This is a genomic window from Neisseria zoodegmatis (genome assembly GCF_900187305.1).
GTDB lineage: Bacteria > Pseudomonadota > Gammaproteobacteria > Burkholderiales > Neisseriaceae > Neisseria > Neisseria zoodegmatis.
Genome location: NZ_LT906434.1, coordinates 2,067,389 through 2,294,652, shown reverse-complemented (window position 1 = coordinate 2,294,652; position 227,264 = coordinate 2,067,389). Strand labels below are relative to the sequence as shown.

Below are 227,264 nucleotides of genomic sequence, written 5' to 3'. Positions count from 1 at the left end.
AGAGAGGCGCGCGAAACGCCTTTTTCGTAGAAAGTATCTAAGGCGGCGAGCATCAGGTGTTCGCGCGTTTTCAAGGCTTCGGTTTTGGTTTTTCTCATGGCAGTGAAGGAAGTTATTTTTTGTAAATTTTTTGGGTGATTATAAGAAAGAACTTTTTAACATGCAACAGTGTATGTATAATTTCGCCAGTTGTTAATATGCTGATATTGTGCCTTTTTCTGTGCGGAAAAAGACTGTAACCGCACGTTGCCATCTAAAGATGACGGCAGAATTCGGCAACAGATTTTCTTGATGAAAAACATCATATTCAATACCGGAAAGACAGGATAATAATGGTTAATCATACTTATAAAATAAAAACAATACGGCTGGCCGCTTTGGCTGCGGCAACGGCATTGGCCTTGTCGGCATGCGGCGGCAAAGGCAAAGAGGAAAAGGCGGCAGCGGGCAAACCTGCGGCTGCGGCTCAAAAAGAAGCGCCCCCGCCGGTGGTGGGCGTGGTGACGGTGCAGCCTCAGCAGGTAACGATTGCCACGGAGCTGCCGGGGCGGTTGGAATCGCACCGTTCTGCGGACATTATGCCCCAAGTAGGCGGCATCATTAAAAAGCGGTTGTTCCAAGAGGGCAGCTATGTGCGTGCCGGACAGCCGCTTTATCAGTTGGACGACGCGGTGTATGCCGCATCTTTGGAAAGTGCGCGGGCGCAGCTGGCATCCGCACAAGCATCTTTGGCGAAAGCCGATGCCGACATTACGCGCTATAAACCATTGGTGCAGGCCGATGCCATCAGCAAGCAGGAATACGATGCGGCGCTGGCGGCGAAACGCTCTGCCGAAGCAGGCGTGAAATCAGCTAAGGCGGCCATCCGTTCCGCACAGATTAATGTGAACTATTCCCGCATCACCGCGCCCATCTCCGGCTTTATCAGCCAATCATTTGTTTCCGAAGGCACTTTAGTCAGCCCCAGCGGCGGCGTGAAATTGGCGACCATCCGCCAAACCAATCCGATGTATGTGAATGTGACCCAGTCTGCCACCGACATCATGCAGCTGCGCCAGAATATTGCAGACGGCAATATGAAAGCGGTGAATGGTGCGGTGGCTGTTGATATCAAGCTGGAAAACGGCAAGGTGTACGGCCACAAAGGCCGCTTGCTGTTTGCCGATCCGACGGTGAATGAAACCACCGGGCAGGTTACTTTGCGCGCCGAAGTGCCGAATCCCGACAATATCCTGCTTTCCGGCCTGTATGTGCGCGTGAGCCTGCCGTTGGCGGATATGGATAACGTGTTTGTCGTGCCCCAACAGGCGGTAACGCGCGGTGAGAAAGATACCGTGATGATCGTTAACGCACAGGGCGGTATGGAACCGCGTGTGGTTAAAGTCGAACAGCAGCAGGGCAGCAACTGGATTATTTCAGACGGCCTCAAGGCAGGTGATCAAGTGATTGTGGACGGCACATCGATTGCCGGCATGATGCAGGCCAAAAAAGTGACGCCGAAAGAATGGACTCAGCCTGCCGCGCAAGAACCTGCCGCCGCTTCAGGTGTTCAGACGGCCTCTCAAGCCAAACCGGCTTCTGCGGCGAAATAAGGAGCGGCAATGGCTAAATTTTTTATTGACCGCCCGATTTTTGCATGGGTGATCGCGATATTTGTGATTATTGCCGGTGTGATCGGCATCAGAAGTTTGCCGGTGTCGCAATATCCTTCCGTGGGTGCGCCGAAGATTACTTTGTCGGCCGTTTACCCCGGCGCTTCCGCGCAGGTCATGGAAGACAGCGTGTTGGCCGTTATCGAACGCAGCATGAACGGCGTGGAAGGTTTGGACTACATGACCACCAATGCCACATCCAGCGGCGGCGGTTCGGTCAGCTTGGTTTTTACGCCGGAAACCGATGAGGATTTGGCACAGGTAGAAGTGCAAAACAAACTCTCTGAAATCACGGCACTTTTGCCGGCTGCCGTGCAGCAAAACGGTGTTACCGTTTCCAAATCGCAAGCCAACTTCCTGATGGTATTGATGATGTCGTCTGAAACCATGAGCACGGAAGATATTGCCGATTATGTGGAGCGCAACATCAGGCCGGAAATCCAGCGTGTGGAAGGCGTAGGCGAAGCCCGCTTGTTTGGTTCGCAACGAGCCATGCGCGTGTGGGTTGACCCGAAAAAGCTGCAAAACTTCAACCTTTCTTTTGCCGATGTGTCGTCTGCCATCAGCAGTCAAAACGCACAGCTTTCCGTCGGCACGATGGGCGATTTGCCCGCGCCGCAGGGGCAGACCATTACGGCCACGATTACGGCGCAAGGGCAATTGAGTACGCCTGAAGAGTTCGGCAACATTATTCTGCGCTCGACCACCGGCGGTGCCAATGTTTATCTGAAAGATGTTGCCCGTATCGAATTGGGCAGCCAAAACTACGGCACGTCCACCCGTTTGAACGGGCAGCCTTCCGTGGGTATGGCGGTGATGCTTTCCAACAGCGGTAACGCTATGGCCACAGCGACGGCGGTGCGCGAAAAAATGGAGCAGCTGCAACGCTATTTCCCCAATGATATGAAGTGGTCGGCTCCTTACGACACGTCAAAATTCGTCGGCATTTCTATTGAGAAAGTGGTACACACATTGTTGGAAGCCATGCTGCTGGTGTTTGTGGTGATGTTCTTGTTCCTGCAAAACATCCGCTATACCTTGATTCCGACCATCGTGGTGCCGATTTCCCTATTGGGCGCGTTTGCCTCGATTTGGTATTTGGGTATGTCGATCAACGTGCTGACCATGTTTGCGATGGTGTTGGTGATCGGTATTGTGGTCGATGATGCCATCGTGGTGGTGGAAAACGTCGAGCGGATTATGGCCGAAGAAGGACTGCCGCCGGTTGAGGCCACCAAAAAAGCCATGAGCCAAATTTCGGGAGCGGTAATCGGTATTACGGCGGTATTGGTGTCGGTGTTTGTGCCGTTGGCGATGTTTAGCGGCGCCACCGGTAATATTTACCGCCAGTTTGCCGTTACGATGGCGATTGCGATTGCGTTCTCGGCATTTTTCGCCCTAACGCTGACGCCCGCTTTATGCGCCACTTTGCTCAAGCAGATTCCCAAAGGCCATCATGCTGAGAAGAAAGGCTTCTTCGGCTGGTTCAACCGTAAGTTTTCAGACGGCACCCACCGTTACGAAAGCTGGGTTGCCAAATTGTTGCGCCGATCAGTGCGCATGATGGTGGTGTATTTGGCGCTGGCGGGCGTGGCTGCATGGGTGTTTACGCGTATTCCTACCTCGTTTTTGCCGACTGAAGATCAGGGCAGTCTGATGATGATGGTGCAGCTGCCTTCGGGTGCGACGAAAGAGCGTACCGATGCTACGCTGGCTGTTGCGAATCAAGTGATTACGTCTATGCCGGAAGTGGAAAACTTCATCGGTGTGTCGGGCTTCAGCTTTGCCGGTTCCGGTCAAAACATGGGTTTTGGTTTTGTGACCTTGAAAGACTGGAAAGAGCGTACCGATCCCGGCAGCGGTGCTTCGGCAGTAGCCGGTAAGATTACCGGCGCGCTGATGGGCAGCGTGCGCGACGGCTTTGCTTTGGTGATGAATCCGCCTGCCATTATGGAATTGGGTACCAGCTCCGGTTTTGAGATGTATCTGCAAGACCGCAACAATGCAGGTCATCAGGCGTTGTTGGCCAAACGCAACGAGTTAATTGGCAAAATGCGCCAAAATCCTATGTTTGACGCTGCCAACATCCGCGCCTCCGGTTTGGAAGATGCGCCGCAGTTGCGTATCGAAATCGACCGTCAGGCCGCTGCCGCACAAGGCGTGAATTTCTCCGCCATCCGTTCGGTATTGGCCACGGCCATCGGTTCTTCTTATGTGAATGACTTCCCGAACAACGGCCGTTTGCAGCGCGTGATTGTGCAGGCAGATGCGTCTGCGCGTATGCAGCCTGCGGATATTCTGGCTTTGACCGTGCCGAACAGTCAGGGCGTGGCCGTGCCGCTTTCTACCGTCGCCAGCGTGTCATGGCAAACCGGTATGGAGCAGAGTGTGCGCTTTAACGGCTATCCTGCGATGAAAATCAGCGGTGCGGCCGCAAGCGGTTATTCATCGGGCGAAGTGATGGCCGAAGTGCAACGCATGGTGGATGAAATGCAGGGTTACAGCCTCGAGTGGGACGGCCAATCCCGCGAAGAGGTTAGAGGCGGTGCGCAAACGGCTATGCTGTATGCGTTTGCGATTATCGCCGTGTTCTTGGTGTTGGCCGCGCTTTACGAGAGCTGGTCGATTCCGCTGGCGGTGATTTTGGTGGTGCCTTTGGGTTTCTTAGGCGTTGTGCTGGGCGTGAGCGGGCGCAACTTGTTTAACGGCCTGTTCGGTGCGCCGCCGTCTTACCTCAACGACATTTATTTCCGAGTCGGTTTGATTACCGTGATTGGTTTGAGTGCGAAAAACGCTATTCTGATTATCGAGTTTGCCAAAGATTTGCAGGCGCAGGGCAAGAGTGCGTTGGAATCGGCATTGGCGGCGGCACATCTTCGTTTCCGTCCGATTATCATGACATCGTTTGCCTTTATTTTGGGCGTGGTGCCGCTGTATATCGCTTCCGGAGCCAGCTCGGCCAGCCAGCGCGCCATCGGTACGACCGTTTTTTGGGGCATGTTGATCGGTACGCTGCTGTCGGTGTTTTTTGTGCCGCTGTTCTTTGTGGTGGTGCGCAAGCTGTTTAAAGACAGCCCGCGCCAAATGGAGCGTGCCAAACTGCATGCCGCCGGTGCGGGCATGACGCCGGAACTGGTGGATAAATATGTGGCCGATGCCGAAGCAGGCGCCGAGTTGACCGAAGAAGAAAAGCGTATGCTGCACGAAGACAAGGATTAAAACATGACGATATTTCATTTCAAACCCGCTTTGGGTGCGGCTGCCGTGGTTTTTGCCTTGTCGGCCTGTACCATGATACCCAAGTACGAGCAGCCGCAAGTGAGCGTGCCGGAAACTTTCAAATACGACCAAAACCCCGAAACCGGAATTCAGGCGGCCTCGTTGGGCTGGCAGGATTATTTTGCCGACCCGCGTCTGCACCGTTTGATTGAGATTGCGCTCGAGCGCAACACCGATTTGCGTGCGGCGGCACTCAATGCCGAAGCGGTGCGCAAACAATATATGATTGCCCGCGCCGACCAACTGCCCGGCATCAACGCTTCCGGCACAGGTTCGCGGGCGCGGGTGGCCGAAGATTTGAGCGCGACGGGCCGTTCGATGGTGGCTTCGTCTTATACGGTCGGGCTGGGGATTACGGCTTATGAAATCGATTTGTTCGGCAAAGTGCGCAGCACGGCGGAAGCCGCCAAGCAAGGCTATTTCGATAGTGCGGCGGCACGCGATTCGGCACATTTGAGCCTGATTGCTTCGGTGGCCAAAGCCTATTTCAACGAGCGTTATGCGGAAGAGAGCATGAAGCTGGCGCAAAACGTGCTCAAAACGCGCGAGCAAACCTATAAGCTGACCCAGCTGAAACACAAAGCCGGCGTGATTTCCGCCGTAGATGTGCGCCAGCAGGAAGCATTGATTGCAGCGGCTCAGGCTGATTATGAAGCAGCGGTACAAAGCAGGGAGCAAGCCCGCAATGCTTTGGCCGTGTTGCTCAACCGTCAGCTTCCCGATGATTTGCCTGAAGGCTTGCCGTTAAGCAAGCAATATAAAATCAGCAAGCTGCCTGCGGGTTTGACCGCCGATGTGTTGCTCAACCGCCCCGATATCCGTGCTGCCGAATATGCGCTCAAGCAGGCCGATGCCAATATCGGTGCGGCGCGCGCGGCGTTTTTTCCCAGTATCAGGCTGACCGGCACCGTCGGCACGGGTTCGACCGAGCTGAGCGGCTTGTTTCAAGGCGGCAACAGCACTTGGGCGTTTGCTCCGTCAATCAACCTGCCGATTTTCAACTGGGGCAGCAATAAGGCCAATTTGGATGCGGCCAAAATCCGCAAGCAGATTCAGGTGGTGAACTACGAAGCTGCCGTCCAAAATGCCTTCCGCGATGTTTCCAATGCTTTGGTGGCGCGGGAGCAACTGGACAAACGCTATGCCGCCGCCGCGAAACAAGGCAAGTCTTATGCCGACTACTTACGCTTGGTTCGCCTGCGTTACAAACACGGCGTATCCAGCGCTCTGGATTTGTTGGACGCCGAGCGCAGCAGCTATGGCGCGGATACTGCCTTGCTCAGTATCGAAAGAACCCGATTGGAAAATCTGGCTGATTTGTATAAAGCCTTGGGTGGCGGTTTGAAACGCTACACCGAAAACGATACTTCACATTAAGGTCGCTTCGGCATCATTATCAGGCCGTCTGAAAATTCGAAACAGCATCCTTAAATCCGGCTACTCCGCCGCGATGCTGCCGGTTTTCAGACGGCCTGAGTCTGTTTGTAGAAACGTTTTTTGTATTTTGCATATCCGTATCTGATTTAATAGATATATAATTCGTATTGAAATCATGTGCTTATGATTATTTAGTCAGGAAAATGTGTCGGGCGTGTAAGAAATCGGCAGAGGCCGCGTCTATTCGAGCATGAATCACAGATTAACCGTTACAGATTAAATATCATGAGTAAAACAAACTGTTTGAACCGCTTTTCGGAAACATGGGGCAAAGACATTGCTTTATTGGGTTTGCGTCTGTTTATCGCCTATGAATTTTGGGAAGCCGGTGTAGAAAAATGGAACGGCACCAACTGGTTTGCCGGTATCCAACAAGATTTTCCGTTTCCTTTCAATTTGCTTCCCGTTGATTTCAGCTGGGCGGCGGCGATGGGCGCGGAGCTGGTCGTGCCCGTGTTGCTAGTGCTCGGATTATTCGGCCGCTGGGGTTCGCTGGCATTGATGGTGGTTACCGCCGTAGCGTGGATTGCCGTACACGGCGGCAACGGTTACAACGTGTGCGACAACGGCTACAAAATGGCATTGATTTATCTGGTGGCTCTGCTGCCGCTGGTGTTGCAAGGCATGGGACGTTTATCGCTGGATTACGCGCTTTTCAAGCAAAAAGGCAAAAACATTCCCGTATAAGTTCGTTTGAGATAGACAAGTAGTATTTTCCTTTTATTAAGTATCCATTTTAAACAGTAAATTCAGGAGTATTGAAACATGAAAACCACTTCCTCTTTAATTGCTTTGGCAGGTTTGTTGGCTTTGGCCGGTTGTCAGGACGACAACAAACAGTCTGCACCGACCGCTGCTGCGGCAAGTGCGGCTTCATCATCTAAAGCCGACGAAGGCAAATGTGGCGAAGGCAAATGCGGTGCCGCTTCTCAAGCCGGCAGCAAAGCCGAAGAAGGCAAGTGCGGCGAAGGCAAATGCGGTGCTGCTTCTAAAGCCGGTAGCAAAGCCGAAGAAGGCAAATGTGGCGAAGGCAAATGCGGCGCCGCTTCTAAAGCCGGCAGCAAAGCTGAAGAAGGTAAATGCGGCGAAGGCAAATGCGGCAGCAAATAAGCTTTTCCGAGCTTTGAGGCCGTCTGAAAACCTATTGCCGACACTTTTTCAGACGGCCTGACCAATCAAATTATTTTTTGTCGGTTGTTAAAATCATTGAAGGAGTTTGAACATGAAAAAGACATCATCTTTAATCGCATTGGCCGGCGCGCTGGCTCTGTTGGGCAGCCAAGCGGCCGTGGCTCACGGTAAAACCGCTGTTAAACCGCCTGTATCTGCCGAGAAAAAAGCCAATGAAGGTGCTTGCGGCGAAGGTAAATGCGGCGCTCACGGTAAAAAATCTGCCAAAGCCGGCGAAGGTAAATGCGGTGAGGGCAAGTGCGGCGCACACGGTAAAAAATCTGCCAAAGCAGGCGAAGGTAAATGTGGTGAGGGCAAATGCGGCGCTCACGGCAAGAAAAAACCGGTTAAAGCCGGCGAGGGTAAATGCGGCGAAGGTAAGTGCGGCGGCTAATCCCTTGATGTGTTGATCCTTCTTAAATACCCTTAAATTGACGGAAGGCCGTCGTATCCTTTCAGACGGCCTTTCCTTTTTTCAGGTATCTTTCTATCAGCATGTTTGTATGTGTTTGGAAGAAGCATTCTGATACAGATATACCTAATTGACCGAGGAAGAAAAAATGAACACTCTGTATGGTGCAGGTTTAGGCTACAAACGCAGTTTGGCCGATGACTTTTTGAATTTAGACCGTGAAAACAGCCCCATCCGCTTCATTGAAATCGCTCCGGAAAACTGGTTGAAAATGGGCGGTGCGGCGCGCAAAAAATTCGATGCGGTTGCCGAACGTTTCCCCGTTGCCTGTCACGGATTGTCCCTTTCTTTGGGTGGTCAGGATCCTTTGCAGGTCGAGTTTTTAAAACAAGTTAAAGCGTTTTTGCGCCAATACGATATCAGCTTCTTCTCCGAGCATTTGAGCTATTGCAGCCACTTCGGCCATGTTTACGATCTGCTGCCGCTGCCGTTTACCGCAGAATCGGTACGCCACACTGCCGCGCGCATCCGTCAGGTTCAAGATATTCTCGAGCAGCGTATCGCCGTGGAAAACACATCTTATTACGCCCACAGCCCGATTGCAGAGATGGATGAAGTCGATTTTCTCAATGCCGTGGCTCGCGAGGCCGATTGCGACATTCATCTTGATGTGAACAATGTGTATGTGAACGCTGTCAATCACGGCATCGTGCAACCGCAAGACTACATCAAACGTGTGGACACTTCCCGTGTTACCTACATGCACATGGCAGGGCACGATGAAGAAAGCGAAAACCTGCTGATCGACACCCACGGCCAGCCCGTGTGCGCCGATGTGTGGGATTTGTATGACTACACCTGCCGCATTCTGCCGCACAGCGTGCCCACGCTGCTGGAGCGCGACAGCAACTTCCCGCCGTTTGCCGAACTGGAAGCAGAAGTCGCCCGCATTGCCGCCATACAGCAACAAGCCGAGGAAACCCGCCATGCTGCATAATCCTACCGCCGTGAGCAGCGCCGAATTTCAGGCACAGTTGGCAGATCATGTGCGCGATCCTTCCAAGCCTGCACCCGAAGGCATCGAACCGGAACGCCTCGCCATTTACACACGCTTGGTACGCAATAATCTGCGCAGCTTTTTAGACTTATGCTTCAGCGACAGCAGCCGTTTTGCCGATGCCGGTTTATGGCAGGATTTGCAACACCGCTTCCTGATAGAAGCCCGCCCCGAATCGCCGTTTTTCAACGACATTCCTGCACAGTTTCTCGACTATGTGCGCAGCAAAGAAGGAGCGGAACGCTTGCCCGACAACGTGTTGGAAATGATGGATTTTGAAACCGCGCTGCTGCATGCCGAAACGGCCGTTCAGCCCGTTTCAGACGGCCTGTGGAATGAAACCGCCGTTATTTCTTGGGCGCCCGCAGCAAGATTGGCGCATTACAACTGCAATTTTGTCGCCAGTGATTTGGCTTCTATCGAAGACGAACCCAGCATTGTGCTCACTTGGCGCAACCGCGACAACGAAGTGTATTACCGCCAAGTAGAAGGTGCCGATTTGTTTTTGCTGGAGCATTTCAGCCGGCAGTCGGATACTTTTGAAAATGTGCTGAACAGTTTGAACAGTATCCTTGCCGGGCAGGATGTGGAAACTTGGCTGCGCGATAACTTGGGCGGCTGGGTGGAAGCCGGTGTGCTGTTGGTAGAAAAAACCCCGCAAAAACAGTAAAAAACGGAGCGTGGCTATATCGTAGAGATTTTATGCTAAAAAAAGCTGAATTTTAGCTCTAAAAGCTTTACAATATGCGGCTTTCATCACAGCAATCCGATATGGAAAATTTTAAGAAACTTTTGGCGTCGCTCAGACCGGATATTCTGCGTTTTGCCAAAATCCAGTTGCGCGACGAATACCTTGCCGAAGATATCGTGCAGGAAACACTGGCAACCGCCATCGACAAACACAGCCAATTTCGCGGTGATGCAGGGGTAAAAACCTGGGTGATGACCATCCTCAAAAACAAAATCACCGATTATTTCCGCAGCGCCAAACACACCGTCAGCCTCGAAGCACTCCAAGAAGAAAACGCGGCTATCGACAACGGCTACGAAGAATGTTTCAATGACGAAGGGCATTGGCTGCAATCGGCCAGCCCGCGTCAATGGAATGCAGCCCCCGAAGATGCGGCAAACCAAAAAGCTTTTTTCCGCACATTGGAAAACTGCCTCAAGGGTTTGCCGGAAGATACCGCAAGAATCTTTTATCTTCGGGAAATCATGGGCATGGATATCGACGAAATATGCGGCAGCTTCAATATAACTAAAGACAATTGCTACGTTATCCTGCACCGCGCCCGCAACGGCCTGAGAGACTGCCTGCAACACAGGTGGTTTGATTTGAACTGAACGGTTGGAATAGAGAAGAAAACACCCTATGTTAAATTGCAAACAAGCTTGCGCATTGTATTCGGAGAGCCTTGACCGTAAATTGACCATAGCAGAACGCGGTAAACTGTATCTGCATTTGGCCTTGTGCGCTCATTGCCGCCGCTACCGCAAACAGATGCTGTTTATCCGACAGAATATCGGCAACTGGCAGCGTAAAAGAGATCAGGAATAAGAAGGCGGATACATTTTGCATCCGCCTCTTGTATATTGAAGCGTTGTGCTTTGAATCGATGCGGGAGCGAAGAAAAGCGTAGTAGTGTGAAACCGAAGTTGTAGGGTTTCCTGATTGAATCGAATAACTAAGGCCGTCTGAAAATGTTTTTGCGGAACCCGCAAAGTTCGTTTTCAGACGGCCTTTGGTTATGTTGCTTTAGGATTGCGGATCGGTTTCGTCTTTAGGCGGAACGGGAGCAAACCAACCCACTAACAAGAGCAGCAGGCCGACGCCGATGAAAGAGACGATGCGCGCGATGCCCCCACTGTTGCCAAGTTCGACCAAAAACAGCTTGGCCACGACCAAACCCATCAATGCCGCGCCGGTAAACCAGCGGATGCGGCGGCCTTTTTGATGGCCGTTCACCATCAGTGTGATTGCTGCTGCCGACCAAACGATGGAGAGGCTGGCTTGCAGGCCGAATGAAGCGGTAAGGGTTTCGAAATCCCAAGCCACATTGCCGAAGAAGTGCCACGCGCGCATCACGCCGGCACTGAGCGAGATAAAGGCCAGCAATACGGGTGCCGCCAAAATTTGGCGCTTGGCTTCGGCAGACCATTCCTGCGGTACCCATGTGTACGGTTGGTGCAGGTATTGCCAGATTAAGGCGATGATGGAAAGCTCCAGCGGATTGATGGCAGGCAAGTAGGGCAGGGGCGCAGGGGCGTGAGGCGTGGAGAAGTTCACCCACAGCAGCCAGCCGGCGGCGTACAGCGCGCAGACTTGGCTGCCGAAATGCCGGTAAATCTGGGGATGGCGTTTAACCGGCCCGATGGTTTTGGACGACTGGAAATACAGCCATGCGGCCAGCGGTACGGCCAGCCATGCAAGCTGTATCCACACGCCGTTGAAATGAAGAAAAACGCTGCTGCTGACCAGCCATGTCCAACATGCGCCGAAGATCAGCAAGCCTGCGCGTTGATACATCGCATTGATAGACGGATGCAGGGTTTGCATGTTCAGAATATAAACGTACAAAGCCGTGCCGACCAACAACAAGAGGCCGTCTGAAAGCGGTTGGTGTAAGTGGGAGAGAAAGTCTGAAAGCGTTTGCAGGCCGAAGATGATGCCGAACGCCAATGAGGCGGTTTTTGCCTGCTGCCAATCCAGTTTGCGGGCGGTAAAGGCAAACGGGGCGAACAGAATAATCGGTATCCAGCGCATCCACATCCACAGGTCGTAGTCCAGTAACTCCATGCTTTCAGACAAGCCGTGCCAGCCCAGCCATAATGAAACGGCCATCATTGCCCAGCCGCCGAGAGAATGGGTGTCGTGCAAAGATGGATAAGCGGGTCGGTATTTAGGCGTATGGAAGCCGTAAGCCGCCGTGCCGAGCAGCAAGGCGCAGAGGAGGAGCCACGGCGCTGAGGCCGAGTGTTCGTCTTGAATCAGCATGGAGCTGACTGCAAGCACATACGCGCCGTACAGCAATGTAAACACGGTAAAGATGATTTGCTGTCGTTTGCGTTGGATAAGTGAGCAAACAGCCGCCAATACGGCGAAGGCAATCATGCTGCCGGTTTTGTCCCACAGCAATAAGGGCACTAAGGAAACGTGCAGCAAAACCAAAGTCAAAATCGCGTTTTGTGCATTGTTTTCCCATTCAGCCGCGGCTTTTTGCCGTTTGATGTGTTGGAAATACATCCAGCCGCCGCCCGCAGCGACCAGCAAGGTGCCGAGCAGCGAGCCTGAAAGCACGGTTTCTGCGCCCGCGCGGTAGGTGGAGAGCTGCGTCAGCGCTGCCAATATATACACGCCGACGGCGCTGAGGCGGGCGGGAGGTTGCTGCTGGCGGATGCCGAAGGTGTACACCAAAGCCGCTTCAAGCGTCCATGTCGCAGCCGTCCATTGTTGGTCGAAAGCCAGCGGTACGGCCAGCGTCGCAAATAGGAAAGCCAGCAAGCTAAACGCCTGTTTCATCACCAGCATTTCCGCACCGGCACGGGCAAAGCGCAAAGCAAACAGCGCATAAACGGCAGCAAAACCCAATGCCGACCACGCGGCGGCGTTTTCCCATGCGGCTACCATTCGGTATTGCAGGCCGTAAGCCACAAAAGCCGTGCCGAACAGCAAGGCGCTGTCCAACACATTGATATGCGCGCCGTGGGTGATGATGTTTTTGAAGATTTGCTCCAACGAAGCATTGTCGGCGGGCAGTTCGGCTTTGGGTTCATGGTGTTTTTCCTGCAATACCTTGCGGGCAAACAGGCACGCAATCAGCGTGTACAGCAGCCAGTGGTAAATCAGGAACGGCTCGGTAGTGGCAAAGTGTTGCGGCGTATAAGCCTGCGCGCCCCACAATGCGCCGATGGTAAACGTGCCGATAAAACCGGTCAGGTTAAGCGAACGCCAAGCCTTAAACCAAGCGATGCCTGCCACGCCGGTGTTCAGTAAAGCCAGATAAGAGAACAGCACCATATAGCGGCCGCTGCCGTCTGAAACCAGCAACGGTACCGCCATGCCGCCGATTAAGGCTACTTGCGCCAACACCAAAGCGTTTTGCCGCACGGCCAATGCCGCCATCAACACCACCAGCGCCACCATCACGGCGAAGACGACCGGTGCGAGCAGTAAGGGATGCAGTTTCAAAGCGGCCAGCGACGTTAGATACATAACCGCAACGCCGAAGCCCTGCAAAATCAAACCGTAATCACGCTTGCGTTTTTGCAGTTTCCAGCCTGCCAACGTAGCCACCAAGCCCGCCGCGCCGACTGCTGCATAACGCGCGCCGATGGGGATGTAGATGTATTCGGAAGCTAAACGCAGCAGGAAGGCCAAGCCGAGGAACAGCACCACGATACCGGTTTTCAGCAAAGGATTGCCGCGCATAAACCATGCCTGTATCGGATGCTCTTTGGCCGGTTGTTCAGGCGTCTCAGGCGTATCGGGTGTTGTGGTTGCCGCTGTTTTTTCGGTAAAAGTTTCAGTGGAAACGGGAGAGCTTGGCTTGATGACCGCTTCGCGTTGGAAAGATGTGGTCGGCTGTGCATTTGCCGGTTCGGCCATGTCTTTTTTCTCAAGTACAACGGCAGGTTTATTGTGTTGAACCATTTCAGCGGCGGGAGAGGCCGTCTGAAAAGTTTTTTGAGCGGGCTGTGCTACCTGTGCCATCACGCTATTTTGGGCAGGTGCTGCCATTTCAGACGGCCTCAACGACGGAGCAGGTTGGGGCTGGGCTTCGGATAAAACACCGTCGCGCACAGCCTGCGGCAGTTGTTGTTTTAAAGCCGCCAGCTCGGTTTCGACTTTAGCGAGCCGGGCTTCCCAGTCTTCACGTTGTTGTCTTTCGGTACTTTTTTTGATTGCACCGACAACAAACCAACACATCGAACCGAGTACGATGCCTTGCCAAATATCGCCGAAGAAATAAGCGAGTAAAACCGGTATCAAAAAACCTAAATACTGCATCATGGTTTAACTTTCATAAATATGTTGACGACATTATAAAGAGAGCCGCAGCTTGCCTTGTTGGCCGGATGTTAATCGGTTTGTTTTTAAATTAATCGTTATGCTTGGGAATATTTCGGCGTGCTTGATATGGCGGCAAGTAAAAATGAAGTGTAAGCAGACCGTTATTCTGCTTACACTTTATATATCAACGATGTGCTTGCGTTAAGGCCGTTTGATTTTTTCAGACGGCCTCGTTTCGCTTCAGCTTCGGCAAACGCTTTTATAAAAAACATTGCAGCAAGTCGTTGAGGAACCGCTGCCCCAGTTCGGTCGGCCTGAAAAATTGCGGGTCGGTATCCAGCAGCCCTTGCTGTTGCGCGGTGCGGATTTGTGCGGCGATGTGCGCGGGCGAGATGCCGGTGCGCTCTTGCAGCCATGCGGCGGGCACGCCGTCGGTCAGGCGCAGCGCGTTCATCATGAATTCGAACGGCAAATCTTCGGCGGCCACGGTTTTGCGTTCGATGGCATCGGCAGGGTGGCTCTTCATGGCGGCGAGATAATCGTTGGGATGGCGCTTGCGGATGGTACGTTCGATGCGGGTAGGGTAGGAAATCTTGCCGTGCGCGCCCGCACCGATGCCGATGTAGTCGCCGAACTGCCAATAATTGAGGTTGTGGCGGCATTGATGGTTGTGGCGGGCGAAGGCGGAAGTTTCGTAATGCTCGAAACCTGCGCTTAAAAGCTCGGCGTGAACGGCATCTTCGATATCTTGCGCCGTTTCGTCTTGCGGCAGGCCTTTCGGCGGTGTATGGCCGAAGGGCGTGTTCGGCTCCATCGTCAAATGGTAGGCGCTGATGTGGCTTGCGCCGGTGGCAATGGCGGTGCGGATGTCGGATAAGGCCGTCTGAACGGTTTGGTTCGGCAGCGCATACATGATATCGACGTTCACTTTTTCAAACAGGCCGAGGGCGGTTTCAATGGCATTCAGGGCTTCGCTGCGGTTGTGGATGCGCCCCAATGCGCCGAGTGCGGCATCGTTGAAACTCTGTACGCCGATAGAAAGCCGCGTGATGCCTGCGTCTTTAAACCCTTGAAATTTCTCTTTTTCAAACGTGCCCGGATTGGCCTCGAGCGTGATTTCGGCTTGCGGTTGCAGCTTGACAAGCGAACGGATGCCGCTGAGTAGACGGTCTATCGAGGCCGCCTGAAACAGGCTGGGCGTGCCGCCGCCGATAAAAATCGTTTCGACGGGCCGCCCCCACACGTTGGGCAGTTCGGTTTGCAGGTCGGCCAGCAGCGCATCAACATAGGCTTGTTCGGCCAAATCACTCTTGGCTTGGTGCGAGTTGAAGTCGCAATACGGGCATTTGCGCACGCACCACGGGATGTGGATGTAGAGCGATAAGGGGGGCAGGGCGGTAAGGTAGCCGGGTTGGGAAAAAGTGATTTGAGACATGAATTTTTATAAAGCTTTTTGAATCAGGCGGTTGATTTGTGGTGCGCGGAAAACCAATATGAGGCCGATAACGAGTTCAGCCGCCGTCATGATAATGGCCGACGATTGATCGGCAGAAAGCATCTTCCATACATCTGTTTGATAAGTATTGGTAAACGCTTGGTAAAGGCTGAACCAATAAATGCCGTCTCTCAATGCGTTGGACAATGTCAAAATACCGATCAGGATAATGCCTGTCGTCAGCCACGGTGCAGGGTGTTTGGGCATGATTTGTTGTTCCTGTTGGACTTGGGGCAGCAGAATATTGGCAATCGTAGCCGGAAAAAACCACAGCACCAGCCAGCAGACCGCATAGACGAGATAAAGAGGAACCATTTGCCAAGGTGAGAAGTTTCCATCAAAAGCATTCATACCGACAAATCCTGAATTGATGGTATGGATACACCACACGATAACAAAAAGACGGATGGCAACAATCAATATTTGTTTGGGAGACATAGCAAATTTTCTGAATATTTATTTGAAAAACGAGTAAGTGCTTGGAGGCCGTCTGAAAAGTGAATATGGGGTTTTCAGACGGCCTCATCAAAAATATTACGAAGCCACTTTTCGAATGAGCTTACTAAATAAAGTCGGTTTTAGGCATAAGGCCAGCCCGCAAATCATGGTTATGCCGTTGTATGTAATAGCCCGTGAAGAAACGGTGCTTGTGCCGATTGAGACCGTAGCCGCAAAAGCATAGTAAAGATCGATGCTCAAATTGGCTAGAGCCGGAACTGCCATCCATATCCCCATCAAAACCAATCCGGTGTTTAACCACAGGGCAGGGCTTTGAGGCATATTTACCTTCTCTTCGCTGTATGCGGGCAAAACTTTTTCGGCAATGCGCGGTGCAAATTTCCACAATAGTCCCCATACGGCAATCCAAACAAAGAAAAGCACTATTTCCAGCAAGAGCAGATAAACGGCATCTTCCTCCCGTAAAATAATTTCTACATGCGCTAATATTGAAGAAAAAGAAACGCCTACAAAGCGCAAAAACGAATAAAAAATCAGTAAACGGATAACGATAGTAGTAATTTGCTTCGGAGTCATGATAAGTTTTCAGACGGCCTGTTTTTATAGTTTTATGGATTGTCGGGATACAGCAAATCTATCTTTTTCTTTAATTCTTCTAATGCCAACCCGCGGTGGCTGAGGCGGTTTTTGGTATCGGGGTCAAGTTCGGCGGCGGTGCAGCCCAACTCGGGCAGGTAAAAATGCGGGTCGTAGCCGAAGCCGTTTTCCCCCGCCGCCTGCTGCTGCCAAACGCCGCGCCAGATGCCTTCGGCGATAATCGGCTGCGGATCGTTTTCATGGCGCACCAAAACCAGCACGCAAACGTAATAGCAGCTTTGATCGGTCTTGTCGGCCAGTTCGGCAGACAATTTGGCATTGTTGGCGGCATCGGATTTCGGGTTTTCGCCGGCGAAGCGTGCCGAATAAACGCCGGGCGCGCCACCCAAAGCAGGTGCACAGATGCCGCTGTCGTCGGCCAATGCCGGTTTGCCGCTGTGTTTGCAGGCATGGCGCGCTTTGGCGATGGCGTTTTCGATAAAGGTAACGTGCGGTTCGGGGCATTCGGGCACGTTGAATGCGGATTGCGGCAGCACTTCGATATGGCGGCCTGCAAACCAGCGGGTAAATTCTTTGAGCTTGCCGGCATTGCCGCTGGCCAAAACGATTTGCTTAAACATGTTTGTTTTCCTGTTGTTCCGCCTGCATACGCGCGGCTTGGATGGCTTTGTTCCGTGCCACTTGGCGGATATAGAGGGCGAGACAGGCAATCTGACCGAACACGGCGGCAAACGCAAATAAAAAGCTGGCGACGGCAAACTGTTTGCTTTCAATCGAGAGCAGCCAGCTTCCCAGCAATACTAAAGCCATGAATAGCAAGGTAAAAAAGGCGATGCCGAGCAGATAGGTTTTGCGGGCGTTCATAAGCGTTGGAGATGGTTTGTAGAAAGCGGGCATTATAGCGGATGAAGGGAAGGAAGGTATGCTTTGATGTGCGGTGGGATTTTTTATGGAAATGTGATGGATAGATGAAATTTTATAGAGCACTCATATTAATATGCTGTGAAGAATAGCTTATTTGCGGTGTTGATAGAACCTAAGGATTGAGGCCGTCTGAAAATAGTTTTTCAGACGGCCTCATTTTTATGATGTAGGCAAACGGTCAAGTGAGTTAATACGCACGATTTAAATATCTGTTCACGATTTAAATATTTGTCGAAGCAGTCGGCTAAATGTTAGAAAGCGGCAATTGCCCATGTCTGAAATGAGGCTAAAAAACAAAACAGCACAGAAAAATCTGTGCTGTTTTGTTAAATATTTGGCGGAGTGGACGGGGCTCGAACCCGCGACCCCCGGCGTGACAGGCCGGTATTCTAACCAACTGAACTACCACTCCGCACAAGAAACTTGGTGGGTGATGACGGAGTCGAACCGCCGACATTCTGCTTGTAAGGCAGACGCTCTACCAACTGAGCTAATCACCCGTGTCGTTGCGAGAACGTGATTAAACCAAATCTCAGTCTGTGGTGCAAGTGTTTTTTTAAGGAAATGTCGAGTTTCCTTGTAGGCACCAGTTTTCAAACGAAATTATTTTTTCTTTGTGTCCGGCAACAATCAAGATGTCGTTGGGTTCAAACAGGAAATCCTCTTCAAAATCTTGAATGCGGTGCGTGTGCCGGCGTACAAACAGTAATTTGATATTCAATTGATGCAGGGGCAGGGCATCGGTATGTTTGCCGACGATATAGGCTTCGTTTGTCAGGGCAAACGCATGGCGGGTGATGTGGCTGTTTTCATCGTCGACGTTTTCGGAATCATCGCTGCCGCTGAATAAATCCGACACCATGGCATAGCGGCTGCGGCGGATGTTCAAAATAATTTGGGAAACTTTCTGATAGGGCAGGCCGGATTGCAAAAGTGCGTATGAAGCCAAGGCAAGGCTGGTTTCTTTGGTGTCTGACACCACTTCTTCGGCGCCGATTTGGGTAAATTTTTGCAGATAATCATCGCTGATGGCGCGCACATATACCGGCATGGTGGGGCGCGCACTCATGATGTTGTCGAGCACATGCTGGGTTTCGTGCATGTTGTTGAGGGTGATGATAACCATGCTGGCTCGGTTCAAGCCGGCGGCTTCGAGCACTTCGCACCGCTTGGCATCGCCGAAAGAAACGGGTTCGCCGGCGCTGCGGGCAACGCGTACGCGCTCGGCATCGAGGTCAAGTGCGTAGTAGGGGATGTTCTCCGCCGCCAAAATACGGCCGATGGTTTGACCGCCGCGGCCGTAGCCGATGATAAGGGCGTGGTTCGATTGGTTCATGGCGGCAATCAGCATGTTTTGCAGATCGACGGCTTTCATATCCCAACTTGATTTTACCCATCTGCCGACCAATTTGTCGCTGCTGTTTAAGATAAAGGGGGCGATGACCATCGAAAGCAGCACGGCGGCGGTGGCGGCTTGTTCCAATTCAAGCGAAACCATGTTGATTTTGCTGGAAATGGCTAAGATCACGAAACCGAATTCCCCGCCTTGAGCCAGATATAAAGCGGCTTTGAGGCTGTCGGCAGTAGAGTGTTTCATGCGGAAGGCGATGGCGAAAACGATAAGCGCTTTTAAGACAATCAGCAAGCCGAGCAGCGTCAGCACCAAAGGCCAGCTGTTGATTAAGGCTTGGATGTCGAGCTTCATGCCGACGGTAATGAAGAAGAAGCCGAGCAGAATGTCGCGGAACGGGCGGATGTCGTCTTCAACCTGAAAGCGGTATTCGGTTTCGGAGAGCAGCATACCTGCCACAAATGCGCCCAAAGCCAGCGACAAGCCTTCTAATTCGGTCAAGTAGGCTACACCGAGCGTGACCAACAGCACGTTGATCATGAAGAGTTCGGATGATTTGCGTTTGGCGACGAGGCGGAACCACGGCGTCATGATGCGGCTGCCTACGAAAAACAGCACGCCTAAAGTCACAATCATTTTCAGCGCGGCCAGCACCAATTCCAGCCATAAATTACCGCTGTTGCCGCCGGCCAGTGCGGGCAGCAGAATCATCAGCGGTACAACGGCAATATCCTGCATCAGCAACACGCCCATTGCCATTTGGCCGTGGGTTTGCCCCAATTCGGTTTTTTCGGCCAAGATGCGGCTGACGATGGCGGTGGACGACATAGCCAGCGCACCGGCCACGGCAAAGGCCCAGTTGAACGTGGTGCCTGTGGCCATCAAAATTACCATCACAGCGGCGATGGTCAGCACGATCTGCATACCGCCCAGCCCGAATACCAAACGACGCATGGCTTTCAGTTTGGAAAGCGAAAACTCCAAACCGATGCTGAACATCAAAAATACGATACCGATTTCGCCCAAATAATCGGTGGCTTCGTTTTTCGGAATCAGATGCAGCACGCCGGGGCCGGCCAAAAAGCCGGCCAGCAGATAGCCCAGCATAGAAGGAATGTTGTACTTGCGGCAGAAAATCACCGCAATCACGGCAACGAGTAATACGATAACGATGGGGGCGAGAGAAATATGGTGCATGATGGTTGCAATGAAGTAAAACGTTGGGCCGACTGCTCACATGGAAGCGGCAGAATATTTTAATGATAACTAGCAGTTATTATAGCCGTATCGGTGCATGCTGTCGGGAATAAACATCAAAAAATGCAGAGGCCGTCTGAAAAATGCCGACAAAGATTTTCAGGCATGGATATGCCTTATGTTTATGGCGGCGGCAAATGTATGCCGGGTAGGAATGGTGAAGGCAGGTTGCCCGTTTCAGTTTCAGACGGCCTCTCTCATGCCCGAAACCCAAGCTTTACCGCCATAAATCCATTTGACACCTACAATCTAACTCCCTACAATTCAACCCCGACAAGCATCTTGTCGTTCTATTCTGCCGTTCCGGCAATCGAATCTCCGACATATCTTGAATTTCAGACGGCCTTTCGGCACTTCGCCGTCGCAATCAATACTATCTATCTCAATCATTTAATTAAAAATTAATTATCATGCACGTTTCTGAACTACAAACCCAGCACATTTCCAAACTTTTGGAAATGGCAGAACAACACGGCATTGAAAATGCCAACCGCCTGCGCAAACAAGACCTAGTATTCGCCATCGTGCGCCAACTGATGAAGCAGGGCGAATCCTTCACCTGCTCCGGCACCTTGGAAATTTTGCCCGACGGCTTCGGCTTCTTACGCAGTGCCGACACTTCTTATCTGGCAGGCCCCGACGATATTTACGTTTCACCCAGCCAAATCCGCCGCTTTAACCTGCACACCGGCGACACCATCGAAGGCAGCGTGCGCGTACCCAAAGACAACGAACGCTATTTCGCTCTCGTGCGTTTAGACAGCATCAACGGCGACAAACCCGAAGTCTGCAAACACAAAATCCTCTTTGAAAACTTAACCCCGCTTTTCCCCACCAAACAACTCAAACTCGAGCGCGACATCAAAGCCGAAGAAAACATTACCAGCCGCGCCATCGATCTCGTTTCCCCTATCGGCCGCGGTCAGCGCGCCTTGCTTGTCGCTCCGCCGAAGACCGGTAAAACCGTGATGCTGCAAAACATCGCCCACGCCATTACCGCCAATTATCCCGAAGTCGAACTGATTGTTTTGCTGATTGACGAACGTCCCGAAGAAGTAACTGAAATGTCGCGCAGCGTGCGCGGCGAAGTGGTGTCGTCCACGTTTGACGAGCCGGCCACCCGCCACGTTCAAGTGGCTGAAATGGTGTTGGAAAAAGCCAAACGCATGGTCGAGCATAAAAAAGACGTGGTGATTCTGCTCGATTCGATCACCCGCTTGGCGCGCGCCTACAATACCGTGGTGCCGGCTTCGGGCAAAATCCTGACCGGCGGTGTCGATGCCAATGCGCTGCACCGTCCGAAACGCTTTTTCGGTGCCGCGCGTAATGTGGAAGAGGGTGGTTCTTTAACGATTATCGCTACTGCGTTGGTGGAAACCGGCAGCCGTATGGACGATGTGATTTACGAAGAATTTAAAGGCACCGGCAATATGGAACTGCACCTCGACCGCCGTATGTCTGAAAAACGCCTGTTCCCGGCGATTAATATCAACAAATCCGGCACGCGCCGCGAAGAGTTGTTGGTGCCGAACGACCAGCTCCAACGCATGTGGCTGCTGCGCAAATTCCTGCATCCGATGGACGAGATCGAAGCCACCGAGTTTTTGGTGGGCAAGCTCAAAGCTTCCAAAGACAACAACGATTTCTTTGAGTTGATGCGCGGTAAATGATCAGTAGTTTTATGTGGAAAAGCTGCCCGAAGGTTTTCGGGCAGCTTTTGTTTGGCCGTTACAAACCTGAGCCGGTGTAAGATGTGAAGAGCAAAATACCTTGTCTAAACAAACATTTGATGAGATTTTGTGTTTGTAGTCTGATGTTGCGGAACTTTTAAAAAGGCCATCCTGTCTGAGCCATCAACAAAAGATTCAGGCCGTCTGAAACTTTTCAGACGGCCTTTATAGCATCCTAGATATGATAATTAAAATCATTAAGATTTATGTATAAGGATTATTAAATGAAATTTAATTTTATACCTCAAATCGGTATGCTGGCCTGTGCGTCGGCTTTGATGTTTTCTCCGTTGGCCGCCAGTGCAAAGCCTGTCGAAATCACCGATACGGCAGGGCGTAAGGTGAAGCTTGATTTGCCGGCCAAGCGCATCGTGCTGGGTTTTTATTATCAAGACTATATGGCTGTGGGCGGCAAGAATGCTTTGGATAATGTGGTGGGTTTTTCCAAGGCGGTGTGGTCTGATTGGGCGCCTCCGAGCTGGGCAGCATTCAGTAAGGCTGTGCCTAAGTTGAAACAGCTGGCCGATGTGGGCGAAGTGGAAGTGGGTACTTTTTCGGTGGAGAAAGTGCTGTCGCTGAAGCCGGATTTGCTGATTTTGGCCGACTGGCAATATCAAGGCTTGGGTTCGGATTTAGACAAAATCAAGAAGGCGGGCATTCCGATTGTGGTGATTGACTACAACGCCCAATCGGTTGCCAAGCATATCAAATCAACGGAAATCATCGGCACGATTACAGGGCAGCAGGCGAAAGCGAAAAAGCTGGCGGCCGACTATAAAGCTATTGCCGACAATATTCAGGCAAGAGTGAAAAAAGCCAATCTGCCCAAGCCGAAAGTGTATGTCGAGTTTGGCAACAAAGGCCCGGCCGAACACAGCTTTACGTTTGGCAAGGCTATGTGGGGGCCGATGATTACTTTGGTCGGGGGGAACAATATTTCTGCTTCGGCGGTGGATTTTTATGCGCCTATCAATCCTGAAAAGGTATTGGCGGCCAAGCCCGACGTCATTGTGATTACCGGACGGGAAACCGAACTGAACAAAAACAAAGATGCGTTTGTGTTGGGGTGGAATATTCCGAAAGCCGAGGCGGAACGCCGTTTGAAAGGTTTTGAAAAACGCGCGGGCTGGGCCAGCCTTCCGGCAGTTAAAAACAACCGGGTATACGGTGCTTACCATGCCAATTCGAGAACGCTTTCAGACGGCGCTTCCCTTCAGTTTATGGCCAAAGCGGTTTACCCGCAGCTTTTTGCCGATTTGAATCCGGACAAGACCTATATGGATTTCTACCGCAATAATCTGCCGGTGGTGCCGACCGGGACGTTTTATCTTTATCCCAAAGCAAAATAAGGCCGTCTGAAAAACGACAGTTTCAAACCGAACGGTTTGCCTCCCCTTCCCGTGCGCCTGCGGGTGCATGAGGGAGGGGGTAAATTTATCTTCAAACAACAATATACATAAACGGTTTTCATCATGACCGGAGAAATACCTTCTACAAATCCTTCCCGTGCTGATGCCGGTACGGTTGCCGATATTGTGAGAAACCAGCGTGCCTTGGAGCGCAGGCGCTGGTTGGCGATATTGACTTTTTTAACCGTCGGCCTTATCGGTTTGGTTCTCGATATTGCCACGGGGCCTTCCATGCTGCCGGTCGGCGAAGTGGTCAAATCTTTGCTGAATATGGAAAGCGCGGACGAAATGAGTAAAGTCATTGTGTACGACCTGCGCCTGCCGATGGCCTTGATGGCATTGGTCGTGGGGGCGGCATTGGGTGTCGGCGGTGCGGAAATCCAAACCCTGCTCAACAATCCGATGGCCAGCCCTTATACCTTGGGCTTGGCCGCTGCGGCCGGCTTGGGCGCATCGCTGGTCATCGCTTTCGGCAGTTTCGGCCTGCCTTCGTCGGTGGCCGTGCCGATAGGTGCTTTTGCGATGACTATGTTGGCGGCAACGATATTGTTTCTGTTTGCGTCTATGCGCCGTTTCAATTCCGCCATGTTGGTGTTGGTCGGGATTGCTTTGCTGTTTTTATTCCAGTCGGTGCTTTCGCTGATCCAATACATCGCGGCGCCGGAGATTTCGCAGCAAATCCTGTTTTGGCTGTTTGGCAGTCTGACGAAGGCGACTTGGGAAAACCTTGGCGTAACGGTGTTGGTTACGGCGGTATGTGTGGCTTTGCTTGCCAAAGATGTGTGGAAGCTGACTGCTTTGCGTTTGGGCGAAGAGCGGGCGGCCAGTTTGGGCATCAACCTGCAACGCCTGCGTATCCAAACTTTGGTGTTGGTTGCGGTGATGACGGCAACCGCCATCAGTTTTGTGGGCATCATCGGTTTTATCGGCTTGGTGGCGCCTCATGTGGCGCGGCTGTTGTTGGGCGAAGACCAACGGTTTTTCCTACCCGGCGCCATGTTGGTCGGAGCGGCGTTTTTGTCGATTGCCTCCGTGCTGTCGAAAGTCATTATTCCCGGAGCGCTGTTTCCGGTCGGCATTGTTACTTCTTTTGTAGGTGTGCCGTTTTTCTTTTGGATTGTATTAACAAAACGATAGGCCGTCTGAATATGAACAAATTGTTTTTGAAACCTTTATTGGCGGGTTTGCTGCTGTGCGCTTCTTTTGCCGCACAGGCGCAAATGCAGACCATTACCGATGTGCGCGGGCGCGAAGTGAAAGTCGATGTGCCGGCCAAGCGCGTGGTTTTGGGTTTTTATTACCCTGATTATATTGCTGTAACGGGTGCGGAAAATTTCGCCAACGTAGTCGGTATTTCCCGTGAATTTTGGGAGAAGTTCAACCCCGGAAGCTGGGCGCTGTACAGCAGTAAGATGCCGGAGTTGAAAAACATCGGCGATATAGGCAATGTGAGCACCGGCACGTTTTCTTTTGAAAAAACGCTGGCATTGAAACCCGATGTAGTGGTGTTGGCCGACTGGCAATATGAAGCGCTTGCCAATGAAATTCCCCGTTTCGAGCAGGCGGGCATTCCCGTGGTTGTGGTGGACTTTAATGCGCAAACCGTTGAAAAACACGTGGAAAGTGCAAAAGTTTTCGGTGCGATTGCCGATACGCCGAAGCGTGCGCAACGTGTGGCTGGCGAGTATGCGGCGGGAATCGCCGACATTCGGCGCAGAATCAGCGAAGCCGGGCAGCCCAAGCCGAAGATTTATATAGAATTCGGCGACAAAGGCCCGAAAGAACACAGCTACACTTTCGGAAAAAATATGTGGGGCGCGATTGCCGATATTGCCGGGGGCGATAATGTGAGCGCACCGTTTGTGAAAGACTGGGGGCCGATCAACCCCGAACAGCTTTTGGTGGCCAAACCCGAAGTGGTGGTGATTTCCGGCACGGAAGTAGGCTTGGGGCAGCCGGATGCCATGGCTATGGGTATCGGCATCAAAGCGGAAGATGCTTTGCAGAGGCTTGCCGGCTTTACCCGGCGTGCCGGATGGGGAGACCTTCCCGCCGTGCAAAACCGCCGCGTGTACGGCATTTACCATACCGCTTCACGTTCCCTCTCCGACTTGGCATCCGCACAATTCATCGCTAAAACACTCTATCCGGAAGCGTTTGCCGACATCCGCCCCGAGCAAACCTATCTGGATTTCCACCGTAAATATCTGCCGGTAACGCCGGAAGGCACATTTTTCGTCCGCTTGGGTTGTGCAACGCCCGACAGTTGTGCGGATGAGGGCGGCAAAGGAGCCGGCGGCGCGGAGCCGGCGGATTCTTCTGCAAACAAACCGCAATCATTTTTTGCCCGCATCAAAGCGTGGTTTCTCGGATTGTTTTAAAGGCCGTCTGAAATGCTGCAACTGGAAAATCTGACCATTAGGCGCGGCAGTCTTACCGTAGCCGACCATATCAGCCTGAATTTGGAACAGGGCAAAGTTTATACCGTGCTGGGCCCCAACGGCGCGGGTAAATCGTCGCTCATCAAAACCGTGTTCGGCGATATACCTTACAGCGGAAGTATCCGTTATAAAAACGATACTTTAAGCAAAACCCACGTACTCAATTGGCGCAAGCGCATCGGCTATATGCCGCAGGACACAGCCGTAGAAGCCTCGCTGACGGCTTTGGAAGTCGTTTTGCTCGGGCGCATGGACGCCCTGCATATGCACATCGGCGACGATTTGCTCGCCGAAGCCGCCGCCATGATGCAGCAGCTCGGCATTGCCCATTTGGCCCACCGCGACGTGATGCTGCTCAGCGGCGGCCAACGGCAGCTGGTGATGTTTGCCCAAGTATTGATGCGCAATCCGGAAATCCTGATGCTTGACGAGCCGGTCAGCGCGCTGGATATGCACCACCAGCTCAACCTGCTCGAACACGTATGCGGCCACACGCGCAACAAAGGCTTGGTTACATTGATGGTTTTGCACGATTTGAGTTTGGCCGCCCAGTTTTCAGACGGCCTGATCTTATTGGGCGAAGGCAAAGTGCAAGGACAAGGCGGGCCGGCCGACGTTTTGCGGGCGGATATTCTCAGCCGCCTTTACCGCGTTGATGTCGAACTGCTTTACGACAGCCGGGGCGCTCCGGTTATCCGGCCGATGCGGAAGGCCGTCTGAAAAGCCTTTACGCCAACCGGATTCTGAATTACCCCGACAAACATCCCGAAAACATACCGAAAGGATTCACCATGAAAAAATACCTCTTTCTCTTACTCTTTGCCGCCGGCAGCGCATTTGCCGCCAATCATGAAGTCAAGATGCTGGATAACGGCGCAGACGGCAGCATGGTGTTCGAGCCGGGCTTCTTAAAAGTACAGCCCGGCGACACCGTAACCTTCAAACCCACCAATAAGGGACATTGGGTGCAAAGCAAAGCCCTTCCCAAAGGAGCGAAAGAATTTTTATCCGCCGAGGATAAAGAATTTACCGTCAAACTTGATAAAGAAGGCGTATATGTCTACACCTGCCCGCCCCACCGCACCATGAACATGAACGGCATCATCCAAGTGGGCAAAGCCGCCAACAAAGCCGAAGCGCAGGCCATGGTAGACGAAATGGAACGGCGCTCCATGCAAAACAAAGGCCGTCTGAAAAAATATATGCAGCAAGTAAAATAAACCCGTACCGCACGGCAACCGCCGTGCCGCACACCCTCCGATACTTTTTAGCCGGGGCCGTCTGAATATATGCTCGTTATTACCACCTGCCGCAGCTATCCCCAGCCGCCTGAGAGCCTTCTCAAACTCATACCCGAGCTGCGCGGACGCGGCGTATCCGCCCATTTCGACTGCTGGCAAAACCGGCCCGACAGTCCGTTTTTACTGCCTTTGTGCGCATGGGACTATGCCGCCGAGCCGCAGCGGTTCCGCCGATGGCTGCAACAGGCGCAAAGCTCGGGCAGCCGGTTTGTCAATCCGCCGGAGCTGATGCTTTGGAACATGAACAAACACTACTTGTGCGACTTGGCCGCTGCCGGCGCAGACGTTATCCCGACCGAAAGCGCCGCGCCGGATGCCGGAGCCGTAACCCGCATCATGCGGCGGCACGGCTGGCATGAAGCCGTATTGAAACCCGCCGTCGGCCAAAGCGGCAAATATGTGGTCAGAATCCGCAGCAGCAGCGAAATCAGAGACTGGCTGCCCTACCGCGAAGGCGTGATCGTACAGCCGTTTATTGCCGACATTGAAACGGCGGGCGAAACCGCTTTAATCTTTTTCAACGGCCGCTTCAGCCACGCAGTGCACCGCCGGCCGCCTGCGGGCGAATGGCGCGCCAACTCCGCCTACGGCGTCCGCATCCTGCCTGCCGAACCGCCGCCGTTTGCCGTAATCGCCGCCGCCCGCGTATTGGCAAGCCTGCCCCAAATGCCGGTTTACGCACGGGTGGACGGTACATTGCTGCCCGAACGCTTCCTGTTGAACGAATTAGAACTCATCGAACCTGCCCTGTATCTCGACACCCGCCCCGAAGCCGTAGCGCATTTTGCCGATGTACTTGCCGCCGTTTTACGCACGGGTGGACGGTACATTGCTGCCCGAACGCTTCCTGTTGAACGAATTAGAACTCATCGAACCTGCCCTGTATCTCGACACCCGCCCCGAAGCCGTAGCGCATTTTGCCGATGTACTTGCCGCCGTTTTACGCACGGGTGGACGGTACATTGCTGCCCGAACGCTTCCTGTTGAACGAATTAGAACTCATCGAACCTGCCCTGTATCTCGACACCCGCCCCGAAGCCGTAGCGCATTTTGCCGATGTACTTGCCGCCGTATGCCTGAATGCCGGCACGGCCTGAACCGCGCAAGAGCCAAATGCCCGCCTGCATACCGTGTGCCGTGATGGGGCATCTGTCAGGCCGTCTGAACCATACCGTTCCGACGGCCCGAATATCGACTATCTTGCCTGCAAACATGGCCTGCCAACCGGTTTGGCAGTATCATGGCAAGCCCCGGCCGGGTAAAAGCGGCTTCCTTCCAACCCTTATCAAAAGTGAACATTATGCCGAAAATGAATTGGCAGCAATTGCTTTCCACCCAACGCTTCCGCATGAAAGACGGCGAAATCGTGCCGACGGTAACACCGTCCACCCAAGAAGGCGCGGATGCTTTGCGTACCGATTTCCACATCGACTACGACCGCGTGGTGTTTTCCGGCGCGTTCCGACGCTTGGGGCGCAAAACGCAGGTTCACCCGTTTGCCGAACACGACCATACCCACAACCGCCTAACCCACAGCGTGGAAGTCGCCAGCGTGGGGCGCAGCTTGGGCAACCGCGTCGGCGTGATGATGCAGGCGGGCGGTTTTCTGCCGCAAGGTAATACGCCGAGCGACATCGGCGCAGTGGTTCAGGTGGCCTGTTTGGCGCATGATTTGGGCAACCCGCCGTTTGGGCATACCGGCGAAGATGCGCTGCGCGACTGGTTCCGCAATCCCGCACACAGCATTTATCTGCAAACCTTGAGCGAAGGCGAGCGCAACGATGTGCAGACTTATGAAGGCAATGCCCACAGCCTGAGGATTCTGGCCAACCTCGAAATGTACCGCAACAAAGGCGGTATGCGTTTAACCGCCGCTACCATCGGCGCGTTGCTGAAATATCCGTGGACGACGCTCGATCCGAACGGCCGCAAAAAATTCAATATCTATCAAACCGAACTGCCGTTTATCCGCCGCATTGCCGACGAACTGGGATTGATCGAACAAGGTACCGACCGCTGGGCGCGCCATCCTTTGTCGTACCTGATGGAAGCCGCCGACGACATTTGCTATGCCTTGCTCGACTTGGAAGACGCAGTAGAAATCGGCTTGCTGGGCGATGCCGAAGTGGAAAGCATTTTGTCGGAACTCACCTTTACCGAAGCCACAGGTGCATGGCAGGCGCAAAACAGCCGCCAGCGGTGCGCCATGCTGCGCGGTATGGCCATCGGACGGGCGGTTGAAGATGTGGCGCAAACATTCATGACGCATCAGCAAGACTTGCTGGGCGGCCGGTTTAAAGGACGGGATTTATTGGCTTTGTGCAGCCCCGAAGTACAAAATACTTTGGAAAAGGCTAAAGAGTTGGCGCGGACAAGGATTTTCCGCCACCAAAGCAAGTTGATTACCGAAATTGCCGCCTTCCCGTGCGTCGGCTCGATTCTCGATTTGCTCGTGCCGGCGGCGTATGCGCTGATTACGAAACGCGAGGTAAGCGTGCGCCAGTCGCTTGCTTTGGAACTGCTGAAAAACGACGACCCGATCACCGCTGAAGACAGTCTTTATCAGGCTTATATGAAGATTTTGGACTTTGTCGGCGGCATGACCGACAACGCCGCCGCGCGGATGGCAAGGGAAGTATCGGGCATCGGCATGGTGTGATGGATGTGCGGTATTGTTTTTCAGACGGCCTCAATAAGGTTGGAGGCCGTCTGAAATATGGTGTAGGTAGATTGGGAGTTTTACAGGGCTTACGATATGCCTTGTGTTTCAGAAACATGGTAGGGCGGGCATCCTTGCCCGCCTATTTCTTAAACCATACATACAACTGAAAATATACAAAACGGCGGGCAGGGATGCCCGCCCTACACATGAATAGGCCGTCTGAAAAATAATTTTCAGACGGCCTGTTTACATATCGACACAAGCGGCTTGTCCGCGGGCGTTTAATCCGTACCCCGCGCGCGGTTTTCGTGGAACTGCGCCTGCCATTCGGCAAACTTGCCTTGTTCGATGGCTTCGCGCATTTCCGCCATAATCACTTGATAAAAATGAAGGTTATGGATGGTGTTTAATTGCGCGCCCAAGATTTCGCCGGCTTTGTGCAGATGGTAAAGATAAGCGCGGCTGAAGTTTTGGCAGGCGTAGCAGGTGCAGCTTTCGTCCAGCGGGCGGGTGTCGTGCTTGTGCTTGGCGTTTTTGATTTTGATGTCGCCGAAGCGGGTAAACAGCCAGCCGTTGCGGGCGTTGCGGGTGGGCATCACGCAGTCGAACATATCCACGCCGTGCGCCACGCCGTACACCAAATCTTCAGGCGTGCCGACGCCCATCAGGTAGTGCGGTTTGTGGGCGGGCAGCATCGGGCCGACTGCGCGCAGCATGCGGTACATTTCGGGCTTCGGTTCGCCTACCGAAAGGCCGCCGATGGCCAAGCCGGGGAAGTCGAATGCTTCCAAGCCTTTCAACGACTCTTCACGCAAGTCTTCATACATCGCGCCTTGCACGATGCCGAACAGCGCATTCGGGTTTTTCAAATCTTCAAACGCCTTTTTAGAGCGCTCCGCCCAGCGCAGGCTCATTTGCAGAGATTGGCGCGCCTGCTCGTGGGTGGCTTCGCCGGGCGTGCATTCGTCGAGCTGCATGGCGATGTCGGAATTGAGCACGGTTTGAATCTTCATGGAGATTTCGGGCGATAGGAACAGCTTGTCGCCGTTGATCGGGCTTTTGAACGTGCAGCCTTCTTCGGTGAGCTTGCGCATGTCGGACAGCGAAAACACTTGGAAACCGCCCGAATCGGTGAGAATCGGTTTGCTCCAGCCGATAAATTGATGCAGGCCGCCGAATTGTTCGATCACTTCCAAGCCGGGGCGCAGCCATAAGTGATAGGTGTTGCCCAAAATGATTTGCGCTTTGATGTCGTGCAGGTTGGCGGGCGTCATGGCTTTGACCGAGCCGTATGTGCCGACGGGCATAAACACAGGCGTTTCAATCGTGCCGTGGTTGAGTTCGAGTGTACCGCGGCGGGCGTGGCCGTCGGTTTTATGTAAGGTAAATTTCAACATGATGTTGGGTGTAAAAAGTCAATGTATCAAAGTAGAAGATCATGCCGCCTTGTGAGCAAGGCGGCGGAGAAGACGGGGCAATTATCTGCGGCGGCGGGAGCCGGGCAGGGGCATGTCGGCCCATTTCATCACGCCCGCCACTTCGGCCGGATTCAGCTCGTAAAACTGGCCGCGTTTCAAGCGGTTGGGCAAACCGATGGGGCCGAAGCCTACGCGCACGAGACGGCTCACGGTTAAGCCGAAATGCTCGAAAATGCGGCGCACTTCGCGGTTTCGGCCTTCTTTAATGATCACGTTGTACCATTTGTTTGCCCCTTCGCCGCCTTGCTCGTAAATACGTTCCACTTTGGCCAAGCCGTCTTCCAACATCACGCCTTCTTCGGTAAGCGTTTTCATCTGTTCGGTGTCCAGGCCGCCCAACACGCGCACGGCGTATTCGCGTTCGACTTCAAAGCTGGGGTGGGCGAAGCGGTTGACCAGTTCGCCTGATGTGGTAAGGATCAACAGGCCGCTGGTGTTGATGTCCAAACGGCCGATGGCCACCCAGCGGCTGCTGGCAGCTTGAGGCAGGCGGTCGAAAATGCTTACGCGGCCTTGCGGGTCGTCGCGCGAGACGATTTCGCCTTCCTGTTTGTAATAGAGAATGATGCGCGGCAGGCGGTCGGGCCATTTGAGCTTGATTACGTTGCCTTTCACGGTAACTTGGTCGTCGGGCGATACTTTGTCGCCAAGCTGAGCCGTTTTGCCGTTGACGGTAACCAAGCCCTGCGTAATCCAGTCTTCCATTTCGCGACGCGAACCCACGCCCGATGCGGCAAGGGCCTTTTGCAGACGTACCGGCTCGAAGCTGTCTAAATCGACCCGTTTTTCTTTCAAATCGCGGGCGCGTTCCATGATTTTTTGATTGGGATTGCGCACCACTAGTTTTTTGGCGCGGGAAGTCTGCGTTTTCGGCGCGGAGGGTTTGCCTGCGGCTTCTTTTACGCCTGTTTTATTCTTAAGGCCGTCTGAAAACTTGCCTGTGTTTTTGCGGGCAGCCTTTTTCTTGGCCGGTGCGCCGTCGCGCAATTCACGTTTGCTTGAGATTTTTTTGGTGTTCACTAAAAGCTCCTAACGCATTTTCCTGAAAGTAAAACGGTTCTTCTGCGGCTTGTGCGGCAGGATGGGTTGTTAAAAAATAGATAAGATGGGTTTTCAGACGGCCTTTTGTAGGGTGGGGCCGTCTGAAATTAATTCAACCGTAGGTCGGATACTTGTATCCGACAAGCAATGGTATTCGGTGATTTTGTCGGATACAAGAATCCGACCTACCCGTTAATTTAATATGGGCGGTTCGGAAAGCAGCTCGGTTTGCCCGGCTTCTGTTTCTTCCTCGCCGCTTTCGGCAGGCTCGATTAAATCGGGCAATACCAGCTCGCCCAATTCGGTGAGCGGCGGCAGTTCTTCTAAACTTTCCAACTGCAAATCGCTTAAAAACACATTGGTCGTCGCCCATAAAGCGGGGCGGCCGATGGAATCGCGGTGGCCGATAACCTCAATCCAACCGCGGTCTTGCAGCGTCTGCATTACGTTTTGCGATACCGCTACGCCGCGTATGCCTTCGATATCGCCGCGCGTAACCGGCTGCTGGTAGGCGATAATCGCCAGCGTTTCCATCACCGCACGCGAATAGCGCGGCGCACGCTGCTCCTGCAAACTGCCCAACCGCTCGAATGCGGCTTGGGCAATCTGAAAACGCCAGCCTTCATGCGTATGCACCAACTGCAAAGCGCGGTTTTGCCAGCGGGTTTTCAAGTTCGCCAGCACATCAATCAGCTTGTCGGGCGACAACGGCGGCACACACAGCTCGCGCATGGTCTTTTCGCTGAGCGGTTCGGTTTGGGTAAGCAGCGCGGCTTCGATAAGCGCGTCGGGGGGGAGTTTGTCGGTCATGGTTTTATTGGTTATAGGGCGCACAGACACTTGCTGTGCTTTGTTCGGACAGGCGGTCTGAAAAATCAAAAATCAGAATTTTTTATGCCACTTGGTGCACATCCTAACAATTTATTTATGTTTTGTATTCGCCATGGTTTGCCACCAACCATGAATAGACTTCTTTTTCGTCATAGTTTGCTCCGGCAATTGCAATTTCCAAGAAATGGATGATTCTGCTTTTTTTATCGGTTGATTCTTTTGTATATAGTAAAAAAATACAGCATCTGAGCGATCGGGAGCAATAGCATCTGCTTCAAAAAAAAGTGGAACATCGGCTTTTTTTAGGAATGTATTTTTTTCATCAATTTCAAAGTCAATATAAACTCCTGCTCCTGTATATTCTTTAGAGGAGATTGAAGAATTATTAAGTTGATCAATCAAATAGTCAGCCCATATTTCATTATTTTTTATGATATGCAACAGAAAATAATTTTCATATTTAGATAAACATAAATCAGTCATACAAGGCCTTTGTTACATTTTTAGAATTGTGGTAATACGCGTTGCATCGCCTTTAATGAAAACTTAATAATGCAGAGACGGAGATATGTTCACACTCTTGTAAGTTTTTAAAGTTAATCTTTCTCCTGCAATACCTTAAACCCGCGTTTTTCAGCTTTACTCCTGTCTTTTACATCAATCGTGTAAACATTGACGTTTCCGGTTAATCCGCCGCATACAGCGGGGAACATCACACCTTGCAGGCTGTGTGCTTCCGCGGCATAGACTTGGATGCCGTTCAATTCACTCAGCATGGCTTGAGGGCTGATGCCGCCGCCGTAGCATTGCTGCGAGCCATTGTGTTTATAGACTTGGATGTATGCGGTTTTCGGCACATTCGGGCTGTTGGAAGCGGCGCAGGCACTTAGAGCAACAAGGGCGGTCAGTAAAGCGTTGCAGGTCATCGGTTTCATGGCGGTGCTTTCGATAATGCTCGACGGATTTTACCGTGTGGTTGCGAGCTGCGGGCATAATGGTTTTCAGACGGCCTTTTAGGGCAGCAGAATGGTCAGGCCGTCTGAAAAGATTATTGCGGTGTCGGGGGCAAGACTTTAAACCCGCGCTTTTCAGCTTCGCTTCGATCTTTCGTTTCAATCGTGTAAACGTTGATGGTGCCGGTATCGCCTCCGCATACTTCGCGGTAGGCTTTGTCTGAAAGTTCGCTTTTTTCCGCCGCATAAACGCGGATGCCTTGCAGTTCTTTTTGCATGTCGGCGGGGCTGATACCTGCTTCGCACTGGCGGGAACCGTCGTGTTTGTATACTTGAATACGGCTTTCATGGCTGCCGCCGGTTGTGGGCAAGCAGGCGGTCAGTGATAAAGCGGCTACCGCCAAGACGCTGCGGAAAACGGTTTTCATAATGCACTCCTTCGGTAAGTTGGATTGCGGTCGGGCTGCGTGGGGCGGGCATCTTTACCCGCCGTCGGTTTCCATTTTAATGCAAGGCAAACAGTTGTCGGAAGCCTTGGGCAGGGATGGCCACCCCGGTGTTTTATTCTTTTTCAGACGGCCTTTGTCCCTTGCGCTCCGCTTTTCTGGCTTCGCGGGCGGCTTTCAATTCGGCTTCTTTCTGTTTGGCTGTTTTGAGCCATGCTTCCCATTGGTTCGGTGTTTCGAGCGTGATTCTGCCTATGTGGCCGTCGCGGAAATCGGTAAGGATGTTTTCGGCGGCTTTTTGGTAGTTGATGCGTCCGCCGCTTAATACGGCTCCGCGTTTTTTGGCAATCCATTCGAGCCATTCGGTGTCGTTCCAATGGCTGCTCGGGTCTTTGTCGGCTTGGTAACGTGCCTGCAACAGGGGCAGGTAGTGGCGGCGCAGGTAGTCGAGCAGTTCGAGGGCGACTTCTTCTTCGTCGAGTGCGTTGCGGCCTACGGCTCCGCTGGCGGCGAGGTTGTAGCCGCTTTCTTCTACGATGATTTTCGGCCACAACATGCCGGGGGTGTCATAGAGCCAGAAGTCGTCGGCGAGAAACAGGCGTTGTTCGGCTTTGGTGATGCCGGGTTCGTTGCCGGTTTTGGCGGATTTTTTGCCGATCATGCCGTTTATCAGGGTGGATTTGCCGACGTTGGGGATGCCGCAGATGAGTACGCGCAGGGGTTTGTCGATGCCGCCGCGGTTGGGCATCATGTTGCGGCAGGCGCGGGTGATTTTGGCGGTTGCGCCTTGCTCGGAAGAGTCGAAGGCGATGGCTTGGGTGTCGGGCTTGTTGTTGTAGTAATCGAGCCAAACGGCGGTGCGCTCGGGGTCGGCAAGGTCTTGTTTGTTGAGGATTTTGAGCTTGGGTTTGCCGCGCGAAAGTTGTGCCAGCAGGGGGTTTTCGCTGGAGGCGGGCAGGCGGGCATCGAGCATTTCGATCACCATATCAATGTTTTTGATGCGCTCGGCGATGGCTTTTTTCGCCTTGTTCATGTGGCCGGGAAACCATTGGATTGCCATAATGTTTTGCTCTTTTATCGATATGGATAGCAAATGGGTTTGCTATGTATGGGTATTTGTTTCACGGGGAGGCCGTCTGAAAATAGTGCTGCTTTATTTCGGGTCGGTTTATTGCCCGTAATCGGCCGGATAACGTAATCAGGCAGCCCGACAAAGGCTGCCTGATTGAGTGCGGCAATTATAGCATATTGTTTTGCTTTAAGCTCTCAGACGGCCTCTGATGCAAGAGGCCGTCTGAAAATGGGGTTAACGCTCTGCTAATCCGGTTATTTGGCGGTGGCGCACAAGCAATTCGTAGCGGCCTTTCAACCGCTCTGCCAACTGCTCGACAACATATACGGAGCGGTGTTGCCCGCCGGTGCAGCCGATGCCGATGGTTACGTAGCTGCGGCTTTCGACCTGCATCTGCGGCAGCCAGCGGTTCATGAAGTTGCTGATGTCGTTGATCATTTCCTGTGCCGCGGGTTGTTGGTCCAAGTAGTTCTGAATCGGTTTGTCGAGGCCGTTGAACGGGCGCAGTTCGGTATCGTAATAAGGATTGGGCAGGCTGCGCATGTCAAACAGGAAATCGACGTTGGTCGGCACGCCGTATTTGAAGCCGAACGATTCCAAAATCACCAGCAAGCCTTTGCGCTCTTGTTTCAGCCATTGCTGCACGCTGTAACGGAGCTGCTGGGCGTTCATTTTCGAGGTGTCGATGCAATAGGCCAACTCGCGCAAGGGGAAAAGCCATGCCCGCTCTTGTTGCAGGCTTTCGAGCAAGGTAAGTGTTTGGCCGGACAGAGGATGGCTGCGGCGCGTTTCGGAAAAACGGCGTATCAGCACGGCTTCGTCGGCTTCTAAAAACAATACTTCTACATCGTAGCCTTGTTGGCGCAGGAGTTTGATTTGCTCTTCGGCCTCGTTGATGTCGATACGCGAACGGATGTCGACGCTGATGCCGAGCTGGGTAATTTCGCTGTTGTCGAGATGATATTGGATCAGGCCGGGCAGCAGCTTCATCGGCAGGTTGTCGACGCAATAATAGCCCAAGTCTTCCAGCAGCTTGAGGGCAACTGATTTGCCCGAACCGGAAAGGCCGCTAATCAGCACTATTTTCATGATCGGATTCGTTTTCTTTCAACATGGTTTGATGGCGCTCGAGAAATTCCCGCGTGCTGTCTTTGCCGCGCAGCTGCAAAATGTAATTGCGGACGGCGGCTTCGACCAAAACGGCCAAGTTGCGGCCGATGGCCACGGGCAGCGTTACCGAGCGCACGCTGACATCTAAAATGGATTCGGTTTCGGAACGGATGCTCAGACGGTCGAGCCGTTTCATGTATTCATCGTCGGCCGGTACCAGATTGATGATTAATTGAAGGATTTTTTTGGGGCGGATGGAAGTTTCGCCGAAAATGTGACGGATATTGAGCACGCCCAATCCGCGCACTTCGAGAAAATCCCGCAGCATCGGCGGGCAGCGGCCGTCGAGGGTTTCGGGGCCTGTGCGGTATAGCTCTACCGCATCGTCGGCAATCAGGCTGTGGCCGCGGGAAATCAGCTCCAACGCCAGCTCGCTTTTTCCCAGCCCGGATTGGCCGGTGATCAATACGCCGATTTCAAACACGTCGAGAAACACGCCGTGTTTGATGGTGGATACGGCCAAAACGCGTTGCAGGTAAATGCGCAAAACGTCCATCAGATACGGGCTTTCCCGTTTGGACATCAGCAAAGGCACGTTATTGGTGTGGCAGTAGTCGCGCAGCACGGGCGGAACGGGCAGATCGTTCGCCACGATAACGAGCGACATGGGCAGATCGAAAAGCTGATAAAAACCGGCGGCGGTTTCTCCGGCCTCCATGCGTTGCAGGTATTCGACTTCCGCTACGCCCAAAACCTGCACTTGGTTGGGGTGGATAAAATTCAAATGGCCGACCAGCGCCAAAACGGGCTTGTCGGCCTCAACGCCGATACGGTTATCGGCTCCCGCCGTACCTGCCGCCCACGCCAGTTGCAGCTTGTGCTGGTTGTCTTGATACAGGCGGCGTACTGAAATGCTGGGCATTGTTTACTCTTCTTTTAAAAGCTGCTGTACTTCTTCGGCAGAAGTGGCTGCCATCAATGCTTCGCGTACTGATTTTTGGGAAAATCGGCCGGCTAGTTTCGATAAAACTTCCAGATGTTCGCCGGTGGCGTTTTCCGGCACGAGCAGTACGAAAATCAGCGAAACGGGTTTGCCGTCGGGGGCGTCGAAAGCCACCGGCTCTTTGGTGCGGATGAATGCGCCGACTGCTTTTTTCACGGAAGCGTGGCGGCCGTGCGGAATGGCTACGCCTTGACCTAAGCCGGTCGTGCCGAGCTTTTCGCGGGCAAACAGGCAGTCGAACACATCGGCGCGCGCCAGCCCGGCTTCGTTTTCAAGCAGCAGCCCGGCCTGCTCGAAAATGCGTTTTTTACTGCTGACTTCTAAATCCAGCACAATATGTGATAAGGGCAAGATTTCGCTGATCAGGCTCATATCTTTCTCTTTTTAAGTAAGCAAAACAGGGTGGGATTGTACCGACAGTTGGTGTAAATCTCAAATTTTCAAGGCTGATTTACACTGCGGAAGGGTGTTTGGCGTTTGTTTATGTTTAGATAATTCAATGGGTTAAAATCTTATGGTTAACGGTGGGCGGTAAAAGAAAGAGGCCGTCTGAAAGTATTTTCAGACGGCCTCGATAGTGCTTCGGATGCTTAGCGGCGGTAAACCAAACGGTAGTAGGTTTCGCCGTTTTGGATGTAGCCTAAATCCACCCGTGCGATTTCGGCGATGGCGTCTTGACCTTCTTCCAAATCGTTCACTTCGGCTTCCAGAGCATTATTGCGCAAGGTTAATGCCTGGTTTTTTTCTTCCTGTTCGGCAACTTGGTCTTGCAGGCGCCACATATCGCGCCAACCGCCTTTGGAGAGCCAAAGGCTGTATTGGAACCATGCCAGCGCGGTAATTAAAACCAGGGTAACCCATTTCATAACCGATACCTTTAATTATTTGCCTAATTGGTAGAAGGCGGCTTTGCCGGGGTAGTAGGCGGCTTCGGCCAATTCTTCTTCGATACGCAGCAATTGGTTGTATTTGGCCATACGGTCGGAACGGCTCAGGGAGCCGGTTTTGATCTGCATGCAGTTGGTGGCAACGGCCAAGTCGGCGATGGTGCTGTCTTCGGTTTCGCCCGAACGGTGGCTCATCACGCTGGTGTAGCGGTTGCGTTTGGCCAGCTCGACGGCTTTGAGGGTTTCGCTCAATGTGCCGATTTGGTTGACTTTAACTAAAAGGGCGTTGGCGATGCCTTGCTCGATGCCTTCGGCCAAGATTTTCGGGTTGGTAACGAATAAGTCGTCGCCGACCAGCTGTACTTTTTTGCCCAGTTTTTCGGTCAGGTGTTTCCAGCCGGCGCGGTCGTTTTCGTCCATGCCGTCTTCGATGGAAACGATGGGGTAGGTGTCAACCAGTTTGGCCAAGTAGTCGGCAAACTCTTCGCTGGTCAAAGCCAAGCCTTCTGCGCTCAGGTGGTATTTGCCGTCTTTGTAGAATTCGCTGGAGGCGCAATCCAAGGCAAACAGCACGTCTTCGCCCGCTACATATCCGGCGGCGGTAACGGCTTCCTGCATCAGTTGCAGGGCTTCTTCGTGGCTGTTTAAGTTGGGGGCGAAGCCGCCTTCGTCACCCACGGTGGTGGGGAAGCCTTTGCCGTCACACAATTTTTTCAGGGCGTGGAAAATTTCGGCACCGCAGCGCAGGGCGTCGCGGAAGCTTTTTGCGCCCACGGGCATAATCATAAATTCTTGAATGTCCAAGCTGTTGTTGGCGTGGGCGCCGCCGTTGATGACGTTCATCATCGGTACGGGCATAGCCATCGGGCCTGCGCCGCCCAAATAGCGGTATAAGGGCAGGCCGGCATCTTCGGCTGCGGCACGGGCAACGGCCATGGATACGGCCAAAGTGGCGTTGGCGCCGAGGCGGCCTTTGTTTTCGGTGCCGTCCAATTCGATCATGATTTGGTCGATATAGCTTTGCTCGGAAGCGTCGAGGCCGATCAGGGCTTGTGCGATTTCGTTATTAACGTGTTCTACTGCTTTCAATACGCCTTTGCCCAAGTAGCGGGATTTGTCGCCGTCGCGCAGTTCCAAGGCTTCTTTTTGGCCGGTGGACGCGCCGGAGGGGACGGCGGCACGGCCCATTACGCCGGACTCGAGCAATACGTCGCACTCAACGGTGGGGTTACCGCGGGAATCCAGAATTTCGCGGGCAAAAATATCGATAATCGTACTCATGGAATTCTCCTGAATCGTTCAATAAATGAAAGTGAACACATCAAACTTAAAGTGGAAAAATATTTTCAGGCGCCTTGTTATGGCTTGGTTTCAGACGGCCTGAAAATGACAGGTATTTTATTAAAGATGCCGATTATACCGATTCAGGCCGTCTGAAAGGAATGTTTACCGACAGGCCGTCTGAAAAAGTGAACAGACATCTAAATGTGCCGAACTGGGTAAAGTTTTCGTTCGGCTTTGCGGGCCATCATCCGTGCAGTTCTAAGAATTTACGGCTGATTTCCTGAAAGGCAACATCATCAATATTCAGGTGTTTGAGAGATTGGCCTTGGGCGGTGAAGTAGTGTTCGCCTCGGTCGGTCGTGATTTTGAACAAGGCTTCCAAACCGTGACCGTCAAATCCAAACAGATACCCGAATTCGCATGATGTATCGGCGAGGTCTGTATAGTCTTCGCCTTGGCTCAGCAATGAAAGGGCGGTGTCCGCGAGTGTTTCTTTCAAAGGCCGGTTATCGATTTCATTATGCTTGCCGGGTTGCTCCATTTTTCTCTCTCCCATACTTGGTTTTTGAGTAAGGCCGTCTGAAAAATATTTTTCAGACGGCCTATATTGGAACGCCATCAGCGGTGGTAGTTCGGTGCTTCTTTGGTGATTTGCACGTCGTGAACGTGCGATTCACTCATGCCGGCCGAAGTGATTTCCACAAATTCGGCTTTCTCGTGCATTTCGGCGATGCTGGCGCAGCCCAAATAACCCATGCTTGAGCGCAGGCCGCCCATCAGCTGGTGGATAATCTGCATAATCGGGCCTTTGTAGGGCACGCGGCCTTCGATGCCTTCGGGCACATATTTATCGGTGCTGTCTTGTTTGTCTTGGAAATAGCGGTCGCTTGAACCTTGGCTCATGGCACCCAGCGAACCCATGCCGCGGTAAGATTTATAAGAACGGCCTTGATAAAGTTCGATTTCGCCCGGTGCTTCTTCCGTGCCGGCAAACATACCGCCGAGCATCACGGTGCTGGCGCCTGCTGCCAACGCTTTGGCGATGTCGCCGGAGAAGCGGATGCCGCCGTCGGCGATCAGCGGAATGCCGGTGCCTTTCAAGGCTTCGGAAACATTGTGAATCGCAGTCAATTGCGGTACGCCTACACCGGCCACGATGCGGGTGGTACAAATAGAACCGGGGCCGATGCCGACTTTAACCGCATCCGCACCTGCCGCAACCAAATCGCGGGCGGCTTGGGCGGTGGCGATGTTGCCGCCGATGACTTGTACTTGCGGGAAGTTTTGTTTTACCCAACGCACGCGGTCGAGTACGCCTTGGCTGTGGCCGTGGGCAGTATCAACCACCAATACGTCTACGCCCGCTGCAACCAATGCTTTCACTCGCTCGTCGGTATCCGCGCCTACGCCAACCGCCGCGCCTACACGCAGGCGGCCGTCTGAATCTTTGTTGGCGTTCGGAAATTCGGTGGTTTTCAGAATATCTTTAACCGTAATCAGGCCCTTGAGTTCCCACGCTTCGTTCACAACCAATACGCGTTCTACTTTATGGTCGTGCATCACGTCGCGCGCGTCTTCGATGCTGGTGCCTTCGGACACGGTAACCAAACGGTCGCGCGGCGTCATAATCGATGAAACCGGCTGGTCGAGGCGTTTTTCAAAACGCAGGTCGCGGTTGGTAACCAAGCCGACCACTTTGCCGTTTTCCACCACGGGCAGACCCGACATCTTACGTTTGCGGCGGGAAAGCATTTCCACCAAATCGCGAATCGGCATTTCGGGCGGAATGGTTACGGGATCTTTCACGATACCGCTCTCATGGCGTTTCACCTTCGCCACGGCTTCTGCCTGACGCTCGATGGTCATGTTTTTATGGATAATGCCGATGCCGCCTTCCTGAGCCATTGAAATGGCCAGCTTGGCTTCGGTAACCGTATCCATAGCAGCAGAAAGAAGGGGAAGATTGATGGTGATGTTGCGGGTGAGCGGGGTTTGGAGTTTGACGTCTCGCGGCAGCACTTGGGAATGTGCGGGAACCAGTAAAACATCGTCAAAAGTATAGGCTTTCTCTACGATACGCATGATGCTCGGGCTTTCAGTTTGTGCAAGATGCACGGCATTGTATCAAATTTGGCCTGCGCTTGATACCCGTTTCCGGCAGATTCGGACCGTAAAATTTAAGAAAATTACATAAGCCGTGCACGCTTTGATGATGCGTTTCGTTGTAACGATACCAAAAGTAACCATTGAGGCGCAGGAAAAGCGGTTTGTATCATGACACTTACTTAATTTAACAGTACAATGAAGGCCGTCTGAAACATAACCGAAAGAACAAAGACCATGCACATTACCCGTTTTGCCCGATTACTCTTGATTTCCGGCATGTTGGTTTCCGGCAGCGTTTCCGTTGCCGAGGTTTACACATGGAAAAACAAAAGCGGCGGCAACAGCTATTCGGATGTGCCGCAAAACCTGAAAATTTCGCAATCCGGTACGGTTAATATCCGCACCCGAACCGTAACGCCGCCGACGCCGCCGAAAACCGAAGCGGCAGACGGTTCGCTGGCCGACAAGCAAAAGGATTTGAACGACGCCGTTGCCGCGGAAAACAAAAAAATCGAAGAGCAAAACAAAAAGATTGAGGAAGAAAACCGCCTGCAAAAAGAAAGCAACTGTAAAATCGCGCGCATGAACCGCCAGTTTGCCGAAACCGCCCGCATCGCAAACCGTGATGAATTTGTGAAGCGTTATGATGCGGATGTGGCTAAGTTCTGTAATTGATGCGATTTAGCGAACTTGCTTTGAATGGATTTGAAACAGAGGCCGTCTGAATATTTTCAGACGGCCTCTTGGTTTTTAAAGCAAGTTTCTTTAAATAGATTGATGATATCAACTGCCCGCAACGGTCATTTCACTGATCAATACCGAACCGATTTTATTGGTTGAGCGTTTCAATGCGTCGTCCGCCACACCGACGATATTCAGATACATATCCTGTAAATGTCCGGCGATGGTGATTTCTTCCACGGGATAGGCAATCACGCCGTTTTCCACCCAGAAACCCGCCGCACCGCGCGAGTAGTCGCCCGTGAGCATGTTCACGCCTTGCCCCATCAATTCGGTAACGAGCAGGCCGGTGCCCATTTCTTTCAGCAAATCAGATTGCGCCGCATGGGTGTGGTTCAGATAAAGGTTGTGCGCGCCGCCGGCGTTGGCGGTGGTTTGCATACCGAGTTTGCGCGCGCTGTAACTGCTTAAGAAGTAGCCTTGTATGATGCCGTTTTCAATCACAAAACGCGGACGGGTTGCCACGCCTTCGGCATCGAAATAGGTGCTGCCGAACGATTGGGGAATGTGCGGCTCTTCACGCAGGCTGAGAAATTCGGGCAGCAGCGGTTTGCCGAGGCTGTCGATCAGAAAACTGCTTTGGCGGTACAAAGCGCCGCCGCTTAATGCACCGACGAGATGGCCGATCAGGCCGCCTGAAACGGTGGCGTCAAACAACACGGGATAGCTGCCGGTAGGGATGCTGCGTCCGCCCAAACGGCGCACGGTGCGTTCGGCGGCGGTGCGGCCGATGCTTTCGGGCGATTCCAAATCGAGGTGGCGGCAAGAGGTGTCGTACCAATAATCGCGCTGCATGCCGTCTGAATCGGCGGCGACCACGCTGCACGAAATGCTGTGGCGCGTGCCTTGTTGGTGGGCGGCAAAGCCGTGCGAATTGCCGTAAACGTATTGGTAGTGTCCGGTTTGTATGGCGGCACCCTCGGAATTAGAGATGCGGTTGTCGGCATTCAATGCTGCCTGTTCGCATTGTTTGGCAAGCACAACGGCGGCTTCGGCAGATAAATCCCATTCGTGGTATTTGTCTAAATCGCCGATTTCACGTGCCATTAAACCGGCATCGGCCAAGCCTGCGCAATCGTCTTCGGCGGTGTATTTGGCAATATCGACAGCCGCCTTCACGGTGTCGCTCAGAGCCTGTGGGGAAAAGTCGGCGGTGCTGGCACGGCCTTTGCGTTGGCCCACATAAACGGTGATGTCGAGCGATTTATCCTGTTGGTATTCGATTTGCTCGATTTCGCCCAAGCGCACGCTCACGCTTTGGCCGAGCGATTCGCTCAAATCGGCTTCGGCCGAGGTTGCGCCGTGTTTGTCTGCTAAAGAAAGCACTTGTCGGCAAAGATCGAGCAGTTCGTTTTTGCTGTGGTTGAACATGGGTAATCCGATGAAAAAATCGATGGCATTTTAACTGTTTTCAGACGGCCGCGGCAAAATTGTTGCTATGGGAAAGATAGGGTGGGGCGGCTGTGTTAGAATGCGGCGGTTACCGAATACGGATAGTGCTATGAGCAACAATGAACAGGAATGGGTAAGCAAAACCCAAATGAAAAAACAGATGGACAGCCTGCAAGACCTCGGTATGCAGCTGACCAAGCTTTCTGCCGATACGCTGAAAAAAATCGGCTTGTCGGAAGATTTATACGAAGCAGTGGTAACGTATAAAAAAATCACGTCCAACGGCGCGTTGAAACGGCAGGCGCAATACATCGGCCGTTTGATGCGCGACACCGATCCCGAACCGATTGAGCGTTATCTGGCCAAACTGCGCGGCGACAATGCGGCGCATAATGCGTTCTTGCAGCGTGTCGAGCAAGCGCGCGACCGTTTGATTGCAGGCGACGACGCGCTCACGGCGTTTATTGCCGACTATCCGCATGCCGATGCGGGCAAGCTGCGCACGTTGATCCGCAATACTCGTAAAGAGCAGGAACTGAACAAGCCGCCGAAAAACTTCCGTGCGCTGTTTCAGGAAATCAAAGCGGTTATGGACGGCAACGCTGATGCGGCAGAAGATGCGGATGTAGAACCGTTTGAATAAAAAAGTTTCCGGCAGGCACGCTGTAACGCTATTCAATTGGCGATTCATCTGCCCATAAACAACATATAAACATCGAGGCCGTCTGAAACACCATTTTCAGACGGCCTCGTTACAGCGCGGCGGCAATTTATTTTTTTGTCATGGCAGGGCGGATGTGTTGCCCTTGCCGTACACAAACTCGGCACGATTTACATAAACCGCTGCAAAGTTTAATTTTGTATTGCCCCGCAAAGGGATAGGCTAATATAATTGCAGGTTCACAAAACAGGGCTGTCGGCAACCTTCACCGGTTTCTCACAGCCCTGAGAAATTTTTCATGCTGCCCGTGCGCTCTTTAAACCAGCAATCAAACAGCTTTTTATCACCCCGCGAAAATCCGTTTTGCCGGTACTCGTTATTAACTGGAGTATTGCCATTATGAACGCAACCCCTGCGTCTACCATCCAACCCTATCTGCAAATACAAGGTTTGGTAAAAAAGTTTGGTGACAATTATGCTGTCGACCACATCGACTTAGATATTGAAAAACACGAAATCTTCGCCCTTTTGGGCAGTTCGGGCAGCGGTAAATCCACGCTGTTGCGCATGTTGGCGGGCATGGAAACCCCCAATCAAGGCAAAATCATTCTCGACGGGCAAGACATTACCCGACTCGCTCCCTACGACCGCCCCATCAACATGATGTTCCAAAGCTATGCGCTGTTCCCGCACATGACGGTGGAGCAAAACATCGCTTTCGGTCTCAAACAAGACAAAATGCCCAAAGACGAAATCGCCGCCCGAGTGGAGGAAATGCTGCGTTTGGTGCAGATGACCAAATTCGCCAAACGTAAGCCGCACCAGCTTTCAGGCGGCCAGCAGCAGCGCGTGGCTTTGGCGCGCAGTTTGGCCAAACGCCCGAAAATCCTCTTGCTCGACGAACCTTTGGGCGCGCTCGACAAAAAACTGCGTCAGCAAACCCAACTCGAATTGGTGAACACGCTGGAGCAGGTGGGCGTAACCTGCATCATGGTAACGCACGACCAAGAAGAAGCCATGACCATGGCTACCCGCGTGGCGATTATGTCGGAAGGCAAATTGCAGCAAGTCGGCACCCCCAGCGATGTATATGACTTCCCCAACAGCCGCTTTACCGCAGAATTTATCGGCGAAACCAATATTTTCGACGGTACTGTGTTGGAAGATCACGCCGATTACGCCATCATCCAACTGCCCGAATTGGAAAACAAAATCCGTATCGATCACGGTTTGGGCGGCCGCTCCGAACAAGACTTATGGATCAGCATCCGACCCGAAGACATCGATTTATACAAAGAAAAACCGGAACACTTGGGCGAATACAACTGGGAAAAAGGCGTGGTGAAAGAAATTGCTTATTTGGGCAGCTTCGCCATTTATCACGTTCAGCTGGCCAACGGCCGCGTGATTAAGAGCCAAGTTCCCGCACCTTACTGGCATGTGCGCAATATCGCACCGCCCACTTGGGAAGAAACCGTGTATGTAAGCTGGCCGGAAAACCAGCCTACGCCGTTGTTCAGCTAAGCCGTAAGGATTACCCGACATGAAATTGAAAACCCTGAAACGCAAGCTGTTGCGCCGCCCCGGGCAGCGTGCAGTTATTGCCGTGCCTTATCTTTGGCTGCTGGTGCTGTTTCTGATTCCGTTTGCGATTGTGTTGAAAATCAGTTTTGCCGAACAAGAGCTGGCGATTCCGCCTTATTCGCCGCTGATTACCACCGACCCCGATTTCGGCCGTCTGAATATCGCGTTGAACTATCAAAACTATGCCGATATTTTCCAAAACTTTTGGAGCAGTTTGGGGCAGATGCTGAACCCGTTTTCAGACGGCAACGGCAACAATATCTATCTGCTTACTTACTGGCTGTCGATTAAAACGGCGCTTACCACCACCTTAATCTGTCTGCTGCTGGGCTATCCGATTGCCTACGCCATTTCGCGCGCCAATCCTGCTTACCGCAACGGTTTGCTGCTGGCGATTATGCTGCCTTTCTGGACATCGTTTCTGCTGCGTGTATATGCGTGGATGGGCTTGCTCGGGCACAACGGCATCATCAACAACTTCCTGTTGAAACACAATATTATCAGTGAGCCGTTGAATCTGTTTTACAACGCGTTTTCGCTGAATTTGGTGATGGTTTACGCCTACCTGCCGTTTATGATTCTGCCGCTTTACACCCAGCTGGTGAAACTGGACGGCAGACTGCTGGAAGCCGCTTCTGATTTGGGTGCAGGGCCGGTGAAATCGTTTTTCTCGATTACCCTGCCTTTGTCGAAAACCGGCATCGTGGCCGGCTCCATGCTGGTGTTTGTGCCTGCGGTGGGCGAGTATGTGATTCCCGAATTGGTGGGCGGCTCCGAAAATCTGATGATCGGTAAAGTATTGTGGCAGGCGTTCTTTGATCAGAACAACTGGCCGCTGGCTTCCGCCGTTGCCGTAGTGATGGTGATATTGCTGGTGATTCCGATAGTGTTGTTCCACCGCTATGAAAACCGTGAAATCGAAGAAGGAGCCAAATAATGTCTAAATACAAATTGTCTTGGTTTCTCAAGCTGATGTTGGCGTTGGGGCTGGCGTTTCTGTATATCCCGTTGGTGATTTTGGTGATTTATTCGTTCAACGAATCCAAGCTGGTTACGGTTTGGGGCGGTTTCTCAACCAAATGGTACAGCGCGCTGGCGGGTAACAGCACGATTTTGGAAGCGGCATGGCTGTCGCTGCGTATCGCCGCCGTATCGTCGCTCGCAGCGGTTGTGCTCGGCACTTTGGCAGGCTATGCGCTGGCGCGTATCAAGCGTTTCCGCGGCAGCACACTGTTTGCCGGTATGGTGTCCGCTCCGATGGTGATGCCCGATGTGATTACCGGTTTGTCGATGCTGCTGCTGATTATCCAAGTGCAAATGTTCCTGCAAAGCAGCGAACTGTTGAACTGGCTATATTTCGACCGCGGCTTCTTCACCATTTTCTTGGGGCACACCACATTGTGTATGGCTTATATCACCGTGATTATCCGCTCGCGCTTGGTTGAGTTGGATCAGTCGCTGGAAGAAGCCGCCATGGATTTGGGTGCGCGCCCGCTGAAAATCTTTTTCGTGATTACCCTGCCGCTGATTGCGCCTGCGATTGCTTCGGGCTTTTTGCTGGGCATCACGCTGTCGCTGGATGATTTGGTGATTACCTCGTTCTTGTCCGGCCCCGGTTCTTCAACCTTGCCGCAAGTGATTTTCTCGAAAATCAAACTCGGTTTGGACCCGCAGATGAACGTGTTGGCAACCATTATGATTTCCATTGTCGGCACTTTGGTAATTGCCATCAATTACTACATGATGCGGCAAACCACCAAACGCGAACGAGAAGCCGCCGAAGCGTATCGTCAGGAAAAACTGGCTTTGGAAAATGCCAATAAATAATCTTACTGCACAGGCTGCCCGTTGAACGGCAGCCTGTTTTTTTACCGTGTGGTACGATGAAGCAAGTTTATGGCCGAGACCTTTGCACCCCCTCATCTGCGGCGTATTTCTGCGTTGTGCGCTGCCCGCTCGTTTGCCTATCGTGTGTATGTCTGCACTCGCTGTGCTGCTACGCCTTGAACTGCATCCTCATCTGAGGGTTTTGCCAAGGTCTCAGGCCGTCTGAAAACATTTTCAGACGGCCTCAACAGCCAATTACAACAAAGGAGAAACTCATGAGCCGCATTTCCGACCTTCTCAGCCTTATTCATACCCGCCTGCCGGTTGTCCAAGCGCCGATGGCGGGAGTTCAAAGCAGCAAGCTGACGATTGCCGCCTGCCAAGCGGGTGCTTTGGGTTCGCTGCCTGCTGCTATGTTGCCGTCTGAAAAACTGTGCGCCGAAATTGAAACCATACGCCGGCACACCGATCAGCCGTTCAACGTCAACTTTTTCGCCCACCGCCAGCCCGAGGCAGATGCGGCGCAACAGGCAAAATGGCTGGCTGCACTTGCGCCGTTTTATCGTGAATTCGGTTTAACGGAACAAGATGTGCTGCAAGGCGGAGGCAGGCAGCCGTTTGGCGAAGAGCAGGCGGAAATTGTGATGCAATACCGCCCGCCTGTGGTCAGCTTCCATTTCGGCCTGCCGGAGCCAGCTTTGTTAGACAAAGTAAAAAGCAGCGGCGCTGTGGTGATGTCAAGTGCCACCACCGTGGAAGAAGCCCGTTGGCTGGAGGCGCACGGGGCAGACATCATCATTGCGCAAGGTCTGGAAGCAGGCGGGCATCGGGGCATGTTTCTCAGTCGTGATTTGAACCGCCAGCAAGGTTTATTCAGCCTGCTGCCGCAAATCTGTGCTGCGGTGAATGTGCCGGTGATAGCAGCCGGCGGCATCAGCAACGCCGCTACCGCACGGGCAGCGCGTGCTCTGGGTGCGGCCGGTGTTCAAATCGGTACGGCTTTGATGTTGGCAGATGAAGCCGACACCTCGGCACTCCACCGCAAAGCCTTGCAAAGCGAACGGGCTGCCGATACCGTGCTAACCAATCTCTTCAGCGGCGGCTTTGCCCGCGGTATCGTGAACCGCTTTATCCGCGAAGCAGGCCCTATCAGCAATGCCGCACCGCCTTTCCCGCTCGCCCAATCCGCTTCTGCACCGTTAAAAGCGGCGGCAGAAGCGCAAGGCTCGGATGAGTTTTCGTCTTTATGGGCAGGGCAGAATGCACCGCTGGCTTGCGAAGGCGGCGCGGCGGATATTATCCGGCGGATAGCCGAAGGCTTCGGCGGAGAGGCAAGTTTTAACGGGGGAAGGGTAGGCGTCAGCATTCAGACGGCCTGATAACCGGATTGAAATCAGTCGCTAATGTTTGGTTTGTGTTGCTATGTGGACGCGGGTAAAGAAAGGGATTGCGCGGCTCAAACCGGTGTGTGCGCCCACATCCGCACCAATGCCATACAGAATGCAAAGATAAAACCGCACAGAAAGCGGAAATGCCACGAAGAAGATGTGTGCCGCCCGCGTTGGCGGTCGAGCAGGCATATCATGCCGCCTGCCAGCATTGGTGTCAGCACCAAGTTGAGCATTTGCAGGCCTTCGCTGCGGATGAAATGTTCGGGGAAGATCAGCAGACTCACGCCGCCGATAAGCGCGCCGATGATGCCGTATCCGATAAGCGTCAGCCACGGGCGCGGTTTCCGCTTGGAATCGGCTGAACGTATGCCCAATTCGGCCAAAATTTCGGCAACGATCTGTAAAAATAACTCTGCAAGCAGCTCGAATAAAATTTCCATGATGATTCAAAATGAGGCCGAGACCTTTGCAAAACCCCTAGATGTGGATGCAGTTCAAGGCGTAGCAGCACAGCGAGTGCAGACATATCATATAGATAGGCAAACGAGCGAGCAGCGCACAACGCAGAAATGCGCCGCAGATGGGGGTTTTGCAAAGGTCTCAGGCCGTCTGAAATGTTCAGATGGCCTTTTCAACCTTATCTATATCTATCTATATCAAAGCTTTTTCAAACGGAATTCCGCCGCTTTGGCATGGGCGGTAAGCATTTCGCCTTGTGCCAACACATCGGCAATCCGACCGAGTTTTTGCGCGCCTTGTTCGGAAACCTGAATCAGGCTGCTGCGTTTTTGGAAATCGTAAGTGCCCAGCGGCGAAGAGAAGCGCGCCGTGCGGCTGGTGGGCAGCACATGGTTGGGGCCGGCGCAATAGTCGCCCAAGCTCTCGCTGGTGTATTTGCCCATGAAAATCGCTCCGGCGTGGCGGATTTTGGGTACCCATTCCTGCGGGTTTTCTACCGACAATTCCAAGTGTTCCGGCGCAATATAGTTGGCGACTTCGCAGGCTTCGTCCAAATCTTTGGCCAGAATCATCGCACCGCGGTTGCCCAGCGAGGCTTCGATAATCGCGCGGCGCGGCATGTCTTCGATCAGCTTGTTCATGGCCGTCTGAACTTCGTCCAGATATTGCTGCGAGGTGGCAATCAGAATGGCTTGGGCGATTTCGTCGTGTTCGGCTTGGCTGAACAAATCCATCGCCACCCAATCGGCAGGCGTGGTGCCGTCGGCAATCACCAGAATTTCAGACGGCCCCGCTACCATATCGATGCCCACCACGCCAAACACGCGGCGTTTGGCGGCGGCCACAAACGCATTGCCGGGGCCGGTGATTTTATCGACCTGCGGCACGGTTTCGGTGCCGTAAGCCAGCGCCGCCACCGCCTGCGCGCCGCCGACGGTAAACACTTTGGTTACGCCGGCCACAAATGCCGCCGCCAACACAATATCGTTGCGCTCGCCTTGGGGCGTGGGCACCACCATGATGATTTCGGGCACGCCGGCCACATGCGCGGGCATGGCGTTCATAATCACCGAGCTGGGGTAAGCCGCTTTGCCGCCGGGCACATAAATGCCCACACGGTCGAGCGGAGTAATCTGCTGGCCGAGCAGTGTGCCGTCTTCGTCGGTATAGCTCCACGATGCCATTTTTTGGCGTTGGTGGTAGCTTTCCACACGGGCGGCGGCGGTTTTCAAGGCCGTCTGAACTTCGGGGGCAATGCGTTCGAAAGCAGCCTGCAAGTCGGCTTGGCTCAACGTTAAATCGGCCATAGTTTGTGCATTCATACCGTCGAAACGGTTGGTGTATTCGATTAGTGCCGCATCGCCGCGCTTTTGTACGTCGGCACAGATGTCGGCAACAATTTGATCGATTTTCGGGTCTTGCGCGGTTTCAAAAGCCAGCAACGCTTTCAGCTCGGCTTGGAAATCGGGGGATTGGGTGGAGAGATGTTTCATTTGTATGTGCTGCCTTTAATTCTTCAATAAAAATAAGATTTTTTCAGACGGCCTATAACCAACTCTCAAAGCAAGAAGAGGCCGTCTGAAAATATTCAATCCTTGCTTACAAACCGCTTGTTCACGCGCACGCGTTCGCCGCGGCCGGCTTTTTTGATTTCCAGCCAGTCGCTGTAAACGGCGTGAATCAGGGCGCGGTCGGTGTCGAAGCCGTAATCGTGCGGGTTGACAGTGGGGGCAAGCTGTTTCAATACGTCGCTTAGGCGTGCCCAGCCTTGCGGGTCGGCAGTATTGTCAACGGCTTGCTGAACCAAAGGAATGAGCTTGGTAAATTTGGCTTTGCCGTTTTTGGGTTTGGGTGCTTCTTGCTGCTCGGGCTTGGCGGTTTCGGCGGCTTCTGCCGTTGGTGCGGGCGGTACGGTAGCGGCTGTTTCCGCTTCCGGCTGTTTCCGCTCTTGCTGCTGGCGTTTTTTGCCGCGTTTGTTGGCGGGTTTGCCGCTGTCGGTTTCGGCAGCAGATGCTTGCGGTGCAGCGGCTTCGGCAACTTGTTTTTCTTTGTTGTCTTTATTTTCAGACGGCCTGTTGTTTTTTTCGGCCGGATTCGGATATCTGCGCACTTGGATTTGGTTGTTGTCGGTGCGGTATTCGAACAAATCGAGCGATTTGATCAAGTCGGAAAGTTTGCCGAAACCGTAGAGGCGCGGGTCGAAATCGGGGTTGGTTTTGTTGATGTAGCTGCCGATGGGGCCGAGGTTGGCCCAGCCGAGGTCGTCGGCATTTTCTTTGACGGCGCGGGTGAGCAGTTTGGAAAGGTCGGCTTGCTGGCCGGTATTTTCGGCAGGTTCGTTCTGCGTTTTGGTTTTGCCGCTGTTTTTGTTTTTTTCCGGCGTGCGTTTTTCGGGGCGGAAGATTTCGGTGTAGATGAATTTGTCGCAGGCTTTGCGGAAGGCTTCGGGGGTTTTCTTTTCGCCGAAGCCGTAAACGGTAAGGCCGCTTTCGCGCAGGCGGCTGGCGAGGCGGGTGAAGTCGCTGTCGCTGGATACGATGCAGAAGCCGTCGAAATTGCCGCTGTAAAGCAAGTCCATCGCGTCGATTACTAATGCCATGTCGGTGGCGTTTTTGCCTTTGGTGTAGGCGAATTGCTGCACGGGGATAATGGCGTGCGGCAGCAGGGCGGCTTTCCATTTGGAAAGGCCGTGGCTCCAGTCTCCGTAAATCCGTTTGACGCTGGCAATGCCGTATTTGGCGATTTCGGCCAGCAGGCGGTCGATGATGTCGGCGGGGGCGTTGTCTGCATCGATTAAGACGGCCAGTTTTTTGTCTGAAGTGATGTTCATGGGTAGGTCTAATTTAAAGGAAAACGTGTAACGGCGGCTTTTCAGACGGCCTCTTTAAGACTGCCCGGCTGCTTCGGCAAATGCGTTGATAATCGGCTGGATAAGCGCGTGTTTCACTTTCAACGCTGCTTTGTTGACCACCAAACGGCTGGAAATATCCACGATATGCTCCACGGCTTCCAGATTATTGGCTTTCAACGTACCGCCGGTGGAAACTAAATCGACGATCGCGTCGCTCAAGCCGACCAGCGGAGCAAGTTCCATCGAGCCGTACAGTTTGATGATGTCCACATGCACGCCTTTGCCGGCGAAGTGTTCGGCGGCGATGTCGGGGTATTTAGTAGCAACGCGCAAACGGTTGCCCGGCTGTGAGGCGGCGGCGTAATCGAAACCTTTGCGCACGGCAACCATCATGCGGCATTTGGCAATCTGCAAATCCAGCGGCTGATACAGGCCGTCGCCGCCGTGCTCGATCAATACGTCTTTGCCGGCGATGCCGAAATCCGCCGCGCCGTATTGCACATAAGTGGGCACGTCGCTGGCGCGCACAATCACCAAGCGCACGTTGGGCAGGTTGGTGCCGATAATCAGTTTGCGCGAGCTGCCCGGTTCTTCGAGCGGCACAATGCCGGCGGCTGCCAGCAGCGGCAGGGTTTCATCAAAAATACGGCCTTTGGAAAGGGCGATGGTCAGTTGGTTTTCTTGCATGATGTATAAAGAAATGATGGTTTCAGGCCGTCTGAAAATGTTTCAGACGGCCTCTTCGGACGGGTTATGATTTTAGCAAGATGCGGATATCGTCTGCAATCTGTTGTGCCGTGCTTCCGTAAGGCTCAAATACCGCCACTTCGCCGTTTTTATCAATCAGATAAGCCCCTGCGGAGTGGTCAACCAGATAAACCTTTTCGGATTGCTGCTGCGCTTTGGCTGATACAACACGGTATTGCTGCTTGATCAGCGGCAAATCTTGGCCTTCGGTTGCGGTTACGCCGATAAAGCCGGGATTAAACTGCTTAACGTATTTACCGATTAATTCGGGCGTGTCGCGCTCGGGATCAACGCTCACGAATACCACGGCCACATCCTTGGCTTCATCACCCAGCTGCTTGAGCGTGTCGCTGTAAGTCAGCAGCTCGGTGGGGCATACGTCGGGGCAGTGCGTGTAACCGAACGACAGGATAACGGCTTTACCTTTTAAGTCTTTGATGTGGAACAGTTTGCCGTCGCCGTCGGTTAGGGCGAAGTCGCCGCCGATGTCTTCCTTGCTCATGTCCGTGCCGTGCAGGCCGGCAGGTGCGGCGGCGCGGGCGGGTGCGGATGCCTGTTCGGGTGCGGGTTGTGATGCTGCCGGTGCGCTTTCTTGCGGCGAGCAGGCCGTCAAAGCGGATAATACGAAGGTGGAAAACAAAATGGCTCGGGTAGTCGGTTTCATGTCGTCTCACTCCAAAAATGAAAGCGGGAAATTCAGACCTAATCTTAACGTGTTTGTTTGTGCAGATGTTAAAGAAAATGCGTTGTCGGGCAAAATAGCCGGGCGGAAAGGGGATTTTTCGGGCTTGATTTGATTTTTGTCAGATAGGAAACGGGGGTGTTTTGGGCATCAATACGGGCGGAGTAAATATTCGGCTTGGAAATTTTGCCGGCGTTTGAAGCGTTTTCATGGCTGTGTTTGTATGATGGTTATTTTAATTTTATTTATTTTCAATGGGCTAAGAAAAATGGGCAATTTAATTGTGTTTTGGGGGTTTACAGGAATTTTTTTATCTCTATAATAGAGAACTCTTCTCACCTGCCCAGGTGGCGAAATTGGTAGACGCAGGGGACTCAAAATCCCCCGCCGAAAGGTGTGTCGGTTCGAGTCCGACCCTGGGCACCACAAAAAACCGCTCTCAAGCGGTTATTTTTTTGCCTGCTGAAAACGTGCGGCCGAGTGTGCTCTTCAACTGGATATGCGTTTAATGGGTTAAACATCGTCGGTTTATGAATGCGTTAAAAAACACTTCAGGCCGTCTGAAAATGTCTGCGGTGCTTGGAAGGCTCGATTTCTACCGAAGCGTCAAACCTCAATATCTTAAATTTCCAACTGTTTTGAATCTGATGGCCACGCCGAGCGGATGCAATGAACGGCTTATGTTTTGTACTTTAGAGCCATCAGTTTTTCAGACGGCCTCAATCTTTTCTTTTCCTTTGTTTTCTAGATTAACCAAACAAAACCGACTTGCCCCCGATATTTTGAACAGGTTGTTCTAAATACCGGGGAAGCAAACCGGTTTCGATGGCTGTTTTAGCGTAGCCTTTGTTTCAACAGCAGATACATCAATGCGACACTGATGGAATCGTTGAGCGCGTCGTGGCGGGGCAGGCCGGTGAGTTTGAGTTTTTTCAGCATGGTGTCCATGCGCAAATCCACATAGCCGTCGTGGATGTTTTGTTTTTGCTGCCAACGGTGAAACAGTGAAGAGACGTCGGTTTGCGGGTTGGGCAGTTTGATACCTATCATGGGCTTGAGAAATTTGTTGACCATGGCGACGTCGTATTCCAAGTAATAGCCTACCAAGCCGCGGCCGCCGATGAATTCGAGCAGCTGTTTGATGGCTTCTTGCACGGGGATGCCGTCTGAAAGGTCTTTCGGTCTTAAGCCGTGTACGCTGATGTTGGCGGCTTTCATCGGGTTTTCGGGCTTAACCAGCACATAAAACGATTCGCTCACCAATACTTGGTTTTTGCGGATTTTGACGGCGCCGATGGAGAGGATTTCGGCTTCTTTTACGTCGAGGCTGGTGGTTTCGCAGTCGAAGCTCACCCATTCGTCGGGGTGTTCGTCGAAAAGAAAGTTGTAATGCGGGTCGGTAAGTTTTTTGCGCTCTCTGCCCTGCAGGAATTTTTTAAACATAGACGGACCCCTGATTACGAAGTGATGTGGAAGTGGTGGCGGATCACGTTTTTAAACCGCTTAACGACTTGCAGCGCATCTTTGAGCAGGTCGCGTTCGAGCGTGGACAGGTTGCCGAAATCGAGTTGGTTGGGGGTGCCGGAGCCGCCGTTGTGCAGGATGGCGAGGTTGGCGCTCAGGCGTAAGTCCATGATGTAGCTGAGGGCTTCGGCAACGTCTTTGCCTAATGCTTCGTCGATAACGTTCAGTTGGACGAGATGGTGAATGCGCTCGAACGTATTGGTTTCTTCGATGCGGGCTTCGAGGCTGAGGGCGCGGATGCCGTGAACAACGGGAAACTGCCCCATTTTTTTGATGTCCATTTTTTCGGCTTGGCCGCGGTTGAGTAGTTGGGAGAAAAAGCCTTTGCTTTGGCTTTCAAATTGATCGACGGCGCGTGCAAAGGCCATCAGCATGCCTACGTCGTTAACCATCACTTTTTGCAGATGTTCTTTGACTTCGGCCAGCATGGAGGTGTCGCCGGCTACGGCTTTGGCATCGATAAAAATGGCGAGGTTCATCATGTTTTCGCCGCTGGCATTGTGGCACCAGCTGCTGACCATTTTTTTGAATTCGGGCAACGATTTGCGCCATTGGGGGTTGTTGACCATGATATTGCCGGGGCAGGGCGGATAGCCGAGACGGGTAAGCGTTTGTGAAAATTGGGCGGCTATTTCGGCGGCGAGATCGGGATCGACGCTTTCGTGCAGAATCAGGGCGTTGTCTTGGTCGGTTTTGAGAATTTGTTCGCCACGCCCTTCGGAACCCATCACGATCAGGCAGGATTTGTCGTAGAGTTCGGCCGGTGCGAGGATGCGCCACGCTTTTTCAAACAGGCTGCTGTTCAGTACCTGCATTAACTCGGCCAGTTGCGGCGCGCGCACGCCGTTGTTGCGCAACAGGCGGATGGAATCGGTCATCTGGCCGGAGATATCGACCAACTCGTCTATGGTTTTGGCGCGCTCCAAACGCTGTGCGACCAAATGGCTGTGGTTGGAGAGATAAGCCAATACGTCGATTTGTTCGAGCGTGCCGATGGGGATGCCGTTTTCTTCTACTACAACGCGCTGGATTTGGTAGCGCATCATGCGCAGCAAGGCGTTGAACACGAAATCGTCGATGTCGGCGGAAATCAGATTGAAGGCTGTCCATTTGTGTACGGCTTCGTCTGACGGTGCTCCGGCGATGACGATGTCGCGGAAGGCGGATTCGGTGAACACGCCGATTTTATCTTCGTGGCGTACCAATGCGGATTTGGTTTTGCGTTCTTTCAATACGCCGGCGGCGTGGAAAATGGTGTCGCTGCCTTCGAGCCAAACGGGTTTGTTGCGGTAGGCATCGCGGACTTTGGCGGTAAACAGGCTTTCAAATTCGCTTTCGTTTTTGGTGTTGGAAAGGCTGGCAAATTTGTCGGCCACGCTGGTGTAGCAATAGGCTCCGAAGCGCGGGTTGGAATCGATGATTTCGAGCACTACGGCTTTGGGAATGGTGTAAACCAGCGCTTCTTCTTCCACTACGAACTGGTGGTGGCTGATGCCTTCGATCAGGCCGCGGGCTTCAAAGGTGTCGCGGGGGTGGTAGAGGGAGACGACATCGCCGTCGGCACCGATTTCTTTTACCAGCCCTTTGATGACGACGTATAAAAACTCAATCGGTTCGTTGGGGCGGATAATGGTTTCGTGGTCGTGAAAAAACGAAATGTTGACCGATTTTTGCAAGGCAACGCGCTCGGGGTTGCTCAAGTAGTTGAATGGGGCGTAGCTGAAGTCAAACCGTTCCATGATTTCTTCCTTTGTTTTTTGTTTTATTGTCAGGCAATTATGCCATGCTTTCGGGGGATGGGGTATGCTGTGAGGCCGTCTGAAATTAATTTATACTTGGGCTTATGTTTGAATAGGAAGTTGCCGGAATTTTAAAGGCATGGATTTTGGAGTGCCTTTATTTTCAGACGGCCTGATGTTGAATATCGAGCCGTAATGCGGTTGTTGCCATTTTCCGAGGGTTGCACGATGAAAACCATTTTACAGTTGCTGAAACATGCTGATGTTCAGCTTGAATCTTTTTCAGACGGCCTGCCGGTGAAAAACCCGGCCACGGGCGATACCATTGCTTATGTGCGTACTACGCCGCCGGAGCGTTTGGAAAAGCTGATCGATAAAGCACAGGCGGCGCAGAAGGTATGGGCGGCGAAAACCGCGTTGGAACGTGCCGATGTTTTGTGGAATTGGTATCGTTTGGTTAAAGCCAACAAGGAAGGTTTGGCGCGCATCATGACGATGGAGCAGGGTAAAAGTCTGGCCGAATCGTTGGGCGAAATCGACTACGCGGCCAGCTTTATACGTTGGTTTGCCGAAGAAGCGCGCAGGGTGGAAGGCGATATTCTCACGAGCGTGAAGCAAAACCAAAAGCTGATGGTGATTAAGCAGCCGGTGGGTGTTGCCGCTGCCATCACGCCGTGGAATTTTCCCGCCGCCATGATTACGCGCAAAGTTGCTCCCGCGCTGGCGGCCGGATGCGCCATGATTGTGAAATCCGCCAGCCAAACGCCCTTGAGCGCTTACGCGCAGGCATTGTTGGCTTACGAAGCGGGTGTGCCGGAAGATTTGCTGGTGGTGTTGAACGGTAAGGCTGCGGACATCAGCGCGGTGTTTGCACAAAGCCCCATCGTGCGCAAAATCAGCTTTACCGGTTCTACGGAAACCGGCATCAAAATTTTCCGCCAAAGTGCCGAACATATTAAAAAACTCAGTTTGGAATTGGGCGGAAATGCGCCTTTGATTGTGTTTGACGATGCCGATTTGGATAAGGCTGTGCAGGGTGTTTTGCTCAGCAAGTTTCGCAATAGCGGGCAGACTTGCGTGTGCAGCAACCGTATTTATGTGCAGTCGGGCGTGTATGAAGAACTCTGCCGCCGTATCGCTCGCGAAGCAGGCCGTCTGAAATTGGGTAACGGCTTGGATGACGGCGTTCAACAAGGCCCTTTGATTGACGGGCAGGCGGTAACCAAGGTGGAAGAGCATATTCGCGATGCGCTGGAAAAGGGCGCGGAATGCTTAACGGGCGGTCAGCGCAGCAGTTTGGGTGGTACGTTTTTCGAGCCTACGGTGTTGAGCGGTGTGACGGAAGCCATGTTGGTGGCGAAAGAAGAAACCTTCGGGCCGCTTTGCCCCATTTTTAAGTTTGAAACCGAAGAAGATGTGATCAGACAAGCCAATGATACCGAATCGGGCTTGGCGGCTTATTTATTCACGCAAGATACCGCACGCCAATGGCGTGTATCGGAAGCCTTGGAGTATGGCATGGTCGGCATCAATACGGGTTTAATCAGCAATGAAGTGGCACCGTTTGGCGGAATCAAAACCAGCGGCTTAGGCAGAGAAGGCAGTAAATATGGAATGGACGAATATTTGGAACTGAAATATCTGTGTTTGGATTTGGCTTGATGCGACCGTAGGGCGGTAAAGGAAGCTTGCCAAATCGGTAACGCTTCTGAAACGCCCCATTTTTTCTAAAGTCAAATCGTAAGGGCGGATGGTATATCCGCCCTAAATGTTGGGGAGCATAAAAATGTCATTTCATATCCTTCCCATCTATTTTTGAAAAGCGCAAATACTCATCCGGTCAAATATCCCATTCCGAATATCACGCACGGGCGGATATGCCATCTGCCCTTACGAAAGCTGTTGGTGATTGGTAAGCAGATGTTTTGGGTGAAAGCTGTAAAGCCCGTTGTAGAGAAACCCTTTTTAGACGGTCGGGAGAAGGACGGTCGGGAGAAGCTTGAACGGATTGTTTCGGCAAAATCCTCAAAGTTCGCCTTGTTGCAGCTTATCAAGTCCGCTTTCAGACGGCCTTCAAACACTATAAAGGCTTGCCGGAGCATTTATCTTGAATTCTTTAATAAGGTGCTTTCAGCTTATTGAGAGCATATTAAGAGCATAAATAAATAAAAAGCACACTTTAGTGAATAAAGTGTGCTTTTTTTAATCAAGGTTGCGTTAATTAAAACTTGCCGCCTGATTCGTTCACCATATAGGTTACGGCTGCTTTCACCTCATCATCGCTCAGGTTGGTGTTGCCGCCCTTGGCAGGCATGAAGCCGCCGCCCGGGCCGGTAAAGCCTTCGATGGCATTTTTAAACAATGCTTCTTTGCCTTTTTTGATGCGTGAAGCCCATTCGTCGTTTTTGGTGATTTTGGGTGAGTTGGGGATGGCCGAAGTGGCACCGTGGCAAGCTACGCAAGTGCTTTCGAAAATCTGTTTACCGTCGGCGGTAGAAGCTGCGGGCGCTGCGGCTTGTTCGGCGGCTGCCGGAGCAGCTTCGCCTGATGCGGCTGCGTCGGCAGGCGCGGCACCTACGGCAGGTGCTTCGAAATTACCGCCCGATTGGTTAGCCATATAAGCGATAACGCGTTTGAGTTCGTCGTCGGTCAAGTCTGATTGGCCGCCTTTCGCAGGCATGGCGTTGAAGCCGTTGAGTGCGTTGTTAAACAGTGTGTCGAAGCCTTTGGCGATACGGGGCGCCCATTCGCCGTTGTTGGTAATGCGCGGTGCGTTGGGAACGTTGCTGTCGGCAGCGTGGCATTGCAGGCAGACTTTGTTGAAAATTTGTTCGCCAGTACGTTCGCCGATCGGTGTACCGTCGCCCATGGCAAGGGTGCCGACCGGCATGATGCGGGTTTCGGTGGCGGATGTGGTGGTTTCTTCTACGTTGCTGAAGTAGCCGCTGTTGGCCAGTTTGACCAGAAAAAACAGAACTGCAAGCAGGATTACGATACCGCCCACAAGGGTGGTTAGTGCAGAACCTCGGGCTTTGTGATTGCTCAATTGATTCATTTGGGATGGCCTCGCCGTTTTGGTAGTTTGTGACGAAATTAATTAGCTTGTAATTTTTGAAATGTGTTAATTCGGATTAACAATATTTTGCTGGATTATACTGAATTCACGCCGTCTTTCCAATCTTTAAGTTTAACTTGTTTCAAAAATACCGGGTTGGCAACGGGCGTATTTTGAGAAGCGCCGCCGTCAGGCTGTTAATCTTTTATCGGGCGGTTTGCGGCGGCAAATAATTTTGCCAAAAGGGTGGTTTTGCGCTAATCTTACGCACTTCGCACCCATAGCTCAGTTGGAAGAGCGTCAGTTTCCGAAGCTGGAGGTCACAGGTTCGATCCCTGTTGGGTGCGCCAATATGTTTCGGTACTGTGCTCATCATCTCAACACGTTTGGTATTGCAGTGCCGGCCTTACAAAGTTCTATTTTGATGCTGTTTGCTATAAAGGCCGTCTGAAAATTTTCAGACGGCCTTTATGTTTACGTCCGCTTAACTACGGCATTGTAGTCGGATGTTGTTTTAATTTATCTTGATGAAAATCAAATAGTAAAGGCTTTATGAAAATTTTGTGCGGGCAAATGAAAGTTTTTGTCTTGCTTGGATTGGGGAGTTTGGGGTATCGTTCAAATTCTTTTTTATTTTGATGAACGCTCAAGCGTCTGATTCAATTGATTGGGCAGCTTGGTTGTCGCCGTTTTTCTGCTGTGCGCGTACCCTAAACCGCTGCTTGCAGAAAATGCATTACAGGTGCTGTGGCGAAGCCGGTTGCTCCTATTGGTTTACACGCAGAAAATAGAGGCAGACATGCAATTATCAGGTGCACAAATACTCGTGCAGAGTCTTAAAGCCGAGGGCGTGGAATACGTTTTCGGTTATCCCGGCGGCGCGGTTCTCGAAATCTACGACGCGCTTTTCCAACTCAATAAATTCAAACATATTCTGGTGCGGCACGAGCAGGCCGCCGTACACGCCGCAGACGCGTATTCGCGTACCAGCGGCAAAGTCGGCGTGGCTTTGGTTACATCCGGCCCGGGTGCCACCAATGCCCTTACCGGTATCGCCACGGCGTATTCCGATTCGATTCCGATTGTCGTTATCACCGGACAGGTAGGTACGCCTGCAATCGGTTCGGATGCTTTCCAAGAAGTGGATACAGTGGGCATTACCCGCCCGTGTGTGAAACACAATTTCTTGGTTACCGATATTAATGAGTTGGCAACCACCATTAAAAAAGCTTTTCAGATTGCCTCAACCGGCCGCCCCGGCCCGGTGGTGGTGGATATCCCTAAAGATGTTACGCAGGCGATGGCGAAATTCAGCTATCCGCAAGAAGACATTTTTATCAGGTCTTATCAGCCGGTTACCCAAGGGCATACCGGCCAAATCAAAAAAGCCGTGCAAATGCTGGCTTCGGCAAAACGCCCGCTCGTGTATTTCGGCGGCGGTGTAGTGTTGGGTAACGCGCATCAGGAATTGATTGATTTTGTGCGTTTAACCGGGGTGCCTTGTACCGGTACGCTTATGGGTTTGGGTGCATTCCCTTCCAGCGACCGCCAGTATTTGGGCATGTTGGGCATGCACGGTACTTATGAGGCCAATCTGGCGATGCAGAATGCCGATGTGGTGTTGGCCGTAGGTGCGCGCTTTGACGACCGTGTCGTTTCCGTGCCGTCTAAATTTTTGGAAAAACCCAAAAAAATCATCCACATCGATATCGACCCGTCTAGCATTGCCAAGCGCGTGAAGGTTGATGTGCCGATTGTGGGCGATGTGAAAAATGTATTGTCGGAAATGGCCTGCCTTTGGAAAAAGCAGGAGCTGATTATTACACCGGCCGCATTGGAAAAATGGTGGCACAGCATCGAAGCATGGCGCAGCCGTGATTGCTTGTGGGTGGACTACGAAGGCGAGATCATCAAACCTCAATATGTGGTGAAAAAACTGGCCGAAGTCACGCAAAACTCAGCCATCATCACCTCAGATGTAGGGCAGCATCAAATGTTTGCCGCACAATATTATCCGTTTGAACGACCGCGCCAGTGGTTGAATTCAGGCGGCCTCGGTACGATGGGCGTAGGTTTGCCTTACGCAATGGGTGCAAAACTTGCCGCACCTGACCAAGAAGTGTTTTGTATTACCGGCGAAGGCTCTATTCAAATGAATATCCAAGAGCTTTCCACCTGTTTCCAATACCGTATTCCTATTAATATCGTAACCTTAAATAACGGTTATTTGGGTATGGTACGCCAATGGCAGGAACTGTATTACAGTAACCGCGAATCGGAAACTTACTTCGACTCGTTGCCTGATTTTGTGAAGCTGGCAGAGGCTTACGGTCATGTCGGTATTCGTGTCGATAAAAAGTCGGATGTGGAAGGCGCATTGCTGGAAGCCATCAAACAAAAAGACCGCCTGGTATTTTTGGATTTCATTACCGACAAAAAACAAAACGTATTCCCGATGGTCGGCAACGGCAAAGGCTTGGATGAAATGGTATTGCCGCCGCACATGCGCGAAACACCGATGGATTCCGACGTTAACGACGTTAAAGACCGTGATTACGACACAAGGAGCGTGCCATAATGCGACACATATTATCTATCCTGATGGAAAACGAATCAGGCGCGATGAGCCGCGTGGTAGGCTTGTTCTCGGCTCGTGATTACAATATCGATTCTTTGGCGGTTGCCGCTACCGAAGACAAAACACTCTCCCGCATGACCATTGTTACTCATGGCGACGATACCGTGGTGGAGCAGATTACCAAGCAGCTCAACAAGTTGGTTGAAGTGATCAAAGTGGTGGACTTGAACGAAAGCCGTTTTGTCGAGCGGGAGTTAATGCTCGTGAAACTGCGTGCCGTCGGAAAAGACCGTGACGAGTTTTTACGTCTTACCGAAATTTACCGCGGCAGTGTAGTGGATGTAACCGATAAAACCTACACCGTTGAAATTACCGGCTCCAGCGATAAATTGGATTCGTTCTTGGAAACCGTAGGCCGTACCCAGATTCTCGAAACCGTACGCACCGGTGCTGCCGGCATCGGTCGTGGCGAACGTATATTAAGAATCTGAACACTTTTTTCAGACGGCCTGCTTAGTTTTTGTATTAAGGCCGTCTGAAAATACGGATGTGGAGATGATGCTATGCAAAACGTAAAAATTGTTGCGACGATTGTTGTAAAACCCGAATACCGCCAAGAGCTTGTTGATGAGTTCCTGCAATTAGTCTTCGCCAGCCGCAAAGAAGCAGGCAATAAACGTTACGATCTGCATCAAGATTTGGAAAATCCCGACCGCGTGGTGTTTTTTGAAATCTGGAAATCGCAGGCAGCAGTTGAAGAGCATGCCGCTTCCCCGCACTTTCAAGCCTTTTTAAAAGCCATTGAAGGTAAAACCGAAAGTGTGGAAATCGTGACCATGCGCGACCTCTCCGAAAACGCAGCACAATAACCCATTTAACCGATATTGATTGATTTAATTCGCAAAGGAAAGAAAACATGCAAGTTTTTTACGATAAAGACGCAGACCTGTCATTGATCAAAGGTAAAACCGTAGCCATCATCGGTTACGGCTCACAAGGCCATGCCCACGCGGCCAACTTGAAAGATTCCGGCGTAAACGTAGTTATCGGTTTGCGCCAAGGCGGTTCTTGGAACAAAGCCGTAGCCGCCGGCCACGACGTGCGCTCCGTAGCCGAAGCCACCAAAGCTGCCGATGTGGTAATGATTCTGTTGCCTGATGAAACCGCGCCTGCCGTTTACAATGCCGAAATCCACAGCAACCTGAAAGACGGTGCCGTATTGGCATTTGCGCACGGCTTTAACGTGCATTACAACCAAATCGTACCGGCCAAAAACGTTGACGTTATTATGGTTGCGCCTAAAGGCCCCGGCCACACCGTACGCAGCGAATACCTCAAAGGCGGCGGCGTGCCGACTCTGATTGCTGTTTACCAAGACAATTCAGGTAAAGCCCGCGATATCGCTTTGTCTTATGCTGCTGCAAACGGCGGTACCAAAGGCGGTGTGATTGAAACCAACTTCCGCGAAGAAACCGAAACCGACTTGTTCGGTGAACAAGCCGTATTGTGCGGCGGTGCGGTAGAGCTGGTGAAATGCGGTTTTGAAACATTGGTGGAAGCCGGTTACGCACCCGAAATGGCTTACTTCGAGTGCCTGCACGAATTGAAACTGATTGTGGATTTGATGTACGAAGGCGGTATTGCCAACATGAACTACTCAATTTCCAACAATGCCGAATATGGCGAATACGTTACCGGCCCTGAAGTGATTACTCCGGCAACCAAAGAAGCCATGAAAAAAGCCTTGTACCGTATTCAATCAGGCGAATACGCGAAAATGTTTATCCAAGAGGGTAATACAAACTACGCCAGCATGACTGCCCGCCGCCGTTTGAATGTCGACCACCAAATCGAAAAAGTCGGCGCGCAATTACGCAGCATGATGCCGTGGATTTCTAAAAACAAACTGGTTGATTTAGACAAAAACTAAGTTGCTGTGAAATGCTGCGTTCCTTTTGCTCTGATCACTTTGCTGGTTAGCCGCAGGGAGCGCAGCTATTTTTTGTGAAGTAGTAAAAGCCGACTTCTAACCTAACCGAGACCATTATTGATTAAGGTCTCGGTTATTTTATTAGGTAGAGCAGGCAAATTTAGATGGCGGCAATTAGCCATAGTGTGAAGTTAAGTGGATGTGCAAGATGCAACAGTATTTTTCAGATGGCCTCAGAAGGGTATGTTTTGAAAATACCGATCATCTATTCGTAATTTTGCTGGTTGTATCATTTTAATAACAGGGTGTTTTTTATTACATATTGATTTTAAATTGTAATTTTTATTCTAGGTCGATGTTGAAAGGTGTGGGGATAAAATGTGCTTTGTGACAGATGAGGTTGATTAATATGTTAATTGTTTATATCAATAATTTGTCTTTTTTAAATATTTCATATAAATCAATATATTGTTTTACTCGTTCCGTTTTAAGTACCGAATATCCGGTATATTTTTTTGTTCTTTGATAGTTATATACTAATTAAATTGGTTATACGTTTTAAAATAATAACTAGAGAAAATACGTTTGTCTTGATAATATACCGCTCATCAAGACATACCAATTATCTAATAAAAGTTCCGTTTATTTTATTTCGGAACCACATTAAGGGGCAAACACCATGACCATTATTGCTATTGATCTACAACCTCAATGCCGTTTTTCTTGCTTTGCGGCAAATGATCAACAATGTGTCCATCAGCCGGAAAACATTGTGCCGGAGTTGAATCGTCAGGCTCGTTTTGCCCAAAAGCGCTTATTAGTTGAAAACGTCTCAAATAATAAAAAAACTTTGTGTGCCAGTTTGTGCGGCGGCGCAGAAAATAAAATGCACAACATTTTTACTTTCAGCCGCGAAAGCCAATTTGCCATCCGTGCCGAGTCTTGCCGCGGTGCCCATTTGTTGAAAGGTTTGCCTAATCCTGCGGATTATGATCATGCCGTAGAAGTGGAGGGCGACGAATCTGCCAGTGCCTGCTTCCACGATACGAAAGAAACCCGCAGCACAGGCTTGATCGAATGGCTGCATGCACAAAATACCCACACCATTATTATCGGCGGTTTGGCGATGGAGCAAGCCGTACTGGAAACGGCTGCCCACTTGGGGTGGTATAACGATAATTGGCACATCATCGTCAATCTCGCTGCTTGCAGCGGTTACACGCCAGAAGGTGCCTTGAAGGCTGTTTATGCCTTGCGCCAAGCAGGTATTACGGTAGTTGCTTCTTCTAACGAGTTGGCTGCTGCGATTGAGGCAGGCCCTAGCCGATTGATGGAAAAAGTTTCGTAAAATAAAAATAAAGTCGGATATCGAGGTTTTTGCAAACTACTGCGCGCATACAAGCACGAACTGCATCGGAATCATGATGCACGGGCAGCAATGCTGGGGAGTGGTTTTGCAAAAGCCCCCAACTGTTTTGCTTCTCTATTTATTTCTTCAGAATCTCTTAGCAGACACTCCCATCTGTAAGAGCACTTCAAAGGCCGTCTGAAATTTCAGATGGCCTCTTTTTGTATCCTTTTCTGGATTGAAAATATTTATTTTCATATAATCAGTTTAAAATTTTTTGATTTTAAAGAGTATTTAATTAAGCGATAAATAGATCAAATATATATTATCAAATTCTCGAAAGCCGTAGAAAGTCACTGGCGGGGAGGTAAACCATATACAGCAAAGACTTATGTTTTATCCATCAAAAATCTTGATGGATTCCATCAAAATTTACAGTTTTACAGTAATTTTAAAAATTACTACATTCGACGACACAAGAAAAACATGAAATGAATAAAGGAGCATTACATGAGTATTCACTCTGCCGGCCTGCGGTTCCGTCAGGCTGTTCAAGAATCCAATCCCTTAGCCGTAGTCGGCTGTATCAATGCTTATTTTGCCCGTTTGGCTACCCACAGCGGTTTCAAAGCGATTTATCTTTCCGGTGGCGGCGTGGCGGCCTGCTCTTGCGGCATCCCCGACTTGGGCATTACCACCATGGAAGACGTGCTGATCGATGCGCGCCGCATTACCGATAATGTCGATACGCCTTTGCTGGTGGATATCGATGTGGGTTGGGGCGGGGCGTTCAACATTGCCCGTACCATCCGCAATTTCGAGCGTGCGGGCGTGGCGGCGGTGCATATTGAAGACCAAGTGGCGCAGAAGCGCTGCGGACACCGCCCGAACAAAGCCATTGTGCCGCAAAGCGAAATGGTAGACCGCATCAAAGCGGCGGTAGATGCCCGCGTAGACGAAAACTTCGTCATCATGGCGCGCACCGATGCTTTGGCCGTTGAAGGCTTGGATGCGGCGATTGAGCGTGCCCAAGCGTGCGTAGAAGCCGGCGCCGATATGATTTTCCCCGAAGCGATGACCGAACTGGGTATGTATAAAAAGTTTGCCGAAGCCGTAAAAGTGCCGGTGTTGGCCAACATTACCGAATTCGGTGCCACGCCGCTTTATACGCAAAAAGAGCTGGCAGAAAACGGCGTGAAGCTGGTGCTGTATCCGCTTTCTACTTTCCGTGCCGCCAGCAAAGCCGCGCTGAATGTGTACGAAGCGATTATGCGCGACGGTACGCAGGCCAATGTGGTCGATACCATGCAGACCCGTGCCGAGCTTTATGAATATCTCAACTATCACGATTTCGAGCAGAAGCTGGATAAGCTGTTCAGCTCGAACAGTTAAAGCCTGAATGCGGTAACAGGCCGTCTGAAAACGCCGCAGCAAAACCACCTGCCGGCAGAAAGGTTCGCCGTGGATATTTACTGCCTGTTGTTTGAAGATTACGAAACGCTCGATTTGATGGGGCCGGTTGAGTTTTTATACCGTATTCCCGAAGCGCGGCTGCATTATGTTTCTTTTAGCGGCGGTATGGTAAAGAGCAGGCAGGGCTTTCGGCTTGAAACCCGCCCGCTTTCTGAGCTTGAGCCTTGCAGCCTTCTACTGGTGCCGGGCGGGCAGGGAACGCGGCAGTTGGTTGGAAACAAAGCGTTTCTAACCGCTTTAGCAGCATGGGCGGCGCAGGCGCAAACCTGTTTGGCGGTGTGTACCGGCTCTGCGCTGCTGGCGGCTGCCGGGTGTTTAAATGCTCTTCGCGCCACTTCCAATAAAAAGGCGTTTGAGTGGGTGAAAAGCGTATCGCCCGAAGTGGATTGGCAGCCTGTTGCCCGCTGGGTGAAAGACGGCAAGTTTTATACTTCTTCGGGCGTGTCGGCCGGCATGGACATGACTTTGGGCTTTATTGCCGATGCTTACGGCACCGCGCTTGCCGAAGAAACCGCCCTGCATACCGAATATGTGTGGCAGCGCAATCCGGAGGTAGACCTGTTTGCGGCACACTACGGTTACTGATTGTGCGGCAGGCATTTGCAACAAGTATTTATTTAAAAACGCAAGCCCTGTTTTCAGACGGCAGCAGGCTTGAGCGTGCATACAGGCCGTCTGAAAACAACATTTAATCTACACAGGAGAACCCCTAATGACTACCGAAAAAACACCGGCAGCCCCGAAACCCAAAAAATCCGTTGCCCTTTCAGGCGTACCCGCAGGCAACACCGCTTTATGTACCGTAGGCCGCAGCGGCAACGATTTGAGCTACCGCGGCTACGACATTCTCGATTTGGCCAAACACTGCGAATTTGAAGAAGTGGCACACCTGCTGATTCACGGCCATCTGCCCAACAAATTCGAGCTGTCTGCCTATAAGAAAAAACTCAAGTCCCTGCGCGGTTTGCCCATCCGCGTGATTCAAGTGCTGGAAAGCCTGCCCGCGCACACCCACCCGATGGATGTCTTGCGCACCGGCGTTTCTATGCTCGGCTGCGTACATCCCGAACGCGAAAGCCAACCGGCCAGCGAAGCACGCGATATTGCCGACAAACTGATCGCCTGCCTCGGCAGCATGCTGCTTTACTGGTATCAATACTCGCACAACGGCAAGCGCATTAAGGTTGAAAGCAAAGAAGACAGCATCGGCGGTCATTTCCTGCACATGCTGCACGGCAAGCGTCCCACCAAGTCGCAAATCAAAGCCATGCACATTTCGCTGATTCTGTATGCGGAGCATGAATTCAATGCGTCCACCTTCACTTCGCGCGTGATTGCCGGCACAGGCTCCGACATTTATTCCTGCATCACAGGTGCCATCGGCGCATTGAAAGGCCCGAAACACGGCGGTGCCAACGAAGTGGCTTACGACATTCAAAAACGCTACCGCAATGCCGATGAAGCCGAAGCCGACATCCGCGAGCGCATCGGCCGCAAAGAAATCGTTATCGGTTTCGGCCACCCCGTTTATACCGTGTCCGACCCGCGCAACGTCGTGATTAAAGAAGTGGCGCGCGAATTGAGCGAAGAAGCGGGCGATATGCGTTTGTTCGACGTTGCCGAGCGTTTGGAAACCCTGATGTGGAACGAGAAAAAAATGTTCCCGAACTTAGATTGGTTCTCTGCCGTTTCCTATCAAAAACTGGGCGTGCCCACCGCCATGTTCACGCCGCTGTTTGTGATTTCGCGCACCACCGGCTGGTCTGCCCATGTGCTCGAGCAACGCCAAGACGGCAAAATCATCCGCCCGAGCGCGAACTACACCGGCCCCGATGATTTGGCTTTCGTGCCGATGGAAGAACGCTAAACCGAATCAAGGTACGGCCGGCGCAAGCCTACCGTACCTTTTTTGATGGTTCAGACAGGCATAAGGCCGTCTGAAAAACTTTCCCCCAAAAACCCAATATAATGCCGGTACTGCTTGACAAACGAAAGAGTACGACACCGCATGGAAACGATTAAATTCAACAACTGTTTGAACACTTTAGCCGGCGTGACGGCCTGTATTGCCCTAGCCGCCTGCTCCGAAACCGGAAATGCCGCGCCCGGCCAGCCTGCCGCCGCACCCGGACAAATCGGGCATTTACGGCTGGCCGACAATCTCGACCGCCCGCAAGACGGCTATTGTTTGGACATTTTGGGTTCGGGGCAGCATATCCGCTTCGATATGCCGATGACCGCACACAACTGCAAACCCGGCTTATATCAAGACGAAGCCGTGGTAATGGAAAAAGACGGCAAGATACATTTTCCCGCTTACGGCGTATGTGCAACCGTGGCCGGCATCAACAATACCGTGCTGGCAGGTGCGGCGGTGATGCCGAGATTATGCGGCGAACGCAGCCCGTTTCTCGAATCGCAGCATTTGCAGCATTTCGTACACCGTTCAGACGGCCGCATCGAGCTGGCCGGATCGGGTTTGTGCCTGACCGTGGGCACCGAATCGGCCTTTACCTTTGATGCCACCCACCGTTGGCGCGCTTTGTTTATGCAGAAGTGTGAACAAGCACCGCTGCCGTTGTCGAAATGGCGTTTCAGCGTGCCGAAAACGCATTAGCCGCATGCCGGTATCGCCGCACGGCAAACCGAACCGCCGGCACAATATGCGGGCATTGTTGTCGCAGCAGATGCGGTTTGCACCCTCAACGTGCCGCCGCAATGCCGGCTGATAACACGCCTTAAGAAAGGTTGTTCATGAACCTGAAAGATTATCTGCTGATATTGCTGGTGATTGGTATATGGGGCGTGAATTTCCTGTTTATGAAGTTTGCCCTCAACGAAATACCGCCGATGGTATTGGGTATGCTGCGTTTTTTCTGCGTGGTGTTTCCCGCAGTATTTTTACTCAAACGCCCGCCCGTGCCGTGGCATTTGTTGGCGGCCTACGGTTTAACCATCAGCTTCGGCCAATTCGCCCTGATGTTTACCGCTTTGGATTGGGGGCTGCCTACCGGCTTGGCGGCGTTAATGCTGCAAGTGCAGGTGTTTTTTACCGTGTTGATTGCCGGAATCGTGCTGCGCGAGCCGGTGCTGGCGCATCATTTGCTGGGCATGTTTACCGCCGCGGTCGGGCTGGTTTTTATCGGTATCGGCCATTATCAAGGCAACTTGCCGATTACGGCCATGCTGCCGGTGTTCGGTGCGGCGGCTTCTTGGGCATGCGGTAATATTATTGTGAAACGTATCGGCTCTGTGAACGCTTTGTCGCTGGTTGTATGGGGCGGCATTCCGGCATTTTGCGCATTTACGCTGGCTTCGCTGATGCTGTACGGCGCCGACGGTTTGGCACAACATGTGTCCAACCTGACTTGGAAAGGCATTGTCGGCATTCTGTTTTTGGCTTATGTGGCGAGCTTGGTCGGCTATACCGGCTGGGGCGCGTTGCTGGCCAAGCATCCGGCCGGCAGGGTAACGCCGTTTGCTTTATTGGTGCCGGTGATTGCTTTGCTGGCAGGCTATCTGGTTTTAAATGAACGCTTGGCAGCATGGCATTGGCTGGGCATTGTTGTGGTGATGGCCGGCCTGACGCTGCATATTTTCGGCAGCAAATGGCGCAGGGCAGTGCCTGATATGTAAATAATATATGGTCGTCTGAAAAAGCTTTCAGGCAGGCATACCAATATCGAATCAATCGGTTATCAATCATGATTATCGGCTTTCAGACGGCCTGATGCCGTCTGAAAAAACACACTAAAAGAAAAACATTGAAAAAGGACTTAACCATGAAAACCAACCAAATCTACCGCAAACCCCTACCCGATTCCGATTTGGAATACTACGATGCCCGCGCGGCGTGTGAAGATATCCAACCCGGCTCTTACGATACGCTGCCGTACACCTCGCGCATTTTGGCCGAAAACTTGGTCAACCGCGCCGATAATGTCGACTTGCCCACGCTGCAAAGCTGGTTGCGTCAACTGATTGAGCGCAAGCAGGAAATCGACTTTCCGTGGTTCCCCGCGCGCGTAGTGTGCCACGATATTTTGGGGCAAACCGCGCTGGTGGATTTGGCCGGTTTGCGTGATGCGATTGCCGAAAAAGGCGGCGATCCTTCCAAAGTCAACCCCGTGGTGCAAACCCAGCTGATTGTCGACCACTCGCTTGCCGTGGAATGCGGCGGCTATGATCCCGATGCGTTTGCCAAAAACCGTGCCATCGAAGACCGCCGCAACGAAGACCGCTTCCACTTTATCAACTGGACGAAAACCGCTTTTGAAAATGTGGATGTGATTCCCGCGGGCAACGGCATCATGCACCAAATCAACTTGGAAAAAATGTCGCCCGTGATTCAGGTAAAAGACGGCGTGGCCTTCCCCGATACCTGCGTCGGCACCGACAGCCACACGCCGCATGTGGACGCACTGGGCGTGATTTCCGTAGGCGTGGGCGGCTTGGAAGCCGAAACCGTGATGCTCGGCCGCGCTTCGATGATGCGCCTGCCCGATATTGTAGGCGTTAAACTCACCGGCAAACGCCAACCCGGCATCACCGCCACCGATATCGTGTTGGCCTTAACCGAATTTTTGCGTAAAGAGCGCGTGGTCGGCGCATTTGTCGAATTTTTCGGCGAAGGGGCGGAAAGCCTTTCTATCGGCGACCGCGCCACCATTTCCAACATGACGCCCGAGTACGGCGCAACCGCCGCCATGTTCGCTATCGACCAACAAACCATTGATTATTTGAAACTGACCGGCCGCGACGACGAACAGGTCAAACTGGTAGAAAACTATGCCAAAACCGCAGGCTTGTGGGCGGATGCGCTCAAAACAGCCGAATATCCGCGCGTATTAACCTTCGATCTCTCTACCGTTACCCGCAACATGGCCGGCCCGTCCAACCCGCACGCCCGCGTAGCCACCGCCGATTTGGCCAAAAAAGGCATTGCCGCACCCTACGAAGAGCCTTCAGACGGCCTGATGCCCGACGGTGCCGTGATTATCGCGGCGATTACGTCGTGTACCAACACCTCCAACCCGCGCAACGTCGTGGCCGCCGCCCTGCTGGCACGCAAAGCCAACGAATTGGGTTTAACCCGCAAACCGTGGGTAAAATCGTCGTTCGCACCCGGCTCCAAAGTAGCGGAAATCTATCTGAAAGAATCAGGCTTGCTGCCCGAGCTGGAAAAGCTGGGCTTTGGCATCGTGGCCTTTGCCTGCACCACCTGTAACGGCATGTCCGGCGCGCTCGATCCGAAAATCCAGCAGGAAATCATCGACCGCGATTTGTACGCCACCGCCGTATTGTCGGGCAACCGCAACTTCGACGGCCGTATCCACCCCTACGCCAAACAAGCCTTCCTAGCTTCGCCGCCGCTGGTCGTAGCCTACGCGATTGCAGGCAGCATCCGTTTCGACATTGAAAACGACGTATTGGGCGTTTCAGACGGCAAAGAAATCCGCCTGAAAGACATTTGGCCGACCGACGAGGAAATCGACGCCATCGTAGCCGAATATGTGAAACCGCAGCAGTTCCGCGACGTGTACATCCCCATGTTCGACACCGGAGCCGCCGAAAAAGCCGAAAGCCCGCTGTACGACTGGCGCCCCATGTCCACCTACATCCGCCGTCCGCCATACTGGGAAGGCGCGTTGGCAGGCGAGCGCACCTTAAAAGGCATGCGCCCGCTGGCGATTCTGCCCGACAACATTACCACCGACCATTTGTCGCCCTCCAACGCCATTCTGCCGACCAGCGCGGCAGGCGAATACCTCGCCAAAATGGGCCTGCCCGAAGAGGACTTCAACTCTTATGCCACCCACCGCGGCGACCACTTGACCGCCCAACGCGCCACCTTCGCCAACCCCAAACTCTTCAACGAAATGGTGAAAAACGAAGACGGCACCACCAAACAAGGTTCGCTCGCCCGCGTAGAGCCCGAAGGCCAAGTGATGCGCATGTGGGAAGCGATTGAAACCTATATGAACCGCAAACAGCCGCTGATTATCGTGGCCGGCGCCGACTACGGCCAAGGCTCCAGCCGCGACTGGGCCGCCAAAGGCGTGCGCCTCGCCGGCGTGGAAGCCATTGTGGCCGAAGGTTTCGAGCGCATCCACCGCACCAACCTCATCGGCATGGGCGTGCTGCCGTTGCAATTCAAAGAAGGCGTTAACCGCCACACCTTAGAACTCGACGGCACCGAAACCTACGACGTTATCGGCAAACGCGAACCGCGCTGCGACTTAACGCTGGTTATCCACCGCAAAAACGGCGAAACGGTTGAAGTGCCCGTAACCTGCCGTTTGGACACCGCCGAAGAAGTGCTGATCTACGAAGCCGGCGGCGTGCTGCAACGCTTCGCGCAAGACTTCTTGGAAGGTAACGCGGCTTGAGTATTTGAGTAGTTTGAATATTTAAGCTGGAAAAATTCAGACGGCCTCGAAGGGATTCGAGGCCGTCTGAATTTTTTATACGTCAATTACAGTAAAACACCGCCAACCAAACTGTTGCTTTCTCTTGATCCGTCATCATCACCCTATGCTTACAATACGCCGGAATATGCACATAATCCCCGGCTTGCAGGCTGATTTCTTTACCGTTTTCAAAACCTAGCACAGCGTTGCCTTGCAATAAAATTACCCATTCGGCTTCGTCTTGGTCGTACCAACCTTCTTCGGGAGAGGATTGTCCGTGTGAAACGATGCGCTCGATGCGGATATTAGGCGTGCGCAAGATGTCTTCAAAGGTTTCTATATCGGTGCGTTCGGGCAGCGGGTGGAAGATATTGTGCTTGTTCATGGCGGCTTCCTGTTTTCAGACGGCCTGATGATTGTGTGGGGATTTCGTTCGATTGGCAAGACAAGTTGCTGAAAAGAAACCATGCCTGCTTGAAAATAGATTCAGGCAGGCATGGTGTGTTAAAGATGTGGGGGAAACGTTTGTTTAGTGATGTGTGCAGCCGCAGCTTTTCTTCATATCGATAACCATACGGCCTTGGATTTTACCGTCGCGCATTTCTTGGAAAATGTCGTTGGTTTCGTCGAGCGTACGGGTTTGTACGACAGGAACGACAATGCCTTCCGCGCCGAATTGGAATGCTTCTTCCAAGTCTTTACGCGTGCCTACCAGCGAGCCGACGATTTCGATGCCGTCCAACACGATGCGGGGGATGGATAAATCCATGGTTTCGGGCGGCAAACCGATGGCTACGACGCGCCCGCCAGCGCGCACGCAGTCTACGGAAGAGTTGAAGGCCGCACGGGAAACGGCGGTAACGACTGCGGCATGTGCGCCTCCGACTTTTTCCTGTATCACTTTGGCTGCGTCTTCTTTGGCGGCGTTAATCACGATGTCTGCACCCACTTCTTTCGCCAAAGCCAGTTTGTCGTCGTTGATGTCGATGGCGATCACATGTGCGCCGAACACTTTTTTGGCGTATTGCACACCCAAATTGCCCAAACCGCCGGCGCCGTAAACGGCAATCCATTGTCCGGGGCGGACGCCGGAAACTTTGATGCCTTTATAAGTGGTTACGCCTGCGCAGGTAATGCTGCTGGCTTGGGCGGGGTCTAAGCCGTCGGGTACTTTAACGGCATAATCGGCATCTACGATACAGTGCGTGGCCATGCCACCGTCGGCAGTATAGCCGGCGTTCAATACGGTGCGGCAAAGGGTTTCGCGGCCGGTATTGCAGTATTCGCACGAACCGCAGCTTTTATACAGCCAAGCGATGCTGACGCGGTCGCCTTTTTTGAGACGGGTTACGCCGGGAGCGGTTTCGGTTACGATGCCGATACCTTCGTGACCGAGTACGCGTCCGGGTTTTTGGCCATAATCGCCGGCGGCAACGTGCAAGTCGGTATGGCACACGCCGCAATATTCTACTTCTACCAATGCTTCGCCGTTTTCAAGAGGGCGGATTTCGCGTTCGATAATTTCTACGTTACCGTTGCTGTCGGGGGTGACCACTGCTGCTTTCATTTTCATGATGCTTCTCCTGATTGGGGTGGACGGATGAAAGACGCGCCGGTTTGATGTCAAACGTGAAACCGGCCTCGTCTTGATTGATAGCATATGAAAGAAGTATGCGCCTGATTTTGAGTGGAAGTCAAATGATTTTCATTCTTAAGTTATTGAAATTAAAATAAAAATGTTATGTTATAACAATTATGGAGAGTGTTGGGTTGGCCGGTTTGAAGGGTGTTTTGACGTAAGTAGACAATGAGTAAGCTTTATTCAATCACGCCTAATGCTTTCAAGCCTTTGTATATGCCGTCTTCTTCTACTGTCGGGCAAATGTAGTCGGCAACGGCTTTCAAATCGGGATGGCCGTTGCCCATCGCAACGCCGAATCCTACGGCTTTCATCATTTCGATGTCGTTCAAACCGTCGCCGAATGCCATAACGTCTTGCATATCGATGCCTAATTTTTGTACGGCTTTGGCAATCCCGCGCGCTTTCGAGCCTTCGGCATTGAGAATATCGACGGCCTGCTCGTGCCAACGCACGGTTTTATAGCCGTAACGGGTAGTGATATCGGCGATTTCCTGTTCGCGTGTTGCATCATAAAAAGCCAGCATTTGAAACACTTCGTTTTTTTGGAAAAATGCTTTATCGACAAGCGGTTCGGGAAAGATGTGTTTGAGTGTTTCTTCCACCAGCGGGGTGAGGGCGGATACGGCGATATTGTCGTTGGATACAAAAGCATAGGCGATGTTTTGCCCGTCTAAGTAGTTGCATAGAGTTTCAACAACTGCGTTATCCAAAGGGCACTTGTCGATGATTTCGCCGCGGTAGCGGATAAACTGGCCGTTGATGGTTAGCAGCAAATCCATGCCGGCATCTTCTGCAAGCGCACGCACTTTGGCAGGAATAGCGGCGTAGGGGCGGCCTGTGGCTATGGCGGTAAGAATACCGCGTTGTTTGAGAGCTGCCACGGCTTGTTGTACGGAAGGTCTGAGGGTGTCGGTATATTTGCGGTATAAGGTGTCGTCTATGTCGAAAAAGATGATTTTGGGGTTGTTCATGGTTATCTTTCGGCCGGATAGTCAATGGAGCGGCTAAAACGGGAATGCTTAGGTTTTTAAGGTTTGGGATGCCTTATAGGCCGTCTGAAAACGAACTTGTGGGCTTCGCTAAATGGTTTTGGCAAAGTTCACGAGTTCGTTTTCAGACGGCCTTTATGATGTGAACTGCGTTTTTGCCTGATTTGAATTTTTCTTTGAGCAGTGCGGGCAAGGTATGGTCGAAATACCAGCGGCCGTCAGGAAGTTCCAACGCGCCGCCTTCGCAGTTCAAAACAATTTCTCGGCCTGAAAGGACGTCTGATTCTACAACCTCCACTTTTCGGGCTTTTCCCCAGTCGGCTACGGGTAAAGAAGGTGCGTGTTCAAGGATTTTGCGGTTTTGGGTTTCGATGCCGCTTTCAGTATGGCAATGTCCGCTGCAACGGCCGATTTCCTGAACAGGGCAGGGAACATTGTGTGCGTGAGTGGTCGGCAAAATATTGAGTGAAGAGGGGCAAAGCCCGTATTCGTTTGCCCACGCCGTTAATGCCCGTTTGGCGGATTTCTTGTGAAGAAACAGCCCGGTAGGCGGATGAGTCATGCAGCCGTTGCTTAAAGAAACAATCTTGGCTTGCAAGCGCGAGCATTCGTCGGTCGTGAATTGCACGGTTAGATAATGGCTGCTTTTTTCAGACGGTCTCGAGGCATGTTCTGTTGCCAATTGCGCTTTTTGATACAGCGCATGCAGTTTGCCCAAAGCGGGGATGAATTGTATATCGCTGATTTCGCGTATGAACGGCACGCTTTCTTGGTTTTGCAAAGAAGCGGCGATTTCGGAAAAAGCTTTTTCATGCACATGCATGCTTGTAGCGTTGCCTTTTTTGTCGCGCCATATCGAAACGCCATAGCTGTCCGGCAGAGCGTAAATTTGTTGGGAAAGCGCGGCGGGGAGCCATGCAGGCAATATTTTGGGTTGGATAAGGGAGTGGAAATGGCGCTCCCATTCTTCCGTTCCTTTTTCTGCCAGACTTTTTTCCAAAAAATCAGCTAACGCCATAACGTCGGTCATCGCCCGATGCCGTTGTGCCGCATCAATATCGAATCGCTGAATAATGCTGTCGAGGTTGTGTTTGTGAAATTGAGGGTAGAGACGGCGGGAAAGTTGCACGGTGCACAAAGTTGGCGCGGCAAAACTCACACCGATTCTTTGGAACTCGTGGCGGAGGAAAGTGTAATCAAAGCGGCTGTTGTGGGCGATTAATAAAGTGCCACGCAACAAAGGCAATAATGTATCGGATAAATCGGCAAAAGCAGGCGCATCGGCAACCATAGCGTTATCAATGCCGGTAAGCGCGGTGATAAATTGGGAAATCGACTGCTTGGGGTTCACCAGCCATTCATACCGCTGAATCGTTCCGTTTTCAAAACGCAGCACGGCAATTTCAGTAACACGGTCTGCATATAAATTCCCGCCCGTGGATTCAAGGTCAACAATAGCCACGGGTATCTTAAAGTCGGAAAAATATGCCGCCAATTGCGGCCAGCGTGAAGCCAGATCCATCATTACTTTTCGAGTAAATTCAAAAATAAAGCAATATTCTACACTTTTTTGTTTCAAAATGCTTGACAGTAAATGCCGGCCTAAATATAATTCAAATCTTTCTCGCACCCGTAGCTCAGTTGGATAGAGTATCTGGCTACGAACCAGAGGGTCGGGCGTTCGAATCGCTCCGGGTGCGCCAGAAAACACTTTTCCGCGCCCATCGTCTAGCGGTTAGGACATCGCCCTTTCACGGCGGTAACCGGGGTTCGATTCCCCGTGGGCGTGCCAGACTTGATATGGCTCTTGCTAATTTTGGCAAGAGCCATATTTGTTTTATTGTTAGATCTTTGTGATGCTGTTGTCCCGCTAAATTTTAGTGGGAAGTACTATGAGCAAAATAATAAAAAAGAGGGATAAACAATCCCTCTTTTTTATTGGTACAACAGACAAAATTTTCAAAAGCCATTCATTGAGTGATTTAAGGCATTGGTAACGCTGTTAAATCCAAAGTATCAAAACAAAGTGTCGGTCGGCTCTGTAAAGTCTTGTCTAACTCCGTTTTTAGGAGTTACGGGTTGTGGAGATTGGCCATTTGTTACTTTTTCAGGTAAATCTTTCTTTGCGTTTTGAGCCGGTTGCGTAGATGGCTGATCATTTTTAGGTGTTTGTGATGGAGTGGTGCTTTCGGCATCCACTTCAATTTCAGTACCCGGAGGAAGTATTTCGTCTTTAGGCTTCGGTGGTTCTACCGGAATAGCTTTTGGTTTGGTGGGCAGTGCAGAGCCTGTTGTCCATGCTATCGATTTCAAAGGTGCTTTCATTTTTACGCTTTGTTTGCAGGTTAGGCAGTTGGGCGAACCGGTTCGGTTTTTAAGGATGGCTGCAACCCGCTTAGGATTAACAGATTTACCGTGCGCTTTAACCCACGCATTGATGCTTTTACGTAAGACTTCGGCATCTAGATTTTTTTGGTTATAGGGGTCGCGATATACTGCGAGCCATAGGTGGTTGTTTGCATCCACATTTAACGTGGCCATCTGATAAACCACTGAAACGGGTGAGCCGCTATGGATGGTTTTTGCAAATTCGAGGGCGTCGGGCGATTTCATGCGTACACAGCCGTGACTACGCACTCCGGGTACGCTGGCAGGAGCATTGGTGCCGTGAATGCCTAAACCGAGTTTGGGATCACCCATGCGCACAAAAACAGGCCCTAAGGGATTCTGAGGTCCGGGAGGAATGGTTTTAACGCCATCGCCGCGTTCTTTTTGAATGCTTTTAGGGATGTGCCACGTCGGATTGAAGGCTTTTGCTCCAATTTTATGTTCGCCCAAAGTGGTTTGGGTGGCTGCTTTCCCTACTGCAACCGGATATGCTTTTACCAATTTACCGTCGTTAAAAAGAAACAGGCGTTGTTGCGGAATATTGATAATGACGTGCTGACCGCTGGCTACAGGGGATGCATCGGGTATAGGTGTATTGGCTGCGGCTGTTGCGCAGAATATGGTGCAAATAAGGCTGAAGTTGATTCTTTTCATTAAAATTACTTGTGGAGTTATTCGGTAGCAGGGATAAACCATACTGTCATCACTGTCATCGTTAATTCCAAATGGGAAACGAGTGTAATATCTAGAAATTTTTCTAGAGTATTATTCTGTATGGATTTATATTTCTGAATTTTTAAAGTTATGGATAATACTACTGAATTGGAACACATAGCAGAGGTTTTTGCTTTAGATTACGAAGGGCGTGGTGTTGCAAAGATAAATGGTAAGACGGTTTTTATTGAAGGCGCATTACCAACCGAGCAGGTATCCTTGGTAATCAACCAAGAAAAAAAGCATTTCAGTGAAGCAAGAGTAGTTAATGTCCTGCGTCCTTCCGTCGAGCGGGTTCAGCCTAAGTGTAGTTATTTTGATACATGTGGAGGATGTGTGCTGCAACATGCATCGGCAAAATCACAGGTTGCATTTAAGCAGAGAATTTTAGAGGAGCAGCTAGAGAAAATAGGTGGCGTGAAACCGGATGAGTTTATGCCGCCTATTTATGGCTTGGAATGGGCTTATCGAAATCGGGTGCGTTTCAGTATTTCAACCAATGATCGAAATTCTTTGATAATGGGTTTTAAAGCTAAGTACAGTCATAATGTCATTGATATTGAAAGCTGCGAAATTTTGCCTAAGTCGGTTTCAGATATTTTGCCTAGACTGAAAGCAGTATTGCAAAAAATAGTTAAGATAAATGGAAAAATTAACTATATAGAATGTTTTGTTGGGGAACGCGTAACAGTTTTGAATGTCTGTATGCAGGAAGCGTTGAAGAGAGAGACAAAAGAGCTGTTAAAAGATTTTTCAGACGGACTTAATCAATCGAGTGATTGTTTTTGGCAGCTTTGGGTTCAAATTAATAAAGAAGTAGCTTTCCCTTTTTATCCGGATTCGGCTCCAATGCTCAGTTACGGTTTACCTGAATATGGCATTACTATGCCTTACCTTCCTGGAGATTTTACCCAGGTCAATATGCAGATGAATGCCTTAATGATCAACCGAGCGTTGGTTTTAATGGATGCTCAGAAAAATGAGCGGGTAGTTGATTTATTTTGCGGATTGGGTAACTTTACGCTTCCTATGGCAAAAAGTGGTGCGCAGGTGGTTGGTATTGAAGGAGCTGATTATCTTGTTCGTAGAGCTTCCAAAAATGCTTGTCTAAATAAGTGTAATAATATTATTTTTAAACAGGCAGATTTATTTAAAACGGATCAGGCTACTGTTGCGAGTTGGGGAAGGTTTGACAAAATGCTGCTCGATCCGCCTAGAAGTGGAGCTTATGCATTGGTGAAATCTTTGCATAATCCATATTTACCAAAGAGAATAGTGTATGTTTCATGCAATCCATCAACGCTTGCGAGGGATGCGGCTGTGTTGGTCGGTAAAGGTTATCATTTTAAATCAGCCGGTGTTATGAATATGTTTGCCCAAACAGCACACGTTGAAGCTATGGCGTGGTTTGAGTTGCATTAATGCAATTGGCAATGATGATAAAATAGGTTGTTGATGTAATAATCGGTTAAATCATGTTATCATGAAGCCCTTAAGGGGGCAGTATGGCTTAATTATGCTTTAAGCTTGAATTTATTTAATTCAGATAAACTATAGTAAGCTGTCGAGATATATTAGACGCATCGGGAGATATCCTTTGGATTATTCACATTTTATTATATTACTGCTATCTGCGTTGCTCATCTTATTGTTTGTACGCTATAAACAAAGTGCTGGGAAAAAATCCTCAAAGCACAAAAATACGCGTTCAAGCGGACAGAGACGGCATGTTGATAAGTCAGAACAATCACCATCATCTGGCGGCGACTGGATGGATCAGGTTAGCCAATCTGTGTCAGAAAGTGATAATCAAGATTGGGGATGGGATGGAGGCGCAGCCTCAGAAGCGGCAACTGCAGCAGTTTCTGCGCAAGAAGTCGATCCTCTCACTGAATACCAAGTTTATAAGCAGTTTGGCTACGAAACTAAGGCTGCCGCATCTTTGGCAAGTTATTTGAATAACTTAAAGGATGGGGCGCCTGAGAAATTAGTGCATGAGTTGATAGGACTCAGCTTGCGTACTAATGATATTGACTTGTTATCCGATACGCTGGATAAGTATGGCAGTATTTTAACCGAAGAAAATTTAGCTGAGTATGTTAAAGCAGGTTTAACGGCCAATCCTACTCATCTTCCTCTTAGGGTTATGGCTGAGAGCCGTTTGGGATGGGGAATGCAGGAGGTTTCACGTATCATCGGTGAGAAAACAGGTTTTGAAGATATTCAATCTGATTCAACTGCGCCATCTTTAACGATTAATACTGTTAATGCCCAAGCTCATGGTAATTCAAGTGTACTTTCTCGTAATCCTTTGGTTACTGGAAATAAAGATTTGGACAAGGTCAGCAGTGAAGAAATGGGAGCGGTGATAGGCTTTGTTAAGCCAGAGAAAAGCGCAAGAATCTTGAAAGGAAAAGTGGATTACCAAACTGCACTGCACCAATATAATAAAGCTATTCAAAAATCTTCTAAGCCTGCAAGTTTAATCATTGACGCTCTCAAACTTGACTATCAGCACGAAGAAGTAAACCAATTTGCCAAACATTTGTGGAAGCTTTACTACTCTTTGGGGCAGTATGGTCGTCAAGTGAAAGAAAGAATGTTGGGCTGGGGTTATAGTCTGGGCTATCACGAAGTATTCGACGATTTAGAAAAGGGGCCGTCTGAACAAAAAGTTCGTGAAATAGGCTTGGAACGTGGTTATTTAGAACCAACTTCACTACAGTTGAAGTCTAAATATCGTGACTTAGTCCAAAAAAACTCTTCGCTCATCAGTGAAAATTCTTCTCCTGCGGAAGAAGCAATTAAAGAGATTGAATCTCTACTGATGTATGGACAATTGGAACAAGCCATTGGCACGTTGGAGCAAGCTGTTTTGCAATATCCGCAAGAATCTCAACTGTATGTAATGTTGTTTGATTTGTATGAACGTGCAGAAGATTGGTCTAGATTGGAGCAATTCTTACGTTTGCTCAGAGAAAGGGTAGCAAGCTTGCCAGAAGAGGTAGTATTGGCTATGAGTCAACTTTTGCGTCGTGTAAATCAACATTCTAAATAACAATATTTTTTAAGAGCACTCTAATAATGGATAATTTATTACCTAAAGTAAAAACAGTGCGGATTCTGCTGCAGGATATGGGGGCGCAGCAGGAGGCGGTATTCCGTATGGCATTCAAAATGCACAATACTACCAATTATGAAATAGTACAGTCGGATTCAGGGGAACAGCCGGATTTGGTTTTGGTTGATACCGATACAGAGCAAGGGGTGGCGAATTGGGAAAAGTTAAAGGAAACATACGACAAGATTCCTGTTGTAATGTTCTCAACTAAAGAGCCAAAAGTTACTACTCCATATCTTGCTAAACCTATTAAGTTTGATACGTTATTTCCCATCTTAAGGAGTCTTTCCCAAGGCGGTAATATCTTTGAAGCAAAAGAAAAGGCTGAAGCTGAAGAGGATAATTCGCAATCAAACGGGCCAAGAAAGGCGACTGTTCGCCGTTTTAATCCGCAAAGAGGTTTGCTTGGTGCTTTGAAATTTGCAAGCCAAGGGCACCAAGATATAGCTGTTTTACATGAAGGAAAACCAGTTATTATTGTTTTCCCCAGTATTCAAAGAGTATTGCTTACAGTAAGTGCTTCGGAGCTTGAAAAGCTAAGCAAGGATGATAATTTGGCAGTGGTGTGTAAGGCAGTGCCTGATAATCCCCAATGGAAAGAAAAAGCTAAAGTTACGATAATGTCTTGTTTATGGCAAATGGCCATTTGGACTGCTCAAGGTCGGTTAATTTATCCAATGACACCTCAAACAATTTTTACTTTGAAGCGTTGGCCTAACTTAACCCGTTTGGCGCCTGTGCCTGAATCTATGCGCCTTTCTGCATTTCTGACTAAAACTTCAGTTAATCTCAATATTCTTTATAAGGTTATGCCATTAGAAATGCCAGATATTCTTAACTATTTAGCTGCTACTCATGTAACTGGTTTTTTGGCTGTTGACACTGAATTTTCAGATGAAAGCAAGCATGCTAACGTTACAGGGGAAAAAGTTAATGTTGGCGGTGATGTACCTGATAATCAGATGACAAGAGATGCAGAAAAAGCTGTTAGTCCTTCAGCAGAACAACCGCGAAGCTTGCTACAGAGATTGATGCGTAAGTTAATCGGTAAGAAATAATATATTAAGAGGTAATGACAAAATGAAGGAAAATAAAATTATTTTTACCGGTCCTGTAGGCGTAGGCAAAACAACGGCTATTTCAGCCTTATCTGATGAACCGCCTGTGCAGACAGATGCGGATGCATCTGATATGACTCTGGTTAGGAAGGGATATACGACTGTTGCCATGGATTATGGTGTTATTCGCTTGGATGAAGAGACTAAAGTTCATTTGTATGGAACTCCCGGGCAGGAACGCTTTAATTTTATGTGGGAAATTTTAAGTCAAGGCAGTATGGGTTTAATACTGTTGTTGGATAATACGAGAACAAATCCATTAAAAGATTTACAATTTTTCTTAGATGCTTTCCGTGAATTGCTAAAAACTGCTCCCTTAGTGGTAGGGGTGACCAAAATGGATATCCGTTCATTACCCGGAGTTGATGTATATCAAAAATATTTAGCTCAGAATAATTTTAATGTACCGGTCTTTGAAATTGATGCACGTAGAGAGGATGATGTTAAACAATTGGTTACTGCGATGCTCTTCTCAATTGACCCGGGATTAGAGGTATAAGATGGAATCTACACTTTCTTTACAATCAAATTTGTACCCTAAAATTACTCCGGCTGGCGCGTATTATGCAGTTTCAGGTGATACAGCCAGCGCGAGCCGAACCCTCCTTTATGGTCTTTTACGTGCAGACCCAAACGAAACCATCAGTAGTGATAAGCTGATGAAATGGGCCGAAACAAATGACTTTGAGAGCGCACTTAATTTACTTTACAGATTACAACGTCTTGAATTTTTGTATGGTGATGAAAGTGTTGGCAATGAAGATTTAAATCTGTCTGATGAGCAGCTCCCTGAATTATTGGCTAAGTTGTCTAATTCGGGCAAGGCATTGTTGGCCGACGAAAACGGTTTGTATTTCGCTAATGCTGGTTTTCATCATGAAGCTGCAGAAGAAGTAGGTATTCTTGCGGGAGAAATTGCAGAAGTAGTTGATAGACATCAATTATTGATCAAGAATAATCTTCATATCCATCATAGCGCGTGGGGCATTTGTGATCCATCTGGGCAGAGTGAATTAACTTTTTTCCCTCTATATATTGGCATGAGTAAACTGATCTTGGTTATTGGTGGAGTTCCTGATTTAAATAAGGAAGAATTTGTTACCTTAGTAAAGGTATTACATAACCGCTATGGCAAATATTAAGAATTAAAAAGCCAAGAGATTTTTTACTTTGTGTTTATTATAAGTATATTGATATTATGTTAATGGAATAAGAACATGCGTGAACAGTTATTAATTTCAGTGTTAAGCGATTTAAATAATACGTCAACCGATATTACAGCATCAGCTGTTATTTCTACGGATGGTTTGCCAATTGCAACCTTGTTGCCCAATAATCTTAATGCTGATCGCGTAGGTGCAATGTCTGCCACGCTGTTGGCGTTAGGTAATAGAGCAGTGCATGAATTGGCGTGTGGTGAATTAGATCAGGTGATGGTAAAAGGAACGCATGGATATGTTTTGCTGAGCCAAGCTGGAAATAGTGCAGTTCTTGCACTGATGGCACGTGAGAGTGGTAAATTAGGGCTAATCTTATTAGACGCTAAACGTGCTGCAAAACATATTGCAGATATTTTATAATCGATTTAAATAAAATTTAATTATCATTTTGTAAGTAGCTTATTTGTAAATTATAAGGTGACGATAGTTGGATTTTTATTTGACAAGAATTTAATTTACTAATATAATTTATAGCTATTCCCCGATAGCTCAGTCGGTAGAGCGACGGACTGTTAATCCGCAGGTCCCTGGTTCGAGCCCAGGTCGGGGAGCCAAATAAATCATGAAACAAGCCGCAAGAAATTGCGGCTTGTTTTGTTTTTAGACGTTTGGTAAACGTTTTCAATGTTAATAAATTCAACGTTAATAAAAATTAGCTGTCATAGACTAGTAGTCATGATAGGCTGTCAAAATGAGGATAACCCACTGCAAAACTTACCGTAACAAGAAACAAATAAAATTCTTGAATATTTTTTATTCGAAATAATTGCACATTTGGCTGCCGATATTTTGGGTATTCAGCCCAATACAACCATTCTCTTTGGTTGCAAAATCCGTCTCGTTATAGCCATCATTTAGCTTTGGAAGCAGATCAGGTTTTTGAGTGAGATGTAGAGTTAGATGGGAGCTATTTCGATGGTAAGCGTGAAGTAAATCGCGGTAGGGGTGTAGCGGGTAAGGTAGTGGTTTTCGGTGTCCTCAAATGTGGGGGTAAAGTTTTACGGTCGTAGTGAACAACGCCAAAAAAGAAAGTATATTTCCTGTTATTTCAGAGAAAATCATGCCTGACAGCGTAGGTTGCATGGATTGTTTAAGCAGTTACGACGTACCGGATATCAGCGGTTTTTGCTACCACCGGATAAATCACAATAAGTCATTTGCTGAACGACAAAACCACATCAACGACATTGAGAATTTTTGGAATCAGGCGAAACGTATCTTATGCAAATAAAGCGGGATTAACCGGAAGTCTTTTTCTCTGTTCTTGCAAGAATGTAAGTTTCGTTTTAATTGTGGAATACCAATGCAGCAGTTAAAAATCCTGCGGCTTTAGTGTGATGTTTTGAGCCAATCGGCTTCATTCTCTAAGCTATTTAGCAATTTCTTCGCTATAGTTATTTGATACAACTTAGTATGTGTTTTTAGCAGTTTGCTTGGAGATTCACAGAAGTATATAAAAATAACATATTGTCACTTTTTAAAATTTTCAAACTAAAACATTTCTTAAAATCTACCGTGTAAGAATTTCCCTCCTTGTTCGTCTTCTTTATAAAATCCCTATCAACAGGAGAAAGTGATGAAAACCAAAAAGCATGGGGGCTGGAAAATTTTTGCCCTAATTGCCGTCATTGGCGCCGGTGCAGCTGTTTTATTGCCGCAAACACAATCTGCGGCCGCTGCGCCCGTACCGCAAGTATTGCAAAAGCTGCACGACACTCACGGTAAACCAGCCGGAAACTATCTGAAAAAAGACAAACCCACGCTGATTAAATTCTGGGCAAGCTGGTGTCCGCTGTGTTTGTCCGAGCTGGGGCACACCGAGGCATGGGTAAAAGACAGCCGTTTTCAGACGGCCAATCTGATTACCGTGGCCTCTCCGGGCTTCCTCGGCGAGAAAAAACCGGGCGAATTCCAGCAATGGTATGCCGGCCTCAACTATCCCAACCTGCCGGTGATTGCGGATGAGGGCGGTACAATTGCCAAAAGCCTGAATATCAGCGTTTACCCTTCATGGGCGGTGCTCAACACAAAAGGCGAAGTCGCCCGCATCGTTAAAGGTAGCATCAACGAAGCGCAGGCATTGGCATTGATAGACAACCCCGATGCCGACATAGGCCGTCTGAAAACTCAATTTTACAAACCGAGCGACAAGAAAAAGGAATCTGCTGTGATAAACACCAAAACCATTTATCTGGCCGGAGGCTGCTTTTGGGGCTTGGAAGCCTACTTCCAGCGCGTGCCCGGCGTAGTGGATGCCGTATCAGGATACGCCAACGGCAAAACCGACCACCCTTCTTATGAAGACGTGGTTTACCGCGATACCGGCCATGCCGAAACCGTGAAAGTAAACTACGATGCCGACAAGCTCAGCCTCGACGATATCCTGCAATACTATTTCCGCGTAATCGACCCCACCAGCCTCAACAAACAAGGCAACGACCGCGGTACTCAATACCGCACCGGCGTTTACTACACCAATCCTGCCGAAAAAGCCGTTGTAGAAGCCGCCTTGAAAAAAGAGCAAACCAAATACAAACTGCCGCTGGTGGTAGAAAACCTGCCTCTGAAACATTTCTATGAAGCAGAGGAATACCATCAGGATTACCTGATCAAAAACCCCAACGGCTACTGCCACATCGACATCCGTAAGGCCGACGAACCGCTGCCCGGCAAAAGTGCGCCTGAAACCGAAAAAGGTTTTAATGCAGCCACTTACCGCAAACCGAGCGATGCCGAACTGAGACGCAAATTGACTGACGAGCAATACCGCGTTACCCAGCAAAGCGGCACCGAGTATGCTTTCAGCCACGAATACGACCATCTGTTTGAGCCGGGTATTTATGTGGATGTTGTTAGCGGCGAACCCCTGTTCAGCTCCGCCGATAAATACAACTCCCACTGCGGCTGGCCGAGTTTCACCCGCCCGATTGAACAAGCAGCCGTTACCGAACATGATGATTTCAGCTACAACATGCGCCGCATCGAAGTGCGCAGCCGTGCCGCCGATTCACACTTAGGCCACGTGTTCCCCGACGGCCCGAAAGACAAAGGCGGTTTACGCTACTGCATCAACGGTGCCAGCCTGCGTTTCATTCCGTTGGATAAAATGGATGCCGAAGGCTACGGCCATCTGAAATCAAGCGTGAATCGTTAATACGCTTTTAAAACGAGCAACAGGCCGTCTGAAAATTTTCAGACGGCCTGTATTTATATGCAATGCCTTTACACTTAAATTAAGGGAGGAGGAAACCTTTTTTCTGCAAATCGCCCAAGCAATTGACTACTACATCTTTTGTAACGGTAAAAAAAGCTTGCTGTAAATTCTTTTGCGGAATCAGGCCGATAGGGGCGGCTCTGGCACCGATATTCGATACGATGGCATGGTCGAATTCGGCTTTGCTTAATTCCTGATTGCCGCGTGAGTAGCTGCATATAAATGTGTAGTCGTCACGAACTGTGTTTCCCGCCAGTCCAAAAGTTACACCGGTTCCGATGCCGCTTTCGATAGCGTTTTTCATATTAACGATGTTATTTGCGTAAATCTTCAATGTCGATTCTGACTGGGGAACGGAAACGGCGACTTTTGTTTCATTCAGCGCTTGATTGACTGCTTGGGTAAGTTCCGGTCTTACAGCAGGTAAGGGTTTACCGTTTCTGGTAAATTCGGTTTCCAACTTTAAAACATGAGGACGCTCAGGCACTTTTAAATCGCTGACCTTGTATTTCTGATATACATCGGAAATATAGGGTTTGGGAGTAAAAGAGCATGCCGACAAGAAAAATACCAAAGCCGGTAACCATAATTTATTCATGTATTGACTCCGCTTTCTTTGAAGGTTTGGGAACACATAAACCGAAAGTTTTATCGTTTAACGCTCAAAATAGTTTCTTAGAATCCAGCAACAGCGTTACCGGCCCGTCGTTGCACAAATCTATCTGCATGTGCGTTTGGAAACGGCCGGTTTCGACTGTAATGCCGTGTTTTCTCAGTAAATCCGCCACATATTCATACAGACGGTTGGCGGATTCGGGTTTGGCGGCATTGGAAAACGAAGGTCTGCGACCGTTTCTGGCATCGGCATACAAAGTGAATTGGGAAACCAGCAAAATCGCTCCTTCCGTATCTTTTAAAGACTGATTTAATTTGCCTGCGTCGTCTTCAAAAATACGCAGGTTGGCGATTTTGTCGGCAATATATTGCGCATCGGCTTCGGTATCGCCTTCGCCGACGCCCAGCAACACCATAAAGCCGTGGTTGATGGCTCCGGTTACATCGCTGCGGTCGGCTTCAATCACTTTTACCTGAGCGCGGGTTACTTTTTGAATCACGGCTCTCATGATGCACCTGTTTTAAGGATTCATAATCCGCGCAATCAAGGCCTTATCTTTACCCTGCATGTTCGGAATCTTTACCTGAATACCGTTGCCGGGCGCGGCATCCACCGCTTCGCCTTTGCGGGTCATGGCTTCCAGCACCAGCGTTTGGTTGCCTTGCGGGTGGATGATTTCAATGGTGTCGCCCACGGCAAAACGGTTTTTCACTTCCACCGTCGCCCAGCCGTCGGCATCGATTTCGGTAATTTGGCCGACAAACTGGCTTTGTTTGGCCAGCGAATGGCCGTGCAGGTAGTTTTGGTATTCCTGCGTTTGATGGCGCTCCAAAAAGCCTGAAGTATAGCCGCGGTTGGCCAAGCCTTCGAGTTCGGCCAATAGGCTGTAATCAAAGGGTTTTCCGGTCATGGCATCGTCAATCGCTTTGCGGTAGGCTTGGGCGACGCGGGCGACGTAGTAAACCGATTTGGTGCGGCCTTCCACTTTGAGGCTGTCCACGCCGATTTCGGCGAGTTTGGCCACTTGCTCGATGGCGCGCAAGTCTTTGGAATTCATGATATAGGTGCCGTGCTCGTCTTCCATAATCGGCATCAGCTCGCCCGGGCGGTTGGCTTCTTCAATCAGGAACACTTTGTTGGCTTCGGGATGGCGCACTTGGCCGTTGATGCCTTCAAACGCGGCATTGGCTTCTTCTTGCGCTTGGTTGAAATTGAAGCCTTGCAACAATTTGGCATCGCCCATTTCGTCGGTTTCGGTATCGTGTACTTTGTAGTCCCAACGGCAGGCGTTGGTGCAAGTGCCTTGGTTGGGATCGCGGTGGTTGAAGTAGCCGGAAAGCAGGCAGCGGCCGGAGTAGGCGATACACAATGCGCCGTGCACGAACACTTCCAATTCAATGTCGGGGCACTCTTGGCGGATTTCGGCGATTTCTTCCATGCTCAATTCGCGCGAGAGGATAATCCGCTCCACGCCGATTTTTTGCCAGAATTTCACGCCCCAGTAGTTGGTGGTGTTGGCCTGCACGGAAAGATGAATCGGCATTTCCGGCCATTTTTCGCGCACCTGCATGATCAGACCGGGGTCGGCCATAATCAGCGCGTCGGGCTTCATGGCGATCAGCGGCTCCATGTCGGCCATAAAGGTTTTCAGTTTGGAGTTGTGCGGCAAAGTGTTGACGGTAAGGAAGAATTTTTTGCCGCGTTCGTGTGCTTCGCGGATGCCTTGTTCCAGCACCGGCAGTTTGGCGAATTCGTTGTTGCGGGCGCGCAGGGAGTAGCGCGGGCTGCCGGCATAAACGGCATCGGCGCCGAAATCGTAGGCGGCGCGCATGCGTTCGAGACCGCCGGCGGGAAGGAGGAGTTCGGGTGATTTCATGATGTGTTGTTTGCTTTTAAAAATAAAATGTTTCAAACAGTTAGGCCGTCTGAAACATGAAATGGATAAGGTGCGGGATTATCCGCTTTTTCCTTCTGTAGGTCAATTTTGAACTAGGCTGCCCGGGCTTTTCAGACGGCCTGTTCCCATTCCTTGCATGAGGCCGTCTGAAAAGCTTTTACGGTTTTTTGTTTGAGCGGTAGGGCGGGAATGTTGTCTTTAGTTTTTGGTTGCAAACGTAATCGTTATATTGCTTTATGGCGAGGCAGCAGAAGAGGCCGTCTGAAATAAATCATTTCAAGATGTGTATTTTCTTGTAAAATACTTGGCTTCGTCCGGCGTTTGCGTGATGCCGGTTTTCTCTTTCCCTTGAATATATTTAGAGCGGGCGCATGAATTTTCGTTTCGACATTATCCTTGAATATCGCGAGATGTTCATTTACGGTACGTTGACCACGCTGGGATTGACGATTGCAGCCACATTGGGTGGCACGGTTTTGGGTCTGTTCGGTGCTTTGGCGCGGTTGATGCGTTTTGAAAAAGGCAATGTGTTTGCCCGCGCGTTTGCTTGGCTTCTACGCACGGCATCGCTGGTGTATGTGACGCTGTTCCGCGGTACGCCGTTATATGTACAGATTTTTATTTGGTATTTTGTGTGGTCTGTGGCGTTGATTCATCCGACCGACGGCTGGTTGATCCGCGGTGATTTGGCCGTTGAGCTGCGCCGCAATTACGGAGCGCTGATTGCGGGTGCCTTGGCTTTAACGGTGAACGCGGGTGCGTATATCACGGAAATTTTCCGCGCCGGCATCCAATCCATCGACCGCGGCCAGATTGAAGCGGCGCGCTCGCTCGGCCTGACTTATCCGCAGGCGATGCGTTATGTGATTTTGCCGCAGGCTCTACGCCGTATGCTGCCGCCGCTGGCAAACGAATTTATTACGCTGTTGAAAGACAGCTCGCTGTTGTCGGCGATTGCGGTTACCGAATTGGCTTATGTGCAATCAACCATTTCCGGCCGGTATTCGATTTACGATACGCCGCTTTATACGGTTGCGTTGATTTACTTGATGTTGACCATGTGTTTGAGCTGGCTGTTTGCAACTTTGGAAAAACGTTACAACACTGCCGGACACCGTTAAGCAGCATTGCGGCGCCACACATGAAGGCTGAGGCCGTCTCAAAAGCAAGTTAGGCTAAGATTGAGTTTGCCTGCTTGAGAACACAAAGCGAGTTGCCAGTTTATAAATGAATATGCCCCCGAAGCCGGATGTTTCTGCGTTTCGGGGGTGTTTTATGTATGAAGGTTTGGAAAACACAACAGGCCGTCTGAAAATAAAGAACAAAGGCGGAACGAATCCGCCTTGTATTGTGATGAAAACGCTGAAGTTTAATCCACTTCGCGGTAAACCGTTACCTTGCCTTTGCGTTTCAGCGTGGCCCGGTCTTCCTGAACGTGCCAGCGGGTTGAGGCGTTGCTGTATTCCACACCTTTGGCCCATGATTGGATTTGCTTGAGCGTTTCGGTGGTGTTGCCTTCGCGCAGCTCGACCGTCAGCGGGCTGTGGTTGTTGTAGTAAACGGCGGTGAGCATTTTGCCTTTATACGATTTGTAGTGGATGGTTTGGGATTGGGATTCGGCCACCACGGGAGCCGGTGCGTCGGGGCGGACGGCTTTTTGCGTACCGCAGGCAGCGCAGAATAAAATCGGTAAAATCAGAAAATATTTTTTTATCATGGCGTTGTAAGCGATAAGAATAATATCGGCATTATAAACGAAATGCCCGCTACATTTTCCCTGTGTTGCGAAAAAGCTGAAATAAATGAATAAAAAGAGACGCTTCGTGGCCGGTAGCGTCTCTTTCATTTTGGAATCGTAGCGTTCACATTACCACTGCAAGGCGCGGCGGTTTGATGTTCGGATTAGTGATGGCCTTTGATTTCGCCTTCCAAACGGTAAACCGTGCCGCAATAAGGGCATTCGACGGTGCCGTTGGATTGAATCGGCAGGAAAACACGCGGATGGCCGTTCCAAGATTCGTTTTTCGGGCCGGAGCAGTGCAGGGGCAGGTCGTGAGGAGTGATAACGATAGTGGCGTTTTGGTTGCTCATAGGGTTTCCTTTTTTATCATTTGGTGTGGCCGGCAGCCGCCGATGCGGGCAGGCGGTTGGATTTCCGCTGTTGAATCAATAGCCGACATGGTACGCCATGCCTGCTTAATTTTAAAGTGTCAGAAGCGGATTATAACCTTGAACAGAGCGTTTTACCGCCAAACCGTTTCAAAATATCGGTATATCGGCGAACTTAGGCTGATATGGCCGAGCCTGTTTCAGGCCGTCTGAAAACAGGTGGGGCGGCAGGAAAGGGCGCATGGTTATGCACGCGGCTTTGCGCTTTCTTTGCTATAAACGCGGCAAATCGTTTAAACTGTTAAATCTGCAACCGCCGCTTCAGACGGCCTGCTGTTTTCTACCTCAAGAATAATCAGAATACGGAGCATGTGATGAAAATCATTTCCGGCATTATTAAAATACTTATTTTATTGGTATTTTTAGTACTCGCTTTAAGCAACACCCAAACCGTTCAATTTTTCTATCTGCCCGCACAACCGCTTGAGTTGCCTTTGATTGTGGTGCTTTTCGGTGCTTTTGTAATCGGCGCGGTATTCGGCCTTTTTGCTTTGTTTGGCCGCTTGATGACTTTGCGCAGTGAAAACAACCGCCTACGAAGCGAAGTGAAAAAATCCGCCCGCATCACCGAGCAGGATTTGATTGTGCCTACTGCCCCCGTAGCGCCTGCCGCACCCTCCGTACCTGCATCTGCTCTGCCGTCTGAACGCAAGGAATAATCCGGCATGGAAAACGAACTTTGGATTCTGCTGCTGCCGATTATCCTGCTGCCGGTGTTTTTCGCGATGGGTTGGTTTGCCGCCCGCGTGGACATGAAAACCGTATTGAAGCAGGCCAAAACCGTGCCGGGCGGTTTTTACAAAAGCCTGGATGCGCTGGTGGACCGTAATAGCGGTAAAGCCGCGCGCGAATTGGCGGAGGTAATCGACCAGCAGCCGCAGTCTTATGATTTGAACCTTACTTTGGGCAAATTGTACCGCCAGCGCGGTGAGAACGACAAAGCCATCAGCATGCACCAAGCGCTGCTCGAATCGCCAGACACCGTGGGTGAAAAGCGCGACCGCGTGTTATTTGAGCTGGGGCAAAACTACCAAAGCGCAGGCTTGGTGGATCGTGCCGAACAGATTTTCCTCGGTTTGCAAAACGGTAATATGGCCAAAGAAGCGCGGCAGGTGTTACTGAGTATTTACCAGCAAGACCGCGACTGGGAAAAGGCCATCGAAATGGCGCAGCTGTTGAGCCATGACGAGCAGACGTATCAGTTTGAAATTGCCCAATTTTATTGCGAACTTGCCCAAGCCGCGCTGTTTAAATCCGATTACGCCACAGCTTTGCAATATGTGGAAAAAGCACTGGATGCCAATAAAAAATGTACCCGTGCCAACATGATTTTGGGCGACATCGAGCAAAAGCTGGGGCGTTTTGAAGCCGCCATTGAAGCCTATACCGCGATTGAAAAGCAAAACCACGCCTATTTGAGCATGGTGGGCGAGCGTCTTTATGATGCTTACGATGCGCTCGGTCGTGCGCAAGAAGGTTTGAACGTGCTCATCGGCTATATGCAGACTTTCCCGCAGCTCGACCTGATTAACGTGATTTACGAAAAATCGCTGCTGCTCAACGGCGAGGGCGAAGCTGCGCAAACGGCGGTTGAGCTGGTGCGCCAAAAGCCCGATTTAAACGGCGTGTACCGTTTGCTGGGCTTGCAGCTGAGCAACTTGAATCCGGCATGGAAAGCCGATGCCGACATGATGCGCGCGGTCGTCGGCCGCCAGCTGCAAAAAGCCGTGATGTACCGTTGCCGCAACTGCCATTTCAAATCGCAAGCGTTTTTCTGGCATTGTCCGGCTTGCAACAAATGGGAAACCTTCACGCCCAACCGCATTGAAGTGTAATTTTCAGACGGCCTCGACAGTATGCAGTCAGGCCGTCTGAATTTTGTTTATCAGCTTTTTCACGAAATACCGCTATGTCCCAACACATTATCCATCTCGACGATTTAAACCCCGAAGACCCGGCCGGCTTTTTATACGCTTTGTCGGATGCGTATCTCGAATACAGCGAGTCTCACGGCATGGAGGCGCTCAACGATGAACAGCACACGCTGCTGGCGTATTGTTATCTCGACAGCCAAGTGCAGGAAGGCGGTTTTCTCCAACTGATTGCGGGCGGTTACGGCGAATATGTTTTTATGAACCCGCTGGCCGACAGCTTGCGCCGCTGGCGGATTAAGCCGACGCCGAAAATCATGGATAAAGCCAAAGCCCTGTATGTGGAACACGGTGCGGCCATTGAGCAGATGGCAGACGAAGAAGTGCCGCTGGACGATATCCGCGCGCAGTTCGGCATGTTTGAAGAGTTGGACGGCGATTACTACGAAGCCGCCGATGAAGATTTGGCCGCCGCCGCTTTGTATGTGTTGGCGAATCGGGATAAGTTTCTGGTGATTGGGCAGGAATGAGGCCGTCTGAAAAAATAGTGGTAATGTTGAGGGATTTAAATAACAGCTTTGTGTTGTAAGTTTGAGACCTTTGCAAAACCCCCAGATGTGGATGCAGTTCAAGGCGTAGCAGCGCAGCGAGTGCAGACATATCATATAGATAGGCAAACGAGCGAGCAGCGCACAACGCAGAAATGCGCCGCAGATGGGGGTTTTGCAAAGGTCTCAGTTTGTTTTGCTGCTGAATCCCGCCTTTCCCCAATCTTTAAGGCCGTCTGAAAAATAGTTTTCAGACGGCCTGTTTCATATGCGCGGCTTTTAAAGATAGCCTTTAACCCGCCAGCGAGCCGATGTATTTGATTAAGGTCATGCCGCTTAATACCGCCATGGCGACCACCACGATTAAGCCGCACACCGTCATCCATTTCGGGTGTTTGTAGTCGCCGACGATATCCGAACGGTAGGCCGCCAGCAGAATCAGGCCGAGTGAAATCGGCAGAATAAGGCCGTTGAGCGTACCGACGAACACCAACACCTGCGCCGGCCGGCCGATGGTCGCCAGCACGATGGTGGAAACCATGATGAATCCGATAATCCAAGCATTGCGGTGTTTCTCGATATTGGGGCTGAAACCCGAAATAAACGACACCGAAGTGTAGGCCGCGCCGATTACCGACGTAATCGAAGCCGCCCAAATCACCACGCCGAAAATCAGCAGGCCGGCATGACCGGCAACGTGTTCAAACGGAGTGGCCGCCGGATTTTTCGGGTCAAGCTGAACGCCTTGCGACACCACGCCCAGCACGGCAAGAAACAGCACAACCCGCATGATGGAAGCAATCAGAATGGCCGAAACCGAGCTGCGGTTCACTTCGGGCAGTGATTCTTTGCCTTTCACACCCGCGTCGAGCAAGCGGTGCGCGCCGGCAAAGGTGATGTAGCCGCCCACTGTGCCACCGACCAAAGTTACAATCGCCACCGCATCCAGTTTTACCGGCACAAAAGTGCGCAAAGCCGCTTCACCCAACGGCGGAGAAGCGCGCCACGCTACATAAACTGTTAAGCCGATCATGATAAAGCCCATCACTTGGGCGAATCTGTCCATCGCCTTTCCCGCTTCCCTAAACAGGAAAATGCCCACGGCAACCGCGCCGCTGATAATCGCGCCCATTTCGGGGGAAAGGCCGGTTAGGATATTGATGCCCAAACCTGCGCCGCCGACGTTGCCGATGTTGAAAGCCAAACCGCCCATCACGATCAGCAGAGCCAAAAAATAGCCTGCGCCGGGGAAGACGCGGTTGGCGATGTCTTGGGCGCGTTGTTCGGATACGGCGATGATGCGCCAAATATTGAGCTGCGCGCCGATGTCGAGCAGTATCGACACCAAAATCACAAAGCCGAAACTGGCGAGCAGGCTTTGTGTGAATGTGGCCGTTTGAGTAAGAAAGCCCGGCCCGACTGCCGATGTGGCCATCAGAAAAGCAGCACCGATAAGAGCATTGCGGCGGTTGGTGTTTGACATAGAATTCTCCTTTGTTGTTGTCGTTCCCGCAAAATTGCCGTGAGCGATGACGGCAATGTGTTTTTATTTTTTGATGCTTTTCAGTCTGATGGTGTGTGTTTATCAATGGGCTGCAAAGTGTTAGCGCGCCCTTATGGTTTGTTATGAAATGTCAAAAAAGACAAGAATGTTTAAACAAGACAGCCGTTGTTATGATTGGTTCAATGTAAAACGGGATATTTTCAGACGGCCTTTATGGCAATCTGTCGGGCTTGGAGTGCGCGGCTGATTTTGTCGGCAAATTCGAGTGCATGGGCGCCGTCTCCGTGCAGGCAGATGCTGTCGGCGCGCACTTTAACCGTGCTGCCGTCCACCGCCGTTACTGTGCCTTCTTTAACCATTTGCAACACTTGGGCGATGGCTTCTTCGTCGCTGTCCACTTGGGCATCGGGGCGTGTGCGCGGCACGAGCTTGCCGTCGGGCAGGTAGCGGCGGTCGGCAAATACTTCCGAAATCACTTCCAAACCGGCGGCTTGCCCGGCTTCGAGCAACAGGCTGCCGGAGAGTGCCATCAGTTTCAGTTCGGGATTGAAGCGGCGCACGGTGTCGGCTACGATTTCGGCCAGAGCGGGATCGGTGGCAGCTTGGTTATACAAAGCACCGTGCGGTTTGACATAGGCCGTCTGAACGCCTGCGGCCTCGCACAAAGCCTGCAACGCACCGAGCTGGTATTGCAGATAGGCGCGCAATTCTTGTTCGGGCAGCGTCATGTTGGTGCGGCCGAAGTTTTCGCGGTCGGGATAGCCCGGATGCGCACCGATGCGCACGCCGTATTGTTTGGCCCAAGCGATGGCTTTCTGCATTTCCGCCGCGCTGCCGGCATGGAGCGCACAAGCAATATTAGCCGACGAAATGCGCTGCATCAGGGCGTGGTCATTGCCGCAGCCTTCGGCTAAGTCGGCGTTTAAATCAACGTGCATTTTCCGCAATCCTTTTGATTTGGTTGAGATAAATTTGATTTTGTTTGAGCAGGTGGGCGGCGTCTTGCATGGAGGCCGTCTGAAAAAAGATTTTGCTGCCGAAGCGGATTTGTGCCAAACGCCCTAAGTCTGCGGCAACGACTGAGGCGATTTTGGGATAGCCGCCGGTGGTTTGCGCGTCGGCCATCAAGATAATCGGTTTGCCGCTCGGCGGTACTTGTATGGTGCCGAATTGGACGGCGTGGGAAAGCATTTCCAACGGCTCGGCGGTGGTAAGCTCCGCGCCTTCAAAACGGTAGCCCATGCGGTTGCTGTTGCTTTGCAGCGTCCATGCGTTTTGCCACAGCAGCGAGTGTGAATGCCGCGTAAATGCAGCGTATTCGGAAGAGGGAACGGCGCGGATGCGGTGCGACGGCGTGGGCGGGGCGATGCCGACGCGCTTGGCTTCGGCGCCGCGTATGTTGAGCGGAATGCTGTCGCCTTCCTGAAGCCTGCGTCCTTGAAAACCGCCGAAAGCCGCTTTTAAATCGGTGCTGCGCGAGCCGAACACTTCCGGTACGTCGAAGCCGCCGTAAACGCACAGGTAGCCGTACATGCCCTGCACGGCGCGGATGAGTTTGAGCGTTTGGCCGCGCCGCGCGGTGTAGCGCCAATAGGAATACACCGGTTCGCCGTCGAGTTCGGCCTCGTACACCGCGCCGGTGATGCAGAACGGCGTATCGTGTTCAAAAGAAACGGTCAAACCGCCGAGCGTGATTTCTATGGCCGGCGCATTTTCGGGATTGCACAGCAACAGATTACCCGCGCGTAGGGAAAGCGTGTCCATCGCTCCGGCGTGTCCAACACCGAAACGGCGCAAACCGAAGCGCCCCAAGTCTTGGATATGGGCAAGGGCGGGCGCTTGGATAACGTGCATCATAAGCAAATCCTTTCCGCCACAAAGCGCACCGTATCGCCTGCTTGGAGCAGGGTAGGCGGGTAAGAGGCCGTCTGAAACAAAGCGATGTCGGTGTGGCCGATAATCTGCCAGCCTCCGGGCGAGGCAAACGGATACACGCCGGTTTGGCTGCCGCCGATGCCCACCGATCCGGCAGGCACTTCGGTGCGCGGCACGGCATGGCGCGGCGTATGCAGGTGTTCGGGCAAGCCGCCCAAATAGGGGAAGCCGGGCTGGAAGCCCATCATAAATACGGTGTACACCGGCTCGGTATGGCGGCGGACGATTTCCTGTGGAGTTGTTGCGTGAAACTCCGCCACTTCGGCCAAGTCCGCCCCGTATTCGCCTCCGTAAATCACGGGGATTTCAACATGCCGGCCTTGTTTGCGGCGCACGGAAACGGTCGGCCACAACGCATACAGCGCCTGCGTACATTCGGCCAAGTCTGCATCGGGGTGGAGAAACACGGTGAGGTTGTTCATGCCGGTTACGGCTTCGGCGGTTTGCGGCATTTCCTGAACGGCATCGGCAAATGCCCACAGCCGCTGTTGCTTTTCCAACACAGCAGGCGGCGGAAGCGTGCATACCAATGCGGATTCGCTGATGGGGGTAATCTCGATTGCAGACATGATTTGTAGCGTTTTGTTATTTTATGTAGTGATTTTATCTTAATCTTTTCAATGGGTTTGTCAAGGCCGTCTGAAAAAGCCGTTTTGAAGCCCGCCAAACAGAAAAAATAAGGTGTGTTTGGCACCGGTTTCTTTTAAAATATAGCGATTGCATAAAGACAAAATTAAAAAGGGAAAGCATGCGCTATTACGGAACCATTATGCGCTGGGACTACGAGCTCGGCTTCGGATTCATCAAAGAAGAACAAACCAAATCTGAAATTTTCGCCCACATCGGCGAATTTGAAACCGAAAACCCGCCCCCGCGCGACGGCGAAACCGTATCGTTTGATATCGTCAGCAACAGCCACGGTACGGAAGAAGCCAAAAACATCGAATATACCAACCGCCGCCGCAAGCCGGTTGAGGTTGAGTGGGAAGCAGAAGAAGATTCGCCGAAAAACCTGTCGCTATGGCTCAAAGGCATGGTAGCGGCCTTGGTGGGCATTCCCCTGTTGGGTGCGACAGGCTACTACGGCCTAAGTTATTGGCAGGATCAGCAAACCCACAGCCGCGCCACCGAAGTGATCGTTGATGAAGTGGCTGACAAAATGATGGCCGAACGCGAAGCATGGAAACGCGCGGTGGAGTCGTCAGGCCGCAAACGCGATGCTTCTCCGTTTCAATGCGACGGGCGGACATACTGCTCGCAAATGCAGTCTTTTGCCGAAGCGCAATATTTCTTGCAAAAATGCCCGAATGTGAAGTTGGACGACGATAAAGACGGCGTTCCGTGTGAAGAGCAGTTTGCTTCGGAAATCAAGCAGGCAGGTATGGATAAGCGTGACGACGGCAGCATCGGTGCCAAGCTGGCCGGCATGTTTAACGGCAGCGACGAAACCAAAGAAAGCCGCAGCGGCGGTATTTGGTCTCACGGCGACGGCAGCCATAAGAAAAAATAAAACCTCATTGCTTGGGAATAATAACGAGGCCGTCTGAAAATCATGTTCAGACGGCCTTATTGATTGCCCGCATTTGCCGTAAGAGCCAAATATCACGGCAGGCAGCTTGTGAAAGAAAAAGGTGTTTCAGACGGCCGATTTCTTTTAAAATAACGCCATTCCGAATCAGGGCCGTTTTATACGGCCTTTACACTTTCTATCTATATTCAATCAGCAGAGCATCTACATGAATCTACATCAAACCGTCGCCCGCGAAGCGGAACAGGCATTTGCCGCCGCCGGAATTGCCGGCGCGCCCGTGGTTTTGCAGCCCGCCAAAAATGCCGATTTCGGCGATTTTCAAATCAACGGCGTGATGGGAGCCGCCAAGCAGGCCAAACAAAACCCGCGCGAGCTGGCGCAAAAAGTGGCCGATGCTTTATCCGGCAGCAGCGTGATTGAACGCGCCGAAGTCGCCGGCCCCGGCTTCATCAACCTGCGCCTTGCCCCCGCCTTTCTTTCAGACGGCCTGCAAAAAGCCTTGGCTGACACTGCACGTTTGGGTGTACAAGAAGCGGAACGCAAACAAACCGTCGTGATCGATTATTCTTCGCCCAACTTGGCCAAAGAAATGCATGTCGGCCATTTGCGCTCCAGCATCATCGGCGACAGCATCGCCCGTATTCTCGGCTTTTTAGGCCACAAGGTTGTCCGCCAAAACCATGTGGGCGATTGGGGCACACAGTTCGGCATGTTGGTTGCCTATATGGTGGAACAACAGCAAGACAATGCGGAGTTTGAACTGGCCGATTTGGAACAGTTTTACCGCAATGCCAAAGTGCGCTTCGACGAAGACGCGGCGTTTGCCGACACCGCCCGCGAATATGTGGTGAAGCTGCAAGGCGGTGATGAGCGCGTTTTGGCTTTGTGGAAGCAGTTTGTCGAGATTTCTCTGAAGCACGCGCAGAATGTTTACGACACGCTGGGCTTGCTGCTCACGCCCGACGATGTGGCCGGCGAATCGATATACAACGACGATTTGCAGGCCGTAGTCGATGATTTGAGCGCTAAAGGTTTGGCTGTGGACGACGACGGTGCCAAAGTGGTGTTTTTAGACGAATTTAAAAACCAAGACGGCGATCCGGCTGCCTTTATCGTGCAAAAACAAGGCGGCGGTTTTCTCTATGCCAGCACCGATTTGGCCTGTATGCGTTACCGTGTAGGCACACTTCAAGCCGACCGTTTGCTGTATGTGGTTGACCACCGCCAAAAACTGCATTTTGAGCAGCTCTTTACCACTTCGCGCAAAGCCGGTTATCTGCCCGAAAACGTACAGGCCGAATTTATCGGCTTCGGTACCATGATGGGCAAAGACGGCAAACCGTTCAAAACCCGTAGCGGCGATACCGTGAAGCTGGTGGATTTGCTCAACGAAGCGGTTGAGCGCGCAACCGAGTTGGTAAAGAGCAAAAATGCCGAATTGGCTGAAAACGAAGCCGAAGCCATCGGCCGTACCGTCGGCATCGGCGCGGTCAAATACGCCGACTTGAGCAAAAACCGCGCCAGCGATTATGTGTTCGATTGGGACAACATGCTCAGTTTCGAAGGCAATACCGCGCCTTACCTGCAATACGCCTACACCCGCGTGCAAAGCGTGTTCCGCAAAGCAGGGGAGTGGGACGAAACCGCCGCGCCGGTGTTGACCGAACCGTTGGAAAAACAGCTTGCCGTTGAATTGCTGAAATTTGAAGACGTGTTGCAGTCTGCCGCCGATACTTCCCACCCGCATTATTTGGCCGGCTATCTCTACCAAGTAGCCACCCTGTTCAGCCGTTTTTACGAAGCCTGCCCGATTCTGAAAGCACAAGGCGAGGCCCGCAACACCCGGTTGCAATTGGCCAAATTGACCGGCGCAACCCTGAAACAAGGCTTGGAATTGCTGGGCATTGAAACGCTGGATGTGATGTGATCCGCTCGGATGTTTGAGTATATTCACAACTCCAAGCCGTTAATATGATACTATAGCGGCCGACATAACTGTCAAAACCATGCCGGACAGAACGAAGCTTCTGTCCGGCAAAACTTTTCCATTATAACAATAAGGAATCATTTACCATGAAATCAAACGTTACGCTCACCATCATTGCTGCATGGATACTCTCAGCTTGCGGAAGCAGCGGCCAAAAAGCGCCTGTTGCCGTGCCCAATCCGCAACTGGAGGCTCCCGGCGCAAATAGAGAATCGGCTGATAAAGCTCAAGATTCGGACGGACAAAATTCTTCTAAAGAAGGATCTCAACCCAAAGAAGAGCCAAAACAGGAACCTAAGCAAGAACCTAAGCAAGAACCCAAGCAAGAATCCAAAAAAGAACCCAAACAAGAACCCAAACAAGAACCCAAGCAAGAGCCCAAACAAGAACTTGCGCCTGAATTGCCGAAAACCGACAATTCCAAGCCTCAAGCAGAAGCCCGTCCTTCGGATCAGGAAGTATTCTCCCGTTTAAGCCCGTATGCCAAAGGTAGTTTGATAACAGACGGTTTCTTTAAAATGATATTCAATGAAGGCTCGAAAAAAATCGAACTCGACATTATTCAGCCTCATCATTTCACCGGCCAACCCCAAATAGAAACATTGCGCGATCTGGAGGGGGCATTGGTCGGCTACTACGGTTATGCCCGCGTGGCCGAACAGAGACTGGACGATAACCGTGAACAGTATGCGGTTGATCACCATTACTTTATGCAGTATGCCGATCCGACTTTGATGAAGCGTCCGGTAGGGCTTGAAAACATTACCTACAACGGCAAAATGCTGTATCAATACAAAGCTTACCCTAACAAGCCTTCTGAGGCGGATGTCGAGGCCGTGTATTACGGTAAGGATAAAACGTTGAGCATGACCATTACTTCGCGTGAAGACGGTGTGTGGAAGCTGCATCAAGGCAGAACGCCCAAAAGCCCTGCTTTTGTGAATGTGGATGAGCGCGGTAGCGTAGCCGGAAATCTGATGTTTTTGAGTAACGAAAGCACGAAAGTGGTGCCCGACGGACATTTTATCGGCGGCTTATACGGCAAAAACGGCAGCGTATTAACCGGTTACACCTCTTCTGAAGAGAGAGATAAAGAGTGGCAGGGTGCGGTAGGCGCAACAGCCGTTGCCAAACCTGCGCCTTAAGTGCAGCCTTTCAGAGAGTGAAGCCGATTATCGGTAAACCATGATGCAGGCCGTCTGAAATTCGTTTTCAGACGGCCTGTTTATTGATTGGCTTTAAAAGCGGTATGCCGGCAGGATTCTTTCTATCATTGCCTGCAATATCCTGATAATATAAACACATAATATGACATGTGAAGAGGTATGTGATGAGTTGGTTGGTTTTGCTGGTGTTGATAGGCGTGCTGGTGGTGCTGCCGATCGTGATTTACAACCGTTTGGTGCGTGCGCGTAATGAATACCGCAATGCGTTTGCACAAATCCAAGTGCAGCTCAAGCGCAGGCATGATTTGATTCCGAATCTGGTGGAAAGCACGCGGGCTTATTTGGAGCATGAAAGCCAAACGCTTGAAGCCGTGATTCAGGCGCGCAATCATGCGGCGGGGTTGTTGGAATCGGCTGCCGTCGGCAGGGCAGATGAAAACACGGTGGATATTCTTTCATTGGCGGCGGGCGAACATCAGTTGAGCGCCGCTTTGCGCCAGTTGAGCGTGACGGTGGAGGCATATCCCGAGTTACAGGCCAACCGTTCGGTGCAAGCGTTAACCGAAGAGTTGGCCGGTGCGGAAAACCGTGTAGCGTTTGCGCGCCAAGCCTATAACGATGCAGTGCTGGCCTACAATAACGCCCGCGAAACCTTCCCGGCATCGTTGTTGGCCGATTTTTTCGGACACCGGCACAACGCGGCCATGCTGCAATTTGACGACCATGCGGTAATCAGCCGTGCGCCGCAGATTGAATTGCGCCGTTGAGCAGCCTGATTATGCGTTTCCGTCAATATCAGAAAGACGCCCGCCGCATCAGCAGCGGGCTTTTGTGCCTGTATGCTTTGGCCGTGATGTCGGTGGCCGGCTTGACTGCTTATGTTACCGCGCTTATCTGTTCGTTCTACATCGTGCCGCCTTCCGAAGGCTCCGGCATCGGGTACAGCAAAACCATTTTTATTGTGGTGTTTGCAGCCATCTCGGCGGTTATCATAGGTGCGGGATGGGTGCGTTTGCGCCAGCTTTCGGCAGGCGGCCATGTGGTTGCCGAAGCTTTGGGCGGCATGCGGATAACGCGCGGCAAAGCGGGTTTGGCCGAACGGCGTTTGCTGAATGTGGTGGAAGAAATGGCCATTGCTTCGGGCGTGCGTATGCCTAAGGTGTATGTGCTGCCCGATTTGAGCCTGAATGCTTTTGCGGCAGGCATGAGCGAGAATGATGCCGTTATCGGCATCACACGCGGTGCGGTTCAAGGTTTCGACCGCAATGAGTTGCAGGCGGTAGTGGCGCATGAATTCAGCCATATTCTTAACGGCGATATGCGCCGCAATATGCAGTTGTGCGGCTGCCTGTACGGTTTGCAGATGATAACCAGCCTCGGCCATTTTTTTATGCACGGCGATACCGGGTCTTCGTTGCGCAGCGGCGAAAGCCGCGGCCTGCCGACCATGTTTTTGGGTGTAGTGTTGCTGTGTTTGGGCTTTGTGGGTTCGTTGGCCGCAAGCTGGATTCAGGCGGCCATCAGCAGGCAGCGTGAGTTTTTGGCAGACGCTTCCGCCGTTCAGTTTACGCGCCAAAGCGACGGCTTGGCTTCGGCTTTATATAAAGTGGCGGTGGCGCCGAACAGACGGTTTAGCTCTCCTTTTGCGGCTGAATACGCGCACTTTATGTTTGAAGGCGTGCATGAGGCCGATATTTTCGACAAGCTGGCGGCGACGCATCCCGATATTTATCTGCGGATTGAGCGGTTGAGTCCTTTTAAGGCGCGGCGTTGGAAAAATGAAATCCGCGAAGCGCAATCTGTCAGCACCGATTTCTTTTACGTTACTTCTTCTTTTGCTTCTTTTTCAGACGGCCAAACCGATTTTTCGGCTGCGGAGGCGGAATATGATCAAGCGCGCCTCAACCGGCAAACCGCCGATGCCATCCGCGCATACGATCTTGAAGCGGCAGGGCGGGTGGCAGAGTTGTTGCGCATTGCACCGAGGCATTGGTTGAGTGCGGAAGGCGACGGCGAACGCCTGTTTGTTGTCTTAACCGCCTTGTTTCTGCCGCAGGCCGTAGAGCGGATTGCCCAAATTTGGGAAACGGCGTTTCCGTTGCGCGCGGCGTTTTATCGGCGCTTGCGCCAACATCCGCTGCCTCAGCCGCTGCACCGCGCTTTGCTCGAATACCTGCTGCCCTCGGCTGCTGCTTTGACCGAACAGGAAAGGCAGAGCCTGAAAAACGACTTATACAGCCTCGTTCAAAACGAAACGCTGCAACCGTCTGCCGCGCTGTTATGGCTGGAGGCTGCCGCATGGCTGGAATGGTTTAAGCAGCCGAAGCATGAAAACGACTACAATATTCACACCGCCGCCACACAAGCCGTGCAGGCGTGGGCTGCAGAGGGAGGCCGTCTGAATCATTTGGCTGCCCGCGAACTGCCGCAAACCTTGCACAGGATAGCGGGCTTGGAGCGCCGCGAACGCTCGCAGATTGGTGAACATTGCCGCCGTATCTTGGCTGAAAACGGTGCGGCAGATTGGTCTGAGCAGGCGTGGACTGTGGTGAAGATATATTGCCGTTGACTCGGTGCGTTTTTTGATTTTGCCGACATGCAGCGGCTTTCTCTTTGGTATGCCATTGCTTTGCCGCCTGACCCGTTTGGGCAGAAAGCTATCCATGTGTAGATTTCGTAGCAGCTTGTTTTAAAAAGACATCAGGCCGTCTGAAAACAATTGCTGAGTATGCACATGATGGTTTTTGCCTGATATATCGCCGTATAAATTTCAGACGGCCTTTAGCCGCTTCCGCCTTTGGTTTAGAATACAGACTTTGTTTCAACCGATACCCGTAACGTGAAAATACTGATACTCGGCAGCGGGCAGGTAGGTTCTACCGTCGCCCAAAATCTTGCTTCCATGCCCGGCAACGATGTCACCATTATCGATATAGACGAAAATGCCCTGCACAACATCGGCAGCCGTTTGGACGTTCAAACCATGCTCGGCAACGGCGCATCGCCTTTGGTGTTGAAGCGCGCCGGAGCCGCCGACGCCGATTTGATGCTGGCGCTGACCCGCAGCGACGAAACCAATATCGTCGCCTGTAAATTGGCCGCCGACCTGTTTAATATTCCCGGCCGCATCGCCCGCGTGCGCTCTACCGACTATTTGGAATACGGCGCGCCCGGCGACGAAGAAGAAGGCAACAGCCTGTCTATATTCGACATCACCGAATCCATCAGCCCCGAGCAGCTGGTCACCGAGCGTTTGGTCGGATTGATCAGCTACACCAGTGCCTTGCAGGTGCTGCGTTTCGCCGACGATAAAGCGCGCATGGTGATTGTGCAGGCGCGCAAAGGCGGTTTGCTGGTGAATAAAGAGATCTCCCAAATCAACCGGCATCTCCCCGAAGGCGTGGACTGTCAAATCTGCGCCATCTACCGCAACAACCATCTCATCGTGCCGTCTGCCAAAACCGTGATTATCGAAGGCGACGAAGTATTTTTCGTAGCGGCAACCGAAGACGTGGCCGCCATCATGCGTGAGCTGCGGCCGAAAGAGCAGCAAAACCGCCGCATCATGATTGCCGGCGGCGGCAACATCGGCTACCGTTTGGCCAAGCAGCTTGAAACCCAATACGACATCAAAATCATCGAATTTAACCAGCACCGCGCCGAATGGTTGGCCGAACATCTCGACAACACCTTAGTGCTGCAAGGCTCCGCTTCCGACGAAACGCTGCTCGAAGCCGAATATATCGACGAAATCGACGTATTCTGCGCGCTGACCAACGACGACGAAAACAACATCATGTCGAGCCTGCTCGCCAAAAACCTCGGTGCCAAGCGCGTGATCACGATTGTGAACCGCTCCAGCTATGTGGACTTGCTCGAAGGCAACAAGATTGACATTGTCGTGTCGCCACACCTGATTACCATCGGCTCGATTTTGGCGCACATCCGCCGCGGCGACGTGGTGGCGGTGCATCCGCTGCGGCGCGGTACGGCCGAAGCCATCGAAGTGGTGGTACACGGCGACAAACACACTTCCGCGCTGGTAGGCCGCCGTGTTTCCGAAGTGAAATGGCCGCCGGGCTGCCATTTCGCCGCTTTGGTGCGCGACGACGAAGTGATTATGGGGCACAAAGAAGATGCAGTAATGGCCGACGGCGATCACATTATTTTCTTCGTATCCCGCCGCCGCGTATTGCGCGAGTTGGAAAAGCTGATTGAAGTGAAAATGGGCTTCTTCGGCTGACGGTAATGCGGTTGCCGCATGAGGCCGTCTGAAAACTTTGGCCGTGTGTTGTGAACATTTTTTCAGACGGCCTCAATATATCTGCAAGTGTATGCAGCGGCGCATTCCGTATTGCGTCAATATCAATAAAAGTACCAACACTCAAGAGGCCGATGATGAACCCTATCCGCGTCAAAATCTGCGGCATTACCCGACCCGAAGACGCACTCGCCGCCGCGCAGGCAGGTGCAGATGCTATCGGTTTGGTGTTTTACGGCAGGAGCAAACGTTGCGTTACGGTGGCTCAAGCCCGCGAAATTGTGTGCGTGCTGCCGCCGTTTGTGAGCGTGGTGGCCTTGTTTGTCAACGAAGATGCCGCGCGTATTCACGATATTTTGGGGCAGGTGCCGGTGGATGTGATCCAGTTTCACGGTGATGAAGACGATGCCTTTTGCGTGCAGTTCAGACGGCCTTACCTGAAAGCCGTGCGTGTGCAGAGCGCGGAAGATATTCAGACGGCCTGCACGCAGTTTCCCAACGCCCGCGCCTTGTTGTTTGATGCGTATCATCCGACCGAATACGGCGGCACGGGGCAGCAGTTTGATTGGACGCTGCTGCCGAAACAGCTCGATAAACCGTGGGTTTTGGCAGGCGGACTCACGCCGGAGAATGTAGCCGAAGCCGTGCGTATCAGCGGCGCGGCGGCAGTGGATGTGTCCGGCGGGGTGGAAGTTTCGGGCGGCATCAAAGACAGTGCCAAAATTGCCGCTTTTGTGGCGGCGGCCCGGTCGTAACAGCCGTTGCGTTTTTAAGTAAGTTAATCTGTGAGGCCGTCTGAAAACGGCTTTGCAGTTTTTCAGACGGCCTCATATTTCAAGCCGCTTGATTTTAGATTTTTACAGATGCAGGCACAGAGCCACAGTTTGCGATGCAGATTGTGCCGCATAGTTTGGCAGACAACCCAAGCGCCATTTTTTAGGAACCTTTATGCAAAACTACTCATTTCCCAACGAACAAGGCTTTTTCGGCGAACACGGCGGCGTGTACGTTTCCGAAACCCTGATTCCCGCACTGCAAGAATTGGCCGCAGCCTACCGCGAAGCCAAAAACGATCCGGCCTTTTGGGAAGCTTTCCGCCACGATTTGAAACATTACGTCGGCCGTCCCAGCCCGGTTTACCATGCCGCGCGTTTGAGTGAAAAACTCGGCGGGGCGCAAATCTGGCTCAAGCGCGAAGACCTCAACCACACCGGTGCGCATAAAGTGAACAACACCATCGGTCAGGCCTTGCTGGCCAAGCGCATGGGCAAAAAACGCGTGATTGCCGAAACCGGCGCGGGGCAGCACGGCGTGGCGAGTGCCACGGTGGCCGCGCGTTTCGGTATGGAGTGCCACGTTTACATGGGCGCGGATGACATCCAACGCCAAGCGCCGAACGTGTTCCGCATGAAGTTGCTGGGCGCCAATGTGGTGGGCGTGGACAGCGGCAGCCGCACGTTGAAAGACGCTATGAACGAAGCCATGCGAGAGTGGGTGGCGCGGGTGGACGATACGTTCTACATCATCGGCACCGCCGCCGGCCCCGCGCCTTATCCCGAAATGGTGCGCGATTTCCAATGCGTGATCGGCAACGAAGCCAAAGAGCAGATGCAGGAAGCCATCGGCCGCCAGCCCGATGTGGCCGTGGCCTGCGTGGGCGGCGGCTCCAATGCCATCGGTTTGTTCCACCCGTATATCGGCGAAGAAAACGTGCGTTTGGTCGGCGTGGAAGCGGGCGGTAAAGGCGTGGATACAGACGAACATGCCGCGCCGATTACCAGCAAAGCCCCGATCGGCGTGTTGCACGGTTTCCGCAGCTACCTGATGCAGGACGAGCACGGCCAAATTGTCGGCACCCATTCCGTATCCGCCGGTTTGGACTACCCGGGCATCGGCCCAGAGCACAGCCATCTGGCCGACATCGGCCGCGTCGAATACCATGCCGCCAACGACGATGCTGCACTGGAAGCCTTTGATTTGCTGTGCCGATACGAAGGCATTATCCCCGCGCTGGAAAGCAGCCACGCGCTGGCGTGGGCGGTGGCCGAAGCGCCGAAAATGGGCAAAGACCAAGTGATTTTGGTGAATTTGTCCGGCCGCGGCGATAAGGACATCAATACCGTAGCGAAGTTGAAAGGTATTGAGTTGTAATTAAAAAGCGGGTTGAGGCCGTCTGAACATGCCGTCTGAAAACGGTTCGCCGCCCGCCCGAATCCATGATGATTTTTATATTGAGTGTAACGACATGATATTTTCCCAAGCCGCAGAGCAATTATCCACCGTGCGCGATATTTTGCGCTTTGCCGTCAGCCGTTTTAACGAAGCCGGCCTGCATTTCGGCCACGGCAGCGACAATGCCCACGATGAAGCAGCTTACCTGATTCTGCATACCTTAAACCTGCCGCTCGACATACTCGACCCGTATCTCGATGCCAAGCTGCTCGACAGCGAAAAAGAAGAAGTGTTGGGCTTGATTGAAAAGCGCGTGGTCGAGCGTTTGCCCGTGGCCTATCTGACCAATCAGGCGTGGCAGGGCGATTTTGATTTTTATGTGGACGAGCGCGTGATTGTGCCGCGTTCCTTTATTTACGAACTGCTGGGCGAGCCGTTGGCGCCGTGGATCGAGCACGACGAATTGGTTCACCGCGCTTTGGATTTGTGCACGGGCAGCGGCTGCTTGGCGATTCAGATGGCCTACCATTACCCCGATGCCGAAATCGACGCGGTGGATTTGAGTTTGGACGCTTTGGAAGTCGCGGCCATCAACGTGGAAGACTACGGCTTGGAAGAGCGCATCAATCTGATTCACACCGATTTGTTTGAAGGCTTGGAAGGCACTTACGATTTAATCGTGTCGAACCCGCCTTATGTCGATGCCGAATCGGTGGAAGCGCTGCCCGAAGAATACCTGCACGAGCCGGAGCTGGCGTTGGGCAGCGGTTCAGACGGCCTGGATGCAACCCGCGAGATTATTCTTAACGCGGCGAAGTTTTTGAATCCGAAGGGTGTGCTGCTGGTGGAAATCGGCCACAACCGCGACGTGCTGGAAGCGGCGTATCCCGAACTGCCGTTCACTTGGCTGGAAACCAGCGGCGGCGACGGCTTCGTGTTCTTGCTGACGCGTGAACAGCTGTTGGGCGAAGAGTGATTGATGTTTGGTTGGCACTATTAATATGATGTAAAAAGAGGCCGTCTGAAAACGAGTTATGCGAGTTTTCAGACGGCCTTATGCTATGAACCCGTTTCACGCTTTAAAACGACAAGCCGGAAGCGCCCGACGTCTGTCGGTATTGACGGTAGCGGTCGGCCAGATCGTACAGAATCATCGCGGTCAGCCCCCAAATGTCGTAATGCAGATAAGGCAGGGCGGGGGTGTCGATGCGGCGGCCGTTGTGCGTGAGCGTGCGGTTTTGATAAGAACGGGTGTCCAAGGCGAGAGGTAACGGCAGGTAGAAAATTTCTTCCACCTCCGCTGCGTTCGGAAAGGTGGGCGGATTGCCGGTGCAAAGCGCGGGTACGGGCGACACCACATAGCCCGAAGGCGTGTAGTAAGGTTGGAAGTGCGGAAAGGTTTGCCAATGCTCGGCGCCGATGCCGGTTTCTTCCGCCGTTTCGCGCAGCGCCGTGTGGGTGAGGCTGGTGTCGGTTGCGTCTTTTCTGCCGCCGGCCAGCGCAATTTGCCCCGCATGTTCGGGCAGGGCGGCATTGCGGCGGGTAAGCAGAATCTGCCATCGGCTGTCGCGGCACACCATACCCAGCAAAACGGCGGCTTCGCGGGTGGCGGTCGGAGCGAACAGGGCATTGCGCCTCTTGGCCGCATCGGCGGGATAGCGTGCCGCTTGTTGTAAAAAACCGGCAAGTTCGGTGTAGGTCATGTGTGTACCTGCTTGTTGTGTTCAGACGGCCTGTGTGCCAAGCCGAACGCTTTACATATGTAATGATGATTTATGCAATATCAACAAAGCTTCATGCTTGTGATAAAGTATCGCACATCCGTTTTTCAGGATACAGGCCGTCTGAAAATAATGCGCCTGCTCCTGCACATATCGAAGGAAAGTTTTATGTTTTTGGGAAAAAACCGCATACGTTTCGCTGCACTCGCCGTGATGGCTGTGTTTGCCGGTCAGGCTTATGCTCAGACCGAGGCGGCGAAGCAGCCGAAACATTCGGTGAAATCTGTGGTGGCGAGCAAAAGCCAATATACGCCTGAAGAGCGCGCTTTGGAATACGAACGCCGCTCCGGTATAGTTGAACGCGCCAACAATCTGTTTACGCTGCTGGGCGGCGAGATGGCGATTCAGAAAGGTGATCCGGGCACAGCATTGGCGACTTACATCGTGATGCTCAACCGCACCAAAGATCCTGTTGTGGCCGAACGTGCGGTAGAAATGGCCGTTTCTTTGCGCGCCTACCAGCAGGCAGGGCAGATTTATCAAAAATGGCGCGAAATCGAACCTGTGCCGAGCGACGCCCAAAAACGCATGGCTTGGACGCTCGACTTAATCAACGGCAAATCGGAAGCCGTTGCCAAAGGTTTGGGAAGCGTGCTTGAGCGCGCCAATGAAGAGCAGGCACGCCGCATCTTCTTGCTCTTGGCGCAAATGAGCCTGCAACAGGCGGGATTGGCCGACAAAGCCGGTAAAGAAATCCACAAAGCCGCCCAAAAATATGCGTCTATGCCCGAAGCGGCGATTGCCGATCTGATTTTAAGCGCCCAAAGAGGCCGCGAGCGCGATGCCGTTCAGGCGTTGCAGAATTTGGCCAAGTTGGATACCAATATCCTGCCGCCCACCGAAATTACTTTGCGTTTGGTAGCGCAACACAGCCCCAAAGTGTTGCAGCGTTTTTTTGCCGAAACCGATACCAGCAAACTTTCGCCGGTATGGCAGGAGTTGGAAATCAGCGGCCTGATTGCCGACGGCAAACACGACAAAGCCTATCAGCGCCTGCAAACTTTGTTGAACGAAAGCCCCAATGCCGATTTGTATATTCAGGCGGCCATTTTGTCGATCACGCGTGAAGACGATATTGCGGTGGTCGGCAATTATCTCGACAAAGCCTACCGTATCGGCACCAGTGAGCAGAAGAGTAGGGCGGCGGTGATCGGTGCCATGCGTTATGCCGACATCAAAGATTTCAAGCAAGCCAAAGCTTGGGTGGAGCGCATTACTTCTCCCGAGTTCAATTTCGACAAAGCCGTTTTGAAAGCCTCTATCGAAGCTGAGCAGGGCAACGGCCGAACCGCTTTGGCAGAAGCCCGCCGCGCACAAAAACTGCCTGAAAAACAAGGGCGTTTTTTCGGTATGAGTGATATCCAGCGTGTTTATCTGTTTGCATTGAGCAAGCACAACAGCCCGCAGGAAGCGATAGCGGAGCTGAATGCTCTGGCCGCTGATGCCGAAAAGCAGCCCGACGGTAAAGAGCGTTTGTCTGACATCCTTTACCAGCGCGCCATGCTGTATGCGGATAAGCTCAACCGCCCGGAAAAAGCCGTGGCTGATTTGCGCCGTTATTTGGAATTAAACCCCGACAGCGCAGCAGGTATGAATGCACTCGGCTATACCATGTTTTCCCTGCCGCAATACGACTTGGAAGAGGCGTTTAAACTCATTCAGGCAGCCTACCAGCAAGAGCCTGAATCGGCAGCCATCAACGACAGCTTGGGCTGGGCGTATTATTTGAAAGGCGATGCGCAAGCCGCGTTGCCGTATCTTGAGTACGCCTTCGAGCAGTTCCCCGATCCCGAGGTGGCCGCGCATTTGGGCGAAGTGTTTTGGAAACTCGGCCAGCACGAAAGAGCCAAAACAGTTTGGTCGCAAGGTTTGAGTAAAGACAACACCAATAGCGTGTTGAAAAAAACCCTGCAAAGATTGGGCGTGAAGCTGCCCGTCAAAGCCAAGAAAAAATGATGTAAGAGGCCGTCTGAAACCGATGTTTCAGACGGCCTTTATGTCAGATGATTTGCGGCATATTCCATACAGGCCGTCTGAATTTTCAACCCCGTAGGTATCTTATGAAATACACCCGTTTCAAATCGATATTACCCCTCGTCGCAGCCTCGCTTATCTTGGCATCGTGCGCCCAATACCAAACGGCCGGCAAAGAGAGCTGGCGTGCACAGTCCGACATTCCCGATTTTACCGCCGACGGGCGTTTGGCCGTCAAAATGAACGAAAAAGGCTCCTATGCCAATTTTGACTGGACTTATCAAAACCAAGTCCAAACAATTGATGTCAACACCCCGCTGGGCAATACCATCGGCCAACTTTGCCAAGACCAACAAGGCGTGCTGGCCGTAGACAGCAAAGGAAAAAAATATCAAGCAGCCACCCCGCAGCAATTAAGCGAGCAACTATTAGGCTTCGCCCTGCCCGTACAATATCTGCATGTGTGGGCCAACGGCCAATGGGTTGCCAACGCACCGTACCAACTGTTGCCCGACGGGCGTTTGCAGCAATTTGAATGGACGATTACCCGTTCTCTCAATACAGACGGCACGCCGAAAATCCTGTTGCTGGAAAGTTCCAAACTGACCTTAAGGCTGGTGTTCGACCAAATGACGCTTACGCGCGACACTCATGCCGCCAGCCAATGTGCAGCAAGATGATTCAGGCAGTGAAGGAATAACATGAGCCAAACAGCCATTCCGGATCATGCCCAAGCATATCCTGCGCCCGCCAAACTGAATTTGGATTTGCGTATTACCGGACGTAGGGAAGACGGATATCACAATCTGGAAACCATTTTCTGCTTGATTGATTTGCAGGACACGGTTTATCTCGCCCCGCGCAACGACGGGCAAATCATTTTACATACCCCTTTGCCGGATGTGCCTCCCGAAGCAGATTTGACCTGTCGTGCCGCAGCCGCATTGCAGCCTTTTTCAGACGGCCTTCAAGGTGTGGATATCTGGCTGGAAAAACGCATTCCGATGGGCGGCGGTTTAGGCGGCGGAAGTTCCGATGCAGCTACTGTTTTGATCGCGTTAAACCGGTTGTGGGGTTGCGGCTTATCTACTCAGGAATTAATCGGCATAGGCGTTAAACTTGGGGCGGATGTACCGTTTTTTATTTTTGGACGCAATGCGTTTGCAAAAGGCATAGGCGAGCAGCTCACACAGATTGATCTTCCGCAACAATGGTTTGTTGTAGTGAAGCCGCCTGTTCACGTCAGCACGGTTGTGATTTTTTCAAACGAGCACTTGACACGTGATTCCGAACCCAGCATAATGCCGACTTTCCAATCGCTGCAGCCTTTTAGAAATGATATGCAAGCGGTTGTATTTCAGGAATATCCCGAAGTAAGTAAGGCTCATAAAATGCTTGAAAAAATAGGCAAGCCCTTAATGACTGGTTCCGGAGCTTGTTTATTTTTGGCTTTCGATAATGAGCAAGAAGCATTAGCCGCTTTGCAGGAAATTCCAAAATGCTATGAATCATATTGTGTGAAAAGTCTCGATATTCACCCGTTATTTGTAGCTAAAAGTTGATTGAAGTGTTGGGGAGTCGTCAAGTGGTTAAGACACTGGATTTTGATTCCAGCATGCGAAGGTTCGAATCCTTCCTCCCCAGCCAAGCCCTTATTGGGGAGTCGTCAAGTGGTTAAGACACTGGATTTTGATTCCAGCATGCGAAGGTTCGAATCCTTCCTCCCCAGCCAGTTAAAAAGCGTGTGAGTTTACTTGCACGCTTTTTACGTTGTCAGAAGGTCTTAAAGAGGCCGTCTGAAAGATAATCAATTAAGTGAAGAAGGGGCTTTGATGGTTGGCAGTTGGAGCGTATAATGGCGGCTCCGGTCTTTAGGCCAACGGCAGAAGGAAGCAATGATGTTTTCCGAGCACAACCCCAATATAAATCCAGGTGATGAAGATATGGCTGCATATGACAGTTTGATGGTTTTTACCGGTAATGCCAATCCGGAATTGGCTCAAAAAGTGGTTAAACATCTAGATATTTCCTTGGGAAATGCCTCCGTCAGCAAGTTTTCAGACGGAGAAGTAGCCATAGAACTTCTGGAAAATGTGCGCGGTAGAGACGTATTTATTCTTCAGCCTACCTGTGCGCCTACCAACGATAATTTGATGGAAATTCTGACCATGGCCGATGCTTTGAAACGTGCATCAGCCGGTCGTATTACAGCAGCTATCCCTTATTTCGGTTATGCCCGCCAGGATCGACGCCCCCGTTCCGTGCGCGTTCCGATTTCCGCCAAATTGGTGGCGAATATGCTCTACTCGGCAGGTATCGACCGCGTACTGACGGTTGACTTGCATGCCGACCAAATCCAAGGCTTTTTTGATATTCCCGTTGATAATATCTATGCCACGCCGATTTTGATTAATGATATTCAACGTCAGCGTATCGATAATCTGACCGTGGTAAGTCCCGATATCGGCGGTGTCGTGCGTGCCCGGGCAGTAGCCAAAGTATTGAATGCCGATTTGGCCATTATCGATAAACGCCGTCCTAAAGCAAATGTGGCTGAAGTGATGAATATTATCGGAGATATTCAAGACCGCACTTGTCTGATTGTTGATGATATGATTGATACGGCCAATACCTTGTGTAAAGCTGCTTCTGCTCTGAAAGAGCGAGGTGCATCAAGAGTACTGGCTTATGCAACGCATCCTGTATTTTCAGGTGAGGCGGTGTCCCGTATCGACTCTTCCGATATAGACCAAGTGGTTGTTACCGACACGATTCCTTTATCGGAGTCTGCACAAAAATGTGAACGTATCCGTCAGGTAACTATTGCTGGATTGTTGGCGGAAACTGTTCGACGCATCAGTAATGAAGAATCTGTTTCATATCTTTTCAATGAAGATGTGTTAACTAACGGCAGTGTATTTCTGCCTTAATGTGAGCTGCTAGTAAGCTGGTCGCGGCTGAGCGCAGTTAATTTTATTTATTTTGGAGTTTTAAATTATGTCATACGAAATTCAAGCTACCGTTCGCGAAGCACAGGGCACTGGTGCGAGCCGCCGCCTGCGTCGCGAAGGTAAAACCCCCGCTGTATTGTACGGTGAAAATCAAGAGCCGGTTGCCATTGCAGTTGATCACAAAACCGTGTTCTATGCTTTGGAAAAAGAATCTTTCCACACTGCTTTAATCAAATTGACCCTTGATGGTAAAACTCAAGACGTGATCGTACGCGATTTCCAAATTCACCCGTTCCGTCAAGAAGTTCAACATATCGACTTCCAAGTAGTTGATGCTGCTAAACCTTTGCGTATCCGTGTACCTTTGCACGTAGTAAATGCAGAAACTTCACAAGCTGTTAAATTACAAGGTGGTCGAGTTTCATTGCTCAACACTACCGTAGAAGTTATTGCCTTGCCTAAAGATATTCCTGCTGCATTGGAATTGGATTGCGGTAATGTAGTAGCGGGTGATATTCTCCATCTGTCTGACATCAAGCTTCCTGAAGGCGTTGAAAGCGTTGCCTTGAAACGTAATGCTAACTTGGCAGTTGCTACCGTTACCGGTAAAAAACGCTGAGAATAATGATAATAAAAAATCCCACAGTTGGTTTGCTGTGGGATTTTTTATAGCTAAAAAAGTAGGGCTGCAAAAAAAGAGATTAGAAATGCTGTTATCTTTTGTTGCTAAATTTTATTATAAATAAAGTTAATATTTCAAATATTGTGTACTTTGGGTGTTCTTTACCTACCTTTTATCTTAGAGTTGCTGAGAAATGTTAAATATGGTGTTATGCTAACAAAGTTAGTATTAGTTCCGAAATTGGAATGATTTTATTTGCTTAAATGCAGTAAATGCTCAGACATTACGATGATTTAAAAAATGAAAAATAATAAGCCTTCGCTACTCTTGCCTCAAAAACTGACGGTTTTGTCAGTTATTCCAATGTTAATGTTTTTCGCTCTGCAACCTGCTTCTGCAGAGGGGCTGAAAACTATTTTGAAGAAGTCATTAGTTTCAGATCCCGCCCTGTTGGAAGCGAAGGCCAACGAGCGTGCAGCTCAAAGTATAACTAGAGCTACCCGTGCCGGGCATTATCCTGTTTTGGCACTTACGGGTACTCAGATGATTAAACAAAAACACAAGCACAGCAGCAATGATCGAGACAGCGGGTTAGGTGTTAGAGGTTCGCTGAATATTTATTCTTGGGGAGGAATACAAGCTGCGGTTAGACGTGATAAAAATAAAGAAATTTATTATGGTCATAAATATTTCGAGACTCAGGAGCAGTTGGGTAGTGAAATCGGCAAACTATACCTTACTGCGTTGCGTGCAAAAGAGTCTTTGGAAGTAAACCGTAAAAGTTTAAATAGGCATAACAATCTCTTAAAAGATCTCAGTGTTATTGTTCAATATGATGGAGGGCGCAGATCCGAGCTGGTAGAAGCGCGATCCCGCCAACTTCAAGTGCAAACTTCAATGTCCCAACTGCAAAGAACTATGGAAATAGCTCTAAGCAGATTGGCTAAATATACTTCTGCGCCTATATCACCAAAAGATTTGAAAGATCCTTTTCTAAATGATTCTGCTGTTACATTGGTTAAGAAATTTAATAGCCAAGACAAAGGATTAAATCTTTCCTACTTGGCGCAGCAAGCTGAACGTGAAAGCGTAAAAGCCGAGCTGGACGTAACCAAAGCAGCCCGATTGCCGGCTATTAATCTTGAAGGTACGGCAACGCAAGATACTAAAGAGCTGTATCTGAACTTGTCTTGGAACGTTTTAGATATGGCTTCCAGACATAATGTAGAAAAAAATGCCCAAGCTTTGATTGCCGCAGAATCTAAATCAGAGCAGATATTAAGAGAAGTAACAGAAAAAGCCCGTACGGCAGAGATTGATATGGCTCAAAGTGAACAAAGGGCTGATATTACTGCTCAGCATATTGAGGCTCAAAAGGAAGTTGTGAAGTCGTATGAGCTGCAGTTTAAGATAGCGCGGCGCACATTAACAGATGTTTTGGGTGCATATAATGAGTTGGCAAATATTGAGCAGGAAAATGTGAATGCCCGCAACGATTTTAGAGATGCAGCTTTGGAATATTTGGTTTCTCAATCGCAAGTTGCCAATTGGGCAGGTATAAGCCGTTAAATTAAAAGTTAATAAATCATTTACGTGAAAACATTACCATGAAATCCATTATCGAACACATTGCTTTGGCTACCCGTCTGTTGGGCGTGCCTGTTTCTGAAGCGGCGCTTTCTGCAGAAGTGGTGAGGGATAAAAAACTTAATGTCAATTTTCATTCTCTTTCTGAGGTGCTGAGAAGCCACGGTTTTGAGAATACGCTCTCAAAACGTAGTTTGGAAGAGATTCCTTCTTTGGCTGTACCCGTAGTGCTTATTCTTCATAATGAAGAAGCGGCAGTAGTAACGCAAATTGAAGGCGCAGGAAAAGACAGAAAATACCATGTCCGTCAATCTGATGGTTTGGCTCAAGTATTGGATCATGAACAGCTTGCGATTCTCTATTTAGGCTATTGTTGGTTTATCAAGCCTAAAATGGTTTCGGACATGCGTTCTGATTTGCCGGAATATCATTTACCGAAATCATGGTTTTGGAAAGTTATTTGGCGTTTTAGAAGCTACTATTACCAAGTTATTCTGGCAACATTTATCATTAATTTTTTAGCTTTGGTCAGCTCCCTTTACGTGATGAATGTTTATGACCGCGTTATTCCGAACCAAGCTTATGAAACATTATGGGTGTTGAGCATCGGCGTTGTCTTGGCGATTACGTTTGAATTTGCCGCTAAAATGATTCGTGGTCATTTGACTGACATTGCAGGTAAAAAAGCCGATTTGATTATTAGCTCAGCATTGTTCAGACGGGTTATGGCGTTGCGTTTGGCAGATCGTCCTGCTTCGTCGGGTTCTTATGCCAATAATCTGCGTGAGTTTGAATCTGTTCGGGAGTTCATGACGAGTGCGAGCTTGTTGACCCTTGTGGATTTGCCGTTTTTATTGCTGTTTATTACGGTGATCGGAATAGTAGGTGGAAAATTGGCTTTGGTGCCGTTAACCATTATTCCTATCGTGGTTATCGTCGGTTTATTGGTGCAGCGTCCTCTTTCGCGTCACATCAATGAGTCAATGAAAGAATCTTCTCAACGTTCCGGTTTGGCAGTTGAGGCTATTGAAGGTATTGAAACGCTGAAAACCAACAATGCTACTTCTTGGGCGCAACAGCGTTGGGATGAGTACACGGCCAAAACATCGGCTTCTTCTATCAAGGTAAAAGATACCAGTAATTTCATGATTAACTTTGCAACCGGTATGCAACAGTTGAACACAGTATTTTTGGTTTTGCTGGGAACCTATTTGATACATGCCGATAATCCTTCCGAACGGATTACGATGGGTGCTTTGATTGCATCGGTTATCTTGTCGGGTCGTGCATTGGCGCCTTTGGCTCAGATTGCAGGGTTGGCTACCCGTTTCCAGCAAGCCAAACTTGCTTTGGAAGGTGTGAATAATATCGTAGAGCGCCCGATTGAGCGCAGCCCCGAGCGCCAGTACATTACTTTGGATCATGTGCAAGGTAATATCACTTTTGAGAATGTTTCTTTCAAATACCAGCAAGAAGGTAATGCAGCGGTAACTGATTTGCGCCTCAACATCAGACCGGGTGAGAAAGTGGGTATTCTCGGCCGTATCGGCAGCGGTAAAAGTACCATGCTGAAATTGGCCAGCGGCTTGTACGATACCGAGAAAGGTAGCGTTATGCTGGATGGCGTAGATATGCGCCAGCTTGATCCGAATTTCCTGCGTAATCAGGTTGTATTGTTGAGCCAATCTCCCCGTTTGTTCTTGGGTACTTTGCGTGAAAACATGGACTTGGCTCGAACCGACGGCTATTCGAGCGATCAGGATTTGTTGATTGCTTTGAAACGCTTTGGATTAGACCGCATTATCCGCAGCCATCCTAGAGGCCTGGATATGCCTTTGGGCGAAGACGGTTTGGGATTGTCGGGCGGTCAAAAACAAATTATTGCTTTGGCGCGTATGACTTTAAGAAACCCGAGAGTCGTGTTGTTGGATGAACCGACTACCGGTTTGGATCAGGCTACTGAGCGCATGGCTTTAAATGCGGTTGCACAATGGGGTAAAGACCGCACGATGATTGTGGTTACCCACCGTCCTCAAGTATTGCAGATTGTGAACCGTATTATCGTGATGGATAACGGTAAAATCGTTATGGACGGCCCGCGTGATTTGGTATTACAGAAGCTGATGCAGAGTGAAAACAAAACCGACAAACAGCTTGAATCTGCGGCTTAATTGAAGCTGTTGATTTGATAAAGATTAAATATGATAAATAATGCCGGTCTGTTTCAGACGGCCTATAACAAACCGTAAAGGTGTAACTTTCATTATGAGTAGCGAAAACAATATTAAATCCAAAGACTTGGCGTTGGTAAATGATCTTAATGCCGCTTTGCAGAAAGAAAAACACAGTGGGCAGTTTTGGGTCATCATTCTGTTTTTCGTATTTTTGGTGGTGTTTGTCATTTGGGCTTACAACAGCCCGATTGAAGAAGTAACCCGCGGGCAAGGTAATGTGATTCCCAGCAGTCGCGAGCAAGTAGTGCAAAGCCTTGATCCGGGGATCATTACGGAAATGCTGGTAAAAGAAGGCGATATCGTTGAGAAAGATCAGGTATTGCTGAAGCTCGACGATACCCGTAGTTCCGCCATTTTGCGTGAAAGCGAAGCCAAAGTTCAAAACTTGGAAGCCATGATTGCCAGATTGAAGGCGGAGGCTTACGGTACCAATTTGAACTTTCCACAGGGAATCAGCGACGAATTGAAACAGCGCGAACATGCTGCATTTATGGCGCGCCGCCGTTCCGTGACTGAAGCGATTCACAATCTGAGCATCAGCAAGGCAACGCTTGATAAGGAAATCAGCATCACTGCGCCGATGGTTGCCCAAGGTGTGGTGTCGGAAGTGGAATTGTTGAGAATGCGCAGGGAGTCTAGCGATTTGGCCTTGCAGATTGCCGAGCGTAAAAACCGTTATATGGCTGATGCCAATAACGAATTGGTGCAGGCAGAATCAGAGTTGGCTCAAGCCAAAGAAAATATGGCGATGCGTGCAGACCCTGTGGAACGTTCGCAAATCCGCTCGCCCATGCGCGGTATCGTGAAGAATATTCAGATCAATACTGTGGGCGGTGTAGTGAATGTTGGCCAAGACATTTTGCAGATTGTACCTTTGGACGACAAATTGCTTGTGGAAGCCTATATCCGTCCGCAAGACGTTGCCTTTATGCGCCCGGGTTTGCCTGCCGTGGTGAAAGTCAGCGCTTATGATTACGCGATTTATGGCGGCTTGGACGGCAAGGTAACCTTGATCAGTCCCGATACGGTAAGCAGCAGCAATCAGGCTCGTGCGAATGATTTGAAACTCGACCCCAATCAGGTGTATTACCGCATTTTGGTACAAACAGACAGCAACAGTTTGAAAGACCGAAACGGTAAAGAGCTGCCGATTATTCCGGGTATGGTGGCAACCGTAGATGTGAAAACCGGTGAAAAAACTGTTTTCCAATACCTTATCAAACCGATTACCCGTATGAAACAAGCGCTGCGCGAGCGTTAATGAAAACGTTTGAAACGCCGTCTGAAAAGTTCAGACGGCGTTTTGGTTTTTATTTGATGAACATGGGGAATGATATGAAAATCGTAGCTATAAGTTATCAAATGGTAGAAGTATTTTTCAGACTGCCTCATGTCGGATGAAAAGCTGGTAAAAGTCTTGAGTAGTTAAATTGCAGAAAATCCTAGAGATTACAGAGTTTTTGTGAGACGCTCGGTAGAGGGCAGAATCAGAAATCACATAATTAAAATCATGATTTTGATGCGGTAACCAATTTAAAAAGAGACAGTCAATGAAACAAAACGAACAGAAAAAGTTTGAGCCGAGTGAGGCACGGGAAGGGCTTTGTTGCTGCTAATCAAAACTTGCTTATCAAGATTGCTGCAAACCTTATCATGTCCACCAGCGCTTTCCTGCTACGGCAGAAGCTTTGATGCGTTCACGTTATAGTGCGTATGTGTTTAATTTGGTGGATTATATTGTGGAGACGACCGTTCCGGCACAGCAGTCGTTACTCAACAAAGTTGAAATTGGGCAATGGAGCAGCGAAACCCATTGGCTGAGGTTGGATGTGCATTTCCACCGCTTGGTTGGCAAAAAGCATGCACAGGTAGAGTTTACGGCACATTGGCAAGATGCAAACGGGCAGAGGCATCAACATCATGAGCTGTCGGCTTTTGTTCATATTGACGGGCGGTGGTATTTTATTGATCCGACCGTGCCGCTGCCGACGATGAAACAGCCTTGTTTGTGTGGGGCGGGCAAGAAATTCAAACTGTGTTGCGGGCAGTTTTTTACGTCTTAAGTGGAAGAATAGAAGACAGCTTTTTTCAGACGGCCTCGTTGGGTTTACGATGAGTTTGCCAGCGGTAAGCATTGAAGAGGGAAAAGAGATTCCAGATTATTGACCAATATATGGTTGGGCTTGTTAAGTGTTTGAACGGATAAAGGCCGTCTGAAAGTGAGTTTTGCGAACTTCGCTAAAAACTTTTTTCAGACGGCCTTATTGCTTCATGACGATATTGATGAAAGCAACACCTTATTTATCGCGGCTGAACACCATTTTAGTTGCCTGCCACGCTACGCAACACGCACCGCCGATGAAGATTAAGTCGGCAACGGTGCGAATCCAGCGCAAAGTATCGAGCAACTCTTGCTGCATAAAGCCTTCGCTGCGGGCATACCATAAACCTTGGGTGATGCTGGCATAAGACTGAATCACACCGATGGGCAGCAGGCTGGTAATGATCATCAGCGTCAAGCCGCCGTTGAGCAGCCAGAATCCCCATGTCATCAGGCTTTCGCTGAATTCGATATTCGGTTTGATATAACGGGCAACCAGCAGCACGAAGCCCAGTGCCAAGAAACCATACACACCGAACAAGGCGGCATGAGCATGCACCGCAGTAGTGTTTAAGCCTTGCAGGTAATAGAGGGAAATCGGCGGGTTAATCAGGAAGCCGAACACACCGGCACCGACCATGTTCCAGAATGCCACGGCTACGAAACACATCAGCGGCCAGCGCAGACGTTTTGCCCACGGAGAGGCGTGTTGATAAGACCAATGTTCATAAGCTTCGCGACCCAGCAGAATCAGCGGTACCACTTCCAAAGCGGAGAACGATGCGCCCACCGCCATCACGGGCGTGGTGGTTCCTGAAAAATACAGGTGGTGGAACGTGCCGGGCACGCCGCCGACCATAAACAGGCTGGCGGAAACCAAAGCGGTTACAGTGGCGGTACGTTGCGATACCAAGCCCATGTTGAAGAAGATAAAGGCCAAGGCGGCAGTGGCAAACACTTCGAAGAAGCCTTCCACCCACAGGTGCACCACCCACCAACGCCAGTATTCCATAATGGTCAGGTTGGTGTGTTCGCCGTAGAACAAACCGGGCGCGTAGAACAAACCGACCCCCGCCATAGAAGCGACAAAAATGGCGAGCATGTTTTTGTCGGTTTTTTGTTTGAACGCATTTACGGTGCAGCGCAGCATTAGGAACAGCCACAACAGCAAACCTATCATCAACAGGATCTGCCAGAAGCGTCCCAAATCAAGATATTCGTAACCTTGATGGCCGAACCAAAAGTTCAAATCGGCCGGAATAGCGTGGCTCAAGGCCAAGAAGTTGCCGCCGTAAGAACCCAGCACCACGATAAACAGGGCGATATACAAGAAATTCACGCCTGCACGTTGGAATTTCGGGTCTTTGCCGCCGTTGATGATGGGGGCGAGAAACAGGCCCGCAGTCAGAAAGCCGGTGGCAATCCAGAAAATCGCAGACTGAATGTGCCATGTGCGCACTAAGGCATACGGAAACCATTGCGAGATATCAATACCGTAAAACTGCTGGCCTTCCACGGTGTAGTGCGCGGTTACGCCGCCGAGCAGCACTTGCGCCACAAACAAAGCAACGGTCAGGAAAACATATTTGCCCAATGCTTTTTGAGACGGCGTGAGCGTAACTTTCGACAAAGGATCTTCAGACGGCGCTTTCGGCTCTTCATCGTGTTTTTTCAGGAACGAGAAGCCCCATACCAGCAAGCCGATGCCCAACAGCAGGAACACGATACTGGCGAAAGACCACATGTAGTTTTCGGTGGTCGGCACGTTGTTGACCAAAGGCTCGTGCGGCCAGTTGTTGGTGTAGGTCGCATCATGGTCGGGGCGGTTGGTGGAGGCTGCCCATGAAGTCCAGAAGAAGAAGTTGGTCAGCTTTTGGCGTGCCTCTTCACTCGGCAGCGTGCCGTTTTTCATGGCAAACGCTTCGCGGGTTTGAATCATCGAAGCATCGTCGCCGTAGAGCGTGATGTAATAAGGCGCAACCTGCTTCATTGCCTCGATACGGGTGTCGGACAACACCACTTTGCCTTGATCGTTGATGCGGCTGCCGTTTCGGTATTCATCGGCCAAACGCGCTTGGATATTCGCTTGTGCCGCTTTATCCAATTCGGCGTATTTCTTACCGAACTCTTTGCCTGCGGTGATATCCAGCCATGCTTCGGCCTCGCGGTGCAGCCAGTCGGCCGTCCAGTCGGGGGCTTGATACGCGCCGTGGCCGAGAATCGAACCCAGCTCCATACCGCCGGTGCTTTGCCATGCGGATTGGCCGGCCAGAATATCCTGTTCGGTCATGACTGTTTCGCCCGAAGCAGAAACATAGGCTTGGGGAATCGGCGGCACTTGCCGGTAAACCTCGACACCTAAATAGCCGAGGATGGAGAAAGTAATGGTCAGTACCGCAATCAGCGAGTACCAGAGCTTTTTATACTGTCCCATTTTACGCTCCTGTGTTTGTGTTGTTTTGGGTGGTTTAAAAAATTCATAAAATATGAATGTTAAAGATTGTAGCACGAGAAAATCAAAAAAGGTATGGTATGCAGGTTAAATTGATGCAGGATGTTGAATCTTGGTTGTTTTCTTCAGGTTTTCTGATGTATGTCAAAAATTAATCTTTCGATAACAATAAGTTGGAGGGTAGGTAGAAAGGATTAGTCAGGCCGTCTGAAAGCTAGTTCCAAAGTATTATTCGGGTATTAAAGATTCATATTTTATGACTGAATTGATTTAAATCAACATATCGGTTTCCGCGCTCGTACATAATCTGTGAAAAATAGTAAAAAACCGTTTTTCGATAAAACCCGCTTACTTCGGTAAGAGGAACAACAAAAAAGGAAACTGCCATGAAACATCACATTCTTGCCGCCTTGATTGCCTCTGCTTTCGCACTTTCCGCCTGCGGTCAAAAAGCAGCCGAGAAACCTGCCGACACCGCAGCCCCCGCATCTGCCGAGCAAAAAGCCGATGCACAAGCACCGCAAGGCGATCTGCCGGTGATTGATGCCGTGATGACACACGCTCCCGAAGTGCCTCCGCCCGTTAACCGCGACTACCCCGCCAAAGTGGTTGTGAAAATGGAAGTGATTGAAAAAGTCATGAAGATGGCCGACGGCGTGGACTACAAATATTGGACATTCGGCGGTCAAGTGCCGGGTCAATTCATCCGTGTGCGCGAAGGCGACCAAGTGGAAGTGCAGTTCTCCAACCACCCCAGCTCTACCGTACCGCATAACGTCGACTTCCATGCCGTAACCGGCCCCGGCGGCGGTGCGGAAGCCACCTTTACCGCGCCCGGCCATACTTCTACCTTCAGCTTCAAAGCTTTGCAGCCCGGCCTGTATATCTACCACTGCGCCACTGCCCCCGTGGGCATGCACATCGCCAACGGTATGTACGGTCTGATTTTGGTCGAGCCTAAAGAAGGCTTGCCGAAAGTGGACAAAGAATTCTATGTGGTACAGGGCGACTTCTATACCAAAGGCAAATACGGCGAACGCGGCCTGCAACCTTTCGATATGGAAAAAGCCATTAAAGAACAGCCCGATTATGTGGTATTTAACGGCCACGTCGGTTCGATTGCCGGTGATAACGCTCTGAAAGCCAAGGTAGGCGAAAGCGTGCGGATTTATGTGGGTAACGGCGGCCCCAACTTAGTGTCTTCTTTCCACGTGATCGGCGAAATCTTCGATAAAGTTTATGTGGAAGGCGGCAAACTGATTAACGAAAACATCCAAACCACTTTGGTGCCTGCCGGCGGTGCAGCCATCGTTGACTTCAAACTGGATGTTCCCGGCAGCTTCACATTGGTTGACCACTCTATTTTCCGTGCGTTTAACAAAGGCGCATTGGGTCAACTGGTGGTAGAAGGCCCTGCCAACAAAGAAATTTATTCGGGCAAAATGAGCGATACCGTTTACCAGCCTGAAGGCGGCACCATCCAAACCGTACCCTTAACTGCCAGCGAAGCCGCACAAGTGGCCGCAGGCCCCGAAAAAGCGGCCGGCAAGGAAGACCAAATCAAGCTCGGTAAAGCCGTGTACAACGCCAACTGTATGGCCTGCCACGGCGCGGAAGGCAAAGGCGTGGAAGGCGCGTTCCCTCCGCTGGCTAATTCTGATTACCTGAAAGCCGACCACAAACGCGGTATCCATGCCGTTTTAAAAGGCGTGAGCGGTAAAATCACCGTCAACGGCAAAGAATACAACAGCGTAATGCCTGCTATGGCCTTAAACGACGAAGATACCGCCAACGTGCTGACCTACATCCTCAACAGCTTCGACAACGGCGGCGGACAAATCTCCGCAGCCGACGTAGCCAAAGAGCGTGCAGCCAAATAAGTAGGGCAATTGGAGGCCGTCTGAAAAAACGGTTGGCAAAACAAGCGCGAACTGTTTTCAGACGGCCTTATCTAACTAAATATCGGTAATGTTGTTAAGGCCGTCTGAAAAACCAGCATGGAGGAAAAGCCGTGAATACCGCTACCAAACTGTTTGCCGCTTTGCTGATGTGTACGGCGGGCATCGCAGCCGCTTCGGATATGGCTGCGGTCAAAGGCGGCAGTTACCGCCCGCTTTACCTCAAAAAAGAAACGCCCATGATTCAGGTTAAAGCGTTTCATATGGACAAGCTGCCCGTAACCAACGCCCAGTTTGACGCGTTTGTGAAAAAATACCCGCAATGGCAGCGCGGCAAGGTGGACAGCAAAAAAGCCGAATCGGGCTATCTGCGCCATTGGACGCAAACCGGTTCGAACGCTTTCGCGCCGGCAGCAGAAGACCTAAACAAACCGGTTACCAACGTCTCGTGGTTCGCCGCACACGCTTACTGCGCCGCACAAGGCAAACGCCTGCCGACCATTGATGAATGGGAGTTTGCCGGGCAGGCATCCGCCACCAAAATCAACGGCACGGCGGAAGAAGGCTACAACCGCACCATTCTCGACTGGTATGCCGAAGGCAGCCGCAAAGGGCTGCGCGACGTGGGCAAAGGCAAGGCGAACTATTGGGGCATTCACGATATGCACGGCCTGATTTGGGAATGGACGGAAGATTTCAACAGCAGCCTGCTCAGTTCCAACGCGGCGGCGGGGAATAATATGTTTTGCAGCGGCGCATCGGCAGGCTCGGCCGACCCCAGCGATTACGCCGCCTTTATGCGCTACGGCATCCGCACCAGTTTGCAGGCCAAGTTTGTGTTGAACAATTTAGGTTTCCGGTGTGTGAAGTAATATCGGGTATCTTTTTTACTGTGTTCCATCAAAACAAGGCAACCTTTTGGTACGTTGGTAACAGCGTACCGTTTTTTTATTTGCGGTAATGGAGTACAAAAGATAAGGCCGTCTGAAAACATATTTTCAGACGGCCTTTCATTGAATAGCGGCTGTTTTGGTTTAAAGAATATATTCCGTTACCCAAAAGCCCAAGATGGTCAGCAAAGATGCCCAGTTAACGAAAATGATCGCTTCCAATAGCAAAACAGACATGATAAACCTCCGTATTTATGTGAACCTTGCTGTTGCAGGCAACAGCACATTTTTGTTTTTATAAACAACTTGAAAGCCATCATATCAACAATTTCTAAACAATTCTTTACCTTTACTTAACTTTCCATTGTGAAAATTGCAATGGTTATCATCTGTAAATAATAAAAATAATCACAACCTGTTAAGTTATGAAAATCAAATAATGAATTCTTGTTAAAACAAGGCGCTTTTACTGCCGCAGCCTGTTATAAACCGTGGCTCTTCTATAAAATGCCGTCTTGTTTTTTATTTGCCGCTTCATTTTTATGTTGTCTCCACGCGCGTTTATACCCAGCATTCCCCTCGTAATATTGTTGTTTTTCAGTATCATTCTGCCGCTGATTGTGGCGGGATTTATTGCCGAAGATATTTGGGATAAAGACCGCTTCCATTTCGAAGAACCGTTGATGCTGTGGGTGCATCAGCATTGGGGCGGTGTGCTTACCGCTCCCGCCGTTGTGCTTCACCATATCGGCAAAGCTTCCGTCGCCACGCCGATTACGGTGGTGTTTGCCACATGGTTTTATCTGCGCAAACAGCGCGGGTATGCGGTATTCGTATTGCTGGCGGCATTGCTGCCGACAATGGTGATGTCTGTGGCCAAGCAGTTTTTCGGACGGATGCGGCCGGAGCTGTGGCCGCGGGTGGTACACGAAACCAGTGCGTCGTTTCCCAGCGGGCACAGCACGTTTGCCGCGGCGCTCGCTACGATGGTGGTGCTGATTTATTGGCAGTCGCCGCACAGAAAATGGATTATCGCCGCAGCCGCCGCATTTGACGTGATGATGGGCTTTTCGCGCATCGTGTTGGGCGTTCACTATCCGACGGATGTGCTGGTCGGCTGGATTACGGGCATGAGTATTTCGGTAGGTTTGTATCTCGTTTTGTTCCGTAGATTACCCGGAGCCAAGTAAGTATGAAGTTGACGCCTTTGAACACGCCGTTTTGGTTGCGAAACGGCAACCTTGAAACCATTTACGCCAAAACATTGCAGGAAGCCGCGCCGCAATACCGCCGCGAACTGCTGCCCGACAGTACCGGCAGCACGATGGTGGCTTACGATTTTATCGACAGCCCGCATAAAAACGCGCCGCTTGTGGTGCTGTTTCACGGTTTGGAAGGCAGCAGCCGCAGCCATTACGCCGTGGCCTTGATGCGGGCGGTGCAGGCACGGGGGTGGAACGGCGTGGTGGCGCATTTTCGAAGCTGCGGCGGCGTGCCGAATACCGCGCCGGTGTTTTACCATTCCGGCGATACCCGTGAAGTGGCGCACATGCTGGCTAAGCTGGCGGAGCGGTTTGCGGTAATTTACGCGGCAGGCGTGTCGCTCGGCGGAAATGTGTTGGCGAAGTATTTGGGAGAAGAGGGAAGCGCGGCGGTGCCGCAGGCTGCGGCTGTGGTGTCCGCGCCGGTGGATTTGGCCGCAGCCGGTACGCGCTTCGACCGCGGCATGACCCGTATGCTTTACACGCGCTATTTCCTGCAATCGCTGCTGCCGAAAGCCGAAGCGGTTGGCTACGGTAAAGAAGCGCTGGTGAGCTGTAAAACTCTGGGCGATTTCGACGACAGATTTACCGCGCCGTTGCACGGTTTTGCCGACCGCCACGATTATTACCGCCGCTCGTCGTGCAAGCCTTTGCTGGGGAATATCGCGGTGCCGACTTTACTGCTGAACGCCTTGAACGATCCGTTTCTGCCGCCGGAAGCGCTGCCGACTGCGGCGGAGGTGTCGCCTGCCGTTACCTTGCTGCAACCGGCCTACGGCGGGCATGTTGGTTTTGTGAGCGGAGCGGGCAGAGGCCATCTGAATTGGCTGCCGCAAACGGTTTTGTCTTATTTTGAACAGGTTTAGCGTAAACCAGCGCAAGCAGCACACGCCGTGATTGAGCCAAACTTGGGTATGACGAATGGCAATAAAGCCGTTTGTCTGGCGATGAATCGGTTTCAAACACATTTAGTAGATAATATTTGCCCGTTGGCGGCCGGAGATGTTTTCAGACGGCCTGTTACCAACGGGCAAATGTTATCTGCTGCTTGGGCGCCGTTATCCCTTAAAGACAGCGCGCACTCTTTCCAAATCTTCCGGCGTATCCACGCCTGCGGCGGGGGCGGTGTCGGTCACTCCGACGGCAATCGAGTAGCCGTGCCACAGCACACGCAGCTGCTCCAGCGATTCGGCGGTTTCATGCACGGAAGCGCTCATTTGGGCGTATTGCTGCAAAAAGCCGGCGCGGTAGGCGTAAATGCCGATGTGGCGCAGCGGGTTTAAGCCTTCGGGCAGTTTGTCTGTGCCGACAGCCATCGCATCGCGTGGGTAGGGAATCGGCGCACGGCTGAAATACAGGGCGTTGCCGTGGGTGTTGAGCACCACTTTCACGCAGTTCGGGTTGAGAAATTCGGCCAGATTGTCGATAGCGTGCGCGGCGGTGGCCATCGGCACTTGGTTGGCAACCAGCAGCGCGGCGGTGCGGTTGATCAGTTCAGGGTCGATTAAAGGTTCGTCGCCCTGAACGTTCACAATCACGGTGTCGTCGGCCAAGCCCAGCGTGGCGGCGGCTTCGGCCAGGCGGGTGGTGCCGCTCTCGTGCGTGTCGGCCGTCATCACGGTTTCGATGCCGTGCGCTTGGCAGGCCGTCTGAATGTCGGCGTGGTCGGTGGCAACGATGACGCGCGCCGCTTTGCTTTTGGCGGCTTGTTCGGCCACGCGCACCACCATGGGTTTGCCGTGGATGTCGGCCAGCGCTTTACCCGGCAGGCGCGAGGAAGAGAGCCGGGCGGGAATCAAAACGGTAAAGGCGCTCATGCGTGCAACTCTTCTTCGCTCAATTCGCGCGCTTCGGCTTCAAGCATATAGGGAATGCCGTCGCGGATGGGGTAGGCCAGTTTGCTTTGGCGGCACCACAGCTCTTGTTTGTCGAGATGGTATTCCAGTTTGCCTTTGCTGACCGGGCAGACGAGGATGTCTAAAAATTTCTTTTCCATGGTTTTTGCTTTCCAGTTGAATCTAAAATGTACAGATACTGCTTAACTGTACAAGATATGGCTGTAAGTTACTGCTATTCTTCTTTCAATACTTTTCCAAGTTCTCTGCTCAGTTTAGACTCATTTTCTTCAAATTTTTTTGTAAATATTTGCTCTCCCATGGTACTTGAAACTTTTTCCACACATATTTGAAATTGAGCTTGTTTATAGAAAATCATTTCATTACCAGGTATGTTGTAGAATTCTTGTATGGCCTTGAGTTCCTGTGGCGTATAGAGAGATAGTGGCATTGAAATTTCATTGTCTGTAGTTTGGGGTTTAATTAATTTACCCGCTGATGCAGAAGAAAGAATTTTTTCGGATTGTAATTTTGCCTGTTTTAGTTTGTAGTCATTGATTTTTTCAAGTAAAGAAATGCCTACAGGTGTCTGGTGGAATTGCTGGATGTTTAAGAGTTCTTTCTCAGTAAAATGATTACATTGTGCTAAAGAAGAATGAACAATTTGGTTGATCATACTACTATAATCAATCTGCTTTTCTAAATCACTGAAAAAAAGCTGGAAAATTTTTTTCACACCTCGGGCTTCTTCTTTAGTCAAATTCAGCTCTTTCAACTCAGGATTTTTAATGATGATTTCACCAAAATTATCCCCCATTTTTCTAACTACGTATTGCATAAGTGAGGCGGTTTGTTTTTTGACGGAAGGAGGAAATAAAATAGATTCGGCATCAACTTTTTTATTGTCTGTATTTGTATTGGTAACAGATGAACAGGACACCAAAAGAAACAAAGTAGAGAGCAAGAGTATCGGTTTTTTCATATTTTAAGCTTTCCGTTGTTAAAAAGTTTTAGATAAATTCAGACGGCCTGCGACAAACGCCGCCAAGTCAGGCTCGATTATCGCACAAACGGGCAGCACCCACACAGAATGCGGCAGGCCGTCTGAAAGTTTGACTGCGTCTTTTTCGGTAATGATCACGATGTCGGCTTGCGGCAAGTCCGCCGCAGTCAGCGCGGCGTGATCGGGCAGGGCGCGGGTTTCCGCCGGTGTGATGCCCATGGCGCGCAAGGTATTGAAAAAACGTTCGGGCTTGGCAATGCCGGCCACGGCGGCCACGCGCAAGCCGTTCAGACGGCCTGTGTCGAGAAGCTCGTCGGGGTGGTGCAGGCGGTAAATATTGCCGGTGCCGAGGCGGCTGTGAAATTCGTTTCGGTGCAGGCCGAACGCGTTTTGATGCGCTTCGGTGCAGCCACTGATCACCACGGCATCAACTTCCTGCAAGCGGGAAAGCGGTTCGCGCAAACCGCCGTTGGGCAGTAAATCCAAATTCAGACGGCCTGCATCGGCAACGGGAAACACCACGATTTCCATATCGCGCTGCAAAGCATAATGTTGCAGGCCGTCGTCGGTCACAATCACTTGAATGTCGGGATGCGCCGCCAACAGTGCTTGCCCTGCATCGGCACGGTCGCTGCCGACCGCAGTCGGCGAGTGGGTTTGGCGGTACAGCAATAAAGGCTCGTCTCCGGCTTCTGCGGCGGTGCTGTTTTCATTCAATACATGTGTGCCGCTGAAACTGCGCCCGTAGCCGCGGCTGATAATCCCCGCACGGATGCCCTGCGCCTGCAAGCCCGACACCAAAGCGGCAACCACAGGGGTTTTACCCGCGCCGCCCGCATGGATATTGCCCACCACCACCACCGGCACGGGCAGTTTGCGGCTTTTCAGACGGTCTGATTGATACAAAGCGCGGCGCACAAACGATACGGCTTGAAACAGCCGCGACAAAGGCCATAACACCGCGCCGAGCAAAGGGCGGGGGCGTTGCCAATGTTGTTCGATTATTTCATGAAGTTTGGGCATTCAGACGGCCTTTGGGAAACATTGCCGCCATTGTGGTGGCTTGGACGGATTTTTGCAAAATTAATTTTGGCGTTGAGCTTGCGGATGCATTGCTTGAGGGAAATATTCAGACGGCCTGTATCGTTGGATAACAGGCCGTCTGAAAAAGCATCATCAATAAAGAAGTCGAAACCTAACGGGCAGGCGCGGAAGCGGCGGGGCTTTCGGGCAGCATATCGCTTTCGTCAAACTCGGGTTCGGGTTCGGCTTGGAACGCTTTGCCGTTGAGTTTCAATTGGTTGTCGGCCAATTCGATACGGGTTTTGATGTTGCCTTCTTCAACGGTCAGGTATTGTTCTCCGGCCATGGAGTTGACGGTGCTGTCGACCATCAGGCGCAGGGTTTCGTTGATATCGTCGATGCCGGCGCGGCCTTCGGCCAAGTCTTTGGCGTTCACGCTGAAAATGTTGCGGGCCTGATTGATGGCAAGTTGTTCAAGCAGTTTTTGCGGTACTTGCATGTCGAAATGGGCGGTGGTTTTTTTCAGCATCGCGCTCAAGTCGTTGAGGTCGTTTTGCAGCAGGCCGGTGAAGCGCATTTCGCCTTTCACGTCCACAATGCCTTCGGGCATGGTGAAATGGAAGGTTTTGACTTTCAGCACGGGGTTTTGAGTAAACAGCCCCGAAGCGTCGTTTTTAACGGTTTTGATGATTTCGGCCTGAATCTGCTCTTCGCTCATTTCTTTAGAGGAAAGTTCGGCCAGTTTGTTTTTAACCGCCAGCAGGCTCTTGGCATCGAGATGCTCGCCGGCAATGTTGATGTCGAGCGGGCCGTAGCGGTCGTCGCCGTAGGTTAGGGTTTCAAAGCGGAAACGCCCTTCGCTGTTGATCCATTCTCCGCTTTCGCCGGTTTGGGTGTCGAACCGGAGATTGTCGACCACGATTTTAGACGGCGAAATGGTGCCGGTGGGGTTGATAAACGCGCCGATCTGCAAGTCGGTAACGATATTTACCAATTCGTTGATTTTGATGTTGTAGTCGAAGCCTTCTTGCCATTGGGTGGAGAATTTGCCGAGCTTGAAGCTGCTGTTGCCCAAGGCCAGTTTGTTGCTGCCTTCGGAAGTTTCCGTGCGGATATGCAGGTTTTCCATGGCAATACTGCCCTTGTCGGCCAGCTTGAGTTGCAGGGAAGGTGCGGCATAATCGTGGGTGTAGGCGGCAAAATCGGATTCGTAGGCGGTAGAACCGCTCAAGCCTTTCCAGTTGAGTTTGATGCCGGAAAGTTCTTCGTAGTCGAAAGCAGGCACGTTTAAGGCCAGCTTGCCGCTGCCGCCGAGATACACGGTGTTGGTTATGCTGACGGGGGCGTTTTCACCGAAAAAGCGTGCCAACACTTTGGCGGTTTCGGGGTGGTATTGGAATTCGGTTTCCACATGCGCGCGCACGGGAGTGATGCCGCCGGCAAAGGGGCCGTGTTTAACATGGTTGATAACCGTAATGGGTTCTTTTAAAACGGTTTTCAGGTTGTCGGGCAGGTATTTTTGGGTGTTGTGCAGCAAGGTGGGTTTGAGCCGGATAACGGTGGTTTCGGTTGCGCTGAACCAGCCGCGTTCGTATTGGTGCGATTCGACGGTCAGAAAGCTGGACTCGGCAAGCAGCTTCTGCTGGAAGGCCAGGCTTTCTTCGGCTTTGATGCCTAAATAGTAAGGCAGGGCTGCTAAAGCGCAAATGCCGACGAACAATACGGAAATCAGAAATTTTTTCATTGCATCAAATTTCAAACAGAAAGCGTGCAGGATAGCATTATTTGCCCGGTTTGTCTTTGCAGCGCCCGCGAGCGTTGTAAAACGGGCGGTTTCGGCAGTATCATGTGTTTTGTTGTGTATCAATCAGACTGGAGTGCTTCATGAAAAAACTGGCGGCTGTGTTGGCCGGAGTGTGGCTGGGTTTGCAGCTTGGAATGGGTTATGTGGCGGCGCCGCTGCTGTTTCAAAATCTGCAAAGAATGCAGGCGGGCGAGCTGGCGGGCGTTTTATTCAACGTGGTGGCTTATTTCGGCTTGGCGGTTTGGCTGTTGGTGTATGCGGTGTATAAGATGTACGCCGAGCGCGGCTATACCCGTTCTTACACGCCGAAATGGATTGTGCTGCTGCTGATATTGATGGCGGTGAACCAGTTTTTGATTACGCCGGTGATTGAGGCGCATAAAGCGGGCGAATCCAATTGGTTGTTGGGTTTGATCGGCGGCTCTTTCGGGCAATGGCACGGTGTGTCGAGCATTGTGTATATGGTGTGCAGTGTGATCGGTTTGGGGCTGGTGTTCCGTTTGTTGAAGCTGGATACGCACTGATTTGATTTGGGATTACTTGAGGCCGTCTGAAAACGAGTGATGCGGGTTGCGCTAAAACTGTTTTCAGACGGCCTTGTTATCTGCGTTTTAGAAATAGCCTGCTTTTTTGCGCTCTTCCATGGCCGCTTCGGAAACGCGGTCGTCCATGCGGGTGGCGCTGCGTTCGGAAAGGGTGGCGGCGGCGGTTTCGGCGATGATGTCTTCCGGTGTGGCGGCGGTGCTGGCAACGGGGCAGGTGCAGGAAATGTCGCCGACGGTGCGGAAACGCACGCTGCACACTTGCGCGGTTTCGCCGTCGCGCTTGGGTGTGAGCGGGGTAACGGGCACAAGCAGGCCGCCGCGTTCGACCACTTCACGTTCGTGGGCATAGTAAATCGGCGGCAGAGCAAGGTTTTCGCGGGCGATGTATTGCCAGATGTCGAGTTCCGTCCAATTGGAAATAGGGAACACGCGCATGTTTTCGCCGGGGAAGAGGCGGGTATTGTAGAGATTCCAAAGTTCGGGGCGTTGGTTTTTCGGATCCCATTGGCCGAATTCGTCGCGGAAAGAGAAGATGCGTTCTTTGGCGCGGGCTTTTTCTTCGTCGCGCCGTGCGCCGCCCATCAGTGCGTCGAAGCCGTGTTCTTCAATGGTTTCGACAAGGGTAACGGCTTGGGCGGCATTGCGTGAGTCGGTTTCGCGGCGCAAAACCACCGTGCCGCGTTTGATGGAATCTTCCACGCTGCCCACCACCAGCTCCACGCCGGTGCGGGCGACGGTTTGGTCGCGGAAAGCAATCACTTCGGGATAATTGTGGCCGGTATCCACATGCAGCAGTTTGAATGGCAGCTTGAGCGGCCGGCCTTCGATTTGAAAAGCTTTCACGGCCAGCGCGAGCAGCACCACCGAATCTTTGCCGCCCGAAAACAGCAGCGCGGGGTTTTTCGCTTCGGCAATCACTTCGCGGATGATGTAGATGGATTCGGCTTCAAGCCAGTTGAGGTGGTGGTTTTGGATAGACATGATGTGTTCTTTTCAGATGGCCTCGATGCGCTTTACTTTAATGAGGCCGTCTGAAAAAGGGAAAGAATGGTTGGTTTTAATTTAAGATGATTTTGTTATAAAACCTGCGGTTTTTCGCTTTTGGGGCAAGGGCGGGCGTTGGCGAAGCGGGCTTTGCGGCGTGCAGGCCGCTCTTTCAATACGTTTCTGAAAAGCCGTATAATAGCCGCCGTACTATAATGACACAGCAGAAAGCGCCACCATGAACATTACCGTTATCGACCACCCGCTGGTCAAACACAAACTCACCTTGATGCGCGAAGCCGAGTGCAGCACGTTTAAATTCCGCACGTTGACCACCGAGTTGGCGCGCTTGATGGCTTATGAAGCCACCCGCGATTTCGCGACGGAAAACTATATTATCGACGGCTGGTGCGGCCAGATCGAAGGCGAGCGCATTAAAGGTAAAACGCTCACGGTTGTGCCGATTCTGCGCGCCGGCTTGGGTATGCTCGACGGCGTGCTGGATTTGATTCCCACCGCCAAAATCAGCGTGGTCGGCCTGCAACGCGACGAAGAAACGCTCAAGCCGGTTTCTTATTTTGAAAAATTCGTCGACAGCATGGATTCGCGTCCGGCGTTGATTATCGACCCCATGTTGGCAACCGGCGGCTCGATGGTGGCCACCATTGATTTGCTGAAGCAGAAAGGCTGCCGCAATATCAAAGCCTTGGTGCTGGTGGCCGCGCCCGAAGGCGTGAAGCTGGTGAACGAAGCCCACCCCGACGTAACCATTTACACCGCCGCGCTCGACAGCCATCTCAACGAACACGGCTACATCATCCCCGGTTTGGGCGATGCGGGCGATAAGATTTTCGGCACGCGCTGATTGCGTTGAGATCGTTTGATGCCGTCTGAAAGTGAGCTTTGCGGATTTCGCTAAAAGTGTTTCAGACGGCATCGGTTTATCGGCAGGCTGGCACGGCCTGTTTCCTATCCGGCAAGTGTGTTTTGCCGTTTTGTATTTTGAAGAAAGAATTGCCATGAGTTTTCAAGACAACCTCGCCACCTTGCCTTCTATTGACCATCTGAGCGGTTTGGATGTGTTGAGCAACGGCGAAACCATCCACCATATTCCCGCCGCGCCCGGCAAGCTCGGTTCGCTCAAGCTTTATCACGCACTGGCACAGGAGTTTAACGGTGTGTTGAGCCGCGAAGCCGCCGAACACGGTTTGGCTTTGTTTGCCGAACATGTGGCCGATGCCGAAGCCAACCCCGGCAAGCATCCCAATATTGATTTGCTGTTTAAAGTGAAAGCTGAAAACTTGAATTTGCAGCTGAAAGCGTTGACGAATTAAAGGGCATTGCCGTTTCTGCATTTGGATATGGAGGAACGACTAGAGCCGCTTTCGTTTCTTTGCTTGGCCGCACAATGAATAAAGGCCGTCTGAAAAAACCGAACCTTGTGTTTCATAGCAAGGTTCGGTTTTTTCAGACGGCCTCAAGCTGTTTAAGGGTAAGAAAACGCTTTATTGGCTGTCTTTGGCTTTCGGGTTGAAGAAAGGCAGCAAGCGTTCCGCACCTTGTTTTAAGGCTTCAAGAAAAATCGCCACTTCGTGTTTTTGTTGCTCAGCATAGCTGGCAGTGAAGAGCCAGCCGTCTTGGGTTAAGGTGTAGTTGATGCCCAAACCGCCGTCGGAAGTGGGTGCGAAGGCAAAATTAATGATCGTGCTGTCGTCGCCCAAAGTGGAAGTGGACAGGAAATCGGTTGAGAAAACTTCATAAGCCTTGTCTTTAAACACAGCGGGAACGCGGCGGCTGCCGTTTTGCCGTGCCATCAGCTTCAAACCGAGCAAGTGGCGGTTGGCGCCTTGCCCCAGTTTGGCGGCTTTGATGCGGGCTTTGTGTTCGGCAAGGGCGGCATCGAGCAGGCTTTGGTCGGGCTGGTCTTGCAGCAACGTGCCGACAAACGCGAGCGATTCATCCGAAATCGGGCGCACGCATTCGGTGCGGCCGTTGCGGAAATGGCTGACGTCCACCGCTTCATAGGTGTTTCTCACTTCGCCGTAGGTGGTGAGCAGGGCGTATTGAAGCAAAAACTGCATCAAAGCGTCGTGGCTGACACCTTTCGGAATGCTGTTGCCGTTAAAGGGAATGGGTACGCTGGTTACGCGCATTTTAGCAGCTTGTTGAGCATATTGTTGCTGCCATTGCGGCCAATTTTTCTTTTGGGTGGGCGTGAGCGTCCATTGGTGGCGGCTGATGGCCGGTGCCGTTTTTTTGCCGTGGTGGGCATGGAGCTTTTCTGCGGCAAGCGCCACGATGCCTTTTAATGCGCCGCCGTCTTCCCAAGTGTGTTCGCAATGCAGAAACAGCCTTTGCGTTGCGCTGTTGTAGCAGAAAGTCATCGGCTTGTAGCACCACACGTTTTGATGCGGTACAAACGTGGCACGGGCCAGGTCGTCGTCGGCAGCCAGCGGCATGTGGTCGAGGCTGATGTGGAACAAATCGGTTTCGAGATGGTTGATCAGCTCGGCGTTGTCGTCTTTGGTGTTGAGGGCACGATAAACCTGAGCCGTGGCGTTGCCGCCCAAATAAGAGGGAATGGCGACAGGGTAGGGGTTTTCGATGTGGTCGGTCAAAATCTGCTCGAACGCCTGTTGGAAGGTGTCGGGGTGGTAGGCTTCAAAATGATCGTCAAGCGCGGTGATTCTGTAATAGAAGCCGTTGTGCAAAACCCCGATGTGGCGGCTGGTGGTTTCGGCGATGCGGTAGCCGTCGCTGGCGGTTTTCGGGGTACGCGCCGCGCCGCGCAAAATCTGCCATTGCTGCATACACACGGGCGTGCCTTGCGGAGTGTGTGGCACGGGAATGCGGTTGTGGTGGAAGTCGGCGCACACGGCGGCGATGGCAGCCGCCCATTCGCTCAAACTTTTACCGTGCGTGCGGATGGCAAAGCCTACATTGCTCGCCAGAGGCAGAGGCGTGCGCACGTCGAGATAGCTTTTCAGCCAAGCATCCAGTAGCCAGCTGGTGTCGGCTTTTTCGGCGGATGTTTCCAGTTGTGTTTGTAATGTTTTCCCTATCCGGCTTTGGAAATGGCGCACGGAAGCCGTGGTTTTTTTATATTCTTCATCACTCAGCAGCGGACGCACCTGTTTGAGGTAGCGGGCACAGGTTTCTACAAGATCGGGCACCGGCAAGCGTGGTTGCTGGGTCATGCTTCTCTCCTTTTGTTAAGTTTATGATATTTAGTAGATTGTAGCGGAAAAACCCGTTTGAAGTAACCTATGGTAAGAATAATATGCCGTTTGTTTATTAAGTGACGGTTGTGTAGATGGTTATTAGTATAATGTCATTTTTCAGCGTGCACTCACTTTAGAAAGGAAGAATAATGAAAGTTTTACGTTGGCTTGCAGCGCCTTCGTGCGCAATTTTTCTGGCATTATCCGCCTGTGCAAACGTACAACCGGGTACCTACCAACAGGCCAAAGAAGCATACAGCAAAGGCCAATACGAAGAAGCCCATAAAATCATGAAAGCCCTTGCCGAGCAAGGCGATGCCAATGCGCAAAACCAATTGGGCATGATGTTTTCAGACGGCATCAGCCGACCTTTAGACTACGCCCAAGCCAAACAGTGGTGGGAAAAGGCCGCCGCACAAAACCATGTGAACGCCATTTATCATTTGGGTTTATTGTATGAAAACGGCTGGGGTGTGCGCCCCGATTACGTTATTGCGGTTGAGTGGTATGCAAAAGCTGCGGAACTCGGCCAAGTGAATGCTATGGTAAACCTCGCTGCGTTATACGAATCCGGAAAAGGTGTGAAACGCAACCATCGTAAGGCCGCCGAGTGGTACGAACAAGCCGCAGAAAAAGGCGAAGTCGAAAGCCAATTCAAAATCGGCATGATGTATTTGAACGGCACGGGCGTGAAGCGCAACCAAGCAAAAGCCAAGCATTGGTTGGTCAAAGCTGCCGAGCAAGGCGATGTTAAAGCTACATCGGTATTGAAAAAGAAAAGAATGTAATAAGAATGTAATGAAGAAAAGGCCGTCTGAAATATTCAGACGGCCTTTTTCATTTATGTACAGAAGCTTTGATGGTGAATAGAGATTACTGCTTGTTCTCTTCGCTGTCCAAGAAGCTTCTCAAGCGGTCGCTGCGGGTCGGGTGACGCAGTTTGCGCAATGCTTTGGCTTCGATTTGGCGGATACGTTCGCGGGTTACGTCGAACTGCTTGCCCACTTCTTCCAGCGTGTGGTCGGTGTTCATGTCGATACCGAAGCGCATACGCAATACTTTTGCTTCGCGCGGAGTCAGGCTTTCCAGCACTTCTTTGGTAACTTCGTGCAGGCTCGAATACATGGCCGCGTCTGCCGGAGCGACATTGTTCACGTCTTCGATGAAATCGCCCAAATGCGAATCGTCGTCGTCACCGATTGGCGTTTCCATGGAAATCGGCTCTTTGGCGATTTTCATGATTTTGCGGATTTTGTCTTCGGGCATTTCCATCAGTTCGGCCAGTTTGGCAGAATCAGGCTCTTCGCCGGTTTCTTGCAGATATTGGCGCGAAATGCGGTTCATTTTGTTGATGGTTTCAATCATGTGAACCGGAATACGGATGGTGCGCGCTTGGTCGGCAATCGAGCGGGTAATGGCCTGACGAATCCACCATGTGGCGTAAGTAGAGAATTTGTAACCGCGGCGGTATTCGAACTTATCCACGGCTTTCATCAAACCGATATTGCCTTCCTGAATCAAATCAAGGAACTGCAAGCCGCGGTTGGTGTATTTTTTAGCAATCGAAATCACCAAACGCAAGTTGGCCTGAATCATTTCCTGCTTGGCGGCAGCGGTTTCTTTTTCGCTGATCACCATGTTTTTATTGATTTCTTTCAGCTCTTCGATGGAAATGCGGGTTTCGGTTTCCATGTCGGCCAGCGCGGTTTGTTTCTCGATAATGGCATGGCGGAAGCGGTCGAGCGCGTTGCTCCAAACTTTGCCTTTGGCCACTTCTTCTTCAACCCAATCCAAGCGTGTGATTTCGGGCAGGAAGTAGTTGATGAAATAGTCTCTGTCCATATGAACGCGATCCAAGCAGATATCGCGGATTTCGCGTTCGAGTCTGCGGATGTTTTCCACGCGTTCGCGCAAGTTGCTGCTCAAGGCTTCAATCTGACGGGTGGCGAAACGTACTTCGAGCAGTTTGGAAGCGATGGCGTCGCGGTGTTCCAAATAGGTTTCATGGCGGCTGTCGTGTTTGGTCAGCGCGGCGATCATTTTGTCGTAATCTTCTTGGATGCGTTCAAAATGTTCGAGCACTTTTTGCTTCAGCTCTTCCAAGTTGGTGGCGGCGATGGCTTCGGGGCTGCTTTCGTCTTCGTCATCTTCGCTGTCGTTGTCGCTGTCGTCGCTGTCGTCGGTATCGCTGTTGTCGGCCGGTGCGGCAGTTTCCAGATGGCCTAAGCCCAGTTCGTTGAGCAATACTTCGTTGGGGTCGATAATGGCTTCTACAACTTCGTCGACTTTGATTTCATCGGCGCGGATGCGCCCGATCAGCTCCAAAATTTCGGTAATCGAACCGGGGCAGGCGGAAATGGCCTGTACCATGTTTTTCAGAGCGTTTTCGATTTTTTTGGCGATGATGATTTCGTCTTCGCGGGTCAGCAGATCGACCTGACCCATTTCGCGCATGTACATACGCACGGGGTCGGTGGTGCGGCCGAATTCGCTGTCAACGCTGGACAGGGCGGCTTCGGCTTCGGCAACGGCGTCGTCGTCGGTGATGGCGGCGGTGTTGTCGCTCATCAGCATTTCTTCGGCATCGGGCGCCTGCTCGGTCACTTGGATGCCCAAGCCTGAAATCATGCTGACGATGTTGTCGATTTGCTCTGCGTCAGACATATCATCAGGCAGGGCGTCGTTGATTTCGGAGTAGGTGATGTAGCCTCGCTCTTTACCCATGATAATGAGCTGGCGTAACCGTGCCCGCTGCTCTTCAAGGGTGAGCGGACGGTTGTCGTCTTGTTCTTCGTATTCGCTGTCGTGTGTATTGCTGTGTTCGGTGGACATAGAATGTTCTCGATGAATGGTTTAACGGATTGGCGGCCGTCTGAAACAAATCGGTAGGGTATTCTGCGGTAGGTACAAGACGACTCGGTTGCAGCGGGGTATATGTTTTTCAGACGGCCTTGGGTTTTATCGTGCGCTTGGCGTTAATAGTGCCAGCAGCAGTTTTTTTTCACTTTCGTTTAAACCGGTTTGCCGGTTTTTTTCTTTTAATGCCTCAATTTGAGCGTTTTTCAACTCGTTCAGGAGTTTGGCCATGCCGAGTTGGAAACTTTCGCAATCTTCTTCGCTGTTGCCTTCCAGTGCTTCCAGGTCGTTGAGCGCGTTTTGGAAAATCCGGTTTATCGTGGCTTCATAAGGGCTTCCACGCATGTGCTCCAAAATACGCGCGCCTGTGGGCGGCTCCGGCTGGCTGTTGATCAGCTCGGCGAGATTGGCTAGGCAGGCAAAATCGCCGGTTAGGGTCAGATATTCGGGCAGGTCTATATATGAAGCCCATGCGGGATTTATCAAGAGGCTGCGTATCTGGCGTTCCGCCAATGTAGACATTTGCGGTTGTTTAAAGGTTTCTTTGGGCAGTTTGTAATTTTTCTGCCGGGCTTGGCGTTTGGGGGCTTCTTCGCCCATCAGGCGGGCGAGATCGGCGGTGTCGATGCCCACCAGTTCGCTTAAACGCTGCCTTAATAAAAAGCCTAAAGCGGGTGCGGTAATCTGTGCCAGCAGGGGCGAGCTGGTTTTGACCAGTTCGGCTTTGCCTTCCTGCGTATCCAGATTAAGGCCGTCTGAAAGGTGTTCCCAAAAATATTCCGACAGGGGTTTGCTTTGGTTGAGCAGGGCATCTTCAAACGGTGTTTTGCCGTATGCGCGGATGTAGCTGTCGGGGTCGTGCTCTTCCGGCAAAAACAGGAAATGCAGCGATTTGTCGTCTTTCAGTTGCGGCAAGGCGTTTTCTAAAGCCCGCCATGCGGCTTTTCTGCCGGCACGGTCGCCGTCGAAGCAGAAGTAAATGCTGTCGGTTTGGCGCATCAGCAGCTTGATGTGGTCGGCGGTGGTGGCGGTGCCCAGCGCGGCGACGCTGTAACCGATGCCGAACTGCGCCAAAGCGACCACGTCCATATAGCCTTCCACCACCAAAATGCGCCCTGCGTCTTTGATGGCGGCGCGGCCTTCGTGCAGGCCGTAGAGGTTGCGGCCTTTATCGAACAGCGGCGTTTCGGGGGAGTTGAGGTATTTCGGCTCTCCCTTGTCGAGTATCCGCCCGCCGAAGCCGATCACTTGTCCGCGCTGGTTGCGGATGGGGAACATGATGCGGTCGCGGAAACGGTCGTAATATTTGCCGTCTTTTTCGATAACCATGCCGCTTTCTACGAGCGGCGTGTTGGGGTAGGGCTGGAAAATCTGCGCCAGCGGCTGCCAACTGTCGGGCGCGTAACCCAATCCGTAATGCTCGATGATTTCGGCACTCAAACCGCGCCCGCTGAGATATTGCTGCGCATGGACATCTTGTTTCAGACGGCCTGTATAAAAAGCGGCGGCGGCTTCGGTGGTTTCTTCCAGCGTTTGCTGTTTTTTCTTGCGTTGCGCGCGCTGTTCGGGGTTTTCCTGCTGACCGCGGGTGCGCGGTACGGTCATGCCGACGCGGTCGGCCAAATACTGCACGGCTTCGGTAAAGCTCAAGCCTTGATATTCCATGATGAACCCGATGGCCGAACCGTGCGCGCCGCAACCAAAACAGTGGTAAAACTGTTTCTGCGGGCTGACGGAAAACGACGGCGATTTTTCTTTGTGAAACGGGCAGCAGGCCATGTAGTTGGCGCCGCCTTTTTTCAGCGGCACATGCTCGTCGATAATATCTACGATATCGACTTTGGCCAGCAGCTCGTCGATAAATTCACTCGGTATCATGGTTATGTATCGAGGCCGTCTGAAAGAGACGTTTGAGAAGGCGTTTTCTTTCAGACGGCCTTTTCGGATCAGGCGGCGAGCACCGATTTCAGCACTTTGTTCACTTCGCCCATGTCGGCTTTTCCGGCCAATCGGGTTTTCAATACGCCCATTACTTTGCCCATATCGGCCATGCCTGCCGCGCCGGTTTCGGCAACGGCTGCCTCTACTGCGCTGCGGATTTCTTCAGGCGACATCATTTGCGGCAGGTAGCGTTTGAGCACTTCGGTTTCGGCGTTTTCTTTTTCCGCCAAATCGGCGCGGCCGGCGTCGGTGTAGATTTTGGCGCTGTCGTTGCGCTGTTTCACCATCTTGGTAATGATGGCAATCACTTTGGCGTCGTCGGCTTCCGTGCGCTCGTCCACTTCAAACTGCTTGATGGCGGCGTTGATAAGGCGCACGGTGGACAGGGTAACGCTGTCTTTGGCGCGCATGGCGGTTTTCATGTCTTCGGAAAGTTGCGCTTTCAGGCTCATGGCGGGCTCACTTTGTTGGGGTTTCAAACCATTTTAATGGTGTTGTTTGGTTTAAAAACAAGCTGTTTCGGCATTTCGGGCGGAAATGCGGGGCAAACGGCCGTTTGTGTGTGCGGCGGTTTTGAATGTAGCTGTTTGACGCTGCTGCTTCTTGGTGTGACGAAGCATGAAAAGGTTTCGTGGCGGTGTGTTTGTGGGATTGATTTAGTTAGTAAAGTTTGTTTCTTATACAAGCCAAAACACCGCAAAGCGCAAGGCTTTACGGTGTATTGCTTAATCACATTATTCAGAAAGTGTGATTAGTAGAGTTTCGGAGGCAGTTGTTGGCTGCGCAGGCGTTTTTGCAGACGTTTAACCGCAGCGGCTTTTTTGCGTTTGCGCTCGGTAGTCGGTTTTTCGTAAGCTTCGCGGGCGCGCAGTTCGGTCAGCAGGCCGGTTTTTTCAACAGCGCGTTTGAAACGGCGCATGGCAACTTCAAAAGGTTCGTTTTCTTTTACACGAATAGCAGGCATTTTATTTCCTTCAATATTTTGGTTTCGGCCTTCTTGTTTTTCAGACGGCCTGTGAATGGGGTTTTGTTGTATCGCTGTCGGCCTTGCGGCGGGGCGGGATACGCGCCGTGATGTAAACATCACCTCCTAACGGCGGCACGGACGGGTGTGCCGGAAAAATAACGAGCCGTGTCAAACGGCTGCGCAATAGTTAGCGGATTATCTTATTCTTTGACTGCGTTGTCAAGAAAATAAGGGGCGGCAGGATAGGCGTTGTTGCAAACGGGAATGGCATTTCGACAAGGCGGAAGATACTCGGGTCAGGCCCGAGTATGACGGGTGTTGTGTAGGATGTTTGGTTTGTTACAGCCATTCCCGCAATAAGGCGGTGTCGATGTTCCACGACCAGATGCCGTTGTTGCCGCTGCCGTCTAAGCCGCGCAGAAAGAGATAGCGCACAGCAACGGTGTGCAGGGGCTGCTGGCGTGAGGCGAAGTGACGGGCGGTGGCAATGGCGTAAATCAGGGCTTGCAGGTAATAGTGGTGGTGGGCGACGGCTTCGTTCATGGCTGCTTGGGTGTAATCTTCTGCGGTGTAGCCTAAATGGTTGGATTTATAGTCGATTACGGTAACGAGGCCGTCTGAATCGCGGCAGACCATATCGATGAAGCCGTTTAAAAAACCGTTAACGTCGTTGAAGTCGAGCAGTTTGGCGGCGGTGGCGCATTCGGCGGGCAGCCCGTGTTCTGTTTCGGCGAACCATTGCTGCAAACGGTTGAGTGTGAAGTCGTGCATAAACAGGGTAAAGCCCATTTCGGCAAGGCGTTGTGTGGCGGGAATGTCGGCCAGCGCGGTTTGGCCGTCGAGTGGGGAGAGGCGGGTGTGGTCGAGCATGGCGGTAACGGCGGGCAGCCAGCCGGCATCGAAACCGTAGTGTTCCAGCGTGGCGGCAACGGTTTCGCTTTGTGCGGCGGCGGGAGAGCCGAAATCGAAGGTTTCGAGTATTTCGTGCAGGCACACGCCTGCGCTTGCGCCGCGCGGGAAGGTGTGGATGCTGCGGGTATCGGTGTGTTCAGACGGCATGGCGGATAAAGGTGCGTCGGTTGCGGTTTCCGCTGTGTCGATGGCCGGTTGCAGTTCTTCGCGGGTATGTTCGTCGGTGTTGCGGGTGTGGCGGCTCAAGCCGGTAAAGCTGGTATGGCGTATGAACTCGAACGGGCGTGCAGAAACGCCGGCTGCTTGGTAGAGGCCGTCTGAAACGGGCGGCAATCGGTAAACCGCCTGTTCGGGCGGGGTGTCGGTAAAGCTGAAGTCGGTATCCGCAGGGGCATTGCCGATGAACCGCTGCCAGTTGTTTTTCAGCATGGTGGCGGCTTCTTTTTTTGCGGCGGTATAAGCGGCGGCGATGTCGGCGCGGCGGCTGTCGGCGGTGCCTTCGAGCAGATAGGCGAAGGTGTTGTCGGGCGTGTTGCTGCAATAGGCGGCATAGATAACTAAATGCTCTTCGGCGCGGGTGAGGGCAACATACAGCAGGCGCAGGTTTTCGCTCAGGTTTTCGTCGGCGAGCTGGTTGCGGTCGGCGTCGTCGAGCTGTTTTTCGTGCAGCAGTTCGGTGGTTTGGTGGGAACGGTGCAGAATCTGCCAGCCTTTGAGGTTGTTTTCTTTGGCATCCCACACAAACGGGCAATATACGAGCGGGTACTGCAAGCCTTTGGCGGCGTGCATGGTCACGATTTTGACGAGGTTTTCGTCGCTTTCGAGCCGCAGCAGATTGTTTTCGCCTTTGGGATGTTCGGCGTTTTGGGCCGTCTGAATCTGGTTTTTGAGCCATTCCCGGAGTGCGGCGGGGGAGCGGCTTTGTTCGTCTTCTTCGGCCAAGCGTTCGATCAGTTGATGGTAGTTGGTGAGACTGCGGGTGCTGCCGCGCGAGAGCAGGCGGGCTTCGATGCCGTGTTCGGCGGCAAAGTGCTGCATGGCGGCGTAGATGCCGTGTTGCTGCCATACTTCGGCGGCGGTTTGGGCGGAGTTGATCCACGAGAGCAGTGCGGTTTCGTTGCGGTTGAGTTCGTGGAGCATGGCGGCGGTGTAGCGGAACAATATGCCGCCGAGCACGAAGCGCAATGTTTCGGTGCGTTGTGGTTGCAGCCAGAAGCCGATCAGAGCGTCAACGGCCTCGGCTTCTTCTGAGGCAAACACCGATTCGCGTTGCAGCAGCACGCTTTGGATGTTGCGTTGTTTCAGGGCTTTGGCAATCATCTGCCCTTCGTTGTGGGTGCGCACGAGTACGGCAATCTGCCCCGATTGCAGCGGCACGGCGGGGCCGGCGGTGTTTTTCTGATAATTCAGACGGCCTGCCGCGGCATCGTTGAGAACGGCGGCTATTTCGTCGGCACAGTTATCCGCCGCACGGCTGCGCAGGGCATCTTTGTTGCCGCCGCCGTCGGTTTCGTGGTTGAGCCAGCGTATGGAAACGGCGGTTTTGGGCGGATTCAGACGGCTTTCGCTGCGGGCGGCGTTTACATCGGCATAGTCGATGCTGTCGAGCACGAAGGGGCGGTGTTTCTGTTTGAACAAGGCGCCGATGCCGTTGATCAGTTTGGCGTGGCTGCGGAAGTTGGTGGTCAGGGTGTAGCGGGCGTCGGCATCTTCGGCGGCCTGCATGTAGGCGTAGATGTCGGCTCCGCGAAAGCTGTAAATCGCCTGTTTGGGATCGCCGACCAAAAACAGCGGGTTGCCCTGACGGATAAACAGTTGTTTGAATATTTCGTATTGCAGGGGGTCGGTGTCTTGAAATTCGTCGATCAGGGCGGCTTTCCAAACGGCTGCAACGGTTTGTGCCAATTGTTCGCGGTGCGGGCTGCGGATAAGGGCATGGTAAACATCGAGCAGCAGGTCGTCGAAACTGCGTTCGCGGCGGGATTTTTTTTCGGCCTCCAACGCATTGCCGATGTATTGCAGCATGTCGAGTTGCAGCTGTATCAGGGTGTTTTGTTCGGCTTCGGCCAAACCGTTGAAGCATTCGCCCAGCCGTGCGAGTATGTTTAAGCGGGCAAAGGCGGCGGTGTCGGGCGCGGCGGTTTTTTTGGTGGCGGCTTCAAGAGCGTCGGCGGCAAAAAGGGGGAGTTTGTCGTGGTTGGAAGGCAGGGTGTTGCTTTCTGCTGCGGCTTCCAGTAAGGCAAAAACGCTTTGGAAGGTGTTTTTGCGGTATTTGTTGCCGTTTAAAACGGGGTGGATTGTCCAAAAGGTTTGCGCCAATTCGGGCAGTTGGGCGCGGATATTTTCCCAGCATTCCGCCAATGTCTTTTGTGCGGTTTCGATATTGCTTTCAGGCCGTCTGAAAGCCAGATAGGGGCGGCCGATAAAGCTTTTGATTTCGGAAAGCATGGTTTCGGGCGTGTGGCGGTGCTCGAACACGAGTTTGGCCAATAGCGGATTGTGCGACACGTTTTCGCGCCAGAAGTCTTGGGCGGGCACCAGCAGGCGTTCGCGCGTGTCTTCGGTTAGTTCTACGTCGAAAGGGGCTTGGCAGAAAAAGGCATAATCGCGCAGCAGGCGTTGGCAGAAGCCGTGAATGGTATAAATGGCGGCATTGTCGAAGCGGCTGATGGCTGCCTTCAGGCGAACGGTAAGGCGCTCTTGGCTTTCTTGCTGCAAGGCGGCTTCGAGCAGGTTGGGTAAAAATACGTCGCCTTCGTGGTGTTGCGCGCAATACGCGGCGAGGCCGTCTGAATGGTGTGCGGCATCCGGCACGTTTTCCAATACCGATAACACATCGTCCAACCGCGCCCGCAGGCGGGTTTTCAGTTCGGCGGTAGCGGCTTTGGTAAAGGTAACGACCAACACGCTTTCTACGGGCATTTTTTCCAGCACGATCAAACGGGTAAACAAAGCGGCAATGCCGTAGGTTTTGCCTGTGCCGGCAGAGGCTTCGATAAGGGACGTGCCCGAAATGGGAATGGTGAGCGGGTTAAACGGTTGTGCTGGCATGGCGTTGCAGGTGGTGTGAGGCCGTCTGAAAAATATCCGGCTAAGGGTAAACAGGGAGATGACGGTGCTTGGGCGGGCTGTCTGTATATCGGTTTCAGACGGCCTTTACTTACATATATATATACGATGGCGGTTATATATACGATGGCGGTGCAAGCATAGGCCGAAGTGTAAAGGGTTTGCAGTAAAACAGCCAGCACCGCCGTTGCCGCTGTGTATCTTTGGCGCGAATCGAGCCGGTTTTCATATTCTTGCTTGCCCTTTCGCTGTAAAAAGGCCACAATCCCGCTGATTGTTAACAATTTCCGTATTTAAATCACCGGTGTTAAGGAATCGGACAATGGATATCATCACCCGTTTACATAACCTGCCTGTGGGCAAGTTTCATTACAAGTTGTTGATATTGATCGGCTTGGGTTGGCTGTTTGATGCTATGGATACCGGCATGGTGTCGTTTGTGTTGGCTACGTTGGGTAAAGAATGGAATCTGACGCCGTCTGAATTGGGCTGGATTGTCAGCGTCGGCTTTATCGGCATGGCGTTGGGGGCGGTGTTGAGCGGAAGGATGGCCGACCGCATCGGACGCAAGAATGTGTTTGTGGCCACGATGGTGTTGTACAGCATTGCCACGGGTTTGTGTGCTTTCGCTTGGAATCTCGAAAGCCTGCTGTTTTTCCGCTTTTGGGTCGGTTTCGGTTTGGGCGGCCAGCTGCCGGTGGCGGTGTCACTGGTAAGCGAGTATGCGCCGCCGAAAGTGCGCGGGCGTTTTATCGTGCTGCTGGAAAGTTTTTGGGGGCTGGGTTGGTTGGCCGCCGCGCTGGTGTCATATTTTTTTATTCCGCAATACGGTTGGCAAAGCGCGTTTTTGATTGGCGCACTGCCGGTGTTTTACGCCTTTTTCGTGTGGAAGCATCTGCCCGAGTCGGTGCCTTATCTGATCAGCAAAGGGCGCGTTGGCGAAGCGCATAAAATCGTCGTCGGGCTGGAAAAGCAGGCAGGCATAGAGGCGGTTCAGACGGCCTCGGTAGCCGAGCGTGCGCCGCAGGAAAACCCGCGTTTCGCACAGCTGTGGCAACCGCCTTTTGCCAAGCGTACCTTGATGTTGTGGCTGATTTGGTTCGGCATCGTGTTTTCGTATTACGGCATTTTCACTTGGCTGCCGAAGCTGCTGGTGGAGCAGGGCTATACGGTGATGAAAACGTTCGAATATGTGCTGGTGATGATTTTGGCGCAGCTGCCGGGCTATTTTGCGGCGGCGGTGCTGGTGGAAAAAATCGGCCGCAAGGCCACGCTGGCCGGTTTTCTGTTTGCCTGTGCGGTGTGTGCCTATTTCTTCGGCCGCAGCGATTCGGCGGCGATGATTATGTTTTGGGGCTGCTGGATGTCGTTTTTCAACTTGGGCGCGTGGGGCGTGCTTTACACTTATACGCCGGAGCTTTATCCCGTGCGCTTCCGCGCCTTCGGTTCGGGCTGGGCCGGTGCCGTCGGCCGTATCGGCGGTATTGTCGCGCCGATGGCGGTGGCGGCCATGATCGGCGGCGACGGCGGTTTCGGGCGGATTTTCGTGATGTTTACGGCGGTGCTGATGGCGGTGGTTGCCGTGATTGTGGTGCTGGGCGAGGAAACCAAGGGGCGCAGTTTGGAAGACATCAGTAAGTAAGCCGCGGAATGTCAGTTGAGGCCGTCTGAAAATGTTTTGGATAAATATTTTCAGACGGCCTCAATCATTATGCGGTTCAAACAGAATCAATGTTGATGCGTTTGACTGCCTTTCACATGAATAATCCACACTTCCGACTGCGAACCCAAACGCAGCGGCACGCCCCAAAAGCCGTATCCCGATGTAACGAAAAAGTGGCCGTTGCCGATGTGTTCGTAGCCGTAATGCAGGCGGTTGAGAAAGCGGACGATTAAATTGGCCGGCGCCACTTGGCCGTTGTGCACATGGCCGGACACCTGAACGTCTATCGGCAGTTTGCTGTGAGCTTCGATATCGGTAGGGCGGTGGTCCATCAACAGCACGGGTAAGGCGGTGTTTTGACCGCGCAGCAAGGTTTCCGTGGCGGGGCGGGTTTTGTCCAAATCATCGTTGCGGCCTACTACCAGCAAGCGGCCGTCCACCACCGTGCTTTCATTGGCGAGCACTTTAATGCCCGCTTTGGTCAGCTCTTCGTAAATATCGCGTTCGTGGCCGAACAAATCGTGGTTGCCCAAAGTGGCATACACACCCAGCGGCGCACGCAGTTTTTCAAGATGCGGCTGCATGTTTTCGGCGCGGTAGGCGTTTACGTTGTCGTCCATCAAATCGCCGGGCAGCAGGATAATATCGACTTTTTCGCGGTTCATGATGTCGGCGAGCTTATCCAGCTGGCGCGCGCCGAACAGCACGCCCAAATGGGTATCGCTGGCCATGCCGATACGCAGCGGTTTCTCCAGCGGCTTATTGATGGTGATGTCGGCATGATGCACCACCGGCGTGTAGGCGTTGTACACCGCCATTCCCAACAGCCCGACCACAAACAAAGGCGCAAACAGCCTCAAGCTGCGCGACATCGGTTTTTGCGCCATGAAGCGGCACAGCAGCAGATACAGCACAAAGGTAGCCAGCGCCGCATACATCACAAACAGCAGCAACACCATCCAAAACGCCATCCAGCGGAACACCGCATGCCCAAGCTGCAACAACAGCCCCGCAATCAGCGCATTGGTAATGAAAAACGCCGCGCCCATCAACCAGCGTCTGCCCCGTGCGGCAATATAGGGGGCGAACAGCCATTGCAGCGACCGGCCCAAGCCGAAGGTAAACACCTGCAGCAGCAACAGTACCAATATAAACAAAACAATACGCATAATGCTTCCCGTAAAAAACAGATGCAGATTCTACCACAGCGCGATTACCCGCCTGTGCCCCTGTGTTTGCAGGCGCGGCAAAGCAGTAATGCAGTTTGTTTGGGTTCCGTCCCGCCGATTCTTTTCAGACGGCCTTAAAATACTATCCGGCATGGGCTATAATTAAAACCTGTCAAACACAAATCCATCCGCATCATCCGAAGGAAAAACATGAACCCGCAAACCGCCATTATTCCCGCAGGCAGTAAAGCCGCCGTATTTATCGAAGCCGATATCACAGGCAGCCGCGAGCAGATTCAGCTCGCCGCCCGCAAAAGCCTTGAAGCCCTCGACCAATTGCAGCAAAAATTTCCCGACGCACTGCTCGGCCTAACCATCGCCTTCGGCAGCGCATTCTGGCAAAGCCTGAACCACAACGGCGAAGGCAGCGAAATCAAACCGTTTACCCCGCTGGGCAACGGCTTGGCTCCCGCCACGCAACACGACATCATGTTCCACATCCAATCGTTGCGCCCCGATGTTAACTTTTCGCTGGCTATGGCCTTATTGGAAGCATTCGGCGACAGCATCGACGTAAAAGACGAAACCCACGGCTTCCGCTGGATCGAAGAGCGCGGGTTGGACGGTTTTGTAGACGGCACCGAAAACCCCACTGGCGACAACATCCGCATCGTTGGCACCGTGCCAGAAGGCAAGCCCGATGCGGGCGGCAGTTATGTGTTGCTGCAAAAATACCGCCACGATCTCAAAAAATGGAACAAAGTGCCGCTGGCCGAGCAAGAAGCCGCCGTCGGCCGCACCAAAGAAACCAACGAAGAATTCAGCAAAGATGTACGCCTGCCCGATTCCCACTTAGGCCGCGTCAATCTCAAAGAAAACGGAGTGAGCCTCGAAATTGTCCGCCGCAGCCTGCCCTACGGCACCGCTTCGGGCGAACACGGCTTGGTGTTTATCGCCTACTGCGGCACGCTGCACAATATCGAAGCGCAACTCTTGAGCATGTTCGGTCATACCGACGGCAAAACCGACCTGCTGCTGAAACACCTTACCACCGCCGTAACCGGCGCTTATTACTACGCCCCATCGGTGGAACGCTTGCAGAATCTGTAATCCGAACCGGGCAAGATGCAGATAAGGCCGTCTGAAAATCTATTTTCAGACGGCCTTATCTGCATTGATGGAACGCCAACTCAAAAATAAACAGAGGCGGATGCTTTATCCGCCCCTGTTGGGATAAAAATAAGATTGAACCAACAGCCGGGCTGTTACGATTCCTGCCAGCCGCCCAAATAGCCGACCAATTCTTCCAGCATGTTGCTCAACGCTTCGGTCATCAGAATTTGCGAAGCAAACGTCAGGCTGGCGGCATCATCGCCGTGTCCTTCGGCTTCTTCTTGCAGCACGTCCAAATATTGGATGCGTTTGAGCGTGAAGTCTTGGGTCAGAATAAACGCAATCTGTTCGCGCCATACAAGGCCGAGTTGGGTAACGGTTTTGCCGTTTTTCACATGCTGGATCACTTCATTGGCGGTTAAATCCTGCTTGGATACTTTAACCACCGGCGCCACGTCTCCCGTGCCTTTCAGCTCGCAATCGCTGTCCAACTCGAAACCGCCTTCGGCCGCGCCGCGCAAGAGCCATTCGGTCATCAGGCTGCCGGGCGATTGTTTGGTGTTGGGCAGGCGGACTTCAAGCCCGCCCAAGGCTTCGCGCAGCTTGGTCAGCATGCCTTCGGCTTTGGTGGCGGAAGCGTTATTAATTAAAAGATAGCCGTGCTTGGTGTCGAAAATAGCTTGTGTGCGGCTGCTGCGGGTAAACGCACGCGGGAGTAGGTCGTCGGTAATCTGTTCTTTTAATTCTTGTTTTTCTTTGCGGCCGACATTGCGCGCTTCTGCGTTCTGTATTTCGATCACGCGTTCGTCCAAAATATCGCGGATAACGCCGGCGGGTAAAACTTTTTCTTCTTTCTTCAAGGCTACGCGCCAAGTGTAATCGGCCGGGAAAACCGTTTCAGGCGAGAAAGAAACGGGCGCGGCAAATCCTTCGCTAAACCAGTCCAAACCCATGCACGGCGTAAATTCCGCTTGGGTCAGCTTTTCGGCCAATGTTTCGAGATCGGGTAGCTTGTCTTTATTGAGGGGGTAGAAGCTGATTTGTTTGAACCACATAGCATTTCTTTCATGTTAAACCGCGGCATTATACCGTAGCGGGAGGCCGTCTGAAAGGCGTTATGCAATTGTTTTATTGACAAGCGTTTTGTGTATCTGTATAGTGCGCGTTTCGGTTGTTTACGCGCCCATCGTCTAGAGGCCTAGGACACTGCCCTTTCACGGCGGCAACCGGGGTTCGAATCCCCGTGGGCGTGCCAGTTTTCAGAAAAATCCGCTTGAGTTTTCAGGCGGATTTTTCTTTTTGTATGTCTGTTCATATCAGCTTGGGTAGGTTATGGAGGCCGTCTGAAAAGTGTTGTCGGAGAAAGGTTGTTTAGGAAGAAAAACTGTTTGTAGTTATTGGTATATCGTGCAGTTTTTATCTGTCGGGCTTTTATCTTCTGAATCTTTGCTCGGGAAGAAATCGCCTTCCTCGCCACAACTGTTGGTGCTGGATTCACATATTGTAGTAATCAGAGATTCGTTGATTTTTAATACGCGCGGTTCGTAGTTTTTGTTGATGGCTACGGCTTTGAGCGTGAACTTATCGTTCAATGCCCCGCGCGCATTGCCTTGTGGGCGGATGCAGAAGTGGCGGGTAGAGGTTTCGGGCAATTGAGGCCAGGTTGTGGAGGTTTGTTTGAACGAACGGTTTTGCTGGTAAAACTGCTCCATGATATGCGCGTTTTTGAGCAGAAGCGTATGCGCCTCGCGCAGGCGTGAATCTTTGATGTATTGCTGGTAAGGGGGAATAGCGATAGCGGCTAAAATCGCAAGAATGGCTATGATAAAAAGCAGCTCGATGAGTGTGAAGCCGTGTTGTTTGTTCAAAATAGTCCCCTTAATACAGATAAAAATAATAACAAGGGTTATTTTGTAAAGATTTGTTTATTGTGTAAAGTAAATTTTACGCTTTCATCAAGCCGTGTATTTATTTGTACACATAGCAGTTTACATCGGGGGAAGATGTGGTTGCGGCTGTTCTGCCTTCGCAAACGGTAATGATGCCGCTGCCGTTGAGCTGCATGTGGCGTTTTTCGTTGGGATTGTTTTCGTTGGGTTCGGCGATTAATGTGAAGTCATCGCCGCTTGCCGCTTTGTAACGGATGTCGAAATATTGGTTGGATTCCAGTGAGTTGGAGGCTACGGAAGCGGGAAAATGGTGTTGCTGTGCGTATTGGCGTTCCAACGATTGAGCGCTCACAAGTAAGTCGGCGCGCACATTTTCCAAGCGGGTCTGCCGGACGTAGGTTTCGTAAGAGGGATAGGCGATGGTGGCGAGTATGGCTAATGTCAGTACCACAATCATTAATTCAATTAGGGTAAAACCTTGTTGTCTGTTTTTGGTCATTTTGGCAAGTCAAGAAAGTAATCAGTTAGACGTAAATGTGTAATATAAACATGATTAAATTATTGTTGTTTATCCGAAAATTATAAATGAATATGGATTGAGCGGTTTTGATAATTGATATGTGGTAGTCTAAAGATGCTAAGCGGACTAACAGTATGTAAAAAAACAGTAATCACAAAGATGTTTTGCGGTGTGAAATCATCAATTTTGAGCGTGGTAACGGGTGGCAAATAATCTTTTTGGCATTTCAAATGATGGCTTGATGCGGGCGTTTGGGATTGTTTTGTTGGGCTTGAGGCAAGCCGATAAACGTGTAACACGGCACGTTAAATTTTCAGACGGCCTCAAGCTGTTCTTTTAAGGTTTTGTTTCCATATTCATAAATACCTTAAAGCATTGATGGTTTATGTTTGCACACGCAAAAAAGCGTGGTTGGAGGCTCAGGCTTTTTTCAGTACACTTAAGTCCGTTTCTATTTCTTTGCCCGCAGTTGGGGCGTCATTTTATTTATCTGAACGGGTAAAACTACTTCAAAATCGAGGCATTATGACTAAAAAGCTTAAATGGATTGCGGCCTTGGCGGTTGTTGCGGTATTGGCTCTGCTGGCTTGGTCTTATTGGAAGCCCGAAGAAAAAATCAATTATCTGACCCAGCCGGTGGCGAAGATGGATATCGACCAAACGGTAAGCGCCACGGGTGAGATTTCTGCCGCGCAGCTGGTTACGGTGGGTTCGCAGGCGTCGGGGCAGATTAAAAAGCTCTACGTTAAAATCGGCCAGCAGGTAAAAAAAGGGGAATTGATTGCGGAAATCGATGCGACGTCGCAAATCAATACCCTGAATATCAACAAGGCCAAACTGGAGACTTTCCGCGCTCAATTGGTGTCGGCGGAGATCAAACAAAAAACGGCGAGAAAAAAATATAAGCGCGAGCAGGCTTTGTGGGCGGAGAATGCAACTTCTAAAGCCGAGCTGGAAGATGCCGAAGACGCGCTTTCCGCGGCCGGGGCGTCGGTTGCGGAATTGAAATCGCAAATCAAGCAAACCCAGATTGCGATTAATACGGCGGAAGCGGATTTGGGGTATACGCGCATCGTGGCGACGATGGACGGAACGGTGGTGTCGATTCCGGTAGAAGAAGGCCAAACCGTCAATGCCAACCAAAGCACGCCGACGATTGTGCAGCTGGCCGACTTAAGCAAAATGCTGAACAAAATGCAGATTGCCGAGGGCGACGCGGGCAAAGTCAAAGCAGGGCAGAACCTCACGTTTACCATCTTGTCGCAACCTGAAAACGTGCGCGATGCCGTTATCGACACGGTTGACCCCGGTTTGACCAAAATGTCGCAAGGCTCGTACACCACCAGCACCGACACCACGGATACGGCGATTTATTACTATGCCCGTGCTTTGGTGCCGAACGAAGACGGTTCGCTGCATATCGGCATGACGACTGAAAACACGATTGTGATTAACCGTGCGCAACAAGTGTTGGCCGTGCCCAATTTGGCGGTGAAAATCAAAGAAGGCAAAAAAGTGGTGCGCGTGTTGGGCGATAAAGACCAAGTAGAAGAGCGGGCGGTCAAAACCGGTTTGAGCGACGGCACCAACACGCAAGTGACGGAAGGCGTGAAGGAAGGCGAAAAAGTGATTATTTCCGAATCCGGCGCGGCAGACGCTAAGAAGAATAACCGTGGAGGCCCGATGGGGCCGATGTAAGCGGAGCGGAGCATGAGTTTAATCGAATGCAGGGGCATCAACCGTTACTTCGGCAGCGGTAACAACCGCGTGCACGTTTTAAAAGACATCAACCTCAGTATAGAAAAAGGCGATTTCGTTGCCATCATCGGCCAATCCGGCTCAGGAAAATCAACGCTGATGAATATTTTGGGATGCTTGGATACGGCCAGTTCCGGTTCTTACACCATCGACGGCGTGGAAACCGCGCAGATGACGGCAGACGAACTGGCGGGGCTGCGCCGCAAGCGTTTCGGCTTTATTTTCCAACGCTATAACCTGCTCAGTGCGCTCAATGCGCGGGACAATGTGGCTTTGCCGTCGGTGTATGCCGGCATGGAAAAAAACGAGCGCAACCGGCGCGCCGAAAAGTTGCTGCATGATTTGGGTTTGGAAGGAAAGGAAAACAACAAGCCCAGCGAGCTTTCGGGAGGGCAGCAGCAGCGCGTGAGTATCGCCCGCGCTTTGATGAACGGCGGCGAAATTATTTTGGCCGACGAGCCTACAGGCGCATTGGATACCGAATCGGGCGAAAACGTGATGGAAATCATCCATTCCTTGCACGCTCAAGGGCATACGGTAATTTTGGTGACGCACGATCCCGGTATCGCCGCCAATGCCAACCGTGTGATCGAACTGCGCGACGGCAAAGTGATTTCCGATACCAGTAAAAATACCGAGGTCAATGCCGGCAATGTAAGCAGCATTGAGGAAAATACTTCGTGGCTGTTTTTCAAAGACCAACTTATCGAATCGTTCCGCATGTCGGTGCAGGCGATTTTGTCGCATAAGATGCGCTCGCTGCTGACCATGCTCGGCATCATTATCGGCATTGCTTCTGTGGTTTCCGTGGTAGCGTTGGGCAAAGGTTCGCAGGAAAAAATTCTGAAAGAGATCAGCGCTATCGGCACCAACACCATCAGCATCCGGCCGGGTAAGGGCTTTGGCGACCGGCAGTCTTCGCGGATCCGAACGCTCACGATTGCCGATGCGGAAGCGATTGCCAAACAAAGCTATGTGGACAGCGTAACGCCCATGGTGTCTGCGGGCGGCACGGTTACTTTCCGCAATATCGACGTGAGCGCCCAGCTTTTCGGCGCGGGCGAGCAGTATTTCGACGTGCGCGGCATCAAATTGGCGCAAGGGCGTTTTTATGATGCCGATGATGTGAAATACAACAACCAAGTGGCGGTGATTGACGACAACACCCGCAACAAACTGTTTTCAGACGGCATCGACCCCATCGGCAAAGTGATTTTGTTTAAAAAACGCCCGTTGAGAATCATCGGCGTTACCGAAAAAGACACCAGCCCTTTCGGCAGCACCGACAACCTGCAAATATGGGCGCCGTACACCACGGTGATCAACCAAATCAGCGGCCAGCGTTATATCAACTCGATTACCGTTAAAGTGAAAGACAATGTCAATTCCCAAGCCGCCGAAAAAGGTTTGGACGAACTGCTGCTTTCGCGCCACGGCGTTCAAGATTATTTCATGCAAAACAGCGACAGCATCAAGCAAACAGTGGAAAGCACCACCGGCACCATGACGCTGCTGATTTCCTGTATCGCTTTGATTTCGTTGGTGGTGGGTGGTATCGGCGTGATGAACATCATGCTGGTGTCGGTAACCGAGCGCACCAAAGAAATCGGCGTGCGCATGGCGATCGGCGCGCGGCAGTCGAATATCTTGCAGCAGTTTCTGATTGAAGCCGTGCTGATTTGCTTGATCGGCGGCCTGACCGGCGTATTGTTTTCCGTGGGCATCAGTTTGGTGTTCAACCACTTCGTGAAAGACTTTGCCATGACGTTTTCCACACTTTCCATCGTGGCAGCCGTTACCTGTTCCACCATCATCGGCGTCGTGTTCGGCTTTATGCCGGCGAAAAGGGCATCGAAACTCAACCCGATTGATGCGCTGGCACACGATTAACGTTTTCAGACGGCCTGATACTCAACGCGCAGGCTGAGGCCGTCTGAAACCATAAGGACAACATTCATGAAACCGACCCGATTATTTCAGACGGCCTTAAGCCTGAGCATCGCTTTGGCGCTCGGCGGCTGCGCTATCAACCATACCGCCCGCCCCGATTTAACGCTTGAGGCCGGCGGCGTGATTGTGCCCGCAGCAGAAGCCGCCCGCCGTTATCACATCACCGAAAACTGGTGGCGCATCTATGCCGACAACCGCCTTGATGCCTTGGTTGAGCAAGCCTTGTCCAACAATATCGACTTGAAAAAAGCCGCCATTAATGTCAACAAAGCCTTGTATCAAGCCAATATTCTCGGAGCGGGTTTGGTGCCTGCATTCAACGCCTCGGTAGGTGCGTCGGCCAACAAAAACCTCAAAGACGGCGGCAGCACCCGTTCGTTCAGCAGCCAGCTCGGATTGAGTTACGAAATCGACTTATGGCAGCGGCTGAACGCCAAAGCCGATGCCCAAGTGTGGGAATATCAAGCCACGCAGCAAGATTTGGCCGCCACCCGCCTGACCTTGATTAATAATGTGGTCGATGCCTATTTCAACATCGCCTATTTGAACGAAGCCATCGCGGTAACCGAAAAAACCGTCAAACAATACCAAGACATCGCCCGCATCGCCGCCGCCAAATATAAACACGGTAAAGCCGATGCCGCCAAACCGCGCCGCGCAGAGCAATCCTTGCTGTCCGCGCAAAACAGCCTGATCCAGCTCCGCAACAACCGCGCGGCTGCCGAAGAAACCCTGCGCAATCTGCTCAACCTCAAGCCCGGAGAAACTACCGCAGCCGCCCCTGACGATTTCCGCCTGCACACCGCACGCGGTATCGATTTAAACGTGCCGGTGTCTGCACTGGCGAACCGCCCCGATTTGCGCGCAGCCGAATACCGTCTGCAATCCGCCGTGAAGAATGTCGATGCGCAAAAACGGAGCTGGTATCCCGCCATCACCGTCGGCGCTACCGTCAGCACCTCTTCAGACAAAGCGCGCACCTTGTTTGACGTGCCGTTTTTGGGCGGTTCGGTCAAACTCAACCTGCCGTTTTTAGATTGGAACACCTTGAAATGGCAAGATAAAACCGCCGAAGCCAATTTTGAGCAAGCACGCCTTCATTTTGAGCAAACGCTTACCGCCGCCTTAAACGAAGTGTTGGGCAATTATCAGAAATACGGTCATGCCGCGCAGGCTTTAGACAACGCCCGCAAACAATATGCGCTCGACCAAAAAAACAGCCGCTACTACCAAGTGCGCTATCAATACGGCAAAAACGAATTGAAAGACTGGTTGGAAGCCTTGAATACCGAATACAGCTCGGCACAAAATATGCTCAACCGGCGTTATGAAACCTTGAAATACGAAAGCATGGTTTACAAAGCGATGGCGGGGCGCTACACCGCTAAAGCTGTGCAATAAAGGTTTCTTATCGCGTTGGAAGAGTGATGAGGCCGTCTGAAAAACATGTTCTCTGTTTTCAGACGGCCTCATCTATATATAAGCAAACCATCATTACAGTTTGTTTTTGCCTGCCACATTATCGCGTTTGTAATCCCATGTAGGTTTTTCACCGACTATCGCCATAGCTCGCAAGATAACCATTTTTATCCGAAATCAACGCCGCCCGCGCAGGGTTTGTGTCGGCCAACATGTTTACAGGGAAGGAAAACGCTAAATATTAGGTCAAAATTGGCATTTAAATTGGTATAAAAATATCAATGCCGGATTTTCATGCGCCTAAATGCGATGATTTTTTAAAAAAATTAAAATATTATTACAAAAATTCAAGCCTACTGACTGAGAGGAATACAGTATGAATCAGAAAACCACTTCACAATATGTATTAAGCACCATCGCAGCCGTGTTACTGGCTGCATGTTCCCCCGCAGAGCAAAAAAGCAATACCGCAGCCTCTTCCCCCGCAGCCGAGCCGGCTGCCAATAAAAAAATCGCCATTACCGCCATTGTCGAACATCCCGCTTTGGATGCCGTACGCAAAGGCGTGATCGACGAACTGAAAGCCAAAGGCTATGAAGAGGGTAAAAACCTGACCATCGATTTCCAAAGCGCGCAAGGTAGCACCGCCAACGCAGCACAAATTGCCAAAAAATTTGTCGGCGATAATCCCGATGTGGTGGTAGCCATTGCCACACCCAGCGCGCAATCTATGGTGGCGGCCACCAAAACCATTCCTGTGGTTTATGCCGCAGTAACCGATCCGGTTGCGGCTAAGCTGGTTCCGGGTTTTGATGCGTCGAATACCAACGTAACCGGTATTTCCGACGAGCTGCCGTTGGAGCCGCAAATTGATCTGATGAAGAAAATCGTGCCTACCGTAAAAAATGTCGGTTATGTGTACAGCCCCGGTGAAGTGAACTCTACCACCGTGCTGGAACAATTGAAGGCCAAACTTGAGCCGCAAGGTATCAATTTGATAACGGCTCCCGCCCAGCGTTCTTCCGATGTGCTCACGGCCGCCCGCAGCCTGAACGGAAAAGTTGATCTGATTTACACTTCTTTAGACAACAATGTGGTGTCTTCTTACGAATCTATGAACAAAGCGGCGGTAGAAATGAAAAAACCGCTGATCGCTTCCGACACCGATTCGGTTGCCCGCGGAGCAGTAGCGGCTTTGGGCGTGAACTACTACGATTTGGGTAAAAAAGCAGGCGATGTAACAGCCCAAATTTTGGCAGGCAAAAAAGCCGGAGAGATTCCTTCCGCCCGCATGGAAACGCTGGATTTGTATTTGAGTAAGAAAAATGCAGCCGCACAAGGCGTAACCTTGTCGGAAGAATTGCTCAAGCAAGCGAAGCAGGTTTCTGAATAACTAGTTGATTATTAATAAATCATGCCAGCCAGCCGATTCGGTTGGCTGACTATTTTTCAGACGGCCTCATTGATGCTTCGGCAGTTAATCGGCAGTTAAACGGTTTATCCAAGCCGGTGAGGTAACGTGTTTCAGCGGATAAACTTTCCATAACCGCTCAGGCCGTCTGAAAACGGGCTTTGCGGGTTTCGCAAACACATTTGTTTGTCAGTTTTAAATATTGTTTAGGAAGTTTCCCATAAGATGAGCTTGATCGCTTTTTTCGGCGGTATCGAAGCCGGCCTGATTTACGCTTTGGTGGCGTTGGGCGTGCTGATTTCGTTCCGCATTCTTGATTTTCCCGATTTGACTGCCGACGGCAGCTTTCCCTTGGGCGCAGTGGTATTTGCCGTTTGCGTCGGCTCGGGCATGAACCCGTGGCTGGCGTGTTTGGCCGGTGCTGCCGCCGGTGCGTGTGCCGGTATGGTTACGGCGTGGTTGAACGTCTCGCTGAAAATACTGCCGCTGCTGGCCAGTATTTTGGTGATGGTGGCTTTGTATTCGGTGAACCTGCGTATTACAGGCGGAACGCCGAATCTTCCGCTGATTGGCGCGCCCAGCGTGTTTTCCCCGTTTGTGGCTGAAGATTACAGTAACCAATTTTGGGTGCAGCCGCTGATTATTTTAGGCTTCGTCGTGCTGGCCAAATTGCTGCTGGATTGGTTTTTCAACACCAAAACTGGCTTGGCGATGCGCGCCACCGGCGTTAACGCCCGCATGGCCAAAGCGCAAGGCGTGGCTACTTCTAAAATGATTGTGTTGGGCATGGCGATTTCCAACGCCTTGATTGCCTTGGGCGGCGCACTCTTTGCCCAAACCACCGGTAGTGCCGACTTAGCAAGCGGTATCGGCACGATTGTGATCGGCTTGGCAGCGGTGATCATCGGCGAGAATTTGTTGGGCAGCAAACGCATTATCTTCATTACCTTAGCTGCCATTTTGGGCGCATTGGTTTACCGTTTGCTGATTGCGTTTGCGCTCGGCAACCAATTTCTGCAAGGCTTGGGTGTGCGCCCGACCGACCTGAACCTGATTACTGCCATCCTCGTTGTGCTTGCCCTGCGTTTGCCGATGATGAAACGCGCTTTTAAAAGGAAACAGACATCATGATGCGCGCCGACAATTTAAAAATTACCTTCAACGCCGGCACACCGATTGAAAACCCCGCCATGCGCGGTATGAGCCTGCATATTCAAGACGGCGAATTTGTAACCGTGATCGGCAGTAACGGCGCGGGCAAATCCACTTTCCTCAACGCCATCAGCGGCGATTTGATGGTGGACAGCGGCAGCATCCACATCGACGGCCAAGACGTGACCCGCCTTCCCGCCCACAAACGCGCCCATCTGGTCGCCCGCGTTTTCCAAGACCCGCTGGCCGGCACTTGCGAAGCCCTCAGCATCGAAGAAAACATGGCGCTGGCCTATTCGCGCGGCGGCAAGCGCGGTTTGGGTTTTGCACTGAATAAAGAAAACCGCGAGCTGTTCCGCGAAAAACTGGCGATTTTAAAACTCGGCCTCGAAAACCGCCTCACCGACCGCATCGGCCTGCTTTCCGGCGGCCAACGCCAAGCCGTGAGCCTGCTGATGGCCAGTTTGCAGCCGAGCAAAATCCTGCTGCTCGACGAACACACCGCCGCCCTCGACCCCAAAACCGCCGCGTTTGTGCTGGAGCTGACCGACAAAATCATCGAAGAAAACAAACTCACTGCGATGATGGTAACCCACTCCATGCGCCAAGCCCTCGACCACGGCAGCCGCACGGTCATGCTGCATCAAGGCAAAGTAGTGTTGGACGTATCCGGCGAACAACGTAAAGGCATGGACGTGCCCGATTTGCTGGATTTATTCGAACAAACCCGCGGAGAAAAAGTATCGGACGATGCTTTGCTGTTGGATTAAATAGAAGCAGTAAATGTGTGTGAGGCCGTCTGAAAAGTTTTTCAGACGGCCTTCACTTATATTTCGCTTTATTCAGTAATGCTTGTGAAAAAAGAGATTCAACAATGTCTGCTTGAAAAAGGTTGGGTGTGTTTAGCGATGTTTACGGAGCATCATCTACCTCTACGCCCAAGTTGTCGCTTAACCATTTGCCGTCGATTTTAATGGCTTTCCAGCGTACGATGAGCGGTTGGCCGTTAACGGAGGTAGTTGTGGTGTGTATAACAGCTTGATTTTTATTATTACCGTATTCAATACGCTGAACAGTAAAATTTTTCTTCCAGCGGTCGTTAGGGTTTTCCCATCCGAGTGCCAGATATTCTGCCATTGAGGTGCGGCATTCTTCCAAACTTTGTGCCGAAGTGCAGTATTCGGGAGAAATGTAGGCAGCATCGGCAAAACTTTTGGCGTTTCCCGTGGCTCGGGCGTTGTGGAATACGGTAGCAAGCTGTTTAAGTGCTTCATCATCCGCAGGTGCTGCATGAACGTTTAAAGGAATGAATACAGCAGAGAGTAACAGGGTATATAAGGCGCTTTTCATGGTTGATCTTTCTGTATTAAAAGATAAAACGATGTGAGGGTTCGGTCATTCAAGGGTTGGCTATAACGAGGCCGTCTGAAAACATCTTTTCAGACGGCCTCTTGCTTGATTGAAATGCAATCTATCCAGCTTTGGCACACAAAGCCGTTTACAACCGGGTCACACTCAACACGCCTTTTACTTCGGAGAGGCTGGCCAATACGCGCGGTAAATCGTTGACTTGCCGCACTTCCAGCGTAAAGCGCATGCTGGCTTCCAAGTCGCGGCTTTGGGTTTGCACGGCGGTAACATTGAGTTTGTGGCGGGCGAAGGTGTCGGATACGTCGCGCAGCAGGCCGCCGCGGTCTTGTGCGCGGATTTCGACATCTACGGCAAACACTTGCCCTTCTTGGGTTTGCGCCCAGCTTGCGCTCAATACTTTGTCGGGGGCTTGTTCGGCAAGGTGTTGGAACGACGGGCAGTTGCGACGATGCACCGAAATGCCGCGCTCGCGGGTTACGAAGCCGACAATCTCATCGGGCGGGGCGGGTTTGCAGCATTTTGCCAGAGTGGTCATCAGGCCGTCTTCGCCGTCGATCAGCACGCCGTTTTTACCGCCTTTTTTGATTTTCGACTGTTTAACGATGGTGGTTTCGTTTAAGGGCGGGGGAGGCGGTTCGACCAATGTGCCGCAGGCTTTTTGTACTGCGCGCGGGGAAACTTCGCCTTGTCCGACGGCGGTGTATAAATCGTCGATCTTTTTGAAGCCGAGTTTTTCGGCCAAGTCTTGCAGATTGGGTTTGCAGGATACTTTGGCGAGCTGTTTTTCAAGCTGGTTGCGGCCGTTTTCGCGCACGGCATCGGCGTTTTGCTGGCGGATGAAGGCACGGATTTTGCTGATGGCTTTGTTGGATTTTACCCAGCCTTCGTACAGCCAGTTGACGGAAGGGTTGCCTTCTTTGGCGGTAATGATTTCCACGCGCTGGCCGTTTTCGAGCGGGGTGGAAAGCGGCACGATTTGGCCTTCTACTTTTGCGCCGCGGCAGCGGTCGCCGATGCTGCTGTGCAGGGCGTAGGCAAAGTCGATGGGGGTGGAGCCGGTGGGCAATGAAAGCACTTTGCCGTGCGGGGTCAGCACATAAATGGTGTCGTTAAACAGCTCGGTGCGGAAGGCGCCGGCCAAGTCTTCGCGGTCGTGGTCGGCCATGTTTTCGCGCCAGTCGAGCAGTTGGCGCAACCAAGCGATTTTTTGCTCGTAGGCGTTGTCGCCTTGGCCGCCTTCTTTATAACGCCAGTGGGCGGCAACGCCGAATTCGTTGAACTGGTGCATATCGAAGGTGCGTATCTGCACTTCGATGCCTTTGTCTTCGGGGCCGACAACCACGGTGTGCAGGCTTTTGTAGCCGTTGCTTTTGGGCTGGGCGATGTAGTCGTCGAACTCCCCCGGAATCGGCTGCCACAGGCTGTGTACAATCCCCAGCGTGGTATAGCATTCGGGAATGGTATCGACCAAAATGCGGACGGCGCGGATGTCGTACAAACCGTCGAAGCCGATTTTTTTCTTCGACATTTTGCGGTAAATCGAATAGATGTGTTTGGGGCGGCCGGCCACATCGTAGTGAATATTGTATTTGTCTAATTCCGTGCGCAGGTCTTGCAGGAAGTGCTCGATATATTCCAGCCGCTCGGTGCGTTTTTCATCGAGCAGGCGGGCGATTTCTTTGTATTGTTCGGGGTTTTGATGGCGGAAGCCCAAATCTTCGAGCTGCCATTTGAGCTGCCATACGCCCAAACGGTTGGCGAGCGGGGCGAAAATATCCAGCGTTTCTTTTGCCAACGCGCGTTTTTCTTCGCTGTCGGGCAGCACGCCGATAAACTGCATGGTGCGGGTGCGCAGGGCGAGTTTGATTAGCACGACGCGGATATCGCTGACCATCGCCAACAGCATTTTGCGCATGGTTTCGGCCTGCTGGGCGCGCTCTTCAGGCGTGGCAAGGCTGTCGACGCGGGCGAAATGGGTAAGTTTCTGTACTTCGTCTATGCCTTTGACCAGATTGGCGACGGTTGCATTGCATTTTTCGGCAACGGCTTCCTGCCAGTTGGGGCAATACGAGGATATTTCGGTGAGTATGGTGGCGGCCACGGCTTCGGGCAGCAAGTCCATGTCGGCAACCATTTGCGCCGCGCCTAAGAAATTGCTCATTAAGGGTTCGCCGTTGGAGGTTAGGCCGTCCACGGGATAATGTTCTTCCGCCAGTTTGCGGGCGTTGAGCAGCAGTTGGGCATCGCGTTCGTTGAGTGTGGCAACGTATTCGTTGAACCATTTATAGTAGTTGTTGAGATCCGGTGCGATGCTGCTGGGTGCCTGTACGATGTGTGTCATTGCTTTCCCCGATAAGTCCGATATGGAAGGACTATTGTATAGTTAAATTTGGTGAAAACCAATCGGCGGCAGTTAGAAAGCGGGCAAAAAACAGGCCGTCTGAAAGGTTTCAGGCGGCCTGTTGTTCTTTAATGTAGAATTACTTGGCTTCGGCGTTCCAGCGCTCGATAGATTCTTTAATCACGGCTTTGGCTTCGGCTACGTCGCCCCAGCTTTCCACTTTGGTGCAGCCCGGTTTTTTCAGGGCTTTGTAGTTGTTGAAGTGGAATTCGATTTGTTTGATCAGTTGCTGCGGCAGGTCTTGCAGGCTGTTGTAGGCGTTGCCGTTGCTGCGGTCGTCGGCGGGTACGCACACGATTTTGTCATCCACTTCGCCGTCGTCAACAAACTTCATCACGCCGATGATTTTGGCTTCCAAAAATACGCCGGTAGCCAAAGGTTGTTCGGTAATCAGCAATACGTCGAGTTCGTCGCCGTCTTCGTCGAGGGTTTGCGGAATAAAACCGTAGTTGGTGGGTTTGGCGAAAATGGCAGGCTCTACGCGGTCGAGTTGGAACGTGGCCAGTTTGCGGTTCCATTCGATTTTGTGGTTGCTGCCTGCGGGAATTTCGTTCACTACGTTGATGATGCCGCCGTCAACGTCGCCGGGGGTAAGAATCTGATTAAAATCAGCCATGATGAATCCTTGTTTCGAGGTGGTTTTTAAACGGGTGCGAGTATAACATAAGCTGCATTGAGAGGCCGTCTGAAAGTGAGTTTTGCGAACTTCGCTAAAACGTTTTCGCGAAGTTCGCAAAACTCACTTTCAGACGGCCTCGGTTATCTTGCAATCAAACGTGGAAGCTCTCGCCGCAACCGCATTCGTCTTTCACGTTCGGGTTTTGGAACTTGAAGCCTTCCTGCAAGCCTTCTTTGGTGTAATCCAGCTCTGTGCCGTCGAGATACACATGGCTTTTGGGGTCGACAAACACTTTCACGCCGTAGCCTTCAAACACCAAATCTTCGGGCTGGATATCGTCAACAAATTCCAAAGTGTAAGCCATGCCCGAACAGCCGCTGGTTTTCACGCCCAAGCGGATGCCTTCGCCTTTGCCGCGTTTGGTGAGAAAGTTTTGGATATGGTTGGCGGCTTTTTCGGTTAATGTAATCATCGTCTTATCCTTTACGCTTATGTGCGGGTATCTTGTCATTCCGTAGGGCGGGCATCCCTGCCCGCCGGCAAAATCAGATTTGCGGTAAAGATTGTCCGTTTCATCAAACGGCGGGCAGGGATGTCCGCCCTACGGTTTTTCAGACGGCCTTTATAAACTGTGAGGCCGTCTGAAAATCAGCTTTGCGTTTTAGCCCATTCTACCGCTGCAACAATAGCCGCTTTGGCTTGCGGGCTGTTTTTCCAGCAGGTCGAACCGGTTAACGCCGCGCCTTGCTGCAAAATATCGTCCACATCTGCCGCGGCGAGTTTGGCGGTGTCGTCTAAGCCCATTTGCTGCAAGCGTTGCAAAACGGTTTTGCCTACGCCTTTTTGTGCCAGCAGGGATTGCTGTTGTTCGGGAGTGAAGGGCATGGCGATCACCTTGTTTTCAAATGCGTTTGTGTGTTCAGACGGCCTATTTCAATTGGCTGTCTTTACTGCCGCGGCGGTTATAGGCCGTCTGAAAAGCCTGTTGTTTGTCGGCTTGTTCTTGGCAGGCAATACATAATTGCACACCACATAATTGCACACCCGGCAAGGCTTGGCGGCGGGCTTCGGGAATCGGTTCGCCGCACTCGACACATTCGCGAGCACTTTCACCCGCAGGAAGATGTTGCCGAACCAAAGCCAGCGCATCTTCCAGCGAGGCTTCGATTTGCTCTTGCTCCGCGCCGTCCGGCGCCCAGCCGCCCGCCATGTTGTTTCAGCCTTATTCCGCGCCGTGTTTCTTTTTGTAGTCGGAAACTGCGGCTTTAATCGCATCTTCCGCCAGAATCGAGCAGTGCACTTTTACCGGCGGCAATTCCAATTCTTCGGCGATTTCGCTGTTTTTAATTGCCAAGGCTTCGTCGAGGCTTTTGCCTTTTACCCATTCGGTAATCAGTGAAGAAGAGGCGATGGCGGAGCCGCAGCCGTAGGTTTTGAACTTGGCATCTTCAATCACGCCTTGGTCGTTCACTTTGATTTGCAGTTTCATCACGTCGCCGCAGGCAGGCGCGCCGACCATGCCGGTGCCGACCGATTCGTCGTTTTTGTCGAACGAGCCGACGTTGCGGGGGTTTTCGTAATGATCAATCACTTTATCGCTGTATGCCATGATGTGGGTTCCTTGTGTATATATTGGGTTATTCGGTTTATTTAAGGCCGTCTGAAAAAGAATTCAAGGAGGAGAGGGTATCAAGGGTAGCTCGGGGTGTTAAATATTTAGCAAGTTAGACTGTTAAGCTCAATATTTCAAAAAGCTTTTACGAGCTTGTTGAGTTTAACAACCGCACCTACACTTGCTATGGTTTACTAGGTAATAGATTCAGCTCTCCAGATTGCAACATTAATTTTAAAAATGGTTCTAAAATATGCGGATGAGTTGATAATGCTCGAATTACTTCAATGGGATCGGTTGCTTCTCCACGTTGTTGTTTTGAAAATAAATCAATCAATTCTGGAGATTGAAGTAATGACATCATAATTTGTAGCTCTAATGGTTCTTCTTTAGAGAATTCGGGAAATTTAAAAGAAGTTAATTTTGCAACTTCTAAGAAATGGTTATCTGGTCTACTATTATCTTTGTCAAGGCTGTCAAAGGTTTGCAAAAGCTTACTAGATAGATCTTTTAGCCCTTGCGTTGAATTTTCATATTCAATATATCTTAAAGATGCAATATCAAAAGGAACTTTTGCATCTTTATCTTTAATAATAATAGTTCCTGGCCTACATGCGTGTCGTAATCCAAGTTCATAAAATACATTGGGATTAGGATAGCTGACATCTGCAATGATGTAATCAGAATACATTATTCTTTGTACTATATCAGTTGTGATTGTTCCCATCGCTGAAACTTCATCTGCGCGTGTAACTTCAATATTGGGGCGTGCTTTTAAAATGGCTTCCTTAATTAAATTATCATACCTTGACTTTAGATCTTCAGCTGTAACGGCTTGTCCATTATGGTGCTGATCTCCTATTGCCATAACAACAAAACATGTTTTATTGGACATAATATTTAACCTTGTTTCTGTATTTTATTCGATAGTAATAAACAATATTTCAACTAGATTTTGATTTATGCGCTTAACTACGGTTTTTCAAACAGCATGTAGAGTAATTAATGCTCCGCCCACTCAACCGTATTCAAATCAATCCCTTCTTTAAACATTTCCCACAGCGGAGAAAGTTCGCGCAGTTTGCCGATTTTGGATTTAATCAGTTCGGCGGCGAAAGCCACTTCTTCTTCTGTGGTCATGCGGCCGAAGGTGATGCGCAGGGAAGAGTGTGCCAGTTCATCGTTGCGGCCTAAAGCGCGCAGAACGTAGCTGGGTTCCAGCGAGGCGGAGGTACAGGCGGAGCCACTGGATACGGCGAGTTCTTTTACGGCCATGATCAGGCTTTCACCTTCGACGAAGTTGAAGCTCACATTGAGGTTGGTGGCGACGCGGTGTTCCAAATCGCCGTTGATATACACTTCTTCGATGCCTTCGATGCCTTTGAGGAAGATTTCGCGCAGCTTGAGGGCGTGGGCGATGTCTTGTTCCAATTCTTCACGCGCCAAGCGGAAGGCTTCGCCCATGCCGACGATTTGGTGGGTGGGCAGGGTGCCGGAGCGGAAGCCGCGTTCGTGGCCGCCGCCGTGGATTTGGGCTTCGAGACGCACGCGGGGTTTGCGGCGTACATAGAGTGCGCCGATGCCTTTGGGGCCGTAAATTTTGTGGGCGGACATGGAGAGCAGGTCGACTTTGGCGGCTTCTACGTCCACAGGGGTTTTTCCGCAGGCTTGGGCGGCATCTACATGGAAGATGATTTTATTTTCGCGGCAGATTTCGCCGATGGCAGGAATGTCTTGAATCACGCCGATTTCGTTGTTGACCCACATCACGGAAATGAGAATGGTGTCGGGGCGGATGGCGGCTTTGAGTTCTTCCAAATCAATCAGGCCGTTTTCCTGCACGCCGAGGTAGGTTACTTCAAAGCCTTGGCGTTCGAGTTCGCGCATGGTATCCAAAACGGCTTTGTGCTCGGTTTTGACGGTGATCAGGTGTTTGCCTTTGGTTTTGTAGAAGTGCGCCGCGCCTTTGATGGCAAGGTTGTTCGATTCGGTAGCGCCGCTGGTAAACACGATTTCTTTGGAATCGGCGTTAATCAGTTTGGCAATTTCGAGGCGGGCATTTTCTACTGCTTCTTCCGCCGTCCAGCCGAAGCTGTGGCTGTTGGACGCGGGGTTGCCGAAAAGCTCGGTCAGGTAGGGAATCATTTTTTCGGCTACGCGCGGGTCAACGGGGGTGGTGGCGGCGTAATCAAGGTAAATCGGGGTTTTAACGGTCATGGTTCGGTCTCTTTCGTTTTTATATTTCGGTATTTAGTGGATGTGGGTGAAGGTAACGACTTTGCCGTTACTTTCGTTTTTTTGGTCGACAATGTTTTGCAGGGTAACGCTGCTTAGGTAGTCATGAATGGTTTTGTTCAGGCTTTCCCACAATTCGTGGGTTAAGCAGGCGGTGCCGTTGTTGCAGTTGGCTTTGCTGCTGCACTGCGTGGCATCGAGTTTATCTTCGGCTGCGGCGATAATTTGGGCAATGTTGATTTCTTTCGCCGGCGCAGCCAAGATGTAACCGCCGCCGGGGCCGCGCAGGCTTTCTACCAAACGGGCGCGGCGCAGTTTGCTGAACAGCTGCTCCAAATAGGATAGGGATATGTTTTGCCGCTCGCTGATGGCGCTGAGTTTGACTGCGCCGTTTTGCGCGTTCATCGCCAAATCAATCATAGCGGTAACGGCAAACCGGCCTTTGGTGGTTAATCGCATGATGTATTGTGGTTTGTGTTGTATTGGTATGGTGGGGGATTGTCTAATATCTGAGTGTTTTGGTCAAGTATGTTGCCGCTGGGATTGTTTGGGTTTATCGAAGCTATAAAATTTTTCAGACGGCCTGTAAAAGCGGCTTTTAGAACAAAAGAATGATGGAAAAGAGCATAAAAGCGTTTGCAATAAACAGGGGCTTGGTATAGATTGATAAGGATTATCAGATAGCCGTGTGGAGGCCGTCTGAAAAATGTTTGTTGCCAACTCTATTTTTGAAGGTGGATTCAGTATGAAACGCGATTTGAGCAAGATGACCTGTATCGAAGATTTGCGCCGTGTTGCGCAACGCAAAGTGCCGAAGATGTTTTACGATTATGCCGATTCCGGGTCGTGGACTGAAACGACTTATCGTGAAAATACTACTGATTTTCAAAAGATTAAATTCCGCCAGCGGGTGTTGGTAAACATGGAAGGCCGCAGCTTGGCAACGAAGATGATCGGCCATGATGTGAAAATGCCGGCAGCCATTGCGCCGACCGGTTTTACAGGCATGCAGCATGCCGACGGCGAAATTTTAGCAGCGCGTGCGGCGGAAAAATTCGGTATTCCGTTTTCTTTATCTACGATGTCTATCTGCTCGATTGAAGATGTGGCCGAAAATACCAGTGCGCCGTTTTGGTTTCAGCTTTATGTGATGCGCGACCGCGAGTTTATGGAAAACCTGATTAAGCGCGCTCAGGCGGCGAAGTGTTCGGCGCTGATTTTGACTGCAGACTTGCAGGTTTTGGGTCAACGTCACAAAGATATTAAAAACGGCCTGTCGGCGCCGCCCAAACCGACGCTGGCCAATTTGATTAACTTGGCGACCAAGCCTGAATGGTGCATGAAAATGCTGAACACCGAGCGCCGCACGTTCCGCAATATTGTCGGTCATGCGAAAAACGTGGGTGATTTGTCTTCATTGTCTTCTTGGACTTCAGAGCAGTTCGACCCGCGCTTGAGCTGGGACGACGTTGCCCGCATCAAAGATTTGTGGGGCGGCAAGCTGATTATCAAAGGCATTATGGAGCCGGAAGATGCCGAGCTGGCCGTGAAGAGCGGTGCGGACGCGATTGTGGTGTCGAACCACGGTGGCCGTCAGCTCGACGATACGATTTCCTCCATCAAAGCTTTGCCGGATGTAGTAAGCGCGGTGGGTAGCGATATCGAAGTATGGCTCGACAGCGGTATCCGCAGCGGTCAGGATATTCTCAAGGCTTGGGCATTAGGCGCGCGCGGCACAATGATAGGCCGTGCGTTTCTATACGGTTTGGGCGCATACGGTGAAGAAGGCGTTACCCGCGCACTTGAAATTCTCTATAAAGAAATGGATGTTTCTATGGCGTTTACCGGGCACCGCGATATTCACAATGTCACCAAAGATATTTTGGTTAAGGGTACTTATCCCGAAGCCAAATAAGCGGCAAGGTTCAAACAGGCCGTCTGAAAAGTTTTAACGAAGCCCACAAAGCTCGCTTTCAGACGGCCTGTTTATTTAAACATCTGATAAATATTGCTTTATTGTTTTTCTGTATTCTTTAAGTAGTAGATAGAATGAATAGTGTTCATCTAAATGTTTTAAAATAGGAAATTCTTGTTTTTTCTCATTTAATCTTAACTCATTTAATTTTAATTCGTTATTAATTTTAAAGTCATTACTAAAAAATTTTTCTATATAGCTATTTTTGCAGACCTCCATCATTTCTAATGATATATCGGGGTTTAAGTATTTTAAGTCAGCTGCTTGATTAAATGCTTCCTTATCCTCACATCTACGATAAACCCAAAATACAGATATTTTTTGTTTTGATGGAATAGAAAGAAGAAGCCAAATTTTCTTTAAAATATGAATCTTACATTCATTATTTCCTTCCCATGTTAACTGTTCAATATACTCTGGAGAGTAAATTAATAATTGCCCATCTTCTAATAAAAACCAAAATTTTTTATTGCCTAATGAATCTAATTCCAAAGGTTGAAATTGTTTTTTTAACGCTTTTTCAATATGTGGCAAAGATGTAGTTTGTATAATTTGAGCTTCATTAAATTTTTTCCAAGTTCCGTCAATATCAAAAATCTCAACTTCTTCTAAAGGTAATGTATCAGTAGAATGTGAATGTATTTCTTCATTTTGACCTGTTTCTTGTATCTGATAATATAGTCAAGCAGTGCTTCCAAGAATCTCATCTGTAAAGCCATCATCATTAATACGAGTATATTTTTTGAAAAAATTAGAATTTTCATTTACTCGTATATATAATTTAAGATTTTTTATTTCTCCATTTCTTTCCGTATTATGATTTTTTTCATTTTCTTTCATATGGTTTTCTGATTTCCAAAAACTTAAACTAAAAATTTGTTGATTTGGTTTCAATTTGTTGCTTAATTGGTGATATCCCTTGTGTGGGTATCTGCCAGGTGTCCATTTGGATGCACTAATTTTTCTTCTAATAATTGTCTGAATATCATCAAATCTATATATATAATTCATTTTTTTTCCTTTGTTTAAAGTTGACTGATTATAATTTTAATCAATTATAGAGTATTGTCAATATAAATTTAATGATTTTTTAGAAAAATTATATTTTTAAAAGATGTATTTAAAGTTTGAGAAAGTTTCATTTAGATATAACCTGTCTTATTGCCTGAAAAAAACAGACTGCATGAATTGTTGTTTTATGTTAAAGTCTGATTTTAACCACGCGGCAGTTTGAGCTGCCGGAAAAAAGGCTGTTTGAATTTAAAATCAGGTAATAAAAGCAGAAATGCTGTGTACGCACAGAGATTCTGCCCGATTTTAAGCTTAAACAGCCTTCATCATGTTTACGGAAAGAGTTTCATGCAGTCTTGGCAGTTACCCGAACACATTGCCGACATCTTGCCTTCTACCGCGCGCCAGCTTGAGAGTGCGCGGGAAAAGCTGTTGGCTTTATTCCGTGTACACGGATATGAATTGGTGCATCCGCCGCTGATGGAATACAGCCACTCTCTGCTTACCCGCATCGACGCGGGTTTGTCGCTGAAAACCATCCGCGTCGTCGATCAACTCAGCGGCAGGCAGCTCGGTATCCGTGCCGATATCACGCCGCAGGTGGCGCGTATCGATGCCCATCTTTTGTCGGCCAACAACGGTATTAACCGTTTGTGTTACGCAGGCTCGGTGCTGCATGCCCGTCCGGACGGTTTTTTGAACACCCGCGAACCTTTGCAGGTGGGCGCGGAACTCTACGGCTTTGCCGGAGTGGCTGCTGATATTGAATTGATTGATTTGATGCTGAAAAGCGTATCGGTTGCCGAGTTCGGCGAGATTCTGCTTTCGCTGGGGCATATCGGCGTGTTTCGTGCGCTGGCGGATGCGGCCGGTTTGAGTGAGCAGCAGTCGGAACAGCTGTTGGCCTTGATGCAAGATAAAGATGCCGCAGCCGTGCGCGCTCAGGTCGATGGCTGGCAGCTTGACGGAATGTGGGCCAAAGCCTTTGCCTTGCTGCCCACACTGTATGGCGGGCGGGAAGTATTGCAGGAAGCGCGTAACCGTTTGCCCGATTTGTTTGCGGTCGGCAAAGCATTAGACGAATTGCAGGCCGTTTGCGATGCTTTCCCCGGTCGGCAAATCCATATCGATTTGGCTGAACTACGGGTAGACAATTATCACACCGGTTTGCTGTATGCCGCATACGGCAGCGACTGCCACGATGCCGTTGCACGCGGCGGGCGTTACGATGGTTTGGGTCAATATTTCGGCCGCGCCCGTCCTGCCACGGGTTTCAGCTTTGATTTGCGGATGTTTATCGGGCGCTTGCCGCAGAGCGAGCAAACGCAGTTTGTCGCCGTAGAGCATCAGGATATGGCCGAGGCGGGTAGGGCGGTTGAGCAACTCCGCGCCGAAGGCTATTGCGTGGTGATCGATTACGGTGTTGAACACAATGGCACGAAGAATACGACGCGCCGTCTGAAAAAACAGGACGGCGAATGGAAAGTTATTGAAACAGAAATGGAACAGGTTTGAGTTATGGCTAAAAACGTAGTGGTTATCGGCGCACAATGGGGCGACGAAGGCAAAGGTAAAATCGTAGACTGGCTGGCCGAAGAAACTTCGGGCGTGGTGCGTTTTCAGGGCGGACACAATGCAGGTCATACCTTGGTTGTCGGCGGTAAAAAAACCATTCTGCGTCTGATTCCGAGCGGTATTTTGCACGAAAAACTGGAATGTTTTATCGGCTCGGGCGTAGTGGTCAGCCCCGAAGCCTTGCTGGGTGAAATTGACGAATTGAATGCGGCGGGCGTGAAAAACGTAGAAGGCCGTCTGAAAATCGCTCCTACCGCCACCTTGATTCTGCCTTACCACATCGCACTCGACCAAGCCCGCGAAGCCTCGCGCGGCAGCGGTAAAATCGGCACAACCGGCCGCGGTATCGGCCCCGCTTATGAAGACAAAGTCGCCCGCCGCGCCATCCGTATGGTTGACCTGTTCGACATCGAAAAACTGAAAACCAAACTGCAGGCCAATATCGAATACTACAATATTCAGTTGCAACACCTGCACCAAGCCGAGCCGGTAAAATTCGAAGACGTGCTGGCTGTGGTTGAAAAATTCTCAAGCCGAATCAAACCGATGATCAGCGATGTGTCGCGCACCTTGTATGAGAAAAACCAAAAAGGCGAAAAACTGCTGTTTGAAGGTGCGCAAGGCACTTTGCTGGATATCGACTACGGCACTTATCCGTTTGTTACCTCTTCCAACTGCTTGGCCGGAGCCGCTTCCGCCGGAGCCGGTGTGCCGCCGCAAATGTTGAATTATGTGTTGGGTATCGTGAAAGCCTACACCACCCGTGTCGGCTCAGGCCCGTTCCCCACTGAATTGTTTGATGACATCGGCGCAGGGTTGGCCGAGCGCGGTCATGAATTCGGCTCGGTAACCGGCCGTGCCCGCCGCTGCGGTTGGTTTGATGCCGCCGCCTTGAAGCGTTCCATTCAAGTAAACGGCATTTCCGGCATGTGTATCACCAAACTGGATGTGATGGACGGCATTGAAGAAATCAAAATCTGTACCGGCTACCAACTGCCCGACGGCAGCAAAACCGACATCCTGCCTTTCGGTGCAGATGCCGTAGCGGGTTGTACGCCGATTTACGAAACCATGCCGGGTTGGACGGAATCTACTTTCGGCGTGAAAGAGTTCGACAAATTGCCCGCCAATGCCAAAGCGTATTTGAAACGCATCGAAGAAGTGTGCGGCGCGCCGGTAGCGATTGTTTCCACAGGCCCCGACCGTGAAGAAACCATCGTATTGCAGCATCCGTTTGCTTGATTGAAGGTTGGTATCTTGGAGGCCGTCTGAAAATTTCAGACGGCCTTTGTGTATAATGACTTCGTTTTAACTTTCGCGACGGATATATCATGCAAACAGAAGTGGAATTGAAAATCTTAAACCCCAAAATGGCCGAGCAGTTGCCGGCGTATGCAACCCCCGGTTCTGCCGGCTTGGATTTGCGTGCTTGCATTGATGAGGCGGTGGAGTTGCAACCCGGCGAAACCTTTTTGGTGCCGACAGGTTTGGCGATTCACTTAAGCAATCCTGCTTATGCTGCTATGCTGCTGCCGCGTTCGGGCTTAGGCCACAAGCACGGCATCGTGTTGGGTAATCTGGTGGGTTTGATTGATTCGGATTATCAGGGTGAGCTGAAAGTGTCGGTGTGGAACCGTGGTAAGGAAGCGTTTACCATTCAGCCGTTCGAACGAATTGCCCAAATGGTTATCGTGCCGGTGATTCAGGCTTCGTTTAAAGTGGTGGATGAATTTGCCGCCAGCGAGCGCGGAGAAGGCGGTTTCGGCAGCACGGGTAAGGCGTAATACATTCTGATTTGTCTCAAGCATTCTAAATAAAAAGGCCGTCTGAATTTTTTCAGACGGCCTTTGCTACATCAAACAAATGCTTTATTCTTTAGGTAAACGGATTACCGAAATGATGAATCCACCCCAAATAATAGCCAGCGTTATCACAAGCATCATGATGGCGGTGCTGCTCATTCTTTCTCTCCTTGGTTGTTATCAGGATTAAAAGGCTCTTCTTTTCTCCACGGCATCAACGACAACACGATGGCCAATACGATAAGCGCCAGCGACATACCCCAGCCGAACACGTTTAAGAACCAATCCGGGTAGCCTTCGTAGTTTTTCTCCAGCAATGCAGAGGTGTCTTTAAACAGCATGTAACCCAAGATGATGATGGTTACGCCGATGCAGGCATACCAAATCGGGCCGACTTTGAACGATGAAACGGAGTTGATATGGTCGCGCAAAACCGGCAGATTTTTGCTGACGGCAATCGCCAATACATACAGGAACCCGGCGGCAACGATACCGTAGGTGTTCACGAATTTGTCCATCACATCCAATACCGGCAAGCCTGTGGTGGTGCCGAAGAGGAGGGTGGAAATTACCATCATGGGTACGCATACGGCAAACGTAGCGGTTACGCGGCCGAGTTTCATCTTATCTTGCACGGCGGCGATGATCACTTCTACGATGGAAATCATAGAGGTAATACCGGCGAATACCAGCGAGCTGAAGAACAACACGCCGATCAAAGAGCCGAAAGGCGCTTGGTTGATGATGGTGGGGAAAGCGATGAAGGCCAAACCGATGCCGGAAGAAGCCACTTCGCTCACTTCTTTACCGTTGGCGGCAGCCATGAAGCCCAATGCGGCAAATACGCCGATACCGGCCAATACTTCAAAACTACTGTTGGCAAAGCCTACCACCAAGCCGGTGCCGGTGAGGTCGGATTTTTTCTTCAGGTAAGAAGAGTAAGTAATCATAATGCCGAAGCAGATAGACAGCGAGAAGAAGATCTGACCGTATGCCGCTACCCATACGCTCGGCTCGGAAAGTTTAGACCAATCCGGCGTAAAGAGCGCGTTTAAACCTTTTTCTGCGCCCGGCAAAGTGAGCGAAATGCCGACCATGATTAAGAACATCACGATCAACAAAGGCATGAAGAAGCTGGAAGAGCGTGCCACGCCTTTTTGTACGCCCAAAGCCAAAATCAGCAGGGTGAAAACCCACACGCCTACCAAGGGGCCGGCTACTTTGGCAACGAAATCCAAGCCCAAAGACACACCGTCGGCCATTTGCAGATAGTCTTTAAAGAAGAATGCCTGCGGGTCTGCGCCCCATGCACCGATTAGCGAGTAATAGGTATAGCTGGCTGCCCAGCCGATGATGACGGCGTAGTAGATACAGATGATGACGTTGGTCAGCACGTTCCACCAGCCGAAAGGTTCGAAGGCTTTATTGACGCGGCGGAAAGCCAAAGGTGCGGAACCGCGGTTGCGGTGGCCTAAGGCGTAGTCTAAAAACAGCAGGGGAATACCCGCAGTCAGCAAGGCGACCAAGTAGGGGATGATGAACGCGCCGCCGCCGTTTTCATAAGTAACATAAGGGAAACGCCAGATGTTGCCCAAACCTACCGCCGAACCGATGGCGGCAAACATAAATGCCCGTCGGCTCGAGAAGGTTTCGCGCTTGGATTGATTTGAATCAGACACAATCGTACCTCGTGAAGAATAAAATGTGTTTTACTGCCGGATGGTTTGACGGGCATTTGCCTGTTCCGGCGCACGGCTGCTTGATTCGGCTTTTAAAAAGAAATCGGCTGTGAAACGACTTTTGTTTAAAAAACGTATCGAAGCAGGTTATTTGCAGTCAATAAAATATCAACATGTACGGTATCATACTGATTTATGTAAAGTTGTGCGAGAAAAATTTAAAGCGGCGGTGTGTTTTTCAAATAAACCGGCAAGCATGATGCGAATAGAAGTTTTTTTCGACCGTTTGGCAGTTGTGTGCCGGCTGCATTGTGCGGGCCGTCTGAAAATCAAGTATCCGCTTTCGGAATAAAAAATGGGCGGGTATCCGTTTCTTTATCAGACGCATATATCGGCAGGGCAGCGATTCACTATATAATAAGCCTTTTTGTTAAGAACCCTTATCATGAAACACATACACATTATCGGCATTGGCGGCACTTTTATGGGTGGCGTGGCGGCGATAGCCAAAGAGGCAGGATTTAAAGTAACCGGCTGCGATGCCAAGATGTATCCGCCGATGAGCACCCAGCTTAAAGCACTCGGCATTGATGTGCATGAAGGTTTCGATGCCGCCCAGTTGGATACGTTTCAAGCGGATGTGTATGTGATCGGTAATGTGGCCAAGCGCGGCATGGATGTGATAGAGGCGGTATTAAACCGAGGGCTGCCTTATATCTCCGGCCCGCAATGGCTGGCTGAAAACGTATTGCACCATCATTGGGTGCTGGCCGTGGCGGGAACGCACGGTAAAACCACCACGGCTTCCATGCTGGCTTGGGTGTTGGAATACGCAGGCTTGGCGCCCGGTTTCCTGATTGGCGGCGTACCTCAAAATTTCAGCGTGTCCGCCCGTTTGCCGCAAGCGCCCGAGCAGGATCCGCACAGCAAATCGCCTTTTTTTGTGGTGGAGGCTGATGAATACGATACGGCGTTTTTCGACAAGCGTTCCAAGTTTATACACTACCGCCCGCGCACTTGTATTCTGAACAATCTGGAGTTTGATCACGCCGATATTTTTGCCGATTTGGTCGCCATTCAAACCCAGTTCCATCATTTAGTGCGTACCGTGCCGTCTGAAGGCTTGATTGCATGTAACGGTACGGAACAAAGTTTGCGCGATACCTTAGCGAAAGGCTGTTGGACACCGGTGGAGTTTTTTGGTGGCGAAAACAACTGGCAAATCGGAGAGGTTGATTCAGACGGCTCGTTTGATGTGTTGTTTGAAGGTAAAAAAGCAGGCCGTGTCGCTTGGCAAATCATAGGCGAACACAACCGCATGAATGCTTTGGCCGTTATTGCGGCGGCACGCCACGCCGGCGTGGACATTCAGACGGCCTGTGAAGCACTAAGCCAATTTAAAAATGTGAAACGGCGCATGGAAACCAAAGGCGTGGTGAACGGCGTAACCGTCTATGATGATTTTGCCCACCACCCCACCGCGATTGCCACAACCGTTGCCGGTTTGCGCCAAAAGGTAGGCAGCGGGCGCATCTTGGCCGTGTTGGAGCCGCGTTCGAACACCATGAAGCTTGGCACGATGAAAGACGCTTTGCCAGAAAGTCTGAAAGAAGCGGATCATGTATTCTGCTACGCCGGCGGGCTGGATTGGGATGTGGCCGAAGCACTTGCTCCGTTGGGAAACAAATTGTATGTAAACCGTGATTTCGACGCTTTCATGGCGGAGATTATCCACCACGCGCAAAGTGGTGATCACATCTTGGTGATGAGCAACGGCGGTTTCGGCGGTATTCACGACAAATTGCTGTCGGCATTGGCCAAATAATTTTCGGGAACCTTTCCTCCATCGTTTTAAATTGCGTGTATTGGTTTCTCATTTAAACGCATTAACATATCAGGCCGTCTGAATTTTCAGACGGCCTGAATCTATTAATTAATAGGTATGTTTGAGCATCTTGATGTTTGAAGGAATCAGCAAGCCGAAAAATAGTGTGTAAGCGGTCAAAAAGCCAAAAAAAAGGGGTGGCAGACCGCCACACCCAAACACACACACATCAAGAGGAAAGAGATGAAAAAAAATTAGTTTCCGGATTTATCAGCTTGCTTTTTAACCCAGAAGAATAAAACAGTTGCAATTACGATAACAAACACAATCGTCAGTAAAGACATGATGCCTACCGGCGATTCAAATAATTCGTTGAGTAGTTCCATAATGTGTTCCCAGTAATATTCGTTATTAGATTTAAGGCACATTATAGATAAAAATCATTATCGGTATTTGATGCAGGTCAACCTTCTATGAAGTTACTGCGTTTCAAAAATTAAAGTGTTCGGTATGAGTGCGGAAACATAGCCAATCGGCCAAGTGAGTGAAAAACAATAGCTTTATTCAATCCATTTGCAAGTGTTAAGAATGTCTGCATAGGGAAGTTTGTGCTTGGATAGATAAAATATTTATCATTAAAATAATTACTTACGTTGATTTCTTTCCGCCTGTGTGCAATCCGAACCGCCTGAGTGATAATCAGCTTGCAGTTATGTCATTCGATTTATCCTTCCTGTCGTATAGATGAAAAGTGAATGTAAAACTTCAAAAAGGAGGGAATCATGCGTATTACTGTTTTTGTAGTGGCGGCTGCCTTGCTGGGCGGTATCTACTATGTTCAGGAAAGCCCCCAAATCAAGCAGAAGATTAAACACACGTTCAGCCGTGAAAATCTGCTGGAAGTGAAATTTAAAGATCCTGAAAAACAAAAAGAATATGAAGAAAACAAATCTTCATTGTTTTATCCGGATTCCAAATCATAACAATAAGGCCGTCTGAAAATATTCAGACGGCCTTATTGTTTGGATGGCGAAAAAGTTTCGCCCAAGCTGCTTGTTTGTTCTCTTAAGTTTTAGGCAAAGTCACGCCGGTTTGGCCCATGTATTTGCCGTTGCGGTCTTTATAGGAAGTTTCGCACACTTCATCGCTCTCAAAAAACAAAACTTGAGCCACACCTTCTCCGGCGTAGATTTTGGCCGGAAGAGGGGTAGTATTGGAAAATTCCAACGTAACATAGCCTTCCCATTCAGGCTCGAAAGGCGTTACGTTCACGATGATGCCGCAGCGGGCGTAGGTGGATTTGCCCAAGCATACGGTCAACACATTTCTCGGGATGCGGAAATATTCAACCGTGCGCGCCAAGGCAAAAGAATTGGGTGGGATAATGCAGAAATCGTCTTCAACGGTAACGAAGTTTCGGGGGTCGAAGTTTTTGGGATCGACTATCGTGCTGTTGATGTTGGTAAAAATTTTAAATTCATTGGCGCAACGGATATCGTAGCCGTAGCTTGAGGTGCCGTAGGAAATGATTTTTTTACCGTCGATTTCTTTAATCTGATTCGGCTCAAACGGCTCAATCATCCCGTGTTGTTCGCTCATACGGCGTATCCATTTGTCCGATTTAATGCTCATGTTTTTCCTTTTGATTGGCTGGTGTTTTCAATAGCTCGTGATGGGGCAGGGCAAGGTTTGGCCGTTGCTCAGATGGTGGGATTGTACCAGGTTCACCGCTACATAATGAATGGGATTTATTTTCGTGCCGGGTTTGCTTGGCTGTACGATTTTCAGACGGCATTGATAAAACATTTCGTCATACCCGGTAAAGGCCGAGGTATGACGAAAATTTGCTGACTGAAAGTTTCAGCAAGTTAGCCGAATCATTGGCTTGGTTTATTCACCCAGCTTGGTAATATCTGCCACGGCGTTCATCAAATCTGCCAGTTGTTTCAACAGATTCAGGCGGTTTTGTTTTACGGCGGCATCGTCGGCCATTACCATCACATTGTCGAAGAAGGCATCCACTTGCGGCTTCACCGAAGCCAAGGCGGATAAGGCCGTCTGAAAATCTTGGGCGGCCAATGCGGCTTCGATTTTCGGTTGCAGGGCTTGTGCGGCGGTGAACAGGGCTTTCTCTTCGTCTTGCTGCAACAGGCTTTCGTTTACCGCGCCCAATTCGGCATCGGCCTTTTTGAGCAGGTTTTGCACGCGCTTGTTGGCGGCGGCAAGGGCGGCGGCTTCGGGCAGTTGTTTGAACGCGGCCACGGCTTGCAGTTTGGCAGCGAGATCGTTCAGGCGGCTGGGTTGTTTGGCCAATACGGCGGCGACGATGTCTTGCGGATGGTCGTTTTGCAGCAGCACGGCCAAACGCGCCTGCATGAATTCGGCGACTTCGGCAACGGTGTTGTCGGCGAGTTTGCCTTGCGGGAAGCTGTTGTAGGCCGTCTGAAGCAGGTCGTTGATGTCCAAATCGTGCTGCATCAACATGCGTAAGATGCCCAGTGCGGAACGGCGCAGGGCGTAGGGGTCTTTGTCGCCGGTGGGAATCAGGCCGATACCCCAAATGCCGACGAGGGTCTCCAGTTTGTCGGCCAGCGCCACGGCGGTGGCGGTTGTGCTTTGCGGCAAGTCGTCGCCGGCGAAACGGGGTTGGTAATGCGCTTCGATGGCTTGTGCGATTTCTTCGCTTTCGCCGTCCAAGCGGGCGTAGTATTTGCCCATAGTGCCTTGCAGTTCGGGGAATTCGCCGACCATTTCGGTAACGAGGTCGGCTTTGGCCAAGCGGGCGGCGCGTTCGGTAACGGCAACGTCGGCCCCCAATGCTTTGGCGATGTGGCCGCTGATGCTCATCAGGCGGCTGATGCGCTCGGCTTGGTTGCCCAGTTTGTTGTGGTACACCACGTTTTCCAGTTTGGGCAAGCGGCTTTCCAAAGTGGCTTTTTGGTCTTGCTTGTAGAAGAATTCGGCATCGGCGAGACGGGCGCGCAATACGCGTTCGTTGCCGTGGATGATGTGGCTCGGGTCTTCGGCTTGAAGGTTGGAAACCAGCAGGAAGCGGTTCATCAGCTTGCCGTTTTGATCGAGCAGCGGGAAGTATTTTTGGTTTTGCTGCATGGTGAGAATCAGGCATTCCTGCGGCACGGCGAGGAAGTGTTCTTCAAACTGCGCTTCCAATACCACCGGCCATTCCACCAGTGCGGTGACTTCGTCGAGCAGGGCTTCGTCGGCGGCAACGGTGGCATTCAGACGGCCTGCTTGTTCGTTTAAGGCCGTCTGAATGGCGGCTTTGCGTTCGGCAAACGAAGGAATCACTTTGCCTTCATGGCGCATTTTTTCGGCATAGCTGTCGGCATTCGGGAATACGATGTCGCCGCTGCTCAAGAAGCGGTGGCCGAGGGTGTGGTTACGGCTGTCCAAACCCAATACCGAAGCCGGTACGGTGTCTGCGCCGTGCACGACCACCAAACCGTGTACCGGACGCACAAAGGTATGTGTGCTGCTGCCCCAGCGCATCACTTTGGGAATCGGCAGCTTTTTCACGGCTTGCGCCAAAATATCGCTGATCAAGGCCGCCAAAGGCTGGCCTTCTTGGGTAAATTCGTAGGCATACACATCTTGTTTGCCGTCGTTGTCGATTTTCAGACTGGCAATATCAGTGCCGCAAGAGCGGGCGAAGCCTTCCAGTGCTTTGGTGGGCATGCCGTCTTTCATACCCGCGGCAACGCTCGGGCCTTTTTTCACCACCAAACGGTCGGCTTGTGCAGCTTTAACGTTTTTCACTTGCGCGGCCAAGCGGCGGGGCGAAGCGTAGGCGGTGTATTCGGCTGTGCCTTCAATTAATTGTTCTTTTTCCAAGCCTTCGACGATAGAAGCGGCAAGGCTGTTGCCCAAGTTGTTGAGGGCTTTGGGGGGTAGCTCTTCGGTGAGGAGTTCGATTAACAGGGTTTGGGTCATCTTGATTTGGTACTTTCTTTATATAAAGTGCATTTCAGATTGTTTGAAATAGCTTTCTAAATGTAATTTTCTGCATTGTTGTCATTAAATCCAAAAGCAATTTAATTAACCAGCAGTTTCATTAATGGCGACCGTTTCAATAGTAAGCTGTCCACATTGTTGTCGATTTAAATTGCGGTTGCTGTGAACCTGAAGCACGTTAGGATTGCTGTGTTCCCATTGAATATAGTCGCCAATTTCCAACGGGCATGTAGTATTGATTTCGGTTATTTCACCATATAGACCAATCAAAGTATGATTATTTAAGTGTAAATCAAAATAGGCATTTGATAGTTCAAATAGATTAGTGCTTATGGTTTTGTCATCATTAATAACCCATAAATCATGATATCCCTTGGGAAGCTGTTTGTTTATCCAACGTCTTTGAGAAATATAGCTGTTTTTCGGAATTCGGATGTGAATGTGGTTCATAGAGTCAGTAATACGTTGACCGGCAGAGAAGCAGCTTGTTACGCGATAAGCTGGTCCGTTTCCAGCTGCATCATAATCATGGTAGTCCGAATTATTTTCATCATCGTTGGAATGTAAGAGCCTCCATTCTACTTTTTCTTTGCAATAAAAGCCTTGGATGTTATGGGGTTTATCTAATACGGTTTCGAGAGAGTCTCCCCATGTAATACGGGTGACTTTATATGATTCCGGAAAATTATCTTGCTGAGTATGTAAATAACGGCGCATTGAGGTAATAGATAGACCTCTCCATAGCACGGGTTTTTTGAAATTAGCTTTCTCAAAATATTCAGGCTTCAACCATTTTTCATCGATTAAGTAGCTGTTGGGCAGTTCCAGTTGCGTACCAACTGGTAAAGTAAGATCCCCAATGGTAGTAGCTTTTTTCAGTACGGTTTTGTATTTGGCTTCTTCAACGGCGCTCGTTATCAAGTCGTTTACATACATATAAATTAGTGGTGAAGCTACAGTTAATAAAAGAACTGCTGCCAATAAGCTCCATAACCCATTTTTTTTCAGGTTAGCGCGTACACGGCTTGATATTGTCAGCAGTACTATCCATACCAATAAAACTAGTATGGCAAAGTGACATACAAGTAATATCAACACCACTAAAGGATGAAACGTGAATGGTATCATGGGAAAAGTGCCGCACTGTTAATGCCGCAAGAAGCCTAGCTAAAACTTACGCTGTTTTATCCTTAATCAACGGAAAACCCAATTTCTCGCGGCTCTCCACAAACTTTTGTGCCACAATCCGGCTCAAAGCGCGGATGCGGCCGATGTAGGTGGCGCGTTCGGTTACGGAAATGGCACCGCGGGCATCGAGCAGGTTAAAAGTGTGGCCAGCTTTGAGTACCATTTCGTAGGCGGGCAGTGCCAGCGAGGTGTCTTCCACTTCGAGCAAACGCTTGGCTTCGACTTCGAAGTTGTTGAAGTTTTGCAGCAGGAGTTCGACGTTGGCGTATTCAAAATTGTAGGTGGATTGTTCCACTTCGTTTTGGTGGTAAACGTCGCCGTAAGTGATGGTTTGGCCGTCGGGAGTTTTGGACCAAACCAAGTCATATACGTTTTCCACGCCTTGCAGATACATGGCGAGACGTTCGATGCCGTAGGTGATTTCTCCTAAAACGGGTGTGCAGTCGATGCCGCCGACTTGTTGGAAATAGGTAAATTGGGTCACTTCCATGCCGTTGAGCCATACTTCCCAGCCCAAACCCCAAGCGCCGAGGGTGGGGTTTTCCCAGTCGTCTTCGACAAAGCGGATATCGTGAACTTGAGGGTCGATGCCGAGTTCGCGCAGTGAATCAAGGTATTGTTCTTGAATGTCGGCCGGGGCGGGTTTTAAGGCCACCTGAAATTGGTAATAGTGTTGCAGGCGGTTGGGGTTGTCGCCGTAGCGGCCGTCTTTGGGGCGGCGGCTGGGTTGTACGTAAGCGGCATACCACGGCTCGGGGCCTAATGCGCGCAGGCAGGTGGCGGGGTGGCTGGTGCCGGCGCCGACTTCCATATCGAAGGGTTGTAAAACGGTGCAGCCACGTTCGGCCCAGAAATTTTGTAGTTTGAAGATGATTTGTTGGAAGGTCAGCATGGTGGACTTCTTATAATTGTGTGGAAATATAAAAGTGTGCATTTTACTGTTTCGGGGGGATTTTGGGTAGGCTTGGATGGCTTTGTTGCGGACATGCCGGTGGCGGTGTGATGATGGGGTATGGAAGTGATTTTATATTTATTTTGGGTAAAAAGTTCTGATAATTCTGTGTGTTAAATTTTATTTTGTGTAGCGTGAGTGGTTTCTTGGGGCGGTTTTTTGAGTATAATTCGTCCGTATTTCATCTACTCAAAGGAAAATAAAAATGTCAGATAACAATGATCACAAAGAACAGCGCATTGGTTTGTGGATTGCAGGCGGTGCTTCTGCTTTGGCGGTGTTGTCTATTCTTTTTTATGCCGTTTGGGGTTGGGAGAACGGCAAAATAGAGGGATCTCCGGGTTATGGCGTGGCGGCTTCGGAGGCGGTTGTCGCCAAAGATGCGGTTGCGGTTTCTGATGCAGTTCAGACGGCCTCTGCTGTTGATGTTGCGCCTGTGGCAGCGGTTTCCGAGCCTGCTGAGTCGGCTTCGGCTGTGCCGCAAGTTTCGGCGGCGGAACAGATTTTGACTGCTTCCGATACGGCTTCGGCGGTGCCGGACGGTGCAAGTGCCGTGGTGGAAAACGGTGTGGTGAAATTCTATTTTGCTACGGGCAAGGCTGATTTGGCGGCCAATGCCGAGGAGGCTTTGAAAGATGTGCTGGCCGGTGCGAAAGAGGGCAAGAAGGCCGTGATTTCGGGCTTCCATGATGTGACCGGCAACAAAAAGCTGAATGAAGAGCTGTCGAAAAAACGTGCGTTTGCGGTGCGTGATGCTCTGCTGCATTTGGGCGTACCCGAAGCGCAAATCGAATTGCGCAAGCCTGAAAATGCGACCGGCAGCGGTAACAATGCCGAAGCCCGCCGCGTGGAAGTGGTATTGGAATAATATAGGCTGATAAATGTTTATGTTGCAGCATGAATAGGCAAAGCCCGGAATATATTTCCGGGCTTTGTTGTTTTCAGACGGCCTGAGACCTTTGCAAAACCCCCATCTGCGGCGCATTTCTGCGTTGTGCGCTGCCCGCTCGTTTGCTTATCTGTATGATATGTCTGCACTCGCTGTGCTGCTACGCCTTGAACTGCATCGACATCTGGGAGTTTTGCAAAGGTCTCGCCCTGATTGACTCAAGGCTGTTGTTGAGATGGCTGATTTGAAGCGCAGACGCGGCAGTGCGGATTTTTTTCCAGTTCAAACTGCTGCCATTCGTTTTGCAGAGCGTCATAGACGGAAAGCGTGCCGTGGCTTTGCTTGCCGATGCCTGCTAAGATTTTCAGTGCTTCGCCGGCTTGAGTGGTGCCGATGATGCCGACCAGCGGCGAGAATACGCCGAATAGGGCGCAAGCGCCGTCGTCAGCGTGGTTGCCGTCAAACAGGCAGGCGTAGCAGGGCGAATCGGAGAGGTCGGGGCGGTACACGGCAAGCTGGCCTTCAAAGCGCACGGCAGCGCCGGAAACCAACGGAGTGCGGGTGGCGACGGATGCCCGGTTCACGGCTTGACGGGTGGCAAAGTTGTCGCAGCAGTCAATTGCAATGGAAACGCCCGCCATCAAGTCTCTTAACCGTTCTTCGGTGAGCTGTTCGTTCAGCGCGCTGATACGGATGCGGCTGTTGATGTTTTTCAGACGGCCTGCCATCACTTCGGCTTTGCTTAAACCGATATCGGCTTCGGTGAAGGTGATTTGGCGTTGGAGGTTGGTGCTGTCGATGGTGTCGTGGTCGGCTATTATCAAATGCCCCACGCCGGCGGCGGCCAGATAAGGCAAAACCGCCGCGCCCAAGCCGCCGCAGCCGACCACCAATGCCGAGGCATTAAGCAGTTTTTGCTGGCCTTCGATGCCGATTTCTTCAAGCAGGATGTGGCGGCTGTAACGCAGCAGGTCGCGGTCGTCCATATCGGTTTTAATAGTTGAGGTTTTCTAAGTTGTTGTCGAAAACGAAATTGCCGCTCTTGCCGCCGGCTTTTTCTTCTAAATGAATTTGTGAAATAACCATGCTTTTATCTACGGCTTTGAGCATGTCGTAAATGGTGAGCAGGGAAATGTTAACCGCCGTTAAGGCTTCCATTTCCACGCCGGTTTTACCTTCGGTGCTGGCGGTTACGGTGGTTTTCACGCGGGCCAGTTGGAGGTCGACATCGAAGTCGATGCGCACATGGGTCAGGGCGACGGGATGGCACAAAGGAATCAGAAAGCCGGTTTGTTTGGAAGCCTGTATGCCTGCTACGCGGGCGATGCCCAAAACGTCGCCTTTGTTGGCGGCGCCGTTGGCAATCAGCTGGATGGCTTCGCGGCTCATGTTGATGTAGCCGCTGGCTTTGGCAACGCGTTTGGTGGGCGCTTTTTCGCCGATATCTACCATGTGGGCTTCGTTGTTTTCGTTGAAGTGGGTTAAGTCGATCATGATCGTTTCCTGAATGTGCTTGAAATAAAAAATAAAGCGGCTCTGCCGTTGTGTAAATCAACATATTGCTACTTGTCATACAGATAAAAGCAGGCCGTCTGAAAACTACGGTGGCATGGCTGCTATTTTAAGTGATTTTTACTGTGCCGACTATGGTAATGTCTATATTGCTCAAAAAGATGTCGGGCGATGCCACAGTGCATAAACGGCAGTATTAGGGCGTTTGCTTTACGGCATATTTTATATCTATTTTGATTTTTTGAACCTCGAATATTCGGATTCAAATCAAGCCGATTCAGGCCGGATTGCCGACAATGATGGTTTCTTCGCAAACCTTGCTATACAATCCCCGCACCGTTAATGTTACGAAAGAAAGACCATGCGGCTTCACATTCTCAGCAATCCGAAAGACGAACCCTTAGCAGCCGATGCGGAGTTTTTAACGCAATCGCTGTTTAAACTTCTGCACAACGAAACCACGGAAATCGTGCTGAACACGATTAAAAAACTGGCCGATTCAGACGACAGCAGCGCGGTAATTGAAGAAGTGCTGCCCAAGTTGAATGAGCGCCAAACCCAAAACCTGATTCTGGCATGCGGGTTGTTTTCGCAGATGTTGAATATCGCCGAAGATGTGCATCACGAACGCCGCCGTTTGGCGCACGAACACGCCGGCAGCTCCGCCGCGTCGGGCAGCGTGGCCGATACGGTGCGCAAACTCAAAGCACACGGAGTGGACGCCGCAGCCGTGCAAAACCAGCTCGACCATACCCACATTGCCGCCGTGTTGACGGCACATCCTACCGAAGTGCAGCGTCAGGCGACTTTGAATTTCCACCGCCGCATCCGTGCCTTACTGCCGCAATACGAGCGTTGCAACAGCGATGAAGAACGCACGGAATTGCAACGCGAAGTCGATGCCACCTTGCTCGCTTTGTGGCAAACCAGTGAAACCCGCCATTTCAAAGTTACCGTTAAAAACGAGATCAACAACGGCGTTTCTATTTTCCCGTTGAGTTTTTTCCAAGCCCTGCCCAAACTGTACCGCAGCATCGAAAAAGAATTTCAGACGACCTATCCCGATATCCGCATCCCCGACATTCTGCAAATCGGCGGCTGGATAGGCGGCGACCGCGACGGCAATCCTTTCGTATCCGCCGAAACCTTGCGCCATGCCTTTAGGCAGCATGCCGACACCGTATTCCACTATTACCGCCGCCAATTGGCCGAGCTGTATCACGATTTGCCGCTGTCGACACGGCGTGTGAACGTGAGCGAAGAAGTGCTGGCGCTGGCCGCCGTGTCGCCCGATACCGAAATCGCCCGCGAAGAAGAGCCTTACCGCCGCGCCATTGCCTACATCATGTCGCGCCTGATTGCCCGCGGGCATGAAATCGGCCTGACTTTGGGTTGCAAATTCGGTTTGGGCGAACCTTATCCAAACGCTGAAGCATTTATTGCCGACTTGAAAGCCATGCAGCGGTCTTTGCGCGATAACGGCAGCGCCATGCTGGCCGATGCGCGTTTGGCCGACATCATCCGCGCCGCTTCCGTGTTCGGCTTTTACATGATGCCGCTCGATTTGCGCCAACATGCTGCCAAGCATGCCGAAGTGGTGGCAGAACTTTTCCGCCATGCAGGTTTGGAAGATTACGACAGCCTGACGGAGCAGGAAAAACAAGCCGTTTTGCTGCGCGAGCTAAGCAACCAGCGCCCGCTGTACAACCCTTATATTGATTACAGCGAACACACGCAGCACGAGCTGGCGATTTTCCACGAAGCGCGTAAAGTGAAAGACGAGCTGGGCGAAAAAGCCATCAACCAAAGCATCATTTCCAACTGCGAACAGCCCAGCGACCTGTTGGCCTTAGCCGTTTTGTTACAGGAAACCGGCCTGCTGGTGTTGGAAAACGGCAAGCCCGTGAGCCGTATCAACATCGTGCCGCTGTTTGAAACCATCGAAGCACTCGAAAACGCCTGTTCCGTGATGGACACTCTTTTTAACCTGCCGTGGTACCGCGATTTGCTGGCCAGCCGCGACAACACGCAGGAAATCATGCTCGGCTATTCCGACAGCAATAAAGACGGCGGTTATGTAACCAGCTCGTGGGGCTTGTATCAGGCAGAACAAGGCTTGGTAGAACTTTTCAGACGGCATGGCATCAGAATGCGCCTGTTTCACGGTCGCGGCGGCAGCGTCGGTCGTGGCGGCGGCCCGTCTTACCAAGCCATATTGGCGCAGCCCGAAGGCAGCGTGGCCGGACAAATCCGCATTACCGAGCAGGGCGAAGTGATTACCGCCAAATATGCCGATGCCGGCAACGCGCACCGCAACTTGGAAACACTGGTTGCCGCCACGCTTGAAGCCAGCCTGCTGCCGCAACACCAAGACCCCGACAGCACACTGATGCAGGCATTGTCCGACAGCGCCTTCAAACACTACCGCGCCCTGATTACCTGCGACGGCTTTATCGACTACTTCCTGCAAACCAGCCCGATTCAAGAGATTGCCACCCTCAACTTGGGCAGCCGCCCAGCCAGCCGCAAAACATTGGCACGCATTCAAGATTTGCGTGCGATTCCGTGGGTGTTTTCATGGACGCAAAACCGCCTGATGCTGCCTGCGTGGTACGGCTTCGGCAGCGCGGTGGAAGAATTGTGCCAAGCCGATTCAGGCCGTCTGAAAGACTTGCAGCAGCATGCGCAAAACAATCCGTTTTTCCAAACCATGCTGTCGAATATGGAGCAGGTAATGGCAAAAACCGATTTGACGCTGGCCGAAAACTACGCAGGTTTGAGCCGGTCGCCCGAACGAGCCGCCGAGATTTTCGCCATGATCAAGCAAGAATACCTCAAGAGCCGCCAAGCACTCATGGATATTCTGCAAACCGAAGAGCTGCTTAGCGACAACCGCAGCCTCGCCCGCTCGCTGGCCTTGAGGATTCCCTATCTCAACGCACTGGGCGGCTTGCAGATAGCTTTGCTCAAACGCTTGCGCCAAGACCCTGAAAATGCCCACCTGCTGCAAATGGTGCACCTGACCATTAACGGCGTGGCACAGGGATTGCGTAACACGGGCTAAACTTAAAAGGCCGTCTGAAAATGTTTTTAGCGAAGTTCGCAAAGCTCACTTTCAGACGGCCTTTGATTTCATTTTTAAAACAGCAAACAGCCGGTATGCAGAAGCATATCGGCTGTTTTTTATTGGATTTATGAATAGGGTATGTAATATTTTATGTTAAAAAGATATTTCTAGGATATCGGCATGATTGGAGAGTTGTTCTTTCATAGCATAAAAGACGCAAAATCCAGACAAAAAAAACCATTCATACCAAGGGAGAAGTATGAATGGTCAATACATTGCGGGAAAACGTCTTACTGTCTTGGGCTGCCTCAAGGGAGAAAAGGCAACCGCTGCCAGTGCTTTGCATTCTAAACCCAGTTAGCTTTAAATGGGGTTAATCTGTGCAATTATTTTCATTTTTTACGTTCAGTGTTGTTTGTTTGCAAATGGCATAAATAAATTCCAAGCGATTATTGGTTTTCGCGTATCCATTTCAGCCATTTTTCAAACAAATCCGTTTGCAGGCCGGCGATAACCGAGCGTTTGAACACATGCTCGCCGCTCCAGAAAGCGTCGCCTTCCAGCGTGGCCAAGCTGCCGCCCGCTTCTTCAAAAATTAACGCACCCGCGGCGTAATCCCACAATTTTTGACCGCCGTGAACATAAATATCGTAGCGGCCGGCGGCAAGATAACACCAATCAAGCGTGCTGCTGCCCATGCTGCGCAGGCTGCCGAACGGCGCGAGCGTGTTCATGCGGCTGGAGAGCTTGCCGGAACGCAGGTATTTGATTTCTACGCCCGCAATGGCTTCGTGCAGCTGCTTGTCGACATGGCGCAAGGGCAGGGGGCGGCCGTTGAGATAAGCGCCTTTTTGGTGTTCGGAGTAAAAACATTCGTCGCTGACGGGGTTGTACACCACGCCGAGTTGGGCGCGGCCGTTGCGGATATAGGCGCACGAAAGCGCGAAATGGGGCAGGCCGTTGATGAAATTGTTGGTGCCGTCGATAGGATCGACCACCCACAGCCCGTCGCGGTTGTGCTGCCATAGTTCTTGCTGGCGGCGGGGCGTCATTTCTTCGCCGAGCATGGGGCAGTCGATGATTTCGGGCAGTTTAGCCGCAAATGCCGCCTGTGCCGCCAAATCCGCTTCTGTGAGCAGCGAGCCGTCGGCTTTGCGGCTGATGCTGACATCTAAAAAGCGGGGCATTACTTCGGCACGCGCCACTTCGCGCACCAGCACATGCAGTTTGTCTAACACGATGAATCGTCCTTAAATACTTGCTATTTCGGCCTGAAAACGACAATATTAACTTTTTTCTGCCAACGACACCAACCCCGTATGCCGCGCTTTTACGTCCCTTTTGCTTTGCACACCGGCCAAACCGTTGATTTGCCCGACAATGTGGTGCGCCATTTAAATGTGCTGCGCACCCGCATTCATGAAGAAATTGTTTTATTTAACGGAAACGGCAAAGCGTATCCCTCCCGACTGAGTATTTTGGAAAAGCGCCGTGCCGAGGCGGAAATTTTGTGCGAAGAGGCTGCCGACAACGAATCTCCGCTGCGGATTACGCTGGTGCAGGCGGTTTCAAGCGGCGAGCGCATGGATTTTACTTTGCAGAAAAGCGTGGAATTGGGCGTAACCGAAATACGGCCTGTGTTGAGCGAACGTTGTGTGGTGCGCTTGAGCGGAGAACGTGCCGACAAGCGTGCCGCGCGTTGGCAGGATATTGTGGTTTCGGCTTGCGAACAAAGCGGCAGAAACAGCGTGCCGCAAGTGCTGCCGCTGCAAAACTACCGCGATGCGCTGGCCGCGCTGCCCGACGACGGCACACGTTTGTTGATGAGCCTGAACCGCGCTTCGGCTTTGAAAGATATTGAGCCGCCTCCGCGCCATGTGGTGCTGATGATCGGCCCCGAAGGCGGTTGGACGGCGGCGGAAGAGCAACAGGCTTTTGATGCGGGGTTCCGTTCGATAACCTTAGGGCCGCGGGTATTGCGCACGGAAACGGCTTCGTTGGCAGCGATTGCGGCCATGCAGGCATTGTGGGGTGATTTTGCCTGATGTTGTGCCTGCGAACGGATAGGGCTGTCGAAATGAATCAGGCCGTCTGAAAGTGCTTTTTCAGACGGCCTCCGGTTTGTGTAGGGCGTTGGGTGTATGAAAAGTGTGCTGGAAAATCCGGCGTAAGCATGTGTGAACAGGTTTGCGGCCGGATATGCGGTTGAGGCCGTCTGAAAACTCAATCTAAGGCCAGCAACACATCTTCTTTCACTTCTTCCATCACCACATAGCTGCGGCTTTCGGCGGCGGCAGGCAGTTGCAGCAGGATATTGCCGAGCATATCGCGGTAGGCCGACATATCGGGCAGGCGCACTTTGATTAAATAGTCGTATTCGCCCGACACCAAATGGCATTCCAAAATTTGCGGAATCATCGATACTTCGCGGCGGAAGTCTTCAAAAATATTGCCCGACTTCGAGCGCAGTTTGAGTTCCACAAACACCAACAGGCTTTGCCCCAAAGCGTGCGGGTTGAGGTGGGCGTGGTAGCCGGTGATGATGTTTTCACGTTCCAAACGGCGCACGCGCTCGGTTACGGGCGTGGTGGACAGGCCGACTTTTTCAGCCAATTCCGTCATCGGAATGCGGGCGTTTTGTTGCAGGATTTTTAAAATTTTGCGGTCGGTTTTATCCAGTTCTTTCATCAAATTATTCACTATATCCATTCAAATTGTCATAATAATAATCTTTTTTACGGCTTAAATAAAGTGAATAAAACTATTAATAATTATTTAGACTTGAAAATACACTACGGATAAAATCGGCGGCTTTATAGCCGTTTTGCGTCAGCACCGAAAGGATGAAAAGAGAAAAACTATGCACGTTATCGTATTGGGCGCAGGCGTGGCAGGCGTGTGCACGGCTTGGTATTTGTTGGAAGCGGGCTGCAAAGTAACGGTAATCGACCGTGCCGACGGCGCGGCCATGGAAACCAGCTTTGCCAACGCAGGCCAGCTTTCCTACGGCTACACCACGCCGTGGGCGGCACCGGGCATTCCCGCAAAAGCAGCGAAATGGCTGTTTAAAAAGCATTCGCCGCTGATTTTCAAACCCGACGGCAGCCTGTTTCAACTGCAATGGCTGTGGCAGATGCTGGCAAACTGTAACGCAGCCCGCTACCACACCAATAAAGAGCGCATGGTGCGGATTTCAGAATACAGCCGCGAAATGTTCCGCCGCTTGGAAGCCCAAACCGGCATCGGTTTTGAAGGGCGGAGCAAAGGCACATTGCAGATTTTCCGCAGCCTGCACGAAGTAGAAGCCGCCGCCAAAGACATTGAAGTGCTCGAAGCATACGGCGTGCCTTACCAAAGGCTAAAAGCCGAAGAGTGCCTGCAATACGAGCCTGCTTTGAAAAGCGCGCTGCACAAAATTGCCGGCGCCCTGCATCTGCCGAACGACGCCACCGGCGACTGCCACCTCTTTACCCGCACGCTCGCCGCCATGTGCGCCGAAAAAGGCGTGGAGTTTAAGTTTAACCACACCATCGAGCGCATCGAACATTCAGACGGCCTCATTAAAGCCGTTTACGCAGGCGGGCAGCGCTTCGAAGCCGACCGCTATGTGTGCGCCCTCGGCAGCTTCAGCCGCCCCGCATTAACCGAATTGGGGCTGGATTTGCCAGTTTATCCCGTCAAAGGTTACTCGCTCACCGTTCCCATCATCGACAGCGACGCCGCGCCCGTTTCCACCATTATCGACGAAACCTACAAAGTGGCGATTACCCGTTTCGACCAACGCATCCGCGTCGGCGGCATGGCAGAGTTGTCGGGATACGCCATTCATTTAAATCCCGAACGCCGCGAAACCTTGGAGCTCGTGGTTAAAGATTTGTACCCGCACGGCGGCGATTTGGGCAAAGCAACATTCTGGAGCGGCCTGCGCCCGATGACACCCGACAGCACGCCGATTGTCGGCGGCACCCGCTTCGGCAACCTCTTTACCAACACCGGTCACGGCACGCTGGGCTGGACGATGTCGCTCGGCTCGGCAAAAATCACCGCCGATTTGGTGTGCGGCAAAGCTACCGAAGTGCGCAGCGATGATTTGGGTTTGAGCCGTTACCGCAAATAGTAAAACCACCAATCTAAAGCAGAGGCCGTCTGAAAATGAGTTTGCGAACTTCGCTAAACTTTTTCAGACGGCCTTAAATGATGTAAGCAACCTTGATTATTCAAAACCTATTGATGTGTATGCTTCACTATATTTGATTCATGTTTTACTGCTTACCGTTCTCCGTATATTTCTCGGCAACCACTTCTTTAATCGGCTCCGCTTCGGCGATTTTTTCGCGCGCTTCCTGTTTTTCTTCGCTGTCGGCAGCTTCTTTTTCCTGCACGGCTTCGGCGGCGGGGGCGAATTGGAATTTACCGTACACGGGGAAGTGGTCGGAGCCGATGGTGGGCAGCACTTCGATGCGGCTCATCATGAAGTCGCTGCTGTGGAAAATGTGGTCGAGCGGCCAGCGCAGGAGCGGGTAGCCGGCGTGGAAGGTGCTGTACATGCCTCGGCCTTTGCGGGGGTCGAGCAGGCCGCTGATTTGTTGGAACAGCCGCGAGGTGCGCGACCATGCTACGTCGTTTAGGTCGCCGAACACGAGCACGGAATGGTTGTTTTTTTCGATTTCTTTGCCGACGAGCAGCAGTTCGGCATCGCGGTCGGTGGAGGTGTCGGCTTCGGTGGGGCTGGGCGGCATGGGATGCAGGCAGTAAATGCGTATCCATTCGCCGGAGCGCAGTTGCAGCTCGGCGGCAATCGAGGGGATGTCTTCGGCAACCCAATGGCGGATTTCGACGTTTTGCAGGGGCAGGCGGCTGTATAGGTGCATGCCGTAAAGGTTGTCGAGCGGGATTTTAACGGTATAGGTGTAGTCGAGTTCGTGTTCGAGCGGGGCGAGTTGTTGTTCCCACCAGCCGTCGCTTTCCAAAGTGAGCACGACGTCGGGCTGATATTGGCGTACTTGGTTGAGCAGCAGGTCGGCTCGGCGGTTGTGGGTGAGCACGTTGCCGGTAATCAGTGAGATGGTGCGGTCGTTGTCGTCGCCTTTATACTGGAGCACTTCGGGTTTGCTCAGGCGGGTGTAGGCGGCGATTTCTTTGAGCTGGTAGGCGAAGCAGGCGAGGTTGAGGATTTCAAAGGCGATGAAGAGCGGATGTTCGTGCTGCTGCCAAAGAATGTTCAGCACCACGCACAACAGGCTTACGGCGGCTATCTGCGGACGGGGAAAGTCGAAGATGCGGAACGTCCAATGGCTGTGGTTGATTAAAGGGAGCAGGGTGGCCAAAATCGGCAACAGCAGCAAGGCAAACAGCAGCCAGTCGGTAAGATCAAATGCGGACATAATATAAAAAGCGGGAAAGAAATGGTGTATCGGGTGGATATTAACGAAAGCCTTGTGATGCTGCAAACCTGTATCGGAAATAATCTGCTTGGGATTGGTGTTTGATGCCGTCTGAAAGCAAACTTGTGAGCTTTCAGACGGCATCGAGGCTTTGTGCAACCGGCAATGGTTCTAAAATATTTGTATCACAAGCCAAACCGCCTCTACGAATTGAAAAACAACAGCCGAAGCGCGCTTCAAACACGCTTCGGCTGTTTTACACTGATTCATCAGCTTATCCGCCGATTATCGGTTTACTCTTCATACGCGCTCATCGGCGGGCAAGAGCAGACCAAATTCCTGTCGCCGTACACATCGTCCACCCTGTTCACGCTCGGCCAGAATTTGTTTTCGCGCACATAGGGCAGCGGGAATACGGCTTCTTCGCGGGTGTAGGCGCGGTTCCATTCTCCGGCCACGTTAAAGGCGGTGTGCGGTGCGTTGACCAACGGATTGTCGTCTTTCGGCCATACGCCGTTTTGCACTTTCAGCACTTCCTGTTTGATGGACTTCAACGCGGCGATGAAGCGGTCGAGTTCGGCTTTGCTTTCGCTTTCGGTCGGCTCTATCATCAGCGTACCGGCCACGGGGAACGACACGGTGGGGGCGTGGAAGCCGTAATCCATCAGGCGTTTGGCGATGTCGGTTTCGGTAATGCCGCTTTCGGCTTTGAGCGGACGCAAATCAACGATACATTCGTGCGCAACGCGGCCGTTTTTGCCGGTGTAGAGAATCGGGTAATCCGCGCTCAATTCTTTGGCGACATAGTTGGCGTTCAGCAATGCCCATTGGGTGGCCTGCTCCATGCCGGTTTTGCCCATCATGGTGATGTACATCCAAGTAATCGGCAGGATGCTGGCGGAGCCGTAGGGCGCGGAGGATACGGCGCTCATGCCGTCGGTTGCGCCTTCCACGGGCGATACGGTGTGGCTCGGTGCGAACGGGGCGAGATGGGCTTTCAAGCCGATGGGCCCCATGCCGGGGCCGCCGCCGCCGTGCGGGATGCAGAAGGTTTTGTGCAGGTTCATGTGCAATACGTCTGCGCCCACTTCGGCGGGCTGCATGATGCCGATTTGGGCGTTCATGTTCGCGCCGTCCATATACACTTGGCCGCCGTGGTCGTGGATGATTTGGCAGATGTCGCGGATGCCTTCTTCATACACGCCGTGGGTGGAGGGATAGGTAATCATCAGCGCGCCCAAGTTTTGCTGATGCTCGGCGGCTTTGGCTTTCAGGTCTTCGATATCGACGTTACCCTGCTCGTCGGTTTTCACCACCACCACTTTCATACTCAGCATTTGCGCGGTGGCGGGGTTGGTGCCGTGCGCGGATTGGGGAATCAGGCACACGTTGCGGTCGGGCTGACCGTTGGCTTCGTGATAGCGGCGGATAGACAGCAAGCCGGTGTATTCGCCTTGTGCGCCGGAGTTCGGCTGGATGGAAATTGCGTCAAATCCGGTGATGGCTTTGAGCTGGTCTTGCAAATCGGTGAGCATCTGCATGTAGCCCGCCACTTGGTCGCGCGGGGCGAAGGGGTGGATGCTGCTGAACTCGGGCCAAGTAATCGGCAGCATTTCGCTGGTGGCGTTCAGCTTCATGGTACAGCTGCCGAGTGAAATCATGCTGCGGTTCATCGCCAAGTCGCGTTCTTCCAGCTTTTTCAGGTAGCGCAGCATTTCGTGTTCGGTGTGGTAGCTGTTGAACACGGGGTGCTGCAAGATGGCATCTTTTCTCAACAGGCCGTCTGAAAGTTTGCTCGAGGCTTGTTCGGGCAGGCTTTGCGCTTTGCCGGTAAAGAGTTCCACCAACTTGGCAAAATCGGCGGCGGACGTTTCCTCATGGAACGCCACGGCCAACACGTTTTCATTCACTTGACGCAGGTTGTAGCCCGCATTTAAGGCGGCCTGATAAATCTCTTTGGCTTTCGCGCCGCAATCTACGGCTACGGTGTCGAAGAACACTTCATGCACCACTTTGAGGCCGTCTGAAACCACCGCGTCGGCAAACGCAGCCGCCAGCGCGTGAATGCGGTTGGCAATGCGTTTCACACCTTCCGGGCCGTGGTAAACGGCGTACATGCCCGCCAAGTTGGCCAGCAGAGCCTGCGCGGTACAGATGTTGGAAGTCGCCTTTTCGCGGCGGATGTGCTGCTCGCGGGTCGATAAAGCCATGCGCAGCGCGGGTTTGCCCGAAGCGTCTTTCGACACGCCGATAATGCGGCCGGGCGACGAGCGTTTGAATTCGTCTTTAAACGCAAAGTAAGCCGCGTGCGGGCCGCCGAAGCCCATCGGCACGCCGAAACGCTGGGTGTTGCCCAAAGCAATGTCGGCGCCTAAAGAAGCGGGCGATTTCAGCAGCACCAAGCTCATCACGTCGGCCGCCACCGCCACAATCACGCCTTTTTCTTTCAGACGGCCTATCACGGCTTCCAAATCGCGCACATCGCCGTCTTTGCCGACATATTGGAACAGCGCGCCGAAGAAATCGCCTTCGGAGGTCGTCTGAAAATCGCCCACCACCAACTCAAAGCCGAAATATTTGGCACGGGTTTTCATCACGTCGAGCGTTTGCGGATACACGCGCTCGTCCACAAAAAATTGATTCGATTTAGACTTACCCACGCGCTTGGCCATCGCCATCGCCTCGGCCGCCGCCGTCGCCTCATCCAACAACGACGCGCCCGCCACTTCAAAGCCGGTAAGGTCGATACACATTTGCTGGAAGTTCAACAAAGCCTGCAAACGGCCTTGCGCCACTTCCGACTGATAAGGCGTATAAGCCGTGTACCAGCCCGGGTTTTCCAGCACATTGCGCAAAATCACATTCGGCAGGCGGGTCGGGTAATAGCCCAAGCCGATATAGCTTTTGTTCACCTTGTTTTTCGCCGCCACACCTTTGAGCTTCGCCAACGCATCGGCCTCACTCAAGGCTTCGGGCAGATTGAGTTCAGACGGCATACGGATGCTTTGCGGCACGGTGTTGTCGATAAAACTTTCCATGCTGCTTTCGCCGAGGGCTTTCAATAGCGCCGCTTCGTCTTTGAAACTGATGTGGCGTGATGCAAATTCGTTTTGGTTAAACAAATCTTTGAAATCCATGATTTTTCCTTTGTATGTAAAGCGGGGCGGCAGCATCGGTGCAGAGCCGCCCAGACGCAGGCTATTTTAAACGCTTTTTTGGGCGGCGGGCACGGGTTTTCTGTGAAGCAGGGGTATAAACAATGCCCGAAACGTAAGTTAAACGGCGGGATTCGGCTTGGAAGGCGTGAGGCCGTCTGAAACGGGTATGTGCTATGATTGAGAATAATTCCTATTAGAGTGGAGGTATATGCTGATGGACGGCAAAATTTCTCCCGATAAAGTCGGCACTTTATCGGAAACCATGCTGATTACGCTGTGGGCGAAAGCGGTGGAAAACGACCGACCCGATGCGCTGCTGCGGGACGAGGCGGCCGCGCGCATGATGAAACAGATCGACTACGATTTCAGCACGTTTGCCAGAGCAAAAATGTCGCAGCCCGGCTGCTGCGGGCGTGCCGCTTTGATGGATAATGAAATCAAAGGCTTTTTGGCAAAACACCCCGATGCCGTGGTTGTGCAGCTCGGCGCGGGGCTGGATGCGCGTTTCGAGCGTTTGGGCAAACCCGCCGTTATCGCTTGGTATGATTTGGATTTACCCGAAGTGATTGAACTGCGCCGACAACTGCTGCCGGAAGACGGCAATCATTATCTGGCTGAGTCGATGTTTAATGAAGGCTGGATGGATACGGTAGCGGCGCACGGCAAGCCCGTTTTGTTGGTGCTGGAAGGGGTGCTGATGTATTTTGACGTGACGGAAGTGCAGGCGCTTTTTGCCAAACTCATACGCAAGCTGCCGGGCGTGGTCGTGGTATTCGATATCGTGCCGGCGGTGGCGGTCGGCAAAGCGAAGTACCATGATACACTGAAGAAAATGAATAAAGGCGGCGAACGCCCCGAATTCAAATGGTCAGTGGTTGATGTAAGCGAGATGGAGAAGTGGCTGCCCGGCTTGCGTGTCGAGCATGTGGCTTATTTAAGTGATTGCTGCGGCCACCGCTATCCGTGGATCGCCCGTTTGCTTTACCGTACCCGTTGGGGTAAGCGGAACTTAGACCAACGGATTGTGCGTATTGCGTTGGGAGAGGCCGTCTGAAAAGCTGATGCGGGGTTTGGGCGAAACCCTTAAAGAGTTCGCTTTAGCGAAGCTCGCAAAGCCCGCTTTCAGACGGCATCAGATAGAGGCTATTTGAGATTTAAGCGTTTTCCCCATTTTTTTGCGAACTCGGTCAGCTCGGCCACGCTTTCGGGCTTCAGCATCGGGCGGGCTTGTTTGGCGAGTGTTTTGGCTTCTTGCAGATTGATTTCGCCTGCGCGGTAGCGTGCCCAATGGGTTTGCACGTAGTCGGACATTTCCTGCTGATGCGTTTCCTGCGTGTGTTTGAGGATGAATTTTAAGGCTTGTTTTTCGATGATGTTCATGGGGTTGAACGGCTTTGATTTGAAGGGAAGGCCGTCTGAAAATGTGTTTTCAGACGGCCTTTATATCATTTTAATAACAATACCGTCATACTCGGGCTTGACCCGAGTATCTAGAGTTCCAGCAACTTTAGGAGATACTCGGGTCAAGCCCGAGTATGACGAACGTACTATTTTTAAGTTGATTCACTATGATTGACTGAAGTAAACCTGATGTTAGGCCACTTGGGTTTGGTGCTCGTCGCCGTTGCGCGCGCGGATTTCGCCTAAGCGGTAAACGGTTTCGCCTTGTTCGGCCAAGAATGTTTGCACTGCATCGGCATCTTCTTTAGCGATGATGACGACCATGCCGATGCCGCAGTTGAAGGTGCGGTACATTTCTTGTTGCGCCACGTTGCCCGCTTGCTGCAGCCATTGGAACAGCTTGGGCATTTCCCATGCTTTGACGTCGATTTGGGCGACGGTGTTTTCGGGCAGCACGCGCGGTACGTTTTCGGTGATGCCGCCGCCGGTGATGTGCGCCATGCCTTTGATGGTGAACTGTTTCAATGCGGCGAGAATCGGTTTCACATACAGGCGGGTAGGGGCGATGATGGCTTGGCGCAGGGTTTTGCCGCCGTCGAACGGTGCGTCCAAATCGGGCTGGTCGCGCTCGATGATTTTGCGTACCAATGAATAGCCGTTGGAATGGGCGCCGTTGGAAGCCAAGCCCAGCACCACGTCGCCGGACACGATGCTGCGGCCGTTGATCACTTGGTCTTTTTCCACCACGCCCACGGCGAAGCCGGCCAAGTCGTATTCGCCTTCGGGATACATGCCGGGCATTTCGGCGGTTTCGCCGCCGATGAGGGCGCAGCCGGATTCTTCGCAGCCTTGGGCAATGCCTTTAATCACGTCGGTAGCGCGGGCAACATCGAGTTTGCCGCAGGCGAAGTAGTCGAGAAAAAACAGCGGCTCCGCGCCTTGCACCAGAATGTCGTTCACGCTCATGGCCACGAGGTCGATGCCCACGGTGTCGTGTTTGTCCCAATCGAAAGCCAGTTTCAGTTTGGTGCCCACGCCGTCGGTGCCGGAAACGAGCACGGGGTTTTGGTATTTTTGGCCGATTTCCACCAGTGCGCCGAAGCCGCCCAAATCGCCCAATACTTCGGGGCGCATGGTGCGTTTGGCAAAAGGTTTGATGTTTTCAACGAGTTGGTCGCCTGCGTCGATGTCTACGCCTGCGTCGCGGTAGCTCAATGAATCGCTCATGTTTCTGGCTCTCTGTAAGGGATAAAAATTGCGGCTATTTTACCTGAATTTGCAGAAGCATGGTTTGCGGCGGGCAAATAATTTCAGACGGCCTTCGGGCTATTTGCTATTAATAGATGCGAATCCGCTTCATGTGCCGATTGTCGGCTGCTTGATGCGCGGCGCGGTCTAAACTGGTATGCTTCACTCCGTTTTTGAAACGCACGGGAAAAGTGCGTGGATTTGCACACAGGAAAGATTATGTATCGTAAAAAAACGCGCGGTGCGAAGCCGTGGATTGTGATGACGGTGGTGCTGTTGCTGCTGGTGTGGCTGCTGTATGCGCTGGGCAATATTTTGACGCCGTTTATTGTGGCGGCGGTGCTGGCGTATATTTTGAACCCGTTGGTGGAAAAGCTGCGTAATAAAGGTGTGAAGCGCGGCCCGGCGTCGATGCTGGTGATGATTTTTGCGCTGCTGATATTGTTGGCTTTGATGCTGATTATTGTGCCGATGCTGATCAGCCAGTTTAACAATATGATCGACCGCGTGCCGCAGATTGTGGATTTTGTGCAGGGCAAGCTGTTGCCGTGGCTGGATAAGTTGGCGGGCAAGCATGCAACGATTAATGTGCAGAGTATTGCTGTGTGGATTCAATCGCACACGGGCGAGTTGAACAATGCCCTGCGCCGGATTGCGCCGACCTTGATGCGCCAGAGCAGCAATGTGGCGGTGGGCTTGACCAATCTGATGCTGCTGCCGTTTCTGCTTTATTATTTCCTGCTCGACTGGCAACGTTGGTCGCGCGGGATTAAGGCTTTGATTCCGAGACGCTTTATCGACACTTACACGCGCATCACGGGCAATATGGACAAGGTGTTGGGCGAGTTTTTGCGCGGTCAGCTGTTGGTCATGCTGATTATGGGCGTGATTTACGGCGTGGGGCTGATGCTCACCGGCTTGGATTCGGGCTTTGCCATCGGCATGATCGCCGGCATTTTGGTGTTTGTGCCGTATTTGGGTGCGTTTACCGGCCTGCTGTTGGCTACGCTGGCAGCCTTGCTGCAATTCGGTTCGTGGCAGGGTTTGCTGATGGTGTGGGCGGTGTTTGGTGTAGGGCAGTTTTTGGAGAGCTTCTTCATCACGCCGAAAATCGTGGGCGACCGCATCGGCCTTTCGCCTTTCTGGGTGATTTTCTCGTTGATGGCGTTCGGTCAGTTGATGGGCTTCGTGGGCATGTTGATCGGCCTGCCGCTGGCGGCGGTTACGCTGGTACTGCTGCGCGAAGGGGCGGATGTTTACTTCAAGAGCCTGTTTTACAAGCATAAGTAAAGGGTAGTGCCGCCGATATGAGAGGCCGTCTGAAAAGTTTTTCAGACGGCCTTTGTTGTTGGGAGGATGGTTTTGGAATCAACGCTTAATCAATGGTTTTTTGTCTGCCTTTGTGCAGTTTCCATTTCACGCCGTAGCCCAGCAGCACGGGGGCGAGGGCGAGAATCCATTTGAACGTCCAAGTGGCGTACCACGGTTTGGCAATCACGATGGTGTCGGCCGAAATCGTGCCGCCTGAAACGAGAATGTCGCGCACGGCCACCCAGTCGAGATACGGCCACCAGCAGGCGGTGAGCAGGCCGAGGAAAAACGGCCAAATGTTGCGGCTCAAATTGCGCTGCCACAATACGAAACACACCACCGAGCAAATCAGCGTCAGCGCGGTAATTAGCAGCTTGGTTTGCATCGGCGCACCGAAGTAGTTGGCAATCAGATAAGTGAGGACTACCCACAAGGCGGCAAGGGTGGCTAAGATGAGTTCTTCCGGTCGTTTGAACATGCAGAAATCCTTTATGTTGCGGCAGCGTTTCGGTGGAGGCCGTCTGAAAACGGCAGATAAACAGGCGCTTAATATACCGCAAAATAAAAGCGCTGGATACGGTAGGCTGCGGAAGCGCGGGTTTCGGGTGCTTGGAAAAGCCGCTAAAATAAAGCCGCCGGGGCTGTTGGCAACGGTCTCGAAACCTTTAAGAACCACTCAGCGGCGGAACCATCTATGAACAGCAAAATCATCATCACCGGCCACAGCAGCGGGCTTGGCTTGGCATTGGCCGGACACTACTTGCAGCAGGGATGCAGCGTATTGGGGCTGGCGCGGCGGCAGGCGGCTTTGAGGCCGTCTGAAAAACTGATTCAGCACAGCGTGGACTTAAGCTGCACACAAGCCGTGTCCGCCTTGCTTTCAGACGGCCTGATTGACGGTTTTATCGCAGACGCCGACGAAATAGTATTCATCAACAACGCCGCCGTTGTAACGCCCAATGCCGTTGCAGGCAGGCAAGACGCAGGCGAAATCGCCGCCGCCGTGTCTCTGAACGTCGCTGCGCCGCTGCTGCTTACCAATCATGTGATCGCCTGCAAACCCGCGGGCAGTATCCTGAAAATCGTCCACATCAGCAGCGGGGCAGGGCGCAATGCGTATCCGGGCTGGAGCGTGTACGGCGCTACCAAAGCCGCGCTCGACCATCACGCCCGCTGCATTGCCGCCGAGCAGCATGCCGGCGTTGCCATTGCCGCCATCGCCCCGGGCGTGGTCGATACCGACATGCAGGCGGAAATCCGTGCCGCCGATGCCGGAGTATTTCCGATACGGCAGCGGTTTCACGATTTGAAAGAACAAGGCGGGTTAAGCAGCCCTGCCGATACCGCCACCCGCATCGCCGCCATGATTGAAGATTCAAACTTCGGAAGCGAAACTTTAGATGACGTACGCCGCAGCCCTAGCCAACAATGATTTATTATTTTCAGACGGCCTCATCATGATTAAAGCTTAAAGGCCGTCTGAAAAAGACTTTATCCGTATAAAGGCCAAACACATGAGCAACGATTTCCAATCCACCCTCAAAGCGCTGGGCAAGCAAGCCAAACAACAGGCACAAGCGCGTGCCGAAGCCGAAGAACGCACGCGCAAACAAGCCGCCGAGGAAGTGGACTTTGCCAAAGAAATGGGCGGCGTGGTGCCGCTGAAAAACAGCAACCGCTACGCCCCGCCGCGCGACAAAAGCCCCATGAAACCGCGTAAAACCGATGCGGCGGCCTTGGCGGCGGAAGACTATTTTTATGTAGGCGACGGCGGCTTCGACGAACCGCCCGCCTCGTTTAGCAAAAACGGGCAGGGCAAAAACGACATCCGCCGCCTGCAAAGCGGGCATTGGCCAGTGGTGGCCGACGTGGATTTGCACGGCTACACGCAGGAGCAGGCGCAGGAAGTGTTGAACGAATTTATCGAGTTCACCAAAAAACGCGGCGTGTGCGGCGAGATTGTGCACGGCAGCGGTTTGGGTTCGTCCGGCTACAAGCCTGTGCTCAAAACCCTCGTGCGCCGCTGGCTGATGGCGCATCCCGACGTGCTGGCCTATGTGGAGCCGCACAAAGGCAACGACGGCGCGGTGCGGATTTTGCTCAAACGCAATAAAACTTGGGAAACGGAATAGCATCCGGCTCAGAGTTTGCCGGTATGTAAACCTTGTGCAGCATGGGCGAAAAAGGCGTACATTTAAGAAAGGAACAGCCGCTGGCTTTCCGCCATCCGTTTCCCGCCTGCCAAAGGAGCGTGTTATGAAAATGTTGCAAACTGCCGCCGTTTTAAGTGCCGCCTTATCGCTGGCCGCCTGTGCCGTAACGCCCGAACAACGGGCGGCAAGGGAAGCGGCGCAGAGAAAATACGAACAGGATTTGCAGGTGTCGCTGGCTGCCCAATGCGACAAAGAAACCGCCGAATTGATGCGCGAGCAGTTCGATGCGCCGCCGCGCAGCGACAAAGAGCAAAAAGCGTTCCGCCTGCGTTATGTGGATAAGGTTGCCGACCCGATGTTTCAGGCGTGCTATAAAATGGCGTGGCAAAACTATATTGCGCGTCAAGAATTGGAGCGGCTGCGCTATTACGATGATTGGGCTGATTTTTATCCGTTCCGACGCTTTTGCTATTACTGCTGGTAAGTTTTTTTCAGACGGCCTTGATAGGCCGTCTGAAATTTTTTGTAGGGGGAAACCAGCGCAATCAGGCATAATATGCGCCGCATTTCGGGCTGCGGGTTGAGGATGCGGAAGGCGGGAGGTATCCGCCGTGTTCTCAATAAAAGCAAAAACTTGCTCCGCCGCGGCCTCAGCGCTGTTAATAAGGAATAGATTATGTCTGTAAAAAATCCGTCGCTGCTGGGCGGCGCGTTAATCATTGCAGGTACGGTAATCGGTGCCGGTATGCTGGCCAACCCTACCGCCACGTCGGGCATCTGGTTTACCGGCTCGCTGCTGGTGCTGCTCTACACTTGGTTTTCCATGCTTTCCAGCGGATTGATGCTGCTGGAAGTGAATACCCATTACCCGCACGGTGCCAGTTTCGATACGATGGTAAAAGATTTGCTCGGCAAAGGTTGGAATGCGGTAAACGGATTTGCCGTGGCGTTTGTGCTTTATCTGCTCACTTACGCCTATATTTTCGTAGGCGGCGATTTAACCGCCAAAGGTTTGAGCAGCCTGCTGAAAGGGCAGGTAGGCTTGCCTGCGGGGCAGCTGCTGTTTTTCTTTGTGTTGGCGTTTTGCGTGTGGGCATCGACCCGCTGGGTGGACCGGCTGACCAGTATTTTGATTGCCGGTATGGTAATCGCCTTTTTCTGGGCCACCGGCGGCTTGCTGACAAGCGTGAAACTGCCGGTGCTGTTCGACAGCAATGCGGCGCCGGTCACGCAATATTGGATTTATGTTGCCGCCGCGCTGCCGGTGTGCTTGGCATCTTTCGGCTTTCACGGCAATGTGTCGAGCCTGCTGAAATACTTCAACGGAGATGCCCCCAAAGTTGCGCGCGCTTTGCAGGGCGGCACGCTGATGGCACTGGTGATTTATGTGCTGTGGCAGCTGGCCATTCAGGGCAATCTGCCGCGCAATGCCTTCGGCCCGGTGATTGAAGTGAACGGTCAAGTGTCGGTGCTGATTGAAACCTTGTCGAAATTCGTACCCACCGGCAGCATGGCCGCGGTGTTGTCGTTTTTCGCCTATTTGGCGATTGCCACTTCTTTTTTGGGCGTGACACTGGGTTTGTTTGACTATCTGGCCGATATGTTCAAATGGGATAACAGCTTGGCAGGCCGCACCAAAACTGCCGCGCTTACCTTTCTGCCGCCTCTGGTGTGCTGCTTGCTGTTCCCGACCGGTTTTGTGAAGGTCATCGGCTATGTCGGCCTTGCGGCAACGGTGTGGACGGCTTTGATTCCGGCCATGCTGCTTTACCGTTCGCGCCAAAAATTCACAGAAAACAAAGGCTATCAGGTTTACGGCGGCATGTGGCTGATTGTGTGGGTGTTTGCATTCGGCGTAATCAATATCGCCGCGAAAATTTTGCATGAATGGGAAGTGGTGCCGGTATTCAAAGGCTGAAGTATATTGAGGCCGTCTGAAAAACGCTTTGAACCTTCGTGCCGTATTGCAACACGCGCACGGCAGCGGCCGATAAAATCGTGCAAACCGTTCCGGCTTGTGGCATAATCGCCAGTCCGTTTACAGATTGATCAAACGGAATTTCAGGAGTTTGTGCAGGTCTTGGCTTGGCAAACTTGTCCGAACCGCAAGGTTCTTGATTATTTTCGGAGTTTATCCATCATGGCATTAAGCGTAGAACAAAAAGCCCAAATCGTTAAAGATTTCCAACGCAAAGAAGGCGACACCGGCTCTTCTGAAGTACAAGTTGCATTGTTGACTTTCCGTATCAACGATCTGACTCCCCACTTCAAAGCCAACCCCAAAGACCACCACAGCCGTCGCGGTCTGTTGAAAATGGTAAGCCAACGCCGTCGTTTGCTGGCCTACTTGCGCCGCACTCAGCCCGATACTTACCGTAACCTGATTACCCGTCTGGGCTTGCGTAAATAATCTTTTATGTGTTCAAACGCCGCTTATCTCAAGCGGCGTTTTTTATTGTGCGGCCGAATGCCAAACAAACATTAGGGGCAGATTGTGTGTCCGCCCCTATGAAAGCCGTTGAGGCCGTCTGAAAAAAGCCTAGCGAGTTTCGCTAAAACGAGCTTGGCAGTTTTTCAGACGGCCTCAAAATTGTTAAGGTTTGCTCTTAGCTTTTATCTGAATCATGCGAAAGTTTCGGGCTTTAAACGATGGTAAGTCGGTTTAAAACCCTTATCCGATAAGCCGGCCAAGCTCCCGTTAGAATAACGCTTCCACCCGCAGCAAGGCGCCGATATGGTGTTTGCGGTTTTCTTTGCGGTTGTTGAGATAGTTGATTTCGGGTTGTACAAACAGCCATTCGCGCCAAACCGGTTGCCGCCAGCCTGCAAACGGGCCGTAGCTGTTGAGCTTGGCTTTTTTGTTTTTGATGTCGCCGCCGGCATAAATGCCGTAGTTGAGGCGTTTGTGGTTGGGGAAGTCGTGCTGGCGGTAGAGGCTGCTGCTCCAAGTCCAATGTTCGTCGTTGTCTTTATGGTTGTACTCAACGCTCAGATGGTTGGCGATAAAGGGTTTGCCGGCTTTTCCGTGGCGCACTTCCCAAGTGGTGCGGATATGGTGCTCGCTCTTGAGGCCGTAGCGGTAAACCTGTTCGGCGCGCGTGCTGAAATCGTTGCCCAAATCCCAATCTTTGCTGCCTTTCAGGCGCACATATAAATCGTCGCCGGAGCGGATACCGATATCGGCATCGGTATCAATGCCGGTGTATTTGCCGATGTCTGACCAGCGCAGGGCGAGAGATGAGTTGCTCTCGCGGGTTTCGGTTTTGCTGAAAGTTTTGTTGTTTTGGGCGGATTCGTCGTATAAGTGGCCGGTTTGTTGCGGTTCGCTGTCTAATGAGTCGTCACCGAACACCACATTCAGGCGTTTTTGCAGCACGGGCAGCTTTACTTTGCCGCGTACACGCGGTTTTACTGAAAAATCGTCGTATTTGTTCCAAGAAGTATCGACCATCACGCGCAGATTGGCGGTGGCGGGGTTGTCGGGATCGGGGTCGCCGAACCAATCATCCATGCGGTGCGCCCAGCCGCGTATGGTGGAGCGGACGTCTTTATGCCGTCTGTCAACCCAAGTGTTGTGCTGTTCCGCTTCTGCTTCTGCTTCGGGTTCGGGCGCAGGCTGTGCGATAGGTACATAGTCGGCCGGCTCTGCAACGATGGCTTGCTCTTCTGCGGCAACCGGCTCGGCGGGCGTTTCTGCTTGCGGCGTGTTGTCTGCCCAAGCGGTGAATGATGCCGTGCCCATCAACAGGCCGAGGGAGAGGTGACGGATGGTTTTCATGGTCTGTGCTCCTTAAAATTGCCTGATAGCATACTAAATTTATACGGCATTGACCATAAGGCCGTCTGAAAACGAGCTTTGCGAGTTTCGCTAAAACGAGCTTGGTGGGTTTGGCTAAAACATTTTCAGACGGCCTCAACAGATTGGTAGTCGGCGCGGATACTTAAGAATAGTGCCGGTTTTTTCAAGGGGCTGTACTAGATAAGCCCTAAACATTACACCATTTTCGCAGCATTTTAAGCTGCTCAGACGGTGTGCCAAAATTAAAACGAAATTCGCATTCTTTCAAGAACAGCGGGAAAGATTTGCGGTCGATACCGTTGTATTTACGAAGTACCCGTTTTGCCTGATTCCAAAAATTTTCGATGCCGTTAATGTGGTTCTGACGATCAACAAATAATTTGTTGTGGTTGATACGATGATGGGTAAAACCACTCACATCCAACACGTCATAACTGCTCAGACAGTCTGTATAGACTATGCTATCCGGCATGATTTTATTTGTAATAACAGGCAATAAGCTTTCCCGTTTGGCGTTTTCTACCACCACGGTATAAACCTTACCGCCGCGTTTGAGGATGCCGAAAACCGCCACTTTCCCTGCGGCGCCGCGACCGCGTTTGCCTTTACGGTGTCCGCCAAAATAACTTTCATCCAATTCGACAGCACCATCAAAAACCGCATCGGCCTCCAAAGCAAGATGATGGCTGATGACTTCGCGGATCTTGCGGTAGAACAGAGTCGCTGAATTGGAATGGATGCCTAACAAATCGGCAGCAGAACGGGCGGTTGCTTCAAGCACAAAAAATTGAAGCAACTTCTTTTGAATACTCTTTTTTAATTTACAATGAGTTATCTTCATTTTTGCAGTCTAGCATGACTGCTTATCTAGTACAGCCCCATTCTTTATATAAAAAAGCCTGCTTTGTTTCAAAGCAGGCTTTTAAAGCTATGGTTTTGTTTTAGCTTAATTTTCCGTGGCATTGTTTATATTTTTTACCGCTTCCGCAGGGGCATAAATCATTGCGGTGGATAAACCGGCCTTGTTGAGCAAGTGTTTCCGGGCTGTAATCGTTGCCGGTGGGGTCGAATGCTTCGGTGGCGAGATCATCACGCGATTCGCCCAGCACATCTTCCATCGACGGTGCGCCGGAGTGGGTGGCCTGCATGAATGAAGGCTCTTTCGGCTCGGTATCGGCAACGATGTCATCGCTTTGTTCGACTTGGACAGCCGTTAACAGAGATGCTACGTTTTGCTTGATGCCGTTCCACAGGTGTTCAAACATGATGAAGGCTTCGCGTTTGTATTCCTGCTTGGGGTTTTTCTGGGCGTAGCTGCGCAGATGGATACCTTGGCGCAGGTAATCCATAGCGGCCAGATGTTCACGCCAGTTGTTGTCGATTACTTGCAGCAAAACGTTGCGCTCGAAGTTGCTCATGTTTTGTTTGCCGACCAAATCGGATTTTTCGGCATATTCTTTTTCTGCTTGGGCAATCAGACGTTCTTTGATGTCTTGGTTGTCTAAGGTGTTGTTTTCTTTGAGCCAGCCTTGGATATCGGCATTCAAACGGAACTCGCTTGCCAGTTGGGCTTCCAGTGCGGGAATGTCCCATTCTTCTTCCATGGTGTCGGGCGGCATGTGGCTGTCGACCAAGCTGCCTAATACTTCTTCTCGGATGGCTTGAGCCAATTCGCTGACATCTTTGTTGGTCAGAATCTCGTTGCGGTAGTGGTAGATTACTTTACGTTGGTCGTTGGCAACGTCGTCGTATTCCAATACTTGTTTACGCATGTCGAAGTTGCGACCTTCGACTTTGCGTTGTGCGCCTTCGATTTGACGGGTGAGCATGCTGTGTTCGATGGCAACGCCGCGTTCGGGGGCGAGGCGGTTGAGAAGCGCTGCTGCACGGTCGAGGGCGAAGAGGCGCAACAGCGGGTCTTCAAATGAAAGGTAGAAACGGCTGGAACCGGGGTCGCCCTGACGGCCGGCACGGCCGCGCAATTGGTTGTCGATACGGCGGCTTTCGTGGCGCTCGGTACCGATAATATGCAAGCCGCCTGCTGCCAATACTTTTTTGTGCTCGGCTTCCCAGCCGTTTTCCAGTTTGCTGATGCGGGCTTGTTTTTCTTCTTCGCTCAGGCTTTCGTCGGCACGGATGGCGTCGCTTTGATGTTTGACGTTGCCGCCCAGCACGATATCGGTACCGCGGCCTGCCATGTTGGTGGCAACGGTAATCATGCTTGGTTTGCCGGCTTGGGCAACGATTAAGGCTTCGCGTTCGTGCTCTTTGGCATTTAATACGTTATGCGGCAATCCGGCTTTGGTGAGGAGCGCGGAAACCAGCTCGGAGTTTTCGATACTGGTTGTACCGACGAGTACGGGTTGCCCTTTATCGAAGCAGGCTTGGATATCTTTGATAACGGCTTCGTATTTTTCTTCGGCAGTGCGGAAGATCTGGTCGTTGAAGTCTTTACGCTGCATCGGGCGGTTGGTGGGGATGATAACGGTTTCTAAGTCGTAGATGCTTTGGAATTCAAAGGCTTCCGTGTCGGCAGTACCGGTCATGCCTGAAAGTTTTTGATACAGGCGGAAGTAGTTTTGGAAGGTAATCGAAGCGAGGGTTTGGTTTTCGCGTTTGATTTCCACGCCTTCTTTGGCTTCCACGGCTTGGTGCAAGCCTTCTGACCAACGGCGGCCCGACATCAGACGGCCTGTAAATTCGTCGACGATAACGATTTCGCCGTCTTGGATAACATAGTGCTGGTCTTTGTGGAATAAGGTGTGTGCGCGTAAGGCCGCCATCAGGTGGTGCATCAGCATGATGTTGGCGGCGGAGTAGAGCGAATCGCCTTCTTGGAGCAGACCGATTTCAGCCAAAATGCGCTCGGCGTGTTCGTGTCCGGCTTCGCTCAAAACGACGGAATGGGCTTTTTCGTCCACCCAGTAATCGCCCGCGCCTTCTTCGGTTTGTTGGCGGATAAGGCGGGCAGGCACTTGATCCATCACTTGGTACAACTGCACGTTGTCATCGGCTTGGCCTGAGATAATCAGCGGGGTACGGGCTTCGTCGATCAGGATGGAGTCCACTTCGTCGACAACGGCAAAAGACAGCTCGCGCTGAACTTTGTCGTATTGGTCGGTTACCATGTTGTCGCGCAGGTAGTCGAAACCGAATTCGTTGTTGGTGCCGTAGGTAATATCGGCATTGTAGGCGGTTTGACGGAAGAAGGGCTGCATATCGCTGACAATCACGCCTACGCTCAAGCCTAAAAAGTTGTACAGCGGTTCCATAATGCCGGCGTCGCGCGAGGCAAGGTAGTCGTTGACGGTTACGACGTGAACGCCTTTGCCGGTAAGTGCGTTGAGATATACGGCCAAAGTAGCCACCAGTGTTTTACCTTCGCCGGTACGCATCTCGGCGATTTTTCCGTCGTGCAGCACCATACCGCCGATCAGCTGGACGTCGAAATGGCGCATACCCAGCACGCGGCGGCTGGCTTCGCGGCATACGGCGAACGCTTCGGGCAGGATGTCGTTGAGGCTTTCGCCGTTGGCTAAACGTTGTTTGAATTCAGGTGTTTTCGCTTTCAGAGCCTCGTCGCTGAGTTCTTTCAATTGAGGCTCGAGCGCGTTGATTTTGGCGACGGTTTTGCGGTATTGTTTGAGCAGGCGGTCGTTGCGGCTGCCGAATACTTTTTTGGCTAAGTTGGTAAGCATGAAATTTCCTGTGGCGGAGCGGCTTGGGCGTTCCGTGAATATAAATAAGATGCAAAAAATTAAATCCGAATTTTAACACAAGCCGTTTGGCAGGGTTACAATGCCGTCTGAAATGGCGGCAGTTTGACTGAATTTCAACTTTTCTTTACTGAATGAAAACAACACTCGGGCGGTTTGACTCAAAATGGACTTGGAAAAACTCGGTAAACAAGACGGCCGGCTGCTGGGTTTGCTCAAGCAGTCGCAGCAGTGGAGCAGGCTCGATAGGGAGATAAAGCAGATTATGCCTGCCAATCTGCGCCCGCATTTTCAGACGGCCTGTGTGGAAGAGGGCGTGTTGATTTTGTTGGCCGCCAATAATATCGCTTTGTCGCGCTTGCGTATGATTGTGCCGGGATTGCTGCCGCAGTTGCAGAATATCCGTTCGGATATTCGGGAAGTGCGTGTGAAGATTGTGCCGAAACAGCCGGAGCCGGTGCGTAAAAACACACTGGTGTTGAGCGAAGCGGCGGTGGAAGGGTTTAAGCGCACTGCCGATCAGCTGGAGCAATATCCTGAATTGGCGGAGGCTTTGCGCAAATTGGCGGAGAGACACGGCGATTAGCAAAATTGCCGTTTGTTTTGAACGTATTATTGCTGTTATTCTTGAAAACGCTTTTACAGCGGCCTGTTGTTGCGTTGCGCAGGCAATCTTATCTTTCTCTTAATTTATCTCTTTTTTTGTTTTCAGACGGCCTTTACCCATCTCACTAAAACTAAAAATAGTCCGCACGGTGGTTGCTGCGTCCGAACACGGCTTCGCGGGCGTGTCGGATGCACAAGCGGTTGAAGGTGGCTCTTTGCTGCTGATTGTTTTCGATCACGTTCACTTCCAATGCGGTAGGTTTGGGAAGATGGTCGGCAAAATTGTTTTTTACCGCGTTCCAGCGGCTGCGTTGCAGGTGCACGATGGCGAACATGTCGGCTGCCACGCTTACGCCGATGCTGAATTGGGCGCGGGAAATCTGTGCGCAGAATCCTGTATCCGGGAAAAGGCAGCAGTCTGATTCTTCGGTGTAGCTGTACAGTTCTATTTTTACGGAGTTTGAATCGGCGAATAAAGCGGCAAACAGGCGTTCAAATAAGGAAGGCTGCATCACGCCTTCGCTCAACATGCCGTAAAGGTTGGCCAGCCAGCGGGTATAGCTGTCGGGCGTGAAAGCAAATTCGGTCAATATTTTGCCCAAGCGCGGCTGCGGTCTTTGCTCGATGAGTTTGACAAACTCGGAACTGACTTCGGGCAGTTGTGCCAATACGGCTTGGTGCAGGTCGTGGACGAATGATGTGTTGTGGTTGTAGGGATTGCGGAAAATACCCAGCAATTTCAGCCGTAAAATGCGCCACAGTGCTTCGGGTACTTTCTGCTTGCCGGGGCGGACGGTTCTCAACATGTTGCTGGCTTCTTCATAACCGCTTTCGTGACGGCTAAACCAGCTTTCCAAGTTGTATTGGCTGCCGCCGCTGCCTTCGACGAAGGATAAGGTGTAGAGGTTGTTGATTTCCAGATTGTTTTCGATGTTGACGCTTTCCGCTTTGCCTTTATAGGGCTTGTGGAACAGCGAGAGCGGCAGGCGGTATACGTTTTGATTTTGCGGATTCACGCCGCGGTTGAATGCGTGTTGGCGCTGCTCGGTCTGTGCAATGAAATGATGGCCTTTGGTTACGTTGGCGGTAAGCAGTGCATAAGGTTTTTCTTCGCACAGCGGCGGTTCGCAATCGCTGAGTATAAAAGCGCGTTTCATATTTTCAGACGGCCTGATAGAAAAGAGGCTTTCATCATAACCATGTTGGGGAAGTATTTACAAGTATGGGGGCGGGGTTGGAAAGGTTCTGCCGTGTGGCGATCTGCGGATTATATTTTCGGCGCGTTGGCGAAGATTTGGGTAATTAAAAAACAGCCCTGCCGAAGCAGAGCTGTTTGATTGCCGATATGAATGCGCCTTATTTCAAGCCGCTCAATCGGGCGGTGTCTTGGGCAATCATCAGTTCTTCGTTGGTCGGAATCACCACCGCTTGGGCTTTGCTGTCGGCAGTAGTAATCACGCCGGCATTGCCGAAGCGGGCTTGGATATTGGCTTGGGCATCTTCGGTTAAACCTAAGAAGCTTAAGTAATTCAGAACCTTGCTGCGGATAACGTCGGAGTTTTCACCGATGCCGCCGGTAAACACCAGAGCGTCCAAACCGCCGGCGGCTACGGCCATAGAAGCGGCGTATTTGGCTAAGCGGTAAGAAAAGACTTCCAAAGCCAGCTTGGCACCTTCATGGCCTTTGGCGGCTTCTTCTTCAATGGTACGGCAGTCGTTGGAAAGTTCGGAAATGCCGAGCAAACCTGATTTTTTGTTCAACAAGTCGGTAACTTGGGTAATGCTCATGTTGGCGTTTTCGGCCAAGAAAGAGAAGATGCTCGGATCCACATCACCGCTGCGCGTACCCATCACCAAGCCTTCAAGCGGGGTTAAGCCCATGCTGGTGTCTTGGCATTGGCCGTTGGCGACGGCGGCAATCGAAGCGCCGTTACCCAAGTGGGCAATGACCATGCGCAGGCTGTTTTTGTCTTTACCCAAGAAACGGGCGGCTTCGTCGGCTACAAAACGGTAGCTGGTGCCGTGGAAACCGTAACGGCGCAGGCCGTATTTGCGGTAAAGTTCGCGCGGAACGGCATAAGTGTAGGCGTGTTCGGGAATGCTTTGGTGGAAGGCGGTGTCAAACACGGCCACGTTCGGCAGGCCTTTGAAAATGTTTTGCGCGGCGCGGATGCCCAACAAGTTTGCAGGGTTGTGCAAAGGTGCCAGCGGGATACATTTCTCAATGCCGTCAACCACTTCTTCGGTGATTACGATAGATTCGCTATACAATTCGCCGCCGCTGACTACACGGTGGCCTACTGCCGCGATACGGCTGTCGAGGCCGTGTTGTTTCAATTCGTTCATCAAAGCTTCCACTGCGCCGGTGTGGTCGGGATTGGCGGTCAGCTCCACTTTGTGTTTTTCGCCGTTTACTTTAAAAGTAATGTAGGCATCTGACAGATTCAGCTTTTCAGCCAAGCAGCTTAATAAAACCTCTCCGCTGTCGTTATCCAATACTGCGCCTTTCAATGAAGAGCTGCCGCAGTTCAATACTAAAATCAGTTTGTCAGACATAAAAATACTCCTGTTTTTTTATGCGGTATTCACCGCTGTTTGGATGCGTAAATCCGATTTAAGGTTAAAAAAGCCGCGTATTTTATCAAAATTATTGAAGGCCGTCTGAAAATTAAGCCGCCCCTGAAAATGGGTGGGAGTAATTGGATTTGGCTGCTGTTAAAGTTTGAATGGTTTGGGGCGGTAAGCGGTGTGATATTGTCGATATTCATGCGGGGAAAGATTGTTGCAGGCAAGATAGACGGTGCAATCATTTTTCTGTTTATCAAAAGCTTATAATCTGCCTTGTACATCAAGTTTTGATAATGCTAACATCGGCCAATCCATCATTATTCATTGTCGGAATGAGCTTGTTGCGGCGGTTTGTTGTCCGCAGCAATCCATGCTATTTGTGTCAATTCAATCAAATCATTCAAAGGAGAAAACATGGCTACTTTGCCGCGCCCGGAAGTTGATGAAAGCGGTCTGCTCGAATATTCGGTTGTTTATACCGATCGTGCTTTGAACCACATGTCGCAGAAATTTCAGACGGCCTTACGTTATATTTCCGCTACGTTGAAAAAAGTCTATCAAGCCGGGCATGTTGCCGTGATTCCCGGCAGCGGTTCGTCGGGTATGGAAGCCGTTGCCCGCCAGCTTGCGCGTGATGAAAAATGTTTGATTGTCCGCAACGGTTTTTTCAGTTTCCGTTGGACGCAGATTCTCGAAAAAGGCCGCATTGCCGCCGATACTAAAGTGTTGACGGCCAAACAGCCTGCCGACGAAACCCAAGCGCCGTTTGCGCCTGCGCCGATTGAGGAAGTGTGCGCGGAAATTGCGGCTTACAAGCCTGCGGTTGTATTTGCGCCGCATGTGGAAACGGCTTCGGGCATTATGCTGCCTGATGATTATATCCGTCGGCTGGCCGAAGCCACTCATGCGGCGGGCGGATTGTTGGTGATCGACTGTATCGCTTCCGGCTGCATGTGGTTGGACATGGCACAGCTTGGTATTGATGTGCTGATTTCCGCGCCGCAAAAGGGCTGGAGCGGTTCGCCTTGCTGCGGTTTGGTGATGTTGAACGAAGCGGCATATGCCAAAGTGCAGGCTACGGAGTCCGACAGCTTCACGCTTGATTTGAAAAAATGGCTGCAAATCATGGAAGCTTTTGAAAACGGCGGTCATGCTTATCACGCTACGCCGCCAACCGATGCTTTGCTGAAATTGCATGATGTGATGAAAGAAGCTGAGGCCGTCGGTTTTGATAAACTGAAAACGGCGCAGATGGAGTTAGGCCGTAAAATCAGAGCTTTGTTGGCAGAGCAGGGTTATCCGAGTGTGGCTGCGGAAGGTTTTGAAGCGCCGGGTGTGGTGGTGAGCTACACCAATTATGCCGACATTCAAAGCGGCAAGGCTTTTTTGGCGCACGGTATGCAGATTGCTTCTGGCGTGCCGCTCCAATGTGGCGAGCGCAGTGATTTCCAAACGTTCCGCTTGGGCTTGTTCGGCTTGGACAAACTGGAAAATGTGGAGCGCACGGTGCAGACATTTGCAGAAGTGCTGAAAAAGGTTTGAGGCCGTCTGAAAATGAAGTCTTATTAAAAGCTTTGCGGTGTTTCTAGTGTCTAAGCCATTTGTTTTTATAAGAGAAACTGCAAAGGCTTGTGTAAACATTTGAGGCCGTCTGAAAATATGTTTTTCAGACGGCCTCAGATGTTTAGGGAAGGGCAGATGCTGTTTTACAGCGCGGCTTCTTCCTCTTTTTTCGCTGTGTTTTTCTTGAACTTCAACACCACTTCGGATTTTTTCGAATCCCAGTCTATGCGGACAAAACCACCGTCGGCGAGTTTGCCGAAGAGCAGTTCGTCGGCCAAGGCTTTGCGGATTTTTTCCTGAATCAGACGCCCCATCGGACGGGCACCCATTTGCGGGTCGAATCCTTCTTCCGCCAAATAGCTGCGCAATACCGGCGTAAACTCGACTTCCACTTTTTTATCCAGCAGCTGCTGTTCGAGTTGCAGCAGGAATTTATCCACCACTTTGGCAATCATTTTTCCGTCCAACGGTGCGAAAGGAATGATGGCGTCTAATCGGTTGCGGAATTCGGGCGTGAACTGCTTGTTGATGGCTTCCATTTCATCGCCGCGTTCACGTTTGCCCGCAAAACCCATAGCCGGTTTGCTCAGGCTTTCTGCACCGGCGTTGGTGGTCATGATGATGATGACGTTGCGGAAATCGGCGCTTTTGCCGTTGTTGTCGGTCAGTTTGCCGTAGTCCATTACTTGCAGCAGCACGTTGAAAATATCGGGATGCGCTTTTTCGATCTCATCGAGCAGCAGCACGCAGAAAGGCTGTTTGTTTACCGCCTCCGTCAACAGGCCACCCTGTTCGAAACCGACATAGCCCGGAGGCGCGCCGATTAAACGCGATACGGCGTGGCGTTCCATATATTCCGACATATCAAAGCGTTGCAGCGGCACGCCCAACGAATAAGCAAGCTGTTTGGCGACTTCGGTTTTGCCGACGCCGGTGGGGCCGGAAAACAGAAAGCTGCCGATGGGTTTGTCGGGCTGCCCCAAGCCGGAGCGCGCCATTTTCACGGCGGCCACCAGCGCTTCAATAGCGTTGTCTTGGCCGAATACCATGTTTTTCAAATCACGCGCCAGATATTGCAGGACTTGTTTGTCGTCGTGGGAAACGGTTTTTTCGGGAATGCGTGCCACTTTGGCAATCACCGCTTCGATTTGTGCTTTGCCGATCACTTTTTTCTGTTTCGACTTCGGCAGAATCCGTTGCGCCGCGCCGGCTTCGTCCATCACGTCGATGGCTTTGTCGGGTAAAAAACGCTCGTTGATATAGCGTGCGGAGAGTTCGGCGGCTGCTTCCAATGCGCCGGAGGTGTAGCGCACTTGGTGGAAATCCTCAAACATCGGCTTCAATCCGCGCAAAATCTGCACGGTTTCGGCAACGCTCGGTTCGACGACGTCGATTTTTTGAAAGCGGCGGCTTAAGGCGTGGTCTTTGTCGAAAATGGTGCGGTATTCATCGTAGGTAGTCGCGCCGATACAGCGCAGCGCACCTTTTGCCAAAGCGGGTTTGAGCAGATTGGAAGCATCCATCGTGCCGCCGGACGTGCTGCCTGCGCCAATGATGGTGTGGATTTCGTCCACAAATAAAACAGCGTTGGGAATTTTGGCCAATTGTTTTAAGACGGCCTTAACCCGTGCTTCAAAATCGCCGCGATATTTGGTGCCGGCGAGCAGGGCGCCCATATCCAAAGAAAACACAACCGCGCCTTGCAGCATTTCCGGAGCGTTGCCTTTCACAATCATGTGCGCCAGCCCTTCGGCCAGCGCAGTTTTGCCGACGCCGGCTTCACCGACGAGAAGAGGGTTGTTTTTGCGGCGGCGGCATAAAATCTGCACCATGCGCTCCATTTCAGCGCGACGGCCGATTAAAGGGTCTATGCGTCCGGCTTGTACTTCGGCATTCAGGTTGACGGTGTAAGCGGTTAAGGCGTCGTTGCTTTCGCGCTCGGCGCCACCTGTTTCGTCGTCTTGATCGTTTTCAGACGGCTCGTCAGACGGTATGCCGTGCGCCACGCAGCGCAGGATGTCGTAGCGGGTAACGGATTGCAACTGCAAGAAATACACGGCATGGCTTTCGGTTTCGCTCATTAAGGCCACGAGTACGTCTAAAGGCTTCACGTCTTGCTTGCCTGCCGATTGGGTATGCACCATGGCGCGTTGCAATACGCGATGGAAGCCCAAAGTGGGCTGGGTTTCGGTTTTGTCAAACAGATGCTCGGGCAGCGTAGGCGTATTATCGACCATGCTGCTGATCAGCTGTTCGGAAAGCACGCCGCAGTCGGCACCGCATTTGCTCAATACGCTATACACTTCTTCGCTGTGCTCTATCAGTGCCAGTAAAAGATGTTCCAGACTGATAAACTCATATTTCTGCTTGCGTGCATCGGTGTAGATAGTCTGTAAAATCTGTTCAAGCTCGGCTGAAATCATTTAAACCTCCTCAACAGTACATTGCAGCGGATGGCCTTCTTCGCGCGCCCGCCGCATCACTTGCTGTTGTTTTGTTTCGGCTATATCGCGCGAGTAAACGCCGCACAAACCTTTTCCTTCGTGATGAATCAGAAGCATCACCGCAACCGCCCTGTCTTCAGACATCATGAATATTTCCGTTAATACTTTAACAACAAAATCCATCGTCGTGTAATCATCGTTGAGAAGATACACGCCGTAGCGTTTCGGAGGCGTTGTCCGGCTGCGGTTTAAGACATCGGTGTCCGTATTGTGCTGTGTGTCGTACTTAGTCATATTAAATCTTTAAAGAATTTTTTGGTGGCGGTTTATGTTGTTTTTTGCGTTATTTTAATAAATTTTGACTTTTTTCCCAAACACTACTTGACTACACTCCTTAACATAGGTAAAAAGCTTTCTAGGCAGAGCTTGGCAGCCGATATAAAGCATAATAGTTTGGGAGAAACTCGAAACTTTTAGGTTTTCAGCGTTGCCTGAATTTGCTGTTTTTTGTTAATTTTTTAGTATAGGAAGTTCAATGGCAACCGGTATTGTTAAATGGTTTAACGACGCTAAAGGTTTTGGTTTCATCACTCCGGATGAAGGTGGCGAAGATTTGTTCGCTCACTTCTCTGCGATCAACATGGAAGGTTTCAAAACCCTGAAAGAAGGCCAGCGCGTTTCTTTCGACGTTACCACCGGCCCTAAAGGCAAACAAGCTGCTAATATCCAAGCTGCTTAATAAAGCATTGCCGGGGCAACCCGGCTGGCAATATTGATAATTAATGGCGGGTTGCAAAACCTGCCATTTCTTTTTGCCTGATTTTACGCTTGGCTATTTTAAAAGTGTCGAGCGGATTCGCTTTAAAGTATATCTCGGATGTTTTGTTATGCCGAATTCTGAACAATACCAAGCTGCGTTACAGCAAATTGAAGCGTTAATCAGCCATTTGCGGCAGCATCAATCGACCGATTGCGCCTTGGCTGAAAAAGAAGATGCCCTTTTAATACGCTTGGCCGATTGGAAAACCGATCTCAAGCCCGGCAATCATAAAGCCATTGCCGAAATAGGGCGTTATTACCAACAGCTTATTTTATCCGGCGGGCAAGCATGAGTATGACTATCCAATCCGGCATTTACCGCCATTACAAAGGCAATTTATATGAAGTCATCGGCGTGGCGCAGCATTCCGAAACCGAAGAGCCGATGGTGGTTTACCGCGCTTTGTATGGCAGCTACGGTTTGTGGGTGCGGCCTGCGGAAATGTTTGCCGAAACCGTGGAGCATGAAGGCGAAACGGTGCCGCGCTTTTCTTGCATACACGCTTTTTAAGCAGCTTTGTGTTGCCAACCATTGCTTCTTTTCAGACGGCCTTCTGCTAGAATAGACCGTCTGAACCATTATCCGATTGAAACATTATGAGTATTGCCAACAATAAAAAAGCGTTTCACGACTATTTCATCGAAGACCAAATCCAAGCCGGTTTGGTGTTGGAAGGCTGGGAAGTCAAAGCCATCCGCGCCGGCCGTGTGCAGTTGAAAGAAAGCTATATCCATTGGAAAAAAGATGCTTTCTATCTGGTGGGCTGCCACATTACGGCGTTGCCTACGGCATCTACCCATGTGAAACCCGATCCTGTTCGCCAGCGTAAATTGCTGTTGAACCAATCCGAAATCAACAAGCTCATCGGCAAAACCGAACGCGCGGGCTACACCATCGTGCCGCTCAATATGCACTACCATCGCGGTAAAATCAAAATGGACATCGGCTTGGCGAAAGGTAAGAAACAGCACGACAAACGCCAAAGCATGAAAGAAGCCGATTGGAAACGCGAGAAACAGCGTTTGATGAAAAACGCGGGTTAACGGTCGCCCGCAGATTGACTGTTTTACATAGGCCGTCTGAAAAATTAATCTACATTGCAAAGGAAATACGATGAAACACAAAATTTTAGCTTTTACTCTGCTGGCTTTGGGGCTGAGCGCATGTGGCACCACTAAAGTTAAGGTTGCCGAAAATCGGTCAGACGAATTGAAAACCATCCAGCGTGTCTGCATTATTCCGAACCCCAAACGCACGCCGCACGGTTTGGAGCAAGTGATTGCCCGTTCGCTGCAAAATCAAGGTATTGAGGCTGAAATCGTAGATGTGGCGGCCAATCGCCAACGTCTTTACGAACCGGAATGCCGCTACAACTTGCGCTACATTTCCGCCGGCAGCCCTGAAATGATTAAAAAAATCGCCATGATTCTGCGCACGCCCGACTATCATGTCGCCAATCTCGGCTATAACGTCAACGACGAGCCGGAATACCGCCGCTCGCCCAACTTGCAGCAACAAACCGACGGCATTATCGCCCGCCTGCTGGGTAAAAAAGCGCAATAATTCTCAACACCCCCTTTTCAGACGGCCTGCACAGCACAATAATGCAGGCCGTCTGAACACATTCGGAGCGTAAACATGCGCCAGTCTTCACTTGCTTTGCCTTTATTTCTGATTATTGCGGGCGCGGTATGGTTTCTCAAAACCACCGGCATTCTGCCGCCGACCGCCACCTTGATTGCCGCCGGTTTGGCCATAGGCGGTATCGCCGTTTTGCTGATAGACGGCATTAACAAACAGTCTGTCGTCTCCGGCCCGCTGCTGGTTTACATCGGCGCCGCCGTGTACCTCAAAGGCCAATATCTGCTCGGCTATTCGCCGCTGATTGCTTTGGGTATGATGATTCTCGGCTGCTTGTTGCTGCTTTCACGCAGCAGCGTCGTGCCGTACAAACATCCCAAGCTGCCCGAACATTAAGCCGTTGCCCAAGCAGCAAAACACAATTCAGGCCGTCTGAAAAAATGGTACAATAACGCCCTTTTCAGACGGCCTGATAACTTTATTTGCCGTACTCCTTTTTGCATTGTGCAACCGCAAAACCAACCCGAAGAAATCACCATGACCCAAGACAAAATCCTCATTCTCGATTTCGGCTCGCAAGTGACCCAACTCATCGCCCGCCGCGTGCGCGAAGCCCACGTTTACTGCGAACTGCATTCATACGATATGCCTTTGGAAGACATCAAAGCCTTTGCGCCCAAAGGCATTATTCTTTCCGGCGGCCCCAATTCTGTTTACGAATCCGATTATCAGGCCGACACCGGCATTTTCGATTTAGGCATTCCCGTGCTCGGCATCTGCTACGGCATGCAGTTTATGGCGCACCATCTCGGCGGCGAAGTGTCGCCCGGCGACCAACGCGAATTCGGTTACGCCCAAGTGAAAACCATCGACAGCGAACTGACCCGCGGCCTTTCAGACGGCCAGCCCAACACACTTGACGTATGGATGAGTCACGGCGACAAAGTATCCAAGCTGCCCGAAGGCTTCTGCATCATCGGCGATACGCCGAGCTGCCCCGTGGCCATGATGGAGCACGCCGAAAAACAATTCTACGGCATCCAATTCCACCCCGAAGTGACCCACACCAAACAAGGCCGTGCCTTGCTCAACCGCTTCGTGCTCAACATCTGCCGCGCACAACCCAGCTGGACCATGCCCAACTACATCGACGAAGCCGTGGCCAAAATCCGTGAGCAAGTGGGTAGCGACGAAGTGATTCTCGGCTTGTCCGGCGGTGTGGATTCTTCCGTAGCCGCCGCGTTGATCCACCGCGCCATCGGCGACCAACTCACCTGCGTATTCGTTGATCACGGCCTCCTGCGCCTGAACGAAGGCCAAATGGTGATGGACATGTTTGCCCGCAACTTGGGCGTCAACGTGATTCACGTGGATGCCACCGACGACTTCATGGGCAAACTCGCCGGCGTGACCGACCCCGAACAAAAACGCAAAATCATCGGCGCAGAATTCGTAGAAGTGTTCCAAACCGAAGCCGGCAAACGCCAAAACGCCAAATGGCTGGCACAAGGCACGATTTACCCCGACGTGATCGAAAGTGCCGGTGCCAAAACCAAAAAAG

At 51.4% G+C, this 227,264-nt stretch carries 206 protein-coding genes, 10 tRNA genes and 8 pseudogenes (2 of these 224 running past the window's edge); 121 read left to right on the top strand and 103 right to left on the bottom strand.

The window, feature by feature from the left end; genetic code table 11:
• Positions 1-98, bottom strand: the 5' end (the start) of a protein-coding gene (mtrR, locus tag CKV66_RS10825) for a multidrug efflux system transcriptional repressor MtrR (RefSeq protein ID WP_085362740.1). It extends 541 nt beyond the left edge of the window; 98 of the gene's 639 nt are visible here — the first part of the coding sequence; the start codon lies at positions 96-98; its stop codon lies beyond the left edge, outside the window.
• Positions 99-332: 234 nt separating this feature from the next.
• Here mtrR and CKV66_RS10820 point away from each other — a divergent pair, with 234 nt between their 5' ends.
• From CKV66_RS10820 to CKV66_RS10775, 11 genes and pseudogenes are all read left to right on the top strand, one after another.
• Complete coding sequence (locus tag CKV66_RS10820; RefSeq protein WP_085362741.1) at positions 333-1,592, top strand: efflux RND transporter periplasmic adaptor subunit; 1,260 nt, start codon at positions 333-335, stop codon at positions 1,590-1,592.
• A gap of 9 nt (positions 1,593-1,601) precedes the next feature.
• Positions 1,602-4,871, top strand: coding sequence for an efflux RND transporter permease subunit (locus CKV66_RS10815; protein WP_085362742.1), 3,270 nt, complete (start codon positions 1,602-1,604; stop codon positions 4,869-4,871).
• Positions 4,872-4,874: 3 nt separating this feature from the next.
• On the top strand, positions 4,875-6,308 hold the full coding sequence (locus tag CKV66_RS10810) for an efflux transporter outer membrane subunit (protein ID WP_085362743.1): 1,434 nt from the start codon (positions 4,875-4,877) through the stop codon (positions 6,306-6,308).
• 285 nt (positions 6,309-6,593) lie between these two features.
• Positions 6,594-7,055, top strand: a complete 462-nt coding sequence (locus tag CKV66_RS10805) for an HvfX family Cu-binding RiPP maturation protein (RefSeq protein WP_085362744.1) — start codon at positions 6,594-6,596, stop codon at positions 7,053-7,055.
• Between the two features lie 78 nt (positions 7,056-7,133).
• Entirely contained in the window at positions 7,134-7,478 is a 345-nt protein-coding gene (locus CKV66_RS10800) for an HvfA family oxazolone/thioamide-modified RiPP metallophore (protein ID WP_085362745.1), read from the top strand.
• A 112-nt stretch (positions 7,479-7,590) separates the two neighbouring features.
• Positions 7,591-7,866, top strand: a pseudogene (locus CKV66_RS10795) (HvfA family oxazolone/thioamide-modified RiPP metallophore); the annotation flags it as partial.
• 6 nt (positions 7,867-7,872) lie between these two features.
• Positions 7,873-7,932, top strand: a pseudogene (locus CKV66_RS12905) (HvfA family oxazolone/thioamide-modified RiPP metallophore); the annotation flags it as partial.
• 166 nt (positions 7,933-8,098) lie between these two features.
• Positions 8,099-8,947, top strand: coding sequence for an HvfB family MNIO-type RiPP peptide maturase (locus tag CKV66_RS10790; RefSeq protein ID WP_085362900.1), 849 nt, complete (start codon positions 8,099-8,101; stop codon positions 8,945-8,947).
• Positions 8,937-9,677 carry an HvfC family RiPP maturation protein gene (locus CKV66_RS10785; protein ID WP_085362747.1) on the top strand — a complete coding sequence of 247 codons (741 nt, stop codon included), beginning with the start codon at positions 8,937-8,939 and terminating at the stop codon, positions 9,675-9,677. Before CKV66_RS10790 ends, CKV66_RS10785 begins: the two co-directional genes overlap by 11 nt.
• Before the next feature lie 101 nt (positions 9,678-9,778).
• Complete coding sequence (locus CKV66_RS10780; protein ID WP_085362901.1) at positions 9,779-10,351, top strand: sigma-70 family RNA polymerase sigma factor; 573 nt, start codon at positions 9,779-9,781, stop codon at positions 10,349-10,351.
• Between the two features lie 28 nt (positions 10,352-10,379).
• Complete coding sequence (locus tag CKV66_RS10775; protein ID WP_085362748.1) at positions 10,380-10,565, top strand: zf-HC2 domain-containing protein; 186 nt, start codon at positions 10,380-10,382, stop codon at positions 10,563-10,565.
• Between the two features lie 198 nt (positions 10,566-10,763).
• Here CKV66_RS10775 and CKV66_RS10770 read toward each other — a convergent pair whose 3' ends face one another.
• From CKV66_RS10770 to CKV66_RS10730, 9 genes are all read right to left on the bottom strand, one after another.
• The gene (locus tag CKV66_RS10770; RefSeq protein ID WP_085362749.1) at positions 10,764-14,018 is read right to left on the bottom strand and encodes a DUF2339 domain-containing protein; all 3,255 of its coding nucleotides are present in this window, start codon (positions 14,016-14,018) and stop codon (positions 10,764-10,766) included.
• 259 nt (positions 14,019-14,277) lie between these two features.
• Positions 14,278-15,453: a radical SAM family heme chaperone HemW gene (hemW, locus tag CKV66_RS10765; protein WP_085362750.1), complete on the bottom strand. Its 1,176-nt coding sequence runs from the start codon at positions 15,451-15,453 to the stop codon at positions 14,278-14,280.
• A gap of 6 nt (positions 15,454-15,459) precedes the next feature.
• Positions 15,460-15,951 (bottom strand): hypothetical protein, encoded by a 492-nt coding sequence (locus CKV66_RS10760; protein ID WP_095197884.1) that lies wholly within the window; start codon positions 15,949-15,951, stop codon positions 15,460-15,462.
• Positions 15,952-16,047: 96 nt separating this feature from the next.
• Positions 16,048-16,548 carry a hypothetical protein gene (locus CKV66_RS10755; protein WP_085362752.1) on the bottom strand — a complete coding sequence of 167 codons (501 nt, stop codon included), beginning with the start codon at positions 16,546-16,548 and terminating at the stop codon, positions 16,048-16,050.
• A 32-nt stretch (positions 16,549-16,580) separates the two neighbouring features.
• Positions 16,581-17,189: an RdgB/HAM1 family non-canonical purine NTP pyrophosphatase gene (gene rdgB, locus CKV66_RS10750; protein WP_085362753.1), complete on the bottom strand. Its 609-nt coding sequence runs from the start codon at positions 17,187-17,189 to the stop codon at positions 16,581-16,583.
• The gene (locus tag CKV66_RS10745; RefSeq protein ID WP_085362754.1) at positions 17,182-17,433 is read right to left on the bottom strand and encodes an NGO_0222 family membrane protein; all 252 of its coding nucleotides are present in this window, start codon (positions 17,431-17,433) and stop codon (positions 17,182-17,184) included. The genes rdgB and CKV66_RS10745 overlap by 8 nt, the downstream gene beginning before the upstream one ends.
• 395 nt (positions 17,434-17,828) lie before the next feature.
• Positions 17,829-17,905 (bottom strand) — tRNA-Asp (locus CKV66_RS10740).
• A 12-nt stretch (positions 17,906-17,917) separates the two neighbouring features.
• Positions 17,918-17,993: transfer RNA gene (locus CKV66_RS10735), tRNA-Val, on the bottom strand.
• A 56-nt stretch (positions 17,994-18,049) separates the two neighbouring features.
• Complete coding sequence (locus CKV66_RS10730; RefSeq protein ID WP_085362755.1) at positions 18,050-20,041, bottom strand: cation:proton antiporter; 1,992 nt, start codon at positions 20,039-20,041, stop codon at positions 18,050-18,052.
• 165 nt (positions 20,042-20,206) lie between these two features.
• Here CKV66_RS10730 and CKV66_RS12250 point away from each other — a divergent pair, with 165 nt between their 5' ends.
• From CKV66_RS12250 to CKV66_RS10685, 9 genes and pseudogenes are all read left to right on the top strand, one after another.
• Positions 20,207-20,506 carry a hypothetical protein gene (locus tag CKV66_RS12250; protein ID WP_143773786.1) on the top strand — a complete coding sequence of 100 codons (300 nt, stop codon included), beginning with the start codon at positions 20,207-20,209 and terminating at the stop codon, positions 20,504-20,506.
• A 5-nt stretch (positions 20,507-20,511) separates the two neighbouring features.
• On the top strand, positions 20,512-21,771 hold the full coding sequence (rho, locus tag CKV66_RS10725; RefSeq protein WP_085362756.1) for a transcription termination factor Rho: 1,260 nt from the start codon (positions 20,512-20,514) through the stop codon (positions 21,769-21,771).
• A gap of 284 nt (positions 21,772-22,055) precedes the next feature.
• Positions 22,056-23,180 carry an ABC transporter substrate-binding protein gene (locus CKV66_RS10720; protein ID WP_004284127.1) on the top strand — a complete coding sequence of 375 codons (1,125 nt, stop codon included), beginning with the start codon at positions 22,056-22,058 and terminating at the stop codon, positions 23,178-23,180.
• A 123-nt stretch (positions 23,181-23,303) separates the two neighbouring features.
• The gene (locus CKV66_RS10715) at positions 23,304-24,377 is read left to right on the top strand and encodes a FecCD family ABC transporter permease (protein ID WP_085362757.1); all 1,074 of its coding nucleotides are present in this window, start codon (positions 23,304-23,306) and stop codon (positions 24,375-24,377) included.
• 11 nt (positions 24,378-24,388) lie between these two features.
• Positions 24,389-25,621, top strand: coding sequence for an ABC transporter substrate-binding protein (locus CKV66_RS10710; RefSeq protein WP_085362758.1), 1,233 nt, complete (start codon positions 24,389-24,391; stop codon positions 25,619-25,621).
• A 12-nt stretch (positions 25,622-25,633) separates the two neighbouring features.
• Entirely contained in the window at positions 25,634-26,401 is a 768-nt protein-coding gene (locus tag CKV66_RS10705) for an ABC transporter ATP-binding protein (protein WP_085362759.1), read from the top strand.
• A gap of 71 nt (positions 26,402-26,472) precedes the next feature.
• Positions 26,473-26,901, top strand: a complete 429-nt coding sequence (locus CKV66_RS10700; protein ID WP_004284132.1) for a pseudoazurin — start codon at positions 26,473-26,475, stop codon at positions 26,899-26,901.
• Positions 26,902-26,970: 69 nt separating this feature from the next.
• Positions 26,971-27,804, top strand: a pseudogene (locus CKV66_RS10695) (ATP-grasp domain-containing protein); the annotation flags it as partial.
• Positions 27,805-28,291: 487 nt separating this feature from the next.
• Entirely contained in the window at positions 28,292-29,641 is a 1,350-nt protein-coding gene (locus CKV66_RS10685) for a deoxyguanosinetriphosphate triphosphohydrolase (RefSeq protein WP_085362902.1), read from the top strand.
• Positions 29,642-29,925: 284 nt separating this feature from the next.
• Here CKV66_RS10685 and tgt read toward each other — a convergent pair whose 3' ends face one another.
• The 14 genes from tgt to guaB form a co-directional block, all read right to left on the bottom strand.
• Positions 29,926-31,041 carry a tRNA guanosine(34) transglycosylase Tgt gene (gene tgt / locus CKV66_RS10680; RefSeq protein WP_085362761.1) on the bottom strand — a complete coding sequence of 372 codons (1,116 nt, stop codon included), beginning with the start codon at positions 31,039-31,041 and terminating at the stop codon, positions 29,926-29,928.
• Between the two features lie 81 nt (positions 31,042-31,122).
• Complete coding sequence (locus CKV66_RS10675; protein WP_085362762.1) at positions 31,123-32,142, bottom strand: pseudouridine synthase; 1,020 nt, start codon at positions 32,140-32,142, stop codon at positions 31,123-31,125.
• Between the two features lie 213 nt (positions 32,143-32,355).
• The gene (gene scpB, locus CKV66_RS10670) at positions 32,356-32,973 is read right to left on the bottom strand and encodes an SMC-Scp complex subunit ScpB (RefSeq protein ID WP_085362903.1); all 618 of its coding nucleotides are present in this window, start codon (positions 32,971-32,973) and stop codon (positions 32,356-32,358) included.
• A 111-nt stretch (positions 32,974-33,084) separates the two neighbouring features.
• Entirely contained in the window at positions 33,085-33,477 is a 393-nt protein-coding gene (locus CKV66_RS10665; protein ID WP_231990487.1) for a hypothetical protein, read from the bottom strand.
• A gap of 113 nt (positions 33,478-33,590) precedes the next feature.
• A complete protein-coding gene (locus CKV66_RS10660) occupies positions 33,591-33,929 on the bottom strand; it encodes a hypothetical protein (RefSeq protein ID WP_085358336.1) in 339 nt (112 codons plus the stop codon).
• Positions 33,930-34,042: 113 nt separating this feature from the next.
• Entirely contained in the window at positions 34,043-34,375 is a 333-nt protein-coding gene (locus CKV66_RS10655; protein ID WP_231990486.1) for a hypothetical protein, read from the bottom strand.
• Between the two features lie 133 nt (positions 34,376-34,508).
• Positions 34,509-35,453, bottom strand: a complete 945-nt coding sequence (gene ylqF / locus CKV66_RS10650) for a ribosome biogenesis GTPase YlqF (RefSeq protein WP_085362763.1) — start codon at positions 35,451-35,453, stop codon at positions 34,509-34,511.
• Positions 35,454-35,699: 246 nt separating this feature from the next.
• Positions 35,700-36,554 (bottom strand): RNase adapter RapZ, encoded by an 855-nt coding sequence (gene rapZ, locus CKV66_RS10645; protein ID WP_085362764.1) that lies wholly within the window; start codon positions 36,552-36,554, stop codon positions 35,700-35,702.
• Positions 36,535-37,497, bottom strand: a complete 963-nt coding sequence (gene hprK, locus CKV66_RS10640) for an HPr(Ser) kinase/phosphatase (protein ID WP_085362765.1) — start codon at positions 37,495-37,497, stop codon at positions 36,535-36,537. Before hprK ends, rapZ begins: the two co-directional genes overlap by 20 nt.
• 3 nt (positions 37,498-37,500) lie before the next feature.
• A complete protein-coding gene (gene ptsN, locus CKV66_RS10635; protein ID WP_085362766.1) occupies positions 37,501-37,950 on the bottom strand; it encodes a PTS IIA-like nitrogen regulatory protein PtsN in 450 nt (149 codons plus the stop codon).
• Positions 37,951-38,168: 218 nt separating this feature from the next.
• The gene (gene ftsB, locus CKV66_RS10630) at positions 38,169-38,444 is read right to left on the bottom strand and encodes a cell division protein FtsB (protein WP_085362767.1); all 276 of its coding nucleotides are present in this window, start codon (positions 38,442-38,444) and stop codon (positions 38,169-38,171) included.
• A 15-nt stretch (positions 38,445-38,459) separates the two neighbouring features.
• On the bottom strand, positions 38,460-39,746 hold the full coding sequence (eno, locus tag CKV66_RS10625; RefSeq protein WP_085362768.1) for a phosphopyruvate hydratase: 1,287 nt from the start codon (positions 39,744-39,746) through the stop codon (positions 38,460-38,462).
• Positions 39,747-39,993: 247 nt separating this feature from the next.
• Positions 39,994-40,368 (bottom strand): hypothetical protein, encoded by a 375-nt coding sequence (locus tag CKV66_RS10620; RefSeq protein ID WP_143773787.1) that lies wholly within the window; start codon positions 40,366-40,368, stop codon positions 39,994-39,996.
• Positions 40,368-41,831: an IMP dehydrogenase gene (gene guaB, locus CKV66_RS10615; RefSeq protein ID WP_085362770.1), complete on the bottom strand. Its 1,464-nt coding sequence runs from the start codon at positions 41,829-41,831 to the stop codon at positions 40,368-40,370. The genes CKV66_RS10620 and guaB overlap by 1 nt, the downstream gene beginning before the upstream one ends.
• A 258-nt stretch (positions 41,832-42,089) precedes the next feature.
• On the opposite strand from guaB, the gene CKV66_RS10610 reads away from it, so the two are divergent.
• On the top strand, positions 42,090-42,530 hold the full coding sequence (locus tag CKV66_RS10610; RefSeq protein ID WP_095197883.1) for a DUF4124 domain-containing protein: 441 nt from the start codon (positions 42,090-42,092) through the stop codon (positions 42,528-42,530).
• Positions 42,531-42,638: 108 nt separating this feature from the next.
• Here the strand turns inward: CKV66_RS10610 and pmbA are convergent, their stop codons facing one another.
• Positions 42,639-43,967: a metalloprotease PmbA gene (gene pmbA, locus CKV66_RS10605; RefSeq protein ID WP_085362771.1), complete on the bottom strand. Its 1,329-nt coding sequence runs from the start codon at positions 43,965-43,967 to the stop codon at positions 42,639-42,641.
• 130 nt (positions 43,968-44,097) lie between these two features.
• Between pmbA and yjgA the strand changes: the two genes are divergently transcribed.
• The 6 genes and pseudogenes from yjgA (at position 44,098) to CKV66_RS10575 (ending at position 49,439) form a co-directional block, all read left to right on the top strand.
• Positions 44,098-44,631 (top strand): ribosome biogenesis factor YjgA, encoded by a 534-nt coding sequence (yjgA, locus tag CKV66_RS10600; RefSeq protein ID WP_085362772.1) that lies wholly within the window; start codon positions 44,098-44,100, stop codon positions 44,629-44,631.
• A 417-nt stretch (positions 44,632-45,048) separates the two neighbouring features.
• Entirely contained in the window at positions 45,049-46,173 is a 1,125-nt protein-coding gene (locus CKV66_RS10595) for an ABC transporter ATP-binding protein (RefSeq protein ID WP_085355790.1), read from the top strand.
• Between the two features lie 19 nt (positions 46,174-46,192).
• Entirely contained in the window at positions 46,193-47,170 is a 978-nt protein-coding gene (locus CKV66_RS10590) for an ABC transporter permease subunit (RefSeq protein WP_054599614.1), read from the top strand.
• Positions 47,170-48,060, top strand: a complete 891-nt coding sequence (locus CKV66_RS10585; RefSeq protein WP_054599615.1) for an ABC transporter permease subunit — start codon at positions 47,170-47,172, stop codon at positions 48,058-48,060. The genes CKV66_RS10590 and CKV66_RS10585 overlap by 1 nt, the downstream gene beginning before the upstream one ends.
• Positions 48,061-48,129: 69 nt before the next feature.
• Positions 48,130-48,286 (top strand): annotated as a pseudogene (locus CKV66_RS12680) (lipoprotein signal peptidase).
• Between the two features lie 49 nt (positions 48,287-48,335).
• Entirely contained in the window at positions 48,336-49,439 is a 1,104-nt protein-coding gene (locus CKV66_RS10575) for an NAD(P)H-dependent flavin oxidoreductase (protein WP_085362773.1), read from the top strand.
• Between the two features lie 77 nt (positions 49,440-49,516).
• Here the strand turns inward: CKV66_RS10575 and CKV66_RS12240 are convergent, their stop codons facing one another.
• The 6 genes and pseudogenes from CKV66_RS12240 to CKV66_RS10545 all read right to left on the bottom strand — a co-directional run bounded on the left by CKV66_RS12240 (position 49,517) and on the right by CKV66_RS10545 (position 54,172).
• The gene (locus CKV66_RS12240; protein WP_157739164.1) at positions 49,517-49,891 is read right to left on the bottom strand and encodes a hypothetical protein; all 375 of its coding nucleotides are present in this window, start codon (positions 49,889-49,891) and stop codon (positions 49,517-49,519) included.
• A 14-nt stretch (positions 49,892-49,905) separates the two neighbouring features.
• Positions 49,906-50,073: pseudogene (locus tag CKV66_RS12675) on the bottom strand (signal peptidase); the annotation flags it as partial.
• A gap of 34 nt (positions 50,074-50,107) precedes the next feature.
• Positions 50,108-51,403, bottom strand: a complete 1,296-nt coding sequence (gene hisD, locus CKV66_RS10560; RefSeq protein ID WP_085362775.1) for a histidinol dehydrogenase — start codon at positions 51,401-51,403, stop codon at positions 50,108-50,110.
• 95 nt (positions 51,404-51,498) lie between these two features.
• Positions 51,499-52,740, bottom strand: coding sequence for an NYN domain-containing protein (locus tag CKV66_RS10555; protein ID WP_085362776.1), 1,242 nt, complete (start codon positions 52,738-52,740; stop codon positions 51,499-51,501).
• A 54-nt stretch (positions 52,741-52,794) separates the two neighbouring features.
• On the bottom strand, positions 52,795-53,448 hold the full coding sequence (gene hisG / locus CKV66_RS10550) for an ATP phosphoribosyltransferase (protein ID WP_085355761.1): 654 nt from the start codon (positions 53,446-53,448) through the stop codon (positions 52,795-52,797).
• A 64-nt stretch (positions 53,449-53,512) separates the two neighbouring features.
• The gene (locus tag CKV66_RS10545; protein WP_085362777.1) at positions 53,513-54,172 is read right to left on the bottom strand and encodes an SCO family protein; all 660 of its coding nucleotides are present in this window, start codon (positions 54,170-54,172) and stop codon (positions 53,513-53,515) included.
• Between the two features lie 359 nt (positions 54,173-54,531).
• Here CKV66_RS10545 and CKV66_RS10540 point away from each other — a divergent pair.
• Positions 54,532-54,616, top strand: a tRNA-Leu gene (locus CKV66_RS10540).
• 408 nt (positions 54,617-55,024) lie between these two features.
• On the opposite strand, the gene CKV66_RS10535 is transcribed toward CKV66_RS10540, so the two are convergent.
• Positions 55,025-55,633: a 3'-5' exonuclease gene (locus tag CKV66_RS10535; RefSeq protein WP_085362778.1), complete on the bottom strand. Its 609-nt coding sequence runs from the start codon at positions 55,631-55,633 to the stop codon at positions 55,025-55,027.
• 14 nt (positions 55,634-55,647) lie between these two features.
• Positions 55,648-57,453, bottom strand: a complete 1,806-nt coding sequence (locus tag CKV66_RS10530; RefSeq protein WP_085362779.1) for a DUF294 nucleotidyltransferase-like domain-containing protein — start codon at positions 57,451-57,453, stop codon at positions 55,648-55,650.
• 228 nt (positions 57,454-57,681) lie between these two features.
• Here CKV66_RS10530 and CKV66_RS10525 point away from each other — a divergent pair, with 228 nt between their 5' ends.
• Positions 57,682-59,115: an NAD-dependent succinate-semialdehyde dehydrogenase gene (locus CKV66_RS10525; RefSeq protein ID WP_085362780.1), complete on the top strand. Its 1,434-nt coding sequence runs from the start codon at positions 57,682-57,684 to the stop codon at positions 59,113-59,115.
• A gap of 559 nt (positions 59,116-59,674) precedes the next feature.
• On the opposite strand, the gene CKV66_RS10515 is transcribed toward CKV66_RS10525, so the two are convergent.
• Complete coding sequence (locus tag CKV66_RS10515; RefSeq protein ID WP_085362782.1) at positions 59,675-60,508, bottom strand: c-type cytochrome; 834 nt, start codon at positions 60,506-60,508, stop codon at positions 59,675-59,677.
• A gap of 274 nt (positions 60,509-60,782) precedes the next feature.
• Between CKV66_RS10515 and CKV66_RS10510 the strand changes: the two genes are divergently transcribed.
• The 12 genes from CKV66_RS10510 (at position 60,783) to acnD (ending at position 74,226) form a co-directional block, all read left to right on the top strand.
• Positions 60,783-60,858 (top strand) — tRNA-Arg (locus CKV66_RS10510).
• Between the two features lie 449 nt (positions 60,859-61,307).
• Entirely contained in the window at positions 61,308-63,086 is a 1,779-nt protein-coding gene (gene ilvB, locus CKV66_RS10505) for a biosynthetic-type acetolactate synthase large subunit (RefSeq protein WP_085362906.1), read from the top strand.
• Positions 63,086-63,577, top strand: a complete 492-nt coding sequence (gene ilvN / locus CKV66_RS10500) for an acetolactate synthase small subunit (protein ID WP_085362783.1) — start codon at positions 63,086-63,088, stop codon at positions 63,575-63,577. Before ilvB ends, ilvN begins: the two co-directional genes overlap by 1 nt.
• Positions 63,578-63,649: 72 nt before the next feature.
• Positions 63,650-63,955: a putative quinol monooxygenase gene (locus tag CKV66_RS10495; protein ID WP_085362784.1), complete on the top strand. Its 306-nt coding sequence runs from the start codon at positions 63,650-63,652 to the stop codon at positions 63,953-63,955.
• A gap of 47 nt (positions 63,956-64,002) precedes the next feature.
• Positions 64,003-65,016 (top strand): ketol-acid reductoisomerase, encoded by a 1,014-nt coding sequence (gene ilvC / locus CKV66_RS10490; RefSeq protein WP_085362785.1) that lies wholly within the window; start codon positions 64,003-64,005, stop codon positions 65,014-65,016.
• Positions 65,017-65,902: 886 nt separating this feature from the next.
• The gene (locus CKV66_RS10485) at positions 65,903-66,364 is read left to right on the top strand and encodes a cysteine hydrolase family protein (protein WP_408633864.1); all 462 of its coding nucleotides are present in this window, start codon (positions 65,903-65,905) and stop codon (positions 66,362-66,364) included.
• A 510-nt stretch (positions 66,365-66,874) separates the two neighbouring features.
• Positions 66,875-67,756, top strand: coding sequence for a methylisocitrate lyase (gene prpB, locus CKV66_RS10480; protein ID WP_085362787.1), 882 nt, complete (start codon positions 66,875-66,877; stop codon positions 67,754-67,756).
• A 69-nt stretch (positions 67,757-67,825) separates the two neighbouring features.
• Entirely contained in the window at positions 67,826-68,422 is a 597-nt protein-coding gene (locus CKV66_RS10475; protein WP_085362788.1) for a DJ-1/PfpI family protein, read from the top strand.
• A 127-nt stretch (positions 68,423-68,549) separates the two neighbouring features.
• On the top strand, positions 68,550-69,704 hold the full coding sequence (prpC, locus tag CKV66_RS10470) for a bifunctional 2-methylcitrate synthase/citrate synthase (protein WP_085362789.1): 1,155 nt from the start codon (positions 68,550-68,552) through the stop codon (positions 69,702-69,704).
• 141 nt (positions 69,705-69,845) lie between these two features.
• Positions 69,846-70,454 carry an RICIN domain-containing protein gene (locus CKV66_RS10465; protein ID WP_085362790.1) on the top strand — a complete coding sequence of 203 codons (609 nt, stop codon included), beginning with the start codon at positions 69,846-69,848 and terminating at the stop codon, positions 70,452-70,454.
• Between the two features lie 137 nt (positions 70,455-70,591).
• Positions 70,592-71,473 carry an EamA family transporter gene (locus CKV66_RS10460; protein ID WP_085362791.1) on the top strand — a complete coding sequence of 294 codons (882 nt, stop codon included), beginning with the start codon at positions 70,592-70,594 and terminating at the stop codon, positions 71,471-71,473.
• A 146-nt stretch (positions 71,474-71,619) separates the two neighbouring features.
• The gene (acnD, locus tag CKV66_RS10455; RefSeq protein WP_085362792.1) at positions 71,620-74,226 is read left to right on the top strand and encodes a Fe/S-dependent 2-methylisocitrate dehydratase AcnD; all 2,607 of its coding nucleotides are present in this window, start codon (positions 71,620-71,622) and stop codon (positions 74,224-74,226) included.
• Between the two features lie 82 nt (positions 74,227-74,308).
• Here acnD and CKV66_RS10450 read toward each other — a convergent pair whose 3' ends face one another.
• The 4 genes from CKV66_RS10450 to CKV66_RS10435 all read right to left on the bottom strand — a co-directional run bounded on the left by CKV66_RS10450 (position 74,309) and on the right by CKV66_RS10435 (position 78,403).
• Entirely contained in the window at positions 74,309-74,632 is a 324-nt protein-coding gene (locus tag CKV66_RS10450) for a cupin domain-containing protein (protein ID WP_085362793.1), read from the bottom strand.
• Between the two features lie 144 nt (positions 74,633-74,776).
• Positions 74,777-75,820, bottom strand: a complete 1,044-nt coding sequence (gene adhP, locus CKV66_RS10445; protein WP_004282692.1) for an alcohol dehydrogenase AdhP — start codon at positions 75,818-75,820, stop codon at positions 74,777-74,779.
• Positions 75,821-76,065: 245 nt separating this feature from the next.
• On the bottom strand, positions 76,066-76,860 hold the full coding sequence (locus tag CKV66_RS10440; protein ID WP_085362794.1) for a Cof-type HAD-IIB family hydrolase: 795 nt from the start codon (positions 76,858-76,860) through the stop codon (positions 76,066-76,068).
• Positions 76,861-77,002: 142 nt separating this feature from the next.
• Positions 77,003-78,403 (bottom strand): 3'-5' exonuclease, encoded by a 1,401-nt coding sequence (locus CKV66_RS10435; protein ID WP_085362795.1) that lies wholly within the window; start codon positions 78,401-78,403, stop codon positions 77,003-77,005.
• 101 nt (positions 78,404-78,504) lie between these two features.
• Between CKV66_RS10435 and CKV66_RS10430 the strand changes: the two genes are divergently transcribed.
• Positions 78,505-78,581 (top strand) — tRNA-Arg (locus CKV66_RS10430).
• Positions 78,582-78,595: 14 nt separating this feature from the next.
• Positions 78,596-78,670: transfer RNA gene (locus tag CKV66_RS10425), tRNA-Glu, on the top strand.
• 224 nt (positions 78,671-78,894) lie between these two features.
• Here the strand turns inward: CKV66_RS10425 and CKV66_RS10420 are convergent.
• Entirely contained in the window at positions 78,895-79,920 is a 1,026-nt protein-coding gene (locus CKV66_RS10420; RefSeq protein ID WP_085362796.1) for a L,D-transpeptidase family protein, read from the bottom strand.
• A 150-nt stretch (positions 79,921-80,070) separates the two neighbouring features.
• On the opposite strand from CKV66_RS10420, the gene rlmD reads away from it, so the two are divergent.
• The 9 genes and pseudogenes from rlmD (at position 80,071) to msrAB (ending at position 88,593) form a co-directional block, all read left to right on the top strand.
• The gene (rlmD, locus tag CKV66_RS10415) at positions 80,071-81,402 is read left to right on the top strand and encodes a 23S rRNA (uracil(1939)-C(5))-methyltransferase RlmD (RefSeq protein ID WP_085362797.1); all 1,332 of its coding nucleotides are present in this window, start codon (positions 80,071-80,073) and stop codon (positions 81,400-81,402) included.
• A gap of 175 nt (positions 81,403-81,577) precedes the next feature.
• A complete protein-coding gene (locus tag CKV66_RS10410; RefSeq protein ID WP_197697452.1) occupies positions 81,578-83,038 on the top strand; it encodes a 23S rRNA methyltransferase in 1,461 nt (486 codons plus the stop codon).
• A gap of 26 nt (positions 83,039-83,064) precedes the next feature.
• Positions 83,065-84,159 carry a response regulator gene (locus CKV66_RS10405; protein WP_085362798.1) on the top strand — a complete coding sequence of 365 codons (1,095 nt, stop codon included), beginning with the start codon at positions 83,065-83,067 and terminating at the stop codon, positions 84,157-84,159.
• 22 nt (positions 84,160-84,181) lie between these two features.
• The gene (locus tag CKV66_RS10400) at positions 84,182-84,718 is read left to right on the top strand and encodes a GTP-binding protein (RefSeq protein ID WP_085362799.1); all 537 of its coding nucleotides are present in this window, start codon (positions 84,182-84,184) and stop codon (positions 84,716-84,718) included.
• Position 84,719: 1 nt separating this feature from the next.
• Positions 84,720-85,361 (top strand): peptidase M23, encoded by a 642-nt coding sequence (locus tag CKV66_RS10395; protein WP_085362800.1) that lies wholly within the window; start codon positions 84,720-84,722, stop codon positions 85,359-85,361.
• Positions 85,362-85,436: 75 nt separating this feature from the next.
• A complete protein-coding gene (locus CKV66_RS10390; protein WP_085362801.1) occupies positions 85,437-85,799 on the top strand; it encodes a roadblock/LC7 domain-containing protein in 363 nt (120 codons plus the stop codon).
• 118 nt (positions 85,800-85,917) lie between these two features.
• Positions 85,918-85,993: transfer RNA gene (locus CKV66_RS10385), tRNA-Asn, on the top strand.
• Positions 85,994-86,130: 137 nt separating this feature from the next.
• A pseudogene (locus CKV66_RS10380) lies at positions 86,131-86,772 on the top strand (IS1595 family transposase).
• A 243-nt stretch (positions 86,773-87,015) separates the two neighbouring features.
• Positions 87,016-88,593 carry a bifunctional peptide-methionine (S)-S-oxide reductase MsrA/peptide-methionine (R)-S-oxide reductase MsrB gene (gene msrAB / locus CKV66_RS10375; RefSeq protein ID WP_085362802.1) on the top strand — a complete coding sequence of 526 codons (1,578 nt, stop codon included), beginning with the start codon at positions 87,016-87,018 and terminating at the stop codon, positions 88,591-88,593.
• Positions 88,594-88,672: 79 nt separating this feature from the next.
• Here msrAB and CKV66_RS10370 read toward each other — a convergent pair whose 3' ends face one another.
• The 3 genes from CKV66_RS10370 to trhP form a co-directional block, all read right to left on the bottom strand.
• On the bottom strand, positions 88,673-89,251 hold the full coding sequence (locus CKV66_RS10370; protein WP_085362803.1) for a hypothetical protein: 579 nt from the start codon (positions 89,249-89,251) through the stop codon (positions 88,673-88,675).
• Positions 89,252-89,315: 64 nt separating this feature from the next.
• The gene (dtd, locus tag CKV66_RS10365) at positions 89,316-89,777 is read right to left on the bottom strand and encodes a D-aminoacyl-tRNA deacylase (protein WP_085362804.1); all 462 of its coding nucleotides are present in this window, start codon (positions 89,775-89,777) and stop codon (positions 89,316-89,318) included.
• Positions 89,778-89,789: 12 nt separating this feature from the next.
• Positions 89,790-91,145: a prephenate-dependent tRNA uridine(34) hydroxylase TrhP gene (gene trhP, locus CKV66_RS10360; RefSeq protein WP_085362908.1), complete on the bottom strand. Its 1,356-nt coding sequence runs from the start codon at positions 91,143-91,145 to the stop codon at positions 89,790-89,792.
• Between the two features lie 392 nt (positions 91,146-91,537).
• Here trhP and CKV66_RS10355 point away from each other — a divergent pair, with 392 nt between their 5' ends.
• Positions 91,538-92,287 (top strand): amino acid ABC transporter permease, encoded by a 750-nt coding sequence (locus CKV66_RS10355; protein WP_085362805.1) that lies wholly within the window; start codon positions 91,538-91,540, stop codon positions 92,285-92,287.
• A 248-nt stretch (positions 92,288-92,535) separates the two neighbouring features.
• Here the strand turns inward: CKV66_RS10355 and CKV66_RS10350 are convergent, their stop codons facing one another.
• A complete protein-coding gene (locus CKV66_RS10350) occupies positions 92,536-92,883 on the bottom strand; it encodes a hypothetical protein (protein ID WP_085362909.1) in 348 nt (115 codons plus the stop codon).
• Between the two features lie 185 nt (positions 92,884-93,068).
• The gene (locus CKV66_RS10345; RefSeq protein WP_085362806.1) at positions 93,069-93,257 is read right to left on the bottom strand and encodes a zinc-finger domain-containing protein; all 189 of its coding nucleotides are present in this window, start codon (positions 93,255-93,257) and stop codon (positions 93,069-93,071) included.
• Positions 93,258-93,649: 392 nt separating this feature from the next.
• Here CKV66_RS10345 and CKV66_RS10340 point away from each other — a divergent pair, with 392 nt between their 5' ends.
• From CKV66_RS10340 to CKV66_RS10330, 3 genes are all read left to right on the top strand, one after another.
• Positions 93,650-93,994: a LapA family protein gene (locus CKV66_RS10340; RefSeq protein WP_085362807.1), complete on the top strand. Its 345-nt coding sequence runs from the start codon at positions 93,650-93,652 to the stop codon at positions 93,992-93,994.
• Between the two features lie 6 nt (positions 93,995-94,000).
• Positions 94,001-95,170, top strand: coding sequence for a lipopolysaccharide assembly protein LapB (gene lapB / locus CKV66_RS10335; protein WP_085362808.1), 1,170 nt, complete (start codon positions 94,001-94,003; stop codon positions 95,168-95,170).
• A 74-nt stretch (positions 95,171-95,244) separates the two neighbouring features.
• The gene (locus tag CKV66_RS10330) at positions 95,245-95,736 is read left to right on the top strand and encodes a DMP19 family protein (protein WP_085362809.1); all 492 of its coding nucleotides are present in this window, start codon (positions 95,245-95,247) and stop codon (positions 95,734-95,736) included.
• Positions 95,737-95,797: 61 nt separating this feature from the next.
• Here the strand turns inward: CKV66_RS10330 and CKV66_RS12670 are convergent.
• From CKV66_RS12670 to pxpB, 5 genes and pseudogenes are all read right to left on the bottom strand, one after another.
• A pseudogene (locus CKV66_RS12670) lies at positions 95,798-95,962 on the bottom strand (lipoprotein signal peptidase); the annotation flags it as partial.
• Positions 95,963-96,046: 84 nt separating this feature from the next.
• Positions 96,047-97,237: an NRAMP family divalent metal transporter gene (locus tag CKV66_RS10320; protein WP_085362810.1), complete on the bottom strand. Its 1,191-nt coding sequence runs from the start codon at positions 97,235-97,237 to the stop codon at positions 96,047-96,049.
• A gap of 221 nt (positions 97,238-97,458) precedes the next feature.
• Positions 97,459-98,196 carry a 5-oxoprolinase subunit PxpA gene (gene pxpA / locus CKV66_RS10315; RefSeq protein ID WP_085362811.1) on the bottom strand — a complete coding sequence of 246 codons (738 nt, stop codon included), beginning with the start codon at positions 98,194-98,196 and terminating at the stop codon, positions 97,459-97,461.
• On the bottom strand, positions 98,186-99,115 hold the full coding sequence (locus tag CKV66_RS10310; RefSeq protein ID WP_085362812.1) for a 5-oxoprolinase subunit C family protein: 930 nt from the start codon (positions 99,113-99,115) through the stop codon (positions 98,186-98,188). The genes pxpA and CKV66_RS10310 overlap by 11 nt, the downstream gene beginning before the upstream one ends.
• Entirely contained in the window at positions 99,112-99,762 is a 651-nt protein-coding gene (gene pxpB, locus CKV66_RS10305; RefSeq protein WP_085362813.1) for a 5-oxoprolinase subunit PxpB, read from the bottom strand. Before pxpB ends, CKV66_RS10310 begins: the two co-directional genes overlap by 4 nt.
• Positions 99,763-99,941: 179 nt before the next feature.
• Between pxpB and CKV66_RS10300 the strand changes: the two genes are divergently transcribed.
• The 9 genes from CKV66_RS10300 (at position 99,942) to prmB (ending at position 111,286) form a co-directional block, all read left to right on the top strand.
• Positions 99,942-100,703: a cold shock domain-containing protein gene (locus tag CKV66_RS10300; RefSeq protein WP_085362814.1), complete on the top strand. Its 762-nt coding sequence runs from the start codon at positions 99,942-99,944 to the stop codon at positions 100,701-100,703.
• Positions 100,704-100,929: 226 nt separating this feature from the next.
• Positions 100,930-102,651, top strand: coding sequence for an arginine--tRNA ligase (argS, locus tag CKV66_RS10295; RefSeq protein ID WP_085362815.1), 1,722 nt, complete (start codon positions 100,930-100,932; stop codon positions 102,649-102,651).
• 146 nt (positions 102,652-102,797) lie between these two features.
• A complete protein-coding gene (locus CKV66_RS10290) occupies positions 102,798-103,856 on the top strand; it encodes a hypothetical protein (protein ID WP_085362816.1) in 1,059 nt (352 codons plus the stop codon).
• 185 nt (positions 103,857-104,041) lie between these two features.
• The gene (locus CKV66_RS10285; protein ID WP_085362817.1) at positions 104,042-104,644 is read left to right on the top strand and encodes a LemA family protein; all 603 of its coding nucleotides are present in this window, start codon (positions 104,042-104,044) and stop codon (positions 104,642-104,644) included.
• Between the two features lie 11 nt (positions 104,645-104,655).
• Positions 104,656-106,446 carry a M48 family metalloprotease gene (locus tag CKV66_RS10280; protein ID WP_085362818.1) on the top strand — a complete coding sequence of 597 codons (1,791 nt, stop codon included), beginning with the start codon at positions 104,656-104,658 and terminating at the stop codon, positions 106,444-106,446.
• 270 nt (positions 106,447-106,716) lie between these two features.
• Positions 106,717-108,120, top strand: a complete 1,404-nt coding sequence (gene trkA, locus CKV66_RS10275) for a Trk system potassium transporter TrkA (RefSeq protein WP_085362819.1) — start codon at positions 106,717-106,719, stop codon at positions 108,118-108,120.
• Positions 108,121-108,275: 155 nt separating this feature from the next.
• Positions 108,276-108,893, top strand: a complete 618-nt coding sequence (locus CKV66_RS10270) for a phosphoribosylanthranilate isomerase (RefSeq protein ID WP_085362820.1) — start codon at positions 108,276-108,278, stop codon at positions 108,891-108,893.
• 193 nt (positions 108,894-109,086) lie between these two features.
• The gene (gene trpB / locus CKV66_RS10265) at positions 109,087-110,289 is read left to right on the top strand and encodes a tryptophan synthase subunit beta (protein ID WP_085362821.1); all 1,203 of its coding nucleotides are present in this window, start codon (positions 109,087-109,089) and stop codon (positions 110,287-110,289) included.
• Positions 110,290-110,386: 97 nt separating this feature from the next.
• Positions 110,387-111,286, top strand: a complete 900-nt coding sequence (gene prmB, locus CKV66_RS10260) for a 50S ribosomal protein L3 N(5)-glutamine methyltransferase (protein WP_085362910.1) — start codon at positions 110,387-110,389, stop codon at positions 111,284-111,286.
• 103 nt (positions 111,287-111,389) lie between these two features.
• Here prmB and CKV66_RS10255 read toward each other — a convergent pair whose 3' ends face one another.
• On the bottom strand, positions 111,390-112,013 hold the full coding sequence (locus tag CKV66_RS10255) for an NUDIX hydrolase (RefSeq protein ID WP_085362822.1): 624 nt from the start codon (positions 112,011-112,013) through the stop codon (positions 111,390-111,392).
• A 186-nt stretch (positions 112,014-112,199) separates the two neighbouring features.
• On the opposite strand from CKV66_RS10255, the gene CKV66_RS10250 reads away from it, so the two are divergent.
• The 11 genes and pseudogenes from CKV66_RS10250 to CKV66_RS10200 all read left to right on the top strand — a co-directional run.
• Positions 112,200-114,047, top strand: a complete 1,848-nt coding sequence (locus tag CKV66_RS10250; RefSeq protein ID WP_085362823.1) for a tetratricopeptide repeat protein — start codon at positions 112,200-112,202, stop codon at positions 114,045-114,047.
• 104 nt (positions 114,048-114,151) lie between these two features.
• Positions 114,152-114,745, top strand: coding sequence for a lipoprotein insertase outer membrane protein LolB (lolB, locus tag CKV66_RS10245; protein ID WP_085362824.1), 594 nt, complete (start codon positions 114,152-114,154; stop codon positions 114,743-114,745).
• 21 nt (positions 114,746-114,766) lie between these two features.
• Positions 114,767-115,627, top strand: coding sequence for a 4-(cytidine 5'-diphospho)-2-C-methyl-D-erythritol kinase (ispE, locus tag CKV66_RS10240; RefSeq protein ID WP_085362825.1), 861 nt, complete (start codon positions 114,767-114,769; stop codon positions 115,625-115,627).
• Positions 115,628-115,636: 9 nt separating this feature from the next.
• Positions 115,637-115,712 (top strand) — tRNA-Gln (locus CKV66_RS10235).
• Positions 115,713-115,721: 9 nt separating this feature from the next.
• Positions 115,722-115,797 (top strand) — tRNA-Gln (locus CKV66_RS10230).
• 211 nt (positions 115,798-116,008) lie between these two features.
• On the top strand, positions 116,009-116,995 hold the full coding sequence (locus CKV66_RS10225; protein WP_143773789.1) for a ribose-phosphate pyrophosphokinase: 987 nt from the start codon (positions 116,009-116,011) through the stop codon (positions 116,993-116,995).
• Between the two features lie 67 nt (positions 116,996-117,062).
• Positions 117,063-117,635 (top strand): 50S ribosomal protein L25/general stress protein Ctc, encoded by a 573-nt coding sequence (locus CKV66_RS10220; RefSeq protein WP_085356045.1) that lies wholly within the window; start codon positions 117,063-117,065, stop codon positions 117,633-117,635.
• 366 nt (positions 117,636-118,001) lie between these two features.
• A complete protein-coding gene (locus tag CKV66_RS10215; RefSeq protein ID WP_095197919.1) occupies positions 118,002-119,207 on the top strand; it encodes a TolC family protein in 1,206 nt (401 codons plus the stop codon).
• 38 nt (positions 119,208-119,245) lie between these two features.
• Positions 119,246-121,396: a type I secretion system permease/ATPase gene (locus CKV66_RS10210; protein ID WP_085362828.1), complete on the top strand. Its 2,151-nt coding sequence runs from the start codon at positions 119,246-119,248 to the stop codon at positions 121,394-121,396.
• Between the two features lie 94 nt (positions 121,397-121,490).
• Positions 121,491-122,720: an HlyD family type I secretion periplasmic adaptor subunit gene (locus CKV66_RS10205; RefSeq protein ID WP_085362829.1), complete on the top strand. Its 1,230-nt coding sequence runs from the start codon at positions 121,491-121,493 to the stop codon at positions 122,718-122,720.
• Positions 122,721-123,087: 367 nt separating this feature from the next.
• Positions 123,088-123,522: pseudogene (locus CKV66_RS10200) on the top strand (YchJ family protein); the annotation flags it as partial.
• A gap of 234 nt (positions 123,523-123,756) precedes the next feature.
• Here CKV66_RS10200 and CKV66_RS10195 read toward each other — a convergent pair.
• Complete coding sequence (locus tag CKV66_RS10195) at positions 123,757-125,994, bottom strand: nitric-oxide reductase large subunit (RefSeq protein ID WP_085362830.1); 2,238 nt, start codon at positions 125,992-125,994, stop codon at positions 123,757-123,759.
• 404 nt (positions 125,995-126,398) lie between these two features.
• On the opposite strand from CKV66_RS10195, the gene nirK reads away from it, so the two are divergent.
• The 4 genes from nirK to CKV66_RS10175 all read left to right on the top strand — a co-directional run bounded on the left by nirK (position 126,399) and on the right by CKV66_RS10175 (position 130,928).
• On the top strand, positions 126,399-127,892 hold the full coding sequence (gene nirK / locus CKV66_RS10190; protein ID WP_085362831.1) for a copper-containing nitrite reductase: 1,494 nt from the start codon (positions 126,399-126,401) through the stop codon (positions 127,890-127,892).
• 167 nt (positions 127,893-128,059) lie between these two features.
• On the top strand, positions 128,060-128,782 hold the full coding sequence (locus CKV66_RS10185; RefSeq protein ID WP_085362911.1) for a formylglycine-generating enzyme family protein: 723 nt from the start codon (positions 128,060-128,062) through the stop codon (positions 128,780-128,782).
• 560 nt (positions 128,783-129,342) lie between these two features.
• A complete protein-coding gene (locus tag CKV66_RS10180) occupies positions 129,343-129,990 on the top strand; it encodes a phosphatase PAP2 family protein (protein WP_085362912.1) in 648 nt (215 codons plus the stop codon).
• 2 nt (positions 129,991-129,992) lie between these two features.
• The gene (locus tag CKV66_RS10175) at positions 129,993-130,928 is read left to right on the top strand and encodes a YheT family hydrolase (RefSeq protein WP_085362832.1); all 936 of its coding nucleotides are present in this window, start codon (positions 129,993-129,995) and stop codon (positions 130,926-130,928) included.
• 192 nt (positions 130,929-131,120) lie between these two features.
• On the opposite strand, the gene kdsB is transcribed toward CKV66_RS10175, so the two are convergent.
• The 5 genes from kdsB to CKV66_RS10150 form a co-directional block, all read right to left on the bottom strand.
• On the bottom strand, positions 131,121-131,879 hold the full coding sequence (gene kdsB / locus CKV66_RS10170; protein WP_085362833.1) for a 3-deoxy-manno-octulosonate cytidylyltransferase: 759 nt from the start codon (positions 131,877-131,879) through the stop codon (positions 131,121-131,123).
• The gene (locus tag CKV66_RS10165) at positions 131,876-132,058 is read right to left on the bottom strand and encodes a Trm112 family protein (protein ID WP_085362834.1); all 183 of its coding nucleotides are present in this window, start codon (positions 132,056-132,058) and stop codon (positions 131,876-131,878) included. The genes kdsB and CKV66_RS10165 overlap by 4 nt, the downstream gene beginning before the upstream one ends.
• Before the next feature lie 74 nt (positions 132,059-132,132).
• Complete coding sequence (locus CKV66_RS10160) at positions 132,133-132,879, bottom strand: hypothetical protein (RefSeq protein WP_085362835.1); 747 nt, start codon at positions 132,877-132,879, stop codon at positions 132,133-132,135.
• A gap of 18 nt (positions 132,880-132,897) precedes the next feature.
• Positions 132,898-133,923, bottom strand: coding sequence for a tetraacyldisaccharide 4'-kinase (gene lpxK, locus CKV66_RS10155; protein WP_085362836.1), 1,026 nt, complete (start codon positions 133,921-133,923; stop codon positions 132,898-132,900).
• Positions 133,924-134,095: 172 nt separating this feature from the next.
• Entirely contained in the window at positions 134,096-135,667 is a 1,572-nt protein-coding gene (locus CKV66_RS10150) for a YdgA family protein (RefSeq protein WP_085362913.1), read from the bottom strand.
• Positions 135,668-135,807: 140 nt separating this feature from the next.
• On the opposite strand from CKV66_RS10150, the gene CKV66_RS10145 reads away from it, so the two are divergent.
• Positions 135,808-136,251 (top strand): DUF4149 domain-containing protein, encoded by a 444-nt coding sequence (locus tag CKV66_RS10145; RefSeq protein ID WP_085362837.1) that lies wholly within the window; start codon positions 135,808-135,810, stop codon positions 136,249-136,251.
• A gap of 87 nt (positions 136,252-136,338) precedes the next feature.
• Here CKV66_RS10145 and cysD read toward each other — a convergent pair whose 3' ends face one another.
• Positions 136,339-137,253: a sulfate adenylyltransferase subunit CysD gene (gene cysD / locus CKV66_RS10140; RefSeq protein ID WP_085362838.1), complete on the bottom strand. Its 915-nt coding sequence runs from the start codon at positions 137,251-137,253 to the stop codon at positions 136,339-136,341.
• Positions 137,254-137,494: 241 nt separating this feature from the next.
• Here cysD and upp point away from each other — a divergent pair, with 241 nt between their 5' ends.
• Both upp and CKV66_RS10130 read left to right on the top strand, forming a co-directional pair.
• Positions 137,495-138,121 (top strand): uracil phosphoribosyltransferase, encoded by a 627-nt coding sequence (gene upp / locus CKV66_RS10135; RefSeq protein WP_054600184.1) that lies wholly within the window; start codon positions 137,495-137,497, stop codon positions 138,119-138,121.
• Between the two features lie 154 nt (positions 138,122-138,275).
• The gene (locus CKV66_RS10130) at positions 138,276-138,590 is read left to right on the top strand and encodes a DUF2322 family protein (RefSeq protein ID WP_085362914.1); all 315 of its coding nucleotides are present in this window, start codon (positions 138,276-138,278) and stop codon (positions 138,588-138,590) included.
• A 171-nt stretch (positions 138,591-138,761) separates the two neighbouring features.
• On the opposite strand, the gene CKV66_RS10125 is transcribed toward CKV66_RS10130, so the two are convergent.
• Complete coding sequence (locus CKV66_RS10125; protein ID WP_085362839.1) at positions 138,762-140,453, bottom strand: choline/carnitine O-acyltransferase; 1,692 nt, start codon at positions 140,451-140,453, stop codon at positions 138,762-138,764.
• A 173-nt stretch (positions 140,454-140,626) separates the two neighbouring features.
• Between CKV66_RS10125 and CKV66_RS10120 the strand changes: the two genes are divergently transcribed.
• Entirely contained in the window at positions 140,627-141,265 is a 639-nt protein-coding gene (locus CKV66_RS10120) for a tetratricopeptide repeat protein (protein WP_085362840.1), read from the top strand.
• An 85-nt stretch (positions 141,266-141,350) separates the two neighbouring features.
• Here the strand turns inward: CKV66_RS10120 and rpoD are convergent, their stop codons facing one another.
• The 5 genes from rpoD to recB form a co-directional block, all read right to left on the bottom strand.
• Positions 141,351-143,309, bottom strand: a complete 1,959-nt coding sequence (gene rpoD / locus CKV66_RS10115) for an RNA polymerase sigma factor RpoD (protein WP_085362841.1) — start codon at positions 143,307-143,309, stop codon at positions 141,351-141,353.
• A gap of 126 nt (positions 143,310-143,435) precedes the next feature.
• Complete coding sequence (dnaG, locus tag CKV66_RS10110) at positions 143,436-145,211, bottom strand: DNA primase (RefSeq protein ID WP_085362842.1); 1,776 nt, start codon at positions 145,209-145,211, stop codon at positions 143,436-143,438.
• A gap of 68 nt (positions 145,212-145,279) precedes the next feature.
• On the bottom strand, positions 145,280-145,726 hold the full coding sequence (locus CKV66_RS10105) for a GatB/YqeY domain-containing protein (RefSeq protein WP_085362915.1): 447 nt from the start codon (positions 145,724-145,726) through the stop codon (positions 145,280-145,282).
• Between the two features lie 299 nt (positions 145,727-146,025).
• Positions 146,026-146,238: a 30S ribosomal protein S21 gene (gene rpsU, locus CKV66_RS10100; RefSeq protein ID WP_054600191.1), complete on the bottom strand. Its 213-nt coding sequence runs from the start codon at positions 146,236-146,238 to the stop codon at positions 146,026-146,028.
• Positions 146,239-146,580: 342 nt separating this feature from the next.
• The gene (gene recB, locus CKV66_RS10095) at positions 146,581-150,204 is read right to left on the bottom strand and encodes an exodeoxyribonuclease V subunit beta (RefSeq protein ID WP_085362843.1); all 3,624 of its coding nucleotides are present in this window, start codon (positions 150,202-150,204) and stop codon (positions 146,581-146,583) included.
• Between the two features lie 340 nt (positions 150,205-150,544).
• Here recB and CKV66_RS10090 point away from each other — a divergent pair, with 340 nt between their 5' ends.
• The gene (locus CKV66_RS10090) at positions 150,545-151,864 is read left to right on the top strand and encodes an MFS transporter (protein WP_085362844.1); all 1,320 of its coding nucleotides are present in this window, start codon (positions 150,545-150,547) and stop codon (positions 151,862-151,864) included.
• Between the two features lie 86 nt (positions 151,865-151,950).
• Here the strand turns inward: CKV66_RS10090 and CKV66_RS10085 are convergent, their stop codons facing one another.
• Positions 151,951-153,054 (bottom strand): metallophosphoesterase, encoded by a 1,104-nt coding sequence (locus tag CKV66_RS10085; protein ID WP_085362845.1) that lies wholly within the window; start codon positions 153,052-153,054, stop codon positions 151,951-151,953.
• Between the two features lie 210 nt (positions 153,055-153,264).
• Between CKV66_RS10085 and CKV66_RS10080 the strand changes: the two genes are divergently transcribed.
• Positions 153,265-154,164, top strand: coding sequence for a Dyp-type peroxidase (locus CKV66_RS10080; RefSeq protein ID WP_085362846.1), 900 nt, complete (start codon positions 153,265-153,267; stop codon positions 154,162-154,164).
• A 155-nt stretch (positions 154,165-154,319) separates the two neighbouring features.
• Here the strand turns inward: CKV66_RS10080 and CKV66_RS10075 are convergent, their stop codons facing one another.
• The gene (locus tag CKV66_RS10075; protein WP_085362847.1) at positions 154,320-155,222 is read right to left on the bottom strand and encodes a recombination-associated protein RdgC; all 903 of its coding nucleotides are present in this window, start codon (positions 155,220-155,222) and stop codon (positions 154,320-154,322) included.
• Positions 155,223-155,346: 124 nt separating this feature from the next.
• Here CKV66_RS10075 and CKV66_RS10070 point away from each other — a divergent pair.
• Positions 155,347-155,422: transfer RNA gene (locus CKV66_RS10070), tRNA-Glu, on the top strand.
• Between the two features lie 139 nt (positions 155,423-155,561).
• On the opposite strand, the gene CKV66_RS10065 is transcribed toward CKV66_RS10070, so the two are convergent.
• Positions 155,562-156,035 (bottom strand): type IV pilin protein, encoded by a 474-nt coding sequence (locus CKV66_RS10065; protein WP_085362848.1) that lies wholly within the window; start codon positions 156,033-156,035, stop codon positions 155,562-155,564.
• 100 nt (positions 156,036-156,135) lie between these two features.
• Positions 156,136-156,555, bottom strand: a complete 420-nt coding sequence (locus CKV66_RS10060; protein WP_085362849.1) for a type IV pilin protein — start codon at positions 156,553-156,555, stop codon at positions 156,136-156,138.
• Positions 156,556-157,101: 546 nt separating this feature from the next.
• Here CKV66_RS10060 and CKV66_RS10055 point away from each other — a divergent pair.
• The 6 genes from CKV66_RS10055 (at position 157,102) to CKV66_RS10030 (ending at position 165,036) form a co-directional block, all read left to right on the top strand.
• Positions 157,102-158,274, top strand: a complete 1,173-nt coding sequence (locus CKV66_RS10055) for an efflux RND transporter periplasmic adaptor subunit (RefSeq protein ID WP_085362850.1) — start codon at positions 157,102-157,104, stop codon at positions 158,272-158,274.
• Between the two features lie 12 nt (positions 158,275-158,286).
• The gene (locus CKV66_RS10050; protein ID WP_085362851.1) at positions 158,287-160,224 is read left to right on the top strand and encodes a MacB family efflux pump subunit; all 1,938 of its coding nucleotides are present in this window, start codon (positions 158,287-158,289) and stop codon (positions 160,222-160,224) included.
• Between the two features lie 66 nt (positions 160,225-160,290).
• Complete coding sequence (locus CKV66_RS10045) at positions 160,291-161,685, top strand: TolC family protein (RefSeq protein ID WP_085362852.1); 1,395 nt, start codon at positions 160,291-160,293, stop codon at positions 161,683-161,685.
• A gap of 394 nt (positions 161,686-162,079) precedes the next feature.
• Positions 162,080-163,096: an ABC transporter substrate-binding protein gene (locus CKV66_RS10040; protein ID WP_085362853.1), complete on the top strand. Its 1,017-nt coding sequence runs from the start codon at positions 162,080-162,082 to the stop codon at positions 163,094-163,096.
• A 243-nt stretch (positions 163,097-163,339) separates the two neighbouring features.
• Positions 163,340-164,245: an ABC transporter permease gene (locus CKV66_RS10035; RefSeq protein WP_004283928.1), complete on the top strand. Its 906-nt coding sequence runs from the start codon at positions 163,340-163,342 to the stop codon at positions 164,243-164,245.
• A complete protein-coding gene (locus CKV66_RS10030) occupies positions 164,242-165,036 on the top strand; it encodes an ABC transporter ATP-binding protein (protein ID WP_085362854.1) in 795 nt (264 codons plus the stop codon). Before CKV66_RS10035 ends, CKV66_RS10030 begins: the two co-directional genes overlap by 4 nt.
• Before the next feature lie 142 nt (positions 165,037-165,178).
• On the opposite strand, the gene CKV66_RS10025 is transcribed toward CKV66_RS10030, so the two are convergent.
• From CKV66_RS10025 to iscR, 10 genes are all read right to left on the bottom strand, one after another.
• Entirely contained in the window at positions 165,179-165,616 is a 438-nt protein-coding gene (locus CKV66_RS10025) for a hypothetical protein (RefSeq protein WP_085362855.1), read from the bottom strand.
• A 148-nt stretch (positions 165,617-165,764) separates the two neighbouring features.
• Entirely contained in the window at positions 165,765-167,978 is a 2,214-nt protein-coding gene (locus tag CKV66_RS10020) for a RelA/SpoT family protein (RefSeq protein ID WP_085362856.1), read from the bottom strand.
• A gap of 139 nt (positions 167,979-168,117) precedes the next feature.
• Positions 168,118-168,654: an inorganic diphosphatase gene (locus CKV66_RS10015; protein WP_085362857.1), complete on the bottom strand. Its 537-nt coding sequence runs from the start codon at positions 168,652-168,654 to the stop codon at positions 168,118-168,120.
• 154 nt (positions 168,655-168,808) lie between these two features.
• Positions 168,809-169,129 carry an iron-sulfur cluster assembly protein IscA gene (gene iscA / locus CKV66_RS10010; protein WP_054600303.1) on the bottom strand — a complete coding sequence of 107 codons (321 nt, stop codon included), beginning with the start codon at positions 169,127-169,129 and terminating at the stop codon, positions 168,809-168,811.
• 176 nt (positions 169,130-169,305) lie between these two features.
• On the bottom strand, positions 169,306-169,542 hold the full coding sequence (locus CKV66_RS10005) for a recombinase RecA (protein WP_085362858.1): 237 nt from the start codon (positions 169,540-169,542) through the stop codon (positions 169,306-169,308).
• Between the two features lie 43 nt (positions 169,543-169,585).
• Positions 169,586-169,867, bottom strand: a complete 282-nt coding sequence (locus CKV66_RS10000; protein WP_085362859.1) for a DksA/TraR family C4-type zinc finger protein — start codon at positions 169,865-169,867, stop codon at positions 169,586-169,588.
• A 12-nt stretch (positions 169,868-169,879) separates the two neighbouring features.
• On the bottom strand, positions 169,880-170,266 hold the full coding sequence (gene iscU, locus CKV66_RS09995; protein WP_085362860.1) for a Fe-S cluster assembly scaffold IscU: 387 nt from the start codon (positions 170,264-170,266) through the stop codon (positions 169,880-169,882).
• A gap of 187 nt (positions 170,267-170,453) precedes the next feature.
• A complete protein-coding gene (locus tag CKV66_RS09990; protein WP_231990485.1) occupies positions 170,454-171,164 on the bottom strand; it encodes a hypothetical protein in 711 nt (236 codons plus the stop codon).
• Between the two features lie 107 nt (positions 171,165-171,271).
• On the bottom strand, positions 171,272-172,486 hold the full coding sequence (locus CKV66_RS09985) for an IscS subfamily cysteine desulfurase (protein WP_085362861.1): 1,215 nt from the start codon (positions 172,484-172,486) through the stop codon (positions 171,272-171,274).
• Positions 172,487-172,519: 33 nt separating this feature from the next.
• Entirely contained in the window at positions 172,520-172,963 is a 444-nt protein-coding gene (gene iscR, locus CKV66_RS09980; protein WP_054600297.1) for a Fe-S cluster assembly transcriptional regulator IscR, read from the bottom strand.
• Positions 172,964-173,249: 286 nt separating this feature from the next.
• Between iscR and CKV66_RS09975 the strand changes: the two genes are divergently transcribed.
• A complete protein-coding gene (locus tag CKV66_RS09975) occupies positions 173,250-174,419 on the top strand; it encodes an alpha-hydroxy acid oxidase (RefSeq protein WP_085362917.1) in 1,170 nt (389 codons plus the stop codon).
• A gap of 75 nt (positions 174,420-174,494) precedes the next feature.
• Here the strand turns inward: CKV66_RS09975 and CKV66_RS09970 are convergent, their stop codons facing one another.
• Together CKV66_RS09970 and CKV66_RS09965 are read right to left on the bottom strand one after the other, a co-directional pair.
• A complete protein-coding gene (locus CKV66_RS09970) occupies positions 174,495-175,013 on the bottom strand; it encodes a hypothetical protein (RefSeq protein ID WP_095197878.1) in 519 nt (172 codons plus the stop codon).
• Positions 175,014-175,160: 147 nt separating this feature from the next.
• The gene (locus CKV66_RS09965) at positions 175,161-175,490 is read right to left on the bottom strand and encodes a hypothetical protein (protein WP_085362863.1); all 330 of its coding nucleotides are present in this window, start codon (positions 175,488-175,490) and stop codon (positions 175,161-175,163) included.
• 348 nt (positions 175,491-175,838) lie between these two features.
• On the opposite strand from CKV66_RS09965, the gene CKV66_RS09960 reads away from it, so the two are divergent.
• The 3 genes from CKV66_RS09960 (at position 175,839) to dut (ending at position 178,849) form a co-directional block, all read left to right on the top strand.
• On the top strand, positions 175,839-177,005 hold the full coding sequence (locus CKV66_RS09960; protein ID WP_085362864.1) for an ATP phosphoribosyltransferase regulatory subunit: 1,167 nt from the start codon (positions 175,839-175,841) through the stop codon (positions 177,003-177,005).
• Between the two features lie 3 nt (positions 177,006-177,008).
• Positions 177,009-178,307, top strand: a complete 1,299-nt coding sequence (locus CKV66_RS09955) for an adenylosuccinate synthase (protein WP_085362865.1) — start codon at positions 177,009-177,011, stop codon at positions 178,305-178,307.
• An 89-nt stretch (positions 178,308-178,396) separates the two neighbouring features.
• Entirely contained in the window at positions 178,397-178,849 is a 453-nt protein-coding gene (gene dut, locus CKV66_RS09950; RefSeq protein WP_085362866.1) for a dUTP diphosphatase, read from the top strand.
• Between the two features lie 84 nt (positions 178,850-178,933).
• Here dut and CKV66_RS09945 read toward each other — a convergent pair whose 3' ends face one another.
• Positions 178,934-179,026, bottom strand: coding sequence for a methionine/alanine import family NSS transporter small subunit (locus tag CKV66_RS09945; RefSeq protein ID WP_085362867.1), 93 nt, complete (start codon positions 179,024-179,026; stop codon positions 178,934-178,936).
• Positions 179,023-180,546: a sodium-dependent transporter gene (locus CKV66_RS09940; RefSeq protein ID WP_085362868.1), complete on the bottom strand. Its 1,524-nt coding sequence runs from the start codon at positions 180,544-180,546 to the stop codon at positions 179,023-179,025. The genes CKV66_RS09945 and CKV66_RS09940 overlap by 4 nt, the downstream gene beginning before the upstream one ends.
• A 109-nt stretch (positions 180,547-180,655) precedes the next feature.
• Here CKV66_RS09940 and CKV66_RS09935 point away from each other — a divergent pair, with 109 nt between their 5' ends.
• Both CKV66_RS09935 and mpl read left to right on the top strand, forming a co-directional pair.
• Complete coding sequence (locus CKV66_RS09935) at positions 180,656-180,898, top strand: hypothetical protein (RefSeq protein ID WP_085362869.1); 243 nt, start codon at positions 180,656-180,658, stop codon at positions 180,896-180,898.
• A 93-nt stretch (positions 180,899-180,991) separates the two neighbouring features.
• Positions 180,992-182,371 carry a UDP-N-acetylmuramate:L-alanyl-gamma-D-glutamyl-meso-diaminopimelate ligase gene (mpl, locus tag CKV66_RS09930; RefSeq protein ID WP_085362870.1) on the top strand — a complete coding sequence of 460 codons (1,380 nt, stop codon included), beginning with the start codon at positions 180,992-180,994 and terminating at the stop codon, positions 182,369-182,371.
• 254 nt (positions 182,372-182,625) lie between these two features.
• On the opposite strand, the gene CKV66_RS09925 is transcribed toward mpl, so the two are convergent.
• Complete coding sequence (locus tag CKV66_RS09925) at positions 182,626-182,757, bottom strand: DUF3149 domain-containing protein (RefSeq protein ID WP_085362918.1); 132 nt, start codon at positions 182,755-182,757, stop codon at positions 182,626-182,628.
• Between the two features lie 396 nt (positions 182,758-183,153).
• Here CKV66_RS09925 and CKV66_RS09920 point away from each other — a divergent pair, with 396 nt between their 5' ends.
• Positions 183,154-183,354, top strand: coding sequence for a hypothetical protein (locus tag CKV66_RS09920; protein ID WP_085362871.1), 201 nt, complete (start codon positions 183,154-183,156; stop codon positions 183,352-183,354).
• An 82-nt stretch (positions 183,355-183,436) separates the two neighbouring features.
• On the opposite strand, the gene dcd is transcribed toward CKV66_RS09920, so the two are convergent.
• The 4 genes from dcd to glyQ all read right to left on the bottom strand — a co-directional run bounded on the left by dcd (position 183,437) and on the right by glyQ (position 188,423).
• A complete protein-coding gene (gene dcd, locus CKV66_RS09915) occupies positions 183,437-184,003 on the bottom strand; it encodes a dCTP deaminase (RefSeq protein WP_085362872.1) in 567 nt (188 codons plus the stop codon).
• Between the two features lie 258 nt (positions 184,004-184,261).
• Entirely contained in the window at positions 184,262-186,322 is a 2,061-nt protein-coding gene (glyS, locus tag CKV66_RS09910; protein ID WP_085362873.1) for a glycine--tRNA ligase subunit beta, read from the bottom strand.
• Positions 186,323-186,427: 105 nt separating this feature from the next.
• Positions 186,428-187,471, bottom strand: coding sequence for a hypothetical protein (locus CKV66_RS09905; protein ID WP_085362874.1), 1,044 nt, complete (start codon positions 187,469-187,471; stop codon positions 186,428-186,430).
• A gap of 46 nt (positions 187,472-187,517) precedes the next feature.
• On the bottom strand, positions 187,518-188,423 hold the full coding sequence (glyQ, locus tag CKV66_RS09900; protein WP_085362875.1) for a glycine--tRNA ligase subunit alpha: 906 nt from the start codon (positions 188,421-188,423) through the stop codon (positions 187,518-187,520).
• A 265-nt stretch (positions 188,424-188,688) separates the two neighbouring features.
• On the opposite strand from glyQ, the gene CKV66_RS09895 reads away from it, so the two are divergent.
• Entirely contained in the window at positions 188,689-189,351 is a 663-nt protein-coding gene (locus CKV66_RS09895) for an OmpA family protein (RefSeq protein WP_085362876.1), read from the top strand.
• A 91-nt stretch (positions 189,352-189,442) separates the two neighbouring features.
• A complete protein-coding gene (locus CKV66_RS12665; RefSeq protein ID WP_085362877.1) occupies positions 189,443-189,589 on the top strand; it encodes a lipoprotein signal peptidase in 147 nt (48 codons plus the stop codon).
• A gap of 1 nt (position 189,590) precedes the next feature.
• Here the strand turns inward: CKV66_RS12665 and CKV66_RS09885 are convergent, their stop codons facing one another.
• Together CKV66_RS09885 and moaC are read right to left on the bottom strand one after the other, a co-directional pair.
• Positions 189,591-190,358, bottom strand: a complete 768-nt coding sequence (locus CKV66_RS09885; protein WP_085362878.1) for a HesA/MoeB/ThiF family protein — start codon at positions 190,356-190,358, stop codon at positions 189,591-189,593.
• A gap of 7 nt (positions 190,359-190,365) precedes the next feature.
• Positions 190,366-190,866, bottom strand: a complete 501-nt coding sequence (moaC, locus tag CKV66_RS09880; protein ID WP_085362879.1) for a cyclic pyranopterin monophosphate synthase MoaC — start codon at positions 190,864-190,866, stop codon at positions 190,366-190,368.
• A gap of 379 nt (positions 190,867-191,245) precedes the next feature.
• Here moaC and ppc point away from each other — a divergent pair, with 379 nt between their 5' ends.
• Positions 191,246-193,948: a phosphoenolpyruvate carboxylase gene (ppc, locus tag CKV66_RS09875; protein WP_085362880.1), complete on the top strand. Its 2,703-nt coding sequence runs from the start codon at positions 191,246-191,248 to the stop codon at positions 193,946-193,948.
• Between the two features lie 452 nt (positions 193,949-194,400).
• On the opposite strand, the gene CKV66_RS09870 is transcribed toward ppc, so the two are convergent.
• Complete coding sequence (locus CKV66_RS09870; RefSeq protein WP_085362881.1) at positions 194,401-195,189, bottom strand: inositol monophosphatase family protein; 789 nt, start codon at positions 195,187-195,189, stop codon at positions 194,401-194,403.
• A gap of 81 nt (positions 195,190-195,270) precedes the next feature.
• Between CKV66_RS09870 and CKV66_RS09865 the strand changes: the two genes are divergently transcribed.
• The gene (locus tag CKV66_RS09865) at positions 195,271-195,996 is read left to right on the top strand and encodes a 16S rRNA (uracil(1498)-N(3))-methyltransferase (RefSeq protein ID WP_085362882.1); all 726 of its coding nucleotides are present in this window, start codon (positions 195,271-195,273) and stop codon (positions 195,994-195,996) included.
• Between the two features lie 178 nt (positions 195,997-196,174).
• On the opposite strand, the gene CKV66_RS09860 is transcribed toward CKV66_RS09865, so the two are convergent.
• Complete coding sequence (locus CKV66_RS09860; protein ID WP_085362919.1) at positions 196,175-196,639, bottom strand: winged helix-turn-helix transcriptional regulator; 465 nt, start codon at positions 196,637-196,639, stop codon at positions 196,175-196,177.
• Between the two features lie 172 nt (positions 196,640-196,811).
• On the opposite strand from CKV66_RS09860, the gene CKV66_RS09855 reads away from it, so the two are divergent.
• Positions 196,812-198,068, top strand: coding sequence for a D-amino acid dehydrogenase (locus CKV66_RS09855; protein ID WP_085362883.1), 1,257 nt, complete (start codon positions 196,812-196,814; stop codon positions 198,066-198,068).
• 145 nt (positions 198,069-198,213) lie between these two features.
• Here CKV66_RS09855 and CKV66_RS09850 read toward each other — a convergent pair whose 3' ends face one another.
• Both CKV66_RS09850 and gcvP read right to left on the bottom strand, forming a co-directional pair.
• The gene (locus tag CKV66_RS09850) at positions 198,214-199,479 is read right to left on the bottom strand and encodes an endonuclease/exonuclease/phosphatase family protein (RefSeq protein WP_231990484.1); all 1,266 of its coding nucleotides are present in this window, start codon (positions 199,477-199,479) and stop codon (positions 198,214-198,216) included.
• A 149-nt stretch (positions 199,480-199,628) separates the two neighbouring features.
• Positions 199,629-202,472 (bottom strand): aminomethyl-transferring glycine dehydrogenase, encoded by a 2,844-nt coding sequence (gcvP, locus tag CKV66_RS09845; protein WP_085362921.1) that lies wholly within the window; start codon positions 202,470-202,472, stop codon positions 199,629-199,631.
• 235 nt (positions 202,473-202,707) lie between these two features.
• On the opposite strand from gcvP, the gene CKV66_RS09840 reads away from it, so the two are divergent.
• The gene (locus CKV66_RS09840; protein WP_085362884.1) at positions 202,708-203,547 is read left to right on the top strand and encodes a class I SAM-dependent methyltransferase; all 840 of its coding nucleotides are present in this window, start codon (positions 202,708-202,710) and stop codon (positions 203,545-203,547) included.
• An 89-nt stretch (positions 203,548-203,636) separates the two neighbouring features.
• Here the strand turns inward: CKV66_RS09840 and CKV66_RS09835 are convergent, their stop codons facing one another.
• Both CKV66_RS09835 and purM read right to left on the bottom strand, forming a co-directional pair.
• On the bottom strand, positions 203,637-203,873 hold the full coding sequence (locus CKV66_RS09835; protein WP_085362885.1) for a hypothetical protein: 237 nt from the start codon (positions 203,871-203,873) through the stop codon (positions 203,637-203,639).
• Positions 203,874-204,086: 213 nt separating this feature from the next.
• Positions 204,087-205,121, bottom strand: a complete 1,035-nt coding sequence (gene purM, locus CKV66_RS09830; RefSeq protein WP_085362887.1) for a phosphoribosylformylglycinamidine cyclo-ligase — start codon at positions 205,119-205,121, stop codon at positions 204,087-204,089.
• Positions 205,122-205,361: 240 nt separating this feature from the next.
• Here purM and CKV66_RS09825 point away from each other — a divergent pair, with 240 nt between their 5' ends.
• Complete coding sequence (locus CKV66_RS09825) at positions 205,362-206,432, top strand: AI-2E family transporter (RefSeq protein WP_085362888.1); 1,071 nt, start codon at positions 205,362-205,364, stop codon at positions 206,430-206,432.
• An 85-nt stretch (positions 206,433-206,517) separates the two neighbouring features.
• Here the strand turns inward: CKV66_RS09825 and CKV66_RS09820 are convergent, their stop codons facing one another.
• The gene (locus CKV66_RS09820; protein ID WP_085362889.1) at positions 206,518-206,931 is read right to left on the bottom strand and encodes a hypothetical protein; all 414 of its coding nucleotides are present in this window, start codon (positions 206,929-206,931) and stop codon (positions 206,518-206,520) included.
• A 216-nt stretch (positions 206,932-207,147) separates the two neighbouring features.
• Here CKV66_RS09820 and CKV66_RS09810 point away from each other — a divergent pair, with 216 nt between their 5' ends.
• From CKV66_RS09810 to CKV66_RS09800, 3 genes are all read left to right on the top strand, one after another.
• Entirely contained in the window at positions 207,148-207,885 is a 738-nt protein-coding gene (locus CKV66_RS09810) for an SDR family NAD(P)-dependent oxidoreductase (protein WP_085362891.1), read from the top strand.
• A gap of 82 nt (positions 207,886-207,967) precedes the next feature.
• A complete protein-coding gene (locus CKV66_RS09805; RefSeq protein WP_085362892.1) occupies positions 207,968-208,585 on the top strand; it encodes a Smr/MutS family protein in 618 nt (205 codons plus the stop codon).
• Positions 208,586-208,709: 124 nt separating this feature from the next.
• On the top strand, positions 208,710-209,090 hold the full coding sequence (locus tag CKV66_RS09800) for a hypothetical protein (protein WP_085362893.1): 381 nt from the start codon (positions 208,710-208,712) through the stop codon (positions 209,088-209,090).
• Here the strand turns inward: CKV66_RS09800 and CKV66_RS12660 are convergent.
• A complete protein-coding gene (locus CKV66_RS12660) occupies positions 209,078-209,236 on the bottom strand; it encodes a hypothetical protein (RefSeq protein WP_158087791.1) in 159 nt (52 codons plus the stop codon). The two genes, CKV66_RS09800 and CKV66_RS12660, sit on opposite strands and share 13 nt — an antisense overlap.
• Positions 209,237-209,282: 46 nt before the next feature.
• Here CKV66_RS12660 and CKV66_RS09795 point away from each other — a divergent pair, with 46 nt between their 5' ends.
• Entirely contained in the window at positions 209,283-210,524 is a 1,242-nt protein-coding gene (locus CKV66_RS09795; protein WP_085362894.1) for an aromatic amino acid transporter, read from the top strand.
• A 222-nt stretch (positions 210,525-210,746) separates the two neighbouring features.
• Positions 210,747-211,016, top strand: coding sequence for a 30S ribosomal protein S15 (rpsO, locus tag CKV66_RS09790; RefSeq protein WP_085362895.1), 270 nt, complete (start codon positions 210,747-210,749; stop codon positions 211,014-211,016).
• Positions 211,017-211,304: 288 nt separating this feature from the next.
• Here rpsO and CKV66_RS09785 read toward each other — a convergent pair whose 3' ends face one another.
• From CKV66_RS09785 to secA, 3 genes are all read right to left on the bottom strand, one after another.
• Positions 211,305-212,384 carry a hypothetical protein gene (locus tag CKV66_RS09785; protein ID WP_231990483.1) on the bottom strand — a complete coding sequence of 360 codons (1,080 nt, stop codon included), beginning with the start codon at positions 212,382-212,384 and terminating at the stop codon, positions 211,305-211,307.
• Between the two features lie 208 nt (positions 212,385-212,592).
• On the bottom strand, positions 212,593-213,246 hold the full coding sequence (locus CKV66_RS09780) for an IS1595 family transposase (protein WP_095197876.1): 654 nt from the start codon (positions 213,244-213,246) through the stop codon (positions 212,593-212,595).
• Between the two features lie 100 nt (positions 213,247-213,346).
• Positions 213,347-216,103: a preprotein translocase subunit SecA gene (gene secA / locus CKV66_RS09775; RefSeq protein WP_085364462.1), complete on the bottom strand. Its 2,757-nt coding sequence runs from the start codon at positions 216,101-216,103 to the stop codon at positions 213,347-213,349.
• Positions 216,104-216,287: 184 nt separating this feature from the next.
• On the opposite strand from secA, the gene CKV66_RS09770 reads away from it, so the two are divergent.
• Positions 216,288-216,707, top strand: coding sequence for a DciA family protein (locus tag CKV66_RS09770; RefSeq protein WP_085364461.1), 420 nt, complete (start codon positions 216,288-216,290; stop codon positions 216,705-216,707).
• Positions 216,708-216,858: 151 nt separating this feature from the next.
• On the opposite strand, the gene CKV66_RS09765 is transcribed toward CKV66_RS09770, so the two are convergent.
• Positions 216,859-217,884: a hypothetical protein gene (locus CKV66_RS09765; protein WP_085364460.1), complete on the bottom strand. Its 1,026-nt coding sequence runs from the start codon at positions 217,882-217,884 to the stop codon at positions 216,859-216,861.
• A gap of 199 nt (positions 217,885-218,083) precedes the next feature.
• Complete coding sequence (locus CKV66_RS09760; RefSeq protein ID WP_085364459.1) at positions 218,084-219,283, bottom strand: acetate kinase; 1,200 nt, start codon at positions 219,281-219,283, stop codon at positions 218,084-218,086.
• A gap of 426 nt (positions 219,284-219,709) precedes the next feature.
• Here CKV66_RS09760 and CKV66_RS09755 point away from each other — a divergent pair, with 426 nt between their 5' ends.
• Positions 219,710-220,837 (top strand): aminotransferase class V-fold PLP-dependent enzyme, encoded by a 1,128-nt coding sequence (locus tag CKV66_RS09755; protein ID WP_085364458.1) that lies wholly within the window; start codon positions 219,710-219,712, stop codon positions 220,835-220,837.
• 164 nt (positions 220,838-221,001) lie between these two features.
• On the opposite strand, the gene clpA is transcribed toward CKV66_RS09755, so the two are convergent.
• Both clpA and clpS read right to left on the bottom strand, forming a co-directional pair.
• A complete protein-coding gene (gene clpA / locus CKV66_RS09750) occupies positions 221,002-223,281 on the bottom strand; it encodes an ATP-dependent Clp protease ATP-binding subunit ClpA (protein ID WP_085364457.1) in 2,280 nt (759 codons plus the stop codon).
• A complete protein-coding gene (clpS, locus tag CKV66_RS09745; protein ID WP_085364456.1) occupies positions 223,282-223,596 on the bottom strand; it encodes an ATP-dependent Clp protease adapter ClpS in 315 nt (104 codons plus the stop codon).
• 241 nt (positions 223,597-223,837) lie between these two features.
• On the opposite strand from clpS, the gene CKV66_RS09740 reads away from it, so the two are divergent.
• From CKV66_RS09740 to guaA, 7 genes are all read left to right on the top strand, one after another.
• Positions 223,838-224,041, top strand: coding sequence for a cold-shock protein (locus CKV66_RS09740; RefSeq protein WP_002217533.1), 204 nt, complete (start codon positions 223,838-223,840; stop codon positions 224,039-224,041).
• 43 nt (positions 224,042-224,084) lie between these two features.
• Positions 224,085-224,414 carry a hypothetical protein gene (locus tag CKV66_RS09735; RefSeq protein ID WP_231990482.1) on the top strand — a complete coding sequence of 110 codons (330 nt, stop codon included), beginning with the start codon at positions 224,085-224,087 and terminating at the stop codon, positions 224,412-224,414.
• Complete coding sequence (locus CKV66_RS09730; RefSeq protein ID WP_197697451.1) at positions 224,411-224,632, top strand: DUF1653 domain-containing protein; 222 nt, start codon at positions 224,411-224,413, stop codon at positions 224,630-224,632. The genes CKV66_RS09735 and CKV66_RS09730 overlap by 4 nt, the downstream gene beginning before the upstream one ends.
• Positions 224,633-224,718: 86 nt before the next feature.
• On the top strand, positions 224,719-225,165 hold the full coding sequence (gene smpB, locus CKV66_RS09725; protein WP_085364454.1) for an SsrA-binding protein SmpB: 447 nt from the start codon (positions 224,719-224,721) through the stop codon (positions 225,163-225,165).
• 70 nt (positions 225,166-225,235) lie between these two features.
• On the top strand, positions 225,236-225,685 hold the full coding sequence (locus CKV66_RS09720) for a hypothetical protein (protein ID WP_085364453.1): 450 nt from the start codon (positions 225,236-225,238) through the stop codon (positions 225,683-225,685).
• 75 nt (positions 225,686-225,760) lie between these two features.
• Positions 225,761-226,099, top strand: a complete 339-nt coding sequence (locus tag CKV66_RS09715; RefSeq protein ID WP_085364452.1) for a hypothetical protein — start codon at positions 225,761-225,763, stop codon at positions 226,097-226,099.
• 141 nt (positions 226,100-226,240) lie between these two features.
• Positions 226,241-227,264 carry the 5' portion of a glutamine-hydrolyzing GMP synthase gene (gene guaA, locus CKV66_RS09710; protein WP_085364464.1) on the top strand. 542 nt of this gene lie beyond the right edge of the window, so 1,024 of the gene's 1,566 nt are visible here — the first part of the coding sequence; the start codon lies at positions 226,241-226,243; its stop codon lies beyond the right edge, outside the window.

What these genes read in the sequence shown, in the direction of transcription:
- CKV66_RS10770 (WP_085362749.1), bottom strand. Translation starts at nt 14,018, where the DNA reads ATGATGCAGTATTTAGGTTTTTTGATACCGGTTTTACTCGCTTATTTC.
- CKV66_RS10320 (WP_085362810.1), bottom strand. Translation starts at nt 97,237, where the DNA reads ATGTCAAACACCAACCGCCGCAATGCTCTTATCGGTGCTGCTTTTCTG.
- dnaG (WP_085362842.1), bottom strand. Translation starts at nt 145,211, where the DNA reads ATGATACCGAGTGAATTTATCGACGAGCTGCTGGCCAAAGTCGATATC.
- msrAB (WP_085362802.1), top strand. Translation starts at nt 87,016, where the DNA reads ATGAAAACCAAAAAGCATGGGGGCTGGAAAATTTTTGCCCTAATTGCC.
- ylqF (WP_085362763.1), bottom strand. Translation starts at nt 35,453, where the DNA reads ATGGCAATCCAATGGTTTCCCGGCCACATGAACAAGGCGAAAAAAGCC.
- tgt (WP_085362761.1), bottom strand. Translation starts at nt 31,041, where the DNA reads ATGTTGAAATTTACCTTACATAAAACCGACGGCCACGCCCGCCGCGGT.
- CKV66_RS12240 (WP_157739164.1), bottom strand. Translation starts at nt 49,891, where the DNA reads ATGGAAATTTTATTCGAGCTGCTTGCAGAGTTATTTTTACAGATCGTT.
- CKV66_RS09985 (WP_085362861.1), bottom strand. Translation starts at nt 172,486, where the DNA reads ATGACCGTTAAAACCCCGATTTACCTTGATTACGCCGCCACCACCCCC.
- iscU (WP_085362860.1), bottom strand. Translation starts at nt 170,266, where the DNA reads ATGGCATACAGCGATAAAGTGATTGATCATTACGAAAACCCCCGCAAC.
- upp (WP_054600184.1), top strand. Translation starts at nt 137,495, where the DNA reads ATGAACATTACCGTTATCGACCACCCGCTGGTCAAACACAAACTCACC.
- CKV66_RS10255 (WP_085362822.1), bottom strand. Translation starts at nt 112,013, where the DNA reads ATGACCTACACCGAACTTGCCGGTTTTTTACAACAAGCGGCACGCTAT.
- CKV66_RS10730 (WP_085362755.1), bottom strand. Translation starts at nt 20,041, where the DNA reads ATGCACCATATTTCTCTCGCCCCCATCGTTATCGTATTACTCGTTGCC.
- CKV66_RS09955 (WP_085362865.1), top strand. Translation starts at nt 177,009, where the DNA reads ATGGCTAAAAACGTAGTGGTTATCGGCGCACAATGGGGCGACGAAGGC.
- CKV66_RS10785 (WP_085362747.1), top strand. Translation starts at nt 8,937, where the DNA reads ATGCTGCATAATCCTACCGCCGTGAGCAGCGCCGAATTTCAGGCACAG.
- CKV66_RS10050 (WP_085362851.1), top strand. Translation starts at nt 158,287, where the DNA reads ATGAGTTTAATCGAATGCAGGGGCATCAACCGTTACTTCGGCAGCGGT.
- CKV66_RS09825 (WP_085362888.1), top strand. Translation starts at nt 205,362, where the DNA reads ATGTATCGTAAAAAAACGCGCGGTGCGAAGCCGTGGATTGTGATGACG.
- moaC (WP_085362879.1), bottom strand. Translation starts at nt 190,866, where the DNA reads ATGATCGACTTAACCCACTTCAACGAAAACAACGAAGCCCACATGGTA.
- dtd (WP_085362804.1), bottom strand. Translation starts at nt 89,777, where the DNA reads ATGAGAGCCGTGATTCAAAAAGTAACCCGCGCTCAGGTAAAAGTGATT.
- CKV66_RS12250 (WP_143773786.1), top strand. Translation starts at nt 20,207, where the DNA reads ATGGATATGCCTTATGTTTATGGCGGCGGCAAATGTATGCCGGGTAGG.
- eno (WP_085362768.1), bottom strand. Translation starts at nt 39,746, where the DNA reads ATGAGTACGATTATCGATATTTTTGCCCGCGAAATTCTGGATTCCCGC.
- hisG (WP_085355761.1), bottom strand. Translation starts at nt 53,448, where the DNA reads ATGCAAGAAAACCAACTGACCATCGCCCTTTCCAAAGGCCGTATTTTT.
- CKV66_RS10485 (WP_408633864.1), top strand. Translation starts at nt 65,903, where the DNA reads ATGCACAACATTTTTACTTTCAGCCGCGAAAGCCAATTTGCCATCCGT.
- CKV66_RS10610 (WP_095197883.1), top strand. Translation starts at nt 42,090, where the DNA reads ATGCACATTACCCGTTTTGCCCGATTACTCTTGATTTCCGGCATGTTG.
- CKV66_RS10060 (WP_085362849.1), bottom strand. Translation starts at nt 156,555, where the DNA reads ATGACCAAAAACAGACAACAAGGTTTTACCCTAATTGAATTAATGATT.
- CKV66_RS10460 (WP_085362791.1), top strand. Translation starts at nt 70,592, where the DNA reads ATGAACCTGAAAGATTATCTGCTGATATTGCTGGTGATTGGTATATGG.
- CKV66_RS10225 (WP_143773789.1), top strand. Translation starts at nt 116,009, where the DNA reads ATGGCTGCATATGACAGTTTGATGGTTTTTACCGGTAATGCCAATCCG.
- trpB (WP_085362821.1), top strand. Translation starts at nt 109,087, where the DNA reads ATGCAAAACTACTCATTTCCCAACGAACAAGGCTTTTTCGGCGAACAC.
- CKV66_RS09860 (WP_085362919.1), bottom strand. Translation starts at nt 196,639, where the DNA reads ATGAAAGAACTGGATAAAACCGACCGCAAAATTTTAAAAATCCTGCAA.
- dcd (WP_085362872.1), bottom strand. Translation starts at nt 184,003, where the DNA reads ATGAGCATTAAATCGGACAAATGGATACGCCGTATGAGCGAACAACAC.
- CKV66_RS10420 (WP_085362796.1), bottom strand. Translation starts at nt 79,920, where the DNA reads ATGAAAAGAATCAACTTCAGCCTTATTTGCACCATATTCTGCGCAACA.
- lpxK (WP_085362836.1), bottom strand. Translation starts at nt 133,923, where the DNA reads ATGCCCAAACTTCATGAAATAATCGAACAACATTGGCAACGCCCCCGC.
- CKV66_RS09990 (WP_231990485.1), bottom strand. Translation starts at nt 171,164, where the DNA reads ATGTCCAATAAAACATGTTTTGTTGTTATGGCAATAGGAGATCAGCAC.
- ilvC (WP_085362785.1), top strand. Translation starts at nt 64,003, where the DNA reads ATGCAAGTTTTTTACGATAAAGACGCAGACCTGTCATTGATCAAAGGT.
- scpB (WP_085362903.1), bottom strand. Translation starts at nt 32,973, where the DNA reads ATGACCGACAAACTCCCCCCCGACGCGCTTATCGAAGCCGCGCTGCTT.
- CKV66_RS09805 (WP_085362892.1), top strand. Translation starts at nt 207,968, where the DNA reads ATGAGCAACGATTTCCAATCCACCCTCAAAGCGCTGGGCAAGCAAGCC.
- CKV66_RS10790 (WP_085362900.1), top strand. Translation starts at nt 8,099, where the DNA reads ATGAACACTCTGTATGGTGCAGGTTTAGGCTACAAACGCAGTTTGGCC.
- CKV66_RS10755 (WP_085362752.1), bottom strand. Translation starts at nt 16,548, where the DNA reads ATGACTCCGAAGCAAATTACTACTATCGTTATCCGTTTACTGATTTTT.
- CKV66_RS10165 (WP_085362834.1), bottom strand. Translation starts at nt 132,058, where the DNA reads ATGGAAAAGAAATTTTTAGACATCCTCGTCTGCCCGGTCAGCAAAGGC.
- guaB (WP_085362770.1), bottom strand. Translation starts at nt 41,831, where the DNA reads ATGCGTATCGTAGAGAAAGCCTATACTTTTGACGATGTTTTACTGGTT.
- CKV66_RS09840 (WP_085362884.1), top strand. Translation starts at nt 202,708, where the DNA reads ATGGACGGCAAAATTTCTCCCGATAAAGTCGGCACTTTATCGGAAACC.
- mpl (WP_085362870.1), top strand. Translation starts at nt 180,992, where the DNA reads ATGAAACACATACACATTATCGGCATTGGCGGCACTTTTATGGGTGGC.
- CKV66_RS10280 (WP_085362818.1), top strand. Translation starts at nt 104,656, where the DNA reads ATGCGTTTCCGTCAATATCAGAAAGACGCCCGCCGCATCAGCAGCGGG.
- CKV66_RS10285 (WP_085362817.1), top strand. Translation starts at nt 104,042, where the DNA reads ATGAGTTGGTTGGTTTTGCTGGTGTTGATAGGCGTGCTGGTGGTGCTG.
- nirK (WP_085362831.1), top strand. Translation starts at nt 126,399, where the DNA reads ATGAAACATCACATTCTTGCCGCCTTGATTGCCTCTGCTTTCGCACTT.
- cysD (WP_085362838.1), bottom strand. Translation starts at nt 137,253, where the DNA reads ATGTCTATCCAAAACCACCACCTCAACTGGCTTGAAGCCGAATCCATC.
- acnD (WP_085362792.1), top strand. Translation starts at nt 71,620, where the DNA reads ATGAAAACCAACCAAATCTACCGCAAACCCCTACCCGATTCCGATTTG.
- CKV66_RS10000 (WP_085362859.1), bottom strand. Translation starts at nt 169,867, where the DNA reads ATGGCGGGCGGCTGGGCGCCGGACGGCGCGGAGCAAGAGCAAATCGAA.
- CKV66_RS10665 (WP_231990487.1), bottom strand. Translation starts at nt 33,477, where the DNA reads ATGACTGATTTATGTTTATCTAAATATGAAAATTATTTTCTGTTGCAT.
- CKV66_RS10105 (WP_085362915.1), bottom strand. Translation starts at nt 145,726, where the DNA reads ATGAGCCTGAAAGCGCAACTTTCCGAAGACATGAAAACCGCCATGCGC.
- glyS (WP_085362873.1), bottom strand. Translation starts at nt 186,322, where the DNA reads ATGACCCAAACCCTGTTAATCGAACTCCTCACCGAAGAGCTACCCCCC.
- CKV66_RS10020 (WP_085362856.1), bottom strand. Translation starts at nt 167,978, where the DNA reads ATGACACACATCGTACAGGCACCCAGCAGCATCGCACCGGATCTCAAC.
- smpB (WP_085364454.1), top strand. Translation starts at nt 224,719, where the DNA reads ATGAGTATTGCCAACAATAAAAAAGCGTTTCACGACTATTTCATCGAA.
- CKV66_RS09765 (WP_085364460.1), bottom strand. Translation starts at nt 217,884, where the DNA reads ATGAAACGCGCTTTTATACTCAGCGATTGCGAACCGCCGCTGTGCGAA.
- CKV66_RS10545 (WP_085362777.1), bottom strand. Translation starts at nt 54,172, where the DNA reads ATGAAACCGACTACCCGAGCCATTTTGTTTTCCACCTTCGTATTATCC.
- CKV66_RS10025 (WP_085362855.1), bottom strand. Translation starts at nt 165,616, where the DNA reads ATGAAAAGCGCCTTATATACCCTGTTACTCTCTGCTGTATTCATTCCT.
- CKV66_RS09850 (WP_231990484.1), bottom strand. Translation starts at nt 199,479, where the DNA reads ATGCCGTCTGAAAGCTCACAAGTTTGCTTTCAGACGGCATCAAACACC.
- CKV66_RS10525 (WP_085362780.1), top strand. Translation starts at nt 57,682, where the DNA reads ATGAAAACCATTTTACAGTTGCTGAAACATGCTGATGTTCAGCTTGAA.
- CKV66_RS10720 (WP_004284127.1), top strand. Translation starts at nt 22,056, where the DNA reads ATGAAATTTAATTTTATACCTCAAATCGGTATGCTGGCCTGTGCGTCG.
- CKV66_RS09785 (WP_231990483.1), bottom strand. Translation starts at nt 212,384, where the DNA reads ATGAAAACCATCCGTCACCTCTCCCTCGGCCTGTTGATGGGCACGGCA.
- CKV66_RS09960 (WP_085362864.1), top strand. Translation starts at nt 175,839, where the DNA reads ATGCAGTCTTGGCAGTTACCCGAACACATTGCCGACATCTTGCCTTCT.
- ilvB (WP_085362906.1), top strand. Translation starts at nt 61,308, where the DNA reads ATGCAATTATCAGGTGCACAAATACTCGTGCAGAGTCTTAAAGCCGAG.
- CKV66_RS10215 (WP_095197919.1), top strand. Translation starts at nt 118,002, where the DNA reads ATGTTAATGTTTTTCGCTCTGCAACCTGCTTCTGCAGAGGGGCTGAAA.
- CKV66_RS10310 (WP_085362812.1), bottom strand. Translation starts at nt 99,115, where the DNA reads ATGATGCACGTTATCCAAGCGCCCGCCCTTGCCCATATCCAAGACTTG.
- CKV66_RS09905 (WP_085362874.1), bottom strand. Translation starts at nt 187,471, where the DNA reads ATGATACCATTCACGTTTCATCCTTTAGTGGTGTTGATATTACTTGTA.
- pxpA (WP_085362811.1), bottom strand. Translation starts at nt 98,196, where the DNA reads ATGCACGTTGATTTAAACGCCGACTTAGCCGAAGGCTGCGGCAATGAC.
- CKV66_RS09895 (WP_085362876.1), top strand. Translation starts at nt 188,689, where the DNA reads ATGTCAGATAACAATGATCACAAAGAACAGCGCATTGGTTTGTGGATT.
- adhP (WP_004282692.1), bottom strand. Translation starts at nt 75,820, where the DNA reads ATGAAAATGAAAGCAGCAGTGGTCACCCCCGACAGCAACGGTAACGTA.
- ptsN (WP_085362766.1), bottom strand. Translation starts at nt 37,950, where the DNA reads ATGAGCCTGATCAGCGAAATCTTGCCCTTATCACATATTGTGCTGGAT.
- lapB (WP_085362808.1), top strand. Translation starts at nt 94,001, where the DNA reads ATGGAAAACGAACTTTGGATTCTGCTGCTGCCGATTATCCTGCTGCCG.
- CKV66_RS10030 (WP_085362854.1), top strand. Translation starts at nt 164,242, where the DNA reads ATGATGCGCGCCGACAATTTAAAAATTACCTTCAACGCCGGCACACCG.
- CKV66_RS10590 (WP_054599614.1), top strand. Translation starts at nt 46,193, where the DNA reads ATGAAATTGAAAACCCTGAAACGCAAGCTGTTGCGCCGCCCCGGGCAG.
- CKV66_RS09810 (WP_085362891.1), top strand. Translation starts at nt 207,148, where the DNA reads ATGAACAGCAAAATCATCATCACCGGCCACAGCAGCGGGCTTGGCTTG.
- CKV66_RS10595 (WP_085355790.1), top strand. Translation starts at nt 45,049, where the DNA reads ATGAACGCAACCCCTGCGTCTACCATCCAACCCTATCTGCAAATACAA.
- argS (WP_085362815.1), top strand. Translation starts at nt 100,930, where the DNA reads ATGAATCTACATCAAACCGTCGCCCGCGAAGCGGAACAGGCATTTGCC.
- CKV66_RS10150 (WP_085362913.1), bottom strand. Translation starts at nt 135,667, where the DNA reads ATGAAAAAATTTCTGATTTCCGTATTGTTCGTCGGCATTTGCGCTTTA.
- CKV66_RS10075 (WP_085362847.1), bottom strand. Translation starts at nt 155,222, where the DNA reads ATGTGGTTCAAACAAATCAGCTTCTACCCCCTCAATAAAGACAAGCTA.
- CKV66_RS10465 (WP_085362790.1), top strand. Translation starts at nt 69,846, where the DNA reads ATGGAAACGATTAAATTCAACAACTGTTTGAACACTTTAGCCGGCGTG.
- trhP (WP_085362908.1), bottom strand. Translation starts at nt 91,145, where the DNA reads ATGAAATCACCCGAACTCCTCCTTCCCGCCGGCGGTCTCGAACGCATG.
- CKV66_RS10290 (WP_085362816.1), top strand. Translation starts at nt 102,798, where the DNA reads ATGAAATCAAACGTTACGCTCACCATCATTGCTGCATGGATACTCTCA.
- pxpB (WP_085362813.1), bottom strand. Translation starts at nt 99,762, where the DNA reads ATGTCTGCAATCGAGATTACCCCCATCAGCGAATCCGCATTGGTATGC.
- rho (WP_085362756.1), top strand. Translation starts at nt 20,512, where the DNA reads ATGCACGTTTCTGAACTACAAACCCAGCACATTTCCAAACTTTTGGAA.
- CKV66_RS09715 (WP_085364452.1), top strand. Translation starts at nt 225,761, where the DNA reads ATGCGCCAGTCTTCACTTGCTTTGCCTTTATTTCTGATTATTGCGGGC.
- CKV66_RS10815 (WP_085362742.1), top strand. Translation starts at nt 1,602, where the DNA reads ATGGCTAAATTTTTTATTGACCGCCCGATTTTTGCATGGGTGATCGCG.
- secA (WP_085364462.1), bottom strand. Translation starts at nt 216,103, where the DNA reads ATGCTTACCAACTTAGCCAAAAAAGTATTCGGCAGCCGCAACGACCGC.
- CKV66_RS09855 (WP_085362883.1), top strand. Translation starts at nt 196,812, where the DNA reads ATGCACGTTATCGTATTGGGCGCAGGCGTGGCAGGCGTGTGCACGGCT.
- CKV66_RS10390 (WP_085362801.1), top strand. Translation starts at nt 85,437, where the DNA reads ATGCGTGAACAGTTATTAATTTCAGTGTTAAGCGATTTAAATAATACG.
- CKV66_RS10345 (WP_085362806.1), bottom strand. Translation starts at nt 93,257, where the DNA reads ATGAGCAACCAAAACGCCACTATCGTTATCACTCCTCACGACCTGCCC.
- dut (WP_085362866.1), top strand. Translation starts at nt 178,397, where the DNA reads ATGCAAACAGAAGTGGAATTGAAAATCTTAAACCCCAAAATGGCCGAG.
- CKV66_RS10435 (WP_085362795.1), bottom strand. Translation starts at nt 78,403, where the DNA reads ATGATGGATCTGGCTTCACGCTGGCCGCAATTGGCGGCATATTTTTCC.
- kdsB (WP_085362833.1), bottom strand. Translation starts at nt 131,879, where the DNA reads ATGAGCGCCTTTACCGTTTTGATTCCCGCCCGGCTCTCTTCCTCGCGC.
- CKV66_RS10495 (WP_085362784.1), top strand. Translation starts at nt 63,650, where the DNA reads ATGCAAAACGTAAAAATTGTTGCGACGATTGTTGTAAAACCCGAATAC.
- CKV66_RS10710 (WP_085362758.1), top strand. Translation starts at nt 24,389, where the DNA reads ATGAACAAATTGTTTTTGAAACCTTTATTGGCGGGTTTGCTGCTGTGC.
- CKV66_RS09920 (WP_085362871.1), top strand. Translation starts at nt 183,154, where the DNA reads ATGCGTATTACTGTTTTTGTAGTGGCGGCTGCCTTGCTGGGCGGTATC.
- CKV66_RS10395 (WP_085362800.1), top strand. Translation starts at nt 84,720, where the DNA reads ATGGAATCTACACTTTCTTTACAATCAAATTTGTACCCTAAAATTACT.
- CKV66_RS09975 (WP_085362917.1), top strand. Translation starts at nt 173,250, where the DNA reads ATGAAACGCGATTTGAGCAAGATGACCTGTATCGAAGATTTGCGCCGT.
- CKV66_RS10330 (WP_085362809.1), top strand. Translation starts at nt 95,245, where the DNA reads ATGTCCCAACACATTATCCATCTCGACGATTTAAACCCCGAAGACCCG.
- prpC (WP_085362789.1), top strand. Translation starts at nt 68,550, where the DNA reads ATGACTACCGAAAAAACACCGGCAGCCCCGAAACCCAAAAAATCCGTT.
- CKV66_RS10745 (WP_085362754.1), bottom strand. Translation starts at nt 17,433, where the DNA reads ATGAACGCCCGCAAAACCTATCTGCTCGGCATCGCCTTTTTTACCTTG.
- CKV66_RS09735 (WP_231990482.1), top strand. Translation starts at nt 224,085, where the DNA reads ATGGCGGGTTGCAAAACCTGCCATTTCTTTTTGCCTGATTTTACGCTT.
- CKV66_RS09755 (WP_085364458.1), top strand. Translation starts at nt 219,710, where the DNA reads ATGGCTACTTTGCCGCGCCCGGAAGTTGATGAAAGCGGTCTGCTCGAA.
- CKV66_RS09835 (WP_085362885.1), bottom strand. Translation starts at nt 203,873, where the DNA reads ATGAACATCATCGAAAAACAAGCCTTAAAATTCATCCTCAAACACACG.
- CKV66_RS10715 (WP_085362757.1), top strand. Translation starts at nt 23,304, where the DNA reads ATGACCGGAGAAATACCTTCTACAAATCCTTCCCGTGCTGATGCCGGT.
- CKV66_RS10040 (WP_085362853.1), top strand. Translation starts at nt 162,080, where the DNA reads ATGAATCAGAAAACCACTTCACAATATGTATTAAGCACCATCGCAGCC.
- iscR (WP_054600297.1), bottom strand. Translation starts at nt 172,963, where the DNA reads ATGCGATTAACCACCAAAGGCCGGTTTGCCGTTACCGCTATGATTGAT.
- CKV66_RS10185 (WP_085362911.1), top strand. Translation starts at nt 128,060, where the DNA reads ATGTGTACGGCGGGCATCGCAGCCGCTTCGGATATGGCTGCGGTCAAA.
- ftsB (WP_085362767.1), bottom strand. Translation starts at nt 38,444, where the DNA reads ATGAAATGGGTTACCCTGGTTTTAATTACCGCGCTGGCATGGTTCCAA.
- CKV66_RS10210 (WP_085362828.1), top strand. Translation starts at nt 119,246, where the DNA reads ATGAAATCCATTATCGAACACATTGCTTTGGCTACCCGTCTGTTGGGC.
- pmbA (WP_085362771.1), bottom strand. Translation starts at nt 43,967, where the DNA reads ATGTTCAACCACAGCAAAAACGAACTGCTCGATCTTTGCCGACAAGTG.
- CKV66_RS10015 (WP_085362857.1), bottom strand. Translation starts at nt 168,654, where the DNA reads ATGGCTGATTTTAATCAGATTCTTACCCCCGGCGACGTTGACGGCGGC.
- CKV66_RS09795 (WP_085362894.1), top strand. Translation starts at nt 209,283, where the DNA reads ATGTCTGTAAAAAATCCGTCGCTGCTGGGCGGCGCGTTAATCATTGCA.
- CKV66_RS10350 (WP_085362909.1), bottom strand. Translation starts at nt 92,883, where the DNA reads ATGATAAAAAAATATTTTCTGATTTTACCGATTTTATTCTGCGCTGCC.
- hemW (WP_085362750.1), bottom strand. Translation starts at nt 15,453, where the DNA reads ATGTCTCAAATCACTTTTTCCCAACCCGGCTACCTTACCGCCCTGCCC.
- rpoD (WP_085362841.1), bottom strand. Translation starts at nt 143,309, where the DNA reads ATGTCCACCGAACACAGCAATACACACGACAGCGAATACGAAGAACAA.
- CKV66_RS09780 (WP_095197876.1), bottom strand. Translation starts at nt 213,246, where the DNA reads ATGAAGATAACTCATTGTAAATTAAAAAAGAGTATTCAAAAGAAGTTG.
- CKV66_RS10620 (WP_143773787.1), bottom strand. Translation starts at nt 40,368, where the DNA reads ATGGCGTTCCAATATAGGCCGTCTGAAAAATATTTTTCAGACGGCCTT.
- CKV66_RS10370 (WP_085362803.1), bottom strand. Translation starts at nt 89,251, where the DNA reads ATGAATAAATTATGGTTACCGGCTTTGGTATTTTTCTTGTCGGCATGC.
- ppc (WP_085362880.1), top strand. Translation starts at nt 191,246, where the DNA reads ATGCGGCTTCACATTCTCAGCAATCCGAAAGACGAACCCTTAGCAGCC.
- recB (WP_085362843.1), bottom strand. Translation starts at nt 150,204, where the DNA reads ATGCCAGCACAACCGTTTAACCCGCTCACCATTCCCATTTCGGGCACG.
- CKV66_RS09925 (WP_085362918.1), bottom strand. Translation starts at nt 182,757, where the DNA reads ATGGAACTACTCAACGAATTATTTGAATCGCCGGTAGGCATCATGTCT.
- purM (WP_085362887.1), bottom strand. Translation starts at nt 205,121, where the DNA reads ATGAGCGATTCATTGAGCTACCGCGACGCAGGCGTAGACATCGACGCA.
- CKV66_RS10080 (WP_085362846.1), top strand. Translation starts at nt 153,265, where the DNA reads ATGAACCCGCAAACCGCCATTATTCCCGCAGGCAGTAAAGCCGCCGTA.
- CKV66_RS10035 (WP_004283928.1), top strand. Translation starts at nt 163,340, where the DNA reads ATGAGCTTGATCGCTTTTTTCGGCGGTATCGAAGCCGGCCTGATTTAC.
- CKV66_RS09760 (WP_085364459.1), bottom strand. Translation starts at nt 219,283, where the DNA reads ATGTCTGACAAACTGATTTTAGTATTGAACTGCGGCAGCTCTTCATTG.
- CKV66_RS10775 (WP_085362748.1), top strand. Translation starts at nt 10,380, where the DNA reads ATGTTAAATTGCAAACAAGCTTGCGCATTGTATTCGGAGAGCCTTGAC.
- CKV66_RS10205 (WP_085362829.1), top strand. Translation starts at nt 121,491, where the DNA reads ATGAGTAGCGAAAACAATATTAAATCCAAAGACTTGGCGTTGGTAAAT.
- CKV66_RS09730 (WP_197697451.1), top strand. Translation starts at nt 224,411, where the DNA reads ATGAGTATGACTATCCAATCCGGCATTTACCGCCATTACAAAGGCAAT.
- CKV66_RS10575 (WP_085362773.1), top strand. Translation starts at nt 48,336, where the DNA reads ATGAGCCGCATTTCCGACCTTCTCAGCCTTATTCATACCCGCCTGCCG.
- CKV66_RS09720 (WP_085364453.1), top strand. Translation starts at nt 225,236, where the DNA reads ATGAAACACAAAATTTTAGCTTTTACTCTGCTGGCTTTGGGGCTGAGC.
- CKV66_RS10175 (WP_085362832.1), top strand. Translation starts at nt 129,993, where the DNA reads ATGAAGTTGACGCCTTTGAACACGCCGTTTTGGTTGCGAAACGGCAAC.
- CKV66_RS10405 (WP_085362798.1), top strand. Translation starts at nt 83,065, where the DNA reads ATGGATAATTTATTACCTAAAGTAAAAACAGTGCGGATTCTGCTGCAG.
- CKV66_RS10805 (WP_085362744.1), top strand. Translation starts at nt 6,594, where the DNA reads ATGAGTAAAACAAACTGTTTGAACCGCTTTTCGGAAACATGGGGCAAA.
- CKV66_RS10705 (WP_085362759.1), top strand. Translation starts at nt 25,634, where the DNA reads ATGCTGCAACTGGAAAATCTGACCATTAGGCGCGGCAGTCTTACCGTA.
- CKV66_RS10760 (WP_095197884.1), bottom strand. Translation starts at nt 15,951, where the DNA reads ATGTCTCCCAAACAAATATTGATTGTTGCCATCCGTCTTTTTGTTATC.
- CKV66_RS10195 (WP_085362830.1), bottom strand. Translation starts at nt 125,994, where the DNA reads ATGGGACAGTATAAAAAGCTCTGGTACTCGCTGATTGCGGTACTGACC.
- CKV66_RS10270 (WP_085362820.1), top strand. Translation starts at nt 108,276, where the DNA reads ATGAACCCTATCCGCGTCAAAATCTGCGGCATTACCCGACCCGAAGAC.
- CKV66_RS09740 (WP_002217533.1), top strand. Translation starts at nt 223,838, where the DNA reads ATGGCAACCGGTATTGTTAAATGGTTTAACGACGCTAAAGGTTTTGGT.
- ilvN (WP_085362783.1), top strand. Translation starts at nt 63,086, where the DNA reads ATGCGACACATATTATCTATCCTGATGGAAAACGAATCAGGCGCGATG.
- CKV66_RS10800 (WP_085362745.1), top strand. Translation starts at nt 7,134, where the DNA reads ATGAAAACCACTTCCTCTTTAATTGCTTTGGCAGGTTTGTTGGCTTTG.
- CKV66_RS09820 (WP_085362889.1), bottom strand. Translation starts at nt 206,931, where the DNA reads ATGTTCAAACGACCGGAAGAACTCATCTTAGCCACCCTTGCCGCCTTG.
- CKV66_RS10660 (WP_085358336.1), bottom strand. Translation starts at nt 33,929, where the DNA reads ATGAAACCGATGACCTGCAACGCTTTACTGACCGCCCTTGTTGCTCTA.
- CKV66_RS10220 (WP_085356045.1), top strand. Translation starts at nt 117,063, where the DNA reads ATGTCATACGAAATTCAAGCTACCGTTCGCGAAGCACAGGGCACTGGT.
- rpsO (WP_085362895.1), top strand. Translation starts at nt 210,747, where the DNA reads ATGGCATTAAGCGTAGAACAAAAAGCCCAAATCGTTAAAGATTTCCAA.
- CKV66_RS10585 (WP_054599615.1), top strand. Translation starts at nt 47,170, where the DNA reads ATGTCTAAATACAAATTGTCTTGGTTTCTCAAGCTGATGTTGGCGTTG.
- CKV66_RS10655 (WP_231990486.1), bottom strand. Translation starts at nt 34,375, where the DNA reads ATGAAAACCGTTTTCCGCAGCGTCTTGGCGGTAGCCGCTTTATCACTG.
- CKV66_RS10055 (WP_085362850.1), top strand. Translation starts at nt 157,102, where the DNA reads ATGACTAAAAAGCTTAAATGGATTGCGGCCTTGGCGGTTGTTGCGGTA.
- CKV66_RS10400 (WP_085362799.1), top strand. Translation starts at nt 84,182, where the DNA reads ATGAAGGAAAATAAAATTATTTTTACCGGTCCTGTAGGCGTAGGCAAA.
- rpsU (WP_054600191.1), bottom strand. Translation starts at nt 146,238, where the DNA reads ATGCCTGCTATTCGTGTAAAAGAAAACGAACCTTTTGAAGTTGCCATG.
- rlmD (WP_085362797.1), top strand. Translation starts at nt 80,071, where the DNA reads ATGGATAATACTACTGAATTGGAACACATAGCAGAGGTTTTTGCTTTA.
- CKV66_RS10300 (WP_085362814.1), top strand. Translation starts at nt 99,942, where the DNA reads ATGCGCTATTACGGAACCATTATGCGCTGGGACTACGAGCTCGGCTTC.
- clpA (WP_085364457.1), bottom strand. Translation starts at nt 223,281, where the DNA reads ATGATTTCAGCCGAGCTTGAACAGATTTTACAGACTATCTACACCGAT.
- CKV66_RS10515 (WP_085362782.1), bottom strand. Translation starts at nt 60,508, where the DNA reads ATGAATCAATTGAGCAATCACAAAGCCCGAGGTTCTGCACTAACCACC.
- rapZ (WP_085362764.1), bottom strand. Translation starts at nt 36,554, where the DNA reads ATGAAAATAGTGCTGATTAGCGGCCTTTCCGGTTCGGGCAAATCAGTT.
- CKV66_RS10160 (WP_085362835.1), bottom strand. Translation starts at nt 132,879, where the DNA reads ATGAAAAAACCGATACTCTTGCTCTCTACTTTGTTTCTTTTGGTGTCC.
- ispE (WP_085362825.1), top strand. Translation starts at nt 114,767, where the DNA reads ATGAGCCAAACAGCCATTCCGGATCATGCCCAAGCATATCCTGCGCCC.
- yjgA (WP_085362772.1), top strand. Translation starts at nt 44,098, where the DNA reads ATGAGCAACAATGAACAGGAATGGGTAAGCAAAACCCAAATGAAAAAA.
- CKV66_RS10820 (WP_085362741.1), top strand. Translation starts at nt 333, where the DNA reads ATGGTTAATCATACTTATAAAATAAAAACAATACGGCTGGCCGCTTTG.
- CKV66_RS10530 (WP_085362779.1), bottom strand. Translation starts at nt 57,453, where the DNA reads ATGGAACGGTTTGACTTCAGCTACGCCCCATTCAACTACTTGAGCAAC.
- CKV66_RS09770 (WP_085364461.1), top strand. Translation starts at nt 216,288, where the DNA reads ATGGACTTGGAAAAACTCGGTAAACAAGACGGCCGGCTGCTGGGTTTG.
- hprK (WP_085362765.1), bottom strand. Translation starts at nt 37,497, where the DNA reads ATGCCCAGCATTTCAGTACGCCGCCTGTATCAAGACAACCAGCACAAG.
- CKV66_RS10005 (WP_085362858.1), bottom strand. Translation starts at nt 169,542, where the DNA reads ATGCCCTTCACTCCCGAACAACAGCAATCCCTGCTGGCACAAAAAGGC.
- CKV66_RS10125 (WP_085362839.1), bottom strand. Translation starts at nt 140,453, where the DNA reads ATGACCCAGCAACCACGCTTGCCGGTGCCCGATCTTGTAGAAACCTGT.
- CKV66_RS10180 (WP_085362912.1), top strand. Translation starts at nt 129,343, where the DNA reads ATGTTGTCTCCACGCGCGTTTATACCCAGCATTCCCCTCGTAATATTG.
- gcvP (WP_085362921.1), bottom strand. Translation starts at nt 202,472, where the DNA reads ATGGATTTCAAAGATTTGTTTAACCAAAACGAATTTGCATCACGCCAC.
- clpS (WP_085364456.1), bottom strand. Translation starts at nt 223,596, where the DNA reads ATGACTAAGTACGACACACAGCACAATACGGACACCGATGTCTTAAAC.
- CKV66_RS10780 (WP_085362901.1), top strand. Translation starts at nt 9,779, where the DNA reads ATGGAAAATTTTAAGAAACTTTTGGCGTCGCTCAGACCGGATATTCTG.
- CKV66_RS10810 (WP_085362743.1), top strand. Translation starts at nt 4,875, where the DNA reads ATGACGATATTTCATTTCAAACCCGCTTTGGGTGCGGCTGCCGTGGTT.
- CKV66_RS09865 (WP_085362882.1), top strand. Translation starts at nt 195,271, where the DNA reads ATGCCGCGCTTTTACGTCCCTTTTGCTTTGCACACCGGCCAAACCGTT.
- CKV66_RS10130 (WP_085362914.1), top strand. Translation starts at nt 138,276, where the DNA reads ATGAGTTTTCAAGACAACCTCGCCACCTTGCCTTCTATTGACCATCTG.
- CKV66_RS09965 (WP_085362863.1), bottom strand. Translation starts at nt 175,490, where the DNA reads ATGAATTATATATATAGATTTGATGATATTCAGACAATTATTAGAAGA.
- iscA (WP_054600303.1), bottom strand. Translation starts at nt 169,129, where the DNA reads ATGATTACATTAACCGAAAAAGCCGCCAACCATATCCAAAACTTTCTC.
- CKV66_RS10440 (WP_085362794.1), bottom strand. Translation starts at nt 76,860, where the DNA reads ATGAACAACCCCAAAATCATCTTTTTCGACATAGACGACACCTTATAC.
- CKV66_RS10355 (WP_085362805.1), top strand. Translation starts at nt 91,538, where the DNA reads ATGAATTTTCGTTTCGACATTATCCTTGAATATCGCGAGATGTTCATT.
- CKV66_RS10450 (WP_085362793.1), bottom strand. Translation starts at nt 74,632, where the DNA reads ATGAACAAGCACAATATCTTCCACCCGCTGCCCGAACGCACCGATATA.
- CKV66_RS10535 (WP_085362778.1), bottom strand. Translation starts at nt 55,633, where the DNA reads ATGTTTAAAAAATTCCTGCAGGGCAGAGAGCGCAAAAAACTTACCGAC.
- CKV66_RS10250 (WP_085362823.1), top strand. Translation starts at nt 112,200, where the DNA reads ATGTTTTTGGGAAAAAACCGCATACGTTTCGCTGCACTCGCCGTGATG.
- CKV66_RS10555 (WP_085362776.1), bottom strand. Translation starts at nt 52,740, where the DNA reads ATGAACATCACTTCAGACAAAAAACTGGCCGTCTTAATCGATGCAGAC.
- hisD (WP_085362775.1), bottom strand. Translation starts at nt 51,403, where the DNA reads ATGAAACATCTCTCCACCCAATCCCCCGATTTCCAAGCCGAGCTGAAA.
- CKV66_RS10145 (WP_085362837.1), top strand. Translation starts at nt 135,808, where the DNA reads ATGAAAAAACTGGCGGCTGTGTTGGCCGGAGTGTGGCTGGGTTTGCAG.
- CKV66_RS10340 (WP_085362807.1), top strand. Translation starts at nt 93,650, where the DNA reads ATGAAAATCATTTCCGGCATTATTAAAATACTTATTTTATTGGTATTT.
- CKV66_RS10700 (WP_004284132.1), top strand. Translation starts at nt 26,473, where the DNA reads ATGAAAAAATACCTCTTTCTCTTACTCTTTGCCGCCGGCAGCGCATTT.
- CKV66_RS10045 (WP_085362852.1), top strand. Translation starts at nt 160,291, where the DNA reads ATGAAACCGACCCGATTATTTCAGACGGCCTTAAGCCTGAGCATCGCT.
- CKV66_RS10685 (WP_085362902.1), top strand. Translation starts at nt 28,292, where the DNA reads ATGAATTGGCAGCAATTGCTTTCCACCCAACGCTTCCGCATGAAAGAC.
- CKV66_RS10120 (WP_085362840.1), top strand. Translation starts at nt 140,627, where the DNA reads ATGAAAGTTTTACGTTGGCTTGCAGCGCCTTCGTGCGCAATTTTTCTG.
- CKV66_RS09800 (WP_085362893.1), top strand. Translation starts at nt 208,710, where the DNA reads ATGAAAATGTTGCAAACTGCCGCCGTTTTAAGTGCCGCCTTATCGCTG.
- prpB (WP_085362787.1), top strand. Translation starts at nt 66,875, where the DNA reads ATGAGTATTCACTCTGCCGGCCTGCGGTTCCGTCAGGCTGTTCAAGAA.
- CKV66_RS09945 (WP_085362867.1), bottom strand. Translation starts at nt 179,026, where the DNA reads ATGAGCAGCACCGCCATCATGATGCTTGTGATAACGCTGGCTATTATT.
- CKV66_RS09885 (WP_085362878.1), bottom strand. Translation starts at nt 190,358, where the DNA reads ATGGACGACCGCGACCTGCTGCGTTACAGCCGCCACATCCTGCTTGAA.
- glyQ (WP_085362875.1), bottom strand. Translation starts at nt 188,423, where the DNA reads ATGCTGACCTTCCAACAAATCATCTTCAAACTACAAAATTTCTGGGCC.
- lolB (WP_085362824.1), top strand. Translation starts at nt 114,152, where the DNA reads ATGAAATACACCCGTTTCAAATCGATATTACCCCTCGTCGCAGCCTCG.
- rdgB (WP_085362753.1), bottom strand. Translation starts at nt 17,189, where the DNA reads ATGTTTAAGCAAATCGTTTTGGCCAGCGGCAATGCCGGCAAGCTCAAA.
- CKV66_RS10090 (WP_085362844.1), top strand. Translation starts at nt 150,545, where the DNA reads ATGGATATCATCACCCGTTTACATAACCTGCCTGTGGGCAAGTTTCAT.
- CKV66_RS10085 (WP_085362845.1), bottom strand. Translation starts at nt 153,054, where the DNA reads ATGCGTATTGTTTTGTTTATATTGGTACTGTTGCTGCTGCAGGTGTTT.